Source organism: Adlercreutzia aquisgranensis, from assembly GCF_943193145.1.
GTDB classification, from domain to species: domain Bacteria; phylum Actinomycetota; class Coriobacteriia; order Coriobacteriales; family Eggerthellaceae; genus Xiamenia; species Xiamenia aquisgranensis.
The window spans coordinates 1-162933 of the sequence record NZ_CALPDA010000006.1 but is presented as its reverse complement, the minus strand read 5'-3'; the positions used below and the strand labels follow the sequence as shown (position 1 = coordinate 162933).

At 64.1% G+C, this 162933-nt stretch carries 132 protein-coding genes, 2 tRNA genes and 2 pseudogenes; 41 read left to right on the top strand and 95 right to left on the bottom strand.

The window, feature by feature from the left end; translation table 11 throughout:
- Nucleotides 1–234 precede the first annotated feature (234 nt).
- Together cydB and NFR41_RS05185 are read right to left on the bottom strand one after the other, a co-directional pair.
- Nucleotides 235–1326, bottom strand: coding sequence for a cytochrome d ubiquinol oxidase subunit II (cydB, locus tag NFR41_RS05190; protein WP_251230979.1), 1092 nt, complete (start codon nucleotides 1324–1326; stop codon nucleotides 235–237).
- A 2-nt stretch (nucleotides 1327–1328) separates the two neighbouring features.
- Nucleotides 1329–2807 carry a cytochrome ubiquinol oxidase subunit I gene (locus NFR41_RS05185; RefSeq protein ID WP_251230978.1) on the bottom strand — a complete coding sequence of 493 codons (1479 nt, stop codon included), beginning with the start codon at nucleotides 2805–2807 and terminating at the stop codon, nucleotides 1329–1331.
- A 346-nt stretch (nucleotides 2808–3153) separates the two neighbouring features.
- On the opposite strand from NFR41_RS05185, the gene NFR41_RS05180 reads away from it, so the two are divergent.
- Nucleotides 3154–4278, top strand: a complete 1125-nt coding sequence (locus NFR41_RS05180) for an aldo/keto reductase (protein WP_251230977.1) — start codon at nucleotides 3154–3156, stop codon at nucleotides 4276–4278.
- A gap of 129 nt (nucleotides 4279–4407) precedes the next feature.
- Here NFR41_RS05180 and mazG read toward each other — a convergent pair whose 3' ends face one another.
- A complete protein-coding gene (mazG, locus tag NFR41_RS05175) occupies nucleotides 4408–5394 on the bottom strand; it encodes a nucleoside triphosphate pyrophosphohydrolase (RefSeq protein ID WP_251230976.1) in 987 nt (328 codons plus the stop codon).
- A gap of 110 nt (nucleotides 5395–5504) precedes the next feature.
- Between mazG and NFR41_RS05170 the strand changes: the two genes are divergently transcribed.
- A complete protein-coding gene (locus NFR41_RS05170; protein WP_251230975.1) occupies nucleotides 5505–5978 on the top strand; it encodes a hypothetical protein in 474 nt (157 codons plus the stop codon).
- A gap of 41 nt (nucleotides 5979–6019) precedes the next feature.
- Here the strand turns inward: NFR41_RS05170 and NFR41_RS05165 are convergent, their stop codons facing one another.
- The 7 genes from NFR41_RS05165 to NFR41_RS05135 form a co-directional block, all read right to left on the bottom strand.
- Nucleotides 6020–6895 carry a TrmH family RNA methyltransferase gene (locus NFR41_RS05165; RefSeq protein ID WP_251230974.1) on the bottom strand — a complete coding sequence of 292 codons (876 nt, stop codon included), beginning with the start codon at nucleotides 6893–6895 and terminating at the stop codon, nucleotides 6020–6022.
- 45 nt (nucleotides 6896–6940) lie between these two features.
- Nucleotides 6941–7471 (bottom strand): adenine phosphoribosyltransferase, encoded by a 531-nt coding sequence (locus NFR41_RS05160; RefSeq protein ID WP_160213578.1) that lies wholly within the window; start codon nucleotides 7469–7471, stop codon nucleotides 6941–6943.
- 148 nt (nucleotides 7472–7619) lie between these two features.
- On the bottom strand, nucleotides 7620–8048 hold the full coding sequence (locus tag NFR41_RS05155; protein ID WP_251230973.1) for a YbaN family protein: 429 nt from the start codon (nucleotides 8046–8048) through the stop codon (nucleotides 7620–7622).
- 154 nt (nucleotides 8049–8202) lie between these two features.
- Nucleotides 8203–8634, bottom strand: a complete 432-nt coding sequence (locus NFR41_RS05150; RefSeq protein ID WP_160213576.1) for a universal stress protein — start codon at nucleotides 8632–8634, stop codon at nucleotides 8203–8205.
- 141 nt (nucleotides 8635–8775) lie between these two features.
- Entirely contained in the window at nucleotides 8776–9099 is a 324-nt protein-coding gene (locus NFR41_RS05145; protein ID WP_251230972.1) for a CxxCxxCC domain-containing protein, read from the bottom strand.
- Nucleotides 9083–9973 carry a hypothetical protein gene (locus tag NFR41_RS05140; protein ID WP_251230971.1) on the bottom strand — a complete coding sequence of 297 codons (891 nt, stop codon included), beginning with the start codon at nucleotides 9971–9973 and terminating at the stop codon, nucleotides 9083–9085. The genes NFR41_RS05145 and NFR41_RS05140 overlap by 17 nt, the downstream gene beginning before the upstream one ends.
- A gap of 310 nt (nucleotides 9974–10283) precedes the next feature.
- Entirely contained in the window at nucleotides 10284–11273 is a 990-nt protein-coding gene (locus NFR41_RS05135) for a helix-turn-helix transcriptional regulator (protein WP_251230970.1), read from the bottom strand.
- Nucleotides 11274–11412: 139 nt separating this feature from the next.
- Between NFR41_RS05135 and NFR41_RS05130 the strand changes: the two genes are divergently transcribed.
- Both NFR41_RS05130 and NFR41_RS05125 read left to right on the top strand, forming a co-directional pair.
- On the top strand, nucleotides 11413–11706 hold the full coding sequence (locus NFR41_RS05130; RefSeq protein ID WP_251230969.1) for a type II toxin-antitoxin system Phd/YefM family antitoxin: 294 nt from the start codon (nucleotides 11413–11415) through the stop codon (nucleotides 11704–11706).
- Nucleotides 11694–12032, top strand: coding sequence for a type II toxin-antitoxin system RelE/ParE family toxin (locus NFR41_RS05125; RefSeq protein ID WP_251230968.1), 339 nt, complete (start codon nucleotides 11694–11696; stop codon nucleotides 12030–12032). The genes NFR41_RS05130 and NFR41_RS05125 overlap by 13 nt, the downstream gene beginning before the upstream one ends.
- 23 nt (nucleotides 12033–12055) lie before the next feature.
- Here the strand turns inward: NFR41_RS05125 and NFR41_RS05120 are convergent, their stop codons facing one another.
- The 14 genes from NFR41_RS05120 to rpoN form a co-directional block, all read right to left on the bottom strand.
- Nucleotides 12056–13381: a coproporphyrinogen III oxidase family protein gene (locus NFR41_RS05120; RefSeq protein WP_251230967.1), complete on the bottom strand. Its 1326-nt coding sequence runs from the start codon at nucleotides 13379–13381 to the stop codon at nucleotides 12056–12058.
- 497 nt (nucleotides 13382–13878) lie between these two features.
- Complete coding sequence (gene clpB, locus NFR41_RS05115) at nucleotides 13879–16614, bottom strand: ATP-dependent chaperone ClpB (protein WP_160213569.1); 2736 nt, start codon at nucleotides 16612–16614, stop codon at nucleotides 13879–13881.
- A gap of 40 nt (nucleotides 16615–16654) precedes the next feature.
- A complete protein-coding gene (locus tag NFR41_RS05110) occupies nucleotides 16655–17047 on the bottom strand; it encodes a heat shock protein transcriptional repressor HspR (protein WP_160213568.1) in 393 nt (130 codons plus the stop codon).
- Nucleotides 17044–17985: a DnaJ C-terminal domain-containing protein gene (locus NFR41_RS05105; RefSeq protein WP_251230966.1), complete on the bottom strand. Its 942-nt coding sequence runs from the start codon at nucleotides 17983–17985 to the stop codon at nucleotides 17044–17046. The genes NFR41_RS05110 and NFR41_RS05105 overlap by 4 nt, the downstream gene beginning before the upstream one ends.
- 160 nt (nucleotides 17986–18145) lie before the next feature.
- Entirely contained in the window at nucleotides 18146–18832 is a 687-nt protein-coding gene (locus tag NFR41_RS05100) for a nucleotide exchange factor GrpE (protein ID WP_160213566.1), read from the bottom strand.
- Nucleotides 18833–18837: 5 nt separating this feature from the next.
- Nucleotides 18838–20742, bottom strand: coding sequence for a molecular chaperone DnaK (gene dnaK / locus NFR41_RS05095; RefSeq protein ID WP_160213565.1), 1905 nt, complete (start codon nucleotides 20740–20742; stop codon nucleotides 18838–18840).
- Between the two features lie 428 nt (nucleotides 20743–21170).
- Nucleotides 21171–21968: a TIGR03084 family metal-binding protein gene (locus NFR41_RS05090; RefSeq protein ID WP_251230965.1), complete on the bottom strand. Its 798-nt coding sequence runs from the start codon at nucleotides 21966–21968 to the stop codon at nucleotides 21171–21173.
- Nucleotides 21969–22134: 166 nt separating this feature from the next.
- Nucleotides 22135–23277 (bottom strand): acyl-CoA dehydrogenase, encoded by a 1143-nt coding sequence (locus NFR41_RS05085; RefSeq protein ID WP_251230964.1) that lies wholly within the window; start codon nucleotides 23275–23277, stop codon nucleotides 22135–22137.
- A 300-nt stretch (nucleotides 23278–23577) separates the two neighbouring features.
- The gene (locus tag NFR41_RS05080) at nucleotides 23578–25023 is read right to left on the bottom strand and encodes an SLC13 family permease (RefSeq protein ID WP_251230963.1); all 1446 of its coding nucleotides are present in this window, start codon (nucleotides 25021–25023) and stop codon (nucleotides 23578–23580) included.
- A gap of 154 nt (nucleotides 25024–25177) precedes the next feature.
- On the bottom strand, nucleotides 25178–26683 hold the full coding sequence (locus NFR41_RS05075) for an SLC13 family permease (RefSeq protein WP_251230962.1): 1506 nt from the start codon (nucleotides 26681–26683) through the stop codon (nucleotides 25178–25180).
- A 9-nt stretch (nucleotides 26684–26692) separates the two neighbouring features.
- A complete protein-coding gene (locus tag NFR41_RS05070; RefSeq protein WP_251230961.1) occupies nucleotides 26693–27910 on the bottom strand; it encodes a CoA transferase in 1218 nt (405 codons plus the stop codon).
- A gap of 36 nt (nucleotides 27911–27946) precedes the next feature.
- Nucleotides 27947–30007, bottom strand: a complete 2061-nt coding sequence (locus NFR41_RS05065; RefSeq protein ID WP_251230960.1) for an oxidoreductase — start codon at nucleotides 30005–30007, stop codon at nucleotides 27947–27949.
- A gap of 90 nt (nucleotides 30008–30097) precedes the next feature.
- Nucleotides 30098–31861 carry a sigma-54-dependent Fis family transcriptional regulator gene (locus NFR41_RS05060; RefSeq protein WP_251230959.1) on the bottom strand — a complete coding sequence of 588 codons (1764 nt, stop codon included), beginning with the start codon at nucleotides 31859–31861 and terminating at the stop codon, nucleotides 30098–30100.
- Nucleotides 31862–32003: 142 nt separating this feature from the next.
- Nucleotides 32004–33434, bottom strand: coding sequence for an RNA polymerase factor sigma-54 (gene rpoN / locus NFR41_RS05055; RefSeq protein ID WP_251230958.1), 1431 nt, complete (start codon nucleotides 33432–33434; stop codon nucleotides 32004–32006).
- 278 nt (nucleotides 33435–33712) lie between these two features.
- On the opposite strand from rpoN, the gene NFR41_RS05050 reads away from it, so the two are divergent.
- On the top strand, nucleotides 33713–34936 hold the full coding sequence (locus NFR41_RS05050) for a CaiB/BaiF CoA transferase family protein (RefSeq protein ID WP_251230957.1): 1224 nt from the start codon (nucleotides 33713–33715) through the stop codon (nucleotides 34934–34936).
- A 101-nt stretch (nucleotides 34937–35037) separates the two neighbouring features.
- Here the strand turns inward: NFR41_RS05050 and NFR41_RS05045 are convergent, their stop codons facing one another.
- The gene (locus NFR41_RS05045; protein WP_251230956.1) at nucleotides 35038–36792 is read right to left on the bottom strand and encodes an FAD-binding protein; all 1755 of its coding nucleotides are present in this window, start codon (nucleotides 36790–36792) and stop codon (nucleotides 35038–35040) included.
- A 253-nt stretch (nucleotides 36793–37045) separates the two neighbouring features.
- Here NFR41_RS05045 and NFR41_RS05040 point away from each other — a divergent pair, with 253 nt between their 5' ends.
- The 7 genes from NFR41_RS05040 to NFR41_RS05010 all read left to right on the top strand — a co-directional run bounded on the left by NFR41_RS05040 (nucleotide 37046) and on the right by NFR41_RS05010 (nucleotide 41869).
- Nucleotides 37046–38746: a response regulator transcription factor gene (locus tag NFR41_RS05040; protein ID WP_251230955.1), complete on the top strand. Its 1701-nt coding sequence runs from the start codon at nucleotides 37046–37048 to the stop codon at nucleotides 38744–38746.
- Nucleotides 38747–38912: 166 nt separating this feature from the next.
- Complete coding sequence (locus NFR41_RS05035; RefSeq protein WP_251230954.1) at nucleotides 38913–39284, top strand: hypothetical protein; 372 nt, start codon at nucleotides 38913–38915, stop codon at nucleotides 39282–39284.
- A gap of 136 nt (nucleotides 39285–39420) precedes the next feature.
- On the top strand, nucleotides 39421–39657 hold the full coding sequence (locus tag NFR41_RS05030) for a hypothetical protein (RefSeq protein WP_160213558.1): 237 nt from the start codon (nucleotides 39421–39423) through the stop codon (nucleotides 39655–39657).
- A 12-nt stretch (nucleotides 39658–39669) separates the two neighbouring features.
- Nucleotides 39670–40053, top strand: coding sequence for a hypothetical protein (locus NFR41_RS05025; RefSeq protein WP_160213557.1), 384 nt, complete (start codon nucleotides 39670–39672; stop codon nucleotides 40051–40053).
- Nucleotides 40050–40799 carry a DUF4417 domain-containing protein gene (locus NFR41_RS05020; protein ID WP_160213556.1) on the top strand — a complete coding sequence of 250 codons (750 nt, stop codon included), beginning with the start codon at nucleotides 40050–40052 and terminating at the stop codon, nucleotides 40797–40799. The genes NFR41_RS05025 and NFR41_RS05020 overlap by 4 nt, the downstream gene beginning before the upstream one ends.
- A gap of 10 nt (nucleotides 40800–40809) precedes the next feature.
- Entirely contained in the window at nucleotides 40810–41187 is a 378-nt protein-coding gene (locus tag NFR41_RS05015; protein WP_160213555.1) for a helix-turn-helix domain-containing protein, read from the top strand.
- Nucleotides 41168–41869 carry an ImmA/IrrE family metallo-endopeptidase gene (locus NFR41_RS05010; protein WP_251230953.1) on the top strand — a complete coding sequence of 234 codons (702 nt, stop codon included), beginning with the start codon at nucleotides 41168–41170 and terminating at the stop codon, nucleotides 41867–41869. The genes NFR41_RS05015 and NFR41_RS05010 overlap by 20 nt, the downstream gene beginning before the upstream one ends.
- A 99-nt stretch (nucleotides 41870–41968) precedes the next feature.
- Here NFR41_RS05010 and NFR41_RS05005 read toward each other — a convergent pair whose 3' ends face one another.
- The 4 genes from NFR41_RS05005 to NFR41_RS04990 form a co-directional block, all read right to left on the bottom strand.
- Nucleotides 41969–42157 carry an ATP-binding protein gene (locus tag NFR41_RS05005; protein WP_160213553.1) on the bottom strand — a complete coding sequence of 63 codons (189 nt, stop codon included), beginning with the start codon at nucleotides 42155–42157 and terminating at the stop codon, nucleotides 41969–41971.
- A gap of 302 nt (nucleotides 42158–42459) precedes the next feature.
- Nucleotides 42460–43482 carry a hydrogenase expression/formation protein HypE gene (gene hypE / locus NFR41_RS05000; RefSeq protein WP_251230952.1) on the bottom strand — a complete coding sequence of 341 codons (1023 nt, stop codon included), beginning with the start codon at nucleotides 43480–43482 and terminating at the stop codon, nucleotides 42460–42462.
- A 61-nt stretch (nucleotides 43483–43543) separates the two neighbouring features.
- Complete coding sequence (gene nikR / locus NFR41_RS04995; protein WP_160213551.1) at nucleotides 43544–43972, bottom strand: nickel-responsive transcriptional regulator NikR; 429 nt, start codon at nucleotides 43970–43972, stop codon at nucleotides 43544–43546.
- A gap of 9 nt (nucleotides 43973–43981) precedes the next feature.
- Nucleotides 43982–44236, bottom strand: a complete 255-nt coding sequence (locus tag NFR41_RS04990; RefSeq protein ID WP_160213550.1) for a dynein gamma chain protein — start codon at nucleotides 44234–44236, stop codon at nucleotides 43982–43984.
- Between the two features lie 423 nt (nucleotides 44237–44659).
- Here NFR41_RS04990 and NFR41_RS04985 point away from each other — a divergent pair, with 423 nt between their 5' ends.
- The gene (locus NFR41_RS04985; protein WP_251230951.1) at nucleotides 44660–46057 is read left to right on the top strand and encodes a cation:proton antiporter; all 1398 of its coding nucleotides are present in this window, start codon (nucleotides 44660–44662) and stop codon (nucleotides 46055–46057) included.
- 35 nt (nucleotides 46058–46092) lie between these two features.
- On the opposite strand, the gene NFR41_RS04980 is transcribed toward NFR41_RS04985, so the two are convergent.
- The 4 genes from NFR41_RS04980 to NFR41_RS04965 form a co-directional block, all read right to left on the bottom strand.
- Entirely contained in the window at nucleotides 46093–46833 is a 741-nt protein-coding gene (locus NFR41_RS04980; protein WP_432762690.1) for a response regulator transcription factor, read from the bottom strand.
- Complete coding sequence (locus NFR41_RS04975; protein ID WP_251230950.1) at nucleotides 46833–48500, bottom strand: ATP-binding protein; 1668 nt, start codon at nucleotides 48498–48500, stop codon at nucleotides 46833–46835. The genes NFR41_RS04980 and NFR41_RS04975 overlap by 1 nt, the downstream gene beginning before the upstream one ends.
- A gap of 174 nt (nucleotides 48501–48674) precedes the next feature.
- Entirely contained in the window at nucleotides 48675–49253 is a 579-nt protein-coding gene (locus NFR41_RS04970) for a 4Fe-4S dicluster domain-containing protein (RefSeq protein WP_251230949.1), read from the bottom strand.
- A gap of 12 nt (nucleotides 49254–49265) precedes the next feature.
- Entirely contained in the window at nucleotides 49266–51938 is a 2673-nt protein-coding gene (locus NFR41_RS04965) for a molybdopterin-dependent oxidoreductase (protein WP_251230948.1), read from the bottom strand.
- 336 nt (nucleotides 51939–52274) lie between these two features.
- On the opposite strand from NFR41_RS04965, the gene NFR41_RS04960 reads away from it, so the two are divergent.
- Entirely contained in the window at nucleotides 52275–52808 is a 534-nt protein-coding gene (locus tag NFR41_RS04960; RefSeq protein WP_251230947.1) for a hypothetical protein, read from the top strand.
- 73 nt (nucleotides 52809–52881) lie between these two features.
- Here the strand turns inward: NFR41_RS04960 and NFR41_RS04955 are convergent, their stop codons facing one another.
- The 5 genes from NFR41_RS04955 to NFR41_RS04935 all read right to left on the bottom strand — a co-directional run bounded on the left by NFR41_RS04955 (nucleotide 52882) and on the right by NFR41_RS04935 (nucleotide 58264).
- A complete protein-coding gene (locus NFR41_RS04955; protein ID WP_160305102.1) occupies nucleotides 52882–53754 on the bottom strand; it encodes a dimethyl sulfoxide reductase anchor subunit family protein in 873 nt (290 codons plus the stop codon).
- 12 nt (nucleotides 53755–53766) lie between these two features.
- Entirely contained in the window at nucleotides 53767–54399 is a 633-nt protein-coding gene (gene dmsD / locus NFR41_RS04950) for a Tat proofreading chaperone DmsD (RefSeq protein WP_251230946.1), read from the bottom strand.
- A 12-nt stretch (nucleotides 54400–54411) separates the two neighbouring features.
- Entirely contained in the window at nucleotides 54412–55038 is a 627-nt protein-coding gene (locus NFR41_RS04945; protein WP_251230945.1) for a DMSO/selenate family reductase complex B subunit, read from the bottom strand.
- Nucleotides 55039–55147: 109 nt separating this feature from the next.
- Nucleotides 55148–55771 (bottom strand): DMSO/selenate family reductase complex B subunit, encoded by a 624-nt coding sequence (locus NFR41_RS04940; protein WP_160213545.1) that lies wholly within the window; start codon nucleotides 55769–55771, stop codon nucleotides 55148–55150.
- A 15-nt stretch (nucleotides 55772–55786) separates the two neighbouring features.
- Nucleotides 55787–58264: a DMSO/selenate family reductase complex A subunit gene (locus NFR41_RS04935; protein ID WP_251230944.1), complete on the bottom strand. Its 2478-nt coding sequence runs from the start codon at nucleotides 58262–58264 to the stop codon at nucleotides 55787–55789.
- Between the two features lie 342 nt (nucleotides 58265–58606).
- Between NFR41_RS04935 and NFR41_RS04930 the strand changes: the two genes are divergently transcribed.
- A complete protein-coding gene (locus NFR41_RS04930; RefSeq protein WP_251230943.1) occupies nucleotides 58607–60268 on the top strand; it encodes a helix-turn-helix domain-containing protein in 1662 nt (553 codons plus the stop codon).
- Between the two features lie 191 nt (nucleotides 60269–60459).
- Here NFR41_RS04930 and NFR41_RS04925 read toward each other — a convergent pair whose 3' ends face one another.
- Nucleotides 60460–61902: a phosphohexomutase domain-containing protein gene (locus tag NFR41_RS04925; RefSeq protein ID WP_251230942.1), complete on the bottom strand. Its 1443-nt coding sequence runs from the start codon at nucleotides 61900–61902 to the stop codon at nucleotides 60460–60462.
- A 288-nt stretch (nucleotides 61903–62190) separates the two neighbouring features.
- Between NFR41_RS04925 and galE the strand changes: the two genes are divergently transcribed.
- Nucleotides 62191–63405 (top strand): UDP-glucose 4-epimerase GalE, encoded by a 1215-nt coding sequence (gene galE / locus NFR41_RS04920; protein ID WP_251230941.1) that lies wholly within the window; start codon nucleotides 62191–62193, stop codon nucleotides 63403–63405.
- A 48-nt stretch (nucleotides 63406–63453) separates the two neighbouring features.
- Here the strand turns inward: galE and NFR41_RS10500 are convergent, their stop codons facing one another.
- Complete coding sequence (locus tag NFR41_RS10500; protein WP_285833853.1) at nucleotides 63454–65082, bottom strand: LCP family protein; 1629 nt, start codon at nucleotides 65080–65082, stop codon at nucleotides 63454–63456.
- A 493-nt stretch (nucleotides 65083–65575) separates the two neighbouring features.
- Here NFR41_RS10500 and NFR41_RS04905 point away from each other — a divergent pair, with 493 nt between their 5' ends.
- From NFR41_RS04905 to pknB, 5 genes are all read left to right on the top strand, one after another.
- Nucleotides 65576–67066, top strand: a complete 1491-nt coding sequence (locus tag NFR41_RS04905) for an FHA domain-containing protein (protein ID WP_251230940.1) — start codon at nucleotides 65576–65578, stop codon at nucleotides 67064–67066.
- Nucleotides 67067–67093: 27 nt separating this feature from the next.
- Entirely contained in the window at nucleotides 67094–67507 is a 414-nt protein-coding gene (locus NFR41_RS04900) for an FHA domain-containing protein (RefSeq protein ID WP_160213540.1), read from the top strand.
- Nucleotides 67507–68694: a Stp1/IreP family PP2C-type Ser/Thr phosphatase gene (locus NFR41_RS04895; protein ID WP_251230939.1), complete on the top strand. Its 1188-nt coding sequence runs from the start codon at nucleotides 67507–67509 to the stop codon at nucleotides 68692–68694. Before NFR41_RS04900 ends, NFR41_RS04895 begins: the two co-directional genes overlap by 1 nt.
- Nucleotides 68691–71495 carry an FtsW/RodA/SpoVE family cell cycle protein gene (locus NFR41_RS04890; protein WP_251230938.1) on the top strand — a complete coding sequence of 935 codons (2805 nt, stop codon included), beginning with the start codon at nucleotides 68691–68693 and terminating at the stop codon, nucleotides 71493–71495. The genes NFR41_RS04895 and NFR41_RS04890 overlap by 4 nt, the downstream gene beginning before the upstream one ends.
- 135 nt (nucleotides 71496–71630) lie before the next feature.
- Complete coding sequence (pknB, locus tag NFR41_RS04885) at nucleotides 71631–73760, top strand: Stk1 family PASTA domain-containing Ser/Thr kinase (RefSeq protein WP_432762692.1); 2130 nt, start codon at nucleotides 71631–71633, stop codon at nucleotides 73758–73760.
- 162 nt (nucleotides 73761–73922) lie between these two features.
- On the opposite strand, the gene NFR41_RS04880 is transcribed toward pknB, so the two are convergent.
- From NFR41_RS04880 to NFR41_RS04820, 13 genes are all read right to left on the bottom strand, one after another.
- Nucleotides 73923–74144 (bottom strand): BAG1 BAG family molecular chaperone regulator 1, encoded by a 222-nt coding sequence (locus tag NFR41_RS04880; protein WP_251230936.1) that lies wholly within the window; start codon nucleotides 74142–74144, stop codon nucleotides 73923–73925.
- Between the two features lie 389 nt (nucleotides 74145–74533).
- Entirely contained in the window at nucleotides 74534–75175 is a 642-nt protein-coding gene (rplQ, locus tag NFR41_RS04875) for a 50S ribosomal protein L17 (RefSeq protein ID WP_160213537.1), read from the bottom strand.
- Nucleotides 75176–75187: 12 nt separating this feature from the next.
- Nucleotides 75188–76138 (bottom strand): DNA-directed RNA polymerase subunit alpha, encoded by a 951-nt coding sequence (locus NFR41_RS04870; RefSeq protein WP_160213536.1) that lies wholly within the window; start codon nucleotides 76136–76138, stop codon nucleotides 75188–75190.
- Nucleotides 76139–76167: 29 nt separating this feature from the next.
- Complete coding sequence (gene rpsD, locus NFR41_RS04865; RefSeq protein WP_160213535.1) at nucleotides 76168–76794, bottom strand: 30S ribosomal protein S4; 627 nt, start codon at nucleotides 76792–76794, stop codon at nucleotides 76168–76170.
- A 19-nt stretch (nucleotides 76795–76813) separates the two neighbouring features.
- On the bottom strand, nucleotides 76814–77212 hold the full coding sequence (gene rpsK / locus NFR41_RS04860) for a 30S ribosomal protein S11 (protein WP_160213534.1): 399 nt from the start codon (nucleotides 77210–77212) through the stop codon (nucleotides 76814–76816).
- A gap of 11 nt (nucleotides 77213–77223) precedes the next feature.
- Nucleotides 77224–77592, bottom strand: coding sequence for a 30S ribosomal protein S13 (gene rpsM / locus NFR41_RS04855; RefSeq protein ID WP_160213533.1), 369 nt, complete (start codon nucleotides 77590–77592; stop codon nucleotides 77224–77226).
- A gap of 19 nt (nucleotides 77593–77611) precedes the next feature.
- Nucleotides 77612–77725 carry a 50S ribosomal protein L36 gene (gene rpmJ, locus NFR41_RS04850; RefSeq protein WP_006363204.1) on the bottom strand — a complete coding sequence of 38 codons (114 nt, stop codon included), beginning with the start codon at nucleotides 77723–77725 and terminating at the stop codon, nucleotides 77612–77614.
- Nucleotides 77726–77830: 105 nt separating this feature from the next.
- On the bottom strand, nucleotides 77831–78055 hold the full coding sequence (gene infA / locus NFR41_RS04845) for a translation initiation factor IF-1 (RefSeq protein WP_160213532.1): 225 nt from the start codon (nucleotides 78053–78055) through the stop codon (nucleotides 77831–77833).
- Nucleotides 78056–78594: 539 nt separating this feature from the next.
- Nucleotides 78595–80874: a beta-propeller domain-containing protein gene (locus NFR41_RS04840; RefSeq protein WP_251230935.1), complete on the bottom strand. Its 2280-nt coding sequence runs from the start codon at nucleotides 80872–80874 to the stop codon at nucleotides 78595–78597.
- The gene (locus tag NFR41_RS04835; RefSeq protein WP_251230934.1) at nucleotides 80871–81350 is read right to left on the bottom strand and encodes an RNA polymerase sigma factor; all 480 of its coding nucleotides are present in this window, start codon (nucleotides 81348–81350) and stop codon (nucleotides 80871–80873) included. The genes NFR41_RS04840 and NFR41_RS04835 overlap by 4 nt, the downstream gene beginning before the upstream one ends.
- 222 nt (nucleotides 81351–81572) lie before the next feature.
- A complete protein-coding gene (locus NFR41_RS04830) occupies nucleotides 81573–83828 on the bottom strand; it encodes a pentapeptide repeat-containing protein (protein ID WP_251230933.1) in 2256 nt (751 codons plus the stop codon).
- A gap of 108 nt (nucleotides 83829–83936) precedes the next feature.
- Entirely contained in the window at nucleotides 83937–84761 is an 825-nt protein-coding gene (locus tag NFR41_RS04825; protein ID WP_251230932.1) for a hypothetical protein, read from the bottom strand.
- 2 nt (nucleotides 84762–84763) lie between these two features.
- Nucleotides 84764–85405, bottom strand: a complete 642-nt coding sequence (locus NFR41_RS04820) for a signal peptidase I (RefSeq protein WP_251230931.1) — start codon at nucleotides 85403–85405, stop codon at nucleotides 84764–84766.
- Between the two features lie 477 nt (nucleotides 85406–85882).
- Here NFR41_RS04820 and NFR41_RS04815 point away from each other — a divergent pair, with 477 nt between their 5' ends.
- Both NFR41_RS04815 and NFR41_RS04810 read left to right on the top strand, forming a co-directional pair.
- A complete protein-coding gene (locus NFR41_RS04815) occupies nucleotides 85883–86293 on the top strand; it encodes a nitrous oxide-stimulated promoter family protein (RefSeq protein WP_251230930.1) in 411 nt (136 codons plus the stop codon).
- Between the two features lie 9 nt (nucleotides 86294–86302).
- Nucleotides 86303–91309, top strand: coding sequence for a DEAD/DEAH box helicase (locus tag NFR41_RS04810; protein ID WP_251230929.1), 5007 nt, complete (start codon nucleotides 86303–86305; stop codon nucleotides 91307–91309).
- A 22-nt stretch (nucleotides 91310–91331) separates the two neighbouring features.
- Here NFR41_RS04810 and NFR41_RS04805 read toward each other — a convergent pair whose 3' ends face one another.
- From NFR41_RS04805 to NFR41_RS04795, 3 genes are all read right to left on the bottom strand, one after another.
- Nucleotides 91332–92681 carry an MATE family efflux transporter gene (locus tag NFR41_RS04805; RefSeq protein ID WP_251230928.1) on the bottom strand — a complete coding sequence of 450 codons (1350 nt, stop codon included), beginning with the start codon at nucleotides 92679–92681 and terminating at the stop codon, nucleotides 91332–91334.
- A 234-nt stretch (nucleotides 92682–92915) separates the two neighbouring features.
- The gene (locus tag NFR41_RS04800) at nucleotides 92916–94433 is read right to left on the bottom strand and encodes an FAD-dependent oxidoreductase (protein WP_160213524.1); all 1518 of its coding nucleotides are present in this window, start codon (nucleotides 94431–94433) and stop codon (nucleotides 92916–92918) included.
- 140 nt (nucleotides 94434–94573) lie between these two features.
- Nucleotides 94574–96034 carry a helix-turn-helix transcriptional regulator gene (locus tag NFR41_RS04795; RefSeq protein ID WP_251230927.1) on the bottom strand — a complete coding sequence of 487 codons (1461 nt, stop codon included), beginning with the start codon at nucleotides 96032–96034 and terminating at the stop codon, nucleotides 94574–94576.
- Between the two features lie 79 nt (nucleotides 96035–96113).
- Here NFR41_RS04795 and NFR41_RS04790 point away from each other — a divergent pair, with 79 nt between their 5' ends.
- Both NFR41_RS04790 and NFR41_RS04785 read left to right on the top strand, forming a co-directional pair.
- A complete protein-coding gene (locus NFR41_RS04790) occupies nucleotides 96114–96515 on the top strand; it encodes a GntR family transcriptional regulator (protein ID WP_251230926.1) in 402 nt (133 codons plus the stop codon).
- A 35-nt stretch (nucleotides 96516–96550) separates the two neighbouring features.
- Nucleotides 96551–97690, top strand: coding sequence for a DUF1648 domain-containing protein (locus NFR41_RS04785; protein ID WP_251230925.1), 1140 nt, complete (start codon nucleotides 96551–96553; stop codon nucleotides 97688–97690).
- A 91-nt stretch (nucleotides 97691–97781) separates the two neighbouring features.
- On the opposite strand, the gene NFR41_RS04780 is transcribed toward NFR41_RS04785, so the two are convergent.
- The 3 genes from NFR41_RS04780 to NFR41_RS04770 form a co-directional block, all read right to left on the bottom strand.
- Nucleotides 97782–98192: an MGMT family protein gene (locus NFR41_RS04780; RefSeq protein ID WP_251230924.1), complete on the bottom strand. Its 411-nt coding sequence runs from the start codon at nucleotides 98190–98192 to the stop codon at nucleotides 97782–97784.
- 281 nt (nucleotides 98193–98473) lie between these two features.
- On the bottom strand, nucleotides 98474–100105 hold the full coding sequence (gene groL, locus NFR41_RS04775) for a chaperonin GroEL (RefSeq protein WP_160213519.1): 1632 nt from the start codon (nucleotides 100103–100105) through the stop codon (nucleotides 98474–98476).
- 148 nt (nucleotides 100106–100253) lie between these two features.
- Nucleotides 100254–100541 carry a co-chaperone GroES gene (locus NFR41_RS04770; RefSeq protein WP_160213518.1) on the bottom strand — a complete coding sequence of 96 codons (288 nt, stop codon included), beginning with the start codon at nucleotides 100539–100541 and terminating at the stop codon, nucleotides 100254–100256.
- A 350-nt stretch (nucleotides 100542–100891) separates the two neighbouring features.
- Here NFR41_RS04770 and NFR41_RS04765 point away from each other — a divergent pair, with 350 nt between their 5' ends.
- On the top strand, nucleotides 100892–101098 hold the full coding sequence (locus tag NFR41_RS04765; RefSeq protein WP_251230923.1) for a hypothetical protein: 207 nt from the start codon (nucleotides 100892–100894) through the stop codon (nucleotides 101096–101098).
- 155 nt (nucleotides 101099–101253) lie between these two features.
- Nucleotides 101254–102276, top strand: coding sequence for a C-terminal binding protein (locus NFR41_RS04760; RefSeq protein ID WP_251230921.1), 1023 nt, complete (start codon nucleotides 101254–101256; stop codon nucleotides 102274–102276).
- A 136-nt stretch (nucleotides 102277–102412) separates the two neighbouring features.
- Here the strand turns inward: NFR41_RS04760 and NFR41_RS04755 are convergent, their stop codons facing one another.
- Complete coding sequence (locus NFR41_RS04755; RefSeq protein ID WP_251230920.1) at nucleotides 102413–104029, bottom strand: FAD-binding protein; 1617 nt, start codon at nucleotides 104027–104029, stop codon at nucleotides 102413–102415.
- 354 nt (nucleotides 104030–104383) lie between these two features.
- Between NFR41_RS04755 and NFR41_RS04750 the strand changes: the two genes are divergently transcribed.
- Complete coding sequence (locus tag NFR41_RS04750) at nucleotides 104384–105877, top strand: helix-turn-helix transcriptional regulator (protein WP_251230919.1); 1494 nt, start codon at nucleotides 104384–104386, stop codon at nucleotides 105875–105877.
- Nucleotides 105878–106021: 144 nt separating this feature from the next.
- On the opposite strand, the gene NFR41_RS04745 is transcribed toward NFR41_RS04750, so the two are convergent.
- Nucleotides 106022–106960, bottom strand: a complete 939-nt coding sequence (locus NFR41_RS04745; RefSeq protein ID WP_251230918.1) for a DMT family transporter — start codon at nucleotides 106958–106960, stop codon at nucleotides 106022–106024.
- A 217-nt stretch (nucleotides 106961–107177) separates the two neighbouring features.
- Between NFR41_RS04745 and NFR41_RS04740 the strand changes: the two genes are divergently transcribed.
- Nucleotides 107178–107253: transfer RNA gene (locus tag NFR41_RS04740), tRNA-Lys, on the top strand.
- A 53-nt stretch (nucleotides 107254–107306) separates the two neighbouring features.
- Nucleotides 107307–107380 (top strand) — tRNA-Gln (locus NFR41_RS04735).
- 66 nt (nucleotides 107381–107446) lie between these two features.
- Here NFR41_RS04735 and tsaD read toward each other — a convergent pair.
- Complete coding sequence (gene tsaD, locus NFR41_RS04730; protein ID WP_251230917.1) at nucleotides 107447–110179, bottom strand: tRNA (adenosine(37)-N6)-threonylcarbamoyltransferase complex transferase subunit TsaD; 2733 nt, start codon at nucleotides 110177–110179, stop codon at nucleotides 107447–107449.
- A gap of 37 nt (nucleotides 110180–110216) precedes the next feature.
- A complete protein-coding gene (tsaE, locus tag NFR41_RS04725; RefSeq protein ID WP_160213511.1) occupies nucleotides 110217–110717 on the bottom strand; it encodes a tRNA (adenosine(37)-N6)-threonylcarbamoyltransferase complex ATPase subunit type 1 TsaE in 501 nt (166 codons plus the stop codon).
- 822 nt (nucleotides 110718–111539) lie between these two features.
- On the opposite strand from tsaE, the gene NFR41_RS04720 reads away from it, so the two are divergent.
- From NFR41_RS04720 to NFR41_RS04700, 5 genes are all read left to right on the top strand, one after another.
- Nucleotides 111540–111974, top strand: coding sequence for a universal stress protein (locus NFR41_RS04720; protein ID WP_251230916.1), 435 nt, complete (start codon nucleotides 111540–111542; stop codon nucleotides 111972–111974).
- Nucleotides 111971–113437: an MFS transporter gene (locus NFR41_RS04715; RefSeq protein WP_251230915.1), complete on the top strand. Its 1467-nt coding sequence runs from the start codon at nucleotides 111971–111973 to the stop codon at nucleotides 113435–113437. The genes NFR41_RS04720 and NFR41_RS04715 overlap by 4 nt, the downstream gene beginning before the upstream one ends.
- A gap of 192 nt (nucleotides 113438–113629) precedes the next feature.
- The gene (locus NFR41_RS04710; RefSeq protein WP_251230914.1) at nucleotides 113630–114667 is read left to right on the top strand and encodes a hypothetical protein; all 1038 of its coding nucleotides are present in this window, start codon (nucleotides 113630–113632) and stop codon (nucleotides 114665–114667) included.
- 198 nt (nucleotides 114668–114865) lie between these two features.
- Nucleotides 114866–115306: an XRE family transcriptional regulator gene (locus NFR41_RS04705; protein ID WP_160213506.1), complete on the top strand. Its 441-nt coding sequence runs from the start codon at nucleotides 114866–114868 to the stop codon at nucleotides 115304–115306.
- 81 nt (nucleotides 115307–115387) lie between these two features.
- Nucleotides 115388–117109, top strand: coding sequence for a serine/threonine protein kinase (locus NFR41_RS04700; RefSeq protein ID WP_251230913.1), 1722 nt, complete (start codon nucleotides 115388–115390; stop codon nucleotides 117107–117109).
- A 72-nt stretch (nucleotides 117110–117181) separates the two neighbouring features.
- On the opposite strand, the gene NFR41_RS04695 is transcribed toward NFR41_RS04700, so the two are convergent.
- From NFR41_RS04695 to NFR41_RS04610, 18 genes and pseudogenes are all read right to left on the bottom strand, one after another.
- On the bottom strand, nucleotides 117182–117787 hold the full coding sequence (locus NFR41_RS04695) for an HD family phosphohydrolase (RefSeq protein ID WP_251230912.1): 606 nt from the start codon (nucleotides 117785–117787) through the stop codon (nucleotides 117182–117184).
- 505 nt (nucleotides 117788–118292) lie between these two features.
- Nucleotides 118293–119585, bottom strand: a complete 1293-nt coding sequence (gene eno, locus NFR41_RS04690; protein WP_251230911.1) for a phosphopyruvate hydratase — start codon at nucleotides 119583–119585, stop codon at nucleotides 118293–118295.
- A 127-nt stretch (nucleotides 119586–119712) separates the two neighbouring features.
- Nucleotides 119713–119907: a hypothetical protein gene (locus NFR41_RS04685; RefSeq protein ID WP_160214260.1), complete on the bottom strand. Its 195-nt coding sequence runs from the start codon at nucleotides 119905–119907 to the stop codon at nucleotides 119713–119715.
- A 131-nt stretch (nucleotides 119908–120038) separates the two neighbouring features.
- The gene (locus NFR41_RS04680; RefSeq protein ID WP_432762689.1) at nucleotides 120039–120803 is read right to left on the bottom strand and encodes a cytochrome c biogenesis protein; all 765 of its coding nucleotides are present in this window, start codon (nucleotides 120801–120803) and stop codon (nucleotides 120039–120041) included.
- A gap of 42 nt (nucleotides 120804–120845) precedes the next feature.
- On the bottom strand, nucleotides 120846–121562 hold the full coding sequence (locus NFR41_RS04675) for a heme exporter protein CcmB (RefSeq protein ID WP_160214262.1): 717 nt from the start codon (nucleotides 121560–121562) through the stop codon (nucleotides 120846–120848).
- Nucleotides 121563–122273, bottom strand: a pseudogene (locus tag NFR41_RS04670) (ABC transporter ATP-binding protein).
- A 162-nt stretch (nucleotides 122274–122435) separates the two neighbouring features.
- A complete protein-coding gene (locus NFR41_RS04665) occupies nucleotides 122436–124763 on the bottom strand; it encodes a heme lyase CcmF/NrfE family subunit (RefSeq protein ID WP_251230910.1) in 2328 nt (775 codons plus the stop codon).
- A gap of 94 nt (nucleotides 124764–124857) precedes the next feature.
- Complete coding sequence (locus NFR41_RS04660; protein ID WP_160214265.1) at nucleotides 124858–125526, bottom strand: cytochrome c maturation protein CcmE domain-containing protein; 669 nt, start codon at nucleotides 125524–125526, stop codon at nucleotides 124858–124860.
- Between the two features lie 386 nt (nucleotides 125527–125912).
- Nucleotides 125913–126650 (bottom strand): cytochrome c-type protein Cgr1, encoded by a 738-nt coding sequence (gene cgr1 / locus NFR41_RS04655; protein ID WP_160214266.1) that lies wholly within the window; start codon nucleotides 126648–126650, stop codon nucleotides 125913–125915.
- A 439-nt stretch (nucleotides 126651–127089) separates the two neighbouring features.
- Nucleotides 127090–128721, bottom strand: a complete 1632-nt coding sequence (locus NFR41_RS04650; RefSeq protein ID WP_251230909.1) for a lipopolysaccharide biosynthesis protein — start codon at nucleotides 128719–128721, stop codon at nucleotides 127090–127092.
- A gap of 190 nt (nucleotides 128722–128911) precedes the next feature.
- Nucleotides 128912–129568 carry a LysR substrate-binding domain-containing protein gene (locus NFR41_RS04645; RefSeq protein ID WP_251230908.1) on the bottom strand — a complete coding sequence of 219 codons (657 nt, stop codon included), beginning with the start codon at nucleotides 129566–129568 and terminating at the stop codon, nucleotides 128912–128914.
- Nucleotides 129569–129615: 47 nt separating this feature from the next.
- Entirely contained in the window at nucleotides 129616–130953 is a 1338-nt protein-coding gene (locus tag NFR41_RS04640) for a phenylacetate--CoA ligase family protein (protein ID WP_251230907.1), read from the bottom strand.
- Between the two features lie 234 nt (nucleotides 130954–131187).
- Nucleotides 131188–131628: a DUF4418 family protein gene (locus NFR41_RS04635; RefSeq protein ID WP_251230906.1), complete on the bottom strand. Its 441-nt coding sequence runs from the start codon at nucleotides 131626–131628 to the stop codon at nucleotides 131188–131190.
- A gap of 77 nt (nucleotides 131629–131705) precedes the next feature.
- On the bottom strand, nucleotides 131706–132932 hold the full coding sequence (locus tag NFR41_RS04630) for a YncE family protein (protein WP_251230905.1): 1227 nt from the start codon (nucleotides 132930–132932) through the stop codon (nucleotides 131706–131708).
- On the bottom strand, nucleotides 132929–133594 hold the full coding sequence (locus NFR41_RS04625) for an ABC transporter ATP-binding protein (protein ID WP_251230904.1): 666 nt from the start codon (nucleotides 133592–133594) through the stop codon (nucleotides 132929–132931). Before NFR41_RS04625 ends, NFR41_RS04630 begins: the two co-directional genes overlap by 4 nt.
- Nucleotides 133591–134784 (bottom strand): ABC transporter permease, encoded by a 1194-nt coding sequence (locus NFR41_RS04620; RefSeq protein ID WP_251230980.1) that lies wholly within the window; start codon nucleotides 134782–134784, stop codon nucleotides 133591–133593. The genes NFR41_RS04625 and NFR41_RS04620 overlap by 4 nt, the downstream gene beginning before the upstream one ends.
- Before the next feature lie 101 nt (nucleotides 134785–134885).
- Nucleotides 134886–135431, bottom strand: coding sequence for a 4Fe-4S dicluster domain-containing protein (locus tag NFR41_RS04615; protein ID WP_160214273.1), 546 nt, complete (start codon nucleotides 135429–135431; stop codon nucleotides 134886–134888).
- Between the two features lie 2 nt (nucleotides 135432–135433).
- Nucleotides 135434–137863 (bottom strand): molybdopterin-containing oxidoreductase family protein, encoded by a 2430-nt coding sequence (locus NFR41_RS04610; RefSeq protein ID WP_251230903.1) that lies wholly within the window; start codon nucleotides 137861–137863, stop codon nucleotides 135434–135436.
- A 270-nt stretch (nucleotides 137864–138133) separates the two neighbouring features.
- Between NFR41_RS04610 and NFR41_RS04605 the strand changes: the two genes are divergently transcribed.
- The gene (locus tag NFR41_RS04605; protein WP_251230902.1) at nucleotides 138134–139576 is read left to right on the top strand and encodes a Fic family protein; all 1443 of its coding nucleotides are present in this window, start codon (nucleotides 138134–138136) and stop codon (nucleotides 139574–139576) included.
- Between the two features lie 165 nt (nucleotides 139577–139741).
- A complete protein-coding gene (locus NFR41_RS04600) occupies nucleotides 139742–140668 on the top strand; it encodes a LysR family transcriptional regulator (RefSeq protein ID WP_251230901.1) in 927 nt (308 codons plus the stop codon).
- 10 nt (nucleotides 140669–140678) lie between these two features.
- On the opposite strand, the gene NFR41_RS04595 is transcribed toward NFR41_RS04600, so the two are convergent.
- A complete protein-coding gene (locus tag NFR41_RS04595) occupies nucleotides 140679–142079 on the bottom strand; it encodes a response regulator transcription factor (RefSeq protein WP_251230900.1) in 1401 nt (466 codons plus the stop codon).
- A gap of 180 nt (nucleotides 142080–142259) precedes the next feature.
- On the opposite strand from NFR41_RS04595, the gene NFR41_RS04590 reads away from it, so the two are divergent.
- Nucleotides 142260–144050, top strand: coding sequence for an FAD-dependent oxidoreductase (locus NFR41_RS04590; RefSeq protein WP_251230899.1), 1791 nt, complete (start codon nucleotides 142260–142262; stop codon nucleotides 144048–144050).
- 201 nt (nucleotides 144051–144251) lie between these two features.
- Nucleotides 144252–144557 (top strand): cytochrome c3 family protein, encoded by a 306-nt coding sequence (locus tag NFR41_RS04585; protein WP_251230898.1) that lies wholly within the window; start codon nucleotides 144252–144254, stop codon nucleotides 144555–144557.
- Between the two features lie 59 nt (nucleotides 144558–144616).
- On the opposite strand, the gene NFR41_RS04580 is transcribed toward NFR41_RS04585, so the two are convergent.
- The 4 genes from NFR41_RS04580 to NFR41_RS04565 form a co-directional block, all read right to left on the bottom strand.
- The gene (locus NFR41_RS04580) at nucleotides 144617–147331 is read right to left on the bottom strand and encodes a heavy metal translocating P-type ATPase (RefSeq protein WP_251230897.1); all 2715 of its coding nucleotides are present in this window, start codon (nucleotides 147329–147331) and stop codon (nucleotides 144617–144619) included.
- Nucleotides 147332–147343: 12 nt separating this feature from the next.
- Complete coding sequence (locus NFR41_RS04575; protein ID WP_251230896.1) at nucleotides 147344–147700, bottom strand: metal-sensing transcriptional repressor; 357 nt, start codon at nucleotides 147698–147700, stop codon at nucleotides 147344–147346.
- A 263-nt stretch (nucleotides 147701–147963) separates the two neighbouring features.
- Entirely contained in the window at nucleotides 147964–149484 is a 1521-nt protein-coding gene (locus NFR41_RS04570) for an IMP dehydrogenase (protein ID WP_251230895.1), read from the bottom strand.
- 237 nt (nucleotides 149485–149721) lie between these two features.
- The gene (locus NFR41_RS04565; RefSeq protein ID WP_251230894.1) at nucleotides 149722–150735 is read right to left on the bottom strand and encodes an Rpn family recombination-promoting nuclease/putative transposase; all 1014 of its coding nucleotides are present in this window, start codon (nucleotides 150733–150735) and stop codon (nucleotides 149722–149724) included.
- 377 nt (nucleotides 150736–151112) lie between these two features.
- Between NFR41_RS04565 and NFR41_RS04560 the strand changes: the two genes are divergently transcribed.
- Both NFR41_RS04560 and NFR41_RS04555 read left to right on the top strand, forming a co-directional pair.
- Nucleotides 151113–151484: an arsenate reductase family protein gene (locus tag NFR41_RS04560; protein ID WP_251230893.1), complete on the top strand. Its 372-nt coding sequence runs from the start codon at nucleotides 151113–151115 to the stop codon at nucleotides 151482–151484.
- Between the two features lie 136 nt (nucleotides 151485–151620).
- Nucleotides 151621–153177 (top strand): DUF2130 domain-containing protein, encoded by a 1557-nt coding sequence (locus tag NFR41_RS04555; protein WP_251230892.1) that lies wholly within the window; start codon nucleotides 151621–151623, stop codon nucleotides 153175–153177.
- 63 nt (nucleotides 153178–153240) lie between these two features.
- On the opposite strand, the gene NFR41_RS04550 is transcribed toward NFR41_RS04555, so the two are convergent.
- From NFR41_RS04550 to NFR41_RS04520, 9 genes and pseudogenes are all read right to left on the bottom strand, one after another.
- The gene (locus tag NFR41_RS04550) at nucleotides 153241–154464 is read right to left on the bottom strand and encodes an ATP-binding protein (RefSeq protein ID WP_251230891.1); all 1224 of its coding nucleotides are present in this window, start codon (nucleotides 154462–154464) and stop codon (nucleotides 153241–153243) included.
- A gap of 597 nt (nucleotides 154465–155061) precedes the next feature.
- Nucleotides 155062–156273 (bottom strand): hypothetical protein, encoded by a 1212-nt coding sequence (locus NFR41_RS04545; RefSeq protein ID WP_251230890.1) that lies wholly within the window; start codon nucleotides 156271–156273, stop codon nucleotides 155062–155064.
- Between the two features lie 128 nt (nucleotides 156274–156401).
- Nucleotides 156402–157007, bottom strand: coding sequence for a hypothetical protein (locus NFR41_RS04540; protein ID WP_251230889.1), 606 nt, complete (start codon nucleotides 157005–157007; stop codon nucleotides 156402–156404).
- A 101-nt stretch (nucleotides 157008–157108) separates the two neighbouring features.
- Nucleotides 157109–157702 (bottom strand): hypothetical protein, encoded by a 594-nt coding sequence (locus NFR41_RS04535; protein WP_251230888.1) that lies wholly within the window; start codon nucleotides 157700–157702, stop codon nucleotides 157109–157111.
- Between the two features lie 669 nt (nucleotides 157703–158371).
- Nucleotides 158372–159982: a serine/threonine-protein kinase gene (locus tag NFR41_RS04530; protein WP_251230887.1), complete on the bottom strand. Its 1611-nt coding sequence runs from the start codon at nucleotides 159980–159982 to the stop codon at nucleotides 158372–158374.
- Nucleotides 159983–160125: 143 nt separating this feature from the next.
- A pseudogene (locus NFR41_RS10590) lies at nucleotides 160126–160617 on the bottom strand (PP2C family protein-serine/threonine phosphatase); the annotation flags it as partial.
- 141 nt (nucleotides 160618–160758) lie between these two features.
- Complete coding sequence (locus NFR41_RS10585; protein ID WP_432762688.1) at nucleotides 160759–161088, bottom strand: FHA domain-containing protein; 330 nt, start codon at nucleotides 161086–161088, stop codon at nucleotides 160759–160761.
- Nucleotides 161089–161348: 260 nt separating this feature from the next.
- Nucleotides 161349–161975, bottom strand: coding sequence for a 4Fe-4S cluster-binding domain-containing protein (locus NFR41_RS10580; RefSeq protein ID WP_432762691.1), 627 nt, complete (start codon nucleotides 161973–161975; stop codon nucleotides 161349–161351).
- Between the two features lie 26 nt (nucleotides 161976–162001).
- Nucleotides 162002–162933 (bottom strand): AAA family ATPase (locus NFR41_RS04520; RefSeq protein WP_251230885.1); only part of this gene is annotated, 932 nt, incomplete at its 5' end.

The following is a 162933-nucleotide window of genomic DNA, read 5'->3' as shown; positions in this document are numbered from 1 at the left end:
GGGCCCCGCGCTAGCATTGCCTTCTTGGCGAAAATCAATCCAGGAAATCAGTTGACAAAACTATAGGAACACCCCCCAAGAGGGTTTTTGCAAGGGGAATTCTAGCAGAAGGCGCCCCGACCACAGAATCGGAGCGCCCTCTGCAAATACCTTAAGAAAGCGGGTGCAGCGGCATAGCCGCACCCGCCCGATTGGAATTCGAATCCGATCCGAAACCCAGGCCGACGACTGTGCCTAGTAATGCACCTTCGCCAAATCAACCCGGCCTCGGAACGTCCGGTAGATGACTACATGGTACACGAGCACCAGGGGCAGACCAACGCAGGTGATGCCGGTCATCCAGCCCAAGGTGAGCTCGGAGGAGCCGGCGGTCATGGCCGTGATGCTGGCGCCGACACTGCCGGCGGAGGCCACCACCAGGTTCGGGAACATGGAAGCGGCAAGCAACATGACCAGCAGGAAGCACCCCGCCGCCTGGCACAGAAACGCCGCCAGGTCCGACTTCGTCACCGCCGCAGCCTGGGCAGCGGAAAGGCCGCCCGAAACCAGCCCGTCGCGACCGCCCTTGGCGCAGAAGAACGCCGCGCCCACAATAGCCAACACCACCAGGATGGCCAGGATCCAGCGAACCGCCGTCAGGCCGGCGAACATGTCCGGCTGCACGACGAAGTGGCCCATGACCGACTCCAGCACGAACAGCACCAGCACCGCAACGAGCAGCGGGCGGCGCAGGGCCGCAGCGCTATCACGCACGCTCGACCCCAGCGGGGCTTTAAGCGACAGCCAGCAGGCACCGGCCGCCACGAACATGACCAGGGACAACACGCCCGTGAGCAGGGTGAAGGGCGTGATGAGCCCCAGCAGCGGGATGCCCGCGTAATTGCCGGCCGCATCTAGCGGAATGCCGGCGTAGATGTTGCCCACGGCCACGCCCAAAAGCAACGCCGGCAGCAGCGAACCCACGAAGAACAGCGCGTTCCACACCTTGCGCCACTTGCGGTCGATGCCGGCGTACTCAACGGCCACCGCGCGCACGATCAGCGAGAACAGCACCAGCATAACCGCCAGGTAGAAGCCGGAGAACGTGGTGGCGTAGGCGTCGGGAAACGCCGCGAACAGCGCACCGCCGGCCGTCAGCAGCCACACCTCGTTGGCATCCCACACAGGCCCGATGCTCGTACGGACCACGGCCTTGTCCTCGTCGGTCTTGGCGACGAAGGGGTACAGGATGCCCGCGCCCAGGTCGAACCCGTCCAGCACGAAGTAACCGGCGATCAGCACGAAGATGAGCAGGAACCAAAGCCCTTGCAGCACCGTGATTTCCATGGCTACTCACCGCCTTTCCGGGAAGCGTCCGCAACCGGGGCGGCCGCAGCCCCCTTGTCAACCACGAGCACCTCTTCGACGGCCACCGCGCCCGCCTCGGGGGCGCCCTTGATCGCAGGTCCCTCCTTGATGAAGCGGCCGATGGTGCGAGCCCAGGCTATCAGCAAGAACAGGTACACCGCCAGGAACAGGATGAGCGTGATGGCAACCTCCACGTTGGAGACCGAAGCGGACACGCCGTCCTGCACAAGCAGGGATACGCCGTCGGGGCTGGTCATGGACGGATACACCACCCACGGCTGACGCCCTACCTCGGCCGTGAACCAGCCGGCCTGGATGGCGATGAAGGGAAACACTGGGCTGATGACGCACAGCCACTGCAGCCAGCGCATCTTCACGATCTTGCCCTTGCGGAAGGTGAAGATGAGCGCCAGCAGGCAGATCAGGCAGATGGCGCCGAACATGGCCACCATCAGGTGGTAGGTCTGGAACACGAAGTTCACCGGAGCCGTGGCCGGGTCAAGGCCTGCAAACTGCTCGGTCTGCGCCAGCTCGTTGAGGCCCGGGAACTCGGTGTCCCACGTACCCGTAGCCAGGAAACTGGTGCCACCGGGGATGGAGAAGGGAGTGACGACCTCCTGGGACTGCTCGTCCACCCAACCGAAGGCATACAGGGGCGGCACTTCGGAGTCGTACATGCCCTCCATCATGGCAAGCTTCGAAGGCTGCTCCTCGCTCACCACCACCGCCGACGAATGGGCCGTGCCCAGAAGCACCGCCGTGGAAACGATGGCCACCACCACGCCCAAGCGCATGGTCTTCGCGGCGAACTGCGCATGACGGCCCTTCAGCATGTACCAGCCCGCCACGGCCATGGCCACGAAGGCGCCCATGACCAGCAGCGCCAGCACCGTGTGCCCGTAGCGGGGAACCAGCGAGGGGTTCAGCGCCGCGGCCAGAAAGTCGGTCAGCACGGCGGAGGTGCCGTCGGCGGACAGCTCGGCACCCGCGGGCGTCTGCATCCAGGAGTTGGCGATGAGGATCCACAGGGCCGACAGGGCCGAGCCGAACCACACCAGCCACGCAGAAGCGCAGTACAGCTTCGGCGAAACCTTCCCTCGGCCGAACAGAAGCACGCCCAGGAAGCTGGATTCCAGGAAGAACGCCAGCAGTGCCTCGGCGGCAAGCGGCGCGCCGAAGATGTCGCCCACGAACCGCGAGTAGTCGGCCCAGTTGGTTCCGAAGGAGAACTCCATCGTGATGCCCGTCGCTACGCCGAGAACGAACGTCGCGGTGAAGATCTTCACCCAGAACACTGTGGCCGCCTCATCCTCGGGGGCTCGCGATCGGAAGGACCTGGTGGCGTTGATCGCCATGATGAGGCCCAACCCGATGGTCAGCGGAACGAAGATGAAGTGGTAGGCCGCCGTTGCCGCGAACTGCAATCGCGCCAGCAGCACCGGATCGGACAGGAACTCCATATCGTTACCTCCTCTCTTATCTGTTGCACAACGGGTGCCAGTGTAGCACAGCGCAGCCGCGCTATCTCCATAATTGCAAGCACGAGAGTAACAATTTTATGATTGCATCGGGGCGGGCCTTGCCCATCACCCTCGGGCAATCCGAGTCCCTTCCTCTTTTTTTCCTCCTCCCATCTATCCCTCCCTCGCTCCTCCTTCCCCACCTCATTTCCTCAACTCGTCCCTCATTCCGCACCCTCTCCTTCCCCGCTCCCAGCGCCCCGTACGGAAAGCGTTGACTTAAAGCTCACTTGAATGGCTATAATCCCGTTTCGCAAAGACGTTATCGCCAGCGAAAGGATACCCCATGGCCTCTAGCCTGCTTTCCACCCCCAAGCTCGGGTTCGGCTGCATGCGCCTGCCACTTCTGGACCCCGCCGACCAGACCAGCATCGATCTTGACCAGTTCAAGCAAATGGTGGACGTGTTCCTGGAGGCCGGAGGCACCTACTTCGACACCGCCTATGTCTACCACGAGGGCGCTTCCGAGACGGCCCTGCGCGAGGCCCTGGTAAAGCGCCACCCGCGCGAGAGCTTCACCATTGCCACGAAATGCCTTGCCTGGGCCTGCCCCAGCAAGGAGGTCGCCCAGTCGTGCCTGTCCGAGTCGCTTGAGCGCCTGGGCACCGACTACGTGGACTTCTACCTACTGCACAACGTGGGCGGCGCGCGCACCGCGGTGTTCGACGCTTACGACATGTGGAACTTCGCCAAGGAGCAGAAGGCCGCCGGGCGCATTCGGCACGTGGGCTTTTCCATGCACGACGACGCCGACACGCTGGACGTGCTGCTCACCGCTCACCCCGACATGGACTTCGTGCAGCTGCAGGTGAACTACCTGGACTGGGACAACCCGGTGACGCAGTCGCAACGTTGCATGGAGGTAGCCGCCAAGCACGGGGTACCTGTGGTCATCATGGAGCCGTGCCGCGGCGGCCGTTTGGCCAGCCTTCCCGACGACGTGGCCGCCATCCTTGAGCAGGCGCGTCCCGACCTGTCCCAGGCGTCGTGGGCCTACCGCTTCTGCTACGAACTGCCGGGCACCATCGCCACGCTTTCGGGCATGTCCACCTTGGAGCAGGTTCAGCAGAACACCAGCGAATGGAAGGAGGCGGGGCTGTTCTCCGACAGCGAGCGTGCAGCCCTTGGCGAAGCGCTCGCCCGGCTGAAGACCATGGCCCAGATTCCCTGCACCGCCTGCCGCTACTGCGTGAAGGGCTGTCCCGAGGGCGTGGTCATCCCCGACATCCTGAACCTGGTGAACCTTGAGCTGCAGACCGGCGACCGCAACTTCGCGAAGGGGTTGTATTCCTGGCAGGCGGCCGCCGGCCCCGCGTCGAAGTGCATCGAATGCGGCGCCTGCGAGGCCATGTGCCCCCAGAGCATCGACATCATCGACCAGCTGAAGGTGGCCGCCGAGCACTTCGAGTAGGCTGCACCCCTCCCCAGTCAACCGAGCAGCCCGCATTATCGGCATGTTCGTGCGTTTTTCTGCACCAACATGCCGATAATGCGGGCTGCGAACCGTTCGGGCGCGCGACGGGGTGCGGCCCGGACGCCCTTACTCCCCTGCCTTCACCGCGTCCCAGAGCTCGTTTTGCTCGGCAGTAGTGAGGTCTTCCAGGGCGCGACCCCGGGCGCGGGCGGCAGCTTCCATGGCCTCCCAGCGGCTGCGGAACTTGCGGCAGGTGGCGCGCAAAGCGCTTTCGGCGTCGATGCCCATGCGCCGAGCCACGTTCACCAGGCTGAACAGCACGTCGCCGAACTCAAGCTCCGCTGCGGCGATGGCCTGCGCCGCCGCCTGCTCGTCCTCGGGCGTCTGGCCAGCTGCGCTTCCGTCGGGCCACGTGCCGCCCGCATCCATCTTGCCGTTTGACGCCTTGGGCGCAGCATCGTAGGCGGCCTGCAGCTCGGCGGCCTCCTCGTGCACCTTCTTCCAGATGTCGGCGACGGTATCCCACTCGAAGCCGGCCGACGCCGCCTTGCGCGAGATCTTCTGCGCCTGCATGAGCGCGGGGAAACTGGTGGGCACGGCGTCGAGCAGACCGGACGCCGGCGCGCTCTGCTCGCCTTGCTCCCCTTCCTCGCCAATGCGCTCTGCCAGCTTCACCTGGTCCCACAGGTCCAACACTTCGGCGGCGCTTCCGGCCTGCACCTGGCCGAACACGTGGGGATGGCGGCGCACCAGCTTGTCGTTGACCTCTTGCGCCACGTCGTCGATGGTGAACTCGCCCGCATCGGCGGCAATCTGGCTGTGCAGCACCACCTGCAAAAGCACGTCTCCCAGCTCTTCGCGCAGATGGGCCGTATCCCCCGCTTCGATGGTGTCCACCGCCTCGTAGGCTTCCTCAATCATGTTGTGGGCGATGGAGCTGTGGGTCTGCTCGCGGTCCCACGGGCAGCCGTCCGGAGCCCGCAGCGCCGACACCGTGGCCACGAACTGGTCGAAGGCTGGATGGGCTACGGGGTTCGCCGCCCGCTCCAAGGCCGACAGACCGCTCTCGGGCAAAGTGGCGGCTTCCGCGCTCGATATACCAACGTGCGTCATAACGCTTCCTTCCGTTTCGCCAACGGGGCCCGCAGGCTCCCCCGCACACCGATGCTTCTGCTAGTATAGGGCACGAACGCACTTGCGCCGCGCCACCTTAAGGAACGCCCATGGACTCGAAACTGACCGCCTCTGACAACGGCCGCCCACCGCGCCGCCGCAGCCAAGCCGCAGCCTCGCAGTGGGCGGTGCGCCTGGCCTACCTCCTGGTGTTCGCGGTGAACGTGCAGTGCGCGCTTTCCTTCGCCGCGGACCCGCAGAGCTTCGTGGGCGCCTACCAGCTGCAAGGGGCGGGCAGCGCGGGGCTGGCCGCCGTCCAGGGCATCGGCGTGGCCTTCCTCATGTGGAACTGCACCTACCCTGCCGTCATCGCTAGCCCGAAGCGCTTCTTCTCCCTGGCCGTGGTGGTGCTGGTGCAGCAGGCGGTGGGGCTTGTGGGCGAGACGGTCATCCTGCTGCAGCTGCCCGCCGGCTACGACGTTCTGACCGCAAGCGTGGTGCGCTTCATCCAGTTCGACGCCTTCGGGCTTGTGCTCATGGGAACCGCCTTCGCATGGATGGCGGCAACGAACCGCCGGCACTAGGCCCGCTCGCCCGCCGGCCGCATCCCCGCCGAATCACCGCCTCAGCGCGCCCGCAGCTCCCAAAAGGCCACGGCGCTGGCGGCTGCCACGTTGAGCGAATCCACACCGTGGGCCATGGGGATGCGCACCACGTAATCCGCCTGCTCGATGGTGCTCGCCGACAGCCCTTCCCCTTCGGTGCCGAGCACCACGGCCAGTCGTTCCTCGGCCGCAAGCGCCGGATCGTCCAGCGCCACGGACTTATCGGAAAGCGCCATGGCGGCCACCGCGAAGCCGGCCTTATGTAGAAGCGGCATGCCGGTAGCCGCCCATCCGCCCTGACGGCAGACGTTGCCGTGCGCCCCCTTCGTCGCCGGGGCGTCGTCGCCGATGCGGGCCCAGGGGACCTGGAAGACCGTGCCCATGGACACGCGAATGGCCCGGCGGTACAGCGGATCGTAGCAGCCCGGCGTCACCAGCACCGCGTCCACGCCCAAGGCGGCGGCGCTGCGGAAGATGGCCCCTACGTTCGTGTGGTTCGTGATGTCCTCGAGCACCGCCACGCGCCGCGCGCCGGCCAGCACGTCGGCCGCGCTCGGCAAAGCAGGACGCCGGAAGGCCGCCAAGGCGCCGCGGGTCAGGTTGAACCCGGTCAGTCGCCGCAGCTCTTCGGCGGGCGCTGCCAGCACGCTTGCCTGCGGATAGCCGGCCTCCACGGCGCGCACCAGCCCCTCCACCGCCGCAGACCGCAGAAGCTCGGTGCTCACCAGCAGCGACAACGGCTCGAATCCGGCAGCGATCGCCCGGGCTATCACCTTGTCGGACTCGGCGATGAACAGCGCGCGCTCCGGTTCCAGCCGGCTGCGCAGCTGCACGTCGGTCAGGCGCGCGTAAGCATCCAGGCGCGCATCATCTAAGCTTGTCACATATTCAACCATAGATCACCGCCTCCTGCGCACGACGTCGCCGCCACGGGAGGCGTCCTAGGACGCCTGCACCAGCGAGAACACCTCGGCGTCGGTCTCTTCGGCGATGACCTTGCGCGGGTTCAGGAAGGCAAGCTCCAGCAGAAAGCCCATGCCCGCCAAGGTGGCACCGGTCTCCTGCACCAGCTTCACCAGGGCGCGCACGGTGCCGCCGGTTGCCACCAAGTCGTCCACGATGAGCACGACGTCGTCGGGGCTCAAGGCGTCCTGATGGATTTCCAAGGCGTCGGAGCCGTATTCCAGCTGGTAGTCGGCGCGGTAGGTGGCCCGGGGAAGCTTGCCCGGCTTGCGCGCGGGAATGAATCCGGCACCCAGGCGGGCCGCCACAGGAGCGCCCACGATGAACCCGCGGGCCTCGGCGCCTATGACCTTTGTGATGCCCTTGCCGATGAAATGGTCGGCTATGCCGTCGATGGTGGACGCGAAGGCCTGGGGGTCCGCCACCACCGGCGTGATGTCCTTGAACACCACTCCGGGAACCGGATAGTCAGGCAAATCGATGATGAGGTGCTCGTACTCGAAGGCCATGGGGTCTCTTCTTTCTCGGTCGCAAGCGTGCGGAGCGCACCCGCGCAACGCGTTCGGGTGCACGACGCGTCCGGGCACGGCAGCATCGCCAACCGGACAGCGGTGCCCATGATACCCCAAAGCGCCGACGAGCACGCGGCCGGCCGACCTATTCCCCCGTAGGCTCCAAATCACCCGGCTCGCCGCTGCGCATCTGGCCGTACTGGCGCGCCTCCTCCACCGAAACCGTCTTGATGCGAGTGACGAAGAACCAGATCTCGAACAGGGTGAGCCCGACAAGCAGCGCCTTGGCCCACCACTGCGGCAAAACCACGGCCAGCACCGACATGATGACCACGCCGGGACAGGCGCACAGAAGCTTCGCGCGCACGGTCATCTGGCGCTTGTCCATGTAGTTGGAAAGGTAGCGCTTGTACAGCTTCGTGCCCACGAACCAGTCGTTGAGCCGCTTGGAGCTGCGCAGGAAGAAGAACGAAGCCAGCAGCAGAAACGGCGTGGTGGGCAGCACGGGCAGCAGGGCCCCTACGGCGCCCAGCGCGAAGAAGAACAGCCCAAGGGCGGCGTAGACGTAGCGCATGGTACTCCCCCTCGATCGTGTCGGCAGCCCGCCAAAAGCCGCCGTGCGTGCCGAAGAGTGTATCGGGCGACGCTACGTCGCGGTCAAGGGCCGCGCGCGCCCTCCACAAAAATAGACGAGAGCGGCGCCAGCGACCGCCCATAGCTGCCGGCGGCTACTTCACCACCAGCACGGGCACCTTCGAGCCGTGGATGACCTTATGGGACACGCTGCCGATGTACTCCTTCAAGCCGGACAGGCCGCGGCTTCCCAGCACCACCAAATCGTAGTCGCGCTGATCGAGCAGCTTCAGGATCTCGCTGGCGGGATTCGTGCCCGTGAGCAGCAGCGAGTCGGTGCGGGGCTCCAGTGCCTCGCCCATGGTCTTCACGGCGTCGGCCAACAAATCCTCGCCGTCGGAGATCATCATGTCCAGGATGTCCTGGAAGCTTTGCATCTGGGATTCGTCCAGAAGCGGGATGGGGATCACGTACACCACGTCCACATGGGCTTCCGGATTGTGAACAGCCAGGTCGGCCGCCATCTTCAATGCACGGGTGGCCACTTCCGACTCGTCGTAGGCAACCAGGATCTTGTTCGCAGCCATGACCGCTCCTCTCGTCGGCACCATCGCGAAGACCGCAGCTTCGCCTTTGCCCCAGTATAGCCCATCGGCCACAGATGACGCTTTCGATATGGTGACGTTTCAGGTCAGCTGCAAGCCGCCTCTGCTCGCAGCTGCGCGCAGCTACAGCGCCGCCGTCCCGTCCGACTCTTCGCGAAGCAGCCGCCGATAGGCGCATTCCTCGGGGAGCAGCTCGTCGAACAGAGCCACCCGAAGCGTCACCTTCGCGCAGCGCTCGTTTTTCCGGAAGCGGTCCTTGTACACGCGGCACAGATGCGTCCCCATGTCGAAGAAGCGGCAGGGCGATGCGTAATCCACCAGCACCTCGCCGTCGTCGCCCAGCTCGCGCTCGAAGCAGCACCGCCCGCAGCGGCTGCACACCTCTTCCCAACGCTCGCGCACCGACTCGTAGCGCTGCAGCTCCTTCGCGCTAGGCTCTCGCTCCACAAAGCTTCCTTCCCTCCAGGTCGGACACGGCGCAAAGCGGCCGCGCGGAATCGGATCGACACAGCTCGTCGGCCGACAGGTCGGGACGGCAGAGCAGGTTGTGCTCCGTCACCGCATCGCGCCCGTTCAGCGCATCAACCCGCAAGCGAAGATCGTCGCGGATCGGTCGCTGCGGAACCGCGAGCACCCGCAGCTCGTCGAAGCCCTCCTCCACCGAGGGGACCTGCAGCCGACCGGCGCAGTGCTTGAACGTATCATAGCCCGCGCGACGCACCGCATCGCTCACAACCCGAGGGTAACCGACCCAACGGCATTCCAGCGCGTCGCATTCGCGCAGCACCCCGCGCAGCCCGTCGGCCACTACATGCCTGAAGCTGCGGTAGTAGAACGGACCCTCCATGACCACCACCGGATCGTGCGGCGCGCCCTCGGCAGACGCCCCCATGGCTTCAGCCGCATGGATTTGGCAGCGCCTGATGGCGTTCTCGGTGAACTCCTGGAAGATGGCCAGCGCAATCATCTCCCGGCGCCGCGGCGGCATGACGCGCGGGTAGGCGTCGTTGGAGAGGAAGTTGCGGTAGGTGACTGTTTCGAACGGCAGCGGTTCCACCACCCCGTCGAACGTCTCGACGATGTAGGTGCTCTTGCCCGATCGGGGCGGACCGCATACCAGCACCACGCGGATGGGGCACTGCCGAGGGCGGCCAGCCAGCGAACCGTCGCCGTCCCCCGGAAGCGGCCGCCTGCGAGGGGCTTTGCCGGGGCAGCTCGTCGGCGCATCCTGCGAGAAGGGCTCGTCGGGCAGCACGGTTTGCGCTGCCTGCAGCAGCAACCTGGCTACAAGCTGGTCGTTGGGCGACTCGAGCGGTCCCATGACGCACCCCCTTGCTCCCCTGCTTCCCGACACCTGCGCCATCCCCTTGCGCACCGGGCCGCTCCTCTCGGCATCGGGGCGCATGCGCATCCTCGGCAACCGCCGGAAAGCTCTTTGCGATGCGCTCATTATCCTTGGCCCCATCAGGCCTTCGACCACCGTGCCCTATCGGTTTTTGAACCGTAACGTTCTGCAACATTTTGCACGCGCGAGCTTCTTGCGGCGCCTTGCTGCATGCCCGGGTCCCGCGCTCCGCCCCCCAGGCAAGGAGCGCTTGGGGCGATGCGCTTCCGTAAGACGCCGCCGGAAGCTATTCCTGCAGCTCGCCCTCGTCCAGGGACACCTCCTCGAGCGCCCGCACGGCCTCCGCGTAGGAATGCACGTCCAACTTGGCGTACAGGTGCTTCACATGGGTGCGCACGGTGCCCATGGACACGCCCAGGGCATCGGTCATCTCCGGAGCGCGGCGACCCTGGGCGATGAGCAGCAAGATGTCCGACTCGCGCGGCGTAAGGTCGCACTCCGCCGTCAGCTTGCGAACCCGCGCCTTGGTCACCAGGTCGTTGTAGTGCTTGGCCGACAGCTTTCGCCGCAGGCCCCAGATCTTGCGGATCTGCTCGTCAGTGCCCACCCAAAACGTCGCCGCCGTCAGAAGCGCGGTCACCGCCACGGACAGGGCGAAGTAGTTCTGGGTGCCCGGGGCGAAGTTCTGTACGAAGTTCATCGCGAACAGCACACCCGCGATGGTGCCCAGGCCGTTGTAGAGAAGCGCCCGGGACACGACAAGCCGCATGTCCACGGCCGTCCGATGGGCCAGCGCGCAGCAGCCCAGGAACAGGAAAGCCAGGTAGAGCAGGTTGCCTGCCTCGGTGAACGCCAGGGCGAAATCGCTGTTGGAGGCAAATGGGATGAGCAGATAGCCAACCAGGGCCAGGGGAAACACCATCGAGCGCATCTTCGACCACAGCTCGTGGTTGTTGCCCATGGCGAAGAACAGCACCGCCAGCAAGGCGATGGTCACCACGCAGCCGAAGAACACGCCCAGGTTGATGCTGAAGGGCCCCGTCTGGATGAGCCCCTCAAGGATATGCAGCACGCCGAATACCACGCCGTAGATGACGAGGTGCGCCATGAGCGGCGGCGGGGTGCGGGCGTCCACCGTGCGCACCTCTACCTCGGCACCGCCGCCATCTGCCGGGCCCGCCAGCATCAGGAAAAGCACGGACAGCCCGAAAACCGCCCCGTAGACGACGGCGATCCATGGGAGTGTAACGGCAGCGAGCGCAAGGCCGCCTGCCAAGATGCAAGCTGACAGCGCGCATTAGGAGAAGGGAGCCCGAGGGCTCCCTTTCTCTGCGTTCGGTCCAACTTGTTCCCTCTTGATAGGGCCAAATTTTGCACTTATATTGCACAAATAAGGGCTTTTCAAGGAGGACGCCATGCCATCAGCCATAGCGGTTCCGGATATCCGACCCATCAGCGAGCTGCGCACCAACCTCAACGGAATCTGCGAGGATGCGCGAAACACCCAGGAACCTATCTTCATGACGAAGAACGGAAAGGCAGCGCTCGTGATCATCGACTGCGAGGCCTACGAGCGTCAGCGGCAGCATGACCGCTACGTGCTGAAGCTGCGCGAGGCCGAGATAGAAGCCTCGTATCGCCCCGAAACCGTTTCGCAAGAACAACTGAACGCCCACATGGCAGACATCTTCAAAACATGGAGACTCTGATAGCGAGACGCTCCGTCACGTACAGGCCGAAGGCGGCCTACGATATCGAATCGGCGGTCGTCTGCGTAGGGCAAGTCCTCGACTCCCCTCAAGCCGCCAAACGACGGTACGAGCAACTCCAGGATGCCCTGGTTTCATTGGCCGATATCCCCACGCTCGGAAAGCGATTCGACGACGAGCTGCTGACACATCACGGCATGCGCACGTACCGCGTTGGTCAGTACCGGCTGTTCTACGCCTTCACCGAAGAAGCCTTGACGCTCTGGCGCGTCCTGTACACCCGCCACGACCTCGACGACTACGCCCTCATGAGCCTAGACGATTAGCAAGCGCCCCTGACAGTAAGCCTCTACGCCGGCGTGCCGTCGCCGAAAAGCAGTTCGTGCTCCAGGCCGGTGAGCTGGGCGCGGGCTTGGTCGCGCAGGTTGTTCATGCCGCTCAGGAACTGGCGGTACATCACCAGCGTGAGGTAGCGGCCACGTTCCGTGAGCGTCAGCTCGCAGGCGTCGTCGGTGGCGAAGGACCCGTTCAGGCGCATGAAGGCCATCTCGGCCGGCAAGCCCGCTTCCACAGACACGCCGAACTCCTCCTTGAAGGCCCGTTTGTCCAGGCGCAGCTTGTACAGGTTCACCAGGAAGCTGTAGCGCATAAGGTCGCGCTTGGACAGCACCGACTTGCCCATGATGGCCATGCGCCCCTCGTCGACGGCGGCGGAATAGTCCCGCAGGCTGAACTCGTTCACGTACAGCGCGCCGTTGAGGTGCGTGATCGACCCGCTGCCGATGGCCGGGTAGGCATCGTAGGCGGTCTGGTACTCGTCAATGAGCAGGGCGTGGTCGTCCTCGCCTTCGTCGTTCAGGCGATTAAAGGTCCAGATGGTGTCGCGGCGGAAGAACGGCCTGTCGCCGCCGGTCAGGATGCCATCCAGCAGCTTGTAGAAGCGAAACTCCCGGTTGTAGTCCATAGCGCCCAAGGTCTTGGCCATCTTGTTGGCCGTGGCGTTGCTCACGTAAAGGGGACTGAAGGTAGTCTGGCGCGCGCCGCATTCCACGATGTGCTCGATGTCGCTGATGAGCATGTCCTCGGTCTGCGTGGGGAAGTTGAAGATCATGTCCACGTTGAGCGACTCGAAGTACGGCAGCGCCTCGGCGATGCGCTCCATGATCTCCTGCCCGCTTCCGTACTTCTCGTAGCGGTCCATCTGGCGCAGCAGGTCGTCGTCGAAGGACTGCACGCCCACGGACAGGCGCTGCACGCGCCCGTGCAGCTTGTCCAGCCACGGCTGGGTCAGGTGGTTCGGGTTCGTCTCCGAGGCCACTTCCTTGATATCCCACGTGTCGCGGGCCAAATCCAGCGTCTCGCACAGCTCGTTGATGTCCACCGTGGGGGTGCCGCCGCCGACATAGATGCTCTCGATGTCGTAGCCCTGCTTCGCCAGCAGCAACATCTCCTTGCGCATGGACTCGTAGTAGGGCTTGGCGATGTCGGCGCGGAAGGGGTAGCGGTTGAAGCTGCAGTAGGGGCACAGGCGCTCGCAGAAGGGCACGTGCATGTACAGCATGTAGCGGGTGTTCGGCTCGGGGTCGGGAAAGAAGCGCTCGTCGGTGGGCTTCATGGAAAGCCGGTTGCCGGCGATGGTCTTCACGGTGTTGGTAAGAAAGCGCTCAGCAAGCACGGAGGTCTCCTTTGGAAAGAACCGCGATACGCCGGCGGGATAACCCCTGCGGTCAGTAGTCGCGGCAGCGGTTTCTTGCGCTGCTCATGGTAGCCTTTCGGCGAAGGCCTGCACCCCATGCCCCGGCGGCTTCACCCAAACTCAAAAGTTCGACCGCAAGCCGCCGTCACCCAATCCGAACAGTGCATACGGGGAGGGTTCTGCAGCAAAACCAGCAGAACCCTCCCCGTATGCACTGTCTTGCGCGACAAGAAGCCAAAGTAACAACGCTCGAAGCAGCGGCCGCCCGCGCCACGGCTAGCATCTCAGGCAATCCGGCATCCCATAAGGATAATCAACTGCACGAGCCTTTTTCGTTTGTTGTCGCGCTAGCTTTTGCGCTACCCCGAAGTCCGCACCGGAAACCCGGCCGCAAGGAAGGCGAAAGCCCTTCCCTCCAATCGCTCGGAGGGAAGGGCTCGGAATCCGGCGTGTGGAAAGCCTGGGACGAAAGCCCCCTAGGCGTCCAACCCCATGGAGTCCAGATCGGTGAGGTTCAAATCCTCCAGGCTGCTCACGTCCAGGGGCTCTTCCACGGTGCACTCGTAGTTACCGTCGGAGCCGATGCCGATGAGCACGTGGCTGCGATCGAACACCTTGCCCTCGATGACCTGCTGGGCTATGCGGTCCACAATCTCGCGCTGGATGAGGCGCTTCAGCGGACGGGCGCCGTAGACCGGGTCGTAACCGTCGATGGACAGGTGCTCCATGGCCTCGGGGGTCACATCAAGCGTGATGCGGCGGCCGGCCAGGCGCTTGCGGATGTCCTCCAGCTGCAGATCGACGATGGGCTCCATGTCGGCGATGGTCAGCTCGTCGAAGGTGACGATGTCGTCGATGCGGTTCAGAAACTCCGGCTTGAACGTGGAGCGCAGGGCGTCGTTGATGCGGTTGCTGAACTCCATGAGCTTCTTCGCTGCCGCCTCGGGCGTCATGTCCTGCATCTCCTCCACCATCTGGCCCATGGTCTGCTGCTCGAAGGCGGCGCGCTCGCGCATCACCTGGCTGCCGATGTTGCTGGTCATGATGATGATGGCATTCTTGAAGCTGACCACGCGGCCCTGACCGTCGGTCAGGCGTCCGTCGTCGAGCACCTGCAACAGGATGTTGAACACGTCCGGATGGGCCTTCTCAACCTCGTCGAGCAGAATGACGCAGTAGGGATGCCGGCGCACGGCCTCGGTCAGCTGGCCGCCCTCGTCGTAGCCCACGTACCCCGGAGGAGCGCCGATGAGCCGCTGCACGCTGAACTTCTCCATGTACTCGGACATGTCGATGCGCACCATGGCCCGCTCGCTGTCGAACAAAAACTCCGCCAGCGTCTTGGCCAGCTCGGTCTTGCCCACGCCCGTGGGACCCAAGAACAGGAAGGAGCCGATGGGCTTCTCGGGGTCGGAAAGCCCCGCGCGGCTGCGGCGGATGGCGCCGGCCACGGAGGCCACGGCCTTGTCCTGGCCGATGACGCGCTCGTGCAGCTTCGACTCCAGATCCACCAGCTTGGCCATCTCTCCCTGCATCATCTTCTGCACGGGGATGCCGGTCCAGGCGCTCACCACGCCGGCGATCTCGTCGTCGGTGACTTCCTCCTTGAGGATAGCGCCGTCCTGCTGGCGTACGTTGAGGTCCTCCTCGGCCTGGGCCAGGCGCGCCTGCAAGTCGGGGATGCGGGCGTAGCGAATCTCGGATGCCTTCGCCAGATCGCCCTCGCGGGTGGCGCGGGCCTCTTCGTTCTGAGCCTCTTCCAGCTGGGCCTTCAGAGTCTGCACGTTCTCGATAACGTCCTTCTCGTTGCGCCATTCGGCCTTCCGCTTGTCAAGGCTTTCCTTGGCCGCGGCGATGTCTTTGCGCAGCGCTTCCAACCGCTCCTTGGAAGCCTCGTCGGACTCCTTCATGAGCGCCTGCTCCTCGATCTGCATCTGGGTGAGCTTGCGTTCGGCGGCGTCCACCTCCTCGGGCATGGAGTCGATCTCGATGCGCAGGCGGCTGGCCGCCTCGTCCATAAGGTCGATGGCCTTGTCGGGCAGGAAGCGGTCGGTGATGTAGCGATTGGAGAGCTCCGCTGCAGCCACGATGGCGCCGTCGGTGATGCGCACGCCGTGGTGGATCTCGTACTTCTCCTTCAGCCCGCGCAGGATGGCGATGGTGTCCTCCACCGTAGGCTCGCTTACCAGCACCTGCTGGAAGCGGCGCTCCAGCGCAGCGTCCTTCTCGATGTACTTGCGGTACTCGTCCAGCGTGGTGGCGCCGATGACATGCAGTTCGCCGCGGGAAAGCGCGGGTTTCAGCATGTTGCCCGCATCCATGGAGCTGTCGCCGGTGGAGCCGGCGCCCACGATGGTGTGCAGCTCGTCGATAAACAGGATGACGCGGCCGTCGCTGTCCTTCACCTCGCGCAGCACCGCCTTCAGGCGGTCCTCGAACTCGCCGCGGTACTTGGCTCCTGCTACCATGGCGCCCAGGTCAAGGGCGATAAGCTCGCGGTCCTTCAGCGACCCGGGCACGTCTCCGGCCACGATGCGCTGGGCCAGGCCCTCCACGATGGCGGTCTTGCCCACGCCCGGCTCGCCGATGAGCACCGGGTTGTTCTTGGTGCGCCGGGAGAGCACCTGGATGGTGCGGCGGATTTCCTCGGAACGGCCGATGACCGGGTCGAGCTTGCCTTCGCGGGCGCGCTGGGTGAGGTTCTGGCCGTACTGCTCCAGCGCTTCGAACTGCGTCTTGTTGGCCTGGTCGGTCACGCGGGTGTCGCCGCGCAGCTCCTCGTAGGCGGCCTCCACCGTCTTGCGGGTGACGCCGGCGCCGTTCAGGATGCGTCCGGCGGCGTTCTTGTCCTCGGAAAGCGCGATGAGCAGATGCTCGGTGGTGGCGTAGCTGTCCCCCAGCTTCTCGGCGATCTTCACCGCCTGGTCGATGACGCCCATGAGCGCAGGGCCCGGAACGCCCATCATGCCGCCGGTACCGGAGACCTTCGGCATACGCGAGATCTCGTCGTTGACGTTGGCCAGCAGCTGGTGCGGATCGGCCCCGATGCGCTTGATGATGGCCGAAAGGTTGTTCTCCTGGGAAACCAGGAGGGCTTTGAGCATGTGGATAGGCTCGGCCTGAGAGGACTGCGCGTCAGATGCTACGGTGAGCGTTTGCTGCAGCGCCTCCTGGGCGGAAAGGGCCAGCTTGTTCAAACTTCCCATATTCATAGAGGTGTCCCTCCTTCTAAGTGTTCGTCGCAGGTTGCGTTTAAGGAAGCCTTCGCAGCGAGGAAGGCATGTCGGCGACCCGCACCAGGGCGTTCACGCTCTCGCGGGTCTCCAGCTCGTGCACCCGGTCGGCCAGGCGGCGGACCCGCTTGTGCAAATCGTCCAGCTCCTGGTCGCGTTCGTCCAGGCGCCCCTGCAAGTCCAGAATGCGGATGACGCCGGCAAGGTTGATTCCCTCGCCGGTCAGCTCGTTGATAAGCTCGAGCCGCTCGATGTCGGCCTGAGAGTACATACGAGTGTTGCCTTCGGTGCGCTGGGGTGTGACCAGGCCCTTCTGCTCGTAGGCGCGAAGGGTCTGCGGATGCACGCCGGCCAGCTCGGCGGCCACGCTGATCATGTACAGCGGGCGGTTGCGGTCGGTTCGCGAACTCATGACTCCCAGCTCCTCACCGATTCGTCGCTTGCCTCCATGAACGCCTTCAAGGCTTCGGTCTGGGCGTCGCTGAGCTGCGTGGGCACCTTCACCTTGACGGCAATCTTCAAATCGCCGCTGCCTTCGCCCTTCACCTTCGGCGCGCCCTTGCCGCGCACGGTGAGCACCGTGTCGTCCTGGGTGCCGGCGGGAATGGTCACGCGCACCTTCTTGCCGTCGGGCGTGGGCACGGTCACCTTGGCGCCCAAGGCCGCTTCAGCGAAGCTCACTGGCACGTCCATGAGCACATCTGCCCCCTTGCGCCGGTACAATCCGTCCTCGTCGATCTTCGTGACGATGAGCAGATCGCCGTCCTCGCCACCGTTAGCGCCGGGGGCTCCCTTGCCCTTGAAGCGCATGCGCCCGCCGTCTACGGCGCCGGCGGGAATCTTCACCGTCAGCGTCTCCGATTCCTGTCTGCCGGGCACGCGCACGGTCACGCGCTTCTCGGCGCCGTTGAACGCTTCGTCGAACGTGATGTTCAGCGTCACGTTCATGTCCTGGCCCTTCTGGGGACGCGGCGTGCGCCCTTGGCCGAAGTCCCAGTTGCCGCCGAACGCGCCTTCGCCGTGGCGGATGCTCTCCAGGATGTCGGCCCATCCGCCGAACCCGGCTCCTCCGCCCGCGCCGCCGAAGATGTCGCCGAAGTCCACCGCGCCGCCCCAGCCCTGAGGCGGGATCTGGTTCTCGTTAGCGGTACCGTACTGGTCGTACAGCTCGCGCTTCTTGTCGTCGGAGAGCACTTCGTAGGCTTCGTTTATCTCTTTGAACTTAGCCTCGTCGCCGCCCGCATCCGGATGATGGGTGCGCGCCAGCTTGCGAAACGCCTTCTTGATCTCGGCCGCCGTGGCGGTACGGGGTACGCCGAGAATCTGGTAGTAGTCCGGGGTCGCTGCCATAACGCTGTCCACCTCCTTGTGTTCGTATTCCGAAGGCCCGCTTTGCCACCCGCCCCCGACGCCGCAGCGTCGGCGCGAGCCGGCGAAGCATGGAGCCTAACCGGTATTCAACAGGGAGAAGCGGGCCTGTGCCAGCGCCCGCTCCCCCATCCGAGTTTCGTTACTGATCGCCGCCTTCATCAGGCGTTTTCGGCCGCTTCGGACCACCGGTCGTGACGGTTACCATGGCAGGTCGCAAGACTTTCGAACCCATCTTGTAACCTTTCTGGTACACCTCGCGCACGGTCTCGTCGAAGGCCTCCGCGTCCTCGACGGTGGCAACGGCCTGGGCCTCCAGCGCGTCGAAGGGCTCGCCGACCGGGTCGATGGTGATCAGCCCGTCCTTTTCCAGCGTATGCCCCAGCTTGGTGGACACAGCCTTCACGCCGTCCAGAAGCCCGGCCTCGCCGTGCTGCTCGGCGTAGGCGATGGTGCGCTCGAAGTCGTCCAGCACCGGAAGCAGACTGGTGACCAGCTTCTCCGTCGCCCGGGCCTTCTCGGCCTCGCGCTGCTCGGCGGTACGGCGGCGGTAGGTGTCCCACTCGGCATGCAGGCGCATGTACTTGTCCTGCCAGTCCTTCACTTCCGCCTGGGCCTTCAGCAGCAGCTCTTCGGCAACGGGAGCCGCCTCGGTGCCCTCGGGACCTTCGACGACCACCTCCACCGCATCCTCCACGGGGGCTTCGCCGTCGGCGGCTACCGGGTCGTTAGCGGCGGGGGCAGCGGCGTTCGCCTGCGTGGCGTCAGTTGCCGCAGCCCCGCTCTGGCCTGCTGCTTCGCGCCCCGGAGTAGGAGTGCTCTGCGTCATGGCTGCTACTTCCCTTCGTTCTCGTCGTCGACCACCTCGTAGTCGGCCTCGATGGTGTCGTCAGCCGGGGTGCTTTCGGCGGTGGCGGCGGCAGAAGCGGCACCGGCGCCCTCGGTGGAGTACACCACCTCGGCCAGCTTGTAACCGGCCTGCTGCATCTGCTCGGTCGCCGCCTTGATGGCCTCCACGTCGGTGCCCTCAAGAGCGCTCTTGGCAGCAGCGATGGCGGCTTCGGCCTGGCTCTTCACGTCGGACGGAGCCTTGTCGCCCACCTCGGCCAGGGTCTGCTCGGTGGCGTTCACCAGCGCATCGCAGTTGTTGCGCACTTCCACTTCCTCGCGGCGGCGCTTGTCTTCCTCGGCGTGCTGCTCGGCGTCGCGCACCATGCGGTCCACTTCGTCGTCGTTCAGGGCCGTGGAGCCGCTGATGGTAATCTGCTGCTGCTTGCCGGTGCCCAAATCCTTCGCGGACACGTTCACGATGCCGTTGGCGTCGATGTCGAAGGTGACCTCGATTTGCGGGACGCCGCGGCGGGCAGCCGGAATGCCGGTCAGCTGGAACTTGCCCAGGGTCTTGTTGTCGGAAGCCATCTGGCGCTCGCCCTGCAGCACGTGCACTTCCACGCTGGTCTGGTTGTCAGAGGCGGTAGAGTAGATCTCGGTCTTGCGGGTGGGGATGGTGGTGTTGCGCTCGATCATCTTGGTCATGACGCCGCCCATGGTCTCGACACCCAGGGAAAGCGGGGTCACGTCCAGAAGCAGGATGCCCTCGACGTCGCCGGCCAGCACGCCGCCCTGAACGGCTGCGCCCATGGCCACCACCTCGTCGGGGTTCACGGACATGTTGGGGTCCTTGCCGGTGAGCTTCTTCACCAGGTCCTGCACGGCGGGCATGCGGGTTGAACCGCCCACCAGAATGACCTCGTCAAGGTCGCCGGCCTTCAGGCCCGCGTCGGCCAGCGCCTGCTCCACGGGCTTCTTGCAGCGATCCAGCAGGTCCTTGGTGATGCGCTCGAACTCCACGCGGGTCAGCGTGTAGTCCAGGTGCTTCGGGCCGGTGGCGTCGGCGGTGATGAAGGGCAGGTTGATGTTGGTCTGCGAAGTGGAGGAAAGCTCCATCTTGGCCTTCTCCGCCGCTTCCTTCAGGCGCTGCAGGGCCATCTTGTCGGTGCGCAGGTCGATACCGTTGTCGGCCTTGAACTTGTCGGCCAGCCAGTCGATGATGCGCTGGTCCCAGTCGTCGCCGCCCAGATGGTTGTCGCCAGCAGTGGAGGCCACCTCGAACACGCCGTCGCCCAGCTCCAGCACCGACACGTCGAAGGTGCCGCCGCCCAGGTCGAACACGAGGATCTTCTCGTCCTTGTTGGTCTTGTCAAGGCCGTAGGCCAAGGCAGCGGCCGTAGGCTCGTTGATGATGCGCAGCACTTCCAGACCGGCGATCTTGCCGGCGTCCTTGGTGGCCTGGCGCTGAGCGTCGTTGAAGTAAGCGGGCACGGTGATGACGGCCTGGGTGACCGGGGCGCCCAGCTGCTTCTCGGCATCGGCCTTCAGCTTCTGCAGCACCATGGCCGAAATCTCCTCGGGGGTGTAGTCCTTGCCGTCGATGTCGACGACAGCACGGCCGTCCTTGCCCTTCTGCACCTTGTAGCTGACGGTCTTCTGCTCTTCGGGGGTCTCGTCGAAGCTGCGGCCGATGAAGCGCTTCACCGACGAGACGGTGTTCTCGGGATTGGTGACCGCCTGGTTCTTCGCGGCCTTGCCCACCACGCGCTCGCCGTCCTTACGGAAGCCTTCGACCGACGGAGTGGTGCGGTCGCCCTCGGCGTTCACGAGGATTTCGGGCTCGGAGCCCTCCATGACGGCCATTGCGGAGTTGGTGGTGCCCAGGTCGATGCCAAGAATCTTTGCCATTTTGTTCGTTCCTCTCAGTCGGAGTTATACCTACTGCGATGCCGTTGGTAAAAACTCAGTTGTGGAAAGAGCCAAACGCTTACATTAACTTATAGCGATTGGCTCAATCTGTCTTTATGTTTTCACACTATATAATCTGAGTCTCTATCTGTCAAGTTTTCTAGAGTCTGCCACAACAGTTTTTATCAACACTGGAACTATACTCGCCCGGAAGACGCCGAAGCACCCTCGCAAGCATCCGTTACGCGCTGGTCATATGCCCGTTTCCTTACAAGCGCAAGAAACGCGCCCCCAAAGAGACGCGCTCCCGAAAAGCGAACAGATGTGTGTGATATATGGAGGGACATTCCCCACAGCAGTGCACAAGAGCGAGGTTCTGCGCAAATCCCTGCAGAACCCCGCCCTCGTGCGCTCTGACTGGCCGCCGCCTAGCGCTGGCGCTTGGCCTCGGGGGCCGGGTCGGCGGGGCCGGCGTAGGTCTGCACGATGGAGGCGTACCTGCGGGCCTCGTCGCCCACCACCTCCAGGTCGGTGTCCATCCAGTTGCGGCGGCGGATGGCCACGAGCGCCCAGTCCCTGGCGGTTCCCTTGATGTAGTTCGCATCGTTGGGCTCGCCCTTGGCCCACACCTCGCCGGAGGGCAGCGTCAGCTCCAGGTGCATGGGCACCTCGGGGTCGAACTCGAGGCCGTTGACGTTGTACATGTTGGGGCGGCCCTGCCAGGAGAGGAACAGCGTGGAGGTGATGCGCTCCTTCACGACCGGGTCGATGCCCAGGGCGTCGTAGATGTCCACGCTGTGGGCCCACAGCTCCATGAGGCGGGCGGAGGCCAGGGAGCGCACGGACATGGGCGGGATGCCGGCGGCCCAGGGCACGCGGCCCTTCGGGCCTGCCTCCATGAACGCAGCATCCATGAGCGTCCGCTGTTCGCGCCACCATGCCAGCACCTCGGCGCCGCTTTTGCCCTGCCAGGCGTCAATCTTAAAATGCTCATCGCTTTTCGAATACGCTTGGGCCACCGACGCAACATCGGAGCCGCGGCCGCAAATAAGCTCGTTAGCGCAATAGTCGAACAGCGCGATATGGGCGATCACGTCCTTCAGCTTCCAGGTGGTGCAGTAGGAAGCCTGGCGGTTCCAGTCTTCCTCGGTAAAGTCGGCCACCAGGGCGTCCACCAGGGACTGCTCGGCAATCAGGTCGTCAAGGGGTGAGAACATCTCGGCCATGGTTATTCCTTTCGTTTGCAATGCAACGGATAAAAGCAGAGGGGCAAGGCGCCCCGCAAGGTCGGCGCAAGCGCATGCGGGAATGCTTCAAACAGAGGCGCAAGGCGTAGTGCGCCGAAGAGGTCGAGACCCGACCAAACGAGGCGCGCTGCACGGCACATGCTCCCTACTTCAGCTCCTTCAAGATGCCCCGTCCTGCCACGTGGTACATGATCTCGTCGGTACCGCCGCCGATGCGGGCGTTGCGCGCATCGCGCCACAGGCGGGAGATGCGGCAGTCGTTGGTGTAGCCCAAGCCACCCATGATCTGCAGCGCGTCGTCGATGACCTCGCAGGCGGCGCGAGCGCAGTACAGCTTCGCCATTGCGGAGCTGTTGCGGATGGGGATGCCGTTGTCGTGCTCCCAGGCGGTCTTGTACACCAGGTTGCGCATGTTCTCTATCTTGATGGCCATGTCGGTGATCTTCTGCTGGATGAGCTGGAACGACCCGATGGTCTTGCCGAACTGCACGCGCTGGTTCGCGTAAGCGGCCGCGTCGTCGAAGGCGCACTCGGCCTGCCCCAGGGAAGCAGCCGCCATGAGCAAGCGCTCCACCTCGAAGTTCTTCATGGTCTGCTTGAGCGCTTCGCCCTCGCGCCCGAAGATGTCCTTCTCCTCCACCACCACGTCGTTCAGGTACACCTCACAGGTGTTGGACATGTGCCAGCCTATCTTGTCGAGCGGCTCCACGGTGATGCCCTCGGCGTCCATGGGCACCCACCAGGTGGTGAAGGCGCGGCGCGGGTCCTCCTGCAGCGGGTCGCGGGTAAGGCACATCATGTAAGGGGCCGTGTCTGCGTTGGTGATGAAGGACTTGTGCCCGCTGATGTGCACCTTACCGTCCTTGCGGGTGAAGGTAGTGGCCAACCCCGAGTTGTCGGACCCCGCGCCCGGCTCGGTGAATCCGGAACAGTGGGCCACCTTGCCGCGCTTCACCGCGTCCATAGTGGCCGCAATCTGCTCCTCGCTGCCGAAGGACAGCACGGTATCCACCAGAAACGGCTGAGTGAACAGGCAGATGGGACCGCCGTTTTTCATCAGGCGCTCCTTCACCAGCATAAGCGTGAGCGTGTCGACCGGAACCCCACCGTACTCTTCCGGCACCCCCAGAAGCCCGAAACCGTTGTCGGCAAGCGCCTGGGCGAACTCCGCAGGGAAGCGGCCTTCCCGATCGCACTGGGCCACGTAGCTGGGAGGACATTCGCGCTCCATCAGCTCGTCAAGCGACTCCAGCAAAAGCTCCTGCTCTTCGGTCAAGCGAAAATCCATGAATACCGCTCCTTTCCTTCGGTAACGCCGCAAGCAAGCGGCCCGTCCTTTTGCACATTCAGCCCGAAAAAGCTCTCGGGCGCAGTACCGATGAATCGCATCCCCGAAATCTGGGCTGCACGAAAGCCCTGCCGCCTAAGGCCGCGGCCAAGCACTCACCCCCCCCCGCGCCGATGCACTGCGGCCAGCGCGAGAGGCCGCCGATGCGCCGCAGTCAGCGTGCGGGAAACCGCCGGTGCACCGCAGCCGGCGCGCAGGAGGCCGCCGATGCGCCGCAACCAAAGCGGGAGGCAGGCACCCTTAGAACAGCAACGGCCCCAGCACCAGCATGAACGCCAGAGCCGACAGCACAAACGACAACGCCCCTGCCGCCGCGAAAGGATAGATCTGGCTTGAGCCGGCGAACCAATCGCGATTGCCGTGAAGCACCGCGGCCGTGGGGCCGCCTGAGGGAAGCAGGAACGCCGCGTTGCAGGCGATGCAGGTAACCACGGTCAGCAATGCTGCGTTAGCCCCCATGGAAGGCGCCGCCGCAATCATGATGGGCAGCAGCACCACGCCCACGGTCACGTTGCCCATGACGTTGGTGAGCAGCACCACCACGACCACGAACAGCACCGAGAACAGCGCAGCGCTTCCCACCGAACCGAACAGCACCGAGAACCCATGGCTGAAAAGCGGGCTCAAGCCCACGTCGGCGTTGGTGAGCGCCGAGGAAAGCGGTATGGCGCAGGCGATGAGGATCATCGACTCCCACGGGGCGCCGTCACGGATGGCCGCCGGCAGGTTCACCAGGGGCTTTCCATCCGCCATGCGGGCCATTCCCGCCGCAGCCAGCACCACCACGGCGCAGCCCACGGTGCCCACCGACTCCAACAGCCCCAGCAGCCCGCCAGCTCCCGGAAACGCCCCGGGCAGGAACAGCACCGCGAAGAAGACCACCGTGAAGGCCACGACAGCCTTCTGCGCCCGGGTAAGCGGCCCCATGTCCCGTGCGAAATCGTGCGCACGGGAGAGGCGGTCGACATCGGGCTTGAACAGCAGTCGGCAGGCAGTCAGGTACAGTCCCATGGCACCCAATCCGATGCAGGTGTTCAGCACCGTGAACGACAGGTAGTTGATCGGCGGCAGACCCTGGGCGTCGTAAATGCCCAGCAACGTGAAGGACAGCACCTCTATGGGCCACGCGGAATGGCCCATGCAGCAGGCAAGCACGATGCCCACGGTCATAAGCTTCGGCCAGCTGTCGCCGCGCTTGTAGCCGCAGGCATGGCAGATGCTGGACAGGATGCCCCACGAGATGATGATGCCGGGCATGACGCTGGTCACGAAAGAGGTGACATAGGCCGTCAGCAGCAGCGACAGCGACAGAACCCACGGGTCGCGCCGCGTGAACTTGCGTCTCAGAATCCACTGTGCAACCCGTTCTCCCAGCCCCACCTGGTCGAGCACCCCGGCGAAGGTGACCATGAAGAACACCAGCATGAACGTGGTGCCGCCGAAGCCCTCTTTGAAAACGCCCTGCACGCTGAATTCGGGCACGAACCCCAGAAACACCATCCCCAGAAGCGACGTGCCCATCACTCCCACGGTCGACCAGCCGAACACGCACCCAAGAAAGATTCCGAGCACCTTGAATCCGCTTTGCGTCAATCCCTCCGGGCACGGAAGCCCGAAAGGAAGAGCCATAAGCGCCACCATGACGGCAACGCAGGCTATCCGCGAAACCCTCTTCCCCTCTGCCATGGCAAACCTCCTTCTCAGCCAGAATCGAAGGCGGGACGGACGCCGGTTCGGGCGGGGTGAATCCCGAAACGGCGCAAAGCCGCCAGCCCGTCCGCCCGCCTCCGAAAAGGGTGCGCGAAGCCGTTGCAGCGGCATCCGCGCACCCAGCGGGTTGTTAGAACATCACGGCACCCAAGGTGGCGCACAGAATCACGGCCACCACGACGATCACCAGCACGTTGGGAATCGAGTACTTGTAGATGTCCTTCTCGCTGACCCATTCGGTGTTGCCGTGCAGCAGGCCGGCCAAGGGGCTTGCCGAAGGCAAGACCAAAGCAGCGTTGAGCACCACGCACAGCGCCACGGTGAGCATGCTCAGGTCGGCGCCGGTGGCAGCGCCGTAGACGCACACGATGGGCATCAGCATGAGGCCGTAGATGAGGTTGCCCAGCACCTGGGTTCCCACAGCGGCCACGATCAGCAAGATCACGGAGAACATGAAGCCGCTGGCAGACCCGAGCACGGGGTTCAGCACCATAGACAGGCCCTCCTTCACGCCGTTGCCCGTGGTGGTCAGCGCCGTGGAGATGACCATGACGAAGGCCAGCAGGATGAGGGTCTCCCACGGCACGCCGGTCTTGATGGACTCGATGACGTTCACGTAGGGCTTGCCGTCCTTCTTACGCATCAGGGCCAGCACCGCGATGATCACCACCGCCACGGCCGTGGAGCCCAAGGTGGTGAAGAACGCCTTGGCCGGCGTGCCGGCAGGCAGGAAGCTAGGCACGAACAGGAACACGAACAGGGCGGCCAGGGCCACGCACAGCTGCTTCTGCTGAGCAGTGAACACCACGTCGGAGCCCAGGTTCACGTCAGCCTTCTTGAGCGGCGCCACGTCGATACGGAAGCAGAAGCGGCACATGGCCCAGTAACCCACCATGATGAGCACGGACATGATGATGGCGAAGATGGTGAAGGGAACGTAGTCGATGACGATGCCGGTGGCGTCCTTCAGGCTGGCCATCATCTGCAGCGACAGCGGCTTGAAAGGAAGGGCAGCGTTGCCCAGCTGGGCGGCCAGCACGATGCCGATGACCATGAACTTGGGCCACTGGTCCTTGGGGGTGTAACCCACCAGCTTGCAGATGGTGTACACGATAGCCCAGGGAATGAGGATGCCGGGCGAGCAGCTGATGAGCATGCCCACCAGGTAGGCCGCCACCAGGATGAGCAGCGAGAGCACCCAGGGCTTGCCTTGGGCGAACTTGAGCGACACCATCTTGTAGGCGATGGTGTTGGAAAGCCCGGAATTGTTCATAATCGCCGCGAAGATGAGCAGGAAGAACACGAACAGGTAGGTGTCATTGCCGAAAGCGTTCAGGAACACCTTGGCCACGGTGGTTGCCGCCGTCACCTTCCCTTCGGCGTCCACCGTGTCCATGTAGCCGGAAAAGCCCAGCAGCACCATGCCCAGAAGGGCCGGCCAGGTAATGCCCACGGTGATCATGCCGTAGACCACGCCCACGAAGATGAAGACCACCTTCGAGCCGGATTCGGTCAAGGGGCCAATCGGGCCGATCAGGAAGCCCGCTAACATGAGCACCAGCGTGATGACGCAGTTGATGTAGTAGACCGTGTTCTTCTTGCGCGCGCTCGATGGCGCGGCGGTAAGCTCTGTCATATCCTTCTCCTAGCTCTTCTTGATAATGCCCTCGGCATACATCTGCTCTATCTCCCCAGATGCGAAGCCGAGCTCTTCAAGCACATCGTCGTTGTCCATGCCGTAGGTGGGGCCGCCGCGGAACACCTGTCCCGGGTTGCGAGTGAATGCCGGAATGCACCCCACACCCAGCACCTCTTTGTCATGCACGGGATCGTCCCAGGTAATCAGCGTGTTGCGCGCCTGGTACTGCTCGTTTTCCACCATCATGTCGAAGGTCATGATCATCGAGCAGGGGATCTGACGGTCGTTGAAGGCATCGTTGACTTCCTGGGCGCTATGGGCGTTGCAGTACGCCTGCAGCGCCTCGAGCATCTTCTGGGCGCGCGGGCCGTCGGCCTTGCGGTAGCCCGCATGGGGCGGATCGAAGTCCGGATCCCCGGTAAGGCCCAGCAGCTCTTCGGCCCGCTTGCAAACCGCGGCGCCCCCTAACGCGAAGGTGACGCAGTTGCCGTCGGCGCAGCGCATGACGTTGGGAATGGCCACGAAGGCGTTGCCGAAATTGCCCAGACGCGGCGGCTGCGACCCGCCGTTGACCGCATCGATGAGGAAGTTGCCCTGGATGCGCGCCATCACCTCGTACTGGGCCACGTCGATGCTCTCGCCTTCACCCGTCGCCCGTGCCCGGTACAGCGCCATGGAGGTCGCCATCGCGGTGAACAGCGCCGTCACGTAGTCGCACGTATAGGGCACCACCGGCAACGGTAGCGCCGGATCGGGCATGCCGTTGACGGCCACGTAGCCGCCGAAGGCCTGGCCGATGGTGTCGAACGACGCCCGGGACACGTAGCCGTCCACGCCGGTCTGGCCGTAGCCGGACACGTGCGCGATCACGAGCGCCGGGTTGATGGCCCACAGAGCCTCATCGTCGAGTCCCCAGCGTTTCCACGTGCCGCCTTTCGACGACTCGATCAGGATGTCGGACTGGGCGATGAGCTTTTTCAGCACCTCCTCGCCTTTCTCCGAGCGCACGTCCAAGGCAATCGAGCGGCTGTTGCGATGCTCGATGGCCCAGGCGTTGCCCATGTTGCGGAACATGTCGGGGGCCTTCGTGGACTCCACCTGGATGACGCTGGCTCCCTGCTCGGCGAAGAACGTGCAGGCCACCGGGCCGGCGATGTTGGTGCCCACGCCCAGCACGCGCACGCCCTCCATCGATCCGAACCGGGGCTGGTCTGCTGCTTTCATCCTCTCACTTCCTTCTTGCTTTCCGTTTGCTTCTGCTTACACCCTGCAACCGGCGCGATAGCCCTGCTTCACAGCATCGGCCATACGGGCCGGCTCGGCGCAATCCCCTACTGCGTACAGCTCCTCAACCACCTCCCCCAGCTCGTCGGCCAACTTCGTGTTCGGCGCGAAGCCCAGGGCGATGACCACGGAATCGGCCGCAATCTTGTGCTCGGCGCCATCCTCTACGATGGTCACCCCGTCGTCTTCGATGGACTTCACCGTGGAAAGCGGATGCAAGCGCACGTTGTCGGCTTTCTTGAACTCGGAGAGCACGTGGAAGCGGTCGCTGCTGCCCACGTCGAAGCCGATCTTCTTGTGGTCGTCGACGATGTCTATCTGCCGGCCGTGGCGCATCATCTCGCGCCCCAGCTCGCAACCGGGAAGGCCGCCGCCGATGATGGCGATGCGCTTCTTCAGGGGCCAGGGGAAGTTGCCCAGAGCCCAGCGGGCCAGCGCCGGCGAGTACAGGCGGGGCAGCGTCAGCGCAGCTCCCTTGTACATGAGCTTGTTCAGCACGCCCTTGCTCTTGGGAGCATGGCCGTTGATCATTTCCAGTATGTAGTGGGATTGCAGCACGTTCTTGCCATCGGCGCCGGGAACGTCCAGCTCCATGGCGTCGCCACCCGTGGCCACGATCACCGCATCCGGGTTCTCCTGGCGCACGTAGTCGGGGGTGACCTCGGTGTTAAGGCGGATCGAGATGTTGGGGTCGGCGGCCAGCTGATCGGCATAGCGCCCTAGAATGCGCTCGTAGGTGGGGCTGAACACCGCCGAGAGCACAAGTGCGCCCCCGATGCGCGGGCCCTTCTCCACCAGCTTCACCTTATGGCCCCGCGCCGACGCCGCCAGCGCCGCCTGGATGCCCGCCATGCCCGCGCCGGCCACGAGCACCGTCTTGCTGCCAGCTGCCTTGCCGCCGCCGTACAAGGGTGCGTCCAGCTCCTCGCCCAGATGCGGGTTCACGCTGCAGTAGTTCAGCGGACGCCCCTTGCCCAGCACGTCGTCGAGGCAGCGGCAGCAGCCCACGCAACGGTCGATCTCGTGGGCGCGGCCCTCGCAGACCTTGCGGGCAAAGGCCGGGTCGGCGATAACGTAGCGCAGGCCGGCTATGACGTCGGCCTTCCCCTCTTCCAGGATGCGCTCCATCACCACCGGGTCGGTTTCGCGGTAGGCCGTGGCGACCGGCTTGCTTACCTGCTGCTTGATCTTCTCGGACACGAAGGACCAGTGCCCGTCGGGAATGTCTTTGGTGGTCAGCGGGATGGAGGTCTCGTGCCAGCCGATCATGAGGTTGTGCAGGTCGCAGCCCGCCTCGTCCAGCATCTTGGCAAAGGCGAAGGACTCCTCCACGTCCCACACGCCGCCTTCCACGTACTCCACCGGCGACCAGCGCACGAACACGGTGTAGTCCTCGCCGCAGGCTTCCTTCACATCGCGGATGCACTCCAGGGTAAGTCGCGCCCGGTTCTCCAGCGAACCGCCGTATTCGTCGGTGCGGTCGTTGGTCGCCAGCGACAGGAACCGGTTGAGGATGCCGCCGACGCCGGCCATCACCTCCACGCCATCGAAGCCGGCTTGCTGGCAGAGCTTCGCGCAGTTTCTCAGCTGGGCCCGAAGCGTCTGGATGTCCTCGATGCTCATGGTGGTGTACGGCGGCTCGCGCCACGCCTTCGGTCCCGGGCCGTAGGTGGTCTCCGGACGGCCGTCGCCAGGATCCCACAGGTGCACGGCCCACGGCTGGGCCACGATGAGCCCGCCGTGCTTATGCACCGCCTCCACCATGCGGCGAAGCTCGGGCAAGTCGCTCTCGTCGGCGCCGGTAACCAGCGGATGGCGCACCTCAGTAGAGCGGCGCCAGGGGGCTATGGTCTGGCAGATGACCGCCAAGCCTCCCGCCGCGCGCTCCTCCAGGAAGTTCAGCAAACGCTGCGTCGGTTTTCCGTCGGGGGTGATGTACCCATGGCCCGGGCCCATGGACGTCGAGATCATGCGGTTGCGCAACATGAGGGACCCCACCTGGATGGGAGAGCACAGCAGCTTGAAGCTGTCACCCATGGCATCCGTCCTTTCCTCTTGGATACGTCTTCACGTCCAAGGAAAGTGCGCACGCCGTGCCAAGTCTTCAGTTTTCGGAAAAATTTCTCCCTAGCCGCGCCGCCGAAGGATGTGGTTGCGCACGTCCTCGGGCAGCACTTCGGAGCCTTGCCCGCAGAAGATGAGGCACCGCTCCACCACGTTGCGCAGCTCGCGGACGTTGCCGGGCCATTCGTAGGAAAGGAACGCCTCCAGGGCCTCGGCGGAGAACGGCGAATGGGGAATACCCAGATCGGTGCTGACCTGACGGTTGAAATGCTCCACGAACAGGGGGATGTCGCCGCTTCGCTGCCGAAGCGGAGGCAACGTCAGCTCCACCTGGGACAGGCGGTGGTATAGGTCGTTGCGAAACGTCCGCGCCTCCAACATGGCGGCAACGTCTTGGTTCGTGGCGGCGATGACGCGGATGTCCACAGGGCGCACCTGGTTGCTGCCTAGGGGCGTGACCTCGCGCTCCTGCAGCACGCGCAGCAGTCCCACCTGCATATCCGGGGGCATCTCGCCTATCTCGTCCAAGAACAGCGTGCCGCCGCTCGAGAACTCGAACTTGCCCAGCAGGCCCTCAGCGTTGGCCCCGGTGAACGCGCCGGGAGCATAGCCAAACAGTTCGCTGGCCAGAAGGTCGCGCGGAAGGGCTCCGCAGTTCACGGCGACAAAGGGGCCTTTGCGCCCCGACCGGTTGTGGATGGCCCGCGCAATCACCTCCTTGCCCGTGCCCGACTCCCCCAAAAGCAGCGTGTTCACCTTCAACGGCGCCACATGATCCACGAAATCCAGCACCTCGCGCCAGTCGGGGCTCTTCCCCACCACGTCCTGCTGCAAGCTGGCCGGCGCCGGCTCCTTGCTCGCGGAAGTCGGTTCGCTATAGCGCTCGAACAGGAAGAACCGGTAGACCTGCTTCGCCGAAAGCGAGCATTGGCGCACCGCGGTCAGCCGGTAGGGCTGCTTCGAGCGCCCGAACTCCACCACCGTGTCCGGAGGCAGCCCCAGCGGGTCGTTCACCGGAAGCGCCATGAGCTTGCGCGCCGTCTTCTCGCCGCCGGCCACCCATCGGCCCAGCAGCTCCGTGCCATAGGGCGGCACCGACGACTGCTTGCGCGTGCCCAGCACCTCGTCGTTGACCGTCAGCACGTGCCCCTGGCCGTCGGTCACCACCAACGCCCCTTCCAGCAGCGCGAACAGCGGGGCGAAGAACTCCACGGAGGACAGCGGCTGCCACGCCTTATGGTTCAGGAAGAAGAGCTTGCGCAACTGGCGAGCCACCACCGAGGCCATGATTTCCGCGTTGGGCGGCAGCGGCAAAAGCGGGCTGTTCAGGTTGATGGCGCCGCCGAACGTGCCGTCCTCGTAGAGAAACGGCGCCGAAGCGCCCGAGTAGGCCTGGCTGCACACGCGGTAGTGCTCGAAGTAGTCGCAGCGCACCGGCTTGTTCTCCACCTGCACCAAAGCGGCGTTGCACGTGCCCACCAGCTCTTCGCGCATCTCCTGCCCCACGGTAAGCGAGTAGTTCGAGAAGGGAGACACCAGGTGGTACACGTAGCCCTGCTTGTCCATGAGCGAAACGTTGCATGCCAGAAGCGAGCTCACCACCCGCATGACCGGGTCGGCCACGCGGATAAGCCGCTCGTGGTCGTTGCGAGCGCCGTCCAATCGCGCCTCGTCCACATAGCGGCGCGTGTTGCTCCAAGGATTGATGGCCGCCTTGCGACAGCGAGCCCACGAGCGGGCTATCTCCGGTCGCACGACCTTCGCCGGATGCTCGGCTCCAGCGGCGTACTCCCGCCACGCATGGGCCATGGCATTGTCTTGCAACATGGGCTCGTACCTCTTTCCCGCACCTGCGCGCCGAAGGTTCGTCTCGCAGAAAAGACCCCCCAGCCCTGCCGCAGCCAGCGGGGGAATCGCCCGTCTCAAAACGCAGAAGGTGCTATTGTAGCGGAATTGCTTGGGAGTTTCGTCAACGGCAGACGCCGTACATGCGCCGTCGATCCGTAGAGCAGGGAATGCCCAGGCACTCCCGATACTTCGCCACCGTGCGCCGCTCTATCCTCACGCCCTTGGCCACCAACGCCTGCCGCAGCGCGTTGTCGCTCAACGGCCGGCAGCGATCTTCGCCCTCCACCATGCGCTTGATCGACGCCTTCACCTGGTACGTCGCCACCGCTTCGGCCGGAGCGTCCGCATCGTCTGGCTCGCGTCCGGTCACGCCCGCCCTGAAGAACACGCTCAGCGGGAAGACGCCGAAAGGGGTGCGCATGGTCTTTCCCGCTATGGCCCGGCTCACGGTGCTCGGATGAACCCCCAGCTCGTCAGCTGCATCGCGCACGGACAGCGCGTCGAGCAGCGCGCCCTGCGATTCGAAGAAGCGCCGCTGGTGCACAACTATATAAGCAGCAAGGCCGCTTACCACCTTATGTCGAAACGCCACATCCCGCAGCAACCCTGCAGCCTGGCGATGCCTCTCGTCCAGATACCCCTTCGCCTCCCCGTCAAGCGACGGGGACAGGGAAAGCCGCCGATAGCCTTCGTCGATGGACAGCCCCGCCGTCTCCGAAAGGGAAAGCGACACCGCAAGGCCGCCGTCGGGCGTGCGCGAAACCACGACGTCGGGGACCGTATAGCGCACCGATTCGGCCCGGGCGAAGGGACGCCCCGGCCAAGGGTCCAGCGAGCGCAGCACCGCAAGCAGGCGTGCGCCTTCCTCGCGGGTAACGCCGTACGTGCAGGCGATGGAGCCGCCTCGCAGCGTCGGCACGTCGTCCAGCCGATCCCTCACCAGCTTGCAGAGAAGGTCGTAGTTCGCATCGTCCTGGTCGAGCTGAAGCAGCAGGCAATCCCGCACATCCTCGGCCCCCACGCCCCGCGGCTCCAAGGTGCGAATGAGCCGCAGCTCGTCCTCGACTTCCTGGCGCGGGCATCCCAGAGCAAAGGCGATGGCGTCCACATCCCCTTGGAAGTACCCGTGTTCGTCAAGGCATTCGGCCACCTCCAGAAACACCGCTTCGTTGGCAGGGGTGCATTGGCAGAGCAGGTACTGCGAAAGCGACAGCCGCTCTTGCAGAAACGCAGCCGACAGGCGCCCGTCGTCGTAAAGGCCGTGCTGCCGGCTCCCCCGTTCCCGCGACACCGCGTCCCCCGCAAGCCGGTTGCGCTCCTGAGCATCGTCGAAGGAAACGCTTTCCGCGCCGGCAAAGGCATCAGGGTCGAAGGCCAGCATGACGTTGTCGTCCACCGCCGACTGCAAAAACGACCGCAAATCGCATGAGGGCATGGCCAGCATCTCCATGCTGCGGAACAGCGTAGGAGAGAGCGCCTGGCGATGGCTTTGGCGCTGTTCGACCTGAAGGTCGTGGCGCCACCCAGCCGTCGGTGCCTGCCCGTAGCCCACACGCCCTCCCTTCTTCCCCGCGTCGCGCCCGCTTGGCTTCCGCCAGGCTGGCCGCAGCCCCAATGCCGTTCCGCTCAGCCCGCTTGAAGCGCGCGCTCGCCGGCAGACAGCCCGATCAGCGCACCGACGCTTCTCAGCAGCACCTCGCTTATGCCGTTTGCGGCCGGTGTACTCCGCAGTAATTAAGCAATATCCCTGTTTATTCTTCATTACAGTGCTTTTGGCATGAAATACGCTTCTCATGATAGCGGAAAGGGTTTTCGGAGAAAAGGGGAATCATGGGGGAACACGCGCCGTTCGGGCCGCTGCAGGGGGTTCGGGTCTTGGGGTTGTGCCAGGCCATCGCAGGACCGTTCGCCTGCAGCATGCTGGGAGATATGGGTGCCGACGTCATAGCCGTGGAGAATCCGAAAGGCCGCGATACCTCGCGACCGAACGCCGCCGCACCCGGCTGGGGAACGGTCATGGATCGGCGCAACTCCCGCTCTCTGTGCATCGACGTGCGCAGCAGCCAGGGACGAAGCGCCTTCGACAAGCTGGTAGCCACCGCCGACATGCTGGTCGATGGCTTTCGCGGAGGGCAGCTTGCTCGCTGGGGGCTCTCGGACGAGACGCTGTGGCGGCTCAATCCGCGCCTGGTCATCGTCCATATTTCCGGCTACGGCCAAACCGGCGTCCCCGACTACGTCACCCGGGCCTCCTTCGACGGCATCGGACAAGCCTATTCCGGCTTCATGGAGATGAACGGCTACGCCGACCGCCCGCCGCTGCCGGCGTTTCCCCAGGTATCGGACTACTATGCCGGCTTTATGGCCTTAACCGGCGGCCTAGCGGCGCTCCACCGCGCCCAGGCGACCGGCCAAGGCGAGAGCGTGGACGTAGCCCAGTTCGAGGCGATGCTGCGCTGCTCGGGCTTCTACGTGATGAGCTACCTGAACACCGGGGCGCTCCCCCAACGAAACGCCGCCATGAACGCAGGCGTCGGCACCTACACCTGTGGCGACGGCGTGAACCTGTTCCTGCAGAGCCTGGGAGCCGGCGTGCTGCGCAACCTCTGCGGCGTGCTGGGCATCTCCTACCCTTCCGAGGACTTTCCCGAAGGCATCGTAGGTGCTCGCAAGGGCACCCGGGCCGCTGCCGTGCTGGAAGAGCAGCTGGCGGCGTTCCTCGGGTCCCGCAGCGCTCAGGAGGCCGAGGAGGCGCTGTCCGCTGCAGGGGTGCCCGCAAGCCGCGTCTACACCTTCGCCATGGGCGAGGCCGACCCCCACTACCAGGCGCGCGGTATCTTCACCGAATGGCGAAACGCCTACGACGACGGCACCACCCGCGGCGTAGCCGTGGTGCCCCGGCTTACTCGCAATCCCGGCCGCATCGAGCGCGGCATGCCCTGCGTCGGCCAGCACAACGAGGAAATCCTGGCCGAGCTCGGCTTTACCCCAGAGGAAACCAAACGCTGGTACGAGGCCGGCATCCTTAAGAAGGAGTCGGGCCCGAAAGGCTAAGGGGCGCCGCGGCATCAGCCCCCGGCACCCCTAGCGTTGCCCCTTCGGTCACTCGGCGCAGGGCCAGGAAACCCTGCGCCGAGCAGAAGCCTCGATTGCCCCTACCAACGGGGGATGTCGTGGCTAATCAGCTCGGGCTTGTCCCACATGAACTTGCCGTTGGGGTCGCGGAACATGTCCTCCACGTCCTCGAACTTCGCCGGCTTCGAAGGCGTAAGGCCGCCGGTCAGCGCATAGATGACAGTGTAGCGGCCAGCATTGAAGCAGTGGCCGTTGGACGAGCCGGCGGGCATGTGCCAGTTGATGCCGCCGCACACGTCTCCCCCGTTCACGCCGGCGCTGAACAGGCCAGGGATGGGGTTGCCTTCGGCGTCGATCACCTGATAGTGCTCGTCCACCAGCAGACCGCCGTTGTTCGCCGACAGCGTCTCGGGGTTGTTGATGATCCCGTAGAACGGCGGCGTGTCCACGGCCTTCATATATGCAGGGTTCTTGCCGAAATCGGTGTCAGCTCCGGAAGCGCACAGCTCGTTGTAGCGGGCGATGCCGTCCAGGAACGGCTGCGGGTCGTCGATGCCCATGTTGTACAGCAGCTCCTCCAGCGTGTCGCCCTTGTAGGTGGCAAGGCCCACGCCCAGGCCGCTGCCGCGCTCGCCGCCGCCCTCGATGGTGCCCTGCACAAGCGCCTCCACATCCTCCACGGTGGCCACGCCGGGGAACTTCTCCTCCACGGCGGAATCCAGGAAGCGGTAAAGATGCTTCTTCATATCGGCGGGATAGCAGTACTTCATCACCGTGTTCCAGTCGGTCATCACCACCTCTTCGTTCATGAAGCGGTTGCCTTCCGGGTCAAGCGATAGAATGGGCGTGGCCAGAAACACGCGGTCGTCGGAGAACAGGCTGTGGATCTGGCGCGGGTGGGGACCCGGGGCAATACGACCGCCGGCCAAAGCCCCCAGGATATGGCCGTCGCCGGTATGGTTGATGAGGTCGGGCTGCCAATCTATCACGTCGCCGTTGTAGCGGTTCAGCAGCGACTCGTTGTTCATGTAGTCGCCAGCAGCCAAAATGACGCCCTTGTTCGCGTTCACCTTTATATACGACCCGTCGGACGCCTTGCCTACCACGCCGGTAACCGCGCCGGATTCGTCCTGCACCAGCTGCACCGCCGGCGTGCTGTAGTGGAAGACGGCACCGTCCTTCTCCGCCTGGGCCGCCAGCGCCTCCATGAGCACCTGGTTGCCCGGCTGGATGGCCTTGCACACGGCCACGGTTCCCAGCCCGTCCAGGTACACGCTCTCGCCGGTCAGGCACACGTTGGGCTCCACGCCTACTGCAAGCCCCTTCTGCAGAATCCAGCTGAGGGTCTCGTCCGAGCGCTCCTCCCAGTACTTGAACAGCTCGCGGTTGAAGCGCCACAGGTTCTCCTCGGCCCACAGCGACGTCCAGCGAGCAACGGCCGCCGGGTCGGAGTACTTGTGGGCGACGCAGGAAGCGCCGGCGCCGTTGGCGGAAACGATGCTCTCCTTCTGCAGGCAGCACACCGTAGCGCCCTCTTCCAGCGCCGTCACCACGGCAGGCACGCCGGCGCACCCGGCCCCCACCACCACGATGTCGTAGGTTTCCTCGGCGGCGAAGTCGGTGATAGGCTCAAGCTCGACGGCGGAGTTCTCCACGTCTGCCATGGTGATGCTGTCGGGCAAGGCAACCGACGAACCGCCGGCAGCGGGCTCGGCTTGACTTTTCACGGGCGCGTTACCGCATCCGGCAAGCGCCCCCAGCGCCAATCCGGAAGCCGCCGCTATGCCGCCTTTCACAAACGAGCGCCTGTTGAAGGCCATGGTCTTGTCGCTCATCGCGCATCCTCCTCGTAGTTGCCGCAAGGCCGCCCCACGCGGCCCGCATCCGTACGCCAGCCATGGTGGACAAGCAACCGCAGGCGCACAATCACCGAACCGGGGGCAATCGCGACTGCCCGCCCATCATCACCATTTTGGTGATATTTCGCGTTTTACCAGGTAGACAGCACACCTCATCGAGCGCTTGCCGTCATGCATGACAGGGAATACCTCTATAATGGTTGCACTCACGCCAAGAAGGAAGGAGCCTATGGCAGCGCAGGAGAGACGGGAATGGCTTTTCGTGGCCGGCCTCTCGCCGTTCTGGTTCGCCCTCAGCTACCAGCTCGTGCCCGAATCGTTCGCCGCGCTCTCCGGCTTCTCCGTCGGCTCGCCCGCCTTTTGCCTGGGCTCGCTTCTGCAGTGCGCCTGCGCCATAGCCATAGCGCTTGCCTGCCTGCTTGCCGCAGGACCGCGCAAACCGGGCAATCCGTCCGGGAGACAAGCGGCCGGACGCCGGTGTGCCGGCTTGCACTGGCCACCTCTTCTGCGTGCCGCTGCCTTCTACTCCGCAGGCCTGTGCCTGCTGCTGGTGGCCCTTTCGCCCCTTGCGCCCTGCGGCCCCCTGGCATCCGCGTCAAGCGTGCTCTGCTCGACGCTCTTCAGCCTGTTCACCTGTGCCACCGCGCTGCAATGGGCCCGCATCTCCTGCCGGATCGGAACGAAGCGCGCATGCCTGCTGTCCGCCTACTCGTTCCTGGCCAACCTCCTGATAGCGTTGCTTCTCACCGTCGCGCTCGGCTCTCTCGGCGCCGAGCAACTCTTCGGTCCCATCGCCGCATTCCTGCCGCTCGCTTCGGCAGCAGTGGCTTTCGTACCGCTCGAAGGCTCAACCGCAGCGGAGGGCGTCGTCGGGCATCGTGAAATATCGACGACAAGCGGCGCGACATCTCCAAGAGCGCTCATCGCCAGCCCCTACACGCTCATGGCGGCGGCGCTGCTGTTCTACCTGTTCGCAAGCTACCTCTTCAGCGGCCTGTTCTCCCACCCCGGGATGCCCTTTTCCACCACCCTGCTCAGCAAGCTGCTGGCCGTTGCCCTCGCCGGTGCGCTAGCTGCGCTGGTCTCCCGCGCAGACGGAATTCTCCCGCGCAAGGGACAGTCCGGCTTCCTGAGGGTGCTCGTGTTCTTCACGCTCATCTGCGTGACGGTTTCCTACCTGGTGGCCATGCTGATGGGCAACCATCCCGACCTCTGCGAGCAGCTAGTGCTTCCCACGCGCATCCTGGCGCTATTCCTGCTGTGGGAGACAGCCCTCATGTATTCGGTGGCGGAGGGCGTTCCCGCAACGGCTGCCGTAGCCGCGCTGTTCCTTATCCCCTTGGGCATCGAGATGTCCTTCGCTATGTTCGCCCGTTTCGTGACGCCGCTCATCGCCGACCTCCCCGCGTACCTGTGGCTGGGCGCCTGCATCATTCCGGCCATGCTGCTGCTCATCCTGGCCGTGCTCAACCTGCAGACCAAGACCTCGACCACAAACACCCCCGCCGCGGCCGGAAACCTGACCGCCTTGGGCGCCGGCAATGCAGCCGCGGCAACCAGTACGCCCAGCACGAACGCCGACGGTGCACCCGTCGTACGCGGCAGAAACCCGTCTTCCGAACCCGCCACCAGCCCCGCCGCCGTAAGCAGCGCTTCCCCTTGCGCGGAGGACCCGAATCAGCCAGAAGCGCCGGGCAGCCCCCTAAGCGCCCGCTGCGACGAAATCGCCTCGCAGTTCGGGCTGACGCCGCGCGAGCGGGAGGTGCTGCAACTGCTTGCGGCGGGCAACTCCCACCGCAAGATCGCCGACGTGCTGGTCATCTCGCTCAGCAGCGCCCAGACCTATTCGAAGAACATCTACCGCAAGCTGGGCGTCCACTCCCGCCAAGAGGTCATCGACTTGATAAGCCAGAACGACCGGGCCCTGTAGTCGCGCCGGGCAGTCCCAGCATCCGCGCGACAAAGCAAGCATGAGCCAGCTGTCAGCCTCGGCGATTCACCGTTTTGTGTTTTACAGATATGTGATTTACTCAATGGTGAATTCATGATACCCTACAGACCGCTGATGAGAAAAACTCTGCGAGACAGGAGGTTACATGGCCGATAGCAAAAGCGCTTACTCGGAAGCAGCGGACTACTACGTGAAAACAACCGCAGCACAGGACGAAGCCATGGCTCGCGCCTACGCCAAGGCGCGAGCTCGCAAGGACCGTCACGGGCATCGGTGGGAAACGACCAACGTCAACCTGAACGAGATTTGCGACCGGTTCGCCCCGGGTGACCGAGGAGAAGTCAAGGGGACGAAGTACATCTTCGCGGGCGAACGGTACAGCGTTGTAGCGGACATGGCTGCAGGCTACGCTCGAATCTACGACCGGATAGCGCGAAAGTACACGCTTCTCGACGGCTCACCTTGCGACAACGACGACCTCACCCACTTTCGCATCTTGAAGCGAGAGGAGATGTAGACGTATGCATATCACCCTTATCATACGCCCCGAAAACCTTGTACACTATGGAGATATTCCATGCCACTCTTCGCAGTCCGAAGGGAATAACGAGGTCTACTACCCTTCAATCCAACCATTCGACGATCTCGATACATTGTGGCCCGTTCTCTACGATGATTTCATTCTCCCCATCATGGGCGCTTGTGACATGGTGCTCAGCCTAGGCGACCCTGATTACTTCGACACGGAACACTGCAAGCTCCTGGCAGCATGGCTGCACAACCGTATGGAGCGCCCGGTACCTCCCGTTCTGCAGGACTTCTACGAGAAACTCCTCGAGTACGCCGAACGAGCCATCGAGCTGGGCACCGGCGTGGTTGTGGAGCTGTAAGGGGGCGACCGAATGAAAAGCACTTACAAGCTTCTGGGCGCCATGTGGGATCGGCTCCCCTCGGAAAACCCCGGTTTCATTCTCTGGGACTGCACGTACAGCCCGCTGGGCAGCAAGCGGTCGCTTTTCGATACCAGAGGCGAGAGACGCTTTATACCCCTTTCCCACCTCTTCTCCTTGGAAGACCCCGCACAGCTCAGTTTGCTCGTCGAGCGCCTTAAAGAATGCAGTCACGTGGCCCTCGTCCTCGACTATGTCCCCACGGTAGGCTCGCTCGTCAACTTAGAGTTCTTTATCAAGCGCGCTAACCAGATGCGTTCCTTTTTTGCCGACGCGCTCCCTGATGCCGAAGTCCGCATAATGACGCCCCTCTTGGCGGAGAGGCTCAGCTCATGATATCTAGTCTGCTCGATATCGTGATGACCGTAGATGGCATGACCGCCTATCTGCAAGATCGCGGAGTCGGATTCGACGAAAAGGGTTTCCCTCTCCTCGCCCCTGAGATGTTTCTCGACGAATGGCCAATAGACATGGTGCCCTTCAAGCACCGAAACGCTCCCTTCGTCGGGGACCCCTCTGACACGCTCCTTTGCTTTTTCGCTGCGGACACCGACCTCTACCCCCGCATCGACCGCGTTCTTGACGATCTACCAGAATATCGCCGCTTCAAGGGCGCCGTCATGATGGACGCGACGGTTACTCAAGACATGGACCTCGAATGGCAGGGAGAGATAATGCTCCTCAATCAGTTGTTCATGTCTGTGCTGGCCGTGAACAACGTGCCTGTCGTGGCAAACCTTCGAACCGGTTCCCGGGCAACGTTCAGGCATCTTGACGCCATTCCGCAAAACGTGATGTGGGCGGCAGGGTTCCTCGGCTGCGCACCGCTGCAAAGCAACGAAGACAGCTTCTTCCTCGAGAAGGTGCTTCGCGTCCGCCCATCCAAGCTCATCCTCTATGGGCGCCAAGACAAAACCGCAGAGGAGCAGCTCAACCGTTTTGGAATAAACTGGCGCCGATACAACCACGTTCGAGAACGGTACTTCGACGGCAAAGTCAAGGACTCCGATAGGGAGAATGACCCTCCCGCGCCAGACGGCAGCCCCAACGAAGGTATAATGCTATCATCGCACTTCTCATAAAGGAGACCCCGTGGTTACGGAGCTTGGAAAGCAGCTAAGAAGCATTCGCGCACAGCGTGGCGAATACCTAATGGACATGGCAAAGAAGGTCGGTCTCTCGCCGGCTATGCTCTCGTCCGTAGAAAATGGAAACCGCAACGTACCCAAGGGCTTTATCGAGAGGGTCGGGGCAATCTACCAACTCACGTCAGCCCAAATCGAAGAGCTGCACCGAGCCCGGGCAATAAGCGACGAATCAGTAACCGTAAGTCTGGAAGGACTATCGCCCGACGACAGAGACCTCGCCATCTCATTTGCCCGCAGGTTCCCCGCCCTCGACGAGCGCAGCAAGTTTACGATAGCGCACATGCTCGCACACACGGAGGCCGATGCTGAAAACCAACGTTGACTTCTCAAAGCCATCACATAACCCCGCCTACTCCCGCGGAGTGAAAGTCGCGCCCCTCAGCAACGATAAGCTCAGGGCGATCGCCTCATCTGTGCGACTGTCGTTCGGTCTTGGCGATAGCGAGCCCTTCCCCGTTCGGGAGATGATTGAGTTTTACTTCCTGCCCATCTGGCCCGACTACTCTTTTGAAATCCTCGGAAAAGAAGAGCTCGGTGAAGATCTCGGACGGACCTACCCGACCATACATCGCTTGTGTCTACGGGAAGATGTCTACAGCGACCTCTGCAAGGGGCTGGGATACGCCCGTTACACTGGTACCCACGAAGGAAGTCACCTTATACTCGCACATGGCGTGGCTGACCCCAACGAAAAGCAATCCGAGACGACTTTTCGATACGAGAACGCCGAATGGCAAGCAGATGTCCTGGCAGAAGAGCTTCTTATGCCCCTGTGCGGAATCGTCGGCATGGACAAGTATGAAATCGCCGACAAGTTCGGGGTGTCGGTAGCGGCAGCCCAAGTACGCATCGAACGAGTTTCCAAACAGCGGGAAAGGAAGCGGGCGCAGTTCGTCTCAGTCCCATCTCCAAAGCTTTCAACAACCGCCCCTCTCGCCATTCCCCCTAATCCTTTTCCGCTCAAGCGCTGCGTCGAGCGAACGGCTCCCCATCCAGCAATATGAGATAGCCCGCACCGCTTGTCGCCATCGCAAGACGGCAAAAAGGCCCGGTTTCCTTTAGGAGCCGGGCCTTGCAGCTACAAGCTGAGGAAAGACTTCGCGCTACTCCTCGACGATCTCGGGGATGGCGCCCATGGGGCACTCTTCAACGCAGTCGCCGCAGGCGATGCAGCTGTCTTCGTTCACCACTTCGGCAACACCGCCGACAACTTCCAGCACTTCCTGAGGGCACGCGTCAACGCAGATGCCGCAGCCGATGCACTCGTCAGCATCGATAACCGGATGGGACATGGCTTGCTCCTTCTCGTCTGTTTCAACCCCGCGCTCGCGGGCCCATGCGCTTTTGGCATGAGCGCAAGATACCAAACTCCGCCCACAATGCAAGGGCAATCTTTTGAAGTGCATGGGAGCTTCTACAAGCGGCAAGACCTCTGCTCGAACGCCGACCCGCCGGAATCCGGAGGGTCTCGGCCGTCCCCGACGGCAACCCGACCGCCTTTGGGCGTGCGCAAGGGGCGTCAGGGGCATGCCGCTACGCCAGAGGCGTCGGCGCAGCAGCTCGGACGCGCGCGAGCAAACACGCCGACCAACCGCTAGCAGATGCGCGGAAGCTGCTCGCCCACCAGCATGTCCAGGATGCGCTTGCCGCCGAAGCCCGTGCGCAGAAACACCTTCGGGCCGCGCTCGGGACGGGCCTCTTCCACGTGCCCGATAATGGCCGCATCGGCGCCGTAGGGGTTCGCGCGCATGGCCGCTAGAGCCGCTTCGGCCTGATCGGGGGCCACCACGCACACCATCTTGCCCTCGTTTGCCACCTGCAGCACGTCGTAGCCCAGCATCTCGCATGCGCCGCGCACTGCAGGCTTCACGGGAACCGCGTCCTCGTCCACCACGAAGTCCACCCCCGCCTGGGATGCGAGCTCGTTCAACGTGGAGGCCAAGCCCCCGCGCGTAGGGTCGCGGAAGCAGCGCGTCTGCGGAGCCGCCGCCAGCACGTCGGCGATCAGGTGGTTCAGGGGGGCCGCATCGCTTCGAATGTCGGCGGAGAAGGAAAGCTCCTCGCGGCAACTCATGATGGTAATGCCGTGGTCGCCCAAGGTGCCGCTCACCAGCACGGCGTCCCCCGGCCGGCACTGCGCGCCGCCCAGGTTCACGCCCGCGTCCAGCATGCCCACGCCCGAGGTGTTGATGAACACCCCGTCGCCGTGACCGCGGTTGACCACCTTCGTGTCGCCGGTGACGATGACCACACCTGCCTCCCGGGCGCACTCTGCCATGCTGGCGCAGATGCGGCGCAGATCGTCCACGAGAAAGCCCTCTTCAAGGATGAATCCGCAGCTCAGATACAAAGGGGTGGCGCCCGAAGTGGCCACGTCGTTCACGGTGCCGCACACCGCCAAGCGCCCAATGTCGCCGCCGGGGAAGAAATGGGGCGTCACGACGAAGCTGTCGGTGGAAAACGCCAGGCGCTCGCGCGGCCCGGGCGCCGGCAGCACGGCCGCATCGTCGCCGCGGCGCAGCTCCTCGCCAGCGTAGGCTTCGAAGAACACCTCGTCGATGATGCGCTTCATCATCGTGCCGCCACTGCCGTGGCCAAGCATCACCACTTCGTCCATGACGCCTCCATCTTGTCGTCCGGAAATCGTCGTCCGCGCCGCGAACGGGCGCAGGTTCGGATCAGCCCCACAGGCTCCTGCCCGTGGTGGTCAGCACCAGCTTGCCGTTCTTCACACCCTTCGTGCCTAGGATAAGGTTCGCGATGTCCTGCACCAGCTCCGCCTCTCCGCGCAGCACGATCACCTCCAGGCAGCCATGGGCGTCCAGGTGCACATGCATGCTGGACACGATGTTGCCGAAGTACTCGTGCTGGATGGCGTGCAGCTTGTCCTGCAAGTCTGAGGAGTGGTGGTCGAAGGTGATGGTCAGGGTCCCCATCACCTCGACGCCGGGCATGGCGCAGCGCTCCTCCACCAGGGCTTCGCGCACCAGGTCGCGCACTACCTCGCTGCGGTTCTTGGCCAGGCCGCGCTTGGACACCAAGCGGTCGAAGTCCATGAGCAGGTCCTCGGGCATGGCCACCGAGAAACGCACCAGCTCGCTTGCCATAGCAGCGTCCTAGACCAGGCTAACCGTCACGCCGCCGGCAGCGTCGGCGTCGTCTTCCAAGGCGTCCTTCGCTTCGTCCAGCTTGGCACGCACCTCGTCCAGCAGCGCCTGGGCCTCATGCAGCCGCTCGCACACCGTGGCGTAACCGGCATCGCCCGCCATGTGCCCCAAAGTGTGGGCCCAGCGGCGCTCCAGCTTCACGTGGTCGTCTATCTGGTCGATCATCTGCTCGAACTGACCGGTGTTAACTCCGTTGGCGCACATGGCGTCCTCCTTGGGTTCTCCGCCTCCCGACAGGCCCGTGCGGGCTCGCCGAAAGCGGCTACGATCGCGGTTTTCGCTCCGCCCGTTATAGGCCAAAGGCGCATCGGGGGCAACTGCCGCGTGTGAATTTTTCCGCAAACTGTAGCATTCGCAGGTGGAAAGCCGCGCCGGCAAGCCCGCCACGCAGCCTCCGTCAACAATCCATTGCCGCTGCACGGCCCTCTGCGCCAGCCGCGGCGCTAAGCGTTATAGTAAGCAAGATGGTCGGCGAAACGCAGACGATGCCGAAGCCGCTCACCATACCGACGCATGCCGGAGGTGCGCCGCAGCAGCAAACCGCCAGCATCATACCGGCCACAGCAGCCCGCCGCCCGCCCGACGCGCATCCGCAACGCGCCGCAGCAGCCCAACCAAGGAGGAGCCATGACCGCCGACCTGGTCTCTCTTGCTTACATATCCCTCGTTGCCGTGGTCTGCCCCCTTCTGGCGTCGCTCATTCCCGGCAAGGCAGTGCCCGAAACGGTGCTGCTGCTCATCGCCGGCGCGCTGCTGGGTCCTTATGGCGCGGGGATCATCCAGACCAACGAGGCCATCTCGCTATTCTCCGACCTGGGGCTGGCTTTCCTTTTCCTGCTGGCCGGCTACGAGATCTCGCCGAAAAGCCTGGCCGGTGCCGAGGGCAGGCGCGGCGCGGCCACCTGGCTCGTCACCTTCGCCATCGCGTTCGCCATCGTGGCGCTGTGGCCCACGCTTTCCGCCTTCGACCTGGACGGGCTCGCCGTCGTCATCGCGCTTACCACCACGGCCATGGGAACCCTCCTGCCCATCCTGCAGGAGCGGGGGATCCTGGGCACCCGCGTAGGCGACGAGATCATCGCCTACGGGACCTGGGGCGAGCTGTTCCCCATTATCGCCATAGCGCTGCTGCTTTCAGCCCGCGCCACCTGGCAGACCATGCTGGTGCTTGCCGCCTTCCTGGCCATCGCCGTGCTGTTCGCCATCGTGCCGAAAGTGGGCAAATCCGTGGGCGGCAGGGTGTCCACTTTCATCCGCGACAACGCCGACACGAACTCCCAGATGATCATCCGCACGGTGAACCTGCTGCTCATAGGGCTGACGGCTATCTCGGCGGTGTTCGACCTGGACATCGTGCTGGGCGCCTTCGCCGCCGGGTTCATCCTGCGCTTCATCATCCCCGAGGGCAACCAAACCATGGAGATGAAGCACAACGCCATCGCCTACGGCTTTCTGGTCCCGCTGTTCTTCGTGGTATCGGGTGCCAAGGTCGACCTGCGGGCCATCGGGGAGGCGCCCGAGCTGCTGGCCCTGTTCATCGTGCTGCTGCTGTTCGTGCGCGCCCTGCCCATCTTCGTGTCGCTGACGCTGGGGAAAAGCTCGCGCGCCATGGACGTGCGCGAGCGGCTGACGGTATCGTTCTACTGCGCCACGGCGCTGCCCATCATCGTCGCCGTGACGTCCGTGGCCGTAAGCGCCGACGCCATGAGCCAGGAAACGGCATCCGTGCTGGTGGCGGCCGGCGGCGTGTCGGTGTTCCTCATGCCGCTTCTGGCCTTGCTGGCAGAACGAGCCATGAACGCCGAAGCAGGCAGGGCGCTGCGAGAGATCCGCCAGAGCCCGAAAAGCACCCTGCACGTCCTGGCCGCCCATCGCCGGCTGGAGCGGCAAGTACGCGCAAGCCTGAAGGACAAACGTCGCGACTGGAGCTCCTACGACCTGGATTCCCGCTGTCCGGGAGGCCGCTGCGAGCGAAACGAAGCGAAGGAGTTCGAGGACGCGTCGCTTTCCAAGCAGGTGCGCTGACGCAGCAGGTGGCGCCCGGGCGCCAAGCCCTAAGGCTAGACCCGCTCGACGAACTTGTACCCGACGCGCCAGACCGTCAGCAGGTACTTCGGCTGCGAGGGGTTGTCCTCTATCTTCTCGCGGATCTTGCGGATGAACACCGTGATGCTGCTTTCGTCCACGGTGCTGTCCGACCCCCAGATGTGCTCGTAGATCTGGCCCCGGGTGAACACCTGGCCGGGGTTGGCGGCCAAAAGCGCCAAGATCTCGAACTCCTTGGCCGTCAGGTTCAGCGGCCGACCGCGCAAGTAGGCCTCGTAGGAATTGAAGCGGATCTCCAGATCGCCCGTCTTGCTCGACCCCTCCCGGCTGACGGCCTTGGCGAAGGCCAAGTCGTCCCGGTGGCGGCGCAGGTGCGCCTGCACCCTCAGCAGCAGCTCGTCGGAGCTGAACGGCTTCACCACGTAGTCGTCGCCCCCGGCGTTGAACCCGATGGACTTGTCCACGATGTCGCCTTTGGCCGACAGGAAGATCACCGGGATCCTCCTGCCTCCCTCGCGCATGCGGCGACACACCTCGAACCCATTCATCCCCGGCATCATGACATCCAGGATAAGCAGGTCGGGCTTCTCCTGCACCAGCATCTCCAGGCCGCTCGCACCGTCCTGCGCCCCACAGAACCGGTAGCCCGAGCCCTCCAGAATGCGCCGCATCAGCACATGCAGGCTCTTGTCGTCGTCGATAAGCATGATCTTGGCCGCCGCCGCAGGCCGAGACGATGCAGCGTTTCGCTCCACTAGCCCTCCTTTACCCTCGCAGGCAGACTCACAACAAACGTGCTGCCATGCCCCAACTCGCTTTCCACTGCTATGGTGCCCCCGTGCATCTCCACGTACTCCTTGGCCAGCGCCAGCCCCAACCCCGTTCCGCTATACCTCCGCGAAACCGACGAGTCTACCTGGACGAACCTTTCGAAGATGCGCTCCCAGTCCTGGGGCGCGATGCCGATTCCCGTATCGCAAACCCGGATGAGGACGTGCTCTCCCTGCTCGTCCATGCCTATGGAAAGCCGCACGCTGCCCCCTTCGGGCGTGAACTTCATGGCGTTGCCGCACAGATTCTCGACCACATGGCGAACCTTCTCGAAATCCGCGCTTATCAAGGGGACGTCTGGATCTATCTCGCAGGAAAACTCCAGGCCATTGCGGCTGGCAAGGGGGCGCACCACGTCGCACACCATGCCGGCCACATCCCCTAAATCGACCACTTCCACGTTCATATCCGTTCTGCCCGCGTCCAGGCGGCTCATCTCCAGTATGTCGTTGATCATCAGCAGCAAGGCATGGCTGTTGGCTTCGATCTCACGCAGGGTCTCCGCCTCTTTCTCGTCAGCCGGCTCACTTTCGCTGCTCAGCAGCTCGGCGAAGGCGATGATGCTGGTCAGGGGCGTGCGAAGCTCATGGCTCATCATGGCCAGGAAGTCGGACTTGTAGCGGTTCTCCTCCCTGAGGCGGCGGTTGGCCTGCTCGAGCTGACCCCGCTGCTGCTCGAGTACCTCGTTGGCCCGGGCCAGCTGCGCGGTCCTGTCGCTTACCTGTGTCTCAAGGCTCCCGTAGATGCCGGACAGCTCGGCGGCCATGGTGTTGAACTCGCGCATAAGGTCGTTTATCTCGCGCGAGGACTGGGAATGGGCGAACCGCACGTCCAAGTTGCCCTGCTGGATGCACTCCACGCCGGAGCGTATGCGGGCCAGCGGCTTGGTCACCAGGTACCGCAGCGCCAAGTAGATGACCAGCAGGCACACGATCAGCATGCCGCCGAAGAAGATGACGTCCTGGATGATGGAGGCGCGCTCGCTTTCCATGTACACGTCCAAGGGCATGACGATGCTTATGGCGCCGCCCACGTCCCCCAGCTTCCAGCCCTCCTTCGCGAAACCCGTCACGTCCAGCTCGCCCGCCGGCTCGCCGTGGCATTCCAGGCAGTTCTGCTCTATGCGCATGGGGGCGACGTAGCGGAAGACCTCTTCGCCGTCCTGCTCGGTGATCTGGTAGAACTCCACGGCATCATGCTCGAAGAACGCGTTCAGCGCCGCAGACTCAAACGCGTCGGGCTCGTCGGCGGGGTTGCGGGGGTTGAAGTTCACGAACTTGGTGGAGTAGGTCGACTGGGACGTGAACAGCTGCCCGATGCTGCGACCTACGATGGCGCAATGAAGCCCCTGATAAACGCCCTTGTCGGTATAGGAGATCTGCTCAAGCCGGTCTTGGTTGGAGGCCATGAACCCCCAAACCGCGTCCATCTGCTGGGCCAAAACCTGGCCCTTCTCCCGCAGCTCGTTCTCCATCTGGGAACGGGCGTTCATCGACGTCCAGACGATGTTCGCTCCCAGCGACATGACCACCAAAAGCACGATGAGTACGCCGAACTTGGTCTTCAGACGCACGTTGCCCAGGTCCCTCACGGCTCGCCCCCTCACAGTATTCGCCTCTCGCGCAGCGCCGAGCGCGCATCCGATGCTTATCCTACACCAGGCAAACGGAAAGAGCGCAAAGCGACCGGGCGGCGGCATCGCCTCCCCGCCGCAGCAGACAAGAGGGCGCGGCTGCCCTTTTCGGCACCCGCGCCCGGCAAAGCCCTAGAACCAGATCTCGCTTCCGGCCGAATCGACAGCGACAGGCCGCGGGCCGATCAGCGTGCACGGCTCCGTCTCGGACGAGCTAGGAAGCATGGCGATGTCGCGCACGGCGTCAGGATGGCGACTCTTCAGCTCGTCGAAGGGGCCGAACTCCAGCGCCCGCATGGGGCACGATGCCACGCAGGCCGGGCTCTCGCCGGCGTTGCGCAAGGCCAGGCATCCATCGCACTTGTGGGTCAGCTGCAACGACTCTATATAGGTGGGCACGCCGTAGGGGCAGGCCTTCACGCAGTACTGGCAGCCGATGCACTTCTCGTCGTCGTGCAGCACCGTGCCGTCCTCCTCGCTGATGTACATCGCCGAGTTGGGGCAAACCTGTACGCAGGCGGGATTCTCGCAATGATTGCATGTGCGCGAGTAATGGTACACCGTGGCAGAAGGAAACTCCCCCACCTCGTAGTCCTCCAGACGTCGGAACGTATCGCCCACGGCAAGGTCGTTCTTGTCCTTGCATGCAATCTGGCAGGTCCGGCATCCGATACAGGCCGCCATGTTGAAGTAGAAACCTTGCTTCGTCATCTCATCGCTCCTTTAGGCCTGAGCCGAGACGATGCGCATCTCGACATCGATATCTTCCGGAAGTGCCTCGCCGTACTTCTCCAAGTTGCAGATGCAGGTGTTCCAGCCAGACGTTCCTTGACCGGACTGCACCTGACCCGTCAGGTAGTTGTCGGAGCCAGCACGGTCTATGCCGGTATTCTCGTCGACGTTCACCCATGCGCCGTGAGGCAGGCCGATCACGCCGGGCATGAGCCTCTGGGTGACGCTCGCCTTGCGCAGGCATTTGCCGTGAGGGCTGGTCAGAAGTACCGTGTCCCCGGTGGAGATGCCCTTCTCCGCTGCGTCGACAGCGCTGAGGAACACGGGGTTCGGCCAGGTTTCGCGGAGCCACTGCACGTTGTCGAACACCGTATGAGAACGACGCAGGTAATGGGGGTTGTAAACCTGGAAGGGATACTGACCCTTGATGCCCTTGTCAAAGTCGGAGAACGTCGCCTCGTAACCCTCCTGGGGTGCGATATAGGTCGGAACCGCCTCGATGGTCGAGAACCCGATGGCATTAATGGAGTCCCTCAACGTCTGGGAGCAGATCTCCATCTTCCCCGTCGCCGTCTTAAGCGGGTTGGCTTCGGGATCATCGACAAAGTCCTTGAACGCGATGAAGGTATAGGCGTCGCCCTTCTTGCGCGGAATCTGGTACACGCCGTCGGAGATGAACTTGTCTAGAGCGACGACGCCTTCCTGGGGCTCGCCCTCGCACCCCCATTTCGCGATATCGTCCGCGGTGATAGTCAGCAGCGGCTTCTCTTCGCCCGCCTCGTCGATATAGGTGGCGCCGAGAAGCTGGTTGAACAGCGCCTGGTGATCGCTGAGCGCGTAAAGCTGGGTGGCGTCAAGTCCCAGCTTGTCGCACAGGCCGCGAGCAATCTGGGCGTCGGTCTTGCTTTCATACATGGGGTCGACAACCTTGGAATGGTAGAAGAGCGCTTCCTTGCCGCCCGTCTGGAAGCCTCCCTCCACCTCCCACATCGACGTCACGGGCAGCACGATGTCCGAGTACAGGGCGTTCGTGGTAAGGAACATGCCATGGGAAACCACCGTATCGACCTTGCGGTGGGCCTCGATGCCCATGGCCTGGCCGTCAGCGGTCTGCAAGCGGGCACTGCTGTCGTGGTAGATAAGCTTGATGTCGACGTCGCGCTGCTCCCCCGGCGACTTAGCAGTGGCTCCACCGCAGTAGGTGTAGGAGCCTTCGAGGATGCCCTGCCACATTTGCGTATGGTTCATGCCCTCGGTGGCGGCAAGGGGGTTCTTCACGGAAGGCTGACCGGCTGCTCCGGCTTTCACCAGATGAGGGCCCCCGTTGAAGGCGTACCGATGGCCGGAGATGCCGCACATGTGTCCCGATTTGCCGTAATGACCGCCCATGGCGCCCACGGTCATGAACACCTGACCGAGCGAATCGGAGCTGTGAGTGCGGCCGTTGGCCCAAGCAGAGAGGATGGCCACTTTGTTATCTTTGCCAACGATCTGGGCCACCTCACGAATCTTCTGCGGATCGGACCCGCAAATCTTCGACGCCCACTCCGGCGTCTTGGGAACGCCGTCATAGGTGCCGAGCACGTAATCTTTGAAGTTGCCCTCGGGATCTTCGCCCTCGGGCATGGAGTCGGCGTCGAAACCAACCGTGTACTTCGCTAGGTAGCCCCAGTCAATCAGGTGCTTTTCGTCGTCCATCTCAAGCATGGCATTGGCGACGCCCAGCAGAAACGCGATATCCGTCGAGGGTCGGCATTGGATCCAATCCGCATCGACTAAAGCATAAGAATCGTTGTAGAACGGATCGATGCCGATAAACTTCGCACCAGACTGCTTGACCTGTAGCATGAAGCTTGAGGGGTTGCCTGCAGACGACCATGCGGGATTGATACCCAAAGCGACAACGTAGTCGCATTCCTGGAGGTCGAAGCGGTCGTTGATGCCAGTTCCTCCGCCGGAGAACCCATCAGGCAAGCCGACGGTCGGCGCAGTGAAGCGCCACGAACCCCAAGAGGTGGTTCCCCAGTTCGGAATGAAGCCGCCCATAAGGCTGAGCACCTTGCACGCCTCGCCTCCGTCGCCGAAAAAGGCGCGAGGGCCGTAGGCCTCGGCGATGCGGGTGAACTCACTAGCCACTAGCTCGAAAGCCTCATCCCAGCTAATGCGCTCCCACTCATCCATACCGCGCAGTTCGCCGTGGGCGTTCTCGCCACCGCCCGGCTGCCAGCTCTTGCGCTTCATGGGGTACTTCAAACGGTCGGCAGAGAACACCTGATTGCGCTGGGAGTGGCCGCGCACGCAGCTTCTCTGCTGCGGGAACTCGGCGGAATCCTCGTGACTGTCGTCGGTCTTCTGGCGAACCACCACCCCGTCGCGCACCAGCACCTTGTTCACGCAGCGGCCTCCGCAGTTGTGCCAGCACGCCGCGCTTACCCATGTGCCCTCGGTGATGTTGCGGTCGTCAACGGGCATGGGCGAGCGGGTCTCCTCTTCTTCCGCTCCGGCCTCGGTCGGGTCGGTGGCGGGCGTGGTCTTCGGGCCGCTGCTCGCGCAGGCGCTCAGCCCGCCGGCGGCCAGCGCCGTCGTGGCGGCCGCACCCAGCTTCACGAAGCTGCGCCTGTTCAGCCACGGCGCCTTGCGCAATACGCTTTGGTGGTTTGCCATTGCTTCCTCCTCTTTGATTGCGTCATTGGTTTCCCCTAGATGGCTTTTTCAAGCCTGAGCTCAGCCTATGCCTGTAGGTCATTAATCACCATGCCCCGAATACTGAGTCTTTCTTACCGAAATCTTTCCCAATCCTTAATAGCCCTTGACATCCGCAGCCCGCGTCTCTCACGTCGTTCCGGACACAGATGGGCGAAGGAAGCCCACCGCGCTCGACAACCATGCGCATCGCGATGGGGTAGAATGACGACAGACGACAACGTTTCGCCGTCCGCCGTCGGTGGCCGCCCACGGACTCCGACGCTCGCCCTACCCTTCGAAAGGCGTACCGCCACCATGCCCAAAGCCAGCGCAACCATGTACGAAGCAGCCCTTGACCAAGCATGGGGCATGTTCGCCGACCATCTGCAAGGCCAGCGCCTGGGCACGTTTCTGGTAGTGAGCGCCCGCCCGCTGCACGAAGCGGCGCAAACCGCCTGCCGCAACTCGGCCCGGGCATTAGGCTACGGCGACGACGGAGCGGTGGTCGCCAGCCTGGAGGCCTTCGGCGCCCCCGACAGCCTCGACGCATCAGGCCCTGTCGACTCGCCCGACGGCTCCGACCGCCCCGACGCGCAAGCCCTCGACCCGCGCTCGCTGTTCGTGCTGGTCGAAGGCATCGACCCGCTGTGCCTGGTCTGCGCCGACCGCACCAGCGCCGAAGCGCTCTCCGCCGGCTACCGCTGCCCCCTCGCCCTGGGTGAGCGCGCCTCGCTGCTGGGCCGCCCCTTCGTGGCCTTCGACGATTTCGAATCGCTCATGGAAACCGACCGGGGCAAGCAGGAAGCCTGGGCGCTCCTGCGCACCCTGCCGAAGTTCGGCGAACGCTAAGGGACGACCGGGGACGCCAGCGCCGCGAACGGGCACGCCTTCCCGAAGAAGTGCGCCCGCCGGAAACGCGCCCTCAGATTCCCAGCCCGATGGTCAGGTGCGACATGTAGAACGTGAAGCGCATGACGAACAGCCCCGCCAGCACGAGAGCGCTCGCGCAGGCCATCCTGACGACAAGGCTCCTCCCCCGGGCCCGCAGACCGCGGAACCCCACGAAAAGCCCAGCCGCGGCCAGCACCGCGAACGCCGCGATGAACGCCGCGTAGTTCGGCACCAGCTCGGGCACGCTCGCTAGCTCGTTGGAGACCGGCGCCAGCTGTACAGCCATGACGGCGTACACGGCCAGGTTCGCCGCAAGGGCCGCCGCCGAGAGCCCCAGAAGCCTGCCTCCCCATGGCGCGCGCCCCGGCTCGAAGCGCGCCGCCGCAAAGCCCAGGCACGCCAACACCGGACCGCCCATCAGGGCGTTCGCGAACAGCGAGATCGGCACCAGGGGATGGCTCCACGTGGGGACGGTGCCCACGTTGTAGGCGAAGGCCGTCGCCGCGACGAACGCGAGCGCCGCCGCGTTGGTAGCGATGACGGCCGCCCGCTGCAGCCGCCGGCGGGGCCGCTCGGCGAAGGAGTACAGCCAGTACACGCCGGCGAGGGCCAAAAACACCACGGCGCAGAAGACCTCGGTGGAAAGGGGGCTTTTGCCCACGGCCGTGAACACGTACAGGGCGTTCGAGGGGTTGCCCAGGTGCGTCGCCGACGCGACGAGCCCCACCATGGTGACGGCCAGCAACAGCCACGACGACCTGTCGAGGTGCTCGCGCTCCTCGTCGGTGGCGCGGCCGAAGGCGATCGGCAGGTTCGCCAGCACGTAGGCGAGCGCCCCGGAAGGCGCCAGCGTCGTGAACAGAACCAGGGTGATCTCGCTGAAGGCGGTGGGGAAACCGGTCATGGGCGCATGCGCCTACCGGTAGAAGCGCGGCAGGGTCACCTGCAGACCCCGAGTCCGCCCGATGCCCTCCAGCGTCGCGCGGGTCAGCTGGGCCAGCCCTTCGTAGAACGGATGCGCCGACTCCTCCCCCAGCTCGTCGAGGTAATGGGGAGCCCAGGTGAGCAGGTGCTCGGAAAGAAACTCGTCCAGGCTCTCCGGCTTCTCGCGGGCGAGGTAGGCCATGAGCGCCAACATGAGCCCGATGTGGTCCTCGGGCGTGCGCTCGTCGGCGGTGCGCTCCACGCCCTCCTTGCGCATGAACGCGCGCAGGGCCAGGGTGCTCTCGCCGAACACCACCGACTCCACGTCGGTGTAGACCGACCCCCACGGGGGAACCGGCAGATGCCCCGGTCCCACGAACAGCCGGCGGTACTCCCATACCAGCTCGTCGGCGTCGGGGCCGTCGGCGAGCCCCGCCTTCATCAAATCGAACGCCGCAGCCGCCTGCGCCTCGTCGACGAAGGGCCACTCCTTCGCGGCGGCGTCGACGTCCAACTGCCCCAGAGCGGCGAACGCCTCGCCGGCGTCGCCCTTTCGCGGATCGTTCAAGAAGAACGGCGCCAGCGTGGACCCGGCGAACTCGATGGCTTCCATTTCCTCGGTCATCGCTTATCCCTTCTAGACGATTTCTCGGACGTTCGCCACGGCGCCTTCGCGCGCAACCCGTTCGGCATCGGCGCGGACGCAGGCCGGCTTCGTGACCACCAGACTCGGAGAAGTGGCCGAGGAGTCAGGAAGCGGCAGAAGGTCGCTCTCCTCCCCGTAGCGTCGGCGCAGCTCGTCGACAGGCCCGAAGTCCAGGGCGCGCAGCGGGCACGCCTCCACGCAGACGGGCCGCTTGCCCTCCCGCACGCGCTCCACGCATCCGTCGCACTTCACGCTGTGGCCCGCCTCCCGGTCCACCTTCGGCGCCCGGTAGGGGCACGACAGGGCGCAGTACCCGCACCCGATGCAACGCCGCTCGTCGACGGTCACGATGCCGTCCTCGTCCTTGCCCATGGCCCCGGTGGGGCATACCTGGGTGCAGATGGGGTGCGCGCAGTGGTTGCAGGCCGAGGACACGTAGTAGGCGAAGACGTCCTGCGCCGGCAGACCGTCGGCGCCGACGCTCCAACCGCCCCCGACGTACTCGTAGACCTGCCGAAATGAAATCGACGGCGAAAGGTCGTGGTAGTCCTTGCATGCGAGCATGCAGGTCTTGCACCCGGTGCAGCGAAGCCCGTTGAAGTGAAACCCGTGCTGCACCTTGCCTCCTCCCTCCGGCACATCCCCTCAAAAGACACTGGCGACCTTAAGCATCATAGCCCAGGTCGCCAGCGCGCTCAGCCCTCGAGCCTCACTCTACCGCATCCCTCTACTTGATTTCGCGCGGATTCTGCTCGTCGCCGCTCGTATCGCCGACCTTCTTGGCGTTCACGGGAAGCGTGATCACCAGGTTCGGCTTCGTCTCGCTGGCCGCCGGCAGCGGGGCCACCTCAGCGTCGGTGCCGTACTTGGCGCGCAAATCATCAATCTTGCCGAAGTCCAGGGCACGCAGCGGGCACGCCTCGACGCAGACGGGCTGCTTGCCCGCGGCCACGCGGTCGGCGCACATGTCGCATTTGACCGACTTCTTCTTGGTGGCGTCCACCTTCGGGGCGCCGTAGGGGCAGGAGTTCGCGCAGGTCCCGCAACCGATGCACATCTCGGGATCCGAGAACACCTCGCCGGTGGCCTCGTCCTTGCCGATGGCCCCCTGCGGGCACATCTCCATGCAGGCGGGCGCATCGCAGTGATTGCAGGCCACGGACACGTGGTAGGTGAAGGCGTCGGTCGTCCAGCAGCCGCTGGCGTCCTGCTTCCACGAGCCGCCGCCGAACTCGTGCACATTGCGGAAGTTGATGTCGTTGGGCAGGTCGTTCTTATCCTTGCAGGCGAGCACGCAGGTCTTGCAGCCGGTGCATCGCGTCCCGTCGAAATGAAAACCGTACTGGGCCATGGTTGTCTCCCCCTCTTACGCCTTCGCGATCTGGCCGATGTTGCTGTGCTGCGGGTTGGCCTTGGCCAACGGCGACGGACGGTACTTCGTCAGCGTGTTGATGCATCCGCCGTGGTCCACCTTGTCGCCCGCCATGTCGGCGTCGTGCCACATGCCCTGCGGGATGCTCACGTTGCCCGGGATGACGCGCGGGGTGACCTTGGCCTCGATACGGATCTCGCCGCAGTCGTTGAACACGCGGATCGTGTCGCCGTCCTTGATGCCGCGAGCTTCCGCGTCGATGGGGTTGACCCAGGCCACATGATGGGCGGCCGTCTGGATGACCTCGTTGTTGGCGTAGCTGGAATGGGTGTGCGCCTTGTAATGGAAGCCCGTGATCTGCAGCGGGTACTCCTCGGTGCAGGCCTCGTAGCCCAGGAAACCGGGGTCGTAGATGGGAAGCGCCGTGACAACCTCGTCCTCGGCCAACTCCCAGGTCTCCTCGAAGCCGGCCAGCTTCTCGGAGTAGATCTCGATCTTGCCGGAGGGCGTCTTCAGCGGGTTGGCAACCGGATCCTCGACGAAGGCCTTGAGCGACAGGTTCACTTCGGGCTTGCGCTTCCACACGCCCATCTTGTAGCCCTCTTCCCAGGTGGGCATGTTCCAGTCGGCGTGCTTCTCGCGGCACTCGTCGTAGATCTGGCGCAGCCAGTCCTCGCGGGTCTTGCCCTCGGTGAACGCCTCGCCCACGCCCAGACGGTCGGCCAGGTCGGCGCACACCTCGTAGATGCCGCGGCGCTCGAACTTCGGCTCGTAGACCGGAGCGCCGAAGATGACGGCGATCATGTTGTCCGAATAGCCGTCGGAAGAGATGGACAGCTGCTCCTGGGAGGTGAGGTCGGGAATGATGATATCGGAGTACTTCGCGGAGTCGGTCATAAAGATCTCGGACGTGACGATGAACTCCACCAGGCTCTCGTCGGCCAGGATGTCGTGGGTGTAGTTGATGTCCGAGTGCTGGTTGGTCAGGCAGTTGCCGGCGTAGTTCCAGATGAGCTTGATGGAGGCGGACATCTTGTCGGCGCCCTGCACGCCGGCGTTGAGCGCGGTCAGCTCCTCGCCGTGCAGGATGGCGTTGGGCCATTCGAAGGTGGGGATGTTCGTCTTGACCGGGTTCTCGCCCGTGGGGATCATGCCCAGGCCCACAGACATGGATCCCTCGCGACGGCCGTCGGAGGTGCCGGGCTTGCCGATCTGACCGAGCAGCTGCGGCAGCACCATGATGGCGCGGGCCGTGATCTCGCCGTTGGCGCGACGCTGCGGGCCGTAGCCCTGGCAGATGTAGCAGGGGTCGGACTCGTGCATCTCGCGGGCCAGATCGACGATGCGCTTCTCGGGGATGAGCGTGATGGCCGCGGCCCAGGCCGGCGTCTTGGGCGTGCCGTCGGGGCCGTTGCCCAGGATGTAGTCCTTGTAGGAGGCGTTCTTGCCCTTGGCGGACTCGGGCAGGGTCTCCTCGTCGTAGCCCACGCAGTAGGTGTGCAGGAACTCCTCGTCGGCCCAGCCGTTGTTGATGATCTCGTAGGCCAGCGCCGCGCACAGGGCGCCGTCGGTGCCGGGACGGATGGGAATCCACTCGCCGCCCTGGCCGCAGGTGGTGTCAGTCATGCGCGGGTCGATGTTGATCACGCGGCAGCCGGTGGTCTCGCGGACGTAGGCGAAGTCATGGGTGTGCGCGCCGCCGCCCATGCGGGTGTCGGCCGGGCTGTCGCCGAACATCACGACCAGCTGGCCCGGCTGGATGGTCAGAAACGAGCTGCCGTAGGAGCCGCCGCCGTAAGTGTAGGTGCCAGCTGCGGAGATGTGGGCCGAGCTGTACGACCCGTAGTAGTTCAGCTGGCCGCCGGTGAGGTTCAGCAGGCGCTTGACGGGGTTCGCCTGCACCTGGCCCTGGCACACGCCGGAGGAGTAGTGGCACGTCATGGCCTCGTCGCCGTAGGTCTCGCGGATGCGCTTCATCTCGGAGGCGATGGTGTCGAGCGCCTCGTCCCACTCGATCTCCTCGAACTTGCCCTCGCCGCGCTTGCCCACGCGCTTGAGCGGCTTGTTCAGGCGGTCGGGGCTCTGCAGCCAGCGGCGGATGGAACGGCCGCGCAGGCAGGCGCGCAGCTGGGGCTCGCCCAGCTCGGCGGAGCCGGTGTTGTCGGATTCGACGTAGGCGATCTCGCCGTCCTTCACATGGCACTGCAAGGCGCAGCAGCTGCCGCAGTTGACGGCGCAGTGCGTCCAGACGACGGTGTCGTCCATCGGCGCCGCGGAAGCCTTCGTGGGCACCCGTTCGGGTTCGGCTTCGGGGGTCTTCGGCTGCTCGGGCTTCTCTTCCGGCTTCTCGGGAGCCGGCGACGAGCAGCCGAACATGGAAGCTGCACCGAAGGTTGCAGCCCCCAGGCCGGCCAGCGCCGAGCCCTTCACGAACGTCCGTCGGGATACCGCGGTCTTCCCATGATCGGTCATGGTGCCTCCCTCTCTTCTCGTTCCCTCTTCGTTCCCTCTTCCGGACCCGTCACGGGCCCGCGTCCGGACGGCCCAGCCGCCCCGACAGCGCCGATTGTAGGGCACCGACGCGGGCGAGTTTGTCACATAACCCATGTGAATTTTGCATTCTCCCTGCTCAGATATATTTCTTAATCGAAAGTATTATGAAGTCCCTCATAGGTTAGCCTCCCGCGTACCGTTATACTGCTCGAAGGGGAACGGCCGTCCGCCGGCGCAGGCGCGACGAACCGACCCCCGTCGCGCCCCGGCCGGATTGCGAGGCGCGCGGAACGGAAGCGTCTGCCGCAGCTTGGGAGAACCGTGGAACTGCCCGCCGCCATACAGGCCGTAAGGCCCGATTTGCCCTCGCTCGGCTACGGGCTCTTCCTCGCCATCAACGCCGCCAGCGTCTGGGGCGGCGTGTTCCCCTTCCTGCCCATGGGCTTCCAGACGCCCGACATCCTGCTGCACTTCTTCGCCGCCCAGTCCCTCGCCTTCGCCGTGACGTTCTTCGCCAGTGCTGCGGGCACCTACCTCTTCCCCGACGGCGCGCGCCGTTTCATGGTGAAAGCCGTGGCCGCTCCCCACATCATCGGTTGGTCCTCGCTCATCGGCGCCATCTACCTGGACGAGGCCGCCCTGGCGCTCGTCACCGCGGGCGGCGTGCTGCTCGGCATCGGATCGGCGGGCTTCTACATGCTCTGGCAGCGCCTGTTCGCCAGCATGGACGCCCACGAAGGGAACCACACGCTCATCAGCGGCACCGCCTGGGGGTCGATCTTCTACTTCGCGCTGCACCTCATCCCCGTGGCCGTGACGGCCTATCTCATCCCGCTCGTCTTCCTGCCGCTGTTCGGCCTGGCCATCGTGCTCATGAGCCGCACCATCGACCTCGACCAGCCCATGTTCGAAGACGTGCCCAAGGAACATCCGCGCACCTACAAGCACGTGATCGCCTGCGTGTGGCGCACGGCGCTGGCCATGGGGGCGCTCGGGTTCTGCACCGGCATCATGCGCTCGCTCGCGACGGCGGAACCGCAGGTGGGAGCCTTGGTGAACGTACTTTCGATGCTGGCGTCGCTCATCGCCGCGCTCATCCTGCTCGGCGTGCTGAGCGCGAAGAACGTCCATCTGAACGTGGCCGTGTCCTACCGGGTCTTCTTCCCGCTGGTCACCTCGGCCTTCGTGCTGCTGCCGCTTCTGGGTTCCACCTACGTCCAGGTGCTGGCCGCGGTGCTGTACGCCCTGTGGTCTGTGGTCATCATGCTCATGATGATCCAATGCGCCCAGGTGTCGCGCGACGGGGGCATCAACCCGGTGTTCATCTACGGAGTGTTCGGGGGCATCGTCTACGCCCTGCACGACGTGGGGTTCATGGGCGGGTCGTTCGTCGAGCAGCTGTCGATGTTCCACATCCCGTCGCTGGCGCTCGTGGCCATCGTGGCCGTCTACTTCCTCGGCATCATGTACTTCGTGGGCGAAGGCGGCTTCCGTTCCGCCATCGCCGAAGGGTCGATGAGCCAGATCGAGCTGCTCTCCTCGCGACCGCGTGCGGCGAAGCGCCCTGTCGCCGTCGAGCCGGGCGAGACTTCGGGCGCCATGCAGGAGGGCGCAGCCGCGCGCAGGGCGGAGGCGAAGCAGGCGAGCGCGGAAGCCGAACCGCAGGCCGAGGGCACGACCCCCGCAGGCGGCGCCTCCCTCGGGCGCGCCGCCGTGCCCGAGCGCGACGACGCCGCCACCTACCGCGACCGCTTCTCGAAGCAGATGGCCCGCGTCCGCGAGCATTTCGGCCTGTCGGCTCGCGAGACCGAGGTGGCCGAGCTCATCGCCCGCGGCAACTCCGTGGCGCGCATCGCCGAGATGCTCGTCGTGTCCGAGAACACCGTGCGCACCCATTCCAAGCGCATCTACACGAAGCTCGGCATCCACAAGCGACAGGAGCTCATCGAGCTGGTGGAGGGGTTCAACCCCAGCGACCAGTAGAGACCCAGTATCCCATACCGCGATCGACGTTTCTACCAACCGCAGAATGGCAGAAACGTCGCTCGCGTCGCCGCTTTTGGTAGAATCGTCGTCTCAGGAATCGTTTCCCCAGGTCGGCTTAAAAAGAATGACGTTTCTGCCAACAAACCAGCGGCAGAAACGTCATTCGCGACAGGAAAGCAGTGCAGCCGTTACGCCCGTTCCACCACGCGCTTCGCCTCGGCGATGAGCGACGCCACCTCCTCGGCGGTAGGTGCCTCCGCGTAGATGCGCACCAAAGGCTCGGTGCCGCTCGGGCGCATCATCACCCACGCATCGCCTTTGAGCAACAGCTTCACGCCGTCGCGCCGGTCAATCCGCTCCACGGCAATGCCGTCGAAGGCGTCGGGCTCGTAGGTGCCGGCGGGCAGCACGCGCTGCCGAAACGCCGCCATCTGGTCGTCGGAGAGGGACAGGCCCTCGCGGGTGAACTCCATGCGGCCCACCTTCGCGAACATGTCGTCGACGAGCTGGCCGAGCGTGCGGCCCTTCTGGGCCATGGTCTCGCACAGGAGCAGCGCCATGAGCAACCCGTCGCGCTCCATCACGTGCCCGGGGATGCCGATGCCGCCCGACTCCTCGCCGCCCAGCAGCACGCCGCCCTTCTGCATCTCGGCGTAGATCCACTTGAAACCGACGGGGGTGCTCACGAATTCCAAGCCGAGCGCGTCGCACATGCGTTTGAGCATGGCCGACGCCGTGACCGTGGAGACCACCTTGCCGGTCATGCCCTTGTCCTCGGCCAGGTGCTGGGTGATGAGCGTCATGATGCGGTGCGGGTTCACGAAGTTGCCGTGCTCGTCCACAGCCCCGATGCGGTCGGCGTCGCCGTCGTTGATGAAGCCCGCGTCGAAGCCGAGCTCGGGCACCTTCGCGATGCAGCGGTCGACCCACGGCGGAATGGGCTCGGGGTGCAGCCCGTCGAAGGTGGGGTCGGCGTCGTTGTCGATCTCGGCCACTTCCACGCCCAGATCGCGCAAGAGGTCCGCCAGGTAGTGGCGCCCGGCGCCGTAGAGCGGGTCCACCACCACGCGCAGTCCCGCATCGCGGATGGCCCGCTCATCCACCATGCCGCGCAGCGCCTGTAAGTACGGGGTCATAAGGTCGACCACCTGGTAGCAGCCGCGCTGGTCGGTGGGCACGCCCTCGTCGGCCGCCAGCACCGCCTCCACGCGGCCGGTGAGCTCGGGACCGGCGGCGCCGCCGTCGGCCAGACGCAGCTTCACGCCCAGGTACTCAGCCGGGTTGTGGCTGCTCGTCAGCATGATGCCGCCCACCGCGTCGGGGTCGTGCGCCACCGACCAGCACAGCGTGGGCGTGGGGCAGTAGTCCTGCGTCAACTTCACGGCGAAACCGTGGGTGGCGGCCACTTCGGCGGCCAGCTCGGCGTAGGCGTGGGCGTTCAGCCGGCAGTCGTGCCCGACGATGAGCGTGCCGGGGTCGTCGAGCGAGCGCCCCGCGGCCACCGCGTCCTCCTTGAACACGCGCGCCGCAGCGTCGACCACGCGCACGAGGTTGGGCTCGGTGAACCCCTCCCCAATGATGGCCCGCCAGCCGTCGGTTCCGAAATGGATGTCGCTCGCCGCTTCTCCCATAACCTTCTCGCTTCCTTTCCGCAGCTTCGTCGCGCCGCCGTGCACAAGGCGCGTTCCATGCACCGATGCCAAGTATAGCCAATCGGAAAAGCCCGGGACCCGACCCCACGAAAACGGCGAGGGCCGACAGCGTCTCTCCTCGCCGGCACGCCGGCGAGGGCAGATGAACCGTAACAGTGCACAAGCGGAGGGTTTTGCGGGATTTTGCGCAGAACTCTCCGCTTGTGCACTGTGCGACGCCCGAACTGGTAGCATGGGCCGCAGGCCGACAGCGTGAAAGGAACCGTCATGGCGAACAAGAGCCTCTCGAAAGCCCCCGAGCAGACCACCATCCTGGTGACCGGAGGCGCTGGCTTCATCGGCAGCCACACCGTGGTGGAACTTCTGGCGAAGGGCTACCGCGTGGTCATCGTGGACGACCTGAGCAACTCCAGCCGCGAGGCCGTCTGCCGCGTGGGCACCATCTCCGGCGTGGAGCCGATGTTTCCCGACCTGGCCTCCCAGGAGCTCGCCGAAGCCGCTGCCGCGCTGGCCGGCGCACAGGTAATCGATGCCACCCCCGGTCCCGAGCTCGTCTTCTACGAAGCCTCCATCCTGGACCGCCCCGCACTGGAAACCATCTTCACGCTGCATCCCGTAGACGCTATCATCCACTTCGCCGGCTTCAAGGCAGTGGGGGAGAGCGTGGAGAAGCCGCTCGAATACTACTGGAACAACATCGCCGGCACCCTCGTGCTGTGCGACGTGGCCCGCAACCACGGCGTCAAGAACATCGTGTTCTCCTCCAGCGCCACGGTCTACGGCGAGCCGGAGTTCGTGCCCATTACGGAAAACTGCCCCAAGCACACGCCCACCAACCCCTACGGCCAGACGAAATCCATGCTGGAGCAGGTGCTCACCGACCTCTACATTGGCGACAGCGAATGGAACGTGGTGCTGCTGCGCTACTTCAACCCCATCGGCGCCCACGAAAGCGGCCTCATCGGCGAAGACCCCAAGGGCATCCCGAACAACCTGCTGCCCTACGTGGCCCAGGTGGCCGTGGGCAAGCTGGAGCGCGTAGGCGTCTTCGGCGACGACTACCCCACCCCCGACGGCACCGGCGTGCGCGACTACATCCACGTGGTCGACCTGGCACGAGGCCACGTGGCGGCCCTCGACTGGATGGGCGGCAAGGTGGGCACCGGCGAGGCCATCGGGCTGGGCTCCATAGCCGGAACCCCCGCCGAAGACGGCACCCGCCGCGGTGTGGGGATCTTCAACCTGGGCACCGGCACCGGGTCGAGCGTCCTCGACGTCATCCACGCCTTCGAGAAGGCCTGCGGCCACGAGATTCCCTACCAGGTGCTGCCGCGCCGCGCCGGAGACATCGCCGCCTGCTACGCCGACGCCTCGAAGGCCCGCGACGAGCTGGGTTGGGTGGCCGAGTACGACATGGAGCGCATGTGCCAGGACGGCTGGCGCTGGCAGTCCACCAACCCGGACGGCTACGGCTGCAACTAACTTCTAGCGTGCTGCACGCATCATTTCGCGGCGCCTGCGCCTGCGGCCCTAGGCTGCCTGGGCGACGCCGTCGGCAGCGGGGGCTGCACCCTGCGCGCCGTCGGACGGCGTGCCTGCCTCCGGACCGGGATCGGGGGTAGGCTCGGGAGTCGTCGGAGCCGGGTCGGGCGTGGGCTCGGGGGTGGGATCGGGCACCACGGGCTCGGGCTCGGGGGTGGGCTCGGGCTCCGGCTCGGGAACGACGGGGTCACTGTAGCTCGGGTCGGGCTCGGGCTCCGGCGTCGGTTCGGGAGTGGGTTCGGTGTAGGTGTACTGGGGCGCGGGCTGCCACGAGCTGCCGGACGAATCGTTCTGCGAGCCCGCGCTCGCGTCGTCCTCGCCGGAAGGCCCGTTGGAGACGATCTCTGACGGGTCGTCGCCGGCTTCCACCACCTTCATCATCTCGGCGGTCATGTCCTTATCGTTGATAACGTAGGAAATCTCACCGATTGTGCGCGTGTAGGAGGGCACCAGCGCCGAATAGACGGTGAGCTTGCCCTTGCCCTTGAACTGCTGAGCAAGACCCAGGATATCCTGCACGGACAGGTCGGTGGTCACGCACTTCGACGCCGCCTCGATCACCTTGGGCAGGTCGGCGACGTTCATCTTGAGCACCTTATCGACAATGGCTTCGATGAGCTGTCGTTGGTTGGCCGTACGGGTGAAGTCGCCGTCGGCGTAAGCGCGGCTGCGGGCGAACACCAGCGCCTGCTCGCCATCGAGGTGCTGCAGGCCCTCCTCGATGACGATGTCGGCGGTATAGTAGTCCGAGCGGGTACGGTCCGCATCTGCGTCGTCGATGGTCTCGGACACCTCCACGTCCACGCCGCCCACGGCGTCCACCAGCTCCACCAAGTCGTCGAAGTTCACCTCGGCGTAATGGGAGATGTCAACGCCCAGAAGCTTCTCGGCCTCCGTAATCACCAGGCCTGCGCCGCCGAAGTTCAAGGCGGCGTTGAACTTGTTCGTACCGTAGTTCTCCAGCTCTATCTTGGTGTCGCGCGGAATGGAGACCATGGTCACCTGGTTGCGCTGTGGGTCCACGCGCACCACGATGTTGGTATCGGAACGAGCGCCCTCCACCGAACCGTCGGAGCGACGGTCCGACCCGATGAGCAGCATGTAGAACGGCTCGTCGAAGGTAGTGCCCACAGGCACGCCGGAAGCAGGCTTCAAGGCGTCGCTGATCCCGTCGATTTCCTTCTGGGTCATGTTGCCCTTGTTGAGCTTCTCGTTGATGGAGTCAACGTACATGGCGAAGGCGGTGCCGGCGCCCATGGCACACACGAGCACCAGCACGATGGCAGCTATCACGAAGCGCCGCGACTTCTTGGCCTTGTTGTTGGAGTAATGCTCGTTGTAGCGGGAGTACTGCCCCGTAGCCGTCTGGTTTGCATAAGCCTTGCTCGCCGCCGAATGCTGGTTTGCGGGGTTGAAGGCAGGGCGCCAAGCGCCGGCGGGGGCAGCGGCGCGAGAAGCACCGTAACCGCCCGAAGCAGCCTGGTGGACGCGGGTCTGGTCGGGAACAAACGCCGGCTGCCTTCCCGTTTGGGCCGCCTTCGACACCCGGACGGCACGCACCGAGGGAGGGACATGAGATGACCGCCCGTAAGGCGGCCGAGGGTTGCTTGGCGTCATAAACCCGTCTCCTTAACCGGACAGGGCCGCCAGCTTCGGCACACGCGCACCCGTCCGCTTCCTTCTCTTCGCAACGGAGCAAGCTCCGTCCCCACGCTCATATACCATAGGTATTGTATCACGGGCGAAAAAGTCACTACATAGTGGGGATGGGCGCCCAGGCAATGGACATGAAACAGGCACCAAACGCACACGTGCCCTACGGGTTTTCCACAACCGAGCACACACGAGCCGCACGCGCAGCCGCCCTAAGCCGCCTCCTCCCCGCGACTTTGCACCCAAATGGACCAACCTTAGGGTTTCGTGGCAATTGCGTAGAATAGAGGGCGGCAAACGGCAATCTATGGCATGATATGAGCTTACGAAAATGCAGGTTATCGCAACAGTTTGCCACACCGGCGCCTTGCCCTTGCGGCATCGGGCGCATCAGGTGCCAAGCGCCGCGATACCCGGATACGCCGAAACCGCACCGCAAACGAAGCAAGGAGAGTCAATGGGCTTTTTCTCGAAGGTCGAAGGAAAGATGGAGGACACGTTCGAGGGCGCTGCCGACAAGATGTTCGATGCCCCCATCTCCCCCGTCCAGATCGCCAAGAAAGCCGAGAAGCAGATGCGCCGCGAGAAGATGGTCGGCGCAGGCAAGCAGTTCGCCCCCACCCTGTTCACCGTGCTGGTCAACGAAGAGGACGACCGTCGCCTGTTCGGCTACTACCCCACGCTGGCCGGCGAGACCGAGACGTTCCTTGCCGCCAAGGCCGCCGAGCAGGGCCTGGTCATGGACGGACAGCCCCTGGTGCGCTTCATCGTGGACGACGGGCTGAAGCGGGGCAAGTTCGACGTCATCGCCGAACCGGTGGCCGCGCCCATCGTCTCGCAGCTGCGGGCCGAGGAGATGCAGCGCTACGGGCTGGTGGGCCACTCCAACGGCTTCCACGGCGGCCCGAACGGCTACGCCCCCGCTGCAGCGCCTGCGCCCCAGGCCCAGGGCTATGTCGCAGGACGCTACACCCAGCGTCCGCCGCAGCAGACCTACCGCCCGGCGCCTAGCCCCTACGAGGCCTACGAACCGGAGAACCTGCACGACCAGCCCCTACCCTACGTGCCGCAAGACGAGATAGACTACTCCATCGACTACGGCGAGTACACCTTCAACAGCCGCGACTTCGCCAGCGACCAGGCAAACGACCAGGCCGTGGCCGCCAGCTCGCAGCCTCTGGGACAGGGCCGCTACGCCGCGCCCCAGCAGGCCCAGGCTCCGTCGACCCCGTTCGGCCAGACCCGCGAAGCCATCGCCTCCCAGCCCTTCGCCCAGCAGCAGGCGCCGTCGCGCCCCCTGGGCGCGCAGCCCCAGGCCCAGGCAGTCTCCCAGCCCTTCGGCCAGCAGCAAGCCCAGGCTCCCTCCCGCCCCTTCGCTGCCGGCGGAGAGCCTCGCGCCGCCCATGCTGTCCATAGCGCCCAGGCGCCGTCGCTGCCGTTGAGCCAGGAGCAGATCGCCTCGCTGCCGGCCAACCAGGCCCATGCGCTCTCGCAGCCCTTCCCCAACGGCCACCCGGCTGCCGCAGTCGCCGGCGTTGCGGGGGCAGCGGCGGTGGCCGGCGCAGCCCGCGGCCAAGCGGCGTCGCATCCTTTCGAGGCGCTGCCCAGCGTGCCCATCCGCGCGGCCAGCACCGTCCCCGTGGGCTCAGGCAACCGCGCGGCATCCCCGATCGCCACCCTGGTGGACGCCGTCACCGGCGTGTCCTACCCCCTCACGCAATCGAAGGTGAGCCTGGGACGCGAAGCGGACAACACCGTGCAGGTGCGCGACATCAACGCCTCGCGCCACCACGCCGAACTGGTGCTGCAGCCCCAGGGCGTCTGGGTGGTCACCGACCTGGGGTCCACCAACGGCACCCTGGTCAACGGCCAGGAAGTGGCCACCATGCCCCTGAAGTACGGAGACCGCATCACCCTGGGAACCACCGAGCTCATGCTCCAGCCCTAGACCGCAGGCCAGAGAAACGAAGCTTCCATGATCGACATCGTTTTGCTCATCGTCCGGCTGCTCTTCGTCGCCATCCTGTACGTGTTCCTCTTCGCCATCATGAAGACGGGCATCGGGCTTGTGCGCGGCCAGCGGAAGAAGGAGCGCACGTGGAAGCTGTCGGTGGAGCGCGGGCCCAAGGAGCTGCGTGGCGTGTCCATGGTGGTGCGCGGCCCGGTCATCGTGGGGCGCGCCCCGGGGGCCGACATCGTGGTGGGCGCCGGCTACGTGTCGGGGCGCCATGCGCGCTTCCAGCCCATGGGGCAAAACCTGTTCGTCGAGGACCTGGGATCCACGAACGGTACCAGTGTAAACGGTAGCTTCATCGCCGACCCGGTCGCCCTGCGAGATGGCGATGTCATCACGGTGGGCGACGTATCAATGAGGGTACGGTACAACTGATGGCCAAGAAGTCCTACACCTCCACCCAGCATACGCGCAAGGGCCACCTGACCCCCTTCGGCAGCCGCACCGACGTGGGCTGCCTGCGCGACCACAACGAGGACAGCCTGGCGGTGAGCCCGCCTCTGTACGTGGTGGCCGACGGCATGGGCGGCCATGCCGCGGGGGAGGTAGCTTCCGAAATCGCCGTGAACACCATCGTGGCCGCCGCACCGGCCCACGCCGACGCCCAAGGTCTGGCGGACGCCGTGGTGGAGGCGAACCGCGAGGTGATCGAGGCCAGCCACGACGAACGGGGCCGCGAGGGCATGGGCTGCACGGTCACCGCCGCCCTGCTGGAAGGCGAGCGCCTGGTCATCGCCCAGGTGGGAGATTCCCGCGCCTACCTTATGCACAAAGGAGAGCTGCAGCAGGTCACCCGCGACCACAGCCTCATGGCTGAGCTCATCGAAGCCGGAGACATCACGCCGGAAGAGGCGCGCGTGCACCCGAAGCGCTCGGTGATCACCCGGGCCCTCGGCAGCGACCCGCTCATGCAGCCGGACATCTACGAGCTCAACGTGGAAGCCGGCGACCGACTGCTTCTGTGCTCCGACGGCCTGTCCACCATGCTCACCGACGACCGCATCGCCAACACCCTCGGACGCATAGGAGACGCGCAGCGATGCGCGTCGCAGCTGGTCAACGAGGCCATCGAAGCGGGCGGCTACGACAACATCACCGTCATCGTAGTGGACATCGACGGCTTCAAGGAGAAGCACCGCAAGAAGGCGGCGGTGAAGACGAAGCTCTCCGTGCTGCTGTGCATCCTGCTGCTCGTAGCCGTGGCGGCAGGCGCCGTCTTCGCCGGCAAGGCCTACGTGGAGAACTCGGCCTACCTGGGCATACACCAGGGCAAGGTGGCCATCTTCCGCGGCGTGCCCGGCGAGGTGCTGGGGCAGAGCTTCTCGCAGCTCGAACGCCAGACCGACGTGTCCGCAGGCGATCTGCAGCCCGGCACCATCAACCGCCTGAACAGCGGCATCCCCGTGGACAACCTGGCCGCCGCCGAAGCGCTGGTGGAAACCTACAAGCAGGAGGCGCAGACCCGCACGGGCAAGACCGCAGAGTCTGACGAGGACGCCGACGGCAAGAGCGCCAACGGCGAGCAAACGGAAGGCCCCGGCGGCGAAAGCGCGGCGCAATGACGCGCAGGAACCTGGAACTCATCCTGCTGTTCCTGGCAGCTCCCCTGGTCATCGCGCTGTTCGCCATGATTGCGCTTAACCAGGACCAGCCGCTCAACATGAACACGCTGGGAGTGCCCCTGGGCATCTTCGCCGCGTTCTTCGTCGCGCATCTGTCCATCCGCAAGCTGGCGCCCGACGCCGACTCCGCCATCCTGCCCATCGCCTTCGCGCTGTCGGGCATCGGCATCGCCTTCGTCACGCGCCTGACGCCCAACCTGGCCGTCAACCAGCTGATGTTTCTGTTCATGGGCATCGGCTGCATGATCGTGGTGCTGGCTGCAAGCAAGCATTTGCACAAGATTGTCAACTACAAGTACACACTCATGCTGCTGGGCTTCTTGCTGCTGCTTTCGCCGCTGATCCCGGGCCTTGGCCAGGAGATCTACGGAAGCCGCATCTGGATTCACCTTGGCAGCTACTCCTTCCAGCCCGGCGAGCTGGCGAAGATCCTCATCGTGCTGTTCCTGGCCGGCTACTTGGCCCAGAACCGCGAGATGCTCTCCGTGTTCACCCTGCGCGTAGGGCCGCTGCGCCTGCCGGACTTCCGCACGCTGCTGCCCCTGCTGCTCATGTGGGGCATGGCCCTCGTCATCGTAGTGTTCGAGAAGGACCTGGGAAGCGCGCTCGTCTTCTTCCTGGTGTTCCTGACCATGCTCTACGTGGCCACGGGCAAGAAGCTCTACGTGATCACCGCCCTGGGGCTCATCGCCATAGGCGGCGTCTTCGCCTACGGCGCCTTCGACCACGTGCAGGTGCGCGTGGCTACCTGGCTTAACCCCTTCGCCGACGCGCAGAACACCGGCTACCAGCTCACCCAGGCCCTCTACTCCATCGCCGACGGCGACCTGTTCGGCGTGGGCGTGGGCCGCGGCCTGGCGGGGGCCATCCCCATCCCCGTGGTGGAGAGCGACTTCATCTTCGCCGCCATCGCCGAGGAGATAGGCCTTCTGGGAGCGGCCGGGATCCTGCTTCTGTACCTGTGCCTGGCCATCCGCGGCTTCGTCACCGCCGCCCGGGCCAAAAGCGACGTCAGCTCCTTCGTGGCCGTGGGCGCCACCGCGCTCATCGTGCTGCAGGCGTTCATCATCGTGGGCGGCGTCACGCGGCTCATCCCCCTCACGGGCCTGACGCTGCCCTTCATCAGCCAGGGCGGCTCGTCGCTTCTGGCCAGCTTCATCGCCGTGGCGCTGCTGCTGCGGGCCGGGGACGAGGGCACCGGCGTGGAAACCGAGATGACCACCACCTCCATCTCGTCGGCCCACGGCGGCACCGGCGTGCTCGGCCGCATATCCCTGGGTCGCCGGCTCACCGGCACCCTCATCGTCATCGCGCTCATGTTTGCGGCGCTCGTGGCCAACCTCACCCTCATCATGGTGGTGCAGGCGGGCGAGTACCAGAACATGGCCGGCAACAACCACACCATGATGAAGGAGGCCCGCAACCACCGCGGCACCATCGCCACCTACGACGGCGTGGTGCTGGCGGAAAGCGTCCTCACCGACGAGGGCACCTACGAGCGCGTCTACCCTGCCGGCGACCTGGCGGCCCATATCGTGGGCTACGCTTCGGACCAGTACGGCACCTCCGGCATCGAGCAGAGCTTCAATGACACCTTGAAGGGCGACCGCAACTTCGCCACCTGGACCGACGTTTTGAAGAGCCTTGCCGGCTCGGGCGTGGACGGCAACGACGTCACCCTCACCATCAACTCCACCATCCAGCAGGCCGCCCAGGACGCCCTGGTAGGCAACGTGGGCGCCTGCGTGGTGCTGGACCCGAAGACCGGCGCTGTACTGGCCATGGCCTCCTCCCCCACCTACGACGCCTCCCAGTTCGCCGAGCTGCTGCAGGCCGCCGCCGAAGGCAACGTCGACGACGACAGCGCCATGCTCAACCGCGCCACCCTGGCGCTGTACGCCCCGGGCTCCACCTTCAAGATGGTGTCGTTGGCCACCGCCTTGCAGGACGGGGTGGCCACGGCCGATTCCGTCTACAACTCCCCGGGCACCATGGACATCGGCAACGCCCCGGTCACCAATTTCGACAGCATCGACTACGGCCAGATCACCCTGCGCCGCGCCACCGAGCTCTCGTCCAACACCGTCTTCGGCCAGCTTGGCGTGGAGATGGGCGCCGAGCGTCTAGTGAAGGGGGCGGAGGCCTTCGGGTTCAACGACCCCCTCGACTTCCAGCTGCCGCTCTACACCTCGCTCATGCCCGACCCCGCCGACATGACCACCTGGGAGACAGCTTGGGCGGCGGCCGGCGAACCTGTGGGCGAGAACGAGACCGACAATCATCCCAGCCCCGCCGGACCCCAGGCCACGGTGCTGGAGATGGCCCTGGTGGGCGCCGGCATCGCCAACGAGGGAACCATCATGAAGCCCTACCTGGTTGACGGCATCTACGGGGCCAACGGCGCCCGCAGCTTCACGGCCAGCCCCTCCAAACTCCTCGACGCCATCTCGCCCGACACCGCCGCCACCGTGACCGACATCCTGAAGGGCGTCGTCACCAGCGGCACCGGCACCCTGGCCGCCGTAAGCGGCGTGGAGGTAGCGGGCAAGACCGGCACCGCCGAGAAGGACACCGGCGACGACAGCTGGTTCGTCGGCTTCGCGCCGGCGGACAACCCGCAGGTGGTGGTGGCCATCGTCATCGAGAAGTTCGAGGCGAACGGCCAGGGCCGCGAGAACTCCGGCGCCGCTAAAGCGCAAAACGTGTTGAATACGGCTTTGCAGGTGCAAGGAGTTTTGTAGATGAGGTATCCTGATATGCTACAGGTAATTGCGCGCTCGTTCCGTAACACCGCTTCGGGGAACGCTCGCTGCTCCATACTGAATAACGCGCACGAACCAGCATGGGCCAAAAGGAGTTAAAACGTGACCGGGAACATGATTGGCAGGGTGTTCAACAACCGCTACCGTATCACGGAGCGCATCGGCATCGGCGGCATGGCCGAGGTCTACCAGGCGCAGGACGAGGTCCTCGGGCGCTTGGTGGCCGTGAAGGTGATGCTGCCGCAGTACGCGGCCGACCCCGTCTTCACCAAGCGCTTCAAGCAGGAGGCTGCCGCTGCAGCCAACCTGTCCAACCCCTACATCGTCAACGTCTACGACTGGGGCCAGGACGACGGCACCTACTACATCGTCATGGAATACATCCGCGGCTCCGACCTGAAGACCGCCATCAACGAGCGCGGCGCCATCAACCAGCGCAAGGTAGCCGAGATCGGCGCCCAGGTATGCCAGGCGCTCACCACCGCCCACGGCCTTGACATCATCCACCGCGACATCAAGCCGCAGAACATCATGGTGCAGCCCGACGGCAACGTGAAGGTCATGGACTTCGGCATAGCCCGGGCGAAGAACTCGGTGATGACCAAGACCTCGTCTGTGCTGGGCACCGCCCACTACATCTCGCCCGAACAGGCCCAGGGACGCGAGCTCACGGCCGCCAGCGACATCTACTCGCTGGGCGTGGTCATGTACGAAGCCTGCACCGGCCAGCTGCCCTTCGACGGCCCCGACGCCGTGTCCGTGGCCATGCAGCAGGTAAACGACCTGCCCGTTCCCCCCTGCGACGTGAACCCCGATCTGGATCCGGCGCTTGAGGCCATCATCCTGAAGGCCATGGAGAAGAACCCCGACATGCGCTTCGCCACGGCCAAGGACATGCGCGCGGCGCTCATGGACTACCTTGCCGGGCGCCCCGTGCAACTGGGTAACTTCAACAGCGCCGAGACCTCGGTCATGGGCGCTATGGGGGCCGCAGGCGCCGGGATGGCCGGAGCCGGTATCGCCGGCACCGCCGTCATGACCGCCGTCGGCAACGGCCAGCATCGCGACTTCGACGCCGGGTACAACGCGCCCGGCCAGGGGCGCTCCGCCAGCTACCGCCCCGAGCCCGACAACCGCTCCGGCAACGGAAACGGCCCCAAGGCCGTCAAAGCCGTCCTGGGCCTGGTGCTCGCCATCGCGGCCATCGCGGCCATCGCCTTCTTCGTCATGAATGCCCTGGGGTCTCCCGAATCCGACAAGCCCGATGCCATCGTGGTGCCTAGCGTCGTGGACGACAACGTCGACGACGCCCGCAAGAAACTGGTGGATCTGGGCTTTACCGTGGACGTCGAGGAAGTGAACAACGACACGGTGGAGCCGGGCATCGTCATCAGCCAAGACCCCACCAGCGGCAAGAAGATGGATCCGGGTACCCTGGTGAAGCTCAAGGTGTCTAAAGGCACCGAGCAGGTGCCCGTCCCCGACGTAAGGGGACGCACCGCCGACGAGGCACGCAAGCTCATCCAAGAGGCGGGGCTTAAGGCCGAGGCCGGTGCGGCCGAGTACAGCGACAGCGTCGACAAGGACAAGGTCATCCGCACCAGCCCCGACGCCGGCACCGAGGTGTCGAAGAACTCCACGGTCACCTACTACGTGTCCCTGGGCAAGGAGGGCTCGGATGTGCCCTCCGTCGTGGGCAAGTCACTCACCGACGCCATCGCCACCCTCAACGGGGCCGGGTTCGAAGTGGATATGAACAACCTCACCTACGTAAGTTCCGACCAGCCGAAGGACACCGTGATCAGCCAGCTGCCCTCCGGCGGTTCGAAGGAGGACAAGTCCACGATAGTCACGCTCACGCTTTCCAGCGGACCCCAGAAGAGCACCTACTACGTGTCCGTGAACAGCAACGGCGGAGGCACCGTGTCCGCCAGCGCCTCCCAGGTGGAAGAGGGCGGCCAGGTCACCGTCACCATCACCCCCTACGACGGGTTCGTGGTTGCTTCCACCTCGGGCATCGACGGCGTCAGCTCGTCGGGCGGCACCTACACTATCCGCCCCACCGGCGATGTCACCATCTACGTGGACTTCCAGCAGTCGCAGCCGAGCGCTCCCGAACCCGAAAACCCCGGTACCACCAACCCGGGCACGACGGATCCGGGCACTCAGCAGCCGGGCGGCAACGAAGGCGGCGGCAACGGTGATGCGCAAGGCGGAACCAGTGCGCAGAACGAGGCCGCCTAGATAGCCGGGCTGCACGCCAGCCCGCACCTAAGGCAAGCGATTTGGGTCGGCGCTACCGGCCTCTGAGAGCAAGAGAATCCCCCCGGTTCGCGCGAACCGGGGGGATTCTCGTTTCAAGGTGAAAAGCAGGCTTAAACCGCCTCTCGTTGCGTCTTGGGGGATTTAGCTCAGACGCTTCTCGACCTCGGCCTCGATCTTGTCGCTTGCACCCTCGGCAGTCTCGAACGCGAAGGCGGTTTCGGCGGCCTCGGCTGCGGCCTGAGCATCGCCCATAGCGTCGAAGTCCTCTACCGATGCGATGGCCTCCTGCCGAACCTCGTCCTCGATGCGACGCAGATCGTCCTCGGCGTAGGCGTCCAAACGCACTTCCTTGCTGTCAGCCATGATGAGCTCCTTCCAGGCGGCGCGACCTTCGTTGCGCGTCGCGTCTTTCCCGAGGCCATGTACCATATAAGCGCACGTGGCCCAACGATTACCGAACGGCTCCATTGTAGGCCCGCGCGCCCCGCCCAGGCGACCACCAAGGCGAAACGGAAGGGCAACGCTTGCGTGACGCCGGAAGGATCGCACTGCAAGACCCCAGCACCCCCTCCCTTAAGGAGACTCAATAAGCAAACCGCGCGGCAGGATGCGGCGCCGGCGAAGGCCACCGCCGCCAGTACGCCTTAAGACCGGGGAGAAGGTCCACTCAGCAAGGCTCAGTGCCGGAAAAAGAAAGCGGGCCGCCCAATCGGACGGCCCGCTTATCGCGTGTCTTGCAGGAGAGAGCTTGGCTACTCGGCCTTGTCCTTCTCCTCGTTCTTGGCAGCCTCAGCGTCGGCGGCAGCAGCCTCCTCGGCAGCGGCTTCCTCGGCCTTGACCTCCTCGGCGGCTTCGGCCTTTTCGCCCTCGACGGCAGCCTCTTCGGCGGCCTTCTCCTGGCCCTCGGCCTCCTTGGCCTCCACAGCCTCTTCCGCCTTCTCCTCTTCGGCGGTCTCGGCCTTGGCGACCTTCTTCGGGGTGGTCTTCTTGGCAGCCTTCTTAGGCGCAGGCTTCTCCTCAGCCTTGGCCTTCACAGGCTCGGTCACCAGCTCCATGATGACCATGGGAGCGTTGTCGCCCTTGCGGTTGCCCAGCTTCATGATGCGGGTGTAGCCGCCCTGGCGATCGGCGAACATGCCCTGGGAGACCTTCTCGAAGACCTCGCGCACCAGCTCCTTGTCGCCCAGGGCCGCAATGGCCAGACGGCGGGAGTGCAGGTCGCCCTTCTTCGCCCAGGTGATGATCTTGTCTACGTCGGGACGAATCTCCTTGGCGCGAGACTCGATCGTCTTGATGCGGTCGTTGGTGAACAAGGCCTGAACCAGGCTCTTCTTCATAGCCTTGGTGTGGCTGAAGTCGGTGCCAAGCTTGCGGCCCTTGTAATTGTGTCGCATATCTACCCTCTTCTACATTTTCAAGTTGAGGTCCATGGAAATGAGCTTGTCCTTCACTTCCTCGATGGACTTCGCGCCAAAGTTGCGGATGTTCAGCAGGTCGTTCTCGGAGAACTCGACCAGCTGACGCACGGAATGGATGCCGGCACGCTTCAGACAGTTGTAGGAACGCACGGACAGGTCCAGATCCTCGATCTGCTTGTCAAGCTCGGCATTCGTCTCCTGGCCTTCGGGAGCGAAGATGGAAGCAACCTCGGCCTCTTCGTCGTCCGCACTGGCGGACAGGCCCAGGAAAGCGCCCATGTACTGGTTGACGATATTCGCCGCACGGCAAACCGCCTCGGTAGGGTCGATGGATCCATCGGTCTCCACCTCGAGCACCAGCTTGTCGTAGTCGGTGCGCTGGCCCACGCGGGTATCCTCCACGTTCATGGTGCAGCGACGTACCGGCGAGAACAGGGAGTCCACATGGATGACCCCGATGGAATCCTCGGAGCGCTTGTTGCGCTCGGCGCTAACGTAGCCGCGGCCGACTCCGATACGGATGGACATGTCCAGCTGGCCGCCGTCTGCAACCGTAGCGATGACGTGATCGGGGTTTACCAAGCTGAACTCGGTGGGAACCTGCAGATCAGCGCCGGTAACGACGCAAGGGCCCTCGACGGACAGGTGCGCGACCGCTTCCTCAACGTCGTCAGTAAGGGCCGAAAAGACCAAGCCCTTCACGTTCAGAACGATGTCGGTGATGTCCTCGATAACGCCTTCCGCCGTAGTGAACTCGTGCTGCACGCCCTGGATCTGGATGGCCGTGGCCTTCGCCCCGTCGAGAGAGGAGAGCAGAACGCGACGCATGGTGTTGCCAAGCGTCGGGCCGTAGCCGCGCTCCAGGGGCTCGACGACGTAGCGAGCGACGGTGTCGCTGACTTCTTCGGTGATAACCGTAGGCCTCATGAACTCTGTCATGTTGGGTAAGCCTCCTAACTCTGCAGCGTTTATTTCGAGTAAAGTTCGACGATGAGCTGCTCGCGAATATCCAGATCGATCTGGTCGCGCTGCGGAAGGGCAAGAACGCTACCCTGAAGTTTCTCGATGTCAACTTCCAGCCAAGCGGGCACCTGCACGCGCTCGTTGGAGATGAGCGCGCTCTTGATGACCAGCATGTCCTTCGCCTTGGGGGCAACGGCCACCAAGTCGCCGGGGCGCACGCGGAACGAGGGGATGTCCACGCGGCGGCCGTTCACCGTGATGTGGCCGTGGCGCACCTGCTGGCGAGCCTCGGCGCGAGACTTGGCGAAGCCCAGACGGTACACGACGTTGTCCAGGCGGCTCTCCAGGATGCGGAGCAGGTTCTCGCCGGTAACGCCGGTCTGGCGGTTGGCCATCTCGTAGTAATGATGGAACTGCTTCTCAAGAACGCCGTAGATGCGCTTGGTCTTCTGCTTCTCGCGAAGCTGCATGCGGTACTCGGTGTCCTTCACACGCTTCTTGCCGGCCTCGCCGGGGGCGTAGCTGCGGCGCTCCATGGCGCACTTCTCGGTGTAGCAGCGGTCACCCTTCAGGAAGAGCTTCGAGCCCTCGCGGCGGCACAGACGGCAGTCAGCACCAGTATAACGAGCCATAATTCTGTGGTCCTTTCAATTACACGCGACGACGCTTGCTCGGACGGCAACCGTTGTGCGGAATGGGTGTGCAATCCTGGATGCTGGCGATCTCCAGACCGGCGGCCTGCAGCGAGCGGATAGCCGTCTCGCGGCCCGAGCCGGGGCCCTTCACGTACACAGCGACCTTGCGCAGGCCGTGCTCCATAGCCGTCTTGGCAGCGGCCTCGGCGGCCATCTGCGCGGCGAACGGCGTGGACTTGCGCGAGCCCTTGAAGCCCACGGTGCCAGCGGACTGCCAGGAAATCACGTTGCCCTGAGGATCGGTGATGCTGACGATGGTGTTGTTGAACGTAGACTTGATATGCGCGGCGCCAACGGCGATGTTCTTACGCTCGGAACGCTTGATGCGTGCGCGCACGTTTTTCTTAGCTGCCACTTATCGCTCCCTTACTTCTTCTTGCCGCCGATTTGCTTGCGCGGTCCCTTGCGGGTGCGAGCATTCGTATGCGTACGCTGGCCGCGAACGGGAAGGCCGCGACGATGGCGAAGACCGCGGTAGCAGCCAATCTCCATCAGGCGCTTCACGTTCTGGTTAACCTCACGATGCAGGTCGCCCTCCACCTTCAGGTTGCCCTGGATGTAGTCGCGCAGCTTCGTGAGGTCGTCCTCGGTGAGATCGCGAACGCGAACGTCGGGGTTCACGCCGGTCTCGGCAAGGATTTTCTTGGACGTGGTCAGGCCAATGCCGTAGATGTAGGTCAAGGCGATCTCGATGCGCTTATCGCGAGGAAGATCGACACCAACAAGACGTGCCATAGCTTACAACCCCTTCTTCCTAGCCCTGACGCTGCTTATGACGAGGGTTCTCGCAGATGACGAGCACCTTGCCATGGCGTCGGATGATCTTGCACTTGTCGCACATTTTCTTGACCGAAGGACGTACCTTCATATTGCTTTCCTTTCGGTTATGCGTCTTCTCTATCGTTCACACCCAGCCGCTGGTGATAGTTTTCTAGGCTGTGCCGGCTGCTGCCAGCCGGATAGTGCTGCTACCCTACTTGAAACGGTAGGTGATGCGCCCGCGGTTCAGGTCGTAGACGGACAGCTCCACGGTCACCTTGTCGCCCGGCAAGATCTTGATGTAGTGCATGCGCATCTTGCCTGAGATATGGGCGAGGATCTTGTGCCCGTTTTCCAGCTCTACCCGAAACATTGCGTTGGGCAGCGCCTCGAGCACCGTGCCTTCCAGCTCGATGACGTTGTCGTTCTGCTTGGCCAAAACCGCTCCTTCGTCTTCACGGATCCGCCCGAGGGCCCACCCGGCGCAAGCCGAGGACGCCCTGCGTGCGAGCACCGCCGTCACGCATACGCATTGCGAGACAGCAATCGGAAATGATAGGTCAGTTTTGGGGTGAAAGAGTAAAAAACCATAATGAGCGCACAAACCCACGTACCGTGTCGGCTCAAACTGCCTGCATGCCAGGCCTGCGGTCGCAATGCCGCGCAGTCCGCGAAACCGAGCCCTTACCGCCCGAGCGAACCGCCAGGTATTCGTGCCCCAGGGACAGGCCCCGGCACAGCCGCCTTGTCGGCTTGAAAGTGCATTCATTTTAGCGAAGCGGTGCGGCCAGTCAAGGGCACCCGCGGCGAAATTCATATTCGTATGCCCGGGCGGCAGCGATCGTTGCCGCCCGGGCATGCGATCGAGGCCGTCGCGCCTCCGCCCCTGCCTTGACCGAAACCGCCCAACCATAGGCTGCTGCGCTCCGGCGGGCCGGCGGGCTGCGAAGCTCGGCGGCCCGCCGGCGCAAGGCTACGTCAGATCAGCAAATCGTCGATCTTCTTGAAGGTCTTCAGCGAGTAGCTTTCCACGGCGTTGCCCTTCACCACGTAGAGCACATCCCCGATACGCACGCCGCGGGGGGACATCCACGAGCCGCCGTTAACGTCCTCAGCCATATCCCGGGTGAAACCGGTGCCGGGATTGTAGCTGTACACGAAGTAGGTCTCCCCTTGGTTGCCGTACCCCGAGAACCCTATGATGTTGTAGGGCTGGTCCACGAGCACCGCGCGGTAATCGTAGAACACGTCGGTATGGTAGCAGCCCTCGATGGTGGTCTTCGCCACCTCGGAGACCGCCGCGGGATCGGACACGTCGAACATGGACAGCTTCACGCCGTCGGTAACGCCCGTCTCCTCGTCCGCTTCCATGCCGATGCCCAGCAGCAGCCCGTCCCCGTAGGGATGCAGGTACTCGCTGAACCCGGGAATCTTGAGCTCGCCGATGATACGGGGGTTTTCCGGGTCGGAGAAGTCGACGGAGAAGAGCGGGTCGGTTTCGCGGAAGGTCACGAAGTAGCCGGTGTCGCCCATCAGGCGCGCCGAGTACACGCGCTCGTCCTCGGCCAGCCCCTCGATCGACCCCACCAGCTCCAGCTGGCCGTTCAGCACGTAGACGGCGTTCACCGAATTGAACTCGTCGTCGTAGAGCGTGGTGACCAATCGCAGGTAGCCGTCGTACTCGTCGATGGACCAGCTGCTGTCCAGGACGCCGTCGACCTTGGTCTGGGCCGCCCCTTCGATTTCACCTCCGCTGAAGGAGAGCTTGCGGATGGAGGTCCGCCGCACCGAGTTGTCCCATTCGCCGTCCTCGGCGAAAGCCCCGTCGGAGCCGGCGACGGGTCCGTCGCCGGATTCACCCTCGGCGCTCTCGCCAAGGCTTCCGTCCTCTTGCCCCTCGGCCGCCGGATCGACCTGCCCGGCCTCGTCTTCGATCGTACGGGCCAGAGGCATGATGTCGTACTCTCCGTTGTAGATGGTCTCGTAGACGTAGATGTTGCTTGCGCTCACGTACAGCTGCCCGAAATCGGACAGAACGGCCTTCTGGGACACGCTCTCGCCCGGGTTGTCAGCAGCGAAAGCCGACACCACAAGGTACTGGTTCGCCGTCACGTTCGGAGGCAGGTAAACGTCCGAGCATGCTATGGCCTTGCCGCCTATGCATGGCACGTACGTTGCAGGGTCCTCGCTTCCGGCCACGTCGGACACCAGGTAGTTGCTGAACACGTAGATAAACCCGTCGGCGAAGCGAGAGCTTGAGTAGGACCCCGACTGGGTGGCGCTGGCCGCAAGACGGGGCTGCGCAGGGTCGGACAGGTCGAAGGTGTCGAGCCGGGTGATCGGCGATGCGGACGTATACCAGGTATCGGACAGCGCGCCGTCGCTATCATCGGCCGACGGATACTCCGTCGAAAGCACGTAGAGGCTCTGCCCCTCCACGTAGAACTCGCTGATCTGCGCGCTGTCCACTTGGGCGCAGCCGAGCGGCTCCATATTTCCGTCCTGGACATCCACGACGGCCACGCGCTGGCTGTCGTCCTGCAACACGTAGAGGTAGCGCCCGTCGGTCTTCACGACGTCGGCCTCCCCCACCCCTTCCGTACGCACGTTGGTGTCGGAATAGTCGGCGACGGCGCCGGCCTCCATGGGGGCCGCATCGTCGACGGCGCTTTCGGTAACGGCCTTAGCTCCGTCGCTCTGCACGTCCGTAACCTCTGTCCGCGACCCAATGACGCCGCCATATCGGACGGCCTGCTGCGCCTCATAGGCCAGCAGGCTCGCGCGGATCTCGCCGTAGGACGATGCGGCAGCCAACCCCGGCTGGCGCGCAGCCTCCTCCACAGCGAGCAGGTCGTCGCGCACTTCCTGGGTAAGGATATCTTTGACGGCTGCAAAGCCCGGCTCGCCGTCTTGCGATCCGGCCATCCCGAGCCCGGTGCCACCCGCGCCGGCAATCGCCGTAAGCCCCCACACTCCCACCCCCAGCGCAAGCACAACGCTGGCGGCGACTAGAAGGCGACGGGGAAGCCCCTGGCGGCGGCGAGGCTCAGGGGTCGCACGATCCTGAGCCCGCGCGCCACGGATCACCCGCACAGACTCGCCCGCACCGGGGACATGCGCAGGCGCAGGGCTCTCTGCCTGCTCCAAAGCCAGCAAGCGCTTTCGCACCGCATCGGGATGCAGGCTTTCGGGTACCGCGACATCCTCGAGCTGGTCGAGCATGGCGTCTATGACTGCCTGGTCTTCTTCGCTGGTCATGCCGTCACATCCTTCAACATAACGGAGAGCTTGGCCAAGGAGCGCTTCTTGCGCGAGCGCACGGCGCTAGGGCTCATAGTGAGCATGATGCCTATCTCGGCACTGCTGTAACCGCCCACCACCGCCAACGCCACCACAGTACGGTCCTCCTCGGGCAGCGCCGCTAGCGCCTCGCGGACGCAGATAGCGTCGGTCCGGTCGAGGTCGCCGTCGCTTCTATCCGGCTCGTCGGGCACGACGGCCACCACCTCCGTGCGGGCCCTCAGCCGGCGACGGCACTCGTTGGCCGTTATCTGGAACACCCACGAGCGGAACGATTGCTCGCTCTTAAGGTTATCCCTGGCCTTGTAGGCCGCCAGCACCGATTCGCCCACCGCGTCCTCGGCATCCGCGACGTTTCCCATCACGCAGAGCGCGTAACGGTAGAGGTCGCGGTAGATCGCGCCGTAGCGTTCCGCGAACGCGTTTGCGTCCATGGCACCCACCTTTGCTTCCTGAAAAGACGTCTCGTGCATAAGAGTACGACGGCGGCTCTTTTGTTGCACCGAGTGCGTCGCTTCATCATTTCTCCACAGCTCAACAGGCCATTCGCCGACCTCTCCCCATTCCCTCAGCATCTCCATTGTTCACCTCCTCTCCTCCTAGGTCGCGTCATCCTGCGCTCGAACGCCCCCGAGCCGAACCGGCCATGCGCCCCTCTAGGCAACCTTCCAACCGGCGGGGCAGTTCCACACCCCGAAGCTATCTCCCAAGTACTCGGCAAGGGGCTGCAAGGTCGCGGCAGGGTTGTAGTCCGCAATAGACGCCGTCGCAAGCGTCTCCCAGCCCCAGCCGGCCACGCCGGGCGACAGTTTCTTCGAGTATCCCCAGTCAGCCACTATCCCGGCCTGCGACAGCATCTTGTCGGCCGTGTCGATTGCCTGGCAGAAGCTCCAGGACGAGTAGTCGGCATCCTGGGGCAGGCAGGCTCCGAAGAACATCTGGGACAGGTCCTTGCAGCTGGAGAGGTTCCAGCCGACGATCCGCGAGGGGGCGCTCGCCTCGCCCAGGAACTGGCGACCATAGAACATCTTCTCGCAGGTCTGCACGTGGGACATGTCGTAGGCGGACAGGTCGCTTCCCGCAAGGCCCGCGCACTGGGAGAACATGCTGTTCGCGTAAACGAGGCTTGCCGGACGCAAGGCACCGAAGTTAAAGCCCGCAAGGTCGCTGCCGGCGAAGGCGTAGGCCATGTCCACGACGTTGGCCGCGGAGAAACCGCCCAAGTCGACCTTGGCGATGTCGGCGCTCTCGAACATGCTCGAGGCGACCCGCAAGGAAGAGTTCAGGCCTTCGGGCAGGATAAGGCTGGATAGGCTGCAGTGGCTAAATGCACTGGTGGCGATCTTACAGGAAGATAGGTCCAGTCCCGACAGGTCAAGTTCTGCTCCAGTGGCGTAAGCCCATGTCATATTGACTATCTGCAAATAGCTCGTGTCCAAGTTCGCCCAATCGAAGGCGCAATCGCCGACATGAGCGAACCACCGCCCCATCTCGACGAATTTCATGGGGCGGTCAAACGAGACCCTCTTTACCGATTCGTTCAGGGCATCAAACTTGCCGTTGGCGTTGAACCCCTTGAGAGAAGAAGCATCGGGGATGAGCCGACCTGCAGCTACTGCCGCATCGTAACTCGGCCAGATGTCCATGCAATAGCCGGACCCTATTTCGTAAGGCCAGCTCCATACCCACAGTTCGCTGTCCTGCCGCAAGTCCCAAGCAGTCCATTCGCCTCCGTACGTTTCGAGAATGCTGAAGCCCTGGTACTCGCCACCCAAGAGCTCTACGTCGGTCGAAAGGGTAAATCTCATCTCGACCCGCCCATCCTTCTCGATGTACACGACGAAGGGCCGACTCTGCCTGAAGATGTCCGGAACGATCGTGCTCGCCGTCGCCTCGCACACGTCTACGCCAGCACTCGACAGAAGCGGCTTGATGTCGCTGCCGCTGAACGTTCCGTCCATCTCGGCCATCCTCCGCGTGTCAAGGCCGGTGAGATCCACCTCGTAGAGCTCGGGCATGCCCGAGAACCAGTACGACATGTCTTCGGGGATGACCTTCTCGGACATATCGATGCACGAAATGGCGGCCGGGGTGTCGGTGAGCGGAGAGACCCCGTCGCCAGCCTTCATCGGCTCGACGTCCTCGACGACGGAGAGGACTCGGCCGCTTCCGGCGGTGGCGTTGACGACGACGGTCTGGCCGACAGACGGAGCCTCGCTATGCTTGTAGAACTTTAGCGCGCTGTTCGCTGCGTAGGAGCCCCCGGGGGCATTCGAGAGCCGAACGGTCGCGACGTCGACCTGCTCGTGGGGCGGCTCTTCCACGTACTCCTCGTCCACGATCCCGAGTGCCGCCCAAGCCTCCTCGGGCGTGGAGAAGCCGAAGGCCTGGATGCCGCGGCCCACGACGCCAACCACGTGCCGCCCCGCCTGGCCCTGGTCGTTCACCAAGTTCGCAAGGGTGATCCGGGCGAACACTGGCGGCGTCTGCTCGCCGGGCGCCAGCGGCTCGGGCCACGCGTAACGGTACACCTTGACCAGGCCGCCGTCGGTCATGGTCTGGAACTGCTTCATGGGCACCCAAGGCGACTCGCGCAGCTGAAACGAGAACAGTTCCTTGGCCGCATCATCGCTGACCTCTCCCGACTCATCGTCGAACACCACCACTTCGGCCATGGGCACCAAGATGTCCAGGAACACCCAGCCCGCTGCCGCGGCGGACCGGTTGAGCACGGCGGGGTCCTTCGGCACCGTCTGGCCCGGCTTCATGTGGCGCGCGTCCTCCTCCACCCACGACGGCTCCACCACCTGTATGTCCAAATCGGGGCTTACGGACAGGCGGTTTTGCGCCGTATCCTCGTCGGAGAAGTAGCTGAACATGCCCGGCGTCCCTATGGCCGCTGCCGCTGCCACGGCCAGGCCTGCCTTGCCGAACTGGCGCCTTGTCAGATAGCCGGAAGGGTCCGAACGCCGAAGGAAGCCCCGCATACGAGGACGCGATACCGCAACCATGGCCCCCACCTACGCCTTCTCGCCCGGTTGCGCATCGGCCGCGTCCAGCGCGCGCTTCTGCGCCTCGTAGGCATCCCACGCCTCGTCTGCCGTGGCGAACCCTTCCTCCTGAATGGCCACGGCGGTCACGTTGATCACCTTCTCGCCCGCCTGGCCCTGACCGCCCACCAGGTTGATGAGGGAGATGCGATCGAACAGCACCGGCGTCTCCTGGCCCGGGGCGAGCATGTCGGCGTACCGATAGCTGTGCACCGCGTAGCCGTCCTCGACCACCGGAGCGCCCGCTTCCGACCATTTGTCGGATGAAACCTGGTAGGAGAATAGCTCCACGTCCTTACCCTGCACCGTCTTGCCCTCGTCGTCCCGGTAGGACACGTCGGCCACGGGCACCGACACCCGGGCCATGACGTAGGCTCCCACGCCGTCGGTGCCCCCGTTGACCACCTTCGGGTCCTTCACCACCCATTGCAACGGCAGCATGTTCTGGGCGGCGTCGGGTATGCCGTCTCCGTCCTCGTCGGGCAGCTGGCCCCACTGCTGCTCCACCACCTGGATGCTCAGGTTGTCCGAAGCCACGCTCAGCACGTTGTCCACACTGTCCTCGTCGGTGAAGTACGAGAACATGCCGCCGGCTCCTATGGCCGCCGCCAGGGAAACCGCCGCAACCGGCCGAACGAACGCCCGGGGACGCAGGCGGGGCATCCGGCGGCGGCGCTGCAGGCTTGCCGGCGACGTCTCATCTCCCATCCGCCCGCCGTACCCCTCGGCCGATGCCGGGGCCTCCTGGTTTTCCGTCTTTTTGAACGGGTCCTTCTCCTTGCTGACGTTCCGCATGGTCATACCCCTCTCTCGCAACCGCTCTCTCGAACCGAACCCAATCGCCACCCTCGGCCGCCAGGCTCGCCAGATGGCCGCTTCGCCGAACGCGGGGGCCCAAGCGCCGTGGCAACCACGAAGAGCAGCACCACCGCAACGCTCAGGACGCCGACGCAGAGCCACTTGTGGTTCTGATAGGCCACAAGGGGCGCTCCGGCGAAGGCCATCGACCCCTTCACCTGCCCGATCACCCGGTCGAAGGACACGGGTGCGGCATCCTGGATGGCAACGGCGTCGCCTTTGGTCGTGAACGTGCGCGCCTGCCGGTCGACCTCCACGATGCGATGCCCGCACACCTTGCCATCGGCCAGGTGAAACACCGCCACATCCCCGATCCCCATGGCCTCGGGCTGCACCGTCTGGTCGACGAAGGCCAGATCGCACGCCCAGAGCGACGGTGCCATGGAGTTGGACACCACGCCGAACGTGGTCCAACCGAACAAGCGCGGCCCCCAGCACAGCAGAGCGATGGCCGCCAAGACCACCAGCATCCCGGTAAGCAGGAAGCTTGCGATTCGCCCCACCGGGTGGCCCCTCCCGTTTCCGCGGCAATCCCCCACGGGCCCGTCGTCTGGCAATCGCCCCGCTCTCGTCTCGTCCATACGCCCCGCCTTTCCCATCGCCCCGAACCGAACCGGCCAGTCCGGCCGCCTGACCCCATGCTACAGACAACGGCTGGCAAGCCCATGACAGGGGGCTACGCGCGCCGCCCTCTCCGAAGCAGCGCCACGGTGCGACGCGCGCGAAGCGGCTCATGCCGAATCCCCGTTCGCCGCAGCAGTAGCTCATGCAGAAATCGAACGGCCGGCGACATCGGCCCTTGCATCGGCAGCGTCCCGTTCTCGCAGAAACCTTGCACGCGCAGAAGGAAAGAGACGGGCAGGCTTTCGCGCGACGCGGGACAGGCGCCTCCCCGTCGACCGGCCCCATCGCCCGGCAGGGGGTGTCGTACCACAGCATCCAGCCTGCTTGCGGGCGCATGGCGGCGATCTCCCATAAGGCCGCAGCTCCGACACGAAGCAGGAAGCGAAGCCGAAGCGCTGCACTATCGGCTACGGCTATTCTGTGAACACGCCGACATGCGCTTCGGGCGCCTGAAGGAGGTTGGCTATACTCGCGCCATGACCGAGAACGAACAGAACCTCACCCGCGACTCTGCCCCCATCGCGAAACGTCGCAGCCGCGAGAAGCGCACCATCTCCCAGATGGTCGCCCTGTACTGCGCAGGAAACCACCCGGCCGAAGAGCGCACCGAAACCGCCTTCTGCGGCGAGCCGGTCTGTCCCGCCTGCAAGGCCGTTGACGACTACAGCGTGACGCGCACCGAGCGCTGCCGCCAGATGGCCGCGAAAACCAGCTGCGACCAGTGCCCTTACCATTGCTATCGCCCCAACGAGCGCGAGCAGATCCGCGCCGTCATGCGCTACGCCGGCCCCCGCATGATCACGAAGCACCCCGTGGCGGCATTCCGCCACCTGCTGGGCAGATAGCGCCCCACCATGAACAAGGCGGCCGGCAATCCGAACGTCCTTTGGCCGTGCGGCTTCTGCGAGCCTGTGCGCCGCTGGTTCGAATCGTCCTTCCCCGGCCCCACCGCCATTCAGGAGCTGGCCTGGGAAACCATCAGTACCGAAAAGAACGCGCTGGTCATCGCGCCCACCGGCTCGGGAAAGACCCTGGCCGCCTTCCTCTTCGCCATCCACCGCATCGTCCAGGAGAAGTCGCAGCCCGAACCGGCGCCGAGGCGCGCCGGCGTGCGCATCCTCTACATCTCGCCCCTGAAAGCGCTCGGTGCCGACGTGCAGCGCAACCTGGAGCGGCCCTTGGCGGCTATGGAGCTGGCATCGGGCGTCGCGGTCACCACCGCCGTGCGCACCGGGGACACCACCGCGCAGGAACGCCGGCGCATCCAGCAGCGGCCGCCCGACATACTCATCACCACGCCCGAGTCGCTGTACCTCATGCTCACCTCCCAATCGCGCGAGGTGCTGAGAACCGTGGAAACCGTCATCGTGGACGAGGTGCACAGTATCGCCGGCAGCAAACGGGGCGCGCACCTGTCCCTTTCCCTGGAACGCCTGGATGACCTGCTCGAGCGCCCGGCCCAGCGCATAGGGCTCTCAGCCACCGTTCGACCCCGCGAAAGCATCGCCCGATTCCTGGGTGGCGCGCGCCCGGTAGTCATCGTCGCCGAAGACGCGGCTGTGGCCCTGGACCTCACCGTCCGCGTCCCCGTTGCCGACATGGCCGCGGTCCCCGCTTTCGGAGGGCAGGGCGGCTTCGGCGGGTTCAACGGGCGAGGCGACCCGATGAAAGCCAAAGCCTACCGGGGCAAGGGCGACCCGCTGAAGGCGCGCGCCGGCCGAACCGACGGCAGCACCTCGCCCGACACCCGCACAGGATCGGTCTCCATCTGGCCTTACATAGAGTCGGAAGTGCTCGACCAGGTTCTCTCCCACCGCTCAACCATCGTCTTCGTAAACTCGCGCGGCCTCTGCGAGCGCTTCACCGCACGCCTCAACGAGCTGTTCGCCGAACGCCAGGGCCTCCCGGCAGCTCGCAGCGAAAGCGCCGGATGGTGGAGCGAGGCCGGCAGCGCCGCGGACGGCACGGGCGGGCAAACCTACCGCTCGTCCATGGGGTCTTCCACCGAGCTGGCCCGCGGTTCCGACGCCGTGATTGCCAAAGCTCACCACGGGTCGGTGGCGAAAGCGCGGCGCCAGGAGATAGAACGCCGGCTGAAGGCCGGGGAGCTGCCCTGCGTCGTGGCCACCTCAAGCTTGGAGCTGGGCATCGACATGGGCGAGGTGGACCTGGTGATCCAGATCGCCCCGCCGCTTTCCGTAGCTTCGGGGCTGCAGCGGGTAGGCCGGGCGAACCACCAGGTGGGCGGCCGCTCCGCCGGCATCGTGTACCCGCGCATCCGCACCGAACTCATCGACGCCGCCGTGATGGCCGAGGGCATGGAAGCCGGCGCCATCGAGGCCACGTACCTGGTGGAGAACGCCCTCGACGTGCTGGCGCAGCAGACCGTGGCCGCTGCAGCATCCGCCGAGGACGGGCTGCTGGCCGACGAGTGGTATGCGACGGTTCGGCGAAGCGCCTGCTACGATCATCTGGGCAAAGACTCCTTCGAAAGCGTTCTGGCCATGCTGGCGGGCCGCTACGAGTCCGGCGACCTTACCGCGTTCTCGCCCCGCATCCTGTGGGACCGCGAAACCGGACGGATTACCGCGCGACCCCTTTCCCAGCGGCTTGCCGTGAGCAACGCCGGCACCATCCCCGACCGCGGCACCTACACCGTGGTGCTTCCCGAAGGCGAAGGAGCATCGGGGCGCAAGCGCGTAGGAGAGCTCGACGAGGAGATGGTCCACGAATCGCGCGTGGGCGACATCATCGCCCTGGGAACGAGCACCTGGCGGATCGCCGAGATCGGGGCCGACCGGGTGGTGGTGCAGCCGGCGCCGGGCCGAAGCGCGCGCTTGCCCTTCTGGCACGGGGAAGCCCCGGCCCGGCCTGCGGAAACCGGCTACGCCCGCGGTGCCTTCCTGCGCCGGTGCGCGGCGGCGCTCCGTCAGGCCGACGACAAGGCCGACGGGCGGCGGGAAGGCTTCGAGCCGGCCTTCGACGAGCAGCTGCAGGCGCTCGGGCTTGACAGAAACGCCCGCAACAACCTGGCCTGGCTGCTGTACGCGCAGATCGGCGCCACGAAAGCGCTGCCCACCGACAAGACGTTGGTGGTGGAGCGCTGCCAGGACGAAACGGGGGACTGGCGCGTCATCCTGCACTCCCCCTTCGGACGCAAGGTACACGAGCCCTGGGCCCTGGCCGTTTCCGAACGGGCACAAAGCATCTGGGGCTTCGACGCCCACGCAGCTGCCAACGACGACGGCATCGTGGTGCGCATCCCCCTTACCGCCGACACGCTGCCCGGGCCGGAGCTGTTCCTCTTCGACCCCGACGAGCTGGGCCTTTCCGTTCGGCACCTGGCAGGCTCCACGTCGCTGTTCGCTGCGCGGTTCCGCGAGTGCGCAGCCCGGGCGCTGCTCACCTCGAGCGGGGCCCCGGGCAAGAGGACGCCCCTGTGGCAGCAGCGACTGCAGGGCGGCCAGCTGCTGGAGGCGGCGCGGCGCCAGGAAGGCTTCCCGCTTCTGGCCGAGGCGCTGCGGGAGTGCTTGTCGGACGTCTTCGACATGGAGGCGCTGCACCGCATCATGACCGACCTGCAGCAGCGGCGCATCGCCATGACCTGCTCCGAAACCTCCGTCCCCTCCCCGCTGGCCGCCGCGCTCGTCTTCGGCTACGTGGCAGACCACCTCTACGACGGCGACATGCCCCACGCCGAGCGGAAGGCCTCGCTGCTGACCGTCGACCCCCGCCTACTGGCCGAGCTGCTGGGGGAAGGCGCAATCCCCGCGAAGGACCTGCTGGATGCGGACGCGATCGGGCGCATGGAAGCCGACCTGCAGCACGTAAGCGAGCAGCGTCGAGCGCGGGGCGCCGAAGGGGCCTTCGACCTGCTGCACGAGCTGGGGCCCTTAACCGAAGACGAGCTGGGACAGCGGCTGCGGGGCGGAAAAGAGGAAGCAGCCGACGCCGTGGCGTCGCTGGAATCGCAGCGGCGCGCCTTCAGGGCGAACCTGGGGATGCGATCGTGCTGGATCGCGGCCGACGACGGGCGTCGCCTTGCCCGGGTGGTGGCCCTGGAAACCCCTCCGTGGCTAGGGAGCGCCGACGACAACGCGCCCCAGAGCGCAGAGACGAAGACGCTGGACGACCTGCTTGCCCGGTTCGCGCGCACCCATGCCCTCTGGAAGCCCGCCGACGCCGCCTCGCATCTGGGGCTTGGCAGCGAACCGATCGCAGAGGCCGTAGCACGCCTTGCCGCTGAACGCCGCATCGTGGAGGTGGGAGACGGATGCTGGGCAGACTTCGACGTGCTGGGGCGCCTACGCACCGCAAGCCTGGCCGCCGCCCGCGAGAAGGTGAAACCGGTGTCTTCGGCGGCCTTCGTCGCGCAGCTGCTGGAGCGCCAGGGCGCAGACGGCGGCACTGTAGAGGGAGCCCTGGAAGGCGCAGAGAGCACTGCTCAGGTGATTTCCCAGTTCGAAGGCGTGTTTCTGCCCATGCGAACCTGGGACGAGGTGGTGCTTCCCGCCCGGGTTGCCCGCTACCGCCCCGCCTTCCTGGACGAGCTCGTTGCCGCAGGCGAGGTGCTCTGGGTTGGAAACGAGCGCCGGCAGATAGCCTTCTTCCCCACCGACTCGCCGCTGGCGCCGCTTCCCTGTAACGCCTTCGACGCGCCCGATGCCGCCTCCATGCCCGAATCGCAGGCTCCCGACAGTCCGCCGCAGCAGACCCTGGGCCACGCGATTCGCCATGCGCTGGCGGCCTTCGGGCCGCTGACCTTCTCCGAGCTTGTCGAAGCGCTGGCCCGACAGGCTCCGGAAAACACCGCCGACCAGGCGCGTGTCGCAAGAACCCTGATGGGGCTCGCATGGGCCGGCCAAGCTACGAACGACGGGCTTTCCCTGCCCCGCGCCGACGAGCAGCGGCTCTCCCGCGCCCTGGAGCTGCCGGCCCCGGGAGAGAGCGCCGGGGGTGGTCGCGAGGCTGCAGCGCCCCGTCGCGCCGCAAGCCGCCGGACGAGCCTGCGCTACCGCGAGGCGAAGGCCGAAGCCCGCGCTGCAGCGGCGACGCGCGCCTATGCCCGCTCGGCGTTCCGGGAGGCCTTCGCAGGTCGATGGAGCCTGCTCGCCCCCTGCGAGGCCTCGAGCACCCTGCAGGCCCTGGGAACTGCGGAATCGCTGCTCGACCGCTACGGCGTAGTCAGCCGCGACATCGCTCTGGCCGCAGGGGTTCCAGGCGGCCTGGACAGCCTCATGCCCGTGCTGCGGCAGATGGAGGCGGCCGGAGAGGTGGCGCGCGGCATGTTCGTGGACGGGCTGGGGCCCGCCCAGTTCGCCACGCGAGAGGTCGTCGAGCGCCTGCGCGATATCCAGTCGGCGCTGAGCTGCGACGATGCCAGCCGAAATCCAGCCGGCGGGCCGACGGCAACCGAAAGCGCCCGGAAAGCGGTCGTGCTAGACGCCGAGGACCCGGCAAACCTCTTCGGCGCCGGCATCCCCTGGCCCGCCGTCAGCGAAACGGCCGTCGGCGACACAGCGCCTATCGACTCGGCACTGCCGGCCGCCAAGCCCAACCGGCGCGAGGGAGCCGCGGTGGCCATCGCCGACGGCGCGCCCGTGCTCTGGGCGGCTCCCGGCCTGAAGAGCCTGCTTTTGTTCGCAGACGACGACGCGCTGATCCTGCGAAGCCTGCGCGCCCTCGTCGCCCGCGAGAAGGCGGCGGCGAAACGGCGCGGATCGACCGGGGCACGGACGAAGCTGGTGGTGGAGACCGTGAACGCCTGCCCGGTCCTTGCCACTCCCACCGCGGCACTGCTGCAGCAGGCCGGCTTCGTGCGCCTGCCCAACGGCATGCGCCTCTACGTCGACCCGTTCTAAGGGCGCCGCCCTGAGGCCTCGCCTACTTGCGGGCCGCCTTTCGCCCATAGCCGTAGACGTTTCGCAGGCCCACTATGAACAGCACCGTGATGACGGCCGCCGCAGCCTCGGCCACGAACACCGAGCACCAGATGCCATCGGGCCCCAGCACCAACGGCAGCAGCAGCACGGCGCCGCATTCGAAGAGCATGGTGCGCAGAAACGCGATGAGCGCCGAGACCAGGCCGTTGTTGAGCGCGGTGAAGAACGCCGAGCCGTAGATGGGGATGCCCATGAGCAGAAACGCCACGGCGTAGATGCGGTAGGCGTTGGCCGTGAACTCCAGGAGCTCGGGGTCGTAGCCGACGAAGATGGCCGAAAGCGCCGGCGCCAGGCATTCCGCCGCCACGAACATGACCACGGACAGCGAGCCCACGAACGCCAGGCTCTTCAGCAGAATGCTGCGCATCTCGGCATGGTTCTTCGCCCCGTACTGGTAGCTCATCAGCGGAGATGCGCCGGTGGCGTAACCCATGAAGATGGCGCTGAAGATCATGGCGGTGTATCCGATGACGCTGTAGGCCGCCACGCCGTCCTCGCCGATGTAGGACAGCAGCTGGAAGTTGTAGAGCATGGCCACCACGCTCATGGCGACGTTAGACACCAGCTCGGAAACACCGTTGACGCAGGCCTTCCCGATGGGGCGCCATTCCCACCTCGGCTTCGTCAGCCGCAAGAAGCTTGAGTTGCGGCGGCAGAAGTACACGATCGGCACCACGCCGCCCACCACCTGGCCCAAGGCCGTGGCGATGGCGGCACCGGGCAGGCCCCAGCCGAAACCGCAGATGAACAGAGCGTCGAGCACGGCGTTGGTAAGTCCCGCCGCCACGATGACGTAGAAGCCGTAGATGGGTTTGCCCGCCGTGGAGAACAGCGTCTGGAAGGCGAACTGCAGCGCGAAGAAGGGCAGCGCCGCCATGACGATGCGCCCGTAGACCACGGTCTCGTCTAGCAGCTGGCCGCCGGCGCCCATGAGCGCCATGGCGTCCACCATCACCACCTGGCCCACCACCAGCAGCACCAGCCCCAGCAGCACCGTGAACACCACGACGAGCGAGAAGTAGCGGTTCGCCCGCGCATCGTCCCCCTCGCCGCGCGTCTTGGCGATGAGGGCGCTGCCTCCGGCGCCCATCATGAGCCCCACGCTGGCGAAGATCATGATGAGCGGCCAGATGAGGTTCACGGCGGCCAGCGCCGTCTTCCCCACGAAGTTGGAAACGAAGATGCCGTCCACCACGTTGTAGAGCGAGGTGAAGATCATCATGGCGATGGTGGGCAGCGTGAACTTGATAAGGCCGCCCATGGTGAAGTGGCGGTTCATATCCTGCAGCATAGGGGTTTTCACTCCTTGGTCCTGTATATGGCGCGCCATTCTAGTGGACGCGAACCGCAGGGCCGCTATCTTCATTCAAACCCCAACTCTGCGAACACCGAAGAAAAGGGACGGCCGAAGCCGTCCCTCCCCGGGGCCTAGGGATAGCCCCGTATCCTCAGGCCGCATGCGGCCGTTGGACCATCCATGGCGCAGGCTGCCGAACGCGGCGCCGCGCCCGCGAAAAGCACGTCCCTACAGGGCCGCCAGGCTCTCGCCCACGAAGTAGCCCGTGGCCATGCAGGTGGAAACGCTCGCACGGGACTCGGTGGTCAGCGCGCCGCAGGCGTACAGGCCGGGAATCTCCTGGTCCTGGGTGTCGAGCACCAGGTTGTTGGGGCCCACCACCAGGCCGCCGGAAGTCTTGTAGCGGCACACGTTCAGCTTCAGCGCGTGGTAGGGAGGCTGCAGGGTGTCCAGCCACGCCTTCTTGCCGAAGTCGGTGTCCTCGCCGCCGGCAACCAGCTCGGCGTAGCGGTCGAAGGTAGCCACCAGGTTGTCCACCGGCACGTCCATGCCAGCGGCCAGCTCTTCCACCGTGTCGGCCTTCACGTACACGTCCTCGTGGGTCTTGATGTTGCCCTCAACGGAGGTGCCGATGGCGCGGGCATCGAAAGCGCGCTGGTCGAAGATGGACCACCACTGGGTGTAGCCGTTGTCCAGCGCGGCCTGGGCGGCGTCGTGGGACTGGGCCTCCTCGATGAAGCGCTTGCCGTTGGGCAGCACCAGCAGGACGGGAGTCCAGTAGCCCCAGGTGGTGCAGTTGGGGATGTCGCCCATCAGGTTGCAGTAGGTGAACGACGTGTCCATACCGTCCAGTTTGGCGCCGGCGGCCACGGCCATCTTGTGGCCCTCGCCCACGCAGCCGTGCACCATCTGGCCGATGTTGGCCCAGGCGGGCAGGTACTGGGCCACCATCTCGCCGTTGTCGGCGAAACCGCCCGTGGCCAGAACCACCGCGTCGGCCTTGATGTCGGTGATCTTGCCGCTGTTCTCGTCCTGGAAGCGGCAGCCGATGACGGCGCCCTCGGTGTTCTTGATGAGGTTGGTGGCGCGCAGGGAGAGCTTCGTCTCCACGCCCAGCTCCTTGAGCTTGGCGCTGATGGGCACGATCAGGTTCGGGCCGCCGGTGCCGATGCCGCCCTCGGGCAGGATGACGGTGGCGGACAGGCGCGGCAGCTCCTCGGCGGTGCAGGGAGCCTGGTACTTGGCGCCGAAGTCGTTAATGGCGGAGTCCACGAACTTGGTCATGGCGAAGTACTTGCCCTTGGCCCATTCCTCGTACCACTCAACGCCCTCGTGGCCCTTCAGCTGGCGCTCCTTGGCAGCCTCCCACGCATCCTCGATGGTGGTGGTGTTGCCGGCTGCCTTCTGCAGCTCGGTGCCGTTGGCGAACATGAAGCAGCAGGAGGTGGCGGAGTCGCCGCCGGGCTGCACCTGCTTGTCCACCATGACGATCTTCTTGCCTGCCAGGGCCGGGGCCATGGCGGCGCCCAGTCCGGCGTAGCCGGTGCCGATAATCAAGATCTCGGTCTCCTCGGTGAAGTTGACCGGGGCGTAACCCGCCAGTCCCTCGCCGGTGTCGGCGCCAGCGGAGACCGGCTCGGTAGCCTTCTGCTCGCCCGCAGGGGAGCAGCCGGCCAGGGCACCGGCACCCGCCACCAGGCAGGAAGCGCCACCGATCTTCAGAAAGTCTCGACGTGAAAGCGTCATTATGAACCCTCCATTCATAGACGTCGTGCCGCCCGAACCGATCCTTCCCTTCAAAGGCCGTTTGCGCCGTCCTGGCGCCGGGCGGAATTGCACGGAAAATCCTACGAAAGCGGAGGGTTTTTGACTCCCCCAAAAAATGGTTAACTTTTAAATAAGTCTATGACCTGCTGTTTCTTGTTCACCCCTAGCTTCACGTAAAGGCTTTTGATGTAGCCTTGGGCCGTCGAAGTAGACAGATGCAGACTCTCGGCTATGGCTGCAGCCGTATGCCCCTGGGCAAGCCCCACCAGCACGTCGCGCTCGCGCGGAGACAGCTGGTAGCGCTCGGTCAGCTCGTCCACGCGCCGCTCCATTGACTGTTCGAAGGTCTCGGTCACGCGCTCGGTTACGCGCTCGACCACCACCACGGGCTCCGGCTGCGGCTGGCGGCGCCGGGAGGCCACGATGCTGCGCAGGCCCACCACCATCCCCAGGATGTAGACGCTCACCACGCACACGATGGTGACGCGCACGAAGGTGCCTCCCTCGGTAAGGTTGCCGAAGTACCAGCCCAGCGCCAACCCTGCCATCAAGAACAGCCGCCGGCTCATACCGTAGATAGCCATAATGCCGTAACAACTGTCGTTGCTGCGGCGGCATGCGATGACGACGCAGTACAGTGAAAGCATCATGGTGAAGGAGTACGCCGAGTAGATCACCGTGGAAAGCGGCGCGGACAAGCGGTCGCCGAAGAAGGGCAGCAGCAGGAACACTGCGATGACGCCGGGAAACACCACGTTGTACACGATGCCCTGACGCGGCGCTCGGCTGGTGAAGAACACGAACAGGATGACCAGCGCCGAGCAGATGGCAGGCCCCCACACCGGCGCGTTGTCGGCGATGACGAAGGAATCCCTGTTCAAGCTGGCATAGGTGTTCACCAGCCCCACCACTAGCTCGAAGGAAGAGGCTGCAAGAATGGGGATGGCCGACTCCCGCAGGGTCTTCCGCAGCGTGGCGAGGGGGCGCTGCGGGCACGGGCCGGGCTTCTGGATGCGCCGACCCCAGGCGATCAGCACCGCAACGAGCACACACGCGCCTGCATAGACGAGCGATCCCCACGGCCGCGGGAACAGGTCGAAGCCCGTGATGATGAACGGCATGAGAAACGCCGAAACGGCAAGCTGCACGATAGGGGCGACCGGCGATTTCCCCGGAACCAGCAGCTCGGCGCAGGAGAGGCTCAGCACGGTCACGACGACGCCCCAGATAACGCCTAAGCCGCCCGCGGACAGCACGTCGAAGAGCTTCTCCGGAAACAGGGCGTTCACCACGTACACGACAGCGGTAACCGCCAAGGCAGCAGTGGCGTTGGTACCGAAAGGCTTGAGCCAGCGCCTTGCGCACAGCACCAGAACCACCAGGCACGCGCCCACATTGCCGACGCCAGCCCCTATCATGAACTGGCCGTTCGACACGTAGCCGAGCGGCTCGGCGAATGTGGCGAAGTTGGTGGTGTAGCTGGAAAAGCTGATGACCCGATACAGGCTGTACACCGCCAGCACTAGCGCCGCCGACGGCGCGAACGCCTTGCGTATCTCCGCGATCTTCCCCTCGAGCACTCTTTACATCCTATCTAATTTGTTATACTATTAATATAACAAATAGAACATTGTTTGCAGATGTTAAGGAGGCTCCCTAATGCTACTTCGAGTGAGCAGCACCTCCGAGAAGCCATTATACCAGCAGCTTCGCGATCAGATCGTCGAAGGCATAGCCGTTGGAGAACTGCTTCCCGGCGAGAAGCTGCCCTCCGTACGCTCGCTCGCCACAGACCTGGGCATCAACCTGCACACGGTGAACAAGGCCTACGCGGTGCTGCGCGACGAAGGGTACGTGGCTATGCGCGGACGCTCCGGTGCCGTCGTGTCGACCCCCGGCGAGCAAGCCTCCACCCGCTCGCGCCTGGAAGACGAGCGCATGGACGAGTCGCTCTTCGACCTGGCCCTGGCCTTCCGCGCCCGCGGCGGCAGCCTGGATGCGTTCGCAGAGCACGCCGCCACCCAGGCCGAAAAGGCATTCTCCGCAAGCGACCGAGGCTAAGCGCCTCGCCGGACATCCTAGATTAGGAGCATCCCATGATCGACGCTATAACCTTCTCCCCCTCCGAACCCGCCGGCGCGTTCTTCTGGGTGTTCGCCCTTGCCACGGCGGTGACCGGCTTGCTGGTGGCACTCACCCCCTACCTCATGCCGAAGCGGGAGTGCTTCGCCGTCACCGTGCCCGATGCAGCCTCGAGCGACCCGTACCTCAAGGGACTCAAACGCCGCTACCTGCTGTGGACGGTCGCCCTTGCCGTTGTGGCGCTGGCCGCCTCCACGGCGACCTACCTGGCCTTCGGCATCGGCGGCTACATCGCCGTTTTCACCGTGGGGCTGATGGCGCTGTGCGTCGCGTCCTTCGGGCTCATGCTGTATTTCCGCGCAAAGGTACGTGCCTACAAGCAACAGATGGGATGGACCGCGACCGAGCAGGCGCACGTGGCGCTGGTGGGCGACGAGCCTATGCCCCACGCGATTTCGATGAAGTGGGATCTGCTGTTTCTGGCCATAGCCGGCATCACCGCCGTCGCAGCCGTCATCTGCTACCCCTCCATGCCCGATCGCATCCCCATGCAGTACGACTTCAACGGGCAGGTGAGCACCTGGGCCGACAAATCGTGGGCAACGGCGGCCTTCCCCGTGCTGTTCGTGCTGTTCGTAGGTGCAGTGATGGCCGTGTCCCATTGGGGCATCGTCCATTCGAAGAAGGCCAGCGACCCGGCCGCCCCCGTGGCCACTGCCTGGGCCTACGGCATGTTCGCCCGAGCCCAAAGCATCCTGATGGTGGCCTTGGGCGTGATGGTGGGACTGCTGGGGCCGTTCATGGAGCTTTCCTTCGCCGGCACGTTCACGCTGCAGCAGCTGGTCATCCCCATCATGGCCGTCGCGCTCATAGCCGTGGTCGCCTCCATAGCCGTGGGCGTGGTCTACGGGCAGAACGGCGCGCGGCTCATCGCCCGGGTCCAGCGCAATGCGCCCCTGGCCTCGGACGACGACGAGCACTGGAAGGCCGGCGTCTTCTACGTGAATCGCAACGACCCCAGCCTTTTCCTACCGGAGCGCTTCGGCATCGGCTGGACCATGAACTGGGGGCGCGCCGGGGCCTGGGTCATCGTAGGCATGCTGGTGCTGGTCACCGCCGCCTTCTGCATCGGCAGCATCCTGATGGTGGGATAAATCGAGGCAGCCGACGACATCTGAGCGCCAAAGAGTGCAGGAGGCTGAGCGCACCCCACGGAAGCACGGGCACAAGGCACGGTTGTACCCGCTAGTCCTCCCCCAGCTCGACCTTCCAGTCGAAGTCGGGCGGCGGGCCTAGGGGCACGCGGCCGTCGGCCTCGCCCTCGCCTGCCGCCGGGGCGCCGCTCCATTGGAAGCGGTCCATGAGCACGCGGCCCTCTTCGTCGAAGGCCACGCCTTCCTCCTGCAGCATCGAGCGCTGCACCTCTTCGCCGCCGAAAGCGAAACCGCTGGCCATGCGCCCGTCCTTGAACACCACGCGATGGCAGGGAATGTCGCTGGCATCTTGGCCGGGGCTGGGGTTCCCGCGCAGAGCGTAGCCCACATAGCGAGCTGAACGTGGGGTGCCGATGAGCCGCGCTATCTGCCCGTAGGTAGCCACTTTCCCGCGGGGCACCTGCCGCACCACCGCGAACACCCTGTCCGCGTAATCACCCATGACCATCCTCCTTTTTGGCAGAGATTCGGGGTTTGGCAAATCGCCCACAGCCTTCCCGGCCCCACTCGGCCCGCTTTCCAGGCGAAACGCACCCGGATGCGCATATCGAGCCAGTTTTACCACGGCCAAGACGTCCTGGAATTTGCCAAACCCCGAATCTCCGCCAAAAACCAGGCGCAAGAAGCGGAAGCCGAAAACGAGAGCCGAGAACGAAAAGGCCCCGGCGTTGGCTTTTGCGCCACGCCGGGGACCGCAAACGTCAGCTATGCTGCGCTAGGAGCTTACATCATGCCGCCCATGCCGCCGCCGGCCATGGCCGCCATAGCCGCCGGATCGGGATCCTTGGGGATCTCGTTGATGGTGGCCTCGGTGATGAGGATGAGCGCGGCCACGGAGGCAGCGGACTGCAGCGCGGTGCGGGTCACCTTCACCGGGTCGTTCACGCCCATGGCGATCATGTCGCCGTACTCGCCGTTGGCGCAGTTCAGGCCCTCGCCCTTCTTCATGTTCTTCACGTGCTCCACAACCACGGAGCCCTCGAAGCCGGCGTTGCCGGAGATGGCGCGGATAGGAGCCTCCAGAGCCTTGCGGATAATGCCCACGCCCACTTCCTCGTCGGCGTTGTCGCACTTCACCGCGTCAAGAGCGGGCTGGGCGTCCAGCAGGGCCACGCCGCCGCCGGCCACGATGCCCTCTTCCACGGCAGCGCGGGTAGCCTGCAGCGCGTCCTCGATGCGGCTCTTCTTCTCCTTGAGCTCGCTTTCGGTAGCAGCGCCCACCTTCAGCACGGCCACGCCGCCGGAAAGCTTGGCCAGGCGCTCCTGCAGCTTCTCGCGGTCGAAGTCGGAGTCGGTGCGCTCCAGCTCGGCCTTGATCATGTTGATGCGGTCCTCGATGGCCTTCTTGTCGCCGGCGCCGTCCACGATCAGCGACGAGTCCTTGGTCACCTTCACGGTCTTGGCATGGCCCATCATGTCAACGCGGGCATCGGCCATGGTCATGCCGAAGTCCTTGTCGATGACCTGGGCGCCGGTAACTGCGGCGATGTCCTCCAGAATGCGCTTGCGGCGGTCGCCGAAGCCGGGGGCCTTAATGGCCACGCAGTTGAAGGTGCCGCGCAGCTTGTTCAGCAGGATGGTAGCCAGCGCCTCGCCTTCCACATCCTCGGCCACGATGAACAGCGGGCGGCCGGTCTTCATGATGTCCTCCAACAGCGGCACCATGTCCTGGATGTTGGAGATCTTCTGGTCGGTCAACAGGATGAACGGGTCGGACAGCACGGCCTCCATGCGCTCCATGTCGGTGGCCATGTAGGGGCTGATGTAGCCGCGGTCGTACTGCATGCCCTCAACGATGTCCATCTCAAGCCCGAAGGTCTGGCTCTCCTCCACGGAGATGGCGCCGTCCTTGCCCACGGCCTCCATGGCCTCGGCGATCTTCTCGCCGATCTCGGCGTCGCCGGCGGAGATGGTGCCCACGTTGGCGATCTGCTCCTTGGTGGAGACGGGGGTGGCGTCGGCCTTGATGGCCTCGACCACGGCGTCGGTGGCCTTCTGGATGCCGCGACGGATGCCCAGGGCGTCGGCGCCGGCGGTCACGTTGCGCAGGCCCTCGGACACGATCACGTCGGCCAGCAGAGTGGCAGTGGTGGTGCCGTCGCCGGCCACGTCGTTGGTCTTCACGGCCACCTCGCGCACCAGCTGGGCGCCCATGTTCTCGACCGGATCCTCCAGCTCAACTTCCTTGGCCACGGTCACGCCGTCGTTGGTGATGACCGGCGCACCGTAAGACTTCTCCAGGGCGACGTAGCGGCCCTTGGGGCCAAGCGTCACCTTCACGGCGTTGGCCAGCTTGTTCACGCCGGCAGCAAGGCCGCTGCGGGCATCGGACTCGAACTTGATTTCCTTAGCCATGTTCTATGGCTCCTTCCTCAACAATACCAAGCTTTTCTCACTAGCAAGCTTCGAAGCGAAAGGCGCTACACGCTGCGGCCGAGTTAGGGCTTTTTGCGTCGCTCAAGCCACCGCAGGCGCCTGGGGTCGCCTTCCGCGAAACGGGCGGCTACGCGAAGACGCCGTAGAGGTCGTCGGCACGCAGGATGAGCACGTCCTCGCCGTCGATGGTGATCTCGGTTCCGCCGTACTTGCCGTACACCACGCGGTCGCCCACCTTCACGGGTACGGGCACCAGCTTGCCGTCCTTGTCCAGCTTGCCCTCGCCCACGGCCAGGACAACGCCGCTCTGGGGCTTTTCCTTCGAGTCGGAAGCAAGCAGAAGGCCGCCGGCAGTGGTCTGCTCGGCCTCGTCCTGCTTGACGATCACGCGATCACCGAGTGGTTTCAGGTTCATGGTTGATCTTCCTTTCGTCGACATCACGCACGTTCGTCGCGTTCGCACCGCAAGCGCCGCACCAACAGAGGGTCTTCAGCGTTTCCGCAGTTCGCCTGAGGGAAACCGCAGCGATTCCGCGATATGTCCTACGCTTGCAGGCGCCGACCAATCTTAGGCGCCTGGAAGCCATGGCGGGTTTCGCATGCGAAATCGTTAGCCACTTGTAAACCCGACTGCTAGCACTCGTGCACTTTGAGTGCTAAATGACTGGGTCCATAATAGCATTGCCCGCCACCTGCGCAACCGATTCCCAAAAAAACTCAGCCCCCGCGACTCAGATTCCTGGAACTCCCACCGTTTCGTCATATTTGCGCGAGCCGTCGCGGCCGCAAGGCGATTCGAACGGCCACTGCTTCAACGCCGGGCGCTACACGGTCATCCATGCGCTCACCGGCAGCCTTGAGCCTTCCAACCCTTGCTCGTTTAAGGACGTAGCGGACAAGTTCGTCGGCAAGGACGGCGGATTCGCTTGGGATAAGCCCGAAAGCCGCTTCCACGAGATCCAGGTGTGGTAAGGTAGGCGCGCAAGGTACGCAGCACACCGCACAACCGGCATCTCGATACAAAGCGCGTGACCAGGCATTACACACCGTTTGTCCTAGTCGCGCGCTTTCTTGCCGCATGCACGACATGCCGGTTGTGCAGCGCATATCCGGCCGAAGGAGCAGCTATGGCAACCATCGTCATGACCGACAACGATTTCGGCGGCGCGGACTTCGAGCGGAAGCTCGTGGAAAGCGCCGGGCTCGCGTTCGCCAGCTACGACGGCCGGGATTGCCGCGCGCCCGAGCAGATCGTCGCCCACCTGCGCTCAGCTGCCGAATGCCAGCCGGGCGCAGGTGCGCGGGCCCTAGGTGCCATCACCTCCTACGGACGTTACACCGCCGAGGTGTTCAAGGCGCTGCCCCAACTCAAGGTGGTGAGCAAGACCGGTACCGGCGTGGACAACATCGACGTGGAAGCAGCCACCAGAAACGGCACCGCGGTCTGCAACGTGCCCGGCTACGGTACCGAAGTGGTGTCCGACCATGCCATCGCGCTGGCGCTTGCAGTGCTGCGGCGCATCAACGAAACCGATGCCGACCTGCGGGCGGGCACCTGGGACTTTCGCCGTCGCCGCCCGCTCGGCCAGGTGCAGGGGCGCACCTTCGGCGTGGTGGGCTACGGATCAATCGGACGGGCTGCGGCGCGCAAGGCCCGAGGGCTGGGCTTTGACGTGGTGGTATGGGACCGCAAGGGGGTTCCCGGGCGTCGCACGCCGGAGGACTTCCCCTACCTGGCCCTGGACGACCTGCTGAAAACCGTCGATGTGGTGAGCTTCCACACCGCGCTTACGCCGGAAACGCACCATCTGCTGAGCGCCGAACGCATCGCGTCCATGAAGCCCGATGCCGTGGTGGTCAACACCTCCCGCGGCGCTGTTGTGGACACGAAGGCCCTGGCCGAGGCGCTCTGTGCCGGCAAGCTGTGGGGTGCGGGCCTGGACGTGTTCGAGGAGGAGCCGCTCACACCCGGCCATCCCATCTGCCGCGCACCGCACACGGTGCTCTCGCCCCACGACGGCTACTGGTCCGAGGAGTCGGCCGTGGAGCTGCGCACCCGCGCCGCCGAAAACGCCATCGCCGTGATGTCAGGGAAAGCACCCGAACACTGCATAAATCCCGAGGCCCTGGAAGCTGCTTGGGCGAAGTAACGTCTCGCCAGCAGCAGCCGCTAGCGAAAAGCAGCCGTCCCCCACACTGTAGGGGACGGCTGTCACCACTCAAACACATCGTATGCGCCCGCTGACAGCGGATGCGCCGCAAGGGAAGTGCCCGCAGGCGCCGGCCCTACTTGTTGGCTACGGCCCGGCCCACGACATAGCCCTGGGTATGGGCGCGGCCCAGCGACAATCCGGGTATCGTCATAGGATAGTCGGGGCTACCGAAGAAGTTGCCGGCGCAGTTGCCGATGGCGAAGAGACCCTCGATAGGCTGCCCATCCTTGTCGAGTACCTGCATATCGGCGTTCACGTTCACACCATGGATGATGGTCGACAGACCAATGTGGCGATGGATACCGTAGAACGGTGGCTGCTCGATGGGCTTCAGGAACTTGGCGGGCTTGCCCATGTCCTCGTCTATGCCCTTCTTCGCCAACTCGTTGTAGCGCTTCACCGTCTGCACGAAAGCGTCCACATCGGTCAGTCCGAGCTTCTCCCCCAGCTCCTCCAGAGTGTCGGCCGAGAAGGTGTTGATGAGGCTCTCGTAGACGCCGGTCTTCTCTCCCTCGACCTCGGGCATGTAGCTGGCCATCGCCTCGGGCGGCAAGGCTACTCCAGGCCAACCTTCGGCGTCGGTCATGTAGTTGCTGTCAAACACCTGGGTGTACCAGCCCTGGTCATCTTCGCTCTTCAGGAAGTTACCCATGACCGCCATCTCGCATCGCGCCTCGTTGCAGAAGCGGGTACCGTCGTTCTTCACCGCCAGGAAGGGCATGTCGGCCATAGAGCCCGGACCAGCGTCGAAGTCGTGCTGCACCTTCGATCCGCAAGCATCCTCCATACAGCCTCCGGCCCATACCATCATCCGCTGGCCGTCACCGGTCTTGTTCTGCTCCTTACGGTAGATGTTGACCATGTCGGGCTCGTAGTAGGCCATCATCTCATCGTTGTTCTCGTAATCGCCCGTTGCCACGATAACGCCCTTGGCCGCGTTGAACAGGATGTTGCCGCCTTCCCCTTCGGCAATGACGCCGGTTACGGCCCCGGAATCGTCCTGGGCGAGCTGGACTGCGGGTGTGGAGTAGAAAATCTCGACGCCTTGGCTCTCGGCCCAATCGGCGATATCGCGCATACCGTTACCAGTGTTGTAGGGTTTCGGGCCGAAGTCGAAGGCAAAGTACGACACGTCGTAGCCGTCGATGGTGCCGATGTTGGAGGTCCATTTCGCCGTAGAGTCGACCATTTGACATCCGGCTTTCGTGCCGATGTCCCACAGCCACTTCAGAGCCTCGCCGGAGTTGTAGGCCCACAGCCTCACCTGGTCGCGGTCGGACAGATGACAGCAGTCGGCGTTCACCAACGACACCACAGCTTCGACACCACCCGGCGCCGTCCCGTCAAGGATGATGGAGTCGCAGGTGTTGCCCTGGGAGATAGCCGTCGCCTCCTTCTGGAGCAGAGCAACCTTCGCCCCCGCCTGGAAGGCGGAGATGGCCGCAGGAACGCCCGCGGCGCCGGCACCGATGACCACCACGTCGTAGTCCTTAGTGTCGGCGAAATCGGTGATGGGGTCGGGCTTGACGAAGAACGGAAGCGTTCCATCGGAAACCGCCGCTACAGCCTTGGCATCCTTGTCAGCCGAGGGCTGCGAGGGCGTGCAGGCGCCCAGCATGGACACACCGGCAACGCCCATGGCGGCAGCGCCACCGAACTTGAACAGGTCGCGTCGAGAAAAACTCGTCATTTCCCCTCCTTGGGTAGAACCGACAACGAGCGGCAGCCGAGCTGCCGCAGCACCGAACAGGCTCGCTTTCCAGCCTGCCCGCTAAGAGCAGTCTAGCCAGCAGGCTTCTGGGCCCGCATCGACCGACCGCGAAACAATCGGGCTATCTTTCGTAACCTGCACCCTAAGCACCGCCATAACCCCCCTCTTTAACCTCTTTTTTTCGCAGTCGCAGGCAAAAGTACCCGCCCTTGGCCCTTTCTGGCGGACGCCTTTGTCATATAATCTGCTGTAGGTAGCGATCATTTCAACATTCACCTGGGTTTTCGGCACCCGACCAAGCCAATGTCCGATTCTGGGGAAGATGGGGACACCGTGACCGAGACAGACCGAGCCGGCACCGATTCCGCCCGAGCCGCCGAACCGGACGCAGAAGCGACGCACGAAGAACGATTCCGCTGGCCCAGGGGATCGTTCTTCGTGCCTCTGGCATTTCTGGGCCTGGGCGTCTACCGCGCATGGATCGAGATCGTCTTCGTTGGCTCGTTTACGAGCTTTCCCGCCGCATTTGGCGGCGTCGCGGGGTTGAGCGTCCGGGATTTGTTCGACTGGTCCATGGTGGCCACCGCCATCTTCTGCACGCTGCTCGCCCGCAAAATCTCCCCTTTCTTCAACAAACCCTTCCTCTTCGCTTTCGGCGGACTGTTGCTCGTCACCTCCACCGTCCTCATGTTCGCTTCGTGCTGGGTTCCAGACATCACCTCGCTGGCAAAAGTGCCAGCAGCCGTCCTGGGAGGCGTCGGCATTGCGCTGGTGATCCTTGTATGGAGCGAGCTGTACAGCTGTTTGAATCCGTTGCGCGTAGCGCTGTATTACTCCGCTTCAATCGTTGTGGGAGCACTTATCATCTACGTCTACCGCGGGTTCTATCTTCCCTGGCTTTTCGCACTTACCGCGCTGCTGCCCGTCATATCACTGATCGCTGCCTGGCGCGGGTTCGAAAGCCTGCCGGCGCCTGAGCTTCCCTCCGTCGCATGGATGCGGTTCTCCATACCGTGGAAGGCAGTGCTGTTCATGGCCGCCTACGCGTTTGGCTACGGCCTCATGGAGGGAGGCATGTACGAAGGCGCATTCGGCCCCCATTCGGCGCCGGGAACCGTGGCGGTGGCTGCGCTAGTGTTCATAGGGGTGGCGCTGCGGGGCGGTCGCTTCGACTTCAGCATCATCTACAGGGTAGCGCTTCCCCTCGTAGTCGTCGCCTTTACCCTCGTGCCGCTCTTCGGCAATGTGCAGGGAGCCGCCGCGAGCTTCTGCATGGCGGGAGCTTATACGGCCCAGTCGATCATCATCATGCTCATCATGGCCAATATCTGCTATCGCTTCGGCGTATCGGCCATTTGGCTGTTCGGCATCGAACGCAGCGTGCGTCAGATCGCGATGTGGCTCGGGCGGACAACGGCCGATGTCGCGGAAAGCGCCAACCTGCTCGGAGACGGAGGAGGCGCGGCCGTTTCGCTGCTTGCCGTTCTCGCCGTAGTTGTCGCAACCACCATTCTGCTCTCGGAGCGGGACTTGTCGAGCCGCTGGGGCGCCAATTTCTTGTCTGGCGGCATGGATAGCGCCGCCGCGATCCGCAAGCAAGAGCTAGCAGACCGCTGTGCCGAGATTTCGCGCCAGTACAAGCTGTCTGCACGAGAAGAGGAAGTGCTGCTCCTGCTTGCCCAGCATAAGACCGTGGGAATCATCGAGCGCGAGCTGCTTATCGCTAACGGCACCGCCAAGGCACACGTGCGACACATTTACCAGAAGCTCAACATCCACACGCGCAATGAGCTGTTCGACCTTCTCGGCGCCGACCCGCGTCCCTGAGCGCAGCAGACAGACGCCGCACGCGCTGGTAGCCCCAACCTCCTCCCCGGCGCAGTCTTATTGCAATTCGATGGAGCCGCACAGCGAACGAAACTACGACCACGGCCCTTCTCGCAAGCGAAGGTGCCGCAGAGGCTCGCGGCCCTACCCGCTTTGCCCTTGCGGCTTGCTTGGCACGGTCACCAGCACCACCATGGCCAGAATCAGCACGAGCGCTACCACGTCGAAGCCGGAGAAGGATGTGTGCAGCCACAGCGCCGAGATGACCATGGCCGACACCGGCTCCATGCAGCCGGCCAGGCTGGCGCGCACCGGCCCCGCGTCGGCGATACCCTGCAGGTACATGAGGTAGGCGCCCACGGTTCCCACCAGCACCATGGCCGCCATGACCGCTATAACCTGAGGCGTCACATTCACTTCCATGGTCCAGGGACGCGTGAGCCCAAGCGCCGCCACCCCGGCGATAGCCATGGCGAAGGCCGGCACCACCAGACTTCCGTACTTGGCAAGCGGTTTCGCGGGAAGCAACGTGTAGAAGGCCATGGCAAGAGCCGCCATGAGGCCCCACCCGAACCCGGCGGCAGAGATGGACAGCGTCGAAGGGTCGCCCTGAGTGGCCATGAGAAACACCGCCAGCAGAGCCACGGCCACACCCAGCGCCTCCCGTCCGCGGGGCAGCCGCCGTGCGCGCACGCAGGTGTAGCCCATGATGAGCAGAAGCCCCAGCCGCTCCATCATAGTCCCGGTGCCGGAGTTCGTGTAGGCAATGGCGGATAAGTAGCTGAACTGGGTGAACAACACACCCAGCAGTGCGAAGAGCGCAACGCGACCCATGGTGGCGCGATCGCGAACCAGCGCGGTCATCTTGTCGGGGCATTTCAACGCGCACACGGCCAGCAGCACTACGGCGGCCATGCACAGGCGCACAGGCGTAATCCAGGCCACGGGCACGCCCATGTCGGCCGTAAGCAGCTGCGCCGCCGTGCCCGAGAACCCCCAGCACGTACCGCCCAGAGCAGCAAGCAGCGTCCCCCGCACCGGGTGCGGCGGGGAAAACCATACCACCTGGGTTGACTCGCGCACCGCCTGGCTCCTCCGTCCTCTCTATCGTTCAGCCGCAGACAAGCTCCGCATATCCGAAGCGGCGCTGCCCAGCATAGCAGCAAACGGGCGCAATTCGGATGGCGAGCAAACGGCTGGGCGGGAATTTCGCGCATTGACGCTTGTTCAGCACACAGGTACAATCTATCCTTGCGCGTTTGCCCGACTCGGGTCTCCCGACGGGCGTTGCACTGTGGATGGGCCGTTAGCTCAGTTGGTAGAGCAGGGGACTTTTAATCCCAAGGTCGCGGGTTCGAACCCCTCACGGCCCACCATCTCCCTCGCCGTCCCGCCCAGGGAGCAGCAACGATAGGATGCGCTTCTGAACTGGGGCATCGTCCAACGGCAGGACTCTGGTTTTTGGTGCCAGCTATCCAGGTTCGAATCCTGGTGCCCCAGCCATCTTTCCCGTTAAGCCTCTTTCCTCTGCTGTGCTCTCGGTCCGAAAGCCCAGCCGGCAGCCATGCCCTAGTAGGGTTCCTCCAGGTTCGCATGGGCGAAGGCGTCTGCGTCAAGGGCGAAGAACTTCCCGTCGCGGAAGCGGTCCAGGGCTACGAGCGCTATCATGCCCGCGTTGTCGCCGCAGGCGGAAAGCGGCGGCATGACCAGGCGCACGCCCATCTTCGCGCACATCGCCTCGTAGGCCGCACGCAGCACCGGGTTCGCCGCCACGCCGCCTCCCAAGCAGAAGGTGCGGGCACCGGTCTGGCGCAGCGCGTCGGCGGCCTTCTTCACCTGCACGTCCACCACCGCCTGTTGAAAGCTCGCGCAGATGTCGGGCACGTTCAGGGGCCGGCCTGCCGCGCGCTCGTTGTTGATGTAGGTCACCACGGCGGTTTTGAGTCCCGAAAGGGAGAACCGCAGGTCGTGGGAGTGCATAAGCGCACGCGGGAAGGCGATGGCGTCGGGGTTTCCCTGGGCTGCCATGCGCGAGATGACCGGTCCGCCCGGGTACCCCAGGCCCAGCGCCTTGGCCACCTTGTCGAAGGCCTCGCCCACCGCGTCGTCGATGGTGGCCCCCAGCACCCGGTAACGCCCCCAGTCTTCCATAGACACCAGCATGGTGTTGCCGCCGGACACCAGCGACACCACCGCCGGCGGTTGGAAGTCGGAAAAGCCGATCTTGTTCGCGTACAGGTGCCCTTCCAGGTGGTTTACCCCGATGAACGGCACATCCAGGGCCCAGGCCGCCCCCTTCGCGAAGGCCACGCCCACCACAAGGGCCCCCACCAGGCCGGGGGCGTAGGTGACGGCCACCGCGTCAAGGTCGCGCCAACGCAGGCGGCTCGCGCCCAGGTTGCGCGCCGCCACGTCCAGGCATTCGTCGCATACGCCGCAGATGGCCTCGATGTGCTTGCGGCTGGCGATTTCGGGCACCACGCCGCCGAAGCGGGCATGGAAGTCTATCTGGCTGGCCACCACGTCGGAGACAAGCGCGCCGGCACCGTCCACGATGGATGCAGCCGTTTCGTCGCAGGAGGACTCAATAGCCAGGATAAGCGGGTGCTCGGCGGGTAGGGGGCCGCCCGTCGCATCGGGAGCGTCGGCGCTCGCGAACGCGGCCGACGAGCTGCGCGCCGCATCCACCTGCAGCCGCATGCCGGCCACATCGCGCGAGGCGGCAGGCAGCGGGCCCTCCATGATGACGGCATCCTCGCGATCGGAGTAGTAGTGCGGGCGCACCCCCAGGCTCTCCATCCCCAACGCCCGGTAAAGCGCCTGGGCGCCCTCGTTGCTCCGGCGCACCTCCAAACTGCATCGCGAAGCGCCCAGGGCGCGCGCGTCCTCGGCAACGCGGCCCAGCAACTCGCCCGCGATTCCGCGGCGGCGCCACGCGGGGTCCACACCCACCTTCAGGATCTGCACCTGGCCGTCTACCACCAAGCCGCCCGCATAACCCACCAGGCGCAGCCCGTCTCCTTCTGCACGGGAAGCGGATTCGCGCACCCCGTCGACAGCTTGGGAAGCTTGCGCCCTACCGCCCGAAGCACTACCGTCCGGCCCCTCGGCCGCATAGGCTGCCCACCAGCTGCGGTCGGCCCGGGGCAGTTCGTCGGCCACAAGGGCCTCGCTCCACGCGTCCGAGCCCATCACCTGCGCCTCCATCGCTGCCACGTCGCATGCGTGGGCGGCGTCCAGGGGCTTGTACACGATGCCCGCCTCGTCGGCGCGCGCGTTCAGGATGGCGGTATCGTTCATGGTGGTGCGTTGGTCGCGACGAAGACCCGCCTCGTCCACGGGCTGCACGCCGCTCGTCAGGTTCTTGGGATCGTTCTTCGCCAGGCGGATGCGCTCGTTCTCCTCGGCGTCCGACAGGCGCGTGTACACCGGCAGCGCGAACGCCGGGTTGTGCCGCGCGGCATCAAGCGGATCTGCATCGCCGCAGCGCCATGCCGCCTGCAACGCCATGAGCAGGCCTTCGCCCGTGGGGGTCCAGAGCGCCTCGGGGAGCACCTCGCCGCACGGCTCGAACAGCTCGCGGTACTTCACCAAGCCGTCGCCGGCAAGAAGCAGCCGGCCTTCGCCCGCAGCAGAAGTCTCTTCCCCGACCGCAACGCCGGCCACGCCCTCCCGGACAAACGCCGAATCAACTGTGGGCAGCGGGGCGGGCCCCGGATCGTCGGTTCCTTCGTCGCCCCGCAGCTCCTGGGCGGCCAGGTCGGCCTTCACCACCCGGTCGGCCTCCAAGCGCGCAACGCCGCCGTCGCCCAGGCGGAAGCGCACCGGGTACACCTCCTTGCGCATGGCGTCGGCCACCACCGCAAGCGCTCCTCGCACGCCGGCATCCCACGCGCCCCATGCCACCGCCTCCAGCGTGGACACGCCCATCAGGCCTACTTCCAGGGCGCTCGCGATGCCCTTGGCCGTGGCCATGGCGATGCGCACCCCCGTGAACGACCCCGGACCGCGCCCCACGCACACGCAGGCAATCTGCTCGCGCGCCACGCCCTGCTGCGCCAGCAGCTCGTCAACGGCCAGCAGCAGCTGCGTGTTCGACTGCCGATGGGCCACGATCTGCCACGAGGCCACCGCCGCGACCTCGAGAGCTTCCGGAACCAACCGCCCCAGCCCGATGGCGATAACCTCGTTGGCCGTGTCGAAGGCCAGCACGTACGAAGGGCCGCCAGCCTGCGCGGTGCAGCCGTCCGATTCGCCGCTGCGCACGGGCGCATCGTTCGTCAAGGAAGCATTGTCGGTCATGTTCGGTCCGTTTCCGAAAAGGGCGCGCAAGCCGAAACTAGCACTTGACCAGCCGCGACTTGGAATCGTTCGCCCAAACGTACAGAAGCTGACGGGCGCGGTCGCCGGCGGACCTCACCCGCACGGTGCGCGAGCCGTCCTCGTTCACCACAATGCAGACATCCAGGTAGTTGTACGGCATGGCGTCGGGGAAGCGATCCCCCCATTCGACAAGCGACACGCCGTCGCCGTCGACGGTCTCGTAGAAGGCAATGTCCTCCAGCTGCGCTTCGGAATCCAGCCGGTACAGGTCGAAATGGTAGAGGGGCACGCGAGCTTCGGGATAGGTAAGCAAAATATTGAACGTGGGGCTGCATACCGCCTCGCGGACGCCCAGGGCAGCGGCGAGACCTTGGGTGAACTGGGTCTTCCCCGCCCCCAGATCGCCGGAGAGCACGATGACGTCCCCCGGATGCACGTAGGGAGCCAACGTTGCCGCCAACTGCTTCATAGCCTCGGCCGACGACACCTTGCGCGAATATGTGAGTCCGCTTGCCATAGGCCCCATGATACGCCACCGCGCTCCCCCGCGCCCGTGCTCGGCGGCCGTTCCCGCGAAACTTCCGCAGGAGCGCAGCTGCTTGCACTGCGAAACTTCCGCAAGAATGCAGCCAATTGCGCTACAGAATCCGTAGGAGGGCGATCGATGGCATCCCGGAACTTTCGCAAGGACGCAATCGACGGCGACAGAGAGCTTTCGCGGAAACAGAACCAATGGCGCCGCAAAGGCCAGCGAGGACACAACTACCGGCGACGCGAAGGCCGCGGGACGCAGCTACTGGCGACGCGAAGGCCAGCGAGGACACAACTGCCGGCGACGCGAAGGCCGCGGGACGCAGCTACTGGCGACGCGAGAACTCGTAGAACGACGCGGACCGCAGTCCCGACCCCTCGACGCATCGCGCGCAGCGGCTTTCACGCCCCTCCCAACACCCCGGCCGGCGTCCTGCCGCGCCCTCCAAACGATTTGCGGCCGGATTGAACGGTTTTGGGACTTCGTCCTCGGTCGAAAGGGCTGTTTTGGTCCCTAATGCACGGTTTTGGTACTGTTTACTTAGGCTAACAGTACCAAAACCGTTCAATCCGGCCGCAAACCGCCTCCCGGAGCTTGCTGCGGGTACCAAAACCGTTCAATCCGGCCGCAAACTCGGCAGCAGGAAGCGATGGCCAGCCACCTGAAACGAAAACGCCACCAATCGATGTCGCGCCCGTACTACAATCAGCGAACAGGCGGAAATCGACGGCGCGAGCGGGAGCGAGACATCGACCCGCGAACCGGTCGAGGAGAAGGTGCCCCGCCGCCAGCCGAAAGGACAAGCCTATGTGGTGCAGCAAGATTCTGGTAGCCTACGACGGATCGGCCCCCTCGAAGCAGGCGATCAAGACCGCGCGCGAGATAGCGCTGCAGAACCCCCATACCGAATTCGTGTTCGTGAACGTACTGCGCCTGTACTCGTCGGGCGCCGGGGCCGCCGGGTTCGACTCCGTGGTCATCGAGGACGCCGCACCCCTTCGCCAGGAACTGGAGGACGCGGCGAACTCTATCCCCAACCCCTCGAAGATCTGCCTGCTCAAAGGCACGTCGCCGGCTGACCTCATCGTGAGCTGCGCGAAGAAGGAAGGCTGCGACCTCATCATTATGGGCAGTCGCGGCCAAGGCGGCGTGAAAGGCTTTTTGGGCAGCGTGAGCTACGCGGTGACCAAGGAATCCCCCATCACCGTGCTCATAGCCAAGGATGGCGCGAGCCAGCGATGAGCGACCCCCTCCAACAATCGCAGGACAGCCCCGAACCGGAACTCGCGCCCGCCCCCGAGCCCGACCCCGAACCGAAGCCCGAAACCCCCAAGAGGCGCGGCGCGAAGCTGTGGACCCGGGACTTCGTCATGGGCACCATCGTGAACTTCGTGCTGTGCGCGAACTACTTCATGCTCATGGTGGTCATGACCTCCTACGCGCTGAACGTCTACCATGCGCCAGCCTCGGTGGCCGCCTTCTGCGCCAGCATCTTCATCATAGGCACCCTGGTGGCGCGCTTCACCACGGCCACGCTCATGGCGCGCTTCGGGCAGAAGCGCACGCTTGCCATCGGCGCCGCAACCGAGATCGCACTGACGGCAATGTACTTCCTGGGCGCAAGCCTGCCCCTGCTGCTGACCGTGCGCTTCCTCCACGGCTTCTCCTACGGCACCTGCTCCACCGCCACGGCCACCATCGTCACCGCCATGGTGCCTCCCGAGCGCAAGGGCGAGGGCATCGGCTACTACATGCTCTCCGTCACGCTGGGAGCAGCCATGGGGCCGTTCGCGGGCATCTACCTATCGAACAACTTCGGCTACGAGGTGCTGTTCACCGTGGCCATGATCACCGCCGCCATCTCGGTGCCCTGCGTGCTGGCCCTGCGTCGCCCGGCTGCCGACCGTGCGCAGGCCGCGCGCGATGCGGGCGCCCCTGTTGCCGCACACGCCGCGTGCGCCACGGACGCCGCATGCCTCTCCGAATCCTTCGAGCAGCGGGCCGAAGAGGCCGCCCTGGCCGACGTCGCCGCCGAGGAAAGCGACGCGCCGGCCGAACGCAGCCGCGAGGAGCAAGCTGCCGCCAGCCTACGCGTACCCTCCACCCGCTTGGAGCGCCGTGTGACGAACAAAGTACAGGGCAGCTGGGCGGAGCGGTTCATCGAGGCGCCAGTGCTGCCCATCTCGCTGGTGGCGGGGCTAATCTTCTTCGGCTACTCGGCGCTGCTCACCTTCCTTACGCCCTACGCGTTCGAACTGGGGCTTTCCCGGGCAGCCAGCGTGTTCTTCGTTGCCTACGCCCTGAGCATGTTCATCACGCGGCCCTTCACCGGCGTGGCCTTCGACCGCTACGGACCGCACCCGGTCATGGTCCCGGCCTTCATCGCCTACTGCGCGGGCATGGTGGTGGTGGCGTTCATGGCTAATGACTGGGCACTGCTGGGCGGGGCCATGATCCTAGGCTTCGGCGTGGGCACCATCCAGTCCTGCGGCCTGGCCATGGCCGTGCGCGAGACCCCCGACGACCGCCTGTCCGTAGCCAACGCCACCTTCTACATCCTGCTGGACGTGGGAGTGGGCATCGGCCCGCTGTTTCTGGGCCTCATCGAGCCGGCCATCGGCTACAGCAACATGTACTTGCTCATGGCCGGAGTAGGTGCACTGGCCCTGGCCCTGTTCCTGGTGGTGGCAAAGACCGAACTGTAGGAAGCGCGAGCCCTCGACCCCTCGCCCCCCCGAACCCGCGCCCCCTTCCCGCCCCGTCGGACGGACCCGCCGAAGCTTCCCGCTCTCCATATTCAGTTGCCAACTGAGGATATCTCCCGCGATTTTTTCCATAATGACGCCGAAACGCTCATTGAGAAGCAGAGCTCGCTTCTCGGGAAGAAAGGGATACCCATGATGAAGAGAAATCGCTCGTGCGTTCTGGCGCTGTGCGTCGCTGCAGCGCTGGGCACCGCGAGCCTTGGGGGATGCAGCGTCGGGGAAGCGCTGCACGAAGGCGTCACGGCCGTGGCCGAATCGGCCTCCAAAGCCGCGCGCTTCGACGTGAGCGGCACCATCGAGCAGACGACCATGCTGGACAACGATGTGCTCACCGTCGTCGCCGAAAGCTTGGAGTACCGAAACGACGTAGCCTACCTCAAGCTCAGCCTCACGAACAACACGGAAGGAACCATCGATGTCACGGCGTGCACGGGGGGCTATGATGCAAACTACGTGAACGATTGCATGCTAAGCGAGGGATATTTCTCCTGTGAAATCCCCGCCGGCGAAACGGCGGAGGACGAGGTTGACTTCTCCCTGCAGGAGCTTCAGCTTTACGGCATCCAGAAAATAAGCGTGCTCGGTCTAGGGCTTCGGGTGGTTGACGAAGAGTACGACGAGCTCTTCAAGGACATGGTGGAAGTCAAGACATCGCTCTACGGGAGCGAGGGAGTCGACTCGAGCACGTTTGCGGGATCCATCGACAGTCCCGCGCTCGCGGAAAAGCTCGAATACGAGTTCAAAGCCGCATCCACGACCGCGCCCGACCTTGCCGAAACAGACATCGAAATCCCAGCGGCTTTCCTGTTCATCAACAAGGACGGAGACATAGCCGTCATGGCGGAGCTGCGAAACAACACCGAAGAGACCCTGCGCGTGCAGGTAGGAAACATCACCATCAACGGACTCGCAGCCTACGAAGGAGAGAGTTGGTCGGGCGGCACAGTCGCCGCAGGGAAGCGTGGTGTTATGAGCTTGCGATTGAGCTCCGTTGTGGAGTACGGAGACTTGTTGTTCGATTCGTCGAAAGCCGCAGAAGACGCCGACTCCACGGAGGGCAAAGAAGGCGTTGACCTGTCCAACGTCAAAGAAATCGGTATGACGATTTCGACGAAGGATGCCAACGGGAACACAATTTCCGACCCGGTCGACGTCGCCTTCGCCTTCTAGTCGCGAGAACCTCCGACGGCTGTCGTCTCCGCTGCGATGGCGACAGCCGTCGGCCCCTTCCCCGAGACAGCCGCGCTGCTGCGGCGCGATCGCGTGCTACGCCCGCTTGCGCGTTTGCGCTATCATCCTCCCGAGCATATCCACCGCCGGGTTCAAGCGGCAAGAGACGCTGCAAGCCCAGACCCCCAAGGAGGCACGATGGCCGAAGAGCGTCTGACCGAAGACCTGCTGGCGCGGTTGCTCGCGTCGCCGAGCCCCCAGGACTATCTCGAAGAGGGGCTCACGTGCGAGCGATCCCTCGCGGGTTATCTGCACGAGCTGCTAGCAAGCAAAGGCCTGAAGCGAGCCGACGTGTATCGCGCGTCGGGGTTGAACCCCACGGTCGTCTACGACGCCTTCGCAGGCAAAAGCAGGCTCGGACGGAACAACGCGCTCATGATGGCGTTCGGCCTGGGCTGCTCGCTGCGCGAAACCCAGCGGCTTCTCAGGCTGGCCGGCGTAGCCGAGCTATACCCTAAGGTTCGGCGCGATGCTATCATTATCTGGTGCATCGATCACGGGTTGTCGCGCGAAGGCTGCGACGACGAGCTGTGGCGCTTCGGCGAGAAGACCCTTTTAGGCACCTCTCCGCTGCGATAACGCGAAGCGCGGCCAACCGAAAGCAAGAGAGGAAGTGCGGGCATGTCGATGGGGCCTCGGGAGGGGCGCACCCTCCACGCCATGAGCATCGACGACGCCTACGAGGTGCAACGGGTGCTCGCCTCGGGCCCCGGCGGCACAACGGAGGTCGTCTCCATCGACGGACTCGGGCCCTATCTGCGCAAGAAGATTCCCTTGTCCTTGGTGGACCGCCGGGTCTGGGCGGTCTTGGCCGAATGCACCAATCCGCGATTGCCCCACGTAGTCGCGTCCTACGAGACTCCCGATGAGTTCGCTGTCGTATGCGATTTCGTTCCGGGCGATACGGTAAGCGAGGTCGTCGATTCGGAAGGGCGCCTATCGATTTCGCGGGCCACGGGAATTGCGCTTGAGGTGTGCGAAGCAATCGAGGATTTGCACCGCCACGGCATCGCGCACTGCGACATATCGCCGCGAAACGTGTTGCTGGCGGCCGATGGCGCCCACCTCATCGATTTGGGCATTGCGCGCCTCGTAGGAACCGAGCCGTCCTCGGAAAGGCCTAACCTTGGCACCCATGGGTTCGCAGCCCCCGAGCAATACGGATTCGCGCCGTGCGACGAGCGCACGGACGTTTACTCGACAGCCCGCTTCCTCGGCTTCATGCTCACGGGGTTAGAACCCGGCGATGCCTATCAGGCGGCGTTGTCGAACGAAACGGTCGTCCCCGCGTCCCTGCGTGCGATCATCGATCGAGGAAGCGCCTTCGAACCGAGCGCCCGATACCAGACGATGGAGGAATTCGCCTGCGCCCTGAGCAGCGAAGCGCGGAAAGTCCTGCCGCCGGAAAGCCTTCGGACCAGGGATTTTTCCCACAGGAGCACCGCTGCATCGCAAGCCGTTCGGACTGAAAGCGCCGAAGATCGCCCCGTATCCCATACGGCCGATACGTCGGACGCCGTTCCCGGCAGACGGCGGGAACGGCGCGTTGCCGTCGTCTGCGCCATCGCAGGAGCCGCGGTTCTTCTGATTGCCGTCGGGCTGCTTTTTCGTGCACCGTTGCTGGAGGCAATAGGGGCAGGAACGATGTTTCACAATACGGATGTCGCAGACCCGGCGGAAGAACGCTCACCCTTCAACCCCGACGTCCAATCCCCGAATGAGCAGACCGGCGCGACCCATGCCGAACCGCCATCGGACGAGCAGCCCTCGGCAAGCCCGTCTGGGAACAAGGCGACGTTTCCCAGCGAGGACCTCGTCGTCGTCGAAAACGCTTGGTATCCGTCAGGCGATTATTTCCAGTACGTGTTCGCCTTGCGAAACGAGAACGAGACCTTGTCGGTCGACTACCCCGCGGTGAGCATTGTGGGACGCGACGCGGAAGGGAACGTGGTCTCGTCGGATCAAGCGGTTCTCCCGGTGCTCAACCCGGGCGAGACGATGTATTTCACCTCGATCGCGGGAACAGGCGCGGTTGCCCCCCGGACTGTCGAGTTTCTGCCGGTCGCCCCCGAGGAGCACCAGATCCGTCCCGCCCAATCCGAAAGCTCCGTTTTCCGCGTGACAGGCGTTTCGGCATCGACCACCTCAACTGGAGGGACGGCCTTCACCGGCGAAGTGGTGTGCGAAAAGGACGGCGAGGCCGCTGGCGGCGTTTACGGCATCCATGTTGTGGTGGTGCTGAGAGATGCGGCAGGGTCCCTGGTCGGCGCCGTAGACGCTTTCGAAGACCGCCCGAAACCCGGGAATGCCGTAGCCTTCGAAGCCTTGGACGAAAAGGTGCCGGACTACGCGAGCATCGAAGCGTACGCTTACGCCTGGTAGCACGTGTCCCTTGGCAGCCGGCTGGGCCGCCAAGGGACGCTTCATCGGTACGATTGAGGGTATGCCCCTTCCCTACCCTTCCGCCGGCACGAAGGTGTCGCGGTCGGGGGCGAAGGACTGCATGGCCTCGATGGTGCGGGCGAACAGCTCGTCCAGCTCCCAGCCCAGCATGTCCGCGCCGCTGCGGATGACATCGCGGCTCACGCCGGCAGCGAAGCGCTTGTCCTTGAACTTCTTCTTGAGCGACTTCACCTCGAAGTCCATGACCGACTTGCTGGGCCGCATGACCACCGCAGCCCCGATAAGCCCGGTCAGCTCCTCGGTGGCGAACAGGATCTTCTCCATCTGCAGCTCGGGCTTGGGCAGGTCAGGATTGAAGTCGGAGGTGTGCGACTGGATGGCGCGCACCAGCTCGGGCGTGCCGCCGGCGTCCTCGATCAGCGGCGCGGCGTAGAGCGTGTGCTTCTCCGGCTCGTCGTCGTGCTCTTCCCAGTCCAGGTCGTGCAGCAAACCCACGATGCCCCAGAACTCCTCGTTTTCCGGGTCGAACTCGCGGGCGAAGTAGCGCATGGTCTGCTCCACGGTTTCGCCGTGCTCGATATGGAACGGGTCGGTGTTATGCTCGGAAAGCAGCGCGAACGCCTGGTCGCGCGTCATGCCTGCGGAAAGTTCTGCCACGGCAATCTCCTCACTGTTCAAGCGGATTCTCCGGACGCCCTCGTGCTGCACATTGCAGCCTCTCGGCCCAGCTAGCCCGCACCATTTGATAGGGAGAAGTATAGATTGCCACCCCGAACGCGGCTATGGACAACAACAAAAAGATACGTCGCTCTCTTTGGGCAGGAGCACACCCCTCCTTCTCTTGGGAACAGTGCATACCGGGCAGGTTGAGACGAAAAACCGTACGAACCTGCCCGATATGCACTGTTCAGCCGACAGCCGCAGCCCCCCCGATGCATCCCGCAAGATGCGTCACGACCGCCCTGCCGCATTGGTCCCTCCGGAAATCCCGCATAATCGGCAGGTTGGTGCACTTTTTTGCATGAACCTGCCGATTATGCGGGATTCTCCTACCGGCTGCCGGGGACCCGGCTGCAAGAAAGCCCCGAGGACCGCGAACGAACGGGGACCTCGGGGCTTCCGCATTTCACCCGGCGAAGGCCGGGCTTGGCTGGCGCTCCCGCTAGCGCTTGATGTTGTAGAACGCGTTCATGCCGGCGTAGGCTGCCTGCATGTCCAGCTCCTCCTCGATGCGCAGCAGCTGGTTGTACTTGGCAACGCGGTCGGAGCGGGCGGGCGCGCCGGTCTTGATCTGGCCGGTGTTGCAGGCCACAGCCAAATCGGCGATGGTGGTGTCCTCGGTCTCGCCGGAGCGATGGCTCATGACGCAGGCATAGCCGTGGGTCTTGGCCAGCTCGATGGCCTCCAGGGTCTCGGTCAGGCTGCCGATCTGGTTCACCTTGATGAGAATGGCGTTGGCACAACCCAGCTCAATGCCCTTGGCCAGACGCTCGCTGTTGGTCACGAACAAGTCGTCGCCCACCAGCTGCACACGATCACCGATGCGGCGCGTGAGCTCGGCCCAGCCGTCCCAGTCCTCCTCGGCCATGCCGTCCTCGATGGAGATGATGGGGTACTTGTCCACCAGCGCCTCCCAGTAGTCCACCATCTCGGCGCTCGTGAGCTCGCGGCCCTCGCCGGCCAGCACGTAGCGCTGCTTCTCGGCGTCGTAGAACTCGGTGGACGCCGGGTCCATGGCGAACATGATGTCGGAACCGGGCTTGTAGCCGGCAGCCTCGCAAGCCTGCACGATGTACTGCAGCGGCTCCTCGTTAGTGGTGAAGTTGGGGGCGAAGCCACCCTCGTCGCCCACGCCGCCGCCCAGGCCTGCGTCGTGGAGCACCTTCTTCAAGGTATGGTAGATCTCGGCGCACCAGCGAAGCGCCTCGTGGAACGTCTCGGCACCCACGGGCATGATCATGAACTCCTGGAAGTCCACGTTGTTGTCGGCATGCACGCCGCCGTTGAGGATGTTCATCATGGGCGTGGGAAGGGTGTGGGCGTTCACGCCGCCCACGTACTTGTACAGCGGCAGCGCGGCCGATTCCGCCTGGGCCTTCGCCACAGCAAGGGAAGCGCCCAGCACCGCGTTGGCGCCCAGGTTGCCCTTGTTGTCGGTGCCGTCCACGTCAAGCATGATGTAATCGATGGCACGCTGATCCACGGCTTCCAGGCCCACCAGAGCCTCGGCGATCTCGCTGTTCACGTGCTCCACGGCAGCCAGAACGCCCTTGCCCAGGTAGCGGCCCGCATCGCCGTCGCGCAGCTCCACCGCCTCGAATGCGCCAGTGGATGCACCGCTGGGCACCGCCGCCCGGCCGAAAGAGCCGTCCTCGAGGGTGACCTCCACCTCCACGGTGGGATTGCCGCGCGAATCGAGCACCTCGCGGCCGTACACATCGATGATGACGCTCATGAATGCCTCCTACAGCATACCGGGGAATATCGATGGGGCAATTCTAGCACTGCGCCGCCGCGCGCCTGCCAGCGCCGAGGCGTTTGCATGCATTTCCCAAGCGCGGGCGGAAACCGGGCGCCGCAGCCTAGCCGTTGTACTTCTCCTGAAGCTCGGCCAGCTGCTCTTCCAGCACGCCCATCTGGGCTTCGGTCTTCTTCAGACCACGCATGATGATGAACACGTACACCAGCACCACCAGCCACAGCAGCGCGTAGGCGCCGATGATGAACGGGGCCGAGGGCAGGATGGTGGAGTAGATCTCTTCGAGTACGGGGTTCATGGTGCCTTCCTTTCTACATGCCCGCTTTCGGGCCGAGCACTGTCAACGATGGAATCCGCCGCGCCGACGAACGCAAGCCGGCGCCGTATCGGGGGTCCGCCTGCGCAGGGGCGCCCGCGCGGGACGACGCCCTAATCCTCTATCTGGTCCTTCATTGCCTGCATGCGCTGGGCCAGGCGCACCTGGCGGAAACGCATGCGGTACAGGCCGAAGCCCACCAGCAGAAGGCCGATCATGCACACGCCCACGGTCATGCCCATGTCCGCCGTCATACCGCCCTCGCGCAGCACCACCGGATGGATGCTGGAGGGGATGAGGCGCGTCACCATGTAGCAGATGGGCACGTCGATGAGCGCGATGATGCTGATGACAGCCGCATAGGCGGCACGGCGCTCCGGCTCGTCGATAGCGTTTCGCAGCACGAAGTAGGCGATGATGACAAGCATCAGGATAAGGTAGGTGGTCAGGCGCGGATCCCAGGTCCACCACACGCCCCACTCGAAGCGCGTCCACAGGTCCCCGGTCACCATGGTGCAGATGACGAACACCAACGCAATCTCCATGCCCACCTTCGCGCAGGTGTCGAAACGCGCCTGGCGGGTCATGAGGAAGCGGATGCTGTAGTAGCCGGCGAAGGCCAGCGCAATAAACGACACGATGGCCACGGGCATATGGAAGTAGAAGATCTTCTGCGACAGCAGCAGCTTCGACGACACCATGGTGCCACCGATCATCTCCACCCCGTTCACCGCGGCGCCGTTCACGGGCCCGGCGTACAGAAACGCCATCAGAAAGCCGATGGTGCTCAGAATCGCCCCGGCCAGCAAGGCCCACGGTGCTATTCTGTCGGGCCACTGCCCCGCTTCGGGCAGCTTTGCCTCCTTCGCCATGCACATCACTCCAATCTCAACCTATGTTGCCTTCGCGCCCTTTGGCGCCTATGCGGAAATCACAAAATCGTAGAGCACCCACGACACCAGCAGCATGATCACGTCGTAGCCGCCGGCCAGGGCGATGGACTGCACGAATACGTCCATATAGCCCTCAGCGCCCACCAGAAGCGCCGTAGTGGAAGAGGCGCAAGCATACAGCAGCGGAAACACCAGCGGCACAAAAAGAACCGCCAGCATGACGTCCTTGCCCCGCGTGTTGATGGTAATGGTGGACAGCAGCGTGCCGATGCCAGCCATACCTATAGTGCCCACCAAAAGCGGCACCAAGACCAGCCAGAAGTCGGACGCGAGCGACACCCCGGTCAGGAAGAAGAAGTAGAACAGCGGCACCGCCACCACTTCCACGGCCAGCAGGAAAAACACGTTGGAGGTGGCCTTCGCCAGGAAGATGACGCTGCGGTCCAAGGGCACCAGCAGAATACCCTCCAGGCAGCCCTGCTCCTTCTCATGGGCGAAACTGCGATTCAGGCCCAAAAGGCTGGTGAACACGATGAGCGCCCACAGAAGGCCGCCCGCCACCTGCAGAAGGTCGAGCGCCGGCGTGGTCTGCCCCAGCGCGGCGCCGAACACCACCAGCACCAGCACGGCGTAGATGCCCATGGAGGTGAGCATCTCGCGGGTGCGGAACTCCCGCTCAAGGTCTTTGCGCAAAAGCGTCTTGTACTGCTGGAAGGTGCTGGGCTTTCGAAGCGTCACGGCCATCTACGCCACCCCCATCCCCACGGTTTCGCGGTAGAGCCGGGCGAAGTCGTCGAAGTCGAAGTTGCCCTTCTCGTCGAAGGCCACGATGCGCCCGCGGGCCAGCACCAAGGCATGGGTGCACATGTCGAAGCCCTTGCGCAGGTCGTGGCTGACCATAATGAAGGTGCGCCCCTCCCGCTGGCTTTCGATGAGCTCGTCGAAGATGTCCATGGCGTGAGGGTCGAGGCCCGAGTAGGGCTCGTCCAGGAACACCACGTCCGGGTCGTGGATGAGGGCGCGGGCGATGGACAGGCGCTGGGTCATGCCGCGCTAAAAGGTGCGCACCACGTCCAGCCGGCGATGCTTCAGCTCCACAGCCTCCAGAAGCTCGGCCACGCGCGCCTGAGGGTCAGCCACCCCGTAGAGCTTCGCGAACAGCATGAGGTTCTCCTGGGCCGTGAGGTCAGGGTAGAGCATGGAATTGTGGGAGATGAGACCTATGTGGTCGCGGGCCCGGTCCGGCTCGTCCTTCAAGCTGATGCCCATGAGCGAGGCGGTGCCGCTCGTGGGCCTCGACAAGGTGGCGAGCATGCGCAGCATGGTGGTCTTGCCGGCGCCGTTGGGGCCGAAGATGGACAAAAACGACCCCTGGGGCAGCGAGAAGCTTACGTCGTCCACGGCCTTGCGCGTGCCGAACACCTTGGACAAGTGACTGACGGCAATGGCGGGCACGTCGCCGGAAGCCTCGTGGGCCGGCTCGATGGTGCGAGCGAACTCGCTGGCAGCCGAACCGGCGGTGCGGGACGCGGCTTTAGGGCGCGCTGCAGGCGCCGCAGCGCCCCAGTCCTGGGCACCGCGTTCGGCCGGGGGCTTCTTCAGCGAGACCATAACGCCCTAGGCCTCCGCAGGCTCGGCTATCTTCGCAGCGTCGTCAGCAGCTTCGATCGCCTCAGGTTCGGCCAGATCGCCCGCCGCCTTCTTTCCTGCAGCACCGCCCTTGGTATCCTTGGCGTCCGCCTCCCCCTTCGCGCTACCTGGGCCGCCTTCGGGCTCGGAGAGCTTGCGGGAGGCCATGCGACCGCCAAACGTGGAAACGCACACGCCGGCCATCAGCAGGAAGAAGCCCAGCCACACCAGGCTGATGAGCGGGTTGACCCGCACGTCCATGGCAATGGAGCCGTCGGTGCTGATGCCGCGGTACACCACGAACAAGTCCTCCTGCGGGAAGCTGATGACGCTGGCCACCAGCTTCTGCTGCTGGGTGGACATCACAAACTGCACCGTGGGATCGACCGAGCCCAAGAACTCGTCGCCCTTGTAAGCATCGAAGAACACCGTGTACAGGATGTCATCGCCGTTTTCGGCCTCCACAACCTCGTTGCCGGTGTAGACCAGGCGGTAATCCTGAATTTGGAAATCCTTCTCTACCGTGTCCGCTTCCTCGTCGAAGGGCAGGTAGTCCACGCGCTCGGTCACGTACATAGACGACCCGATAAGGCCGACGAGGATGATGGCCATGGCGAAGTGCGACAGGTAGCCGCCCAGCGACGCCGCGCGCTTCGTGAACATGGCGCCCACGGCGGCCCCCATGCCACAGCCGTGGCCCTCGCGGTAAGAACGCACCGCGCGGCCGATCATGAACAGCGAGTTGAAGAACAGCAGGCTGGCCACCAGGAACCCGACCACGGTAAGCCCGAAGTAGTACCAGCCAGGCGTCAGCGTGGAGAGCATCTCGGCCGCGCTCTGGTCACCCGATGCGGCAGCGGCGCTGTAGTAGGCCACGTTGGCGTCGTAGGTGGGCACCAGGTACATCACGAAGTACACCATGAGCGCCGCGAGCAGCACCAGGGCGAACAGGGCGGGCACCTTCGCACGCTTCACGAACGCCTTGCCCTGAGTGCGGCCCCAGGAAAGCAGCGGGCACACGGCCAGAATGGCCAGGTACACGATGCCCAACGGACGGGCGATGGCGTTGTAGGTGCCGGTGGACACGCTCTGGCCGCCGAAGGGAAGCCATGAGGGCAACGCGCTTGCGATGGTGAGGTAGGCCAGCAGGAAGGCGAACACCACCATGATCACGTTGTTGAAGTAGTAGGCAGCGTCGCGGGAGACCATGGACTCCACCTCGTCGGCGTCGCCCGGCCTAGGCGCGAACGATTTATTGCGGACAATAAGGCCCACGATGCCGGCCACCACGGACAGCACGATAAGCGCGCCGAACAGGAACAGCGAGACCGGGTCGCCCTCGAAGGCGTGCACCGACTGCACCAGGCCCGAACGGGAGATGAACGTACCCAGGATGACGAAGGCGAAGGTAAGGCAGGCGCACATGACGCTCCAGCGCTTGAACGCGCCGCGCTGGCGGTACACCGTAAGGCTGTGGATGAGGGCCACGCCCACGATCCATGAAAGCAGACTGGCGTTCTCCACCGGGTCCCAGCCCCAGTAGCCGCCCCAGCCCAGCACCACGTAGGCCCATACAGCGCCAAGGCCGATGCCAATGCCCAGGAACAGCCACGAGAACAAGGCATAGCGCTGGGAACGCACCACCCATTCCTTCGAGGAGTCATTGGTGATGAGCGCCGCGATGGCGAAGGCGAAGGGAATGGTCAGGCCCGCATAGCCCACGAACAGAGTGGGCGGATGGATGGCCATGGCCCAGTGCTCCAGAAGCGCGTTCATGCCGAGCATCGAGGCAGAGGGCAGCAGATTACCCGCCGAATCGAAGTAGCGGGCCGGGGTGGCCGTGAAAGGCATATTGCTCTCAGAGAACAGCAGCACGCCCACGAAGGCCGCAAGCACCAGCTGGCTCACGAGCAGCGCCATGGAGTCGAGCTTGCGGGGGTTGCCCATGTTGCGGACGGCCACCACGGCGTTGAACGCCGAGATGAGCCACGCCCAGAACAGAAGCGAGCCTTCGCGACCGGCCCACAGACCCGAGAGCTTGTACAGCCAGCCCAGGCCGTCCGAGGAGTCGGAGCGCTCGTGCAGGACGTATTCGATGGACACGTCGCCGGTCATGAAGCAGAACACCAGTACGCCGCAGCACAGCGTCAGCGCCGCCGCGGTGAGCAGCGCCGCCACATGGCCGCCCCACACCATGGTCTCGCCCGCGCTGCGCTGCCGATGGCTTTGCAGGTAGTAGCCCAGAACCAGGCACAGGACGGAAATGGCCGTGCCCGCGAAGGCCACCAGCAACCCCATAAGTCCGATCATCGACATAGCGGCAAAAACCTTTCTCTGCGGTACGGGGCTCGCAAGCCTGTTGGGCGAGCCTGGTCGGCAGCCCCCTCGGCTGCCGGTCTGCTTCGGCGAGCTACTGGGCTATGGCCACGTCCGTGGCCTCGAAGTTGCCATCACCGTCGATGGAGCCGGTCACCACCAGCACCGATTCGTCGCCGATCTCCTCGGACAGCGCACCGTCGAAGCGCACGGGCAACTTGACGCCGGTCTCGTCGTCCACCAGCACGAAACGATCCTTGCCGGAGCTGGCGGCTGTGAGCGTCTCGGCCTTCACACTGCCGGTCACCTTCACCGGCTTGCCCACAACCTCGTCGCCGTAGCCTAGCAGCTGGCCCACGGTGAGCGCCTCGGAGGAGTTCTCGTACTTGGAGGGGCACTTGGTCACCAGCTCAGAGGCGTGCAGCACGCCGTCCTCTGCGATTTTGCCCGTGCAGATGGCGGTGACGTCGTTGCCAAACGTAGCCGACACGCCGCCGGCGAAGCTCACAGGCAGCTGCACCGTAGCGTCGCCGTCAGGGTCGTAGATGGAGAAGGTGAGCACGCCGTCGCGGGTCTCGTAGGAGTTCTCCACCACGTTGCCGCTCACCTGGATTTTCTGATCGCCGTAAGCACCCGTGGCGGCCTCGGCTATGGTGACCGACTTCGCCGAGCTCGACCCGCCCACGATGGCAAGCACCAGCACCAGCACGATGACTATGACGCCGGTGACGGCGACCATGCGACGCTTAGTTTTCGTGTTCATGCTCTCCCCTTATGTTCGGCGGCACCCGTTCGCGCCGCGCCTGTTCGTCTGTCTTGCCTCGTTCATCCCGCCGGCGAATCAACCCCAGCGTCTGCGGGCACACTTGACCGCGTGCCATTATGACCGCCGCCCATGTAGGCTTGATGTGTCGTTTCACACTCCACATTATCCTCACTCGCGAACAGGCACTATTGCGAAAAGACAATGGATAGTCACCCGGTAGCGACGCACTTTCGGCGAAGCGGCATCGCCTAAAGGCAGCGCGCTTCCCCGATAAGGCGGCACGCACCCTCAGAAAGCGGAAGGCCCGCCCGGATGCACCGAGCGAGCCTTCCTTGGCAGACCCGGCGAAACGCGCCCGGTCCTGAAGCCTTGTTCCCTGGGAACTAGTTGCCCTTGTTCAGCTTCTTCTCCTCGGCAGGGGTGATCCAGCCTTCGGGAAGGTCAGCGTCGCTGTGGCACTGCGCGCAGTAGTTCGTGGACGCGCGGTGAGCCTTGTGGCACTGGTCGCAGGACACCTCGCCGTGCTGCTGCACGTGGGGGTTGCGCTTCATGTCAGACGTCGCGGCGATCAGGTCGTCGCGGGTCATGGCGGAGCCATCCTCGTTGGCATGGCAGGCCTCGTTCAGGCAGAACTCCTCGGAAGCGATGCCGCGGGCCTCAACCAGCTCGCTGAGCGTGCGCTCCGTGGGGATCAGCTCGCCGGTCTGGGTCTCCACAACCTCGTAGTTGCCGGAGAGCCAGTTCATACCCTCGGTGATCTGCTCGGACAGCTGCGGAACGTGGCAGCTCATGCAGGTGTCGCCGTTGGTGACGCGGTGCGTCACGGCCAACATGCCGCTGGTGTCAGCCACGGTGTTGCCGAACTTGTCGACGCCCTCGACGCCCATCTCCTGGTCATAGGTGCGGTTGTACGCATCCATGGGAGTGTGGCAAATGGCGTTGCAGAACGACGGCTGCTCATGCCAAACCCAGAAACCGGCGCCGGCTGCAATGAGTACAACCACCACAACGCCAACGACGATGGGCCACTTCTTCTTGCCCTTCTTCTTGGGCGCTGCCTCCTCGGTAGAGGTGGCGGGTACCTCGGCAGCGGTTTCCGCTTTGATCTTCTCCTCGCTCATTCCCTCTTACCTCCTTTCGATGCTTTCCTCGTCTCGATTCCGTCATGCCCGCCCGCCGCGAAAACTGCGCGGCACGGATGAGCACGGGAACTTTACCACACGAATACTAGCCGTCAACAAGGCGAAAACCTATCACCCAAATGGGGGGAAATTGCGGACCGGCGCTCATCTGCTTCGTGTGATTTCGATCGTTTTCGCAGATGAAGTTACGGTTTTACCCACGAGGAGCTTTTTGGCGGCCTTCAGAGCCAGCACCGCCCATCCCCACGCAAGGGTGAGAAAAACAGGCCGAAACGAATCGACAAGCGAGCGAAAATAACCCGTCGGGGGGATTGCAGGCACGCTCCGCTAACCACCGGTTCCGGCCGCGAAACCCTCCCGCGGTGCCGTTTCGGGGCGGAGGCTTGCGGCGCCGCCGCCGGCACGGGTCCGCCGCGCCCTAGGACTTGCGGCCGTACTTCTCGCGCACGGCCTCGCGGCGCTGGCGCTGGGCCCGGGCCTCGCTGGGGCGCAGCTTGCCGTGGGCGGCCTTGGCGGCGGCCTGCTCGTCCTCGGCCGCCTGCTTGTCCTCGCGCCAGATGCCCATGCGCATGGCGGCATATTCCGAAAGCAGCAGCACCAGCAGGATGCACATGACGATGAGGTAGCCGATGACCGCACCGGGAAGGCCGGTGAAGTTGATGAGCAGCATGGGCACGAACAAGCTGAAGCCGAAGGTGATCACGTAGATACGGATGACCGCCTTCTGCCGGCGCATGATGGTGATGACCTGGTAGAGGAAGTCGATGGCCGCCGTCACGCCGCCGGCTGCCAGCATGATGAAGCTCAGGCCCCGGTACGGCTCGAAGTCAAGGCCGTAAAGGAAGCTCAGAGCCGGGATGCCCACCCAGTTCATGAGCCCCACCATGGCCAGCGTCAGCACCACCACCATGGCGAACATGGCCACGATGATGATGTCGAACCGCCCCCGCTTCGACTTGTCGGACCAGGCGGCGGTCATGCGCACGAGCAGCGGCTTGTACACGAAACCCGCCACCAGCAGAATGGAATGGGCCGGGAAGTACAGTGCGTTAAAGTACAGCTGGCTGTCGTAGGTGAGCACGCCTTCCATGACGAACTTCGGCATGTTGTCGATAAGGTTGTACATGAACAGGGCCAGAAACAGCGGCAGGCACTGCTTCATGAGGCCGCCCACGCTGGCCAGGCTCACGCGACGCGACTTCGGCGTCTCGAACAGGGCAAGCGGGAAGGTGACCACCACGAAGGTGGCGAAGGCGGCCACGGCCATGGCGATGCTGGCAACCCCCAGGTTGCGGAACAGGAAGAGCACCACGGTAAAGACCGCCAGCGAAAGGGCGCTGCGCAGGGCCTGGGAGATGCCGGCCAGATAGAGCTTGTCCACCTGCTGCAGGCGCCCCTCGTAGACATCGGCCAGGGCGTCTGCGGCCTTGTAGGCGTACACCCCCATGCTGATGGTGAACATCTCGGTGCCGTAGCCGCGCAGGTAGCAGTAGGCGATGCCCGCCACCAGCATGACCGCCACGGTGACCACGCGATGGACCTGGTAATCGGCGAAGGAGTGCTCCTCGTCCAAGTCGGAGGCCTGGTAGGTGCGCACGCCGTAGTTACCCACGAACATGAGCATGAGCGCGGTGACGAAAGCCAGCGAGAACATGCCGGCCTGCTCCACGCCCACCAGCTGGGTGACCACGATGGTGAGTATGGGAAACACCATGCCCCACAGCCCCACGCCAATGCTGTTCCACACGAAGTCGCGGGTGGTGCGGCCGCTTGCGTACTCGGCCTCTTGCTCGGAAAGCGTGCGATGGCTCACGGCCCCCAGCAGCCGATTGCACCAGTGGTTCACCAAACGCGTGATGAAGTTGGGCTTCTTGGGGCCGCCGCCGCGCGTTCGCGTCTGGCGCGCGGTGCGGCCGGGGGCGGCAGGACCTGCGTCGTTGTCGGGCGCGCCCTCCCCTGCGGCCGGCAACGCGGCCGGCAGCGGCTCGGTGTCGCGGACGTTGCGCGCCTTCGCTCCCAGCGGCCTGGTGCGGGCACCAGGTGCGGGCAAGCGGTTCGTCGCCTGGGAAGACGACGGTTCGGGCCGAACCCCCCGCGCAGAGGGTGCCCGACCCGAACCGGAATCGTCGAATGGTGCGCTATGTCGCCCGTTTTGCATAGCCTGTGATTATAGGGCTCCTCCGGCGCGCTCCTGCGGTTTTCATAGCAGCCCCAAAGAGCTGAAACCTTTCCGTGGCGCCCTAGGGCTGCACCTTGTAGCGGTCGAGGGCCTTTCGCAGGCCGGCCACGAAGCGCTCGGCCGCCGGGGAAAGCTCGGCGCCGGCCTTCGCCACGTAGCCCAGGTGCAGCACCACGTCGGTGACCAGGGGCACACAGGTCAGGTTCGAGCCGTCGGCGATGCCAACCAGAATGCCGCTTGTGACCGTGTAGCCGTTCAAGGCGGCGATGAGCTCGGAAAGCGAGGCGCGGTCGGTGCAGGCAATTACCTTGGCGCGCTCCACGCCGGCCAGCGCCTCCTCGGCGAAGGCAGCCGGCGCGTCGGGCTCCTGGGCGAACTTCACGTAGGGCCAGTCGGAAAGCTCCTCCAACGTGAGAGAGGCTGCGTCGGAGAGCGGATGGCTTGCGGGCAGGGCCACCTGTGGGGCGCTTTGGGCCAGCTCCACGAACGCAAGGCCGCGCTCGGCGATGGCCTCGTTCAGCGTGTCGGCGGTTTCGGAGGTCTGCACGATGACGCCCAGCTCGGACAGGCCGGCCGCCACGTCGTCAAGCACGCCTTCGGTCGTGCGGTCGCGCAGGGCGTAGGAGTAGTCGTCGCCGCCCAAGGCCAGCACCGTATGGGCGAAGGTCTGCACGCCGAAGAGGTAGTGCTGCTGGGAAACGGAGAATTGCACGCTCATGATCGGGTCCTTTCGGAATGAATGCTTGCAGGGGCTCGGGCGCTTTTCTACTTCTTACGCTCGTCGATGAAGCGGGAGGCCTTGTGCTCGCTTGCAACCCCCAGCCCGTCGGCATCATACACCAGCACCTTCGCCGGGCGCACGCCGGTATGGGTCTTCAGCGCCTCCTCCACGCGCCGGGCCACCTGGTCGTAGGGCTCTTCGCTGCCGAAGACGCGCTCCACGGACACCTCGTAGCGGGTGGTGAAGTTCTCGTCGTAGACGCGGATGCGATACTCGCCGGAAAGCCCCTCGTCCTTGCGCACGATGTACTCGATGTCGCTGGGGAACACGTTCACGGCGCTCACGATGAACATCTCGTCCTTGCGGCCCAGGATATGGATGCGGCCCATGGTGCGCCCGCATTCGCAGGGGGTGGGGTCGAAGGTGCCGATGTCGCCGGTGCGGAAGCGAATCATGGGGCGGGCGCGCTTGGTGAGCGTGGTGTAGACCAGCTCGCCCACCTGGCCCGGCTCCAGCACCTCACCGGTGTCCGGGTCCACAGTCTCCACCAGAATCTGGTCCTCGATCATGTGCAGGCCGTCCTTGTGCTCGCACATGCCCGCGCAGGCGCCGTAGATGTCCGACAGCCCGAAGAAGTCGTAGACCGACACGTCCCACAGCTCCTCGATGGCCTTGCGTGTGGTCTCGATCGATCCGCCGGGCTCGCCGGAGATGATGATCTTCTTCAGACTTGCGAAGTCCACCTTCGGGTCGTAGCCCTTCTCGATGGCCTTCTGCCCCAGCGTCCAGGCGTAAGAGGGGCTTGACCACATGAACGTGGGCTTGTACTGCTTCATGGCCCACAACAGCCGGTCGGAGGGCACGGCGCCCACCCAGATGCCCAGCGCCCCCAGCTCCTGAGCGCCGATGACGCAGGGGCCGCCCACGTACAGCGCGAAGTTCATGCCGTGGAGGTAGCGGTCGTGGGGCCGCATGCCCGCCTGCCAGAACAGGCGGGCCTCGGCATGCATGAACTCGTCGAAATCTCCCTGGGTGAACGGGCTCATGGTGGGCACGCCGGTGGAGCCCGACGAGGTGGCCATGTAGACGATATCGTCCTCGGGCACGCCGGCCAGCTCGCCGAAGAAGCTGCCCACGCCCTGGGTCTCGCGCTCCGTGGCTTTGTTGATGAAGGGGAATTTCTGCAAATCGGTCAGGGACTCGATTTCAGGCGAGATGCCCGCCTCATCCCAGACGCGCTTGTAGTAAGGGCAGTTCTCATAGGCGAAGCGCAGCTCGTCCTTCAGGCGCTCAAGCTGCAGCTGCTCCAGCTGGGGCCGCGGCATGCACTCGATTTCCGGGTCGTAGTAGGGCTGGTCGTAGGGTACGTTCTTCTTGGCCATGATGCTCCTTGGGTTCCGTGGTGGTGACGCGCTCGCATGACGACGAGGCTGATTTTTCGAACGGGAGCTATGAAACCACGAGCCGAGCCGAGCCACAAGCCATTCGGTCATTCAATGTTGCGCCAAGTTGTTATCTGCAAAAGAGAACACTGGGCTTTTATCATGGCAGATGACCGCTTGAGCGACTCTGCTTAACGACATCGATAAGAAAGCAGAACCGGCCGACGCCCCTCGCTAGCGCACCTGCTTCCGGGTTAGGGGCGCCACCGCCGAGGCTGCCGCGGCAACCAGGGCCACAGCAGCGCAACCGCGCACCCAAGCCGCCATGGTCCAACAGGCCATCTCGCTCTTGCACACCCCAATACCCGCAACCGTATCGAAGGTAACGGCAATCATAGCCACAGCCAGCAAGCCCACCGCCCACGAGCCACCCTTTCCGGTGACGGCGGCGCCTATCGCCGCGCACACCAGCACCGCCCCCAGCAACACGACGGCCCTCTGGGTCCAGGCACAGCGCATGGGAACCGCATTCCCGTTGGCCAGCTCAAGCACTCCCGCACACGGCAATGCCCATGAAAACGAAGCCGCAACTGCCACCGCGGCAGCCACGGCAGCTACGACCATGAGAACCCTATGCGCAACGACATTCTCCGCCGATGTCACATTCTTGCCCATAACAGCCTTCCCCTTCTCTCGAATAACGCAGTGACGGCGGCAGGACGCCCCATCAGCCTGCCTGGCACCGCCTGGCTTTACTCGCCAGAACCGACTATGGCAGCAAACCGAGGATCAACCAGGCCTTCTATTGAATCGACAACGGCAAGGGATTCCGTATCGACAACGAATACCGCACCCGATGACGAGTTCACCGCGTAGGCTTCAGAACCGCCATCGCTTAGAACCACCGCTGCCAACCCGGCCTCCAGCACTACGGTTCCCCGCAGCTCCAGCGTCTCGCCATCTATGAGCGCCAACACCCCGTCGGCCCGCGATGTGGCCGCAACGGTGGAGCCGTCTGCGCTCCATGCCACCGCGCTCACCTGAGCACCTACCGGAATACGAGAGACCACAGTGCCGTCGGACGCATCCATTATCAAGAGCTCCGAGCTCTCAACCAGCTCGCTGCCCACTCCGGCCAAGGCGATGCGCGCACCGTCGGGCGACAGCGCAATACCCCAGGAGCCAATAACGCCGTCGAAGGGATCGAGCTCCTCGCGGGCGTCAAGGTCGACCCGCGACACGTCGTAGGTGCCTATGTTCGCGCTGTAGAGCACGGCTCCATCTGGCGACAGCGCCAAGGAGAGCGGCTTGCGGCCGGTCATCACCGTGCCATCGAGCGGGTCGGAGCAACAAGGAGGCGCCACCTCGCGGCTTTCGTAGCCGGAAGGGTTCAGTGCCACCGTACCCACCAGGCTCATGAGCTGCGTATCCACGATGCGGATGCTGTTCAAGTGGTAGTCCGCAACGTAAAGCAGCCCTTGGTCCTCGTCGAGGGCGAGCGCCATGGGCTGGGTTCCGATACGAGCCTTGTCGATGGCGGGGCTCTCCCCTAAAGTCAGACGCACCACTTCCCCGTTGCCGGAATTGGCGATGTAGACCTGGTTTCCGTCTTCGGAGGAAACCACGCAAGCAGGATTGACGCCCACCGGAATACGCCCAATCACCTGGTCGTCGGCTATGAACGCCACAGAATTTCCCAAATACTCGATAACGCAAAGCGAGCCCTGCAGCCGAGGGTCCGACAGCAGCTCAAACGCCGGGTCGGTTGAGATCGCTGCCTCCTTGTCCTTGGAGTACTCCATGCCAGCCGCATCGTCGGCTGTAGGCGCAGCGGCATCGGAGATCGCCGGCGCAGGCGCCTCCTCGCCGAAGCTGCAGCCTCCCAGCCCAAGCAACGCGCACAGGCAAACCGACACGCCGACCGCGCCGAAGCGCCGCAACAACCCTCGCCGTATCTCGCCGCTGCTCAACACGCTCATGCGATCACCCCGTCATTGCCAAGTACGAACACCTCGTCGGCAAGGGAAACCCAACGAGGGTCGTGGGTAATCATAAGCACTGTGCCGCCATCGGCAACATGGCCGCGCAGCAGGCCCATCACGGCCAAGCATCCCTCTTCATCCAAGTCGTTCGTGGGCTCGTCGGCCAAGATGAGCGGCTGGGCACTCAACAAGCAACGAGCCACGGAAAGCCGTCGGCGCTGACCGCCGCTCATCTGAGAGGGCAGAAGCTCCAGTGCGTCGGAGAGCCCCAGGCGGTCGACGACCTTGTGGAAGCGATCTGCGTCCCGCGACCGGCCAGCGCCCTTCGCCATCAGCTCCAAGTTCTCCCGCGCCGTCAGAGCCGCCACCGCGTAAGGAGTCTGGAAGACGAAGCCCACCTGCCTTCGATGCAGCCGGTCGAGCCCCTGCTCGTTCAGCGACCCCACGTCCTCGCCGAAAAGTCGCACCGACCCCCCATCAGGCGGCATCAGACCGCCCGCAATGGACAAAAGAGTCGATTTTCCCTGGCCAGAGGCACCAGTAACCAAACCCAAGCGCCCCGACCGGAGCGAAAGATCCACCCCTCGAAGCACCGAACGGCACTCCGAGCCTTCCCTGAACGATTTCACGACGCCACACAGCTCGACAGCCTCGCTCATGCCAGATCCCCCTTCTGCATAGCGGCCAAGGCTCCGCCGTGAAGAGCGTCTCGCACCGGCACCGCTGCCGCTGCCAGACACACCGCAAGGGCAATTGCGCAGGCCAGAACCACGATGCCTACCATCTGCACGGCGCCCGGCGGCGCCGCGGGCAAGGCCATCACCTGGTGGATGCGCGGGGCGAGATACGCCGCAATGCCGCATCCCAACGCGCCGCCCACCGCGGCACCTGTCACCCCCAGCATAGCCACCTCGCAAAGCAAGCCGCCCACAACGAACCGGCGCGAGAAGCCGACGGCCCGCAGAAAGCCCATCTCGGCACGGCGCTCGCGGGCTAAAAACGACAGCCTGCCCGCCAAACCCAACATGGCGATAAGCGCTACGGCAGCCACCATTCCGCCGAACAAGGCAGCGAATAAACCCAGCTGAGAAGCGGTATTGCGAACCAATCCGGACACGGCTGTCGCCGAAGACACCGGGCATGCGTCATCGATGGCCCGTGCCACGACCTCAGGGTCGGCCCCCGATTCCACAGACACCATGACGGCGGAAACGGAAGTGAACGGGTCGGCCATCTTCCAAACATTCGCCAGGTAGGGGCTTTCCCATCCTAGGGAGCGGGCCGTGTCCAGGTTCATGAATATGGTCTCGTCGACGCTGCTGCCCGTAGCCTCCAAGCGCCCGGCAACAACGAACTGACGCCCGAGGATAGTCGCCATGCCGCCTGTAACCTCTGGCGCATCGGCTCCCAGGTAGATGCTACTTTCCTCCAGCGGAGCCGCATCGGAGGACAGCCATGGGGCAATGACGAAATCGCTTTCGGGGTCGACGCCCACCACCCGCGTCACCCCCAGCACCGAACAGCAACTCTGGTTGAGGGACTGGGTGAAGAACTGCGGCGTGACCCGCTCAACACCTGGCACCGACTCCACGATGTCCACAGTGTTAGCCGGCATGTAGACGTTGGCCGGCTCCGCCACGAACAAAGCCTCCTGGGCGGAAACACCCACTTCGCTGGGAAGCACGATAATATCGGCCCCAAGCCGGTCGGAAGCCAAGGAAAGCCCCGCCCCTATTGCCCGATAAGTGCAAGCACCGGTCACGGCCACCAGCACCGTCAGCATCACGATGGCCCCGGTAGCAACACTCGACGCTAGCCGTCGCTGAATGTTGCGCCACCCCAGAAGCATCACGGACACGCCTTGCCCCCTCCCATCGGAAGACCCCATTGAGAAGAGGGGGCGCCGCCAAGCACCCCCTCGTTGCGTTTCGCCGCCAAAAAACTGCTCGCCTAAGCAATCTTTGGATCAACGGCAATCAGCACGTTCGGCTTTGTCTCGTTCGCCGATGCCGTCAGCCCCGCCACCTCGCGCACAGCGTCGGGGTGGGCCTTCGCCAGCGCCTCGATGTCACCTTGCTCGATGTTGGCACCGGGGCACGCTTCCACGCAGGCCGGCAGGTCGCCGCGCTCGAGGCGATCGATGCACATGTCGCATTTATAGGTAGAGGTTGAGGCCTCGTCGAAAACCGGCGCGCTGTAGGGGCAGGCGGAGATGCAGGTCTTGCAGCCTATGCACAACTCGTGATTCTGCACCACCACGCCGTTGTCGAGCTTGGTGTAAGCGCCCACCGGGCAGTTCGCCATACACGCCGGTTCGTCGCAGTGGTTGCAGGCCAGCGACAGGAACGACTGCGCCTGAGCCTGACCGTCCAGGATAACCTCGACCTTGCGCAGGAAGGTTTCCGTTTGGCCGGAAAGCCGCGTGGTCATGCAGGCCATGCTGCAGGTCTTGCACCCGTAGCAGTCCTTGTTGTTCGTGAAAAAGCCCAAAGCCATGGTTATGCCTCCTTACGCACGTCGGCGAGGGTCTCGTTGCAGCAGTGCTCGGTGGCCAGGGGACCCACAGCATCGTTGGTGATGTAGCTGCTCGATCCGCCCTGCTGTTCCCACCAACCGTTCTCGGCGCAAAGCACCCCGGGGCTTATCAGATCGGTGACGATGGCGCGGGCCCGATGCTCGCCGCGATCGTTGAACACCACCACAACGTCGTCGTCCTTGATGTTTCGCGCAGCAGCATCGGCGGGATTGATCATCACGCAGGCGTAGTCGCGAGTGACGGCGCCGATGGACTTCAAGCCGCCGAAGGTGGAGTGCACGGTGCGGTTCAACTTGCGCTGTACCACGGCCAGCGGATAGGTAGCGTCCAAGCCCGACGAACCGCCCACGGACTCCGCGCAACGATAATAGGAGGGCACAGCCTTCACGCCCTTGGCCAGCCACGGAGCCTGGTAGATTTCGGCCTTCTTCGTGGCGGTATAGAACTCGCCGCCCTTGTAGGGGATGAAGTCCTTCGGATAGGCGTCGATGGCGTGCTCTTTCTTCAGCTGATCGTAGGTGAAGCCCGAATCCTCCAGCGCTTTGCGAATGAAGTACTCGTTGTCGTGATTGAAGTCCTCGCCCACGCCCATCTTGTTGGCCAGCTGCGTAAAGATCCACAGGTCGTCATGCGCCTGACCCGGCGCTTCCACGGCCTTGTCGGAAAGCTGAATGAGATGGCTGCGGGCATTGCACAGGACGTCCTCGGTCTCGAACACCGCAGCGCAAGGCAGCACCAAATCGGCGTAGAGAGCCGTCGAGGTCATGAAGGAATCGATTACCACCACGAAGGGTATCTTGCACAGCGCCTGCTTGACCATGTTGGTATTGGGCCACTGGGTCATGGGGCTTTCGGCCAGCGAGATGAACACCTTGACCTCATTGGGGTCATCGTTCATCACGTGGGTGGCGAACTGAGCGCGGGCAACCTTGGGCAGCTCGGCGTCCACCTTCGGGTTCTCGAACATGGGCTTCAGGGTAACCAGGTTGTTGATGCCGCCGGCGTCGCACACGCCGTTGCCGGCACCACCCACTTGGCCGCAGAATACCGCCAGGTTGTTCTGAGAGGCCACAGCCAGCGTGCCGTAGGTGGTGCGCATGAAGCCGCCCATGTTCTGGATAATCATGGAGTTGGGACCCTTGGCGTAGTCGCGAGCCAGCTCGGCCACCTTGGCGGCGGGCACCCACGTTTCCGCCTCAACGGCCTCGGGAGTCCACGGCTCGCATTCCGCCACGGTCAGATCGAAGACGGTGGTATAGTCAGCCTCTAGGTCGGTACCCTTCACGGACAGCACCGGATCGACACCCTCGGTATCGTGGCGCACCAGCTCGCCGTCCACGGCCACTGCATAGCTGGTGGGATCGTCGGCATCCAGTAGCACCATAGCGCCGTCAGCGTCCACCAAACAGGGCGCGGTGCTGTGCTCCTTCAAGAACTGCTCGTTGTGAAGGCCCTCGTCAACAATGACCTTCAGCATGCCCAGCGCCAGCGCCGTGTCGGTAGTGGGACGAATGGGCAACCACTCGGTGGTCTTCGAGGCGGTTTCCGAACATACCGGATCGATGGTCACGATCTTGCCGCCCTTGGCCATCATGGACTCGTAGCGGTTGAAATAGCCGTTCTGGGTAACAGCAGGGTTGTTTCCCCAGATAATGATGTAGTTCGCATCCTCGATGGTATTGCGCGTGTCGAAGTAGCGCTTGCCGAACACCGGGATGGTGGCGCCGTTGGTTCCTGCGCAGCACAGCGTTCCCTCCAGACTCATAGCGCCACCGATGCGGGCGATGAACGCGCTCTTGGCCTGGCCGGAGATGGTGTTGAAGTTACCCGCGAAGGAGTCGATGACGATGCCCTTGTTGCCCACCGTGTCGATGGCATCCTGCAACTTCTCGGCAATAAGATCGATGGCCTCGTCCCAGCTAATCTCCTTGAACTTGCCCGAACCCTTGTCGCCGTCGCGCAGCAGAGGCGCGGTCAGACGTTCGGGCGAGTTCAACCACTCGACGCGCGAAAGACCCATCATGCAGGGCATAGACTCGTTGTTCACGCCGCAGGTGACACGAACCACTTTGCCGTCCTTCACAAGCGCCTTCAGATTGTGGTGCTGGCACTCCGGCGGACAAGCAGCGAAGAACTCCTGGGCTCCCTCGAAGGGGTCGGGCTGCGGCTCGTAGGTAGCGGGCGTCGCATCCGCCTGGGTGCTATTGTCGGCGTCTTTCGGCCCCTCATCCTGAGCAGTCGGCTTGGGGTCGGACGCGCAACCGGCAAGGGCCGCCGCGCCGGCCAGGGCCCCGGCGGCCGATGCCGCCTTCACGAACGTACGACGCGAAACCGTGCCGTGAATTTCGGCAGCGGTTTCGGACTGCTCGTTTTTGAGCTCCATGTTTTCCATAGTCCTCCTCGTTTTCCCTCGTTCTCTCGGGGTCCCCAGACCCTCTTGGCCGCAGTATACGAACGGCGACCCAGCCGAGGAATTATTCTCGGAGGTGATATCCAGAGAGCAATACACGGCCGGCCAAGCCGAAATGAACCTATCGGTTTGCAATAGTGACTGCCAAGGAACTTCTATCGGAAATCGATAGGTAAAACCACGGGATGCCGTCCATTCCCCAAGCAAGGCCCGGTTTGCTACCATTACCGCAAAACCGAGGAGGGAGTTCGCATGACGAAAACCAACGAGGGTCGTCCTTTGCACAACGCCTCTTACAGCACGTCTGCAAGCGCCTACAAGCTCCTCGCTCTCTCCCGCGATTCGGCACGCCCTCTATGGAACGCCCAAGACAACCCCGAAGAGGCTCCAGCAGCCGGCGTAGTGATAGAACTGCGAAGGTCTATCGGTTACCCGCTGCCGCTCTCCACTGCCGAATCCCCTCGCGGTGCCCATTTCTTCGTGCCCTCCACGCGTATGCACAGCTGTATCGCCACCATAATGCGGCTAGATGCCGGCAACTCGCACACAGGAGGCATCCTGCGTCTTCCCGAGGGTCGCCACGTACTGTCGCGGTCGAAAATCCGAGAGATTGGGGCATGCGTAGCAGCAAGCGGCTGGACTATCGACGACGAACGCCTTTTTAACCTGGTCGCAGGCCTGCAGGAAGGCGAAAGCCCCCGGGAGGCCATGCTCTGCGACCTGCTCGGGTCAGCCTGCAACCTGGGGACATCTCCGGCAACGGCCGACGCACTCCTGCAGCTCTACGACGACATCGTGGGCACCGAGACCTCGGCCAAGATCTTCTCGCTTTGCGATGATGACGGCGATCGATGCCGCAAAACCCTGGAAGCCATCTGCGCTGCCATCGCTCCCCATACGCCCTTGGGGTCATTCCCCGTGATTGCGGCTTTGACCGCCTATGAAGCTATTCGGCTGCTCAAACCCTTCCCCGCCGTGAACACCTTCATGGCAAGCTTCACGTTCTCGCGCATACTCATTGCCAACGGATACCTGCTGACCAGCTTCATCCCCATCACGGCACTGCTTGCCGCCTGGGACGATTCGTGCGTCTCGTCGAACGAGCCCGCTGGCCTTGACCGCATTATGGCGACCGCCCAAAACCGAGACTGGTCCCTGTGGATAGAGGAAGCCTTGTCCCTTTGCACCGACTACGTTGAGCAGACAGCGGAGAAGCTGTTCGACCTTTTCGCCAGCCGCCAGCTCATGAGCAAGCTCATCGCGCAGGACGAGGGCCTCAACATTCGCCAGCAGAAGATTCTTCTGGAAGCGCTGCTGCACGAAGATGCCGAGTTCACATTCGGAGAGCTCATGGAAACAGAAAACGTGGCCTATGCCACCGCCTATTCCGACCTCTCGTCGTTGAAAGACCTGGGCTTTCTGGTTTCTCGCACGTTCGGGAAAACCACCGTGTTCATGGCTGGCGATGCGCTCATGGCCCATCTGGGCGAGCGGCTGCGCTCGATTGATGCCGCAGCATGGGAGGAGGTATTCAACGACGACGGCACCTTAACCGACGCGGCAAAAACGGCGCATGACGATATGATCGGCAAACTCCGCACATCGGCGCCGCTGGAAAACGAGTTCATCGGTTTCAAGAGTCCGGTCTTCGATCCCAGTCGAGCCGTTGTGCTCCGAGGCGACGCGCTGGATTAATGGATGGCCGCCCCCAGCAACTTGCGACCTCATCCTCCAGCCGCTCAGTCCGTTCGGCATCCGCCAATCCGCTCCCCCGTTGCTTGCTTGCCTTCTGACAGATATCCTGGATATCTGTTATACAGAACAGGAACGTGCGCTCCGCAACTTCCCGAAAGGAGCCCCATGACCCTCACCCAGCTTCGCTACCTGGTGGCCATCGCCGAATGCGGGTCCATCAATGCGGCGGCGGCCCAGCTGTACGCCTCGCAGAGCAACCTGTCCACGGCAGTGAAGGATTTGGAGCGCGAGCTGGGCATCACCATCTTCACCCGCAGCAACCGCGGCGTGGCCCTCACCAACGACGGCACCGAGCTGGTGGGCTACGCGCGCCAGGTCATCGAGCAGGCCGACATGCTGGAATCGCGCTACGCGGGCCGGGGCGAATCGAGGCAGCGACTTGCGGTGTCCACCCAGCACTACGCCTTCAGTGTGGAGGCATTCGTAAACGTGCTGGAGCGCTGCCAGGCGAGCGATTACGACTTCATCCTGCGCGAATGCGCCACGGCGAACATTTTGGAGGACGTGCGCACCTTCCGCAGCGACATCGGCATCCTGTACCTGGACGACTTCAACCGGCGCGTGGTGGAACGGGCTATCGGGGAAGCCGGCGCGCGGTTCTTCCCGCTGTTCGACGCGGCGGTGCACGTGTTCGTGGGCGAGGGGCATCCGCTTGCCGACCGAAGCCTCATCCACCCCGAGGAGCTGGCCGGCTACCCGCGCTACTCCTTCGAGCAGGGAACAGCCAGCTCGTTCTACTTCGCCGAGGAGCCGTTGGCGGCCATCCCCCACTCCCGCAACGTCCGCTATTCCGACCGCGGCACGCTTACCAACCTGCTGACCAGCTACAACGGCTTCACGCTTTCCACCGGCGTGCTGTCGGGCGAGATGCAGCAAGGCATCGCGAGCATTCCGCTGGACACCGACGACCGCATGCAGGTGGGCTACATCATGCACGCCGAGCGCCGCCCGAGCGAGCTCCTGGAAGCCTACATCGCCGAGCTGCACGCCATCATCGCCGCCAACCCCACCGTTGAGGCGCGCGCAGAATAGGCCGCACCCCCTAATGGCTGCGCTCCGATGGGATCATGTTGAACAGCTCGCCCTTGGTATGGATACCGAGCTTACGGTAAATCTTGCTGATATGCGCCTTCGCCGTTCCGGGCGCCACAACCAGGCTTTCGGCAATCGTAGTCGCGGTCTTTCCCTTGAGCAGCAGCTTGAGTACCTCGAACTCGCGCTCCGTCAGTTTGTACGACGCCATAATCCGCTCGGCGAACTCATTGGTGTCATACTCGTTTATGTGATCGAACTCCTGACGGACGTCCCGCTCGATCATCTCTTTTCTTGCGGCGACGTTGCCCACCATAAGGCACACAACCAGAATCATGACGAGCGCTGCGGAAATCACCGTATGCACCGCATCGCCCGAAAAAGCGCCGACGTACCCGTCAACCACGGAGAACAGAGCACGGCCGCCGTAGATCCCAACATACAGGGACAGAACCAGAAGCGACGCGGCCCGAAGAGGGCTGAGGTTTTGCTTATGGCAAATCGAGCAATGGAGAATGGCCACAAACACTAGGAAGGTGTAGCATCCCAGATTGACAAGGGTGAGGGAGAACGACGCTGCCGAGGGGCTGAAAAGCGAAATGGCGATTCCCGCCATCGTGAGCGGCGCGGCAATGTAATAGAGCATCTGGATGCTGACCCTGCCCGAAGCCAGAAACACGATGGCGCACAGCGCCGCGGAGTAGATCGTCAAGCCCCAGCTGAAGGACGCATGCAGATCGTGAAGCGAGATGAAGCATGTCGAATACATGAGGCCAAACCCCACCAGAAACGTTGCCGCGAAAACGCTTATGGGCAAGTCGGCGAAGGGGCGGTGCGCAAACCGCCGAGAAGCAACCTCCGGGATTTTTCGACGCCCTGTGCGCATGCATACGCCCCCAAGCAACACGTAGGCAATCTCGGAAACCAGAAGACGCGCCCCAAACAGGCCGAGCAAAAACCAGCACAGCGCACCAGACAAAGCCGTGAACAACAGCCCGAACAGCAGGTTGACCACGTTGTCGAGCCGGCAAAGCACCTCGAACCACAGAATAATTTGACTCGTGAAATAAAAGGCGAACAACGCAGCCGAAAGCCATAGCGGAGCCTGAAACATAAGGCAGAGGAACGAGCATACGCCCGCAACACACGATGCCGTTGGGAGGAATCGACTGAGACTGCGACGCGTCAAGTAGCTGGCAACAATGTAGACCAGCAATATGATGCAGCTCGCCCCGCAGAGGATATCCGGAAACGTTGCCCGTGGAAGTACCTCCACAAGGCCCAGCCTATGGTTCAGATAGAACTGAAGAGCCAATGCGAACGCCGGGCCGACCATAAACCAATAGCCCCGATAAATCCTCAAAGCCCCTTTGAGCGTCGGAACGCTCGGCAATCCACGCAAGCAGCCCACGGTCCCCTCCCTGGTTCATGCGGTAGGGCAACAGTGTAACGGTTGGGGTTACGAAAAATAACCCTGTTTTTCAGAAAACCCCGTCTGAGGTTACGAGGGTTATCTGGATAACCTCGAAAGCGAAAGCCCAGCTGCAAGGGGAATTGCAGCGGGAAGGATCCAGAGAGGGAAGGAAATGCCATGAAAGAGATTTCTCGTCGAAGCTTCCTCACAGGTGCCGCCGTTGCGGGCGTCAGCGCCGCATTCGCGGGCACGCTTGCCGGTTGCTCCACGACCCAGGAGAAAGCGCCGGAGACTCCTGAGGAGCCCAAGGCCCCTGCAACCGACGCCACTACCGAAGCTGCCGCTGCGCCTGCCGACCCAGCGCCGGCGCCGACACCTGCCACCGACGGTAAACCCGCTTGGATGACGGCGCCGGACCCCGTCCCCGAAGACGAGATCGTGGAGACGACTGATTGCGAGATCCTCATCGTGGGCGCGGGAGTCGCCGGCTTGCCCGCCGCCATGATGGCTGCCGAGGCGGGCGCCGACGTGCACGTGCTGGAGAAGGGCGGCTCTTTCGGCGTTGCTCGCCTGTGCACCGCCGGCTTCAACTCCGACCTGCAGAAGAGTCTCGGCCTCACCACCGACCGCAAAGACTTCATCATGAACACGTGGGCCATCACCAACGGCGTGAACGGTCGCATGTCCTCCTACGGCCTGTGGTTCGACAACTCCGCCGAGTACATCAACTGGCTTGAAGCGGCCTTCGCCACCAAGGGCTACAAGCTTATCCCGGCAGCGTCGCTGGAATACAAGATCACCAACGATGGCATCGGCATGGCCGGCGCCAGCGAGCTGTGGCAGTGCTATCCGCAGATGATTTATTTCGCGAACGAGGACGGTAGCTTCTTCGGAACGGGCAACCCCGTTAACTGGACCCAGGTCATGGAGGAGTATTCCACCGAGCATGGCGCCGTGTTCCACTACTCCACCCCGGCTCTGTACCTCGAGCGTGACGCATCCGGCCGCGTCACCGGCGTTATCGCGAAGAACGAGAACGAAGACTACGTCCGCTTCAACGCCTCAAAGGGCGTGCTGCTAACCACTGGCGACATGGCCGCCGACCACGATATGATGGAGTACTACAACCCCGACTTGGCGAAGGTTGTCCGCTACAACATCAACCAGAACGACTCCGGCGACGGTCAGAAGATGGGAATCTGGATCGGCGCCGAGATGGACACCGCCATCTGCGCCGATATGTGGTCGTTCTCGGCCATCATGATGGACGGCAAGCTGCCCGACTTCCTTGACGGCACCCACTTCTACGCCGGCGTCGCGTCGCTTCCCGGAAACCTCATGGTCGACACCACCGGACGCCGCATCGCTGCGGAAAACCTGCCATTCCAGGCCTACTCCGTACCGAAACTCACCTGCACGCCCGACGGCATGACCTGGTCAATTTGGGATTCCGCCTGGGAAAGCAAGTACCCTAAAGACGGCTACTTCGTCGAAGACTACTGCACCTCGAACACCCAGGAAGAGGTGGACAAGAACGTCGAGAAGGGCCTGACGTTCAAGTTCGATACCATCGAGGAACTCTGCCGTCACTGCAGCTTCGACGAGGAAGTCTTCATGGCCAGCTTCAATCGCTACAACGAGCTGTGCGACCTGGGCGAGGACCTGGACTTCTACAAGGATCCGGTCTGGATGTGCAAGCTGGACACGCCGCCGTTCTACTGCTCCAAGACCTGCTCTTCCATGACGTCGACTCGTGGCGGCCTCAAGCAGGACGAGCGCATGCGCGTGCTGGACACCAAGGGGCTTCCCATTCCGGGACTGTACGCTGCAGGCAACACCGCAGGCTCTTTCTACGGCGACGTCTATCCTCCCAACGTCATGGGTTCCGGCATCGGTCACGGACAGTGCTTTGGCTGGCTTGCTATCCGCGAGATGCTTGGGCTGGACTACATCCACGCGAATATCTAGAGAACGACCGAAGGACGAGGTAGATTGATGAAACTTAGCCAGAAAAAACACCCGCTGCTTATCGCGGGAATCACCGCAGCCCTTGTTTTCGCCCTGGCTGGCTGCGCGTCTACGACCAGCAAGGCACCACAGGACACAAGCCCCTCCCAAGAAGAGAGCGCTGCGCCCACGGGAGGAACCGAAGCGCCAGTGGGGTCCCTTATGGCAGCCCACACGCTCGGCCAGCTTGACGGGGTGGCTCTCGAGGACATGACGTCGAAGTTCTGCCTCTCCTGCCATCCGCGCAGCGCCATCAGCGAGGCAACCCAGGACTACGGCGGAACGCCCGGCTACAACCCGCACAAGTCCCATTACGACGCTGGAGCGTGCACGAACTGCCACTCCGTCGACGGACAGTCGGTGCTCGCCTGCGACGAATGCCACACCGAGGACTGCCCCGAGGGATGGATTCCCGCACCCCGCGGCGAAAACCCCGTATGGGACCTGAAGAAGGCCTTCAAGGAGTAGCCCCCCTAGCTGACTCCTCGCAAGGGACCCGAGAACCTCGGGTCCCTTTTGCATGAGCCCTATCCCTTGAAGCGCTTGAGCAGCAGCGAGTTGCTGACCACGGACACGCTGGAGAAGGCCATGGCGGCACCGGCCAGGGCGGGGGCCAGGATGCCCACGGCGGCCAGCGGGATCATGATGCAGTTGTAGATGAGCGCCCAGAACAGGTTCTGCTTGATCTTGCGCATGGTGGCCTTCGACAGGCGCACCGCCACCACCAAATCGGACAGGTTGTTGCGCATGAGCACCACCGAGCCCGCGTCCAGGGCCACGTCGGTGCCCGAGGCCATAGCCACGCCCACATCGGCTGCGGCCAGGGCAGGCGCGTCGTTGATGCCGTCGCCCACGAAGGCCACCACCGGGGCCTTCGTGCCGCGGCCGTCGGCCCCGCGGTCCGCTTCGGCCTGCGCCCGGGCCTTCACCTCCTGCACGCGCTCGGCCTTCTGCAACGGCTTCACGCAGGCGAACACGTTCTCGGAGGCGATGCCTACCTCGCCGGCCACTTCCAACGCCGGCGCCAGCGCGTCGCCGGTCACCATGTAGCTTTCCACGCCGAAGTCGCGCCGGAGCTGCTGCAAGGCGCCGGCGGCACCGGGCTTGGGCTGGTCGCGGAAGACGAACGCGCCGGCCTCCCGCCCGTCGACCTCGACCGACGAGCCCACGAACACCCGATGCCCCTCCACGACGCCGCTCACGCCCTTGCCCACCACGGCTTCGAAGTCGACCACCTTGGGAAGGGCCTGGGCAAGCGCGCGGGCGTAGAGGCCCTGCACCTCCTTATCGGTTGCGGCCTTGCCGTCCACCTGAGGAGTGCGGGCGGCGTTGGACAGATGCGCCTGGCGGTAGGCCTCCCGCACGGCTTCGCCCAAGGTACCCGTGCTGGCGGCATAACCCACCACGGCCCCGGCCAGCGGATGCTCGCTCAGCACCTCCACCGCCGCCGCCAGACGCAGGTTCTCGGGCGACACCGAGCACTCCACCACCTGGGGCTGCCCTACGGTGAGCGTGCCGGTCTTGTCGAACACGGCGTCGCTCAGGTGGCACACGCGCTCAAGCACCTCGCCGTCCTTGATGAGCACCCCCAGCTGGGCGCCGCGCCCCATGCCCACCATGAGCGCCGTGGGGGTGGCAAGGCCCAAGGCGCAAGGGCACGCCACCACGATAACGGCGATGGCGGGCAGCAGCGACTGCTGGATCAGGGTCTGCACGCTCTCGGGCGGCACGAACAGAAACCATGCCAGGAACGTGATCGCCGCGATGACCAGGATGGCGGGCACGAACACCGAGGCAATCTTGTCGGCCATACGCTGGACCGGGGCCTTCGAGCCCTGAGCGTCCTCAACCGCCCGCACGATGCGCGCCAGCGTTGAGTCCTTCCCCACCCGCAGCGCCCGCACCGTAAGCGAGCCCGTGGTGTTCGACGTGCCGCCGGTCACTTGGGCGCCGGCCTCCTTCAGCACGGGAAGCGCCTCGCCGGTGAGCATGGACTCGTCCACTTCCGAGCGGCCCGACACCACAACACCGTCCACCGGCACCTTCTCGCCCGGACGCACCAGCACCGTATCGCCCGCCATCACCTGGGCAAGCGGCACTTCCTCCTGCTTGCCGCCGCGCAACACCCAGGCCGTGGGCGGCGTCAGGTTCATGAGCGCCTCGATGGCCTGGTTCGTGGCCCCCTTCGCCCGCGCCTCCAGAATCTTGCCCAGCAGCACGAAGGTGATGAGCATGGCGCAGGTTTCGTAGTAGGGCATGCCGCCGTTGATGGAAAGCGATTCTTCGTTGGTCCAATCGCCCCACATCAACGGCAGGAACGTGATCCACAGCGAGAAGAGGAACGCGATGCTGGTGCCCAGCGCCACCAGCACGTCCATGTTGGCCGAGCCGCTTCTGAGCGAGCCGACCGCCCCCTTGTAGAACCGCGCGCCGCAGCCGAACTGCACGGGAACGGTGAGCACCAGCAGCAAAACATTGGCCGCGAACATGGACTGGACATGGGTGGGGTCGGCCGCGAACAGGCCCGCCAGCCAGTGGCCCACCGCCATATGCCAGCCGGGAACCATGCCGATGCAGAAGATGGCGGCGGTCAGCGCCACCGAGATGCCGAGTACCTTCAGGTCGTGGCGACGGCTGGCCGCTTCCTTGGCGCGGCGGTTCTCGTCGACCATGGGGGCGTCGTCAGGGATGACCTCGGCGGAAAACGAAAGGTTGTCGAACACGCGCAGCATGTCATCGACGGAGGCGCGGGCCGGGTCGAACTCCACGATGCCGGTGTTGTTGGCCAGGTTCACGCTGCAGCTCACGACGCCGGGCGTCTTGCCGTAAGCTTTCTCGATGGTTGCTGCGCAGTTCGCGCAGTGCATGCCGTCGATGGCGATGCGCAGCTTGGCGGGGGGAAGGTCGGCGGGCGCCTCGTCCGCGCTGCCGCCTTCCGCCTGCTCGGCTGCGGCCTTCTGCGCCGCCTCGCGCGCCTTCTTCTCGGCTTCGGCCGCAAGCGCCTCGGCGAAGGGGTGCGGGCCGCTATCGGGCATGACCGCCACCTGGAAGTCGGTATCATCCAGGGCATGCAGCAGGTCGTCCACGGTCGCCTGCGCCGGGTCGTAGGTTACGCTGACCTGCTGGCCGTCCAGGTCCACCTCCACCGACGAGACGCCGGAAACCGCTTCGTAGTGCCTCGTCACGTTCGCTGCGCAGTTCTTGCAATGCATGACCGCCACGGCCAGCCGTATGGTTTCCACGTTGCACCGTCCTTACATGAAGCGGCGGATGAGCGCCATAGCCTCGTCCACCACCTCGTCGTTGCCGCCCCGGATTTCCTCCACCACGCAGGTGCGCATATGCTCGGCCAGCACCAGCTCCGACACGCGCCGCACCGCGCTTTCCGCAGCCGCCAGCTGGGTGAGCACGTCGCCGCAGTAGCGGTTCTCCTCGATCATGGCCTTCACGCCGTTCAGCTGCCCGATGGCCCGGTTCAGCCGCTTCTGCACGTCGGCCTGCAGTTCCTGGCTGCGCGGCGTCGCTTTGCTGCGGCAGGAGCACTCCCCTGCCGAAGCCTCGTCCGATGCCGCAACGGCCGGTCTTTTCGTCGCCGCTGTCGATTCGCCCATAGGCGCTCCTTCCGACTTGTCGTTTTGGCCACTATACCCCCTGGGGGTATTTTGCGCAACTGCTTGTATTCGGCATTCCGCAGAAGGAACGGGGAGGAGCACCCTAGCCGCCGCTTGCCGCCTGCGCTCTAGCCGCCTGCCGTCCGCCAGCGCAACCGCTCCGCTGCTCCATCGCCGCCGGTCGCCCGCCGCGCGCACCCCGGCAACGAAAAAGCCCGGCCGATACCGACCGGGCTTCCGTTCGCGAACGAATCAGACGCAGGCTAGCGCGTGTTGCTAGCGAAAGGCGCCTTGTCCTTCAGCAGCACGTCGTGGGCGCCGCCTTCCACGATGGAGGTGGCGGACACCAGCGTGAGCTTGGCCTTGTCCTGGAAGTCGGGGATGGTGAGCGCGCCGCAGTTGCACATGGTGCTCTTCAGCTTCAGCAACGTCACGTCCATGTTGTCCTTCAGGCTGCCGGCGTAGGGAACGTAGCTGTCCACGCCCTCTTCGAAGGACAGCGACTTCTTCTTGCCGCCCAAGTCGTAACGGCCCCAGTTGCGGGCGCGCGCCGAACCCTCACCCCAATACTCCTTCATATAGGTGCCGTTGACCATGACCTTGGCCGAGGGGCTTTCGTCGAAGCGGGCGAAGTAGCGGCCCAGCATCACGAAATCCGACCCCATGGCCAGCGCCAGCGAGATGTGATGGTCGTAGACGATGCCGCCGTCGGAGCAGATGGGCACGTAGACGCCGGTCTCGCGGAAGTACTCGTCGCGGGCCTTGGCCACCTCGATGACCGCGGTCGCCTGGCCGCGTCCGATGCCCTTGGTCTCGCGGGTGATGCAGATGGACCCGCCGCCGATGCCGATCTTCACGAAGTCGGCACCCGCGTCGGCCAGGAAGCGGAAGCCCTCGCGGTCCACCACGTTGCCCGCGCCGATCTTGACGTCGTCGCCGTAATGGTCGCGCACCCACTGGATGGTCATCTTCTGCCAGTCGGAATAGCCCTCGGAGCTGTCGATGCACAGCACGTCGGCCCCGGCCTCCACCAGCGCCGGCACGCGCTCGGCATAGTCGCGGGAGTTGATGCCAGCGCCCACCATGTAGCGCTTGTGGGTGTCCAGCATCTCGTCGGGGTTTTCCTTGTGGGAGTCGTAGTCCTTGCGGAACACCAGGCTGACCAGGCAATCGTTGCCGTCAACCACGGGTAGCGAATTCAGTTTGTGCTCCCAGATGATGTCGTTGGCGGCCTTCAACGTAACGTCGGCGGGCGCCACGATCAGCTTCTCGCGCGGGGTCATGAAGTCGGCCACCTTCTCGTCCAGGCTCATGCGGGACAGACGGTAGTCGCGCTCGGTGACGATGCCCACCAGCTTGCCGTGGGCGGTGCCGTCGGCGGTGACGGGCATGGTGGAGTGGCCGTACTGCTCCTTGAGCTCCACGACGTCGCCCAAGGTCATGTCCGGCGACAGGTTCGCATCGGAGGTGACGAAGCCGGCCTTGTAGTCCTTCACGCGGGCCACCATGGCCGCTTCGCTTTCGATGGTCTGGTTGCCGTAGATGAACGACAGGCCGCCCTGGGTAGCCAGCGCCACGGCCATGCGGTCGTCGGAGACAGCGGCCATGATGGCGGACACCATGGGCACGTTCAGGGAGATGGGGCATTCTTCCTGTCCCTTGCGGTACTTCACCAGAGGCGTGCGCAGCGACACCGCAGCCGGCGTGCAATCGGCGGGCGTATGGCCCGGCACCAGCAGATACTCGTTGAAAGTACGGGACGGTTCATCGAAATAGAATGCCATGTATCCTCCATCGCGCGTCGTGGTGCGAGGTCGCCGTCCGCAGGCCGCCAGGCGCTCCGAGGGCAGCTCGGAAGCATCCCGCCAACCTGGGCCACGCGGGCCTCCCGATTGGTAGTGGGCCTATTATAGCCACTTCGACCTAGGGCAACGCGCGCTCGCACCGTCGGTCGAAATAATCGACAGAAAGAAGGGCGGGGTGGGCGCAGAGGCCACGGAGGTTCTTGCAGCCGGATGCGCTCAGCACCCGTATTCCCGCATGAGGGCGGCAAGGGCGCCGGAGTCGGACAGCGCCTCAATCAACTCGCTTTCACGTCCTTCGGCCTTGAGGGCGGCAGCAAGGCGAGACACGGCGGCCCGCTCTTCCTCGCGGCCCTCCTCGCGACCTTCGGCGCGGCCTTCCTCGCGGCCTTCCTCGCGACCTTCCTCGCGACCTTCGGCGCGGCCTTCGGCCACGGCCTCTTGCCGGACGGCGGCGAGCTTTTCCTCGACCTCTTCGGCGACCTTCTCGGCAACTTTCTCGGCAACCTCCTGCCTTGCCAGGATGCTGTAGCGCATGCGCACGTTTTCCTCGTAACTCATAACCGAGTACACCTGCTCCACCCACTTCCGATCGCCGTTTGCGTGCCGCACCGCCGCGTCGACCCTGTTCACGAAAGGATCATCTTTGCGGACGCTGCCTGTTGCGACGTATTCTAGCACGGCGGCGAGCTCGCGATGCGTCTCCCCCTTGTAGGCGCTCGCATTCAGAACGGTCCAATGGCTCTCGTCGCCCACATGCACCTCGGCGCTCTCGGCGCACGCCCGCTCGAGGTGATAAGCCGGAAGCCCCAGCCCAAACGCATCGAACGTGCAAAGAAAAACGATGAAGCTCTCCCGAAGGCAGCTGTAATCTTCCCCTTTCCGAAGGTGATGGACATCGAGCGTCGACTGGTAATAGCGAAGCCGCTTGCCGAGGCTCGGCTCGGAGCGAGCCTGCATCTCCACGTCGATCACCCGCCCATCGTCGGCGGCGACCACATCCATACGCACTCCCCGCGCTCCGATAACCGGCTCGATCGTCTGCTCGACGTTGTTGTCCGTCGAAGGCTCCAGCCTCACCCCCGTAACCACCTCGGCCAGCTGCCGAAACAGCTCGGGGTCAGACATCACGCGGGTGAACATCGCGCTGTTGGAAAGCGGAAGGTCCATCATCAATTCGTCCTCGTTTTCCGCCGCAACGGCGAACCTCTCGCCCGTGCCATACTTGCCCATCGCTCCTCCTCGCCCCATGCGTTCGCTGCACCTTCAAGGATACGAGCGCATGCTGGCAAAACGATGACAGGCAACCACGCAGCCTGCGGTGCTGGATCATGCAGACGGGACAGGCGAACCGGCATCGCTTTGATCGCAGATCGCGACCGAAGCGGAGCCGGCTCGATCGGAAACGAGCGTTAGATGTTTCAGGAATCTGGCAGAAAGCGACATCGGGAAGCGGCGCCTCGTACACCGCACGTCCTCTTTGTCGCGCAGCGCCACCCTGGCAAGCGCACTTCCCCGCTTTCGACGCATGACCAGCCGCGCCGCGCCGCCGTGCGGTACAATGGCCGGCGCCGAACGTGCATGCCCGCGACTACGAACCAGGAGTCCCCATGGCCCAGCGCGCGCTCTTTCTGGAATACCCGAAGTGCTCCACCTGCAAGAAGGCCAAGGCGTGGCTGGATGCCGCAGGTGCCGACTACGCCGACCGCGACATCGTGGCCGACAACCCCACGGCCGACGAGCTGCGCCGCTGGCGCGAGCTCAGCGGGCTGCCCCTGCGCCGCTTCTTCAACACCAGCGGCATGCTCTACCGCGAGATGGGCCTGTCGGAGAAGCTGCCGACCATGACCGACGAGGCGCAGTACGCCTTGCTGGCCACGAACGGCATGCTGGTGAAGCGCCCGCTGCTGGTCACGGATGAAACCGTCATCCCCGGATTCAAGGAGGACGCGTGGGCGGAAGCGCTGGGGGTTCGGGCGTAGCACATCGCGCACCTGAAATCTACCGAGCCAAGACCCCTTTCTGGGACACCGCTGAGAGGCCCCCTGCGGTATCATCTCTCCCATTAACCTGCGCACCCGACGCAAACCGCCGCGCCGCCAAACCGGAAGGACAGCCATGAGCGAAATCAAGTGCCCCCATTGCGGCAAGGCCTTCACCGTCGACGAGGGCCAGTACGCCGAGCTCCTGAGCCAGGTACGCACCAAGGAGTTCGAGCAGGAGGTGCACGCGCGCCTGTCGCTGGCCGAGGAGAGCCGCAAGCAGGAAATCGCCCTGGCGGTGTCGCAGGCCGAGGAGGCCCTGCGCGCCCAGCTGGCCGAACGGGACGGGCAGCTGGCAGCCCAGGAAGAGCGCCTGCGCGCCCGCGAGGCGGAGCTGGAACTGGCCGCTCAGAGCGAGAAAGCCGAACTGAAGCGCCAGGTCGAGAGCCTGCGCGCCCAAGCCCAGTCGCAAGCCGAGAAGGCCGATGCGGAGCGCGACCTGGCCGTGAGCAAGGCCGTAGCCGCCGAAGCCGACCGTCTGCACGCCGCGGAGCGCGAGCGCGACGAGCTTGCCCAGCAACTGAAGGCCGCCCAGCAGCAAGCTGCCGTGGAGTCGCAGCTGGCCGTGTCCCAGGCGCTGGCCAAGGCCAAGGACGAGCAGGCTGCCGTGGAGCGCGAGCGTGACGAGCTGCGCAACGCCGCCGAGCGCGCCCGGGACGAGCTGAAATCGCAATCCCAGCGTGCCGAGGCCGAGCTCGCCCGCGTGCAGGCGGAGGCCCAGGCGGCGCTGGCCGAGAAGCTGGCGGCCAAAGACGAGCTCATCGCCGACCGCGAGCGCGAGATCGAGCGCATCCAGGACATGCGGGCGCGCCTTTCCACGAAGATGCTGGGCGAAAGCCTGGAGCAGCACTGCGAGGTGGAGTTCAACCGCCTGCGCCCCACCGCCTTCCCCCGCGCCTACTTCGAGAAGGACAACGAGGTGGTGGAGGGCACGAAGGGCGACTTCGTCTTCCGCGACTTCGACGAGGAGGGCAACGAGATCGTCTCCATCATGTTCGAGATGAAGAACGAGGCGGACGACTCCACGCATCGCAAGACCAACGAATCGCACTTCAAGAAGCTGGACTCCGACCGACGCAAGAAGGGCTGCGAGTACGCGGTGCTGGTGTCGCTGCTGGAGCCGGAGAACGAGCTGTACAACGCCGGCATCACCGACGTGTCCTACCGCTTCGAGAAGATGTACGTCATCCGCCCGCAGTTCTTCATCCCCATCATCACGCTGCTGCGAAACGCCGCGCTCTCGTCGCTTGGCTACCGCAAGGAGCTTGAGGCGGTGCGCCAGCAGAACGTCGACGTCACGCGCTTCGAGGACCAGCTGGCCGACTTCAAGGACAAGTTCGGGCGCAACTACCGCCTGGCGTCGGAGAGGTTCCAGAAGGCCATCGACGAGATCGACAAGTCCATCGAGCACCTGCAGAAGATCAAGGAGCACCTGATTGGCTCGGAGCGCAACCTGCGCCTGGCCAACGACAAGGCCGAGGACCTGACCGTGAAGCGCCTGACCCGCGGCAACCCCACCATGAAGGCCCTGCTGGACGAAGCCCGCGAGGCGAAGGCGGCAGATGCGGGCGCCGCGGAAGGCGAAGAAGCCGACGTGTCTGACGCCGAGCTGCTGGACGACCCCGGGGAGTAGAGGCGAGCCGACTCGCCTAAGCGCTCCCCACGCAGGCCGTCCGGCGGCCCGCGTGGGGAGCGCTTAGGGCGCGAGGCAAGTAATCGGCAGCACGAAGACGCCGCTTTTCGTGCGGTATTTGAAATCGGTCTTCCCCGTAAGGACCGCAAGGAACGAAGGTTCGGGGTTCCTGGCAGCAGGGTTAGCCGCAATCTTTGCCGCCAGCCTTAAGAGGCTCCGCTCGGCCGCGTCTACCTTGTTTGCCCCAAGCTTTATCTCGAAGGCGCCCCACCTCCCATCCGCAAGCTCGACGACGGCGTCAACCTCGAGCCCGTCCGAGTCGCGATAGTAGCGCAAGGAGTTCTGCCCTCCTCCTGAAACCGCTTGAGCGTAGACGGCGAGGTCGCGAAGGCAAAGCTCCTCGAACAACTGCCCGAAAAGCTGCAGGTTGCCCATCAGGCCCCGCGGATTAACTCCCAGCAACGCAGCCGGAAGCGACGGGTCGGCGAAGACCCGCTTCGGCTTGGTCCTAAGCCGCCGGGGCGACTTTATCGGCGCATCCCATCCCGGGAGAGCCGACACGACGTAGTGCCTTTCCAGCAACTCGACAGCCGCCGTGACCGCTTGCCTCATGGTAGCCGTAACCTCCTGCACGCCGAACACGTCCTTCGCCAGCGTCTCGTAGGTTGCCGCCGACCCCACGTTCCTCGCAAGAGACCCCATGAGGGTTTTGAGCTGGTCTTGGCTAAGCGGTGTCTTGCTGCGGGACGATTCGAGGAATGCGTCCAGATAGCTCCCAGGTACCAGCTGGGCCAGCTCTTGGGGCAAGGAGATGGACGAGGGCCAGCCTCCCCGGCAAATCAGCTCCGCCAAGCGAGCGAGATCGGTTTCGACGGGCCCGCTCTCGAAAATCCCGTCGAAGAGCGCCACAAGGGAGACCGACCCGTCGGAGGCCCCCGCCTCCAGGAGCGTCATGGGCCACATGCGCAATCGGGCGATTCTCCCCGCGCCGCTATGCACGGTCCCGCCTCGCGCAGGGGACGACGACCCCGTGAGAAGGTACAACCCTTTCCTGCCGCCTTCGTCGTCTATCCTGCGACGCACCGCATCCCAAATCTCGGGAACAACCTGCCATTCATCGATCACGCGAGGCAGCGTGCCCGCCAGAACCGCCGAGGGGTCGATTTCGGCGAGCTGCCGCGCTTGCCGGTCGACGAGGCTTATCTCGCTTGAGGCATGTCGCTCGGAAGTCCATGTTTTTCCGGACCACATGGTTCCCGCGATCTCGACCGCCCCGAACGCCTGCAAATACAGCTCGACCGAGGAATCGATGATGCGCGGGATGTATCCCGGTTTCTCCACGAATGCAAACTCCTCACCTGGGGTGTTATAAAATATCGGATTGCATTCTACAAAATATCGGATTGAATCTTATAAAATATCGGAGCGAATCCTGCAAATTGCCGTAATACCAAGAACGACCCGCAACGGCAATCCGAAGCTCCTGCTGACGTTCGACGACGAAACGACCGTCCTGACCCAGGACGGCGCAATCGAACATAACCGCATCGAACCCGAAACCCTCGCGCTTCCTCTTGCCTATCAGGCAAGTGTGCGAAAGCGACCAGGGGCTACGCCCCGTACTTCGCGCCTCGGCCCCGCCCCTCGACGGCGACCGCGCCGCCTTCCGCGAGCTTTTTGAGGGACCGCAGCGCGCTCATCCTGCCGATCCGAAGCGCCTCCTCTATCTGCACTCGGCCCCGAGGACCCCGCTCGTTCAGCAAGTCGACGATCGCGCGCTCCTGCGCGTTAAGCCTCGCCTCTGCCGGCACAACCCCGATTCGATCTTGAGGCAGCCGCCTTTCTTTTGCGAAAAGACACAAGCGAAGAGCCAACTCCTCGCGGCTACAGCACCTGAATCTGCGACGGGGATGTCACCTCGATGTTGCACACGTCGTTGTATACGTAGATTACGCCTGTTACGCAAACCGTTTGGCCCGCATACATAGCTTCAGGCGCTTCCGGGAATGCTGGCCTGTCCTCGCCCCAGATGACGACGGAAACACGGCTCTCATTCGGATAAGCTGCCCCCAAGTCGAGGAACGTAGGCGCACCATTGCTCGAGCTGGCATAATTCGAACCTACCACCGATCCGTAAACCGTCACGAGCTCCCCTATGTGCTGAGATGCATCCTGCCACGAAATCGCACCTGCGGGAACCGCAGTCTCCCCGCCCGCCTCGGAAGAGCCCGCGCTATCTCCGTCCGCGTAACTATTCTCCGCATCGCCAATTCGCAATGTGGTGTAAAACGTTTCTGCGTATTCGGAGTATTCCACGACATCTTCGTTTGAGTAGTGGAATTCGATTGTATACCAATTGCCGTCATAAACGAACTCAACATCCGAGCAGAGATTCTCTTCGTCAAACAGGACAAAACAGTTGATCCCGCCGACGCTCGTAAAACAATCTTCGTAGCCAGCAAAGTAATCGGCTGCCTCAGTTATATCTTGGAGGTCGGTCGACTTGGCTGCCATGTAGAGGGACGGCCCGTCAGCTCGATAGGACGACGCGACGCCATAGCCGTCGGCGTCGGGACTTATCCCATCATGAAGGTACACCAACTCGATTGGTGCGTCGAAGGAGACGTCGTTGTATCGAATCGTTCCGACGTAAAGCTGATCCCCTGGAATAATCCTCTCAAAGTAGAGCAACGCATCGCTTTGCTCGGCGACAAGACGGCTTCCTTCAAGTTGGAACCGCGCGTCGCCTATCCTTACGCCCTCGCCTATGGGCTCCCATTCGCCCATCAGGAGCGTTTTGGGGTCGCCACTTCCATTCTCGATCTCCATGACTCCGCCGAGTTTGCCATCCTCAAGGGTGAGCAGAAGGTAGGGATACAGCTCCCTGGCCTCCGGTATCAGCGCGTTGAAAGAGATCACGGTTCCATCGTGTTCAAACCCCGAGCAAACCCATAGTCCTTCGTAGTAGCCCTTCGAATGCGCAGGGGCGCTTTCGGGACCACGATTTGAATTCGAGCCACTCACGCAACCAGCGGTAATCAAAACAACGGACGCAAAGACAACGCAGAGAAGAATGGTCTTGCGAAGTAGCTTCATGTTTGCTCCTAAACAAAACGATGGCATTACCTTTAAAGGGGCTAGCGATGCCGCAGCAGAGAGACGCAAAGAGAACAGCAAGCGCGCCCTCCCTTAGACTTCAATTTCGATGCCCGGCAAAGCTGCTACTACGACTTCGCCCACCACTGGAAAGAGATGGGACCATCGTCGATATTGAATTGCAGCGTGTCATTGTAGACGCTTAGATATCCAGTGACGGAAAGCCACGCCCCGCCGCCAGCAACGTCGTTGAGCATCTCTTCTAAGTCCCCCAGCGATTCAGCCCAGATGACCAAAGTCACGCGGTTTGCGCCGGGATACGCTTCGCCAATATCGACGAATATCGGCATGCCGTAAGAGTCCTTCGCCTGGTAAACCTTCTTTACGGGACCAACGACCGTACAGTTTGTCCACGCTTGATCCCAGGCGTTGTACCACCTTTCCGACTCGGGCACCTCGAGCAGCGTTGGGTTGTTGGTCGGCCAGCGAGAATCCTCGTATTCCGGCTCGGGAACGGGAGCCGACTCGCTTTTCGCTTCTGGCTTTGGCTGCGGCAAGTCTCTCGCGCTGTCTTTCTGACTCGACCCGCCATCTTGCTTTTCTTGGCTTTTCTTAGCAACGTTCTCGCTCGCAGGAGCGCTCTTCGAAGGGTCTGAGGAACGGTAGCAGCCTCCCAGCCCAACAAGGCTAAACATCAGAAGGATCGACACGATAACACTTGTCAGTTTCCGCATATCAAACCCCTTTCTAACAGCCTTCCTGCATACATCTATCGACTTCTGTCATACGCTTTTCAAACATTGGTTACCTGGTACGGCGAGAGTCATAAGCAATCCTATCCGCTCACACCCCGAATAAATGTTATGAAGAACGAAAGTATTATTGCAGACACGAAGATACATTTTGCAACAAACTCTCCAATGCCGTACGGCCTGCCTGCAGGACTAAATCGCCTAAGCACCGAAGAAGCAATTGCCGCAGGCAAACAGCCGACTCCCGCAGATAGAGCGACAAGAAACACCGCACCTGGGTAACCGACGAAGGCGAACAGCCCGGCCAACGCTCCCTCTACGCTTCCCGCAAGCGCTGCGAATCGCCTTGCGGTAACCCTCATTTCGCCCCCGGAATCGGCGCGGGCAGCCATGACATCATCTACCGCAGGCTCCCCCGTCACCAGCGGCGTGCCTTCTTGCTCTATTCGAGTCGCATCTTGCCCGGCTACCTCCCCCATCTCCAGCTCCGACGGATGCAACGTCGAAAGAGCAGCGCATGCCATCGCCATCGTTCCAAGGTCATGGTCGGAAGAAACCCCGACCAATTCGGCCACGCGGGAAACCCAGCTATCGCCTGCCGAAGCTCGCTCGCACATCTGGCGCGCCTGCTGCACAAACCCAGGCACAGCAGCTACAGCCGAGGTTGAGTCGCTCATGATGCAGTACGCACCTCCTCCAAGCGAAACAGACGGTCCTCAATGTCTCGCAAGACCGTCCACGCGAACCAAAACGCTAGAGCCGACAGAGGGGCAATGAACCATGTCGCAGCCGTAGCCGCCACCCCCGCAGCTCCACCTGCGACAGCAGCTGAAATAAAGCTTCTATCGGCGTCCAGAGAAAGCAGTCTGCCGCATGCAGCAGAGGCAATCGCCCCACCAGACAAAATGGAAAGAGCGAAACTGAAATAATCCAAGCGAGGACCGTGCCAGAAACCCCATGCAAAGGACGCTGCAATCACCAACGAGCAAGACAGGGTAAAAGCGCACGCCATCGCAAACAGCACTCGTCGATAGAAAACCCGTACGAACGCACAGCGAGCATCGAGGACGCCGCGGCGTTCCTCATTCACCAAGCCAGGCATGTCGGGAAGAACAGGCTCCCTGCTAAGCACTGCAGAAGCAACCAAAAACGTCCCTAACGCATCGTCGTCCGCGGCCCTCACTGCGGAAGCAACGCCTTCCGCCCACCCCTGCGAGTACGAATAGTTCCCCGCTAGAGAGCGAGCTTTGGCAGCCGCAACCCTACGGAACTCGTCTCCTGCGTTCGCCCGCGCAGAGACAAAGAGGAGAGAATGCCTCCCGCTCACCCCTAACCATCTCCGGTGACTAACCGTCATTTTCTTTACCACCCAGCTCAAATGCCGACTGGAACAGCTCCGGCAAGTAAACCCGCATGGCCTTCTCGGCAAGCGCCTTCCTATCGTCGGGCACCAACGCCACAACGGCGTTTGCCTGCTTTTTCCATTCACGCAACTTAAACGCCGCCCCCGCGAGCGCAGCGTCGCCCCTTATCTCAGCCATCACGCCGAGGATGTTCGAGTCAAACACGCCGAAGAGCCACGCCTCCGCCTCCTTATCACCCAAAGCGCATTTCTCGATTTGGGCCCTCAGGGAATCCGTGTCCAGAGCCAAGCCCTTATACGCCGGGGTCGAGCCGGGATCGAGAAGATGCTGCAGGCGAACCAGCTTTGCGTCGGGATGCTCGGGGAGCGTTGCGATAATCTGAGCTTCATCCTGCAGCCCGAAACGGCCGAGAAATGAAAGGGTTGTCTTGGGCGGGCGACCCATCCATTCCTGAGCGGCTCCAACCCAATGCCCCCTTATAAGTTCCGCAAGCTCTTCCGGACTCGAAGCCAACGAAGGGCTCCATTCGGGCTGGAACGAAATCGGCTGCGCATTGCGATGGGGACCTCGTACCTCTTCCCTAAAGACCTCGGGAGACCCTCCGCCCAACCACAATGAAACTTCTTGGTATCCCCACCTTCGGTCCCTATCGTAAGTCGTAAGCCCATCAACGAGCATAGCCCAGCGCTCATCTTGGACGCCCTCCGAGGAGTACTCGCCTTTGACGCAGCAAACAAGCGCGTCGTTCGAGCTCATCGGCGTACCGTCTGGTCGACTGAACAGGGGCCGCCCGACGCATAGCTCGTAAACGATTGCACCGAGCGAAAACCAGTCGGATCGCGGCGATGTCTCTCGATTGTGAACCTCGGGAGCTGCGTAAAGCCAGGTTCCCTGGGCACGCGTTGTCAGATGCGTGATGCTCCTCTGGACTTGCGCGAGCCCGAAGTCGGTCAGAACCAAGTCGATCGGCTGCAGACCCCTAACAAGAATGTTGGACGGCTTAATATCGCGATGCGATATTCCGCCCCCAAGATCATGCAAATACCTGATCGCCTCGGCGATCTCCTCCACCATGCGAATCCGATCCCCCTCTGGAGGAATCGGCGTCTCGTCCAAATAGCTCCGGAGCGAACCGAGAGGGTAGTACTCCTGCACCTCCCATGCGTCACGTCCGTCATCGTGATAGTCAATCACGCGTGCGGTATGCTGAGAGTCCGCCTGAACCACCGCATCCATAACCAGGGGATCGGGATGGATGCCGTTCCTGTAATACTTCAGCACCAAAAGATCGCCAGACGAGCGGTCCCTCACGAGACACAGGTCAGCCTCCGCGCCGCGCGAATCAATATCCCTTACCCAGTCGAAGCGACGAGAGATCTCAGCCGGAAGGTTGATTCGAGAGCGGCCTCCTCTGGGCACCTCTCCGATCAGTCCTTCTTTGCAAGTCTGAATCTCCGCGTCGCACGCATCTCCAGAAAGTTCGCGAACCGTATCCGCATACAAGCCGCCCTCCACCACCGTCGGCGTCTCCGCAGGCGTCGTTACGTCGGCTTCAGCTTCCGTAAGATCGAAATCTGGCGTTTCGTGTGCCATGTTTAACCCACCACTATATCCAAAACGATGACCGAGCAGTTGTCCTTAGCCCCACGACTCTCGCAGGCGGAAACAACAGCAAGCGTTGCCTGTTCTGGGCATTGCCCTAGATCGCACAGCGAGACTAACTCGTCGGCCCTCAAGGTTTCCCACACGCCATCGGAGCATATGATGAAGCGCTGCGAATCAACTCCGTAGGGCAGAAGAACACTGTGGGCGTCAAGGTCGACACATCCTCCCACTGCCTGACTCAACGCCGACGACCCATCACCAACACGATCGTCCTCGCTCAAAACGGCGCTGTACTGCCCTATTTTTCGATAGATTCTGCAGTCCCCCACGTTTGCCAGGAAGACTCCCTCATCAACGAGGGCGACCATGGCGAACGCCGCCCCCATGTTGGGAGCTCCACAAACTCGGCCAACATTGGCAACTGCTTTGGACAGATCGGTCACCCACGCATCGAAGGGCGCCCCCTCGCCATCGGGAACAATATCCGTAAGTCGCGTAGCAACCAAGGAGGCCGCCATCCTACCGCCCTCGTATCCACCCATGCCGTCGACTACCGCAGCCAGAAAGAACTCTTGCAGATTTCCAGCATAGAGCAAAGGCCTGCCGCTCTCCTGGGTGAGCATCCCTCCCACCACTACCGCATCTTGGTTCTCTTGACGCGTCGGTCCTACAGTTGTCGCGCCAGCTACGCTTAGCGACACGCGCGCCATCTCACGAGCCTCAGAAGGCGCTGCCGCTAGCCTCACGTGATCCATTCACTCTCCCTACTCGATATACAACTCAACGCTCTGCCCTAGGCGGATGCGAACGGGAAGCACTGCGGTTCTCAGCTCGCCCTCCCTAAGAGGCGCCGAGTCTTCCCCTACTCGCGTCCCGTTCATCGAGCCCTCATCCCGAACCGTAACGGTTCTTCCGTCCGAGCCAACGAAAAGACTGCAATGCCTTCGTGATACCGTCGAGAAGCACCCCAGCTCCTCCGCAATGCTCCGATTCGAACACCCCCTTCCGATACGCTCTTCAACCCCCAGCCCGAGCTCAACGCTTCTGCCAGACGGAAACCTAAGGAAAACCGGCCGAGCCTCACGCTGCGTCATGCCCGCCGGGCGTAATTCCTCGCCGCATTGTCCGCATCGTTGTTCCCCGGGCCCATTTTCAAACCCACATCTCTCGCAAGCAAAGCGATTAAGCGAGGCAGTGGAAGCCTCTGGTCTGGCGCCTTCGACGCCAGATGTCCCACTGCCGCTTTGCGCGTCCTCTTCTACCGAACTGCCCCCTGAAGTGGGCTCGGGTATCTCAGTCAAAAATGTCGGGCACCAATCATCACCATGCTCCTGATGGCACAGTGGACAAACAATCAACCCTGCCACGAAACCACCCCGAATCGTATTCCCCTGCTCCTGAGCTCTCTTTCCATGCGGCCAAGATCTCCCGCTCTCGTGATTCCAGCAAAAGACAAATCGCCCGCCCCAAGGGAGTACTGAATTACATGGCGCGATCCCACCGCGCCAAAGTCAAGATGTCTGCGCCCGCGCGTAGTAACGCAGACGAGTTCCTGATTCCCGCTTCCAAAAAGGGGGTTTGCTGACGGCTCGTTCTCTCGATACGGGCCGCACACAAACGCATCCCCTGCCGCCCAGAGGCAACGAGAGCGAGCAGCGGCCTCGTCAGCGCCCATCCCCGTGTAAATCAGGACGTCGAATTCTTTGCCTCGTCGCGGATCGCGTTCTTCTAGCGTCGCCCTAAGCAACGCTACGAAACTCGCAACTGCATCCGCCTGATCAAACGGCTCTCCACCGGTAATAGTCACGCCAACAGCGTCTTCGACGATAGCAATTCCGGCAACGTCGTAGGCCAGCAAAAGTTCTTCGACGGGCTTTCCACCGTCATAGTCCCATGTATCATGCGCCGAGCATCCCGGACACTTTCGGCCGCACCCCTGAACCCATAGCGCAATCCTTTTGCCGAAGCCCAGGGTTGTCACGGGATATGCAAGGCGATTAACCCGAATCACGACTCTCCCCCATAAACCAGGCGAGGCGCACCATCTTCGAGAGCAACCACATCGCTCACGACAATCGTTTGACCCGATCCTCCATCAAATAGGGCCCGCCCAAGGGGATTGACCAAGAGCTCCTCTAGCGCATTGGCAATTCCCCTCCCTCCGTTAGCAAGATGGGCAGGAGCGATAGCGGCGTTTACCAGGGATGTTCTTGCCTGGTCGCTCAAGACTACAGTGCTGCCAACGCGTATCCTTACGTTGGAGAGTATGTTGTCTATAAACTTATCGGCCAAATCGTAAGCAACCTGCCCCTGCATCGGGTGAAACACGACGATGTTATCCCCCAACCTCCCAAGAATCTCGGGCCTGCCCAGCTCTTCGCGGAAATGCCGTTCTACCGCCTCCCGAATCGTCCGCTCGTATCCCAGCGCTTCCTCTGGAATCGACATGTCAACGTTCAGAGCACTGCCTGCAGCAGCGACGCCTTGGTTCGAGGTAAAGATAATCAGGGACTCGTTGAACATAGCGGTTCTTCCCGACCCATCTGTCAGACGGCCATCGGACAAAATCTGTAAAAAGAGGTCGTTCACTTCACGCCCCGCTTTATCCATCTCATCAAACAGGATGATAGAATGCGGCCTCTCCCTAACAGCATTGGTCAGCTCGCCCCCCGAACCGTACCCAACATAGCTCGGCGGCGCTCCCACCAATCGTATTTTTGCATGGTCATCCTGAAACTCAGACATATCAAATCGAATCAACGCCTGCTCATCTGCGAAAACAAGCTCGGCTATCGCTTTCGCCATTTCCGTCTTACCCACTCCAGTCGGCCCAGCAAAATACAGAACCCCCCGAGGCATAGATGTACTGCCTCCCATTTCTTGGACACGAGAAATGGGAGGCTTCTTTATGCCATCAGACCTTAGGATCAGATACGACG

Excerpts from the sequence above, each read along its gene's own strand:
- cydB (WP_251230979.1), bottom strand. The coding sequence starts at position 1,326 with ATGGAAATCACGGTGCTGCAAGGGCTTTGGTTCCTGCTCATCTTCGTG.
- NFR41_RS05185 (WP_251230978.1), bottom strand. The coding sequence starts at position 2,807 with ATGGAGTTCCTGTCCGATCCGGTGCTGCTGGCGCGATTGCAGTTCGCG.
- NFR41_RS05180 (WP_251230977.1), top strand. The coding sequence starts at position 3,154 with ATGGCCTCTAGCCTGCTTTCCACCCCCAAGCTCGGGTTCGGCTGCATG.
- mazG (WP_251230976.1), bottom strand. The coding sequence starts at position 5,394 with ATGACGCACGTTGGTATATCGAGCGCGGAAGCCGCCACTTTGCCCGAG.
- NFR41_RS05170 (WP_251230975.1), top strand. The coding sequence starts at position 5,505 with ATGGACTCGAAACTGACCGCCTCTGACAACGGCCGCCCACCGCGCCGC.
- NFR41_RS05165 (WP_251230974.1), bottom strand. The coding sequence starts at position 6,895 with ATGGTTGAATATGTGACAAGCTTAGATGATGCGCGCCTGGATGCTTAC.
- NFR41_RS05160 (WP_160213578.1), bottom strand. The coding sequence starts at position 7,471 with ATGGCCTTCGAGTACGAGCACCTCATCATCGATTTGCCTGACTATCCG.
- NFR41_RS05155 (WP_251230973.1), bottom strand. The coding sequence starts at position 8,048 with ATGCGCTACGTCTACGCCGCCCTTGGGCTGTTCTTCTTCGCGCTGGGC.
- NFR41_RS05150 (WP_160213576.1), bottom strand. The coding sequence starts at position 8,634 with ATGGCTGCGAACAAGATCCTGGTTGCCTACGACGAGTCGGAAGTGGCC.
- NFR41_RS05140 (WP_251230971.1), bottom strand. The coding sequence starts at position 9,973 with ATGGGACCGCTCGAGTCGCCCAACGACCAGCTTGTAGCCAGGTTGCTG.
- NFR41_RS05130 (WP_251230969.1), top strand. The coding sequence starts at position 11,413 with ATGCCATCAGCCATAGCGGTTCCGGATATCCGACCCATCAGCGAGCTG.
- NFR41_RS05125 (WP_251230968.1), top strand. The coding sequence starts at position 11,694 with ATGGAGACTCTGATAGCGAGACGCTCCGTCACGTACAGGCCGAAGGCG.
- clpB (WP_160213569.1), bottom strand. The coding sequence starts at position 16,614 with ATGAATATGGGAAGTTTGAACAAGCTGGCCCTTTCCGCCCAGGAGGCG.
- NFR41_RS05110 (WP_160213568.1), bottom strand. The coding sequence starts at position 17,047 with ATGAGTTCGCGAACCGACCGCAACCGCCCGCTGTACATGATCAGCGTG.
- NFR41_RS05105 (WP_251230966.1), bottom strand. The coding sequence starts at position 17,985 with ATGGCAGCGACCCCGGACTACTACCAGATTCTCGGCGTACCCCGTACC.
- NFR41_RS05100 (WP_160213566.1), bottom strand. The coding sequence starts at position 18,832 with ATGACGCAGAGCACTCCTACTCCGGGGCGCGAAGCAGCAGGCCAGAGC.
- dnaK (WP_160213565.1), bottom strand. The coding sequence starts at position 20,742 with ATGGCAAAGATTCTTGGCATCGACCTGGGCACCACCAACTCCGCAATG.
- NFR41_RS05090 (WP_251230965.1), bottom strand. The coding sequence starts at position 21,968 with ATGGCCGAGATGTTCTCACCCCTTGACGACCTGATTGCCGAGCAGTCC.
- NFR41_RS05085 (WP_251230964.1), bottom strand. The coding sequence starts at position 23,277 with ATGGATTTTCGCTTGACCGAAGAGCAGGAGCTTTTGCTGGAGTCGCTT.
- NFR41_RS05080 (WP_251230963.1), bottom strand. The coding sequence starts at position 25,023 with ATGGCAGAGGGGAAGAGGGTTTCGCGGATAGCCTGCGTTGCCGTCATG.
- NFR41_RS05075 (WP_251230962.1), bottom strand. The coding sequence starts at position 26,683 with ATGACAGAGCTTACCGCCGCGCCATCGAGCGCGCGCAAGAAGAACACG.
- NFR41_RS05070 (WP_251230961.1), bottom strand. The coding sequence starts at position 27,910 with ATGAAAGCAGCAGACCAGCCCCGGTTCGGATCGATGGAGGGCGTGCGC.
- NFR41_RS05065 (WP_251230960.1), bottom strand. The coding sequence starts at position 30,007 with ATGGGTGACAGCTTCAAGCTGCTGTGCTCTCCCATCCAGGTGGGGTCC.
- NFR41_RS05060 (WP_251230959.1), bottom strand. The coding sequence starts at position 31,861 with ATGTTGCAAGACAATGCCATGGCCCATGCGTGGCGGGAGTACGCCGCT.
- NFR41_RS05050 (WP_251230957.1), top strand. The coding sequence starts at position 33,713 with ATGGGGGAACACGCGCCGTTCGGGCCGCTGCAGGGGGTTCGGGTCTTG.
- NFR41_RS05045 (WP_251230956.1), bottom strand. The coding sequence starts at position 36,792 with ATGAGCGACAAGACCATGGCCTTCAACAGGCGCTCGTTTGTGAAAGGC.
- NFR41_RS05040 (WP_251230955.1), top strand. The coding sequence starts at position 37,046 with ATGGCAGCGCAGGAGAGACGGGAATGGCTTTTCGTGGCCGGCCTCTCG.
- NFR41_RS05035 (WP_251230954.1), top strand. The coding sequence starts at position 38,913 with ATGGCCGATAGCAAAAGCGCTTACTCGGAAGCAGCGGACTACTACGTG.
- NFR41_RS05025 (WP_160213557.1), top strand. The coding sequence starts at position 39,670 with ATGAAAAGCACTTACAAGCTTCTGGGCGCCATGTGGGATCGGCTCCCC.
- NFR41_RS05020 (WP_160213556.1), top strand. The coding sequence starts at position 40,050 with ATGATATCTAGTCTGCTCGATATCGTGATGACCGTAGATGGCATGACC.
- NFR41_RS05010 (WP_251230953.1), top strand. The coding sequence starts at position 41,168 with ATGCTGAAAACCAACGTTGACTTCTCAAAGCCATCACATAACCCCGCC.
- NFR41_RS05005 (WP_160213553.1), bottom strand. The coding sequence starts at position 42,157 with ATGTCCCATCCGGTTATCGATGCTGACGAGTGCATCGGCTGCGGCATC.
- hypE (WP_251230952.1), bottom strand. The coding sequence starts at position 43,482 with ATGGACGAAGTGGTGATGCTTGGCCACGGCAGTGGCGGCACGATGATG.
- nikR (WP_160213551.1), bottom strand. The coding sequence starts at position 43,972 with ATGGCAAGCGAGCTGGTGCGTTTCTCGGTGGCCATGCCCGAGGACCTG.
- NFR41_RS04990 (WP_160213550.1), bottom strand. The coding sequence starts at position 44,236 with ATGTGCGCCAACGGAGTTAACACCGGTCAGTTCGAGCAGATGATCGAC.
- NFR41_RS04985 (WP_251230951.1), top strand. The coding sequence starts at position 44,660 with ATGACCGCCGACCTGGTCTCTCTTGCTTACATATCCCTCGTTGCCGTG.
- NFR41_RS04970 (WP_251230949.1), bottom strand. The coding sequence starts at position 49,253 with ATGACGAAGCAAGGTTTCTACTTCAACATGGCGGCCTGTATCGGATGC.
- NFR41_RS04965 (WP_251230948.1), bottom strand. The coding sequence starts at position 51,938 with ATGGCAAACCACCAAAGCGTATTGCGCAAGGCGCCGTGGCTGAACAGG.
- NFR41_RS04960 (WP_251230947.1), top strand. The coding sequence starts at position 52,275 with ATGCCCAAAGCCAGCGCAACCATGTACGAAGCAGCCCTTGACCAAGCA.
- NFR41_RS04955 (WP_160305102.1), bottom strand. The coding sequence starts at position 53,754 with ATGACCGGTTTCCCCACCGCCTTCAGCGAGATCACCCTGGTTCTGTTC.
- dmsD (WP_251230946.1), bottom strand. The coding sequence starts at position 54,399 with ATGACCGAGGAAATGGAAGCCATCGAGTTCGCCGGGTCCACGCTGGCG.
- NFR41_RS04940 (WP_160213545.1), bottom strand. The coding sequence starts at position 55,771 with ATGGCCCAGTACGGTTTTCATTTCGACGGGACGCGATGCACCGGCTGC.
- NFR41_RS04935 (WP_251230944.1), bottom strand. The coding sequence starts at position 58,264 with ATGACCGATCATGGGAAGACCGCGGTATCCCGACGGACGTTCGTGAAG.
- NFR41_RS04925 (WP_251230942.1), bottom strand. The coding sequence starts at position 61,902 with ATGGGAGAAGCGGCGAGCGACATCCATTTCGGAACCGACGGCTGGCGG.
- galE (WP_251230941.1), top strand. The coding sequence starts at position 62,191 with ATGGCGAACAAGAGCCTCTCGAAAGCCCCCGAGCAGACCACCATCCTG.
- NFR41_RS10500 (WP_285833853.1), bottom strand. The coding sequence starts at position 65,082 with ATGACGCCAAGCAACCCTCGGCCGCCTTACGGGCGGTCATCTCATGTC.
- NFR41_RS04905 (WP_251230940.1), top strand. The coding sequence starts at position 65,576 with ATGGGCTTTTTCTCGAAGGTCGAAGGAAAGATGGAGGACACGTTCGAG.
- NFR41_RS04900 (WP_160213540.1), top strand. The coding sequence starts at position 67,094 with ATGATCGACATCGTTTTGCTCATCGTCCGGCTGCTCTTCGTCGCCATC.
- NFR41_RS04895 (WP_251230939.1), top strand. The coding sequence starts at position 67,507 with ATGGCCAAGAAGTCCTACACCTCCACCCAGCATACGCGCAAGGGCCAC.
- NFR41_RS04890 (WP_251230938.1), top strand. The coding sequence starts at position 68,691 with ATGACGCGCAGGAACCTGGAACTCATCCTGCTGTTCCTGGCAGCTCCC.
- pknB (WP_432762692.1), top strand. The coding sequence starts at position 71,631 with ATGATTGGCAGGGTGTTCAACAACCGCTACCGTATCACGGAGCGCATC.
- NFR41_RS04880 (WP_251230936.1), bottom strand. The coding sequence starts at position 74,144 with ATGGCTGACAGCAAGGAAGTGCGTTTGGACGCCTACGCCGAGGACGAT.
- rplQ (WP_160213537.1), bottom strand. The coding sequence starts at position 75,175 with ATGCGACACAATTACAAGGGCCGCAAGCTTGGCACCGACTTCAGCCAC.
- NFR41_RS04870 (WP_160213536.1), bottom strand. The coding sequence starts at position 76,138 with ATGACAGAGTTCATGAGGCCTACGGTTATCACCGAAGAAGTCAGCGAC.
- rpsD (WP_160213535.1), bottom strand. The coding sequence starts at position 76,794 with ATGGCTCGTTATACTGGTGCTGACTGCCGTCTGTGCCGCCGCGAGGGC.
- rpsM (WP_160213533.1), bottom strand. The coding sequence starts at position 77,592 with ATGGCACGTCTTGTTGGTGTCGATCTTCCTCGCGATAAGCGCATCGAG.
- rpmJ (WP_006363204.1), bottom strand. The coding sequence starts at position 77,725 with ATGAAGGTACGTCCTTCGGTCAAGAAAATGTGCGACAAGTGCAAGATC.
- NFR41_RS04840 (WP_251230935.1), bottom strand. The coding sequence starts at position 80,874 with ATGACCAGCGAAGAAGACCAGGCAGTCATAGACGCCATGCTCGACCAG.
- NFR41_RS04835 (WP_251230934.1), bottom strand. The coding sequence starts at position 81,350 with ATGGACGCAAACGCGTTCGCGGAACGCTACGGCGCGATCTACCGCGAC.
- NFR41_RS04825 (WP_251230932.1), bottom strand. The coding sequence starts at position 84,761 with ATGCGGAACGTCAGCAAGGAGAAGGACCCGTTCAAAAAGACGGAAAAC.
- NFR41_RS04820 (WP_251230931.1), bottom strand. The coding sequence starts at position 85,405 with ATGGACGAGACGAGAGCGGGGCGATTGCCAGACGACGGGCCCGTGGGG.
- NFR41_RS04815 (WP_251230930.1), top strand. The coding sequence starts at position 85,883 with ATGCGCTTCGGGCGCCTGAAGGAGGTTGGCTATACTCGCGCCATGACC.
- NFR41_RS04810 (WP_251230929.1), top strand. The coding sequence starts at position 86,303 with ATGAACAAGGCGGCCGGCAATCCGAACGTCCTTTGGCCGTGCGGCTTC.
- NFR41_RS04805 (WP_251230928.1), bottom strand. The coding sequence starts at position 92,681 with ATGCTGCAGGATATGAACCGCCACTTCACCATGGGCGGCCTTATCAAG.
- NFR41_RS04800 (WP_160213524.1), bottom strand. The coding sequence starts at position 94,433 with ATGACGCTTTCACGTCGAGACTTTCTGAAGATCGGTGGCGCTTCCTGC.
- NFR41_RS04790 (WP_251230926.1), top strand. The coding sequence starts at position 96,114 with ATGCTACTTCGAGTGAGCAGCACCTCCGAGAAGCCATTATACCAGCAG.
- NFR41_RS04785 (WP_251230925.1), top strand. The coding sequence starts at position 96,551 with ATGATCGACGCTATAACCTTCTCCCCCTCCGAACCCGCCGGCGCGTTC.
- NFR41_RS04780 (WP_251230924.1), bottom strand. The coding sequence starts at position 98,192 with ATGGGTGATTACGCGGACAGGGTGTTCGCGGTGGTGCGGCAGGTGCCC.
- groL (WP_160213519.1), bottom strand. The coding sequence starts at position 100,105 with ATGGCTAAGGAAATCAAGTTCGAGTCCGATGCCCGCAGCGGCCTTGCT.
- NFR41_RS04770 (WP_160213518.1), bottom strand. The coding sequence starts at position 100,541 with ATGAACCTGAAACCACTCGGTGATCGCGTGATCGTCAAGCAGGACGAG.
- NFR41_RS04760 (WP_251230921.1), top strand. The coding sequence starts at position 101,254 with ATGGCAACCATCGTCATGACCGACAACGATTTCGGCGGCGCGGACTTC.
- NFR41_RS04755 (WP_251230920.1), bottom strand. The coding sequence starts at position 104,029 with ATGACGAGTTTTTCTCGACGCGACCTGTTCAAGTTCGGTGGCGCTGCC.
- tsaD (WP_251230917.1), bottom strand. The coding sequence starts at position 110,179 with ATGACCGACAATGCTTCCTTGACGAACGATGCGCCCGTGCGCAGCGGC.
- tsaE (WP_160213511.1), bottom strand. The coding sequence starts at position 110,717 with ATGGCAAGCGGACTCACATATTCGCGCAAGGTGTCGTCGGCCGAGGCT.
- NFR41_RS04720 (WP_251230916.1), top strand. The coding sequence starts at position 111,540 with ATGTGGTGCAGCAAGATTCTGGTAGCCTACGACGGATCGGCCCCCTCG.
- NFR41_RS04715 (WP_251230915.1), top strand. The coding sequence starts at position 111,971 with ATGAGCGACCCCCTCCAACAATCGCAGGACAGCCCCGAACCGGAACTC.
- NFR41_RS04710 (WP_251230914.1), top strand. The coding sequence starts at position 113,630 with ATGATGAAGAGAAATCGCTCGTGCGTTCTGGCGCTGTGCGTCGCTGCA.
- NFR41_RS04705 (WP_160213506.1), top strand. The coding sequence starts at position 114,866 with ATGGCCGAAGAGCGTCTGACCGAAGACCTGCTGGCGCGGTTGCTCGCG.
- NFR41_RS04700 (WP_251230913.1), top strand. The coding sequence starts at position 115,388 with ATGAGCATCGACGACGCCTACGAGGTGCAACGGGTGCTCGCCTCGGGC.
- eno (WP_251230911.1), bottom strand. The coding sequence starts at position 119,585 with ATGAGCGTCATCATCGATGTGTACGGCCGCGAGGTGCTCGATTCGCGC.
- NFR41_RS04685 (WP_160214260.1), bottom strand. The coding sequence starts at position 119,907 with ATGAACCCCGTACTCGAAGAGATCTACTCCACCATCCTGCCCTCGGCC.
- NFR41_RS04680 (WP_432762689.1), bottom strand. The coding sequence starts at position 120,803 with ATGTGCATGGCGAAGGAGGCAAAGCTGCCCGAAGCGGGGCAGTGGCCC.
- NFR41_RS04675 (WP_160214262.1), bottom strand. The coding sequence starts at position 121,562 with ATGGCCGTGACGCTTCGAAAGCCCAGCACCTTCCAGCAGTACAAGACG.
- NFR41_RS04665 (WP_251230910.1), bottom strand. The coding sequence starts at position 124,763 with ATGTCGATGATCGGACTTATGGGGTTGCTGGTGGCCTTCGCGGGCACG.
- NFR41_RS04660 (WP_160214265.1), bottom strand. The coding sequence starts at position 125,526 with ATGAACACGAAAACTAAGCGTCGCATGGTCGCCGTCACCGGCGTCATA.
- cgr1 (WP_160214266.1), bottom strand. The coding sequence starts at position 126,650 with ATGAGCGAGGAGAAGATCAAAGCGGAAACCGCTGCCGAGGTACCCGCC.
- NFR41_RS04645 (WP_251230908.1), bottom strand. The coding sequence starts at position 129,568 with ATGAGCGTGCAATTCTCCGTTTCCCAGCAGCACTACCTCTTCGGCGTG.
- NFR41_RS04640 (WP_251230907.1), bottom strand. The coding sequence starts at position 130,953 with ATGGCCAAGAAGAACGTACCCTACGACCAGCCCTACTACGACCCGGAA.
- NFR41_RS04635 (WP_251230906.1), bottom strand. The coding sequence starts at position 131,628 with ATGGGCAAGAATGTGACATCGGCGGAGAATGTCGTTGCGCATAGGGTT.
- NFR41_RS04630 (WP_251230905.1), bottom strand. The coding sequence starts at position 132,932 with ATGAGCGTGTTGAGCAGCGGCGAGATACGGCGAGGGTTGTTGCGGCGC.
- NFR41_RS04625 (WP_251230904.1), bottom strand. The coding sequence starts at position 133,594 with ATGAGCGAGGCTGTCGAGCTGTGTGGCGTCGTGAAATCGTTCAGGGAA.
- NFR41_RS04620 (WP_251230980.1), bottom strand. The coding sequence starts at position 134,784 with ATGCTTCTGGGGTGGCGCAACATTCAGCGACGGCTAGCGTCGAGTGTT.
- NFR41_RS04615 (WP_160214273.1), bottom strand. The coding sequence starts at position 135,431 with ATGGCTTTGGGCTTTTTCACGAACAACAAGGACTGCTACGGGTGCAAG.
- NFR41_RS04610 (WP_251230903.1), bottom strand. The coding sequence starts at position 137,863 with ATGGAAAACATGGAGCTCAAAAACGAGCAGTCCGAAACCGCTGCCGAA.
- NFR41_RS04605 (WP_251230902.1), top strand. The coding sequence starts at position 138,134 with ATGACGAAAACCAACGAGGGTCGTCCTTTGCACAACGCCTCTTACAGC.
- NFR41_RS04600 (WP_251230901.1), top strand. The coding sequence starts at position 139,742 with ATGACCCTCACCCAGCTTCGCTACCTGGTGGCCATCGCCGAATGCGGG.
- NFR41_RS04590 (WP_251230899.1), top strand. The coding sequence starts at position 142,260 with ATGAAAGAGATTTCTCGTCGAAGCTTCCTCACAGGTGCCGCCGTTGCG.
- NFR41_RS04585 (WP_251230898.1), top strand. The coding sequence starts at position 144,252 with ATGGCAGCCCACACGCTCGGCCAGCTTGACGGGGTGGCTCTCGAGGAC.
- NFR41_RS04575 (WP_251230896.1), bottom strand. The coding sequence starts at position 147,700 with ATGGGCGAATCGACAGCGGCGACGAAAAGACCGGCCGTTGCGGCATCG.
- NFR41_RS04570 (WP_251230895.1), bottom strand. The coding sequence starts at position 149,484 with ATGGCATTCTATTTCGATGAACCGTCCCGTACTTTCAACGAGTATCTG.
- NFR41_RS04565 (WP_251230894.1), bottom strand. The coding sequence starts at position 150,735 with ATGGGCAAGTATGGCACGGGCGAGAGGTTCGCCGTTGCGGCGGAAAAC.
- NFR41_RS04560 (WP_251230893.1), top strand. The coding sequence starts at position 151,113 with ATGGCCCAGCGCGCGCTCTTTCTGGAATACCCGAAGTGCTCCACCTGC.
- NFR41_RS04555 (WP_251230892.1), top strand. The coding sequence starts at position 151,621 with ATGAGCGAAATCAAGTGCCCCCATTGCGGCAAGGCCTTCACCGTCGAC.
- NFR41_RS04545 (WP_251230890.1), bottom strand. The coding sequence starts at position 156,273 with ATGAAGCTACTTCGCAAGACCATTCTTCTCTGCGTTGTCTTTGCGTCC.
- NFR41_RS04540 (WP_251230889.1), bottom strand. The coding sequence starts at position 157,007 with ATGCGGAAACTGACAAGTGTTATCGTGTCGATCCTTCTGATGTTTAGC.
- NFR41_RS04535 (WP_251230888.1), bottom strand. The coding sequence starts at position 157,702 with ATGAGCGACTCAACCTCGGCTGTAGCTGCTGTGCCTGGGTTTGTGCAG.
- NFR41_RS04530 (WP_251230887.1), bottom strand. The coding sequence starts at position 159,982 with ATGGCACACGAAACGCCAGATTTCGATCTTACGGAAGCTGAAGCCGAC.
- NFR41_RS10585 (WP_432762688.1), bottom strand. The coding sequence starts at position 161,088 with ATGACGCAGCGTGAGGCTCGGCCGGTTTTCCTTAGGTTTCCGTCTGGC.